This window comes from Actinacidiphila acididurans, assembly GCF_016918855.1.
Lineage (GTDB): Bacteria > Actinomycetota > Actinomycetes > Streptomycetales > Streptomycetaceae > Actinacidiphila > Actinacidiphila acididurans.
In genome coordinates, this window is the sequence record NZ_JADKYB010000004.1 from 57672 (window position 1) to 283588 (window position 225917).

Below are 225917 nucleotides of genomic sequence, written 5' to 3' on the forward strand. Positions count from 1 at the left end.
GTTCTCGATGGCGGTTCCGATTCCCGTCGTGGCCAGGACCCCGATGATCACCGCGATCACCACCGCGATGCCGAGGTACTCGAACGAGGTCTGGCCACGGTCGGCCGCCGTCCTGCGCTCGGCTTGCCTGCTCGCGCGGTCGCTGATCCAGACCGCCAAGCGGCTGTACCGCTCGACTACCCACCTGTTCATGATTGTTCGCCCCATCCTTTGTCACCTGGCTAGTGCGTGCGGCTGCCGTGAGTGGTGTGTCGGGAGTGTGGTCCACGGCGCACCGCCTCTCGCTGGTCGTGTCGTCGGGTCCGCAGCGGGTCGGATTGAATTGCAGGTGCAAATATGGTTGCGAATGCAAAGGTACACCCGAGGCCGGGGCATCCGCAGCCAGTTGAGCCGGTGCCGGTCGAACTCCCGCGCGACGGTGGCCGGTCGAACCGCCGTACGAGTGAGGGTCCGCTGACGCCAGCATGACGCCCGCCGGTGTCCGGCGGGAGAGAAATCGGGGTAATAACCGGAATCACCCCGTCACCCGTTGCCGAAGACATCGCCGAAGTGGATGCGCGAGCCGAGGATCGTGCCGGAGATCAGCAGGATCATCGTGGCCGGCACCAGCAGGACGGTGATCACACCGGTGGCGCGCGGGACCATGCGGGCCGCGCGGCGGCGGGCGTTCTGGGCCTCGGTACGGCGCATGTCGGTGGCGATCTGGAGCAGCGTACGGGCGATGGGGGTGCCGAGTTCCTCGCCCTGCTGGAGGGCGGTGACGAACTGGCCGACCTGTTCACTGCGGTTGCGCTTGCGGAGCTGGTCGAAGGCGTCGCGGCGGCTGACGCCGACGTCCATCTGGCGCAGGGCGACCCGGATCTCGTCCGACCAGGGGCCCTGGTAGACGGAGTTGACCCGCTCCAGGGCCTGGCGGAAGCCGAGGCCGGCGCTGACCACGACCGCGAGGACGTCCAGGAAGTCGGGCAGGGTGCGCTCGATGTCGTCGCGGCGGCGCCTGACGGCCATCCATATGCCCAGGTCCGCCCAGCCCCAGCCGAAGGCGATCACCAGCACCGCCAGCAGCCAGCTGCTCTTGGCGACCAGAACCACGCCGCCGATCAGGCCGAGGGCGCCGTAGACCGCGCGGCGGGCCGCGTACCGCTCGACCGTCAGGCCGTACGGGTGACCGGCGTTGTCGATCCTGGCCCGCATCCGGTTCACCCGGGCCGGGCCCATCATCCGCATCACCATGGGCGCGTAGCGGATGCCGATCCGGTCGATGGCGTTGCCGGTGCGGGTGGTGCGCGTGCGGCCCACCTCCAGGGCGAGCGCGAGGTCGTCGGGCAGCTTGACGTCGGCGCGCATCAGGCCGACCGCGTACACCACCCCGGCCACGCCCAGCGCCAGCACCAGCCCGAGCCCCAGTCCCACCAGGGTCATCGCACCCACCTCTCCGTACGTGTCCTGCGTCCGCGCCCGTTCATTGATCTCACGCGCCTCATACGTCGATCCGGGACATCCGGCGGATCAGCCAGAAGCCGAGCGCGTACAGGCCGAGCGCCACCAGTACGAGGATCCGGCCGATGTTCGAGCCGGTCAGGGCGCTCAGCGAGCCCGGCATGATCCGGTCCAGCAGCAGCAGCGAGCCGATGCCGATCACCGGGACGGCGTAGGCGGTCACGGTCACCTGGGACATCTGGGTTCGGACCTCGCGGCGGGTCTCCTTGCGCTCCTCCAGGGTGACGGTGAGGTTGCGCAGCGACTCCACCACCGAGCCGCCGGCCCGGCTGGAGAGGATGAGGGTGGAGACCAGCACGATCAGTTCGCGGCTGGGCAGGCGCTGCTGGAGTTCGGCGAGGGCGTCCTCCACCGAGGCGCCCAGCGCCATCGCGTCGGCGACCTGCCGCAACTCCTCGCCGGCCGGCCCCTCCAGTTCGTCGGCGGCCATCGACACCGCGGTGCGCAGCGCGAGGCCGGCCTGGGTGGCGTTGGCCAGCACCCGGGCGAGGTCGGGCAGTTGGGCGATGAAGCGCTCGGTGCGCACCCGGCGCCGCCACTCCAGGAAGGAGTAGCCGGCCCAGGCCGCCAGCAGCGCGGCGATCGGGCCGAAGAAGGGCGCGAAGATCAGCGCGGCCAGCAGCCAGGACACCGCGATCAGCCCGACCACGGCGGCGGTGAACTGGCCCGGCGTCAGGTCGGTGCCGGTGGCGGCCAGCCGGCCGGCGAGCCTGCGGCCCCAGGCATAGCGGCGAACGCGCCGGTCCAGGGCGGCGAAGGACTGCGGCCGGGGGACGGCCCCGCCCGATTCGGCGGCCAGCCGCTCGACCAGCGCGATCCGGTCGGCCCGCCCGCCGCGCCAGGCGGTCAGGCCCCACACACCGAGCACCAGAGCGAGGAAGGCCGCGCCCAGCACGATCAGCGGATACGGGCCGGAGGCGAAGGCCGCGGCCAGGGCGCCTCGAGAAGGACCGGGCCCGGGTGCCGCCGGGAGCGGCGCGGCCGTCGCACGGTCCGGCACTCCCGCGGGCAGGGGTACGGCGGCGCCCGGCACCAAGGCGACGTAGGACGCGCTCACTTCGCCTCCCGGCTGTCGAGGTCGAGTTCGGTGGCGCCGACACCGTACGCGGCCGGCACGTGCTCGCCAGCCAGGTAGAGCCGCTCGCCGATGGCGCGGGGCAGCGGCAGGTGCTCGTACCAGCCGCGCACGATGCGGTCCACGCCGAGCGGTTCGGCCCGGAAGCGGGTGGCGGTGGTGAGCAGGAAGACGTCCCGGCCGCGCGAGGAGAGGACGGCGATCTCGGAGATCCGCCGGGTGCCGTCGACGTGCCGCTGCAACTGGACCAGCACGTCCACCGCGGAGTTGATCTGGTCGCGCAGCGCCTCGAAGGGGATCTCGACCTCGCTCATCGAGGCGAGGGTCTGCAGTCGCAGCACCGCGTCCTCGGCGGAGTTGGCGTGCACGGTGGCCAGCGACCCGTCGTGGCCGGTGGACATGGCCTGGAGCATGTCCAGGGTCTCGCCGCCGCGGACCTCGCCGACGATGATGCGGTCCGGGCGCATGCGCAGCGAGTTGCGGACCAGGTCGCGGATGGTGATCCGGCCCTCGCCCTCGACGTTGGGCGGCCGGGACTCCAGGCGGATCACGTGCTCCTGCTGGAGCTGGAGTTCGGCGGCGTCCTCGACGGTGATGATCCGCTCGCCGTCCGGGATCAGCCCGGACAGGGCGTTGAGCAGCGTGGTCTTGCCCGAGCCGGTGCCACCGCTGACGATGATGTTGCACTTGGCGCGTACGAAGGAGGACAGCAGCAGGAGCATCTGCTCGTCCAGGGTGCCCAGGTCGATCAGTTCACGCAGGGTGTACGCGCGCGGGAAGCGGCGGATGGTCAGCGTCGGGCCGGTCAGCGACAGCGGCGGGATGATCACGTTGACGCGCTCGCCGGACGGCAGGCGGGCGTCGACCATCGGATTGGACTCGTCCACCCGGCGGTTGACGGTGGAGACGATGCGCTCGATGGTCTGGAGCAGCTGCTCGTCGGAGGAGAAGCGGGCCGGCACCTGCTCGACCCGGCCGCCGCGCTCGACGTAGATCCGGTCCGGGCCGTTGACCATGATCTCGGTGACGGTGGGGTCCTCCAGCAGCGGTTCCAGGATGCCCAGGCCCAGGGCCTCGTCCACCACGCGGCGGATCAGCGCGGCGCGCTCGGTGGTGGAGAGCACCGGGCCCTCGCGGCTGATGATGTGGCCCAGCACGCGTTCCAGCCGGACCCTGCGCTCGGCGGCGGCCAGCGCGGACATCTCGGCGAGGTCGATCTCCTGGAGCAGCTTGGCCCGGTAGACCGCCACCAGGTGGCCTTCCTGGCTCTGCGGGGCGGCCTCGTCCACGGTGAGGCGGGAGCGGAGACTCACGGGTTCGTGTCCTCCTTGGGCATGGTCGCCCGGCGGGTCACCGGGCCGAAGAGGTGCACCCCCGGGAGGACCGAGGGGATATGGACGGTGGCCGAGACGGTGACGCTGTTGTCCCCGCCGTCGCTCGGCGGGTCGATGGAGGTGTTGCCCTGCAGCCAGCCGCTCACCGCGTCCAGGCCCACCTGCTGCGGGTCCGGGTGCGGGGCGTGCGCGGCGGCGGTACGGGCGGCGGCGCGCGCCGCGACCCCGGCCTGCTCGCCGCAGTAGGCCACGATCCCGAGCTGGATGCCGGCCAGCGCGACCAGCAGCAGGATCGGCAGCATCCCCAGGAACTCCAGGGAGGCGGTGCCGCGGTCGCGGCGCCGCCCCGGCGTCCGGGTCCCGGTCCGCGTCCTCACGGCTTCGTCTCCTCGTCGACCGTGCCGGCGGTGCCGTGCACGGTGAGGGGGAAGTCGATCAGGCCGGGGAAGAGGACCGGGACCTTCAGGCCCACGGTGACCTTGACCTCGCCGTCGACGGGGCGGTCGACGCTGAAGTCCGGCATGTCCCAGGCCCCCGGTACGTCGCTGCGCGCCGCCGCCTGCGCCGCGCCCTCGCCCTGACTGACCGCCGCGGCCCGGGCCGCCTTGTCGGCCGCGTTCCCGGCCAGCGTCATGGTGTAGCCGGCCAGCACGGCCTGCCAGACCAGCACCAGCGTGGCCAGGATGATCGGCGTCATCCCCAGGGTCTCCAGGGTGACCTGGCCCCGGTCACCGCTCCGGTCGCCGGTCCGGTCGCTGCTCCGGTCCGCGCTCCGGTCGGCGCCGCGCCGCTGCCGCCGGCCGCGCGGGGCGGGCAGCGCGGCGCCGCTGATCAGGCCGAGTTCGCCGGCCAGCGACCAGATGCCGGTACGGACGGTGGAGCGCGCGTCGAGGTCCTGGAGCCGGCCGGCGTCGATGACCGGCTGGAGCTCGCGGAAGCCGGCCGGGATCACCGAGGTCGCGGTGCGGGCGCCGGTGATCCGCGCGATGAGGGAGGGCTGGATCTCGGTGCTCTTGGACCACCGGTTGACCACGGCCACGGTGTCCTGCGGCTTGCGGATCTGCAGCCGGTCCCACAGCCGGACCATCCGCTTGGCGGCCCGCACCGCGATCACGTCGGGGGTCGTCACCAGCACCGCGGTGTCCGCGGTCTCCACGGCGACCGCGTTCGCGCCGGTGATCTGGGTGCCGCAGTCGACGACCACGACCTCGTACCGCTGCCGCAGCGCGCCCAGCACCAGGCGGGCGGACCGGTCGGTGACGTCCTCGCCGCGCTCGCCGTCGGCCGGGGCGAGCAGCAGGGCCGGGCCGGACTCGTGCACGTACATCGCGTCGGCCAGCACCCGGCTCGACACGTCCGCGATGTCGGCCAGATCGGCCATCGAACGGCGGAACTGCACGTCCAGGTACGACGCCACGTCGCCGCCCTGCAGGTCCAGGTCGACCAGCGCCGTGGTCCGGCCCGCCGCGTGCGCGGCCAGCGCGAGCTGCACGGCCGTGACCGTGGTGCCCACCCCGCCCTTGGCCCCGGCCACCGCGATCAGCGTGCCACCGGCCACCGCGGGCAGCGCGGTCCGGCCCGGCGTCAAGTGCCGCCGCACGCCCAGCGCCCACGTGGCCGCGGCGTCCACCCGGGCGCCCAGATCGTCGTACGACAACGGGAGCGAGGCCACCCCGCGCGCGCCCGAGTTCATGGCGGCCGTCAGCATCGCCGGACTCGGGTCCGCCGTCAGCAGCACCACCCCGACCGACGGAAACCGCAGCGCCACGTCCCGGATCACGTCCAGCGCCGGCATCGGCCCGATCACATCGTGCACGATCAGCACTTCGGGCAGCTCGTCCAGCCCCGCCTCCCCCGCCCGCGCCAGCACCTCCAGCAACGCGGTCGAGTCCCCCACCGCCGGCGCCGGCTCCACCGACGGCAACTGCCCCAACAACCCGAGCAACGCCCGCGCGGCATCCGGATCCCCAGTCCCGGCCACAACCCGTACGACCATCAGCCCGCCTCCCTCGCCCCAGCCCCGTGCCGACCAACAGGCGCGACCAGCGAAAGCTGCCGCCCATCAAGGCGCCGGGGCCCCCAGGCCCCGCGTCCGACCGAGGCCCGGGCCCGCCAGGGCCCGGCCACCCCATGGGCTCGGGCCCGCCAGGGCCCGGCCCCAAAGGGGCGCGGGGAACTGCGCGACAAGCCACGACGCATCCGCACCCGGCCACGCACAGCAACCCCCCGAGCTGAACGCCGCAAGCCCAACCCGGCAGACCCCGCACCAATAAAGGAACCCGCACCTACCAGGGAACCCGCACCAAGTGCGGCCCTCACGACTTGTCCCCGGCCAACGTGTAACTCCGCGCCGAAGGCGGCACCGCATCATCCCCAGGCGCGACCAGCGCAAGCCTCACATGCCGAGCAAACGACTCCGCATAAGCAACCCTCTGCGCATCCTCCGCGCTGAGCGCAAAAGTAATGGGCACCCCCTGCGCGGAGACCCGCTGATTGTTGTCGGTCTGATCGAACGCCTTGATCTGCCCGACATCGATCACCTGCGCCCCGGCCACGATGATCCGCGACACATCCGGATCCGTATCCTTGCGCGGCTCAAAGGTCGCGAAAATGTTCACCCGCGACCCAGGCGTGATCTTCCCGGCCACGCCGGTCTCCGCGTCGATCATGATGGCCATCTCCATCTGACCGGGCTTGAGTTCGAGCTTGGGGGCGACCATGTCCGACTGGAGCAGCGACCCCTTCTTCAGCGGCACCGCGGCGATCTTCCCCTGGACCTGCCCGAGATCGCGTACCGCCGTGTCCGGCAGCCACTTCTTGGGGACGGATATCCGGTGCACGTCGGAGCTGTCGAGCGAGCTGTACGCGGGCACGTCCGCGGACAGTTCGTACGCCGTGACCTTCGGCCCCACCTGCGACCGCGCGTTGCTGACGACGGCGACCACCCCGACGAAGGCGGCCGCCGCGAACAGCACGGAGATCACCAGGAGGACGACACCACGGCGCTGACGTGAGTTCATGTGCGGTCGCACCTATCGCTTGTGGGGTTCGAGTTGGGGGCGGCGGGCGGGCTGCACCGCGCGCTCGGCGGGCGTGCCCGCGGCCCCGGCGGCGCCCTGACCAGAGGCCGGTGCGGCCCGGACGCCCAGCCGGGTCGCGCAGAACAGGCACTGGTCGCCGATGACTTCGAGCCCGCACCAGGTGCAGGTGTCGCGGCGTACCGAGGTGACGAGTTGGTAGAGCATGCCGATGTCGGCGATGTAGGCGGCGAACTCCACCAGCCGGGACGTGCCCCACCAGCGGGCGGAGTCGGGGGGCTGCGGTATTTCGCGCAGGTGGGTGGTGCGCCAGGCGGAGGCCAGCGGGCCGGTGATCCAGGCCGGGTCGAGGCCGTTGCCGGCCACGGCGAGCTGGGTCTGGTAGGCGGGGCCGGGCGGGACCTTGTCCGGGTCGGCCTGGCCGAGATACGGCTCGGGGTGCGCGAGGACCGCGAAGTGCCGTCCGGGCACGAGGGACTTGACGTGGGTGGCGACGCCGACCGGGACCCGGTCCAGCTTGGTGACCGAGCCGAGCAGCGCGCCGGCGTGCAGGTAGTAGGTGAGCAGGCGGGCGGCGCCGGCCAGCACGCCGGGGCCGAGGTCGGTGCCGGCGAGCTGGCGGACCTGCTCGGCGAGCAGCACCCGGGCCAGGGGCGGCAGCGTGACGGGCACGACGGCGATGCGGTCGGACTCCAGGGCCGAGCGCACGGTGTGCAGCCGGCGCCGGGCCGGGTCGGTGGGGTCGGCGGGGGCGAGCGCGACCAGGTGGCCGTACTGCTCCAGGGCCGCGGCGGTGCGCATGACGTGCTCTTCCAGCGGGAGGGCGAGGTCCTCCGCCGTGACCGTGACGACGCTCGGCATCAAGTACCTCCCCTGGTCCGCCGTTCGAGCCCGTGACACGTGTCCACCTGGCGATTCGTGCTCGTCAGCTTATCGATCCGTAGCGATGCGGGTGCGGAAAGTTGCGGATCGGGACATGTGAACAGCCGGTGTCCGGCAGAGGTCTTGACAACCCGATTGGTCTGGACCAACTTTCTCCCTTGCAGGCTGTGTTCATGTCAGGTGTTCAGTCGGGCCGGCGCCGCAGGCGCCCGGACCGCCACCCGCACTCCCACCACCCCCCAACTCCTTGCCCCCAGGAGGCAGTCGTGGAACGTGCCGAGCACGCGAATCACGCGAGCCCGCCGCAGTCGAGATCTCCCCGTCACCGGGCGACCGCGGTCCGCCGCGTGATCGCCGCGGCCAGCGCCACCGCCGTGATCGGCGCGGGCGCCGCGCTGGCCACCGTCGGCGCCGCCAGCGCCGCGACCACCAATCTGATCGCCAACCCCGGCTTCGAGAGCGGCCTTTCCAACTGGACCTGCACCAGCGGCAGCGGCGCCACGGTGAACAGCCCGGTGCACTCCGGCTCGTCCGCCCTCCGGGGCACCCCCACCAGCAGCGACAACGCCCAGTGCACCCAGACCGTCAGCGTGGTGCCCAACTCCCAGTACACGCTGAGCGCGTACGTGCAGGGCAGCTACGTCTACCTCGGCGCGACCGGCACCGGCGGCACCGACCCGTCCACCTGGACCCCGAACGCCGCCTCGTACAGCCAGCTCAGCACCAGCTTCACCACGGGCGCGAGCACCACGTCGGTGACGATCTACCTGCACGGCTGGTACGCGCAGCCGGCGTACTACGCGGACGACGTGGTGCTGTCCGGCCCCGGCGGCACCCAGACCACGCCGCCCACCACCCCGCCGACCACGCCCCCCACCACGCCGCCGACGACTCCCCCGACCACGCCGCCGCCCACCTCGCCGCCGCCGAACACCGGCCTGCCCAAGCACGTGGTCACCGGCTACTGGCAGGACTTCAACAACGGCGCGACCGTGCAGACCATCGCGCAGGTGCAGAACCAGTACGACATCATCGCCGTCGCCTTCGCGGACGCCACCACCACGCCCGGCGCGGTGTCCTTCACCCTGGACCCGTCGCTGAACTACAGCGTGGCGCAGTTCAAGGCGGACATCGCGGCCAAGCAGGCGGCCGGCAAGAAGGTGATCATCTCGGTCGGCGGGCAGAACGGCACGATCTCGGTGCGCGACTCCGCCTCGGCGACCAACTTCGCCAACAGCGTGTACTCCCTGATGCAGACGTACGGCTTCAACGGCGTCGACATCGACCTGGAGAACGGCATCGACACCACGTACATGCCGCAGGCGCTGCGGGCGCTGAGCGCCAAGGCCGGGTCCGGTCTGATCATCACCATGGCGCCGCAGACCATCGACATGCTCTCGGCGGGCAGTGACTACCTGGCCACCGCGCTGAAGATCAAGGACATCCTCACTGTCGTCAACACCCAGTACTACAACAGCGGTTCGATGAACGGCTGCGACGGCGGGGTCTACAGCCAGGGCTCGGTGGACTTCATCACCACGCTGGCCTGCACCGCGATCCAGGCCGGCCTGTCCCCGGCCCAGGTCGGCATCGGCACCCCGGCCTCGACCAGCGCGGCCGGGTCCGGCTACGTCTCGCCGACCGTGGTCAACAACGCCCTCGACTGCCTGGCCAACGGCACCAGCTGCGGCACCTTCCACCCGCCGGCCAAGTGGCCCACCATCCGCGGCGCGATGACCTGGTCCACCAACTGGGACGCGTCGGCGGGCAACACCTGGTCCAACGGTGTGGGGGCGCACGTCCACGCCATGCCGTAACGCCCCGCACCGCACGGCCCCGGCGGACTCAGCCGCAGACCGCCAGGGCGTCGATCTCCACCAGCAGCCCCTCCGGCAGGCCCACGTACACCGTGGTGCGGGCCGGAGGGGCCTGCCGCAGGTGGGCGAAGTGCTCGTTCCAGAGCTCGTTGAACTCCGGGAAGTGGCCGGTGTCGGTGAGGTAGACCCGCATCATCACCACGTCCTCCCAGGAGGCGCCGCCGGCGTGCAGGACGGAGGCGACGTTGGCCAGGGTCTGCGGGACCTGGTCACGCAGCGCCGGACCGGCCGGCGTGGGCGGCTTGCCCGGCTCCGCGGGCAGGAAGCCGACCTGGCCCGCGACCTGGAGGATGTTCCCCTTGCGCACCCCGTGCGAGAACTTCGCCGGCGGCACGGTGTGCGTCGGCGGGGTGATGCCGATCTTCGGCAGGTGGGGCAGTTGGCCGGGGTTGTGCTCGGGCAGCTCGCTCATGCGGGGGCGTCCTCGGTTCTCGGATGGGGTACGGGGTCGGTCGGGTGGTCCTCGGCGGCGCCGGTCCCGGGCGCGGTACGGGAAGCGGTCCCCGACACGGTGCCGGGAGCGGTCCCGGAAACGGCGCCCCGGTCGGTCCCGGGCGCGGTCTCCGGCCGGCGCGGCGCCGGGCCGGACAGCTCCCGGCTGATGGCCGCAGCGGTACGGACCACCAGCGGGCGCAGCCGCAGCAGGTCGTCGGCGCCCACCACGACGCTGGGCGCGGACACCGACATCGCGGCCCGGACCCGCCCGTCGGGGCCCCGCACCGGCGCGGCCACGCAGTTGATGGACTCCTCGTGGCCGCCCAGGTCGCTGGCCCAGCCCTGCTCGCGCACCCGGGCCAGTTCGGCGAGATAGGCGGCGGCGTCCGGGGTGGAACGGGCGGTGTAGCGCGGGTACTCCAGCGCCTCGGCGACCGCGCGCCGCTCCGGCTCGGGCAGGTCGGCCAGCAGCAGCTTGGCGACCGCCGCGACCGTAATGGCGACCGGGCGGCCGATGCGGGAGTACATCCGCACCGGGTAGCGGCTGTCCACCTTGTCGATGTAGACGACCTCGCCCTGTTCGTAGACGGCGAGGTGGACGGTGTGGCCGGTGCGTTCGCCGAGCGCGGCCAGGTGCGGGTGGGCGATGCCGCGCACGTCCAGGGTCTCCAGGGCCTGCTGGGCCAGCGCGAACAGGCCGGCCCCCAGCCGGTAGCGCTGGTCGTCCTGACGGTAGACCAGGCCGTGCTCGTGCAGGGTGCGCAGCAGCCGCAGCGCGGTGGACTTGTGCACGCCCAGCAGGCCGGCCACCCGGTCCAGGCCGGCCGGCTCCTCGGCGAGCAGCGGCAGGATGCTCAGCGCACGGTCCACGCTCTGGCTCATGCCCCGACCTCCTCCCGAGTCCACCCGGCGCTCAGCCGCAGTTTCCCCCACGCCGCGTCGTCGAGGGCGGCAAGCGCGTCGGCGTGTGCCCGACTCGGGGGTACGGCCAGGTCACCGGGCACGGTCAGGGCCGCGGCGGCCAGCAGGTGACCGTGCCGGAGCCGCAGCGCGAGCGGCAGCCCGCGCAGCGCCGCCGACAGGTAGCCGGCCGCGAAGGCGTCGCCGGCCCCGACGTGCGCGACCACCTCGACCGCGGGCGCCGGCACCGCCACCCGCTCCCCGCCGCCGAACACGGTGGCGCCCGCGGCACCCTGCTTGACCACCACCGCGGCCGGCTCGGGCAGCGCGGCCCGCACCGCGTCCGGCCCGGCCAGCCCCCACAGCGCCGCGGCCTCGTCCTCGCCGACGAACACCAGGTCGCAGCCGCGGGCCAGGCCGAGCAGCGCCTCCGGGTCCTGGCGCAGCGCCGGGCGGTGGTTGACGTCGAAGGACACCAGCGGGCGGCCGGCCTGCCGATCGGTCAGCCGGTGCAGCAGGGCCAGGCAGGTCGCCGACAGGGCGGAGGTGATGCCGGTGAGGTGCAGGATCCGCCCGGACCAGGCGTCGCGGCGCCGTACCAGGCCGGGCGCGAGCGCGGAGGCGGCCGAGCCCGCGCGGTAGTAGACGACCTCGGCGTGCCCGGGCCCGCCGGCCAGGGTGGTGGCGCGCTCGCCGGCCGTACGGAAGTACACCCCGGTGGGCCGGTGCGGGTCGCGCGGCACCGCCGAGACGTCCACCCCGCTGGCCGCGATCTCGGCGAGCAGATGGTCACCGAAGCCGTCGGCCCCGACCCGGCTGATCCAGCGCACCCGGTGCCCGGCCCGGGCCAGCGTGCAGGCCACGTTGGACTCCGCGCCCCCGATCCCCCGCCGGAACCCGCCCACCCCGGCCAGCGCGCCCGGCCGGTCCGGCACGAAGGCGATCATGGACTCGCCGAGGCAGACCACGTCGAAGGAGGGGGCGGGGACGGAGTCGGAATCCGGGGCCGCCTCCCAGCCACGCTCCGAAGCCGAGCCCGAAAACGGGTCTCCGGCCGAGCCCTGGGCAGGCTCGGCCGGCTCCGCTGCGTGCGGCGTTTCGGTCACGCGGGGACCTCCGGGTACGGCCGGCCGCCGTTGACCCGGCGACGCGGGGATGTTAGACAGCTCGGAGCGCCCTGCGCAACGATGGTTGCACAGGGCGCAACAGACCAGGTCGCAGCGGCAGTCCGGAGGAATCACGTGGCTGAGGGCACTACCGGGGTACGGGCGGACGAGGCGCTGGCTGCGCTGGGCCGGGAACGGATCGACCACCGTTTCAAGGCGGTGCCGCCGGACGCGGACGGCCTGACCGTCGCCGAACTCGCCGCCCAGCGCCGCAACCTGTTCGACGGCGGCTTCGCCACCCCGGTGCTGACGCTGTCCGAGGAGTCCCTGGAGCACAACCTGGCCCAGCTCCAGCGGTACACCGCCGAGCACGGCCTGGCCTTCGCTCCGCACGGCAAGACCTCGATGGCCCCGGAGCTGTTCGCCCGTCAGCTCGCCCGCGGCGCCTGGGGCATCACCGTGGCGGTGCCCGCGCAGGCCCGGGTGGCCCGCGCCTTCGGGGTGCCGCGGCTGTTCCTGGCCAACCAGCTGGTCGACGCCGCCGCCCTGCGCTGGGCCGGCGAACAGCTCGACGCCGACCCGGACTTCACGCTGATCTGCTACGCCGACTCCGAGCGCGGGGTGGAGCTGATGGACCGGGCGCTGCGCGCGGCCGGCACCCGGCGCCCGCTGGACGTGGTGGTCGAACTCGGCGCGGGCGAGGGCGCGCGCACCGGCGCCCGGACCGACGCGGAGTGCCTGCGGGTGGCGCGGGCGGTCGCCGCGGCCCCGGCGCTGCGGCTGGTCGGGGTCGCCGGCTACGAGGGCGAGGTGCCGGACGCCGACGCGGAACGGGTCCGGGCCTGGCTGCGCCGCCTGGTGGCACTCGCCGGGGAGCTGGACGCGGCCGGCCTCTTCGCCGACACCGCGGAGATCGTGGTCAGCGCCGGCGGCTCGGCCTGGTTCGACGCGGTGGCCGAGGTGTTCGCGGAAATCGGCGCGCTGTCCCGGCCGGTGCTCAAGCTGCTGCGCTCGGGCGCGTACGTCACCCACGACGACGACCACTACCGGCGGATCACCCCCTTCAACCGGGTCCCCGACGAGGGCGCGCTGGAACCGGCGTTCCGGCTGTGGACGCAAGTGCTCTCCCGGCCCGCGCCCGGGCAGGCGTTCCTGAACGCGGGCAAGCGCGACGCACCGTACGACCTGGGGCTGCCGGTGCCGCTCACCGTCCGCTCGGCCCGCGACGCGGGGCAGCGCCCGGCGCCCGAGGGGCTGACCGTGGTCAAGCTGTCCGACCAGCACGCCTGGCTGGAGGTGCCGCCCGGCGACCCGCTGGAGGTCGGCGACTGGGTGGCGCTCGGCCTGTCCCACCCGTGCACCACCTTCGACAAGTGGCAGCTCATCCCGCAGGTGACCGCGGACGGCACGGCGACGGCGTACATCCGTACGTTCTTCGGCTGACCCGGCCGGCGGGGCCGGGACGGGCGGTACGGCGGCGGGTACGGGTGAGCCCGTGAGACGGCATTGACGCCGAAGGGGGACAGCCGAGGGGAGACAAGCGTGGATCTGGTGGTGCGCGGCGCGCTCGTGGTGGACGGCACGGGCGGCACGCCCTACCGCGCCGACGTCGGCGTGCACGAGGGGCGGATCGCCGCGATCGGCGACGGGCCGATCGGCGACCGGCTGAGCGGGGGCCGGCTGAGCGGGGGCCGGCTGACGCTGGACGCGGACGGCCTCGCGCTCGCCCCCGGCTTCGTCGACATGCACGCGCACAGCGACCTGGCCCTGGTCACCGACCCCGAGCACACCGCCAAGGCCGCCCAGGGCGTGACCCTGGAGGTGCTGGGCCAGGACGGCCTGTCGTACGCGCCGGTGGACGACGACGTGCTCGGCCAGCTCCGGACCCAGATCGCCGGCTGGAACGGCGAGGGCGCCGACGCCGACTTCACCTGGCGCGGCGTCGGGGAGTACCTGGACCGCCTCGACCAGGGCGTCGCGGTCAACGCCGCCTACCTGGTGCCGCAGGGCACGGTCCGGGCCATGGCGGTGGGCTGGGCGGACCGGCCCGCGACCGGCGCCGAGCTGGCCCGGATGAAGGAACTGACCGCGCGGGGCCTGGCCGAGGGCGCCGTGGGCCTGTCCGCCGGGCTCACCTACACCCCCGGGATGTACGCGCCCGACGCCGAACTCGCCGAGCTGTGCCGGGTGGTGGCCGATTACGGCGGCTACTTCTGCCCGCACCACCGCTCGTACGGCGCCGGCGCGCTGGACGCCTACGCGCAGATGATCGCCCTCGCCGGGCAGGCCGGCTGCGCCCTGCACCTGGCGCACGCCACCATGAACTTCCCCGTCAACGCCGGGCGCGCGCCCGATCTGCTGGCCCTGCTGGACCGCGCGCTGGCGGCGGGCGCCGACATCACCCTCGACAGCTACCCCTACACCGCCGGCGCCACCACGCTGTCCGCGCTGCTGCCGAGCTGGGCGGCGGCCGGCGGCCCGCGGGCCACCCTGGAGCGGCTGCGGGACGACGCCACCGCCGAGGCGATCCGGCGCGCGATGGAGGAGGATGGCTCCGACGGCTGCCACGGGGTGCCCGTGGACTGGTCCACGATCGAGATCTCCGGGGTCGGCGACCCGGCGCTGGCCGCCTCCGTCGGCACCCGGCTCGACGCCTGGCCCACCGCCCGCCGCCTGCTGCTCGCCGACCGGCTGGCCACCGCGATCCTCCAGCACGTCGGCGACGAGACCAACGTCGTCACGGTGATGCGCCACCGCGCCCACACCGGCGGCTCCGACGGCATCCTGCACGGCGCGAAACCGCACCCGCGCGCCTTCGGCACCTTCCCCCAATACCTCGGCCACTACGTGCGCGAACTCGGCGTCCTCGGCCTCGCCGAATGCGTCGCCCACCTCACCGGCCGCCCCGCCGCCCGCCTCCGCCTGCCCGACCGCGGCCTGATCCGCGAGGGCCACCGCGCCGACCTGGTCCTCTTCGACCCGGCCACGGTCGCCGCCACCGCCACCTACGACCACCCGCGCGCCCTCCCCACTGGCATCCCGCACGTCCTGATCGACGGCCGCTTCGTGATCCGCGACGGCCGCCGCACGGATGTCCTGGCGGGGCGCTCGGTGCGGCGGACGCCGTACCGGGGGCGTTAGTGCTCTTCTCGGGGGGCGGCTTGTGGTGCGGCGGCGGCCGGGCGGGGTGTCTGCTGCGGTACGGCGGCCAGGGCGCGGGTGGCCAGGCCCGGCAGGGCGCGTACGTCGTTGGTGATCTCCGCGCCCAGCTCGGCGGCCCGGGCCTCGCGGCGGGGGGTGAGCCGGTGGGTGAAGAACACCACCGGGCCGGTCCAGGTGCCGCTGTCCCGCAGTTCCGTCACGAAGTCGAAGCCCCGGTCGGTACCGTCGCCAAGGTCGACGTCGCAGATCAGCAACGCCTGCCCGCTGCCCAGCCCCCTGACCGCCTCGGCCTCGGAAGTCGCCGGGTAGATCGTGTACAGCCGGGTCATCGCTCCGAACATCTCCGTGAGCGTGTTGCCGTCGGCGAGCGCGACCACCGGGGTCCGCACGACCGGATACGCCTGCTGCGGCACACCCCCCTGCGCTCCGTACACGCCACCCCCCTGCTGCGGAAAGCCGTAATCGGGCCCGGGGTCGTACCCGGCCGGCTCCGGATACCCGACCTGGACCGGGTACGGGCCCTGCCGGCTCGGCGGCTCCGGGTACCCGGGAAACGACGGCCCCGGGTACGGCGGATACGCGCTCCCCGGATCCGTCTGCCCCGGGACCGGGTCCCCGAGCGGTGGCGGAGAGGTGTCGACGCGGCCGGCCGCAGGCGTGGACGTCCCCTCGCGCAGCCGGCGCAGGACGTCCGGGGCGCCGGTGGCGGCGAGGAGTTCGTCCAGCAGGGAGGTGAAGGAGGGGTCGGCGACCAGCGCGGGGAAGTCGGTGGGGAGCTGCTGTTCGAGTTCGGCCAGGGTCTCCGTGGGGCGGTCGAAGGAGTCGTGCGGTGGCAGGCCCTGCCGGGTCAGGAAGGTCCGCACCTGTTCCTGGGCCGTCCGGTCCACCGGGCCCGCTCCGCCCGGCATGGCGCGCAGCACCGTACGCACCTGCCGGTAGTCGGTGAACTCGGCCACCACGTCCTGTCCGGCCGGCCCGGCCGGGGGCAGCGTCATCATCCGGTAGAAGCCGGGATACAGGTACTGGAGCAGCAGCGTGCGGATCACGGTCTCCGGGGCGACCTGGTCCCACAGCGGGGTGAGCAGCGCCTCCAGCAGGAAGAAGTTGATCAGGCGCTTGATACGGCGCGGGTTGCGGGCCGAGCGCTGGGCGACGAGGTCGGCCAGGTCGTGGTCGAAGAGGGCGGCGATGCCGGCGTCCTCGGCGCAGCGCAGCACATAGCCGCGGATGTCGGCGGGGCTGCCGACCGGCACCCGGTAGCTGGTCTGGAAGATCTTCTCCATGAAGGCGGCGCCGGCCGGGGACAGGTCGCGCAGCAGGCCGGCCGGGCCGATGGCGTTCTGGTCGGCGCCGACCACGAAGGCCAGGCCGGGCACGTCGAGGTAGACCTTGACCGCCTCGCAGACCGCGAGCACGGTCGCCTCGGTGCAGCGGTCCAGGTCGTCGATGAAGACGACCAGCATCCGGCCCGGCCGGTCCGGGCCGTCGCCGCCGGACCAGTCGGCGACGATCGTCCGCAGGGCCTCGCGCATGTGGTTGCGGGCCTGCGGGTCGGCGCTCATCGCCGTCCACAGCTCGTCGATCGTTCCCGACAGGCCCAGCGGCCGGCCGAGCAGCACGGTCAGCGCGCGCACCGCCCGTACCAGCGCCGGGTGTTCCGAGGCGCGGCGCACGGCCCGGCGCAGCACATTGCGGTCCATGCTGCCGAGCACCGACTTGATCAGGCCCTCCAGGGCGTCACCGCCGGTGGAGGTCCAGGCGTTGTACCAGACGGTGTGCACGGCCGGGGCGCCCGGACCGCCGGGGGCCCGCAGCTCGGCGTCGACCAGCCGCATCAGCGAGCTCTTGCCCATCCCCCACCCGGCGTCGATGGCCAGCGTGAAGGGGGTCGAGCGGTGCGAGCCGCGCAGCAGTGCCGCCAGCCGCACCGCGGCCCGCCGGGCGCCCAGCAGGTCGCCGTCCCGCGAGCCCAGCGGCTCGTCGTTGAGCAGCGCGTACGGCCCCACCGGGGTCAGCGCGGACAGCCCGGGGGCGCCCGGCGGGTACCCGGACGGCGCATACGGCAAGGGTTGCGGCTGGGGCTGCGGCTGGGCACGAGGTGGTACTGCCATGGGCCCAGTCTGGCAAGCGGCGCGCGGCCTCGTCCCTCGCGCGGTGAAATGTCCGCCGCCGTCCACGTGGTGAGAAACACCGCGCGATCCGTGGGACGGGACCGTAAGGTGACCGGCATGCAGGTGATCCAGTCAACGAAGCTCGCCAACGTCTGCTACGACATCCGCGGTCCGGTGCTCGAAGAGGCGATGCGGCTCCAGGCTGCCGGTCACCGCATCCTGGAGCTGAACACCGGCAACCCGGCCCCGTTCGGGTTCGAGTGCCCGCCGGAGATCCTGGAGGACATGCTCCGCTCGCTGGGCACCGCCCACGGGTACGTGAACTCCAAGGGCATCCTGCCGGCCCGGCGCGCGGTGATGCAGCACTACCAGACGCAGGGCATAGACCTGGACGTCGAGGACATCTACCTGGGCAACGGGGTGTCCGAGCTGATCCAGATGTCCATGCAGGCGCTGCTGGACGACGGCGACGAGGTGCTGGTGCCCGCGCCGGACTACCCGCTGTGGACGGCCTCGGTCTCGCTGGCCGGCGGCACCGCGGTGCACTACCGCTGCGACGAGGAGGCGGGCTGGTTCCCCGACCTCGCCGACATCGAGCGCAAGGTCACCGACCGCACCAAGGCGATCGTGCTGATCAACCCGAACAACCCGACGGGCGCGGTCTACGACGACGAGCTGCTGCGCGGCTTCGCCGAGATCGCCCGCCGGCACCGGCTGATCGTGTGCGCCGACGAGATCTACGACAAGATCCTCTACGACGACGCCACCCACACGCCCTTCGCCTCGCTGGCCCCCGACCTGCTCACCCTCACCTTCAACGGGCTGTCCAAGGCGTACCGGGTGGCCGGCTACCGCAGCGGCTGGCTCGCGGTCTGCGGCCCCAAGGCGCACGCCACCAGCTACATCGAGGGCCTCACCATCCTGGCGAACATGCGGCTGTGCGCGAACGTCCCGGCCCAGCACGCCATCGCCACCGCCCTCGGCGGCCGCCAGTCCATCAAGGACCTCATCCTCCCCGGCGGCCGTCTCACCGAGCAGCGCGACGCGGCGTACGAAGCGCTCACCTCGATCCCCGGGGTCACCTGCGTCAAGCCGCGCGGCGCCCTCTACGCCTTCCCGCGCCTCGACCCCAAGGTCCACAAGATCAAGGACGACCAGCAGATGGTCCTCGACCTCCTCCGGGCCGAGCGCATCCTCGTCGTCCAGGGCACCGGCTTCAACTGGCCCGACCCCGACCACTTCCGCATCGTCACCCTCCCCGCGAAGGACGACCTCACCGACGCGGTGACCCGTATAGGGGACTTCCTGGGGAGCTACAGCCAGCCGTAGAGGGTGCGTTGCCGGGGCGCCCCTGCCGGCGGGGCGCCCCTGACTCCTAGCCCAGCCGTTCGACCAGGGCGTGGTACTCGTCCCACAGCTCCTTGGGCGTGTGCTCGCCGAAGAGCTCGAGGTGCCCCGGAATGAGCGAAGCCTCCTCGCGCCAGACGTCCAGGTCGACCGTCAGGAGAAGCTTGAGCTGCTCCGGGGTGAGGCCGAGCCCGTCCGTGTCGAGGGCGCCGGGGGTGGGGAGGACGCCGATGGGGGTGGTGACCCCTTCGGCCTCGCCGTTGAGGCGTTCGACGATCCACTTGAGGACGCGGCTGTTCTCGCCGAAGCCGGGCCAGACGAAGCGGCCGGAGGCGTCCTTGCGGAACCAGTTGACGTAGAAGATGCGGGGCAGCTTCTCCGGGTCGGCGGACTCCCCGATCCGCAGCCAGTGCGCGAAGTAGTCGCCCATGTTGTAGCCGCAGAAGGGCAGCATGGCGAAGGGATCGCGGCGCAGCTCGCCAACCTTGCCCTCGGCGGCAGCCGTCTTCTCGCTGGCGACGTTCGCGCCGAGGAAGACGCCGTGCCGCCAGTCGAAGGACTCGGTGACCAGCGGGACCGCGGAGGCGCGGCGCCCGCCGAAGAGGATCGCGGAGATCGGGACGCCGCGCGGGTCCTCCCATTCGGGGGCGATGATGGGGCACTGCGCGGCGGGCACGGTGAAGCGGGCGTTGGGGTGCGCGGCCGGGGTGTCCGAGGCGGGCGTCCAGTCCTGGCCCTTCCAGTCGGTCAGGTGGGCCGGCGGTTCCTCGGTCATCCCCTCCCACCACACGTCGCCGTCGTCGGTGAGGGCGACGTTGGTGAAGATCGAGTTGGCGTACATCGTCTTCATGGCGTTGGCGTTGGTGTGCTCGCCGGTGCCGGGCGCCACGCCGAAGAAGCCGGCCTCGGGGTTGATCGCGTACAGCCGTCCGTCCGCGCCGAACCGCATCCAGGCGATGTCGTCCCCCACGGTCTCCACGGTCCAGCCGGAAATCGTCGGCTCCAGCATCGCCAGGTTGGTCTTGCCGCAGGCCGACGGGAAGGCGGCGGCGACGTAGCGGGGCTCGCCGTGCGGCGGGGTGAGCTTGAGGATCAGCATGTGCTCGGCCAGCCAGCCCTCGTCGCGGGCCATGACGGAGGCGATGCGCAGGGCGTAGCACTTCTTGCCGAGCAGCGCGTTGCCGCCGTAGCCGGAGCCGTACGACCAGATCTCGCGGGTCTCGGGGAAGTGCGAGATGTATTTGGTGGTGTTGCACGGCCAGGGCACGTCGGCCCGGCCCGGCGCGAGGGGGGCGCCCACGGAGTGGACGGCCCGGACGAAGTCGCCGTCCTCGCCGAGCTCCTCCAGCACGGCGCTGCCCATCCGGGTCATGGTCCGCATCGAGACCGCCACGTACGCGGAGTCGGTGATCTCCACGCCGAGGGCGGACAGCGGCGAGCCGAGCGGGCCCATGCTGAACGGGACCACGTACATGGTGCGGCCGCGCATCGAGCCCCGGAACAGGCCGTCGCGGCCGTCGGTGCCGGTGAAGATCTCCCGCATCCGCGCGGGTGCCATCCAGTGGTTGGTCGGGCCGGCGTCGGCCTCGCGCTCGGAGCAGATGAAGGTCCGGTCCTCCACGCGGGCCACGTCCGTGGGGTCGGAGGCGGCGTAGTACGAGTTGGGGCGAAGGGTCGGGTCGAGTTCGGTGAAGGTGCCCTTGGCGACGAGTTCACCGGCGAGGCGGTGGTACTCCTCCTCCGAGCCGGTGCACCACACGATCTCGTCGGGCTCGGTGAGTTCGGCGATCTCGCCGACCCAGCCGATCAGTTCCTGGTGGTTGGTGGGAGCCGTAAAGCTGCGCGCCACGATCGCTCCGTCCCGCCGGGCCCGCACAGCCCGGCGTCACAAGTCGAGGGTTGGGGCGCCCCATGGGGGCCGCGGCCCGGACGCGTTCATGGATCCGCTCATCCGGTGCCGACGGCACTCATCTGAGTCCTGAGTGCTTCATCTGAGTGTGGTCTCCCTCAAATGATTCTGTCCAGAGCACAGAGCGTGACCATCGCCACGCGAAAACCGCTTTCACTACGAAGAGGTAACCTACGGTTCCGTAGATAAGATTGGCCGCATGAGCGCTGTGGACGAAGCATCGGGGACGTCCCCCACGCCCGACCGGGTCGATCTCCCGGCGTTGGTGAAACCCAAGCTCAGGGGATGGCTGCACGCCGGGATGTTCCCGGCCGCACTCATCTCCGGGGTCGTGCTGACGGCTTGTGCCAACAGCGTTCGCGGCCGCATCGCGTGCGCCGTTTTCACGGTCACCGCATGCGCCCTGTTCGGGGTGAGCGCGCTGTACCACCGCGGGAACTGGGGGCCGCGGGTCTCAGGAATTTTGCGGCGCCTTGACCATGCGAACATCTTCCTGATCATCGCGGGCACCTACACGCCGCTCACCATCCTGCTGCTACCAGGGGCCACCTCGGAGCTGCTGCTGTGGCTGGTGTGGGCGGGCGCACTGGCCGGAATCGCCTTCCGCGTGTTCTGGGTGGGCGCCCCGCGCTGGCTCTACACCCCCTGCTACATCGCTCTCGGCTGGGTGGCGGTCTTCTTCCTCCCCGAGTTCCTGCATCGCGGCGGCGTCGCGGTGCTGGTCTGCGTCCTGGCCGGCGGCGTCCTGTACAGCCTGGGCGCGGCGATCTACGGCTTCAAGCGCCCGAACCCGTCCCCGCGCTGGTTCGGCTTCCACGAGGTGTTCCACTCGTTCACGCTGGCCGCCTTCATCGTGCACTACGTGGGGATCTCGATGGTGGCGTACACGCACGCGTGAGCCGACGGCGTACACGCACGCGTGAGCCGACGGCGTACACGCACGCGTGAGCCGACGGCGTACGCGGGCGCGTACGCCGTAGCCATCCGGTACGGCCCTGGTGCTCTACGTGCTACGCCCGGCGCGGGCCGGTCCAGGGGCCGGGCCGCAGCTGGGAGCGCAGGGTGCGGTTGTCCGAGGTGGGGGCGTCGCAGACGAACTGGCGGCAGACGTAGGCGACGGCCCGGCCGGCCCGGGTGGGACGGTCGGCCAGCAGCGGGAACTCGGTGGTGCCCTCCTCGCCGACCGCCACCACGGCGCCGGGCGCGGAGCTGAGCAGCGCGGTGCGGTGCAGTTCCGAGGTGAGCGGGTCGCCGGTCGAGCCGACGACCGCGACCTCGCGCGGCCCGTCGAGGGCGGCCTCGGCCACCGCCAGTCCCCAGCCGATGAAGCGGGGGGCGCGCGGGGCGAGTGCGCCCACCACGCCCAGCGCCCGCTCGGCGGCCTCGCGGTGCCGCTGGGAGCCGGTGTGCGCGGCGTAGGAGAGCAGGGCTCCGGCGGCCGCCGTCCAGCCGGACGGGGTGGCGTTGTCGGTGGGGTCCTGCGGGCGCCGGATCAGGCGTTCGCCGTCGTCCGGGGTGTCGTAGAGCGTGCCGTCCCGCCCGGTGAAATGGTCCAGCACCGTGTCGAGCAGCAGCCCGGCGAAGTCGAGCCAGACGCCTTCGCCGGTGACCGCGGCGAGCGCGAGGAAGCCCTCCGCGACGTCGCCGTAGTCCTCCAGGACGCCCGCGTGGCTGCCGGCGGTGCCGTCGCGGGAGGTGCGCAGCAGCCGGCCGCGCGGGTCCAGGTGCACCCGGATCAGCAGGTCGGCGGCGTCCACCGCGGCCTGCACCAGGTCGGGCCGGTCGAAATAGGCGCCGGTCTCGGCGAGGGCGGCGATGGCCAGGCCGTTCCAGGCGGCGACCACCTTGTCGTCGCGGCCGGGGCGGGGCCGGTCCGCGCGGGCGGCGAGCAGGCGCTCGCGGACCGAGGCGACCCGGTCGGCGTCGACCACGCCGGTGCCCTGCGGGAGCTGGAGCACGGAGGCGCCGGCCTCGAAGGTGCCCTCGTCGGTGACCCCGAACCAGGCGGCCGCGAGCCGTCCGTCGGCCTCGCCCAGCACCTCGGTGAGCTGCTGGGGCGTCCACACGTAGTACGCGCCCTCGGCGTGCCGGCCCGATCCGTCGTCGCTGTCGGCGTCCAGGGCCGAGGCGAACCCGCCCTCGTTGGTGGACAGTTCGCCGACCAGGAAGTCCGCGGTCTCCAGCGCGACCCGGCGGGCCAGGTCCGAGCCGGTGGCCCGCCACAGGTGCGCGTACACCCGGGTGAGCTGCGCGTTGTCGTAGAGCATCTTCTCGAAGTGCGGCACGGCCCAGGCGCGGTCCACGCTGTAGCGGGCGAAGCCGCCGGCGAGCTGGTCGTAGATGCCGCCGCGGGCCATCGCCTCGCAGGTGTCGCGGACCATCTGGAGGGCGCCCTCGGCGCCGGTGCGGGCGTGGTGGCGCAGCAGGAACTCCAGCACCATGGACGGCGGGAACTTGGGGTCGCCGCCGAAGCCGCCGTACCGGGAGTCGTACTCGCGGGTCAGCGCCAGCAGGGCGCCGGAGGTCTCGGCCGCGCCGGGCGCGACGGAGACGGCGTACGCGCCGGAGCGCGAGGCGAGCTCCCGGGTGATGCGGGCCGCCACGTCCGCGACCTTGTCGCGCTGGTCGGTCCAGGCGGCGGCCACGCCCTCCAGGACGTCGCGGAAGGCGGGCATGCCGCCGTGCGCGGTCGCCGGGAAGTACGTACCGAGGTAGAAGGGCGCACCGTCGGGCGTGAGGAACACGGTCATGGGCCAGCCGCCGCGGCCGGTGGCGGCCTGCACGGCCTCCATGTACACCGCGTCCACGTCGGGCCGCTCCTCGCGGTCGACCTTGATCGCCACGAAGTGCTCGTTGATGTACGCGGCCAGCGCCTCGTCCTCGAAGGACTCGTGCGCCATCACGTGACACCAGTGACAACTGCTGTATCCGACGCTGAGCAGCACCGGCGCTCCGCGCTTGCGCGCCTCGGCGAAAGCGTCCTCGCCCCACGGCCACCAGTCCACGGGATTGTCCGCGTGCTGGAGGAGGTACGGCGACTGGGAGCCGGCCAGTCGGTTCATGTCGTCATCCTCCCACGAATCACACCCGACCCGCACGAACCCCACGGGCCCGCCCGGGTGGCACGGCACGCCAGAAGAAGAGCCGCGTGACGGGAGGCGGCGGGGCGGGTACGGCTGCGGCCGGCGGGGCGGACAACCCTCGGGTGGGGCCGAAGGTCGAAGGAGCCAGTCCGGTACGGCCGGCGACCACGTCGGACCTGACGGCCGGGCCGCACATCCACCGCGGTCAGCCCCTCCGGCTGGATCCACGTCCACCGCTGAGACCACTGCGACCGCTGAGCGGTCCCGGCCTCGGTCCCGGCCGTGGCCCCGACCCCGGCACCCGCTCGCAGCCCGGTCCGTATACGACCCGTATCGCTGATCGGACGGCGCGCCCCGCATACCCCGCGGGGCGCGCCGTACTCGTCAACCGCCGTCTCGCACTGATCCATTGTCCCGTCAGGTTCACGCCACTAAGCTCTGCGCGTCCGCAACGGCTGTGCCTCGTATCCCCCCTCCAGCAAGGGGCGGACATCGCTTCTCCCCGGACGTTCTGACACGTTTTCAGGAGGACTGTCGATGGCACACACCGTCAGACGGTGGTTCATCGCGGGAGCGGGAACCCTCGCTCTCGCCGCGGCGGGCACGCTCGCCGCTCCCGGGCTCTCGGTCGCGGCCCCACAAGTACGGCCGACCGTCTCGGAGTACACCCAGGTCAGCACAAGCACGACGCCGCCGACGCAGGCCCAGTGCGCCTCGGCCGGGCGGCGCTGTTTCGCTCCGCAGGCGGTCCAGGCCGCGTACGACGTCGGCCCGCTGCACAGCGCGGGGCTCGACGGGCGCGGGCAGACGATCGCGATCGTCGACGCGTACGGCAGCGACACGATGGCCCACGACCTGCACGTCTTCGACCAGGCATTCGGCGTCGAGCCGATGTGCGGCGAGGAGGGCGTGACCTGCGCGCCGGGCATGCCGACGTTCAGCGAACTGCACCTGCAGGGCTCCCCCGCCACCAAGGCGCCGCCGTCCACCGGCAAGGGCACCGGGCAGGAGGACAAGGCCGCGTGGGCGCTCGAGGTCGCGCTCGACGTGGAGACCGCGCACGCGATGGCGCCCGGCGCGAACATCCTGCTGGTCGCCACCCCGACCGCCGAGACGCTCGGCGTGCAGGGCATACCGCAGATGATGGCCGCCGAGGACTACGTGGTGCAGCACCACCTGGCCACGGTGATCTCGCAGTCCTTCGCCTCCGCGGAGGACGCGTTCGGCAGCAGCCAGTCGCTGGAGAACCTGCGGTACGCCTTCAAGGACGCCGCCGCGAACGGCGTCACCGTGCTGGGCTCCTCCGGTGACGGCGGCACCGCCAACGGCGGCAAGACGCCGGTCGGCAAGGGCGGCAGCGCGTTCCCGTACCCGACCGTCGAATGGCCGGCGTCCGACCCGCTGGTGACCGGTGTCGGCGGTACGTACCTGTGCACCGACCCGACGGCGACCACCGCGCGGGTGACCGACAGCGTCTCGCAGCCGGCCACGTGCGCGAGCAACGCCGGCCAGGCGGAGGTCGGCTGGACCCTGTCCGGCGGCGGCTTCAGCCACATCTTCGGCAAGCCCGCCTACCAGAGCGGTGCGCTGCCGGCCGGGAGTACGGCCATCGGCGCCATGCGCGGCGTCCCCGACATCGGCCTGCAGGCCAGCTCCGCCACCGGCGCGCTGGTCTACCTCTCGCTCCCCCCGGACGGCCAGAGCGGCCTGATCTGCGGCAAGTCCCCGTGCAGCACCGGCTGGTACGACATCGGCGGCACGTCGCTGTCCTGCCCGCAGTGGGCCGGCCTGGTCGCGATCGCCGACCAGATCAACGGCGGCGGCCTGGGCCAGATCAACCCCGCCCTGTACAAGCTGGCCGCCGACCCGGCCGCCTACGCCGCGGACTTCAACGACGTGACGACCGGCAACAACACCGCCGACCCGTCGGTCCCCGGCTACCCCGCCACCCGCGGCTGGGACCCGGTCACCGGTCTCGGCACCCCCAACGCCGCCAAGCTCCTCCCCGCCCTCGTCTCGGCGGCCCACGCGAGCTGACCCGGCCGCATCCGCTGCAGAAACCCCTCCCCGCCCCTCCCGGCGGGGAGGGGTTTCGCGTGGTCGCGTGCTGCGGGAGGCGGTCAGCGGGTGTACTCCGCCAGTTCGCCGGCCAGGGTCTCCTCACCGATGAGTTCGAAATGGTCGAGCGGCGTCAACCGGACGGAAACACGCTCCTCGTCACCGTGCCGCCGTATTGCCGTGCGCATGGCCGGAAGGTGTTCTTCGTACGGCGCGGAAAGCACCAGCCGGACCTGGCCGGCGATCTCCGCGACATTGTGCAGGCGGGCACCGAACTGCTCGTATCCACTGGGTTCCCAGTAGCGGATCGTGTCCTGCGACAATTGGCGTACCTGTCCGAAATCCTTTGGTGCGACTTTGATCAGGTACTGGCACAGCGCGCGAAACCCGTTGCGGTCCGGTGCGAGATTGATCAGCTGTTTGAATGCCGGAACCGGATCTCCCGGGTCCGCTTCCGCGAAGAGCCGGGAGATCGTCATCGTCGACCGGTTCACGTTCGGGTCCAGCAGCACGGTCGCCCCCACCCGCGGCGGCCGGCCGCCGGGCCGGCGCCAGTGCTCCGCCAGCTGGAGCACAAGGTCGGCACCGAGCGAGAAACCCACTAAAACCACACTCTTGTCCGCATTGCGGCGACTGACGTGCTCGACGAAGTCGGCCACCATGGCGACGTGGTCGCCGAGCGGCACCGGCGCGGCCCCCGCCGCCGCCTCGGGTTCGTAGCCCCGCAGATTGACGGCAATGCTGTGGCTGCTGTGCCCGTTGAGATATCCCAGGTAGTCCGTGGCATCGAGACCCAGACCGTGGAAGAGGAACGTCAGCGTGGCGGAGTCGGCACGGCGTTCCAGATAGCTCAGCCCATCCGACTGCCGTCGATCGACGTGTTCGGCGAACAGGGCATACGGCATTGAGATCATCCCTCGGCAGGCGGGTGCGTCATGTGTCGGTGACTCTAATCCACTGCCCGCCTGGCATGTGCCCGAATCACACAGCCGTAGCAATCGGGAGCACTCGTCGCCGTCCTGGCGCACTGGACAGTGCTGCGAATCTTTGGCCTAATTGACAACAGTCATTCGACTCCAGATAGGCGATGGAAAAGCGCGAATTCCAGTCAAGATCCATGAATCCGGGTGGGGGAGCGTGCTTCTTGGACGGCGTCTTGGACGAGCCGGAGGCAAGGGATTTGATCATGTCGCGGGCGTTCTCGAGGGAGCGCGCGGGGCGAATAGGGGTGGAACTGGAATGGCTGGTGTACGCCGGCGCGGAAGCCGATTCCGCGCCGGCGGCGCCGGGGATCGGCACCGGCACACCCGACCGCACATCTGACACATCCGAACAGAAGCAGATCATCGTCGACCATCCTGCGGCGGTTCTTGATCGGGGGGATCAAGAAGACCGTCCGGTGCTGCCCGCCGGCGGCACGATCTCGCGAGAACCGGGCGGCCAACTGGAATTGAGCACTCTGCCGGCCGATTCCCTCGGCGCGTGCGCGCACAACGCGGCCGCGGACCTCGCGGCCCTGCGGGCCTGGGCCGGCCGACGCGGCCTGACCCTGCGCGGCCACGGCCTGGACGACCGCCCGCCCCGGCTGCGGGTGACCGACCCCCGCTACGTGGCCCTGGACCGCTACTACCGGAACATCGGCGCCGGCCCGGTCCTGCTGTGCAGCACGGCCTCGGTGCAGGTCAACGTGGACGCCGGGGACGGCAGCGCCGGCTGGCGCGGCCGGACCCGCCGCTGGGCGCTGGCGAACGGCCTCGGACCGGTGCTGACCGCGATGTTCGCCAATTCACCGGCGGTCCAGGACGGCGTCCCCGTCCGCTCGGCCCGCCAACTTCTGCGCCTGCGCACCGACCCCGCGCGCAGCGGTCCGTTGCCGCTCGCCGCCGAGCCGCGCGCGCTGTGGGCGGAGTACGCCCTGGCCACCCGGGTGGTGAGCGTACGGTCACCGGGCACCGGCACGTGGGACGCGCCCCCGCCGGGGCTGACCCTGCGCACCTGGCTGCGGGGGGCCGGGCCCCGTCCGGTCTACGCCGCCGACGTGTTCAACCACCTCAAGTCCCTGGTCGCTCCGGTGCGCGCCTGCGGGCACCTGGAGCTGCGCATGATCGACGCGCAGCCGGACGACGACTGGGTGGTGCCGCTGGCGGTGGTGGGCGCGCTGCTCGACGAGGAAGGGGCGTCCGAGGCGGCCTGGCGGCTGGTGACCGCCGTGCTGCCGCGCCCGGGCCGGGCCCTGTGGCTGCGGGCCGCCGCCGACGGCCTGTCCGACCCGGAACTCGCCGCGGCGGCACGCACGGTGATGGCAATCGCGACCGCGGGGCTGGCCCGGCTGGACGCGCCGCCATGGCTGCGGGACGCGGTCGCGGCATACGCCGACCACTACACCGCCCGCGGCCGCTCGCCCGCGGACACCCGCTCGGCCGGCTACGCCGTGCGCCCCGTGTCCCACGAAGAGGTGCACGGCGCCGTCGCCTGACCGGCGGTCGTCCGGCGTCCGCGGTCACGGACCGCGAGCGGCGCCGCACCACGCCGTGCCCGGGGCCCGCTGCCCCGGGCGCGGCCCGCGGGGTGCCGGGGGACGCCCGTCCCCTTCCTTGCGCTCACCCTTCACAGGCATTCGCAGAACAGAAAGGTCTCACCGCATGACCACCGATCACGCGGACTCCCTGCTGGAGACGCTGACCGACATGCAGAGGCACGAACAGGGCAACCACGGCTGGTCGGTGGTGCACGAGGCGCTGGCACTGCTGATGCGGTCCGGCGACCCGGCCCTGGACGCCCTGCTGGCCGCCGTGCGCGCGTCCCGCCCGGGGATCAGCGACTCGCACCTGATCACCTTGCTGGGCATAGCGCTGCGCGGCCTGGCCGACCGGGACCCGGAGGCGGCCGGCCTGTTCCGCCCCGAACCGGCCGCCGCCGGACGGGCCGCGGCCCTCGCCTCGATCCTCGGCCGGGACGGCGCGCAGATCGCGGCCGTCGTCACCGAGCACTCCAACTCCTTCACCGCGGCCCGGCGTTTCCTCGTCCCGCAGGTGCTGCTCGGCGCGTACGCGGCCCACCACGGCATCGCCGAGGTCCGGCTCGCCGACCTGGGGACGAGCATCGGGCTGCTGCCGCGGCAGCTGAACAACCGCGCGGTCTTCGAGCGCTTCGCCCCGGACCTGCGCTGGTCGCCCGAGGCCCCGCCGTACCGCCCGATCCCGCTGACCGCCCGCTACGGCGTCGACGCCCCGCCGCTGCCCGACCTGGACTGGGTGCGGCACTGCCACGGCCCCTCGGCGTACTACGGCGACCGCTTCTCCGAAGTGCTGTGGACCCTGGAGCAGACCACGCCCGACCCGCCCGGGCTGCGCCTGGAGGCACTGGACCTGCTCGACGCCGACGCACTCACCGGTTATCTGCGCGAGCGCCGGATCAACGTGGCGACCTGCAACTTCGTGCTCTACCAGTACGATCCGGCGACCCGGGAACGGATCGTGGCGGCCGTACTGCGCGGGCTCGCCGCACCCGGGCTGCTGCTGAGCATGGAACCGGGCCACGAACTGCGCCGCCAGGGCGCCCGCGTCACCGCGTACCTGGACGGCGACACCACGGGCCGGCCGGTCGCCGACGTCTCCGACGCCCACTGCATCGGCACGGTGACCCTGCTCCCGGCGTCCGCCGACCTGACGGGAGCCGTACGGAAACCGCGATGATCATCGATCCGTCCGAACCGGGCCGGTTCTCGGCCCTCCTCACCCGTTACCGCCCGGCCCTCGCGGCCGCCGGCGGTCTGGCGGGCCTGCTCATCGGCGTGTACAGCGACCAGGCCCGCAGCATGATCGGCTGGACCGGGTCCCATGTGCTGGCCGGCGGCACCCTGGTGGCCCTCGCGGCGGTGGCGGTCTTCTCGCTGGCGTGGTGGGCCCGCGGCCGCCTGGAGCGCAGCCGGGCCCGCGGCCGGGCGATCGTGGCCCGATCCTTCGACATCCACCCCGACGACTTCGACGACGACCTGCCCTCCGACCACGCCGTCATCGGCCGCGAACTGCGCTACCTGGAACGGCGTACGTCCTCCTCGCACCTCGTGGTGCTGTTGCACGGGCTCGGGCTGGACGCGAGCGACTTCCGGCCGTTCATGAACGCCGCCCCCCAGCACACCGTCGGGATCACCACCTTCGGCCACAACACCGCCGAGGCCACCGACGGCCGCTACCGGGCCATCGGCCTGGCCACCCACGCCGACCTGATCAGCGGGGCGATCAACAACCTGTCCCGCCAGTACCCGCACAAGAAGATCACCCTGGTCGGCTTCTCGGTCGGCGCCGACATGCTGTTCCGCCTCGCGGAGCTGTGGACGGACCACCCCGACCGCCGGCCGCCCATCAGCTCCGCGCTGCTGCTCGACCCCAACATCAACCACTCCACGATGATCATCACCGGCCGGATGGCCCGGCTGAACCCGGACGAGCCGCTGGCCGAACTCCTGCGCGTCGCCCACACGCCCAGCTCCCTGATCGAGTTCCAGAACATCTGCGAATACCTGCACAAGATCAGCGAGAAGGACCTCGACCAGATCCGGCGCTACGCCGCCGACCTGTGGGAGTACTGGGAGCCCGACGGGCGCTACGACCTGTTCGTGCGCCGGCTGGAACGGCTTCAGTCGGTGTGCCGCGGCGGCCTGCGGGTGCTGTTCTCCACGCACTTCGAGCACCACTTCAACGACGTCATGTCCCTGGCCCGGCAGCGCGGCCTGCGGCAGGTGTTCGACCTGCGCCGGGTGGACCACTTCGAGCTGCTCCGGGAGACCTTCCTCACGCACGAGGTCGACACGCTGCTGCGCCGGTGATCCGGGCCGTACGGGTCGGGCACGGTTCGGCCGCGGCTCAGGCAGGGGCGTCGGTCGGCAGGGTGAGGGTGAAGGTCGAGCCCTCGCCCGGGGTGCTGGTGGCGGTGATCGTGCCGCCGTGGGCCTCGGCGAGTTTGCGGGCGATGGGCAGGCCGAGGCCCGAGCCGCCGGTGCGGCGGGTGCGGGATTTGTCGGCGCGCCAGAAGCGGTCGAAGACCCGGGGGAGGTCGGACGGGGGGATGCCGGTGCCCGTGTCGGTGACGTCGACGGTGACGGTGTCCGGGGCGGGGGTGGTGGCGCGCAGGGTGACGGCGCCGCCCGGCGGGGTGTGGCGGACGGCGTTGGACACCAGGTTGCCGATGGCCTGGCGCAGCCGGACCGGGTCGGCGGTCAGCGGGAGGCGGTCGGGCACGGCGGTGTCCAGGGTGACCCCGGCGGCCTCCGCGGTGCCGCGATGGGCGGTCGCGACCTGGGCGATCAGCTCGGCCAGGTCCAGCGGCTCGGCGTGCAGGCGCAGTTCACCGGCGTCGGCCGCCGCCAGGTCCCGCAGGTCGTCGATCACGTGCTGGAGCAGCACCGCCTCGTCCAGCAAGGAGGCCAGCAGATCGCGGTCGGGGACCACCAGGCCGTCCTGCGCGGCCTCCAGCCAGCCGCGGATGTTGCTCAGCGGATTGCGCAGCTCGTGGGCGACGTCGCCGACCATCGCCTTGCGCAGCCCCTCGGACTGCGCGCGCCGCTCGGACATGGTGTTGAAGGCGGCGGCGACCCGGCCGATCTCGTCGTTCGCGGTGGCTTTGACGCGTACGGTCAGATCGCCGTCGGTCATCCGCCGGGCCGCGCCGGCCAGCGCGCGCAGCGGCCGTACGATCCGGGTCCCGGCCAGTGCGGTGACCGCGAGGGTGACCAGCAGGACCAGGCCGGTGACCTCGGCGACCCGGGTCCGGTTGGCCGGGGACAGGTCGAGGAAGGTGGCCGCGGGCTGCCGGGGACTGCTCACGAAGAGCAGGGCGGGCGGGGCCACGTAGGGCGCGAGCTGCCGGCGGCGGGCGGCGTCCACGCAGGAGGCGGCCGGCGCGTCGTCCGCGGCGCCACGCGAACCGGCCCGCGCCGCCGTCCGCGTCGGCATCGGCGTCCACGTGAAATCCAGCCCGACCTGGACCGGCGCGCCGCCCTCCCGGCGCAGGCACGCGTTCGCCAGAGTGTCGAGTCGGCGCAGGGCGCGGGTCTCGGTGGGGGTCGGCCGCGACAGGCTGCCGGTGTCGCAGTCGGTGGGCAGGTACAGGCCGGTCAGCGCGGTCTTCACGTACGGCCGTCCGCTCGGCCCGGTCAGTACCTGCGCGTCCAGGTGCAGCCGGTCGCGCAGGCAGGCGGCGGTGCGCAGGGCGGTCCCGCGCAGTGCGTCGCGTTCGGCCGCGGGCAGCCGGAACGGGCCGACCGCCCGCGCGTCGATGGTGCCGGCCCCGGCCGGGACCTGGGTGGCCGGGGGCGCCGCCGCCGGAATGGGTGCGGGCGCCGGGGTGGGCAGGCAGCGGGTGCCCTCCGGGCACGGCAGGGCGGACGGCAGATCGGTCGGCGCGGGGCCGCCCTGCCCTTGCGTCCGCGCGACCAGAGCGGTGTCCACCGCGAGCGGGTCCACGGTCGCGGACGCCTCGGCGGGCAGCGCGTCGGCGCCGGACCGTACGGAAGCGGGTACGGCCGCAGCCGCCTCCGACTCCCTCGCCGAGTCCAGCAGCGGCCGGCGGGCGGTGTCCGTGACGGTGATCCGCAGGCCGGTGTCCCGGGCCAGCTTCCGTACGGTCCCGGCCGCGCCCCGCCAGTCGTGGTGCGTGGCCGCCCAGCCGAGCAGCGCGTCGTACGCCCGCGCGTCGTCGGCGAGCGCCTGGCCCTGCTCCTGGCGGATGCCGACCGCCGTGATGTGCACGGTCAGCCACGCGGTCGCGGCGATCGACCCGGCCGACACGAGAGTGGCCAGCACCATCAGCTTGACCAGGAGGCTGCGCCGCAGCGGTACGTCACGCGCCATCGTGCCGGTCCCGATCCCGGGCGGGGCGGGGCGCTGGGGCCGGCGCGCGGTCCGGGGACGCCTCCAGCTTGTAGCCGACGCCGTAGACGGTCAGGAGGCGGGTCGGGCGGTCGGGGGCGGGTTCGATCTTGCGGCGCAGGTTCATCACGTGGACGTCGACCGTGCGGGAGGTGAACCAGCGATCGAAGCCGTGCAGGTGCTGGATGATCTGGGCCCGGGTGAAGACCCGGCCCGGCTCGGCGGCCAGCAGCGCGAGCAGGGCGAACTCGCCCGGCGTGCAGGAGATCGGGCGGCCGTCGGCGGTGACCTCGTGGCGTACCGGGTCGACGGTGAGCGCGCCGACGCGCAGTACGGGGTCGGCGGGCGCGGCCGCGTGGCCGGAGCGGCGCAGCAGCGTACGGACCCGGGCCATCAGCTCGCGGGGGCTGTACGGCTTGGTCATGTAGTCGTCGGCGCCCAGGTCGAGGCCGAGCAGCAGGTCGTCCTCGGTGGAGCGGGCGGTGAGCATCAGTACCGGCAGTTCGGCCAGGGCGGAGTCGGCGCGCAGCACCCGGCACACGTCCAGCCCGTCCATCCGGGGCATCATCACGTCGAGCACCATCAGGTCCGGCCGGTGGGCCCGGGCCTCCTCCAGCGCGGCCCGGCCGTCGTGCACGACCGCCACCCGGTGGCCCTCGTGCTCCAGGTAACGGCGTATCAGCTCGGCCTGCTTGGGATCGTCCTCGGCGACCACCACGTGTGCGCACATGGCGTCGAGTCTAGGAACGGGTTCGGCCCTCCGACCGGCCGGAATGCGCCCGCGGGCCGGGTACGACCGGAGGAGAACGGCTTCCTGACAATCTCCTGACATCCGCGCCCTAGCGTCCCCGGTCATGTCACCCCACTCCGCCCGGCGCGGCCCGCTCCTGCGCCGCACCCTCCTCCCGGCCGCCCCCGCGCTCCTGTGCCTGCTCGCCCTCACCGGCTGCGGGGGCGGCGGCACGGCGGCCCCAGGCGTCGCCTCGCTCCCCACCACGACCTCGGCGACCTCCGCCGCCCTCACCACCGATTCCGCGGGCACCCCCGCCGGCACCACCCCGGCCACCCCGCCCGCGGCCCCCACCGGCACCTCCGCCACCCGCCCCCAGGAACGCCTCGACGACACCCCCGCCGAACGCGAGGCGATGATCCACGCCTGGGACGAGTGCCTGGTCGCGCACGGCGCCCACTGGACCACCACCCGCCCCGGGGTGGCCGGCGCGCCCAAGACCGTGGCCGACCCCGTACCGAAAGAGGCGAGCGCGGCCTGCGAGGACAAGCTGCCGCAGGAGCCGCCGGAGCTGAACCCGGCGCTCAACCCGCACTACCGCGACGACACGCTCGCCGAGATCGACTGCCTGCGGTCGCACGGCGTCATGGTCCACCTCGTGCCGGACACGAGCGTGGACCCCGGCGGTCTCGGCTGGACCTACGACAGCGGCACGACCAAGGTCCCGGCGAACGAGGGCGAGATCGAGGACCAGTGCCAGCTGAAGGCCTTCGGCGGCGGGACGGGGAAGTAGCCCGTGCCCGCCAAATCCCGCCTCGCCGTCCTGGCCGCCCTGCTCCTGGTGGCCGGCGGCGCCACCACCGGCGTCGTCGCCCTGCGCGCCCACGCCCGCAAGTCCCCCGGCCCCCCGGTGAGCGCCGCCAAGGTCGCCACGGCCACTGTGACCAGGACCGATCTGTCCGACAGCCGGACCCTGCCGGGCGCCCTCGGCTACGGCCCGCAGACGCCGGTGACCGGCCGCGGCACCGGCGTGGTGACCGCGCTGGCGACGCCCGGCGCCACGGTGACCCGCGGCCACGCCCTCTACCGGGCCGACGACCAGCCGGTGGTCCTCTTCTACGGGGGCACCCCGCTGTTCCGCACCCTCAAGGCGGCGACCGGCAAGCAGCACCCGGAGCGGGGCCGCGACGTCACGGTCGTCGCGGACAACCTCCAGGCGCTCGGGTACGACATCGGCTACCGCCCGCCGGACACCGACGGGCTCGGCGCCACGTACACCCCGGCCCTTGCCGCGGCCGTCAAGCGCTGGCAGCGGCACATCGGCGCGGCCGCCACCGGGACGCTGGGCGTGGGGCAGACCGTGGTGCTGCCGGGGCCGGTCCGCGTCGGGCAGGTGCAGGCGCGGCTGGGCGATCCGGTGCAGGAGACGCTGATGTCGGTCACGGCGACCGGCCGTACGGTCACGGTGCCGGTGGAGGCCGGGGACGCGACCGGCATCGCGGCGGGCGCCGCGGTCACGATCACGCTGCCCGACGACCGTTCCGTAGCGGGCCGGGTGACGTCGGTGAGCAGTACGGTCCAGGCCGGCGGCACCGATCCCGGCTCCGGCCAGCAGGACCCCGCCTCCCCGCCCAGCATCGACGTCACGGTCGCGCCCGCACACCCCGAGGACGTGGCCGGGCTCGACGCGGCGCCGGTCACCGTACGGTTCACCACCACGACCAGGCACGGGGTGCTGGCCGTGCCGGTCACCGCGCTGGTGGCGCTCAAGGAGGGCGGGTACGCGCTCCAGCGCACCGACGGCACGCTGGTCGCGGTCACCACCGGGCTGTTCGCGGCCGGCCGGGTCGAGGTGAGCGGGCCGGGCGTCAGCGCGGGCCTGCGGGTGGAGACGGCGTCGTGACCGGCGCGGACGTGCTGCGCGTGCGTGCGGTCAGCAAGGTCTACCCGGGCGGGGTGACGGCCCTGGACCGGGTGTCGCTGACCATCGGGGCGGGCGAACTGCTGGCCGTGCTCGGCCCGTCGGGCTCGGGCAACCCCACGCAAGACTTGTGTCCTCAATTTTGCCAGACCGGTGGGTCACTCGGCTGAAGGTGGCGTTTGCGCAGGTCGGGAGGGGCGGAGCAGCAGTCCTAGACGTTCGCGTTGCTCAGGTGTGACCGGTGGCCACGTGTCGATCATGCGCCGGATCGCCTCATCAAGGGACTCGGTGTCGTTCTGCGGCTGCTGGTGGCTCTCAGTGGTCATCGGCAGCCCCCGCGGCATTGGGGCGGACGTCCGCAACGATCGTCTTGCCGGAGTCATCAGAGCAGCAGTGCACGTCGCTGCACAGGCATTCCACGATGGCCAATCCCCTGCCCCCCAGGGCGTCAGCAGAGGGGTCCACCGGATGCGGCAGATGCGCCGCATCGTCGTCGCTCACTTCTACATGAGCGCCCCCTCTGTCATCTGCGGCCACGGTAACGGTAACTGCCGCGGTATCCGCGTGAGTTATGGCGTTCGTGACCAGTTCACTGACGACGATTTCAGCCGCATCCCGCACTGCCGGCGGCAGGGCCCGAGTCAGTTCCCGTGCCTGCGGTACTGCGGCACGCGTGGCAGGATAGATAGCAGAGAAACTATCGGGCCGACTGAGCGGCAGGGGAAGCGCCGCTTCGGGCCGGATGATCGGTGGGGCTGTCATTTCTGTACTCCGTCCAGTCGTGAACTCCGTCCGTACTCACGACGCTAGGGCGGGCATTCCGCGGATTACACACCTCGTGACGCCCCGTGCGCACCCGCTTAGGTTACTTGCGCGTACGCTTACGCTTTTCACGCTGCGCATCGGTACGACCGCATAGCGCGCCTTGACATACGCCCCGAGAGCGCGCCTCATGGGCCCTAAGAGCACTGCACGCGCAGGGGGTGTCATGGACGCCTACAGAGTCACAGAGCCGCGGTCCGAGGCGGGCGCGAGACCCGCGGAGCTTCAAGAGTTCTGGGCCGACTATTCGCGCCAAGCGCTGTTTGCCGATCATCGATTTCCAGCGGGCACGATCGGGCAGCGTCGCGCAGCGCGTCAGGAATCGGGGCTCTACGCACTGCATACGTTCGTCTCACCGGTGGACCATCACGCGCGGCGTACGCCGCTGCACGTGCGGAGAGAGCCCGATGACGATTACCGTCTTCTCCTGCTGACCAGCGGACAGATTACTTTTCGGCAGGAGACATCCGAGGCTGTCACGCTCCCCGGGGTCGCGCGGTTCGCAACGGCGGGGCGCCCGCTGGAATTCTCAATGGAGAATGCGCAGGGGTTCATTCTGCGCGTGCCGTATGAAGCCGTGTCCGATCGGCTGGGCAAGCGGTGTCCTCTGGCCATTGAACTGGACGTGGAGCACGGTCTAGGCAGGCTCGTTATGGACATGCTAGGCAGTCTCTACCGTGAGCGGGACTACCTGACAGCCGACGAATTCAACGCTACGTGCGACCGGCTGACCGAGCTTTTCGCCATGATGGTTCTCAGCGACCATCGAACGGTCGAGGGCAACGTGAGCGAGATCAATTCCATGATCCGCCGGTACGTGCGGGAGCACTCGGGAGATCGGACGCTAAGCCTGTCGGGCATGGCACGCGCGCTTGGCTGGTCGCAGCGACAGCTACAGATAGCCATGTCGAGAGTGGACACTAGTTATCGGGAAGTCGTGCGCGAAGAACGACTAGAGGCGGCCCGCCGGCAACTGGCGGACCCAGCGTTGCAACAGCGGTCCGTAGAAGAAATTGCCCGCCGAGCGGGATACCCATCGGGTAACGCGCTCAGTATGGCGTTTCGGGGGCGGCACGGCGAGTCTCCGCGTGAGTACCGACAGCGGATGATTACTGCGCGGCAGCTTGGAATCTCCGTACCGCCCCCGGGATCACCTGATAGCGGCATTGCAGGCTAGGTGAGTCCTGCCAGTCCTATTCACCGGCCGGTCATCGCGGGATGTCTGCCCCGCTCGGGTACCGGTGTCTCAACGCCATGCGTTCACCCGCCTGCGAAGTTCGTTCTCCCTGCGCGGGTGGACTGTGCCTGTAGCTGTGTGCTCCGGGCCAGGGGCCGACGGGCCGCCTGCCGCACATCCGGCCGCACAGAGGGGCCGAGTCGGGCGCAATGACGTCTCAGTGGCAGGGTCTCTAGGGGCCGCTACGGGGCCGCCTGCGGGACGTGGGCATAACTACACGTCCGGGTGCGCCGAGGTGTCAAGAGGGGCCCAGGAAGGCTCGCCCATGGGTACCGGTGCGAGGTACTTCAACGGCCGTTCCGCTGCGGAGAGTTGAGGCAGCGCGAGGCACGGAAATTCGCCCGCCGCGCAGCACGGCGCCCCTGCTCGGTCGTGTGAGCAGGGGCGCCGTGGGGTGCTATGCGGCGTAGTCGAGTACGGCCCGTACTTCCGGGACGTCCCGGTACTCTTCCAGTCGGTCAAGCACTACCCGCACGCGTGCGGCGGTGCGCTCGCTTGCCACATCAGATGAGAGCGAAATGACGCGCTCTGCCGTTGCCGCGGATTCCTCTGGCTCGTTTGCGTCTGCCAGTGCTACCGCGAGCCAACTTAGATAAAGAGCCGTTTCCCGAACATGCGCAACTTCATAACGTGATAGCACCTCTCGAAGCTGGGGAACTGCGCGCAGTGGGCGGTGTAGTTCGGTGAATACCCGCGCCTCCATGACTTGCAGCTCTCCAGGATTCACCCAGTAGAGGTAATTGGGCGATGGCATTTGGTTGGCGTCGTCGGCCAACGCGTCGGAAGCCTGCCCCAAAGTACGGATGGCGTCCCGACTATCATTCGCTTTCGTCTGCGCCCAGGCGAGGCGATCCAGGGTCAACGCCTTAGCTTCGGCCGGGGCATCTCCGCTCACCGAATCCCACGCTGCGCGCGCCAATAATAGGCCATCAGTCACACGTCCTGTATTGCTGTACTGATAAGCCAAAGATCCCGCTAGGTTGGCCACTAGTGTCGCATCTTCCGCCTGCTTGGCGGCACTCATTCCTATGCGATAGATGCGGTCCGCCTCATCATGGCGTCCGGCATCGCTGGCGATCCATCCGCTAATCTGCGCCAACTCCCCGATCTGCACAAGCAAGGCGCGCCCCACGTCACCGGCGTAAGTAGACTCGCGGTAGAGCTTGATAGCAGAGCGTAAATCTCGCAACGCACGGCCGATCAGGTCCCCGCCTGCCACAACGTCATCAGCCAAGCGCAGCGAATGAACACGTGCGGCAAGATCCGCCACTTCGGTTGCGCCGATGCGGCGCCCTTGACGTACCTGTGACGGTTGTAGCGCATCGGTGTCCGACAAGAAATCAGCCAAAGTGACAGGCGCGGTGTCCTCTTTTTTGATCGTGGCCGCGATTTGCATTTCAGCCAAAGGCACTTCAAGAGCCGCAGCGATGAACGGAAGCCACTCGCGCGGAGTTCGCTTCCCCGCCTCCCAGCGGTAAAAGTCCTGCCGTGTCAGTGAGCCGCTGTCTACGCCTGCCGCAAGGCACGTCTTAGCCGCAAGGCTTGCTTGGCTCCATCCCTTCGCCACACGTAGGCGCTTGATCATCTGCCCAACCGTCTCTCCGCGCATGACATCAGTCTGGCCTACATCGGGCCTACAGGGGGGCCCGTACGCGAAGGACTGGCCTACATCGGGCCTACAGCGGGCCGCTTACTGCGCACCTTGCGCGGCGGCAGCGTTGTCCGAGACAGACGCCCTCTAGCGGACCGTGCGACCGGTCTGCGTAGGGCCAGGTCACAGCGCCGCGGGCAGCACAGACCCCCGCGACCGTGCGACCGGCCCGGGGGCATGGCCAACGCTGAATAGGAGCGCTGACGTGCTTCACACTATCGTCCGACTGATCCTCACAGTCGCGTTACGCCGCAGAGCCCGCACCGCCGGCAAGCATCGCGCCCGACGCGCGGAGCTGCCCGCCGCGGTGCACACCGCCCGCCCCGTACCTGCCGAGAGCGCGCCTGAGTACGAGGCGCCCAGTGCGGCGGCAGGGGGCGCACGGACCGAGGACACTCCCGCCCCCGGGACATGGCCGCCGCAACCGCAAGCGCAGGGAAGCTGGTTCCGTCCGGAGCAGTGGGAACGACCGTTCGTCCGTGCGGGCAACGAACCTGCATTCGTCCGACCGTACGTGCTGCAAGCCCTAGATAGGGACGACGCGCGGTGACCGCGCTGTTCAGCGAAGAGTGGCATCCCCGGGCCCGCCATTGGTGGCCGCATCGCCCAGAGAGCCCGGGTGAGGCGCGCACGGTACTCGCCTTTTATGCGCTCGTCTGGATGCTGCCGAACGAGGTGATTGACAGCGCGGAGCTTGTGCTCTCGGAGCTGATCACAAACGCTATACTGCACGCCGCGCCCCCGCCGGATACTCCGCGAGGGAAAATGCCGCTGATTGAGACCGTATTCGTGCCGTTCCCCGGTGGGGTGAGGATCGAAGTGCACGACGAGTCGGAGACGAAACCGGAAATCCGGGAAGCGTCCGACGAGAGGGAGTCTGGGCGCGGTTTGGCCCTGGTAGACGCCCTGACCGGTGGCCGGTGGGGTGTCTGCACTGGGCCCGACACCGGAAAAACCGTGTGGGCGGAATGCCGACAGGCAGTCTCGTGAATCCTTTGTGGGGGCGCGTCCAGCCGTACGCGGGGTCAAGGCTGCAAAAGACCTACGAGGAATGGGTGAGGCACGCCCGCAACTGCAACCAATGCCATAGGGCTGAGGAACTATGTGCCATAGGGAAACCCCTCTTGGCCGCTTACCGAAAAGCCCAGCGTACCGCATAGGCAGTACCCGACGGCTGCCATTCCGGGCGTGAGCGGGCACAGGGCAGCGAACCACCACCCGCACCATAGGCGCCCCCGCAGGCGTGAATGTGTCATCCGCCTGCGGGGGTCGGCCCTCTGTAGCTCATGGGAGAGCGCTGCATAACCGGATTCCGTGGGGGTTTTCCGGGCAGAGACTCCGGTTCGATTCCGGGCAGAGGGGCGGCGCACCATCCGGGGCGCTGAGAAAACCAACATAGGAGAGTGATGGGCATGAAGGCGTTCAAGCGCCTGTGGCTGCTGATGATCGACCCGAATTGCGGATGGTGCAACGGGACGGGCTACAAGACGGGCCCCGATGGCCAGTCGAAGCCGTGCATTCAGTGCAACCAGTAACAAGATATTCGGCCTGACCAACCGACACGGCTCGGGAATGGCGCCCCCGGAGGCTGCGAGGCTCCGGGGGCGCCTGCCTCACACTCCTCATCTGATGAATTCCCTTCCGTCGCTCAAACAGCAAAGAGCCCGCTCATGACCGAAACCCATGTCGTTCGTCGATTCGAGATTGCCTGTCCGCGCACCCCCCGTGCCGCTCACTTCGTCCGGGGCATGCTGACGGAATGGTTGACAATCTGGGATTTGCCAGACCTCGCAGACGACGCGGTACTTGTGGCTTCGGAGTTATTCAATAATGCTTTGCTTCACACTGAGGGCCCCATCCGCTTGCACGGTATCCGTCTTGACGGCGGCATGCGCATAGTGATGTATGACGAGTCTTTAGTAAAGCCAGTTCCGCGGGCGGCAGAGATGGACGATGAGTCGGGACGTGGGTTAGCTCTGGTACATGCCCTGACCGGCGGGAATTGGAGTTCCCACAACCGGAATGGCCGGGATAAAGGTGTGTGGGCCGACCTCTACAGAATGGACGCCAGGCGACGTAAGCACATGACGCGACGTACGCTAACGAACCGACTCAATCAGGAGCCGGGGGCAGTGACAGCCGCGCGTCTACGCGCAGGACTCACAAAAAGCGCGCTCGCTCAGCGGGTCGGAATTTCTGCTCAGCTCATGAGTGACATTGAATCGGGTTGGCGAAGCGCGACACCCGAAGTTCTCCCCAGGATCGCCGGAGTGCTGAACTGCCCCGTTACGGCTTTGGAGCGAAAGCTCACGTAGCCCCCGAAAAACTCCCGTGCCGATCCATCCCGGTCAAGATGCAACCGGCGCGGGAACGGCGCCCCCCGACAGGCGTTCCGGAACCCGCCTATCGGGGGGCGCTCTCGTCTCCACTCAAAGGAAGGCACCAGCGATGCGACTGAGCAAGGCTAAGCGCCCTCTCACGCCCGACGAGATCCGCGCGCGGAATATCGAGCGAATCCTGAATCCGCCTAAGCCGAGCATGTGGAATCGCTTCATGGGCGGGGTGGTGGACCCCATCGAAGAGTGGTGGTGCCGTCACGTGTGGCAGAGAGAGCTTTACCGGCACCTCGATGGCATGCGTCTGGTTGTGCGGGACTACTCGGAAGCGGTGCCGCCGCTCGGTCGCCTGCGGGCCGACATGTACCCGGAGAGGCCCGACGGGAGCGACTGACAACGCAGAAAAACGCCCCCGCAAGCCTCGCTGAGAGGCTGCGGGGGCGCGCAATGGGGTGATAGCTCAATCGGATGTGCCGTGACACGGCAGCCCTGTCCAAGTGCGGTCCGGCGGGTTGGACGCCATAGGATCGCGGCGGTACGTCCATGGCAGAGCGCCAGAATCCAGCGCGGTCACCGCCGCGCATGCTGGACGATGGGCACTGATCCGCGGTTCGAATCCCGGTCACCCCACGACATGCCCCAAGCGCCCCCGCAAGCCTCGCTGAGAGGCTGCGGGGGCGCTGTGCTGTCACGTGACGTTGGGCTGATCGGGGGTGCCGATGAACCGCACCGCGGCCCCGTAGGCGGCCCGCAGAGCGGCCCCACCGGCCGCTGCCAGGGCCGCGGTTGACCAGTCGGCCCCGGACGCTGCCAGAGCGCCCACGAAAGCGGCTCCGGCCGTTACGGCTGTCTGTTCGGCGAGTCTGACGAGATAGGCACGCATGGCGCACTCTCCTTGTTACTTCGTTGCCGGCGGGTATCCCGCCCACTGTTTGAGAGCGGCGCGCGTGCTGAAATTGCCGACGTCGCTGTCTGTGTTGTTGGCTGCCGAATACTGGTTGAACAGCCACGCGTGTTTGATGGCGGGGTGGCCGGCGGGGTGCGAGTAGTCCGCAATCCAGAGGCCGTCACCGCAAACGCTTGTACGGTCGTGGTTCAGCCAGTAATCCCGGTTGCAGTACAGGACTACGCGATGCTTTGGGGCGAGCCGCTTCACTTCTGCGAGGAATTCGTCCTTTTCGGCATTGCTGGGAAAGGTGCCGTCGGTGTTGGCTTCCCAGTCGCAGGCGAGGATTTCTCCCGGGCGCGCGCCTGCTTTGGCCACGAAATACGCCGCCTGAGCTTTGATGTTGCCGCGTACGAGGAAGTGATACATGCCGACCACGACCCCCGCATTGCGGGCCCGCTGCACCTGGGCGGGCATGTGCGGGTTGACGTAGTTCGTGCTCTGCGTTGCCTTGACAAAGACGAAATCCAGTCCGGTCAGGCTGTAGGTGGTGCTCTGGAATGACGAAACGTCCACTCCCTTAATCACGTGCTTACCTCAGTGCGGATATGACCGCGGTTGCGATGGATGCTGCGCTGAGAAGCGCACAGGTGGGCAGGGTGTACCGCCACCGTTCAAGGGTGGTGATCCGGTCCCCATGGGATTCGGTGCCGTGACTTTCCAGTCGCCGTATCCGCGTCTCGTGATCGGCCTGTTGCTGCAATGCCAGGTCGAGCTTTGTTTCTATGCGGATGAGGGTTTCGATGTCGGCCACGGTGACACCTCCGCCAGTAGTTGTGAGGCGCATACGGCCTAGCTGGAGATCCGCCAGAGACACATGGTTGTGGCAGAGGCGGCATTACTGGTGGCCAATGTCGAGCCGGAGTTCTGCCACGTGCCCAGTTCGACGTAGTCGCTGACAGCGAGTTGCACGAGCGTAAAGCACGTGACGGATGCGCTATTGGTCGATGTGGGCGCCGATTGCACGGTCGATCCCACGACAGCGGTCCCGTTCACGGAGATTTGCAGTGCGCGGGCGCCGTTCGCGTTGGTGACGTATCCAGTCGAGCCGTACACCGCGTACAGACCCGCTGTCTGGCAGACGTATCGGCTTGTGTTCGTGGTGGTGCTGTGCCCGCCATCGGAATCTACTATTTCGCTGTCTAGACCGAGCGGGGTGGACAAGGTCGAGCTGACGATAGATTGGGCTGTCGTCGTGTATGCCTTGAAGCGCACCGGGGCGAGCAGATAATTCGTAATGCTGCCCATGGTGTTGAACAGGGCGGAGGTGTTGAAGTTGCCCGGTACCTCTACAGGAACGTTGGGGATAGTGACCAACGGACTGCCCCCTAGTACGCGAACGCGCTCCCGTCGAATGTGCTCACAGAGTCATAGGCGGCAGCGTTCGTTACTCCCGCCGGCAAGGGTTCGCAGACGACGTCTCCGCCCGCATGTGCTTGTGTCGTGGGCGCGGTGAAAACGATATTTGCGGTTGCCCAGCCGGGGACGGAAAATCCCACGGTCTTGACTGTGACGGTTTCCTGAGTCGCGGTGCCCGGACCGAGGATCAGCGATAGCCCCGGGTATATCTGAGCGCTCAAGGGGTTGACGTTGTCTGTCGGTGCATTGATTGTCAGAGTAGTGATCCCAGCAAGAGGCGCCACATTCATTGTTGTGTGCCACGACGAGAAAACCGCGTATGGGGTGGTGTCGACTGGAGAGCACTGGAGTACGCACCATGCCTCGCCCCGGTCGTCAAAGTCCCACTGAATGCTTTCTATGAAAGCCTCAACGGTGATGACCGGAGCGCCGAACGGGCGCCGCTTAATTCGCACGCGCATACCCAGTTCTAGGCCGAGAGCGACCGGCCAGAGCGCGGGATACGCGGACGGGTGCAGCCGCAGTGTGGTGACGCGCGTAAGCGCGTTGCGGTAGCGGCTCACAAGGTGGTTCGCGGCATCCTGGCATTCGCCCGCGCTGGTCGCGTTGATATCCCGTGTGAAAGTACGAGCCCCGTAAGCGGCCACACTTGCCGCGTCTGTAGCGGCGAATGTCTGGCCGGTACCGGTCTGTGTGATGGTGGCCATGTTGGCAAGGTGCGTGCTGTCGAGATCCAGTGCGCATTCCTCGTACGGGTACTCTCCGGCCCCCTCCCCGAAAATGACTGCGGGAGTCGTCGCGTTGTACCGGGCGTCACGTCCCTTGAACGTCAGGGTTCCGTCCGCGGATACGAAATGCTCGCCGTTCTCCGTCGTGACGACGCTGGTAAGCGCGGTGAAAGCGTCCTGTCCGGTGATGTCAGTAGCGGGCCCCATTGACGTTGTCTGGCCGGTGGCGATGTTGGTTGCTCCCGTGTATCCGGCATATCGCAGGATGCGCCGGTAACGCGCCCCCGTGGATTCTCCGGAGCATGCGGAGCGCCATGCGGCATACAAGTTCGCGCAGTCGGTGGACGAGAGGAAGTCTGCGAGTTCGCCGACGTATGACAGGTCGCCGGAGAAAGCGAAAGAGGTTGCCGCGCCTAGGGTGCCGTCAACAAACGCGCCGATACTGTCCGAGACGATCCCGGTAGGTGAGTAGCCGGAGCCGGCGGGGGTAGACAGGTATCCGCCGTCGAGAGACAGGAAGAAATTCCCTGAGCTTCCGGCGCTGTAGCCGAACAGGGCAAGGTGCCAATTGCCATCCGTCACTGAAGCGGCGGACGTGAGCGTGAGACCGCCGGTGAAGAATCCCGACGTAAGCGCGTTCAGCTTCCCTGTGCTGTCGATATAGAGGCGGATGGTCCCGGATGGATTTTGCGCGTGATGGCTGTCCAGCGTGCACCACAGATCCGCCGCAGTAGTCGGGGGCGCAGCGCCGATATAGCGGAAGGCGATAAGACGGGTATAGGTCGAGTTCACCGGCCCGCGGATACCGGCAGCGTCGAGAGACAGGTAATCCGCGGGAGTGGCGGAGCCGGTACCGGGGGCCGATGATGCGAAGCGCGCGACCGTGCCCGATGCCCCCGTGTAAGTGCCGGCGGGGGTGGTCGCGGTGATGTCCGTCCCCAGCGTGACCGACCCTGCGCCGTACTTGCCCGCTCGGATGGGCACGGCCGGATAGGCACCGATCGTGTCCGTGACGGCCGCTGCCTCTGCGGGGTCGGCACAGGTGTAGAGGTACACGGGCCGATGGCTGCTGATCTCCGCTGTGAGCGGGTCCGCAAGCGTCACCTGTGAGAGCAGCGCGACCGCGTCCGTAGTGGTCGGCTGTACCTCGCCGTATCCCTCAGTCGTCCACACGCTTGGCCAGCGCTCCGTCAGACCAGCAATCAGCGGATACCAGGTACCCGGCATGGTCCAGGCGGACGGAGCTGCCGCACGCTCAACCTGCCACCCGTCCACCTGGGCGGCACAGGTGGCGCCCGCGCCCGCCACGAGCGAGACCCCTATATCCATGCCGTACGCAGTGGCGGGGGCGGTCGCGGTGACCGCGACCAGCGTCCAGGGCGCCGACGCTCCGCCCGTCAGAGTCGAGCTGGCCCCGGTCACTGTGGTGACCGGGGCAGCGCCCGGGGTCGGTCCTAGCCACCCGATCACCGCGGCCACGCTCAGCGAAGTGCCGGCGGTGACGTCCCGCACCCGGAGTTGCACGGCGTAGGTTGCGCCCGGGCGCACGGCTACCGCGGAGGTGTGGACGATGCGGGACCCCGCCGCGGTGCTCACCGGTACAGCAGCCTGTAGGACGTTGCTGCCCACCCATGCGGTACCCGAGGCAACGACCGTGGGCGCCGTGTCCGTGTCGGAGCCGACCACATCCGGACTCAGGACGGTACCGGCGGCAACCGTGTCTCCCCCGGACGCGAGAACCTGTGTGAGCAAATTGGGTGTCGGTGGCCACTGGGCCCGTTTCCGGAACGGCTGATACGGCGCTATGTGCCCGTACCAGGGCCCGGCCGTGTTGGTCGGGTCGAGGGCGCCGGTCGCGTTGTCCAGTGACGACGTGTATTCGCCTGCCTGGATCTGGTCGAGTTCGTATTGCCGTCCGCGGCGCGTGCTGGACTGGTGCAGCGGAGTGACCTGGACGTACCCGCCCGCCGGCACGCCGCCACCATTGGCGCCGTAGGCGGGCGCCCATGCGTCCTCAATGATCGGCCAATTGGGATTGATCACCGGTCGGCCCCCTCTGCCTCATCGGCTGTAGGCGGGCCAGGTGGCGGGGTTGCGTCCGCCGAACCGCAGCATCTCTTGTTGAACGACGTCCCGGAGATCCCGGTCAGTGCGCACGCTGCCGTGCACCTCTATGTGCACGTGGTGCACGACCGGTGCCCCCGCGCCCGCGCCTGCAAGGGATAGGCGCGGGGCGGCAGTTCCGGTCACCGCCTGGGCGAGACGCACGGATGCGCCCGCGGCCAGACTCCGGCCCGCATCGATGCCGTTCGCCAATCCCGAGGCAATCCATTGCCCGATTTCGTGGAACACCTGGGAAGGGGAATGGATGTGCAACGCGTCTTTGATGGCGGTCTGCATAGACTTGGCGATGCGGAGCATCATCTTTTTGATGTTGGATTCTTGAGATTCGAGCCCGCGGACGAGCCCCTGTGCGGATTTGATCCCAGCGCCGTACATGGCATCCGCGACCGTGCTACCGGTGGCGTTGGCGGACGAGAGCAGTTGCTTTTGCGAGGCGTTGAGTTGCTTGATCTGCGCGCGGGATGCGGTCGAGAGTGCCTGTGCGGTCTCTCCGCCCTGGTCAACTCCGGCGTCGGCAAGCTGCTGTATCAGGTCGGAGCGCAGACCCATTTTTCGTAGCCGTTGCAGGTTGGCTGCAAATTGGTCGTCGCTCTGCACCTGAGCGCGCATGTTGTTGACGACGTCCGCCGCGGACAGGGGCAATCCGTTGTCCCCTGCCTGTGTCACGAGCGAGACACCCTGCATGATGCCTTGAGCGACGTTGTTACGGGTGTCCGTCCATTCCTTTTGCAGACCGGCTAGGCGACTGTTTGCCGCTTTGAGGCGCGTTGCGATGGTGTCCCGTTGCTTTGCCAGTTGCTCAAGTTCGACACCATCGCGCCGCACCAGGGCTTGCAGTCCCCTTTGTTTCTTCGGGCCGAAAGCCTCATACAACAGTTCTGCCATGCGGCGCGCCGCGCTCGCCACCTTGGCCTGAGATCCGGTGAGCCCCTGTATGAATCCCTCTGCGACGAACACGCCGATTGCGTGGAACACCCGCGACGGAGACCCGATATCCAGGATTTTTGTGACACTGTGCACGGCCCCGTGCGCGACGTCGGACACGGCGCCTGTAACGGCGTGTCCCATGGATTTGATGCCGTTGATAAAGCCCCGGATCAGCTCTTTTCCCGCGTCGTACAGCAGGGTTCCGAATCCGGAAACGAGCTTGCCGAGAACCGACACCAGGTCAGTAATTGCCTGAGTGGCGAGTTTCTTGAGGTCTCCCCAGACCCGCGACCACCGCCCCGTGATGATGTCGAGTATCAGGCCGACGACATTTTCAATCATGTGCATGCCGTAGGTGATGACTCCGGAGATGACCGACCACGCGAGTTTGGTTGCGTCTCCGATGACCGCCCAGACAACGCGCCATGTGTCCATGAGCACGGACAGCCACGCGCGGATAGCGCGCCACGCGACTGATACGTAGGTCGTGATGAGCGTCCACACCGCGGCCCACACCTGGGCGAGTTCCTGTGAATGCGCGTGCCACCACTTGACCAACTCACCGACGCGCGCGCGTAGCCACACCAAGACATTGCGGTCGAACCATTTCACGAGTACCTGAACGGCCTTCGTGGCGTTGCTCCAAAGGACGTGCCAGAGAGCGAGCGCGGTCCGCCATGCGGAAGTGAAAAAATGCGCGAGACCGGGAATGTTGGCGCGTATCCATGCGGTTGTCTGTCGCCAGTGTGTGACCAGCAATGCCAGACCCGCGACCACGGCCATGATGCCGATGACTATCCAGGTGATGGGGTTCGCCAGTAGGGCTCCGGTGAACTCCACTGCGGCCACCGCTGCGGCCACCAGGCCGATGGCGAGGATTCCGCCCACGGCTCCGCCCAGAGCGATAGCCGCAGTGCGATTACGGGTCATCCATGCGACGCCCTGGGCGAAGATGCCCACAGCCTGTGTCGCGTACGGCAGAAGCACGGTACCTATCTCGATACCGACCGCCTGGAGGGAACCTTTTACCTCCGCCATCTTCTGATTAAAAGTGCCCTGGACGTCCGACCAGCCTTCGACTTCTTTCCCGCCCTGCCGAACGTGAGAGGTTATGGTGTCTACGTCCGCGGCGAAAGTCTTGGAGTGGGCGCCGGTCAACTCAAGGGCACCCATCATGGATTTGGTGCCGCCTACCATGGTGGCGAGCGCGCCGATGTAGGTTTTCTGCGATCCCGACAGCCCCGCAAGGGTCTTCTGATACTCGCTGGTGTGCTTGCTCGCCTTTTGCAGCGTCGATATCAAGACCGTGCCGGAAGGCCCCATTTTCTTCTCAATGGCGGTCGTCAGCATGTCAAAAGTGCTGGCGAGCCCGCGCTTTCCGAGGTTCAGCGCGACTTTGTTTGCGTCGAGCCCGAGCCCGCGCATGGTCTGTGCCGCTTTGGCGGTCGGGTTGGAAAGTTGTCCGATGGTCTGCCGCAGGTACGTTGCCGCCACATCGGCCGAGGTGCCCTGGGCTGTCATGGTGGCCATTGCCCCGAGCACTTCATAAAGTCCTACGTGCGCGGCGGATGCCACCGGGAGAATACTCGCCATGGAACCCGCCAGGGCTTCCATGTTGGTTTTGCCTGACGCCTCGGTGGCGACGAGCGCATTCATTACCGCGGTGACATCGCTTGCCTTGAGGTGATAGGCGTTGAGCGCGGTTGTTGCCGCGTCCGTAACGGTGGCGAGTTCAGCGTTACCGACTTTGGCGCCCTTGGCTGCGGTTTCCAGGACTTTAAGGGCGTCGGCCCCGTGATATCCGGCGCTCTCTGTCGTGTAGAGACCCGCGGTAAGTTGCTCGGTGGACTGGCCGACTTCCCCCGCCATTTGCAGAACACCGCGACTGACAGTCGCCATGTTCTTTGCGAGTTCACCGGCGCCGGTCCGTACCCGGACCATTTGCTGTTGGAAGTCCGCGGCCATGTGGACGGTTTTGGCAACGGCTACTCCGGCGGCAACGCCAATGCCCGCAAGCGCCGCTTTTGACACGGCGCCGAGGCGCGCCATATTGCCGCCGCCCTCACGCTCAACCGCAGCGAGTTCCGTCCGGACCCCGCGGGCGGTAGCGTGAAAACCGCTGGCACTGCCCAGGAATTCAATGAACACCGGAGGGAGAGACGACATGTCTCACCCCCGGTTGCGCGTTGAACGCTCCCATGCCGCATGCCACAGGGCAGGCATTTTTGGTTTGGCCCTTTCGACTCCCGGACGGAAGTAGGGCGCCGCCGCTTCCACTTTTTTCTTGTAGAGGTTCTGGGGTCCGCCCCTTCCGCCGGAGAAAACGACCCCGGAGAATCCCTCGCCCCCCTCCACCGGGCGGGGCTTTTTGCTTGGCCGGATGCTGCGTTGCAGCGCCCCGGAGAGCTTCCCGGGGCCGCCGGCACGGGGCCGGTGGTGGGGAGACATCGCAACTTTCACCAGGGGCCCCGTGCGGTCCGAGCGGCCCCGGTGATTCCAGCGGGGCCGCCCGCGCATCTGCCCTTTGATGCTGCTACGGGTAACTTGCTGGATTTTCTTGACACCTGCCGCGGTGCCGAGGTCAACGCTTTTTTGCATCCGGGCGAGATCCGCCGCAGCGCGCTGCGCCGTGACGCGTGCGCCGAAGAAGTCCGGGGGCATTACCGCCCCCTCTCCTGCGCGTCCCGCTGTGCACGCTGTACCGCGTCGTCAACGGCAATGAGCCAATCGAGCGCCACTGCGGATTCGTGGTCCAGCTCGCTCGGTCGGCAGTGCAGCATGGTGCACAGGCGCCACGTGCGGTATTCCTCCGCCGGCACCATGTCCGACGTGTATCCGGTGTGTCCCTCTAGCGCTCGTCTTAGGCGGTAGAGGGCCCGATAGGGGATTCAGGGTCCGGGGTAGGCTCGAAATCGGGCATGAGCTGTCGCATGAGGGGCGCGCATTCCTTGCGGAGCGCGTCAAGGTCATGCCCTGGGATGTCCTGGACTCCGTCCAGGGTCACCGGGTGCCCGTACGACCATCCGGCGACCAGCGCGACAATGAGCGAGTCATTCAGGTTTTCTAGCGTGTCGAATGCGGAGCCCATTCCGGCAGCGATCCGCATTTCTTCCTCATCCGTCAGGCTGTCCGTGCCGCCGGAGCGTTTCGCCTGTGTGATCGCTGCGGCGAAATCCGCATCCGCGACTAGCTGTGCCTGTAGCCGTTTGATCGGGCGGCGCTGCCGCTCGGTCACGTCTGCCACCGGGCGCAGGTCCGCCCATGCACCGGAGGGGAGATGAATCCGCTTCACTACACGTACACCCCCGACGCTACGGCGTTCTTGAGCGTGGCTTTGATGGGCCCGTATCCGGCCGAGGTGCCGACGTCGGTCGTGTTGGCGAGCGCCTTGAAGGTGACCGGCAGCTCTATGTAGTCCTTGCCGCGAGTGATGTCCGCCGCGGAATACGCCACCTTGGACATGTGCAACTTGAGTTCCACCGCGGCGGAGCCGGCGCCCTGCGAGAAGTCGAAATCGAGGGCCGGTTTGACGGTGGTCAGGTAGTTCGTCAACTGCGCGTCCGACTCCATGATCAATGTGAATTTGCCGTCCACACTGACTGGGCCCGACCACAGCGTCAACGGCGCCTGCGTTCCGTCCACCGTATTGATCACGGTCACAGTGCGCTTGATCGTGACTTCTCCGTCCATGACGAGAGTTGACGCCACTCCGCCGATTTGTACGGCGCCGATCCACGCCGCAAGCGGCGGAATTGCCGTCCAGGACGGGGGTGGGGCGGCAGCCGTAGCCGACCCCAGCGTTACGGCTTTCGCCGAGTACGTCAGGAGTCCATCGGCGCTGAATTTGAAGCCGAGTTCGGAGAGCTTCGCGCCCGGGTACTGCCGGTTTCCCGCGGAGTAGAAGTCGTTGATTGTGTAGCTGCTCGGCTGTCCGGTGCCCGAGTTAAGTACGGTCATGGCGTGCGAGTACGGGGCACTTGCGCCGGTAGTTGCTACCTCGCCCAGCACGCCCGCGAGGGCCCAGCCGATTGTGTCCGGGATTGCGTCTCCGTCCCAATCCAGCTCAGCCGAGATCGGCCCGGCTATCTCGTCATAGACGTCCGTCATGCTGCCGCGCATGCCCTTGTCTTCAAGCAGCGTGAGATTGTCTTTAGGGGTGACGCCGGTCACTGGAATGAAAGCCGTTGACGCCACCGGAGTACCGAAAGTGGCCTCTTTTGCGATGCCTAGATAGGAAAATGCGGATGCGGCAGGCATCGTCACACCTCCGGTGCCCCGCCGGGCGTTTCATCGGGCGCAGGGCCGGTTTCGGGTGCAGCCTCGGGAGTGGAGTCGGGAGCGGTGCCGGCGGGAATCCAGCGACCATCGTCGGGCGGTGCGTCTGCGAATTCAGCGACAGCACCGGGCACCGCGGATATCCCGAGTGAGGAGTAATATCGGGAGTCATCTCCCGCGTAGACGTACGAGGACACGGGAACCCCCGCGTGCGCTATATGCGCTGTAGGCACTCGATTTCGAGCGTGGCGGTAGCGTGCCGTCCTAGGTGCTCGTCGTCCCATTCGGCATCGGTGCTGTGTGTTGTGGGGCGGGCTGCAAGCACAGCGCCCCCTAGCGTGAGATCACTGCGGACCGCGGCCACGATTTGGTCAGTGAGATAGGCGGCCCTGATGTATGCGCCTTGTGCGTCGTCTCCGCCGCGGAATACATCAACGGTGATTTCTACGGTGTAGCGCTCTTGGAGGTATCCGGCGCCCCCGCTGCCGACGAACGAGGAAAACTCAAACGTGCGGATGACCTTGCCGACGCTGACAATGTCATCCGGCTGATTTGGGCCCGGTTGGTCGTAGCAGACCAGCAAACTTGAGCGCGGGGAATCAGGGTCGGGGGTCAACTGCGCCGACAGTTGCCCGAACAAGTAGGCACGGGCGGCAGGGGCCGATGATGCCGGAACGGTCATCACGCCACCCCCGGGGGCCGCCGCTCCGGCGCCCACAGTTCGAGCACGCGGGAAGGCAGGGCGAATCCGGTCGGTAGGGGAACGTCACCCGCGTCGTAACCGGCCCCGCCGAACCGCGGGCGCCCGCCTTGCTGCGAGAGCTGCCACAGGTGCCGGATCAGCTCCAGGGCGCCCAGGCGCACGGCGTAGCCGACCGCCCCGGAGCGCCCGGCCGTGTAGACGACACGAACGTTTTTGTTGCCGACCGGGAAACACACCGCATCGCCGACAGCCCTACGTGTGATCTGCCCCCGGTCGAGATCGACCGTGTACCCGTAGGCGTCCACCGATGCCCCGAGCGGCTGCTCAGTGAGCACCCATGCCGTAGCGGCTATGTACTCGGTCACGCCCTGGACGGAGGCAACCGGCTGCCAGTCCAGCGTCAGCGTAGGTGTGCCGCCGTTGTGCCACTCGGTGTGTTGCTCCGGCATGACCGGGCCGAGTACGTGTCTCGCCATGTCTCCGGCGGCAAGGATGAACCCGCGGAGTTCGTCGTCCTGCCGACCATCCGTGATGTTCAGATGCGCCCGCACAGACGCGAGATCCACGATCAATTCCGTGTCGGAGGGGCGCACCTGGACCTGATCGGCATCGGCCCATGACACACCGGGGGCGGTCGCGGTCCACCGGTACCGCCACACCCCCGCCACCGATACGGCCGGGATGATCGCCCGGTAGACCCCGCCTCCTGCCGCCACAACCGCGGGGGTGGTGACTGCCCCCGCGGGGTCAGTGACAGTCACCACCACCACGGCGGCAGGGTCGGTCACGGGGGCACCATCCGCGTCCGTGACCGTGGCGGACAGCGGGATGTCCTGCCCCACGACGTAGACCAGGGCCACGACGTCACCCCCGTCCGCTGCTGATCAGGTGTGCTCCGGGGGTGGGGGCGCTGCCGCGTGGCGGGGTGGTCGGCCCCCGCCGGCGGCAGCGTCCAGGGCCCGCGCCTGTTCCTGCGCATGGGCGAGGGAGCGCAGTAGGGCAGGCGCGGGCGGTTCCGTGCTCGCAGGGTCTTGGTCGAGGATGGAGCGCAGCGCGGACGCTGCCTCTGACAGCTCTCCGGCCCGTGCGTCTTCTCCCTCTGTGGCCAGCCGTGCGGACTCCGCCGCTAGCCGGTCGGCATCGGCCCCCAGCTCCGCGCGCACGCGCGCAACCTCCTCCCGGATCGAGTCCGCGGAAGAGGCGCGCGTGTGCCGGCGGGGGCCGCCGAGAGAGAGCGCGAGTTCGGCCCGTAGGCCGTGCAATTCTGCTATCCGATCATGCATGACGGACCCCCGATCAGAATCCGGTCGGAGCGATCAGACCAGTACCGGAAATCACGGAGATTGACTCCGGGCGCCGGTCCGCCATGAATGCGGCGTAATTCCAGACCTGCAAACGGACTTGCAGGGTGCCGGACAGGATTTCTTGGAGGACCCTGGTACGCATCGCACCTTCCCAAAGGAAAATGTCCGAGGTGCGTGCGACGATGATTCTTTCCTCATTCGTTCCGGCGCCCAAGTTCGCAGGAATGTTGCCGTCCGCCAAAATCGGCTGAGCACCGACGCGTCCCACCGGCCCCTCAACATCCCCCCCGGTCTGCAACGCAAGCGGGTTGAAGGGCGCGTTTGCCTCGGGGAGAATCAGCGGTCGATTCTGCGAGTCAAGCTGACTTGCAGCCCAGTACCACCGCGACGGAGTCATGAAAGTCGCGGTTGCCAACATCTTCCGGTTTTTTGCGACGAGTGAGAGCGCCTGCATGAGAGGCAGGTACAACTCAGGCAGCGTCGGAGTGGCATCCGTATACGTGACCGAGTTGATTCCCGACACATTCAGCATGCCTTTGAGCTGTCCCGCGCTGCCGGACCCGTTGATTGCCTGCGTATCGAGCCGCTGATTGTAGTCAGCGATAAGGTCGGCGAAAACCACCTCGTCAAATGCTACGGGGCTTTGGTCGAGAAGCTGCAAGGCGATGTCCTGCTGACCGGCGATGGTGCGCACCGGGGCCGACACGAACGTATCGGTCAAATCCTGTGAGGTCACCGCGCCCGCATCCGCGGTCTGCACTCCGGTCGCAGTGCCGGTGGCGACTTTCGGAATATTGACGCTATCCGTACCCGCGGGCAACGTCAGATTCCGTACGGAATTGGCGATGGTGCGCCCGAATCGGGGCAGGTCAATGTACTCGTCTACCAGCCACAGGGGCGGCACGAAATACCCGCCTTGCCCGTCGGTCCGGTTCGGATTGACGCGCTTTTCGAAAACGCTCCGCCTGTCGATTCCGCGCATTTCACGGTCTGCGCGCTGTGCACGTGCGCGCTCCCGCTTGACCATGTCCGCGTCTACCTCTGCGCGGTGTCGGGCCAGTCGGTCGCGGGCCGCTTCCACTCCTCCGTCTCCGTCACCCCTGTTGAGTTCGGAGCGAATGAGATCCAGAAAGTAGGAGTGCTTTTCGTCTCGCCGGTACGTGGTCGGCTCCGACTGCACTCCCTCTCCGGCACGCGGTAGTTCGTAGCGGCGGAAAGTCTCTGCCGCCTGCTCGTCCGCGCGTGCCTGCTCGTCCAGCTCGACCACGCGCGCGTCTACGGCGCGTATGTCTTTCTCGAATTCCTCGAAGCGAGACCGTTCGTCGTCGTTTAGGTCGCGTGCTTCTCGCGTCGGGGTTTCCAGAAGCGCGTCTAGACTGGCTTTCAGCTCCGCGCGCCGTTTCTGGAGAGCGACAATAAACGCTTTGGACATGTCTACCCCCCTCGGGGTGGTGGGAAAGTGGCGCGCGGACATCGCGCGGTAAACGGGCATGCCGACGAACCCCGGAGCCGTAAAGGGCCCGGGGTTACGGGTGAAGTCGGCTACAGGGCCAGAGCGCGGGCCCGATAGCGGTACAGATCCGCACTGGGCACCGCGGGTGCCGGCGGAGAGAGCGCAAAGCGGGCCGACAGCCGCTCATAAACCTCGCGCTGTTCGTCTTCCGGCAGCTCCGCTATGCGGGCGGACAGGTCGCGCGCGTTGAGCTGTGCGCCTGCCGTAGCCGGATTGGCGCCAAAATTGACAATCGAGACATCGCCTTGATGTATGTCAACTTCGATGATGTCGCGCTGGTCATAATCCGGCGACCACTGCTGACGGACGATCCAGAACCCGAAAGACATCTCATCGACGTCACCCCTGTCCATCGCACTCCGCAGCGCTTGTACGTGCGGACTGGCAGGGTCAAGGCGTGCGTCTACATAGAGCCCGCTATCGTCCTCTGCGAGTTGCATGGTGCCGCTTTTCGTACGTGCTAGCGTCAAGCCACTGTGATTGACGAGTAGGGGCACATCAGCGCCCGCGGCGAGGGTCTGCGCGAACGCGCCGCGCCGCACGATTTCCGTGTACGGGCCGAACGCGTCCGACATGGCATAGCCGGTCTCGGTCACGCACGCGTAGCCACAGAAATGCAGCGCATCGCCCCCGGTGCCGTCCGGCGCTGCTCGCAGCGTGACGTCACGGAAAGGCGTTTGCCGCCTCTGTATATCGGCCGGGCGGGCGGCCCGCGCCGACAGATCAAGGCTGCTCATCGGGTCCCCCTTCCGGTGTGCCGCCGGCACTCGGGTCCGCACCGGAGTGCGCGGAGTTGAGAGGCGCGTTGATGTCGTCTCCGCCCGGTATCGGGCGCAGGCGCTCTTTCGCTCTCGCTTCGTTTTGCGTGAGGATTCCGGCGGTACGGGCCTGGACGTATCCAGCCATGCGGCCCGCGGTGTCCGTGCGCTGGAGTTCCGTCGTGTCGATAAGCGCGGACTGGCCACGGGGAAGCATCCCGGTCCAAGCGTCCTGGAACATGGTCAGCCAATCCGCCATGGTGTAGGCGAGAAAGCCGATGCTCTGCTGTTCAATCCCGGTACCCCATGACGTCGTGCGGTCCACCTGGCCCAGCATGTGAGGGGGGATGCCGTACAGCATGGCCATTTCCAGATTTGCCGCAGCACGGGTGCCCAAAAATTGAGCGTCTTCCGGCGGGACCGTGATCTGTGTCCATTTCGCCCCGCCGCTCAAGATGCCCACGGCGTGAGCATTCTTGAGACCGGTGTGGCTCGCTTCCCATGCTTCTTTCATGCGTCGAGCTGCCGCACGGTCCAGATCGGCATCAGTCGTGATCACACCGGAGAGGTGAGCGCCCCCGCCGAAGAACTCGGCACCGAATTCCTGTGCGGCTAGTCCTAGGCCGATGGCTTGCCGGGCGTAGGCAATCGGGGACATGCCCACGACGTCACCAGGCATCGACATGCCGATGATGTGCACCATGTCCGCGGTGTCGATGGGCTGCCGGTTTACCTTATACGTGCGGCCCCCGCCATCATCGGTATCTACCTGGACGTGATCCGGGTGGCACACCATGAGACGAGTCGGGCGCATGAGGGAATCCCGCGCGGTGACCACCGCATAGCCGTTTCCGCGGAGCGCGCACGACACCGCGAGTTGTTTGATGCCGTCCCGGCGGGAAAGCCATCGGGCGGTAATCGCACCACCGAAAGGATCGACCACGATTGTGGGTTGCCGGTCAAGCGGAGTGAGGACCGAATCCCGTAGTTGCATCGCTTGCATCGGCAGCGTGGCAATCGTGTTGGCGATAATCCGAACTGAGGCATAGACCGCGATCAGTTTCATGGCGGCCTGATCGTTGACCGGCACTCCGGATGCTGTCAGGTGCGCCAATTGCCCATTGGTCGGAATGCTGGAGTCTCCGAACAGAGGGATAGCGCGGGACTCCTCCGCGGACTCTCGCCGTTTCCAGGGCAGCCGCATAGCGCCCCCTTACAGGTCGGCCCACGAGAAGAATTGCGGCTCCGCAGGCTCCGGCTCTGGTTCCGCCATGGCGCGTTCAAGGCCCATCACACTCGCCACAGCCAAGTCAATTTTCCGGGGCGAATGCCGTGCATCCTTGGCAATACGGGAACCGCGGTTGTCCACTTTGATCACGCAGTTCGCTATGTGGCGCGCTAGGCGCGGGTCGCCAGAGTGGGCGACCTGCCGATTCATGACCGCTTCGTAAAACCGCTGAGTCGCGGGCACCATCCGTTGCGGGCTCTGCGGAAACTCAACGATGGGCAAGCCATCATCTTCCAAAATCTGATAGCTACGCGCCCAGCGGAACGGGTCGCAGCAGATTTCCCGTACCTGCCAGCGTCGGCACGCTCGCCGAATCTCTTCCTCTACATCCAGGATCGGCACCGCCCAGTCATTCCCGCTACCGGTCGGGCGCTCCCATGAGGCAACGACGTCGATATACGGCAGCTCACCGCCCGCCGGCACCGTAACGGCAATGAGCGCCGTACTGTCGTTGTTGAACGAGCCATCAAAGGCTAGGACGACTTCCGTACCGTCCGGAATCGGCCCGCGGGGGTCCGCGCACGCTTCCCATGCGCCACCGGGCAGCCACGCTTGCGCGGTCGCCACCCATTGATTAAGGCGCTTCGTGCGGAATTCCGATTCGGGTGTGATCAGGACCGAGGCTTGGAAATCCTCCGCCCCGACGATGTCCCCGAATCCCGGATTTGCCTGCGCCCAGGTGGCGGGGTCCCGGTGGTTCGCGTCATCGGGGGCACCCCACCATGCAAGGAAAAAGGTGGGGTCGGCGATTTCGCCGGACACGACCTTGAGGCCGTACTGATACAGCGTGTAGCACAGGGAGTCTCCGCCTGTGCTGTCCGTCTTCACACCGGCAGTCGTGATACCGACCATCATCGGTTCAAGGCGCGACCCGGACGCGAGGCGCATCACGTCCCACAATTCGCGGGTCGGCTGTGCGTGCACCTCATCCGCAATCACGAGGTGCGGATTCAAACCCTCTTTTGTGTACGCCTCTGCGCTGAGACAGCGGTACACGCTGCCTGTCGCGGGCAGCTCGATAGCGTCACGGTAGACGCGCATCGCGCTGGATAGCTCCGGCTCAAGCTCAATCATCCGGCGCGCGACACCGAAAACGATCCGTGCTTGATCCTTGTCCGCAGCGATGCTGTATACCTCGCCGCCGCTCGGTCCGAAAGACAGGCCGTAAAGGCCGATGCCCGCACCTACCGCGCTTTTGCCGTTCTTACGGGGCGTTCCGATAAGCGCCGTGCGGTGCCGTAGGCGCCCATCGGGCCTGCGCGCCCAGAGCTGCCCGGCTAGCGTGCGCTGCCACGGGCGCAGGCGAATCCTGGTGCCCGCGGCCCCGCCGATGCTGTCTTTCGTGATGCGGCAAAATTGCTCGGTGAACTCGCAGAATTGCGGCCCATCGCCGCGGGCGATGTCCGCGGCCGGCACTGGAGTAAGCCAACGGGGGGCAGCCATAGCCACCCCCCGCACAGCCTATTTGTGCTCTGCCTGTCTCAGCGTTTCAAGGACCCGTGACCAGTCAAAGGGGGCCGTGGAATCCTCTAGAGCCACGGTCGCGTAAAAGGCAAGTCCCCGATGATGCAGCCATCGCCGCAGAGAGCGCCGGAACCGTGTCATGAGGTCTCTTTCCTCCGGCTCAGCATCTCTTCAAAGGCGCTCTTAGCCTTGACTTCCGCAAGCCCCATCCGGGCGCGGTCGGTAGGTGTCAGGCCCAGGGCGGCAAGGAGTTTCGCTATCTCGGTCTCGACAGTTGAGAGCATCCCAACCAAGGGATTGGGGTACGCGTAATTTTTCTCCGTATACAAAACCGGTTCCGAGTCGGCCAGTCGTCGGAGGAAGTCGTCCCGCCGGTCCGTCTTCTCTGCGAGCAAGAGCAGCGTTGGCATGTCCGTCTGCGCGAGCCACACCGCGCCGGACACAACGCGCTGCCAGATATCCCGCCCCGCCGGCCCCAGGTGCGCGGGCAGCTCCGCCCCGCCCAGCGGTGCCACCTCTACCACCCGGGTAGCGTCCGGCAACGCGCGCTGCCCCGGATTACCGAGGCGCCGCTTTCGCTCGGTCGGCACCGGCGGACGTCCAGCGACCATTGCCGACTCACCTCCTGAAATGTGCAGCGCGTGACGAATGCGCCCGGTCACCTAGCAGACTCCCAGGGCCGAAATTCCGCAGCGGTGTTCGGGGCCATGGGAGCCGGGTCCCGGAAGGTGTGCGCTACAAAGATTGCACTACCCCCCCATTTTTTCACGCAGCGTGACCAATTTCGGATCTCGTTACGCAATGCGATTATATTTGCGTGCATTACACATCCGGCACAGCACGGCCAAGTTTTCCGGCGTATCGGCTCCGCCTGCGCTTTTCGGCGTGATGTGGTCCGCGGTGAGATCCGCACTCCGGTGCGCGGGGACTCCGTATCCGGGGCACCAGTCGCCGTACACCTGCCTGTGCGCGCTCACCTTGGCCGCCGCGGTGACGCGGTAGCGGTATCCGTACCCCCGGTGTGTAGCCGATCCGCGGCGCTGCTCTATGCGCGCTTGGTGGACAGCGGCGCAGCGCTCGCAGCGTGAGGCGTGTGTGAGGCGCCCGCAGTCAAGGCAGGGGCGCCTAGGCATCGGCTGTCTGTGCCCAGTGCGGCGGCAGCTCAGCAACGGGTGCCGGCGGGGCCGCGTCGGTGGGGGCGGGCTCGGGGGTGCATGAGCATCCGGGCAAATCCGTGGGGTGGGGTGCTGTGCAGTCTGCGGCGTGCACCTGGGCGGCAGCGTCCAGGGTGATGGCGTGTTCTGCGCAGGCGTACACGGGCACGGTTGTCTCTGCCTCGGTCGGCAGGGGCCCGTAGTCCGGCGGTTGCTGCGGGTCGGCGAGTGCGGCGCGTTCGTTGCGCTGCGCTTGGACCAGGGCGACGTGGTCGCTCCGTTCGGTGGGAGTCGGGCGGCGAAACCACTGGACGAGTGCGGGTGCGCCGCACAGGGTGCATTCCGTCACGATTCCTCCGTATTTGCCTGAATGGCGGATGCCCTGTTCATAACGACAAGCTCACGAAATGGTCATCGATAGACCAAGAAGGTAATGGGGGGACCCAGTCCGCTTGCGTCGCCGCCCGGGTGGCGGTGCACACTCACCGCGGCGGTACCGCGGAGAGGACCACCATTTGAGTCACGACAAAAGAGAGCGCTATGCCCGACACTCAATTACGCCCGTTCTTTGAACTGCGCATCGGCGGACTGCACATCACTGCGGAGCGCTTTCCGGTGCGACTCGTCACCGCGATCATTACGGCTGCCGCTTCCGGCATCGGAACGTGGCTCGTCACGCTTCGCTAGCGTGCAGGCACGCAAAAGGGCTCTGGATCAGTGGGATTGATCCAGAGCCCTGGCCTGTGTGTTTCCGGGCATGCCGGAAGCGCCTTTATCTTCGGTCATCCGTACGCGGTTCGTCAACGGGTAACTTTGCGTTGGCCGGGGATACGAATGCGTGTTCGTGCGGGCGGAGGGGGCGGCAGGGGCGGACACGCGCCGCTCTGGGCGCATCCGAGGCTGCACAGGTGCACGTACCGGGGCAGCTCCGCCAGGTCCCACAGAGCCCCGTAGCGGCCCGCTCTGCCGTGTCTGGTCACGCGCCCCTCATGGGCCCACCGGTACAGCGTGGCTCGGGGGCGCCCGGTCCATGTCTCGGCAGCCTCGGTGTCCACCAGGCGCAGGCTCCGGTCTGTCACTCGGCACCCCCGATCAGGGCCGCGATGTCCTGCCACGCGTAGGCGGTGCCGCACGGCGAGGTGTCCGCGGTGCCGGTGCAAACCGCGCGTCCGTCTTCGACGCGGAGCCCGCCCCCGCAGTGTCCGCAGACGAATCCGCGGATGGTGCCGGCGGGCACGTCATAGCCGCATATCAGGCGCGCACGGCGGACGGCACTGGCCAGGTAGCGCCGGATTTCGTCTATCAGGTCGAGCGCAGCAAAGTTCCCGGGCAACGGCGGATCTACCACAGTTGCGGCGCGCCCGTCGCTGTCCGCCGACTGTAGCTGCGCTATCGCGTCTTCAAGCTGTGCGATCAGCGCGCGCTGCCGGACGGTTTTGACGCGCATCTCTGTTGTGGTCGGGCAGGCACACCGGCGCAGGCGCGTACTTTCGGCGAGACATGGCGCGGTGTGGGTTTTGATGGATAGGCGGTATTCGATCCGTTCGTCAAAGCCTGTGACGAGTGCTTCTGTCAGTGTGGTGATGCGTTCAAGGTCACGTGACATGGGTAGTGCTCTCCGGGCACTCATCATGGACAGCCCATAGGTAGGAACCGCATTCGATGCCCCAGAAAAGGTCATCGTTGCGGATGAATCCGCGGCACGTATCGCACCTGCGGACCCTAGAAAGGCGCGGGGTCGCAGTGCTCGCAGCTTTGCGGATTTGGCCCGTGCGGGGCTTTGAGGCAGAGGGGGCGCCCAGGTGCCCAGTAGCGCTCACACGGGCTGAGCGGGGGTCCGCGGTGACCGGCCGGAGCGGTCGCGTGCTCGTCCCGCATGGGTGGTCGCCAACGAGCTGCCCCGCGCCCAGGACGTCGCCGGGACGGAGCGGCCGGAGCGCCTGCGCGCGACCGGCCAGCATGCCGACGCGGTACACGGTCCGTCCGGCGACCAGGGCGGCCCGTACAGCGTCCAGGTCGAGCGGACCGGGGTCTACGGCCGTACTCACTCCCCCGACCAGACAGGCGAGCACACAGGCGCCACAGCGGAAGCATGCGGCCAGTACCGGCCGGGTGTCGATCATGTATCGGCTAGATATTTGATCTTCCTTTCTGTACCTGCCCGACGCCTGCCCGACCCGTGCTGTCCCGACCTGTCCCCACCCCTAAAGGGGTGGGGACAGGGGACAGGTCGGCCGGGGACAGGGGACAGTTTTGGGGACAGGTGCGGGGACAGGTCTGACCTGCGAAAACGGCAAACCTGTCCCCAAGTCGGGGACAGGTGCTTTTCGACCTGTCCCCAAGATCAGGGGACAGGTTTCGCTCACTGGACGTCGTCTGAGTCGTCACCCTGGGCGACATCGTCAAAGGACTCCGCCGCGGGACGCTCATCCGCCGGCACCGGGGCGTCACGCTTCTTCCGGTGAGCGATAGCGGACGCGAGCACCGCATTCCGGATGGTCACCTGACGGTGCGTGAGCCACATGCGCATACGGTCCCTGCCGAGATCGGTCGGAGCGCCAAGCCTGTCCAGTAGCGCTACCGCGTGAGACACGGCGGGGTCGAGTCCGGGCACAGCGAACGATGCGCCTTGCTCTGGCACCAGAACCACCGAGGTTTCCGGCTCACCTGTCCGCCGCGTCATCCCGTCGATTGCCACGACACGGGGCAGCAGTCGGATTTCCCGGCTGTCATCGTCATCCTTGGTCTTGTCGATGCGTACGGTGACGACACGATCGGCCCCCTTGCCTTCCGCTTTCATCAACAGTTCCGTTTGCACGGCACCGAGGATTGCGGAAGCGCCGCGCCCGTGCTCGCCCTGGTGCCCGGTGTGGTGGACAAGCGTGGCGCACGCGTCGCATCCTTTGGCGAGGCGTTCCACGCGCGCGAATATCGGCCCCATCCTTTCGTTACTCGATTCCTCTATGCCGACTGTCGCCCGTGCCTGCGTATCGAGAACGACCAGCACGGGGCGGATTCGGCGGCACGCCTCTTCAAGTACGAGCCATTCCGGCCCGGCAATCTGCACGGGGCGGGGCAGGAAATGTACGTCCGTCATCCGTCGGCCCCTGTGCTGTTCCCATGCGCGGACGCGCTTACGGATGCCCCCTGCGCCTTCCGCAACGAGGTAGAGAACGGGCCCGGGAAAGGTGGTGCGGTCTGCCCAGGGGATACCGGCCGCTACGCATCCGGCGATATCGAGCGCCGCAAAACTCTTCATGCTTCCTGGGCGCCCGTTGATTCTCGCTACGGTTTGTCGGTACAGAAGTCCGTCCACTACGGGTACGAGCGCGGGAATGCTGTCCAGGGTGTCACTCGTCAGCGTCTCGGATATGAGCGCGTCAGCGAGTTCTTCGATGCGCCCGCGCTGTTCTTCTTCCTCCAAGTCCGCGGCCCGCGCTTTGGCCCGGTTGTAGCTTGCTATCTCCCGTGCCTTTTCGAGTTCGGCAGATTCCCGGTTGCGCGCGTCGATCAGGGCGCGCGCGTTTGCGTCGTGGACGGGTGCGGGCAGTCGAGAGGACACCGCGGCGACGATGCCTTGCACATCTTCGGGGAGGGATTCGAGCGGGGCAGTCTCCGGATTGAGTAGCCAATAGAGTGCTAGGCGCGCGCTCACCTCCGGCGATTCCAACGTCACGTCACACCGCGCCTTACCCTGGTATCGTGCGTGTCATGGCACATGTGCATGATCTTGAGTACGTCAGTCAGGTAATTTTCACCGGCCCCAAAAGGCAACAGAGACCGAACGTTGTCGCCCGGAATGCCTGCTACGGGTGCGACACGCTTTGGTGTTTCACGTGTGGAACGGAAGTGCCGGATCATGAGTTCTGCCCTAAGTGCCCGGACGAGAAACCCGCCTAGATCATCGGTACGGACCTGATTTCAATACCCGTCCATGCCCAGCCGTGCAGGGGAACTTGCGCATAGAGCTTGTGGGTTTTCGTCCAGCGGAAGCGCGCCCCGCGGTAATCAGTGCCAATCATGTGCTCTAGGACGTGTTTCCGCGCTGCACGCTGGGACACGGCGACGCCTTGCACCATGCCGTTCTCGACAATCACGTATATGCCTCGGTAGCCGTACATTGCATTGCGTCTCCAGCGGGTCTCCGCACGCGTCTCCGGTACTGGTTTCGTGTCTGCGGGACGTCCCGCGCGGTGAGGTATCCGGCAGCCCAGAGCACGGACACGGCGTGCGGCTCCGTCCAGCACAGCAAGTCGTCACACAGGACCATCAGGGCCCGGCTGCACCCCCGGTACGGGATGCGCTGCACGGCGACCAGGGCGCGCATGGCCCGTAGGTGTCGTGCGGCAGCTCCGCGGCGCACCTGGGCGCCCCCGCTGCGGTCCGGCCGGATGGCGCCTCGCTTCAAGCCCTGGGCAACGGCGGCCCCGGTGGACGTCACGCCGTACTTGACCCGCACTTCGCCGAGACCGACGCGCACGGCGTTGACTTTCACCCAATGCCGTTCCGCGGTCTCCTCGGCTGTCAGCCCGTCCGCGGCAGCCTGTAGGTAGGAGAGTTGTTGCGGGGTCGGACGGTAGGACATGGGCTGCCCGCGGAGCGTGTACGCCTGTACGGTGCGCGCTCGCCTGCCCGCTCTCCCGCTGGGCCCACTGGCCCGGTGCGGCCCTGTCCATTCGAGCTGTAGCCACCAGGGCAGCGCCCGCCGGCGGGAACGTTCCTGGGCGCGCTCGGCAGTCGTACGGCGCTTCCTCGCCAGGGCGCAGGGGCGGCACTTGCGGCGCCATGCGCCGCGGTCCCGGTCGTACGTGAGGTACACGTTTCCCGGATCGTCCAGGCGGTGAAGCCCCTTGCCGCAGAGCGCTTGTGTCTGCCTAGGCATCGGCGGCCCCCTCCTCGGTCTCCTCGGGGGGCGGGTCGGTGGGCGCCGTGTAGCTGCCGACGCACAGAACGAGGGAATAGGCGGGTCCGGTACGGGTGTGGTGGGGAACGAGGTAGCCATCCGGAAAGAGGACGGCACCGCCACGTGCCCGCAGAACGGATTGGGCCCGCATCTCTACTTCGCGCTCGCAGTACCGGCAGTACCCCCACTGGGCGCCGGACAGGTCTCCGCGTACGCGGTGCAGGTTCACACCCATTCCGGCCACCCCCGAGGCACCTCGGGTACAGCCATCGGCCACCCCTGACCGATCCAGCCGGAGGGAATGCGGTCGCAGGTGAAGAGTCGGCTAGCTGTGTGCCGCCATGGGAGGTATCCGCGGCGGAGTCCGAGAAAGGGTGCAGCGAAGATTCCTTGCCGGCAATGGGCGCATCGGGACGTGGTCATGGGGCACGGTCCTTTGTTCTATCGATGCGCCCGCCTGGACAGCGGGGCACGGGCACACCGAGAATGACGCTGATCATGGGGTGCGGGAGTACACGGTCTCTGCGGACGCGTGCAATGTGCCGATCGTCTGTTCCGGCGACTTGTCCGCAGCGCGGGCAGTAGTAGCGCACGCGATCACTCCGGTTCGTCGGCCATGATTGCCGCGGACGGCAGGGGCACGGCCTGAAAGATGACGTCAAGGCGCGCAGCTACGGCACGGGAAAGGTCGAGTCGTAGCGAATCCTCTATGAGTGGTCGCGTTGCGGGATCGGCCCATGCGGTCTCCGATATGTACTGCCGCGCCGTGATGACTTCTCCCCCGAGGCGAGTTCGGGCGTGCACGACAATGACAGTGAGAGACATCAGCTTCCTTCCTGTTTCGGGCAGCAAAAACCCCCGCCGCTCAAGGTGAGCGACGGGGGTGGGTAAGCAGTCGGCTCTTAGCATTTAGATCTGCAATACTCTTCCCGCCTCGGAAACGAAGTTTTCGAAAGAATCAAGAAATGCATCTTTTGCGAGACGGTAAGCGCGCAGGTTGGAATCAGTGGCGGCGGACACGAAGCCGCTCGCCAGGGCCTCTAGTAAAGTGTAAATTCGGCTCTCAACGTCAGCGCCCTTTGCAGCCATCGATTCCGGCCCCAGCATCCGCACCCGAGCTAAAGCGTAATCCATTTCCAGAGAAGGAGTGCCCAACAACTCCATCCTTTGGTGTCCGTCGGGGGCGCCCCAGTTATCTTGCGCTTCTTCAATGGCAGCTTGAAAGGCATTCATGCTCACCACAAATTTCGCGTAAGCGTCTTGGCGCTGTTCAAGTAGCCAATGCCGTCTTTGGGCATCTTCTTGATCGCGCACGGTCCGTCGCCCAGCAGCGTACGCGATCACTCCTGCGATGATCGCTGCGATTCCGCCCGCTGCCGCAGCCCAGACGGTTGCCGCATTCTGACTCATGGCTAGGACCGGTCCCGATGGCGTCATGAGCAGACGCTAGCCCTTGCGCCCCTGTAGCCGGTAGGCGCTGCGAACTGTCGCCTCGCCTGCGGCGATCTTCCGCGCAACCCGTGTGCCGCGCCCGAGTCAAGCCTAGAGTTGTCCCATGGCTGGACACAGTGCACCGCCGCCACCGCCACCCGCGACCCCGCCGTTACCGCCGGGCAGTCCGCCTGCCCACCAACCGCCGCGCTGGGCATGGTGGGTTGGAAGCATCTTGATCCCGATTGCCGCGATCACCGTGCCGTTGGTGGTTCGCGCCAACCAGTCATCCGGGGGACACGGCTCAGCGCCCACCCTCGGAGCAACCTCCGCACCCACTCTCACCGCGACTTCCGCGCCAACCCAGACTAACGCTAGCCCTAGTCCGAGCACCACGACTAGCAGTGCAACTCCGCCTGCTGTGGCGAAGGTATATTTCGGGCCTGCGGAAGTGACTGCGGGCATGAATCAAGGTGCCCATTATGTTGACTTTGACTCAAATCCCCCGCTGGCGACGACGACTAATACCGGAGGCACGGATGTCGACTTCATAGACGCGGGCAGCGGATCGGAAGCTTGGAACAAAAATATCGCTCCCTTGTCTCCTTCGGGTCCTGACCCCAGTGAAAGTGAATGCGCTAACCAAGCAGCAAACGACAGCACATACTTCGCGACCTTAACGCGAGGCGCGCGCGTTTGTTTCGTAACCGATGAAGGGCGAACGGTCTATTTCCGGACCGTTGCTGCTCCTCCTGGGGGTGTCGGGTTTGTCAAACTCATGGTGACCGTTTGGAATGTCCCGAACTGAACCTGACAGGCGCTAGCCGTTCCGACCCTGTAGCCGATAGGCGCTGCGGATCGTGGCTCGTGCCTGCCGTTCCCCTCCGTCGCCCCGTACGGCCACGTAGGCAGCCGTGAGGGGCCCTAGCGCCTCGTCCAGGGCGATGCCGTCCCCGGCTGCCGCACGGGCCGCCCACAAGAGGACCTGATTCCTGTTGCCCGGCTGGGCGCTCTCGACTGCCCGCACCAGCCCGCCAAGGGCGCCACCGGCCCGCGGCTGCCGGAACGGCCCCTCCGCGGCAGGGTGGGACAGCCGGGGGCGCGGCCGGGCCCGCAGTAGCTCAACCAACCACCCCGGGGCGTCCCGTATCGGCAGCTCGCACTCGGCCACGTAGGCGCCCTTGTGCGTCACGCTGCCCGCGCCCAGCACGTACCCGCCCCATGTGCCGGCGGACCCGCGCACGTCCAGGAGACCGGGCACGGGACTGGCCTGTGTCGCCCCTACTCCGGTCGGCCACCGGTAGTAGTAGTGACACCCCAGGCTGCCAGTGCACACCCGATACGTGTCATGGCACTCCCGCCAGTCGCCGGACAGGGACTCACAGATGTGCCGGTAGACATCAGTCCCATCAACCAAAGACCCAAATCTGTCATGCAGTCCCGCGTACTCCGTCCCCGCCAACGCGTACTCCTGTTTTGGCATATCGCAATCCACAACGAGTAGTCCGCTCGGCTTACAAGCAATGCCGATGTTTGCATCAGGCCAGCGCGACCAATACTCAATGACTCTGTCCAGACTGTGAGTTGCAGCCTCGCCCCAGCGCAGGGTGAACGACTGCCCGGGAATCAGGGTGTGCGGAGTCTTGCCCAGGGGCTCAACGGGGAAGACTCGAAAGCCCCGCTGCACGGCCTGTACTGCGTACGCGATGAGGTTCACTGGTCGGCCCTCTCACGTCATGCACCACCCTGAGTCGCACGTGCCGTCCGCCTCATCAAAGAGGGGCAACAGGTCTACACCGTCCGGTATCGCCTCCCGCAAAGGCTTGCCGAAACGCGTCAAGTAGACATGGCTCTTACCCAGCATGTCGCGCCGCTCGTTCAGGATGTCCTCAAGCTGACACGACTTCTCGAACAACTCCGGTTCACTCCGCCGCTGATCGTGCCACGTTTCCGGCCGATGGAATGGGCAGAAGAAACATGCAGATTTCGGCGGAACGGGCAACCCCGCTTCACGAATGATCCGCATGCAATCGATCCGGCGCAGTCCCAGATCAAGCAAGGGGTAGACGATGCGTTCATGTGGTTCGCAGCGTCGTTTGTTGGCCCGGTGGATCTCGTCCACCGATATGCCTATGCCGATGGTCGCGGGGTTCTCCGCGTCAGCACCACGCCGTTTCAACTCGCGCCCGATCACTTCGATTTTGTATGTCGCAGTACATGAACGCGTGCCCGGGGCCCCGTTGCTCATGCGCACCGGGATTTTCAGGGACCGCGACCCTTCACGGGTAAGGTCCTCCCAGAGTGTTCGCACTTCACCGCTACGCTGCATGACGCGGTGCAATTCGACCAGTTCGATACCGTGCCGCTTCGCGTACGGCTTGGCGATGGTCTCGACGTACTCCAGCGTTTTCGGACTCTCGCTGTCATGCCCGACGTTGGAGAACAGAAACAGCCGGAAGTCAATCTTCCCTTGCGCCGCCAGTACGAGAAGTGCCGTTGACTGCACACCCCCGCCGAAACTGATAGCGCGAACGGGCGGCAGGTTCAGGCGCAGTTGTTCATGTTGCTTGGGAGTTGTCGGCATTGGGTGCCTCCCGGGTGTCCCGGACAGCACTAAGGGCCGCTCACCGGAGATGAGCGGCCCTTAGTGCGCTGGATTACTAGCCGGTTACCGCGTCACAGGCGGCATTGAATGCGGCCTGTGCGGCGCTCAGTTCTTCGCGCGCCTTGATCGTGGCTTCCTCGTGTCCATCCAGCCGTGAAAGCCTTTCGTTGTCCCGCTCGATTCGGGCGAGGATTTTCGCCCGCTCCGCGTCAACGTCCAGCGCGTCGAGGCGCGCGAGAGCATGACGCGCACGCTCGTACCGTGCGGCTGCCGCGGGCAGCGTGAGCGCCCTCCGGCCCCGCTTGCCAGAAGCGGACGCCTCGGATTCCTCGTCCGCCGGCACCGCTTCAACGGTCCCGTCCCATGCGGGGTCTTCCTCGTACGGCTCCGCGTATACCTCGGTTCCTTCGGTCATGCTGGTTTCCTCTTTCTGCGTTGTCGATTTGCGCCGTGTCGGCATGGGCACTCCGGTCGGTTCAGCGATAGGGGTTGTCCGGGAAGGTTGCTGCGATCAGCCGCATTTGGTCATCCGACATGCCGGCGGTAGGCACTCCTTTGCCTGCGAGCCACTGTGCGAGAGGGCTCGGGACGGCAGGCGCCGGAGCTGCCGGAGCGGGGGCCAGCGGTAGCACCGGGGCGACCGGCGGAGCGGACACCTGCGGCTGGGCAAAGGGCGCGGTGCGGGGGTGCGTCTGGACGTAGGCGGTTGCCAGAGCGGCATCCTGCGGGGTGAAGTCCGAGAGCACGTAAGCCCCGTCTTTCTGCCCCTGAGACGGGAGTTTGGACAGGCGCCCCAGGACCATTGCCCCGACTTGTTTTTTCAGTTGCGGCACAAGTCCCTTGCCGCCGATGCGGGCGCCGGAAAGGACCGTGGGCTGTCCAGTCTGCGGGTCGGGCAGATCCACAATCACAACGTCTGCCTCAACGACGTCTGACGTTTCCTGTGTTCCGTCCGGTCGTACGAATGTCTGCGGCGAGCAGGCGTCCGGGTAGACAAGGAAGAGTTTCCCGATCCACTCCGGGTGATCGCGCGGGGCGAATCGATCCGCTTTCCCCGGTTGGCTGAACTGCGGCGGTACGGGTGTAGTCATGCGCTCTCTTCCATGAGTTGTCGATAGGCCGTGAATGCCTGAAGGGAAACGACGGAATTCCCGATGCCGTGAAGGGCTCTGTTGCGTGGCACGACTCCGGTAGCCCATCCGGCCGGAAGTCCCATGAGCCATTCCGCAAAGGGTGCTGCCAGTCGTCTGCCGCCGCGCGGCCCTATCTCGGTGGGGGACGGCGCCGGCTGTTTGGTTATTTGCTCCCACCGGCGAATTGCGGGCAGATATTCACCCCACCATTCGGAAGGTGAGTGACGAGTGTCCGGAGGTTCATTCCGCCCATTCGCGTTCCCCCGGGGCCGCCTTTTCCGTCCTGTGCCGTCGGAGTCGGAAAAAGACAAAGGTTTGTGCGGGAGCAGGAATGAGGCTTCGTCGTCAAGGGTGGGACCGTGCCCCCCCCCCCCCCCCCCCGCTGATTTCCCGGTGCCGTACTTCCGTACGTCCGGGTGCTGGGGGGCGCCGTTTCTGCCCAGTTGCGCGGTCGGCGTTTTGAGCAATGGCAATTCCGAACCATCTATCCCGCCTATGCGGGGCGCCGATATCGGAAGCGCGTAGGCTCGTCCATTGCAGGTCGTACCCGTTCGCGGCCAAATCCGCGGCGACAATGTCGAGTCCCCGCGTCCTGATTGCTGCCACGTTTTCCAGGAATGCGATTTCGGGTCGTAGTATCCGAATGGCGTCGGCGACGCTTTTCCAGACTCCGGAGCGCTTTCCATTGATTCCCTCCCTCGTTCCCGCGCTGGAGATGTCCTGGCAGGGAAATCCGGCCGTGATGGTGGTGACTTCCGGGTGGTCCTCTGCAACGGCCTGCCAGTCTGCCCGCGTGATGTCCCCGAGATTCGGCACCCCGGGGAAGTGGGTTGCCATCACGGCCGAGGCGTGCGGGTCAATTTCCGCGTACAGCGCGAGGCGCTGACCCGTCAGACGCTCAACGGCCAAGTCAAGGGCGCCAATCCCCGAACAAAGACTCAGGATCAAGGCAACTCCCGCGTGACTGCGCCACACTTGGCGCAAGTCCACGCGGGAACGCTGCTATTGGCGTGCGTGGTGATGTCAGCCCAGACATGAAGAATGGGCGCTATCCGATGGATAAGCGCCCTGATTACAAGCGTTGGCCGCATGGTCAAGTCCTTCCGTTGCATCCCCTCTGGCCTGCGGTGTCTCCGGGCGCGAAGTAGGGGCAGTACCGGCAGTCATCCGCTATCGGGAAGGTGCGCGCTATCTCCAGCGCTGACCCCTCACGTGCCTTGCACTCCGCGGCTATCCGGTCAACGCGCGCGAGTGCGTCTATGGCCACGCTGGGGTCATAGGGCTCGGTCCATACGTACAGGTCGTCTAGCGTGGCGTTCTCCCGCGGCCAACCGACGATTGCCACGTGATCGACCTTTTCCCCGCGCAGGCGGGCCCCGTAGGCGTAGGTGTGCACCTGCACGCGATAGACCGGAGTCGGCCCCGCGGTGCGGAGCTTATCCAGCGACCATCGGCCCATGGCTTTGTGGTCCAGGACCATAAGGAGAGTCCGGTCAAGCAAGTCGCTTGTGCCCCGCGGTACATGCTCACTGGGGAAGGTGAGCGGAACTTCTACGGCGTACCGCCCCGTTCCCGCATTCGCCCATGTGAGCATTCGTGCCAATCCCTCATGCACGCAACTACCAACGTAGCTAGCCCAATTGTCACCCCCGGGATTGACGCATGGCACCCGCAGTAGGGACAGTGCCAAACGACGGTCACAAGGGGTTCCGATTTCGGACGGGCCGAGTGTCGTCTGAGTCTGCCTGTCCAGACGATTCGTGTACGCATAGAAAGTCTCTTTCAGCCGTGCCGCAATCTCCGCCCCCTGCCGTGTCATCGGCGCCGCATGGGCAAGTGCCCGCGGGGGCCGGTCCGGCTGGACGAACGGCGGGTCCGGCTGCCTCAACTGCTGTGGTGATGGATTCGGCGTACTGGTCGATTCCCGGGATGGGGTCCACTCTTCACCGCCCCCGCTGTTGCCGGCGGCCCCTGTGAGGCGCCCAGGTACGTATACGCCGCTCATGGCGCACTCGGTGCCGTCGCGGTTGTTGTGGTTGCGAAAGCGGTTCGTCAGAGTCGGCGCGACATCTTTTCCGCATACGGGGCACCGATATTTCTCACTGTCCATACAGGGCCGCCAATGCCTGAACTTCCTCCGTCATGTACCGGCGCTCACCCGCGGCTGTCTGGACGGGGGTGAGCACTCCGCGGAGTTCCCATCGGCGCACGCGACCAGGGCGGACACCGAAGTACGCGGCCACCTGTTCGCGCGTCATCAGGTCGGGAGGTTCAACCGGCCGCACTCTGCGGATCACCCTGCGGCGCTTCACCGCTCACCCCAGGTGGCTATGTGCCGCCGCATGATCCAAAGAGCCTGCGGGCCCGTGATAGCTACCGGCCCCATGCGGTAGCGGCCCAGGTGTCCGCTGTCCGCGTACCAACGCCACTCCGCTGGGGACGTGTGCCCGGCGCGCTTGTGACAGAGCAGGGGCAGCGCGCGCGGGCTCCGCCGGTCGCGCGTCTCTATGAGCTGCCGCCACCAGTCGGCCCACTGTGCTGTCTGCATGTGGGGCGCGGGCCGCTGTCGGCAGTGCGAGCAGTAGGGGGCGCCCCCGACGTCCTTTACGGAGATAATCACGGGCGGCCGGGCCGTCGGCACGGGTTCGACGTCCCCGGAGTCGAGAGCGCCCGTCAAGGCGTTCCGGCGCGCGTCGCCGAATCCCGCACCTGCCAGCCACCGGACAACGGCTGTCTCTGCCGCGGTACCGCGCTTCTTGTTCCTGTTGCTCAACGACACCACTCTTTCGGGTCGTGGTGCCGCGTGGCCCTGCCGTGGGCGCAGGCGGCACCGAGGTAGGGTTCTGGGAGTCCGGTCCTGCCTTGCGGCGCACAGCGTCCAGGAACCGGGCGCATAGCGGCCCCCTGTCATGCGGACCGGGGGGCGGCACTTCGGACGGGTGCTTGCGCATGCGGCGCCCGGACACGACGAGACCCCCGCCTCTTGCACAGGCGGGGGTCTCGTTCGTTATGCGGAGTCTCGGCTCAGTTCGACGTCATCTCGGTCAAACCTTGTCCACCGATCGCCGTCCCACGTGTTCCACACGATCGTGATGACCGTACGGGTTTGCAGGTCCACGCACAGCACGAGTCGCGGTGTGTGGAGTAGGTGTCTACCCGGATACTTCCTCGCGGGTATCGGCCGTGTCGGATGCTCAAGCGCCTCGCGCAACTCTTCCGCGTCCAGCGCCATTTCCACGGCCCGTGTGAGCGCGTGATGTGTGAACGTCCAGCCGCTTATGCCTACGTCGTGCACTGCTACCCCTTTCGGGGCAGCAGCCCCTACCTAGGCGTAATGATGATGGTGGACAGGTCTAGTTCCTCCGGCTCCGGCACGTAATTCTTAGGGCGGGGGCCCCGCTTCCGCGGCGGAGCCTGCATGAGTTCCACCCGCAGGAGGGTGCGGAGGATTTCACGCTTACGCCCCAGGCTCATGCCCTGCCAGAGTCCGGCCGCATTCTGATAGTTGAGAGCGAACGGAGCTAGCGGCGATTCGCTGACCGCGGCAGAGAGTTCATTCGCTATCTCGTTCAAGCGCTTGTTGATCAGAGCCGTCCCAGCCTCAAGCTGGGCCATGTCTATATTTTTGTCGGGATCGACGTAAGCCAGCGTCAGTTCATTCTTCTTCTGCCGCAGCGTTGCCGCCTCATCTCGCAGCGCTTCAACGTCTACGCTGGGAGACGTAATAATCAGGTCTACAATGTCCGGCCGCGACAGGCGTTCGACCGCTACGCGCTCAATGTAGAGATCCAATTGCGGTGCAGGCTGCCGACCGCGATTGCACGTATTGCAGAGGTAGAGGGGCGTTCCGCTGGGGGACTTGAGGCGCTGCCTCATTGTTCCTCCCCCGCACTGCCCACACTCGAATATCAGGCTGCCCAACCACTTGGTTACGTTGCCCGTGGTTGTCTTCCGCCCAGGGGTCGAAAAAAGCGTAATGAGCGCCTGACGTTCTTCTTCTGTGATGATGCCCGGGAAGGCGTGCCACTTCACGATTTCGCCGCGGTACTCGGCATGCCCGGCCACGCGGGGACTCGTCAGGATGCCCCTGATAGTGACAGCACCCCACTTTGACGTTTCCGCGTACTTACCTGTCCGCTTCCTCTCGCCTGACTCCGTGACCGTTCTGACTTTCCGCTTCGCAAGGTCGCGGAGTAGCTGATTCATCGGCACGCCCGACAGCAGTTCTTCTTTCCACTTCCGGATTTCCTTCGCCTCATCCGGTCGGTACTTCGTCATGTCGAGGACCGGCACGTCTTCATATATCCGGTCGGCAACGTCAGCTTTCGGATTGATGCACTTGGAGCGGACGCGGCCGGTGTCCACCCCCCATCCGTACGGGCGAACGCCTCCGCCCCATTCGCCATTACGCGCGCGCCGCTTGTGTGACAGGGCAACGCGTTCGCCTTTGTGTCCGGATTCCTCTTCCGCCGCAACAATGTCCCGTTGGAAGTCGCCTCGCCCTGCGGAGCGTTCGAAGTTGTACTCTCCGCCCCGCTGGTGGGAGAACAATCGGACTCCGTGAGTACGGCACAGCCGGATGAATTCCCGAGCCTCGCCGACATCCCGAGTCAGGCGGTCCGCGTGCCAGACAATGACGATGCGAATCAGTCCGGCCGCGATGTCACGCAACAGTGACTCGTATCCGGGGCGTTCCTTTCCGGAGTACGCCGAAATACCGATGTCCTCGTAGCGGACCTGAACGGGTTCCCCGATACCCTCTCCGAATTCCTCGTTTTCGAGGTGCTGGGAGTTGACGCCATGGCCTAGTTTTTGCTCGTCAAGGCTCACGCGCCCGTAGCTCACGCAGAGTGCAACCAGCACTACAGAATGAGGTATATTGCGGGATTGGGTGACTTGCTGAGGCATGTGTCCGGTTTACCCTCGGTTTGGCACCCCGTCTAGGGGTGAGTGATTGGGGACACAAGCCCTGAGTGGGGAAGTCCACCCTCCTGCACCTCATGGGGACCCTCGACCTGCCGAGCGAGGGCACCGTGGAGGTGGCCGGGCAGGACGTGGCGGCCCTGTCCGACCGGCGGCTGTCGGCGCTGCGGGGGCGCTGGCTGGGCTTCGTGTTCCAGCAGTTCCACCTCACCGACGGGCTCAGCGCGACCGAGAACGTGGCCAGCGGTCTGCTCTACGCCGGGGTGCCGCGCCGCCGGCGCCGCCCGCTCGCCGAGGAGGCGCTGGCCCGGGTCGGTATGGCGCACCGCCTCGGCCACCTGCCGCACCAGCTCTCCGGCGGCGAACGGCAGCGCGTGGCGATCGCCCGCGCACTGGTGAACTCCCCCGCCCTGGTGCTGGCCGACGAGCCCACCGGCGCCCTGGACACCGCCAACGGCCGGGCCGTCCTCGACCTGCTCACCCGGCTCAACACGGAGGGCACCACCATCGCCGTCATCACCCACGACCGGGAGATCGCCGCCCGCCTGCCGCGCCGTATCGAACTGCGGGACGGCCGGATCGTGGCCGACACCGGTCCCGGCGGCCGGCCGCTCGTGGACGGCCCGACCGAGGAGGCCGCCGTATGAGCCGTACGATCCGAAACCGACGTCACGCTGTCGGACGCGGGAGACGCGGGAGCGACGTGGACGGTACGGACGCGCGTACGCCCTTCGCCGCCGGCCCGCGGTCGGTGCGGCTGTCCCCCGGTGACGTGCTGCGGCTCGGGCTGGTGGGGCTGCGGGTGCGCAAGCTGCGGGCGGCGCTGTCGGCGCTGGGGATCTCGATCGGGATCGCCACGATGATCGTGGTGACCGGGATCCCGGCGTCCAGCCAGAAGGGGCTGCTGGAGCAGTTGACGGCGCTGGGCACCAACATGCTCCAGGCCCAGCCGCAGCCGAACCAGACGCCGCCGGTGCTGCTGCCGCCCGCCGCGGACGCGATGGCACGGCGGATCGGGCCGGTCACGCGGGCGAGCGCGGTCGCGAACACGCACCGCGGCGTGCAGCGCACCGACCGGTCGGACCCGAGCGACAGCGTCGGCATCAGCGTGCTGGCCGCCCGGGACGACCTGCTGGCGGCGGTGGGCGGCCGGGTGCACACGGGCACCTTCCTGACGCCGGCCACCGACCGCTTCCCGACCGTGGTGCTCGGCTACCAGGCCGCCTCCTGGCTGGGCTTCCGGCAGCTCCCGGCGGGCGGGCCGCTGCCCCAGGTCCTCATCGACCGGCGGCTGTTCACCGTGACCGGCATCCTCGACCCGATGCCGCTCACCCCCGAACTGGAGCAGTCGGTACTGGTCGGCTGGCCGGCCGCGACCCTCTACCTGGGGTTCGACGGGCACCCCACAGTGGTCTACGTCAAGGCCCGCGAGGACGCGCTGGAGGACGTACGGGCGGTGCTGCCGGCCACCCTCTACCCGCAGCTCCCCGGCCTGATCGAGGTCAGCCGGCCCTCGGACGCGCTGGCCGCCAAACGCGCCACCGAGCACACCTTCTCCTCCCTCTTCCTGGGCCTGGCCGGAGTCGCCCTGCTGGTCGGCGGCATCGGAGTGGCCAACACCATGATCATCTCCGTGCTCGAACGCCGCCGCGAGATCGGCCTGCGCCGCGCCCTGGGCGCCGGCCGTGGCCAGATCCGGGGCCAGTTCCTCACCGAGGCCGTCGTCCTCTCCGCCGCCGGCGGCATATCCGGCGCCCTCGCCGGCGCCCTCGCCGTCCTCGGCTACGCCACGGCCCAGGGCTGGCCCCCCGTCGTCCCCCTCTCCTCCCTCGCCGAAGGCCTCGCCGCCGCCCTCCTCATCGGCATGACCGCCGGCGTCTACCCCTCCCTCCGCGCCGCCCGCCTCCCCCCGACGGAGGCCCTGTCGGCGACGTGACGACGAAGGCGGTGCGTCGAAGGTTCAGCCGCGCCGGTTTACGAGCAGCACGGCGAATGGAAGGCACTATGGTGAGGGCAGGTCGAGAGGAGGGAGTGCCAAATGAGTGCGGCGTACGACTACGGCGAGTTGCACGAGCTGATCGACCACCTTGAGCCCGAGCAGGCCGAAGAGGTGCGGCAGTACGCACTGCGCCTGGTGCATTCCGTTCCATCGCGCTTTCGTGTGCTGCGCAGCTTCGACGGACCGGCCACGAATCTAGGGGCTCGTGCCAAGGACATCGTTCGTGAGGAGTTCGGTCAGAGCGATGCTGATCGTTGACACCGGTCCGCTGGTTGCCCTCCTGAACCGTAAGGACTCCGACCACGAGCGGTGCTCAGCACTGCTGGAGAGTCACAACGGCGAACTGCTCATCACGCCTTACGTCCTGACCGAGACCTGCTATCTCGTTCAGAAGCGCCTGGGGGGAGCAGTAGAGACCAACCTCGTGGAAGCCGTCGCCGCCGGAGAATTCACGCTGGTCCCCGCCGAGGGCCGTGACCTCGCCCGGATCGGGCAGCTCATGCGTCGCTACCAGGGCTTTCCCCTTGGCATTACTGACGCCTCCGTCATCGCCCTGGCCGAGCGGCTGAAGCTGACGGAGGTCGCAACGCTTGATCACCGGCACTTCCGGGCGGTCGTACCCGAGCACGTACCCGCGCTCACCCTCCTGCCCTGACCCCCACCCCGCCCTCCGAAAAAAATCTCCGCCACCCTGTCGATTTCCGGCGCCCCCGTTCGACGCGTGAGTGAGCGGCGGGAAGAGAGCGCCGCGGACCGAAGAAGAACGGCAAGGCAGGAAGAGGCGAGCGGAATGCGCTACATGATGCTGCTGCGGCTGGACCAGGACCAGGCGGGGAAGCAGCCGAGCGATGAGCTGATGGCCGAGATGGGGAAGCTGCTGGAGGACATGACCCGGCAGGGGGTGCTGCTGGACACCGCGGGGCTGGCACCAGTGGCGGAGGCGACGTCGCTGCGGCTGTCCGCGGGGAAGACCACCGTGGTGGACGGGCCGTTCACCGAGGCCAAGGAGTTCATCGGGGGCTACTGCCTGGTGCAGGCGAAGGACCAGGACGAGGCCGTGCAGTGGGCCCGGCGGTTCCTCGCGATCCACGGCGACCAGTGGGACCTGACCGCGGAGGTGCGGCAGGTGATGGAGCCCTGAGCGAGGGCGGCAACGGGGGAGCCGCCGCGGGCCCGCTTTGCGCGGGTCCGCCGCGGCTGCTGTGATGGGTGACCGTGACGGCAGGAAGCGGACCGGAACGGCGGGCGGTGGACCGTACCGTCGACGCGGTGTGGCGGATCGAGTCGCCGCGGCTGATCGCCGGCCTGACCCGGATGACGCACGACCTCGCAGTGGCCGAGGAGCTCGCGCAGGACGCGCTGGTGGCCGCGCTGGAGCAGTGGCCGCGGGAAGGCGTGCCGCGCAATCCGGGCGCGTGGCTGATGACGACGGCCAAGCGGCGCGCGGTCGACCAGATCCGCCGGGACCGCACCTTCGCCCGCAAGCTGGAGCTGCTCGGGCACGAGCTGGAGATCGCGCAGGGCGCGGACGAGGGCCCGGCGGACCCCGAGGAGATCCAGGACGACCTGCTGCGGCTGGTGTTCGTCGCCTGCCACCCGGTGCTGGCCCGCGAGGCCCGGGTCGCGCTGACCCTGCGGCTGCTCGGCGGCCTGACCACCGACGAGATCGCCCGCGCCTTCCTGACCGGCGAGGCCACCGTCGCCCAGCGCATCGTCCGCGCCAAGCGCACCCTGGCCCGCGAGCAGGTGCCCTTCGAGGTGCCGTCCGGCCCCGCGCTCGGCGAACGCCTCGCCTCCGTGCTGGAGGTGGTCTATCTGATCTTCAACGAGGGGTACGCGGCCACCGCCGGCGACGACTGGATGCGGCCGGCGCTGTGCGAGGACGCGCTACGGCTGGCCCGGGTGCTGTCCGGGCTGCTGCCGCGCGAGCCCGAGGTGCACGGCCTGACCGCGCTGCTGGAACTCCAGTCCTCGCGCGCCGCCGCCCGCTCCGGCCCCGACCCCGTGCTGCTGGCCGACCAGGACCGGGCCCGCTGGGACCGGCTGCTGATCCGCCGCGGGTTCGCCGCGCTCGCCCGGGCCGACGCCGCCGCTGCCGCCCGCGGCACCCCGCCCGGCCCGTACGCCCTCCAGGCCGCGATCGCCGCCTGCCACGCCCGCGCGGCCACCCCCGGCGAGACCGACTGGGCCACCGTCGCCCGGCTGTACGAGGCCCTGTCGCTGCGCGCCCCCTCGCCCGTGGTGGAACTCAACCGCGCGGTCGCGGTCGGCATGGCCGACGGCCCGGCCGCCGGGCTGGCCCTCGCCGACGCCCTGGCCGCGGCCGGCTGCCTGGCCGGCTACCACCTGCTGCCCGCCGTCCGCGGCGACCTGCTGGCCCGCCTGGACCGCCGCGCCGAGGCCCGCGCGGCCTTCACCGAGGCGGCGGACCTGACCCGTAACAACGCCGAACGCACCCTGCTGCTGCGCCGGGCCGCGGAGAGCGCCTAGCCGGCGGGCGCGACCGGACAGCCGCACGGCCACGGCAGGCGGACCACCGTACGGTCGGGCGGCCGTACGGTCACAACGGGGCGGGGCGCGCTCAGGACTTGGGGTCGGCCGCCTTCGCCGCCGGGCTCGGGCGGCGCTCCTCGGCGGCTTTCGCCGCCGGCGGCCGGCTCTTGTCGGCGGGCTTCTCCTCGAAGTCGATCTTCTTCATCTGCTTGCCCATGTTCTTCATCAGCGCCCACAGGGCGACGGCGATGACGGCGAAGATCACGAACCCGAGGAGGCCGGGCGTGACCTTGTCCTGGTTGAGGTCCTGGGCGAGCGGGACCAGTGCGGGGTGGGCCAGCAAGGGGGCGGCGTCAGCAGTCACGCCGACCATTGTCGCTCAGGCGCCGCGGACGCCCGCGAAGAGGTCGTCCTCGGGCATCGAGACGTCCACCCGGGACCGGGCCAGCTCGTAGTCCTCGGTCGGCCAGACCTCGCGCTGAATGTCCAGCGGCACCCGGAACCACGGCCCGTCCGGGTCGATCTGGGTGGCGTGGGCGATCAGCGCCTTGTCCCTGATCTCGAAGAAGTCCCCGCACGGCACGTGCGTGGTCAGCGACCGCTCCGGCCGGTCGGACTTCTCCCACATCTTGAGCCACTCCTCGTACGGCGACTCCAGGCCGCGGGCGAGCAGCGTCTCGTGCAGGGCCAGCGTGCGCTGCCGGTTGAAGCCCTGGTTGTAGTAGAGCTTCAGCGGGGTCCACGGCTCGCCCGCCTCCGGGTAGCGGTCCGGGTCGCCGGCCGCCTCGTACGCCACCACCGAGATCTTGTGGGTCATGATGTGGTCGGGGTGCGGGTAGCCGCCGTTCTCGTCGTACGTGGTGATCACGTGCGGTCGGAACTCGCGGATCAGCTTGACCAGCACACCGGCCGCCTCGTCCACGTCCTGGAGCCCGAAGCAGCCCTCGGGCAGCGGCGGCAGCGGGTCGCCCTCGGGCAGGCCCGAGTCGACGAAACCGAGCCAGGCCTGCTTCACACCGAGGATCTGCCGCGCCTCCTCCATCTCCTTGGCGCGCACCTCGTGGATGTGCTCCTCGATGTAGGGGTCGCCCTGGAGCTTGGGGTTCAGCACCGAGCCGCGCTCACCGCCGGTGCAGGTGGCCACCAGGACGTCCACCCCCTCGGAGACGTACTTGGCCATGGTGGCCGCGCCTTTGCTGGACTCGTCGTCGGGGTGGGCGTGCACGGCCATCAGTCGCAGTTGCTCGGTCAAGGCGGGTCCCTCGGTCCTCGGTGTCGGCGGGGTCTGGGCGTCGGCGTCGGGTCGTCTGCGAGGGTGCTCCTCGGGCCCGCCCGCGTCACCCCCGGCCCCCTCCGTCGGCCGGGAGGGCACCTCCTATAGTGACCGAGGGCGGCGGGGAAAAATTCCGCGGCCCGGGCAGGAGGGACGATCATGACGGCTGTCGGGCCCGCGGACCGCTACGGGCGGAACGCCGACGCGGACGCGCGCGCCAACCGCCAGCTCAGGATCGCCGCGATCCTGCTGGGCGCGCTGGCTGTCATCGGCATCGGCTGGTACGGCTGGCATTCGGTCGTCGACAGCAAGGTCAGCGCCCAGGTGGTGGCCTTCAAGGCGGTCTCCGACCAGGCGGTCGAGATCCACCTCGAGGTGCACAAGAGCAGCGGCACGGTCGCGGTGTGCACCCTGCGCTCGGAGGACAAGGACCACAACGAGGTCGGCCGCAAGGACGTCACCCTGGCCGAGCACGCCAAGCAGGTCGACACCATCGTGACGGTACGCACCACCGCGCGCGGCGAGACCGGTGAGCTCGTGCACTGCGGTACCGCGCCGAAGAACTGACCTTCCGACGAGCCGACCGCAGGGCCCGCCGTACGCGCAGCGCGGCGCCGCCGTCACCCGGAGGGTTAATACTCCCGTCCACCGCCGGTAATTGTTAGGCTCGTGGTTTCGTCCCGGCGAGCGATGGCAATGCACTTGTTCATCGGGTGGGGGTACCTCGGCGACAGCGGAGGAAGCCCGTACGTCTCGCAGGAACGACCGCCGGCCGCGCACGTGGCCGGCGGCACGGCACACGGCACCACATGTACCGACGAGGAGCACCTGTGACCCAGACCAGCGACAACGTCACCTGGCTCACCCAGGCGGCGTACGACCAGCTCAAGGCCGAGCTGGAGCATCTGTCTGGTCCGGCGCGCGCCGAGATCGTCGCCAAGATCGAGGAAGCCCGCCAGGAAGGCGATCTCAAGGAGAACGCCGGCTACCACGCGGCGCGCGAGGACCAGGGCAAGCTCGAACTGCGGATCCGCCAGCTGAACCAGATCCTGGAGAACGCCAAGGTCGGCGAGGCCCCCGCGGACGACGGCGTCGTGGCGCCGGGCATGGTGGTCACGATCGCGTTCGACGGCGACCCGGACGACACGGTCACCTTCCTGCTGGGTTCCCGCGAGGGAGTGGCCGGCGACCTCGAGACGTACTCCCCGCAGTCGCCGCTGGGCCGGGGCGTCACCGGCAAGCGAACCGGTGAGGACGCGACGTACGAACTGCCCAACGGCAAGCCGGCCACGGTGCGCATCCTCGAGGTCAAGCCCTACCGGGGCTGATCGACCCCGTACGCGACGGAGCCCCGGCCGCCAGGTGCGGCCGGGGCTCCGTGCGTCCGCTGCTACGCGGTCGCCGAGCGGTACTTGCGGACCGCCAGCGTGCGGAAGGCCAGGATGATCAGCACGGACCACACGAGCGAGGCCCACACCGGGTGCTCCATCGGCCACGCGTTGGAGTGCACCACGCCCGGGTTGCCGAACAGTGTCCGGCAGGCCTGGACGGTGGCGCTGAACGGGTTCCACTCGGCCACGTGCCGCAGCCAGGGCGTCATCTTGTCCGGGGACACGAAGGCGTTGGACACGAAGGTCACCGGGAACAGCCAGATCAGGCCGCCGGAGGTGGCCGCCTCCGGGGTGCGCACGGTCAGGCCGATCAGCGCGCCGATCCAGGAGAAGGCGTAACCCAGCAGGAGCAGCAGCGCGAAGGCGGCGAACATCTTCGGCACGCCGTGGTGGATGCGCCAGCCGACCAGCACGCCGACTATCGCGAGCACCACCACGGTCAGCGCGGTCTGCACCAGGTCGGCCAGGGTGCGGCCGGTGAGCACCGCGCCGCGCGACATCGGCAGCGACCGGAACCGGTCCACCAGGCCCTTGTGCATGTCGTCGGCGATGCCGGCGCCCGCGCCCGCGGTGGCGAAGGTGACGGTCTGCGCGAAGATCCCGGCCATCAGGAACTCGCGGTAGGCGGTCGCCGAGAAGGTGCCGCCGACGTTCACCGAACCGCCGAAGACGTAACTGAACAGCACCACGAACATGATCGGCTGCACCAGGCCGAAGATCACGACCTCGGGGATGCGCATCATGCGCAGCAGATTGCGCCGGGCGATCACCAGGGAGTCGTGCATCGACTGCAGCACTCCCCCGGCGGCGGTGGGCGCGAGAGTGCGCGTGTTCGGGTCGGTCACGACGGTCATTTCACCGCCTCCTGTGCGAGCGACGGCTCGGTGCCGTCCCCGGCGCCCCCGTTGCCCGCGGCTTCCTGCTCGGCCCGGTGGCCGGTGAGCGAGATGAACACGTCGTCGAGGGTCGGGCGGCGCAGCCCGATGTCGTCGATCTCGATGCCCTCGGCGTCCAGGTCCCGGATGATCTCGGCGAGCAGCTTGGCGCCGCCGGTGACCGGGACGGTGATCTTGCGGGTGTGCTGCTCGATCCCGGCCTCGCTCTTGCCGCGGGCGGACAGGATGCGGGCCGCGGCCTCGATGCGGCCGCGCTCGTGCACCACCACCTCCACCCGCTCCCCGCCGGTGCGGGCCTTGAGCTCGTCGGAGGTGCCGCGCGCGATGACCAGGCCGTGGTCGACCACGGCGATGTCGTGCGCCAGGTGGTCGGCCTCCTCCAGGTACTGAGTGGTGAGCAGCAACGTGGTGCCGCCCGCGACCAGTTCCTGGATGACCTCCCACAGCTGCTGCCGGTTGCGCGGGTCGAGCCCGGTGGTGGGCTCGTCCATGAACATCACCGGCGGGCTGACCACCAGCGCGGCGGCCAGGTCGAGCCGGCGGCGCATGCCGCCGGAGTACGTCTTGGACGGCCGGGTCGCGGCGTCGGCCAGGTTGAACCGCTCCAGCAGCTCGTCCGCGCGGGCCCGGGCGGCCTTGGCGGAGAGCTGGTAGAGCTGGCCCACCATCTGCAGGTTCTCCCGGCCGGTCAGGTACTCGTCGACCGCCGCGAACTGCCCGGACAGGCCGATGTGCCTGCGGACCTCGTTGGGATTCTTCAGGACGTCGATGCCCGCGACCACGGCCTTGCCGCTGTCGGGACGGAGCAGGGTGGTCAGGACCCGTACGGCGGTGGTCTTCCCCGCGCCGTTGGGACCGAGCAGGCCGAGTACGGTCCCCTCCGGTACGTCGAGATCCACTCCCCCCAGCGCTCTGACGTCGCCGAAGGTCTTGACCAGACCTTCGGCGTAGATCGCGCCCGGCATGTTGTTCGCTCCCGTCGGTTGCTCGATTGTCGCTGTGCCCGAGCCGCGCACGGCGGCTCCTCCCCGGTAGACCGGCACCGCGGCCGTAACTCATCGCGTACCTGTACACGTACACGCACGCGGGCATGCGCGCACGGCGGACGCCCGGGTGACAGGGCGCGATAATGCCAGACGCGATATATCGCGTCAACGGGATTTACGGGGGCGCCCGGGCGGGGTCAGCGGGTGCGGCGGGTCCGGCGGTTCCGTCGGGGTCGGCAGGTCGTCCGGCCGGCTCAGTCGATCACCGGGTACCCGGCGTCCTCCAGCGCCGCGCCGAGGGCCGCGCAGTGCTCGTGGCCCTTGGTCTCCAGGTGCACCTCGACCTCGGCCTCGGTCAGGCCGAGCCGGGGGTCGGTCCGGACGTGGCTCACGTCGAGGACGTTGGCGTCCGCCGCCGAGAACACCCCCAGCAGCGTGGCCAGCGCGCCGGGGCGGTCGTGCAGGCGGACCCGCAGCGACAGGTAGCGGCCGGCCGCGGACATGCCGTGCCGCAGGGTGCGCTGCATCAGCAGTGGGTCCACGTTGCCGCCGGACAGCACCGCCACCACCGGCCCGGCGAACGACTCCGGTGCGGCCAGCAGCGCCGCCACCGGGCTCGCCCCGGCCGGCTCGACCACCATCTTGGCCCGTTCCAGGCACAGCAGCAGCGCCGAGGACAACTGGTCCTCGGTCACCGTGACCACCTCGTCCACCAGCTCGCGGATGATCGCGAACGGCAGGTCGCCGGGCCGGCCGACCATGATCCCGTCCGCCATGGTGGCCACCGATTCCAGCGTCACCGGACGCCCGGCGGCCAGCGAGGGCGGGTACGCCGCCGCGCCCGCGGCCTGCACCCCCACGATCCGCACCTGCGGCCGCAGCGCCTTGACCGCCAGCGCCACCCCCGCGGCCAGCCCGCCGCCGCCCACGCCCACCACGATCGTGCCGACCTCCGGGCACTGCTCCATGATCTCCAGGCCCAGCGTGCCCTGGCCGGCGATGACGTCCTGGTGGTCGAAGGGGTGGATGAAGACCGCGCCGGTCGACTCCGCGTACTCCTTGGCCGCCAGCAGCGACTCGTCGACCACCGCGCCGTGCAGCCGCACCTCGGCGCCGTACTCCCGGGTCGCGGCGACCTTCGGCAGCGGGGCGCCGACCGGCATGAACACCGTCGAGCGCACCCCGAGCAGCGAGGCCGCCAGCGCCACGCCCTGCGCGTGGTTGCCGGCGCTGGCCGCGACCACCCCGGCCGCGCGCTGCTCCGGGGTGAGCCCGGCGATGCGCACGTACGCGCCGCGGATCTTGAACGACCCGGTCCGCTGCAGGTTCTCGCACTTCAGGTGCACTGGTGCCCCGACCAGCGACGACAGGTGACGCGAGCCCTCCATGGGGGTGACCCGGGCTACGCCGGCGAGCATTTTGTGCGCACCGCGCACGTCGTCGAGAGTGATCGCTGCGGGCCGGCTTGCGTCCATGGCCCCAGTGTCGCAGCTCTGCCTTCCCCGCACCCCCAGCGCCCTCACCTGGGCCTTCGCACCGCCCCCGGGGCGTGGGCGCGCCCGGACGGCGCATCCGCCGGTGGTACGGACCCGCGCCGACCCGCCGGGACCGGGCGTACGGCTGCTTTCGGGCGCATTGCGGTTTGGGCGGGAACGGCCCCTGGGCCACTCGCTCCGCGTACTCTTCTCCCAACTTCAGGCCCAACTTCAGGCCCCGTCCCCCTCATTGCAGGACCGAGAGAACGCGAGCTTTCAGGTCATGTCCAACCCCACGGAGACCTCGACCGAACTCCTTGAGCGGCTCCAGCACCAGGTCGCCCTCTTCGCCCGCCGCGCCGAACAGACGCGGCTCGGCGGCGTCGGCAAGGCCCGCAACTCCATGGACCGCGCCGCCTATCTGCTGCTCAACCGGCTGGACCGGGAGGGCCCGATGGGCGTCAAGGCGCTCGCCGAAGCCATGGGCATCGACTCCTCGACAGTGACCCGGCAGGTCGCGCCGCTGGTCGACACCGGCCTGGTCAAACGCACCTCGCACCCCGAGGACGGCCGCGCCGTCGTCCTCGCCCTCTCCCCACGCGGCCGCGGCCGGCTCAACGAGGTCCGCGACTCCCGGCGCAGGCTGATGGCCCAGGTCACCGACGCCTGGACCACCCAGGAACGGGAGATCTTCACCGAGCTGCTGATCCGCTTCAACACCGGCCTCGCCGAGTGGCACGCGGGACTGCGCGAGGAGACCGAGGAGCAGGCGGCGCGCGGGACGCAGGGGGGCACATCGGGGGCGCGAACGGAGCCGCAGGGGGCTTGACCCGCGGCGCCGGGTTGCCGTCCCATGGCCGCGTGGGCAAGCGCCGGGCGGCAGCGGAACTGCGACGGGACGCCGAGTTCGCGGCGTTCACCGCGGGAGCGGCCGGGCGCCTGCTGCACTCCGCCCTGCTCCTCACCGGCGACCGAGCCGACGCCGAACGGCTCCTGGTCGCCACCTTGGCCAGGACCTACGCCGACTGGTTCCGGATGCGCGCGGAGGACCCCTACGAGCAGGCCCGCAGCGAACTCGTCCGCCGCTACGCCGGCCGCCCCCGCTGGCGCCGCCCGCACGGCGGCACCCTGGACCGCCTCTCCGCGCAGGAACGGCTGGTCGTGACCCTGAGGCTGTTCGAGGGCGTCGCCGAGGAACAGGCGGCGGCGCAGCTCGGACTGCCGGCCGAACGGGTCCGCGCGATCTGCGGGCGTGCCACGGCGACCCTGCGGTCCAGGCCAGGGCCCTCGCGGGGCCCGTCGAGGGGGTCCGGGCGCGGCCCGGAGCCGGCCGGTTACCGGCTCGGCGGGACGTCGACATGAGCACCCTGCCCAACCGGCGCGACGACGAGGTTCGGCGGCAGCTGGACACCCCGCACCCGATGGTGCCGCCGGACCTCGCCTCCCGCGCCGCGGCCCGCGGCCGGCTGATCGTCCGGCGGCGCCGGATCACGCACGCGGTGCTGTGGACGCTTGTGGTGGCCGCGGTGATCGCCGGGATCGTGCTGGCGGTGCTGCTGTGGCCGGACAACGGCTCGTCGCAGGTGCCGGACGCGCCGGGCGGCGGGGCGTGGTGGCCGGTGGGTGGGTAGCCGCGCAGGTACGTAGATACGTAGGCGCGTAGGTACGTCGGCGCGTAGTGCGTCGGGCGAGGTACGTACGGGTGGTCGACGCGCGGTCGTACCGCTGGCGTACGCCAGGGCGTAGGTGGCGGCGCGGATCCGCAGGACGGACGCGGCACCCGGAGGAGACGGACCCGACACCCTACGGCGTACGGCTCACCGGCCGGCCGTTCGCTGTTCGCACCGGCCGGTGAACCGCAGGGGTCTCAGCCCAGGGCCTGCTGGAGGTCGGCGAGAAGGTCGGAGACGGCCTCGATGCCGACGGACAGGCGGACGAGGTCGGCGGGGACCTCGAGGGCGGAGCCGGCGACCGAGGCGTGGGTCATCCGGCCGGGGTGCTCGATCAGGGACTCGACGCCGCCCAGGGACTCGCCGAGGGTGAAGAGTTCGGCGCGGTTGCAGACCTCGACGGCCGCGGTCTCGCCGCCCTCGACGCGGAAGGAGATCATGCCGCCGAAGGTCCGCATCTGCGCGGCGGCCACCTTGTGCCCGGGGTGCTCGGGCAGGCCCGGGTAGTAGACCTGGGTGACGCGCGGGTGGGTGGCCAGCATCTCGGCGATGCGCTCGGCGTTCTCGCTGTGCCGGTCCATCCGTACCGACAGCGTCTTGATGCCGCGCATCACCAGCCAGGCGTCGAAGGGCCCGGCGACCGCACCCATGGCGTTCTGGTGGTAGGCGATCTCGTCGCCGAGGCCGGCGTCGGCGGTGATCAGCGCGCCGCCGACCACGTCGGAGTGCCCGCCCATGTACTTGGTGGTGGAGTGCACGACCACGTCCGCGCCGAGCGCGAGCGGCTGCTGGAGGTAGGGGCTGGCGAAGGTGTTGTCGACGACCAGCTTCGCCCCGGCGCCGCGGGCGACCTCGGCGAGCGCGGCGATGTCGCTGATGCCGAGCAGCGGGTTGGAGGGGGTCTCCACCCAGATCACCTTGGTGCGCGGCTGGAGGGCCTGGCGTACCGCCGCGGGGTCGGAGGTGTCGGCGACGGTCCACTGCACGCCCCAGCGCTCGACGACCTTGGCGAACAGGCGGAAGGTGCCGCCGTAGGCGTCGTTCGGGATCACCACGTGGTCGCCGGGGACCAGCAGGGTGCGCAGCAGACAGTCCTCGGCGGCCAGGCCCGAGGCGAAGGCGAGGCCGCGGCTGCCGCCCTCCAGGGCGGCGAGGTTCTGCTCCAGGGCGGTACGGGTGGGGTTGGCCGAGCGGCTGTACTCGTAGCCGCCGCGGAGCCCGCCGACGCCGTCCTGTTTGTACGTCGACACCTGGTAGATCGGGGTGACCACCGCCCCGGTCGCCGCGTCGGCCGGCTGGCCGGCGTGGATGGCGAGCGTTTCGAAGTGGTGGGGTGGTGCGGCGGAGTGCTGATCGCTCATGGGCTCGAGCGTAGTGGGCGCGGGGCGGCGGTACGGGCAGGTTCGGGCGGAATCAGGGGAGGCCGGATTGCGTTGTAGCGTCTGGTCGACCGGTGGTGCGGCGCGAGGTGACCCCTGGCGCAGGGCGCCACCGGACGGACCAGGGCCAGATCACGCACCCGCGTCGGAGGAGTACCGCTGATGCTGTTCAACCGCTACAAGTCGCACCTTCCCACGGCGGAGGAGGCGCTGCCGGGTCGCGCGCAGCCGGAGTTCCCCGTGCCGGCCCGCCACACCGTCCTGGGCAACCCGCTGACCGGCCCGTACCCGGAGGGGCTGGAGATCGCGGACTTCGGGCTGGGCTGCTTCTGGGGCGCCGAGCGGGTCTTCTGGCAGATCCCGGGCGTGTGGACCACGCTGGTCGGCTACCAGGGCGGCCACACCCCGAACCCCTCGTACGAGGAGGTGTGCACCGGGATGACCGGCCACACCGAAGCGGTGCGCGTCGTCTACGACCCCGCCCTCGTCTCGTACGAGCAGCTGCTGAAGGCCTTCTGGGAGGGCCACGACCCCACGCAGGGCTTCCGTCAGGGCAACGACGTGGGCACCCAGTACCGCTCCGCGGTCTACACCCACTCCCCGTCCCAGGCCGCCACCGCCGAAACCTCCCGCGCCGCCTTCCAGTCCGTCCTCACGGCGGCCGGCCACCCCACGATCACCACCGAAATCCTCCCCGCCGGCCCCTTCTACCCGGCCGAGCCCTACCACCAGCAGTACCTGGACAAAAACCCCAACGGCTACTGCGGCCTCGGCGGGACCGGGCTCTCCTGCCCGGTGGGCATCGCGAAGGCGTAACCCTTCCCCGCCCGGTCTGCCGGGCGGGCCCGCTGTCATTGACGCGGCCGTTCCCGTACGGGCGGGGGCGGCCGCGCCGTTTGTTGTGACGTGTCCACCACCCCTGCGCTGATCACACGATCAGGTGATCATGGTCCAAGCCGGCCAGCAGGGTCCCGTCGCGAGCGGCGCTTCTGTCTCGGCTCGGACTTCGTGCCGCACGCCGCCTGAGGGGTTCAGCTGGGGCTGCAGGGCCCGTCGATGAGGGCGAGGTGGGCCGCGGCGGAGCGGGAGAGGCTGGCCAGGAGGGCTTCGCCTTTGGCCGCGGTGGCCAGGGAGGGGCGGCCGATGACGCCGGTGGTGGTGTAGCCGGCCATGCCGAGGGTGAGCAGGTGGGGGCGATCGACGGCTACGTGGTCGGTGGTCTCGATGCCGTCGCGTACGAGGTGCGGGGCGCCGTGGAGGAGGAGGGAGACCTCGAACTCCCCGCCGTGCATGTCCTCGCCTGGGCCGCTCTCTGTCGCCGCGTCGCGGCGGGCCCGGGCGCGGTCCTCGGAGCCGGGGAAGAGGGCGAGGCGGGGGCCGTTGACGTTGAGTTCCTGGACGACGTTGGACAGGACGTAGTTGCCGCCGTGGCCGCTGACAATGAGCAGTCCGGGGGTGCCGGCCGCTTCGAGGGACCGCCAGATGTCGTTGACCATCGCGTAGAGCGTGGCGGCGCTGATGCTTACGGTGCCGGGCATGTGGGCGTGCTCGTGGGAGCAGGAGATGGTGACCGGCGGCAGCAGGAACAGGCCGTGGTCGTCGGCGATGCGGCGGGCGATGAGACACGCGATCGCCGTGTCGGTGATCAACGGCAGGTGCTCGCCGTGCTGTTCGAAGCTGCCCACGGGCAGGACGGCGACGGCTTTGCCCCTGCGGCGCTCGTCACTGGAGGTGGCCTGTGTGATCAGTTCGTCCATGATCCTCAGCATCTCCCTTGCGTGCCGGGGGCGTTGAATCCGTCAGCCACCCGCTTGATGACGCCGCTGTCCCAGATCGCCCGGTGGCCCGCGATCACTTCGGGAAGGCATCGGGAAGGCATCTGAGCGCGAGGTCGCAGCGGCGGGCGATCAGGGGGTAGACCCCAGCGCGCACTTTGACGAGCCTGAAGACCTGCGAGAAGTCGCGTTGGCAGCGGGCCTCGATCATCTCGTGGTCGCTCAGCAGGCGAGCCGGGAGGTCGTGTGGCGGTTCGTATCTGGGCATGAGCCGTGCTCCGTTTCCCACTGGCCTGCCGTAGTCGACCTGTCGGCGATGTTACCCACGATGGGTAATCACGCAGGACTGTTTGCGTGACCTACCACCCTAAAGCCTGATGCACACATGCAGTTGCGACAGGTGAGAGCGGCAGGCCAGGCGGTGATCCGGCGGTGGAGCCGCGACCCCCGCAACGTGGCTGCGTCGTGCGGTGAGTTGCTGAACGCCTTGACCCAGTGGGGGCGCAACCTCGGACCTCGCCCTTCCGAGGTCCACGACGGCGACGGCCCTGGCCCGTGCCTCGGCTTGCCGACGCGCTGAACGGCCGCGCCAGCACGGAGATGAGCGGGCCGGCCAACGAACAGATCCGGTCCCGCCTGCGCTTCGCACACTGAACCTTAACCACGAACACCGACGCAGGATCCCTGACGCACAAGGAGCAACGCACGATGTGCGACGAGTTGTCCGGCGCTGGCGGGTGACTGGGATGCCCCGCAGGTGCGGCGCCTGCGCCGACCGGCCATACCACCTTCCACGTCATGGTCATGGGGTTGTCCCAAGTGTGATGCCCTGCCCCCGCCGGCCAACCACCACGACAAACCCACACCACGAGGGAGGTTGCTGCACTTCGGTGCTATACAGCACGATGTCCACAAAGGGACCCCGATGAACCGTGATGCTCTTGGTCGGCTTCTCACCGCACCAACGTCTACCCCTGTACAAGTCGGCGTTGCCCTTGGGGCTGGGGTGGCCTAATTCGCATGGGGAAGGGCGGTCTCGGCTGACTCGCTCCTGATTTTCCCCTTAACAATACGACAACCTTGAGGAATAATGGATCTCGCGCGCATTTTTATGGCATCACTGGCTTCCTTAAGCTTGCCGGCCGGATTCTCTTGGTATAAGAAGCATCCGATAATCGCCGTAACTTCCACTCTGCTTTATTCGGCCGTGGCGATACTTCCCGCCCGACACGACCACGTCACATACTCTGTCATTGCTTACACTGTGATTTTTGCCGGATGTCTAGCAATTCTCAACAGACCGTGGCCAGCCGGTCCGCGCTTATTAAGCCACATCAGCTGGCGCCATCTTGCGCCAAGCCAGTACGTAGCCCTTGCGGTCTCCGGCTTGACGCTGGCACCTCTCACATATGAGGGAAGGAATTCGCTGGTCGATCACGTACGCAAAACACTGATAGCGAATGATCGACCAACCATCACCGCATCGGGAGCCCTGATTGCAATCCTTGGAAGTCAATATATAATTGGTCGCATCCTGCGGCCTCAAATTAAAGAAATAAACGAGAAGATCAGCAGAGGAGAGATCGACAGAAAGGTGGGTGACTTTGTCAGAGTCGGCTCGCATGTAGGCTGGATCGAGAGGTCTCTACTTTTCGCCTTTTTGGTCTCTGGAAATCCCGATGCCGCCGCCCTCGTCGTGGCGGCCAAGTCACTGGCTCGCTTGCCCGGGGTCAGCGATGGGGGCAAGCTGGTAGGCGATTACTACCTGATTGGAACGCTGACCAGCGTTGTTGCAACTCTGCTGGTTGCCGCCACGACGAGGCTAGCTCTAGGGTTGTCGCCTCTTTAGGAGCAATCGTGGAATCAATTCGTGAGCACCACCTGTTTCGGCTGCTTTTTTCCCTCGAACTCCCCACTAATGACTATGTAATCGCAGGTAGCGCGCCCATGCTGGCACATGGCCTGCCCCGTGAAATCAGTGACCTGGATGTCGTTGCCCGACTTGAGGCGTGGACCATTGCCCTGCGTTTTGGCGACCCCACTGACGCACCTCTCGGCTACGCGAAACACATAATACTTTATGGCGATTCTCTTGAAATTCTCAACGGCTGGTTCGACTACGACATCAATTCACTGATTGCTGAATCAGAGGTGATCGATGGGGTAAATTTCACACCCCTTGTGCGAGTATTGGAGTGGAAATCCTGGCTCGTAGAAAATGACCTAGACAGAGACAAAGACAAGCAGGACATTTCATTGATCAGGGACTACCTTGAGTGACGGGTAGCGGTATCGGTGCACGGAAGGAGGCAGTAACGCCCACGGCCAGGAAGGCTCGAGACATGCCTCGGTCTGGGAGACGGTCTGGGTTTGGTAGTGGTGGGCGGCCGTGCCGTCGCGGTATTCCAGTTGGTACGTGTTGTTGTCGCGCAACCGCACCTGGATGTACCAGTTGCCCTCCAGGTCCTCGTCGTCGCGTTCGAGGATCAGGAAGGAGTTGCCGCGGCCGAGGCCGGCGACCAGGGTGCTCACGGCTGTCGGGCCGGGGCGGCGTACCGACCAGCCTCGCTCGTTTCTGGCTGTCACCATGGCGGGATCATCGCTTGGGGGTACGACAACGCGCTCGGCTCAGATGTGCCACGTGTACTCAATGGGCCTGCCCGCCTGCCCCGTAGCAGGTTCGGAGAGGGTCAGCGTCAGGCGTTCGTCCTCAGCCATCGCGTGGACAACGATCGTGCCGTCGTCCTCGAAGCGCAGGGTGAAGACGGGATCGAGGGCCATCAGGAAGTCGAAGGCTTCCACGGCAACAGCGGACAAAGGCTCAGCGGGGAAAGCGGAGCAGCGCCAGTCCGCACCCGTCACGCGGACCTCGACGCGCACGGCCAGGTCGAAGAGGCACGTCGATCCGTTGGCCCACCATTCGAGCGTGGCCAGGCCCTGGTAGCTGTCCATGGCAGGAGTATGCGGCGCCGGGCCCCGCCGTTGTGGACGGGGCCCGGGTCGGGCCGCACGCAAGCCGGGGGGTTACCCCTTGCGCAGGGTGACAGCCACCGTCTGGGTCGTGGTGAGGATCTCACCGTAGAGAGGGTCGGAGGCGGTCGCCTTCAGGACGGCCTCGACGTCGCCGCGCTGGAAGGGAGTTGTGCCGGTCGGGACGGCCGTGACGGTCCAGGGGGCCGGGGTGCCCGGGGTGCAGGCGACGGTGGCGACGGGGGCCGCGCCGCGGATGATGGTGCGGTGGGCGACCTGGGTGACCGAGGGGGTCAGCGTCACGTTGACGGGCAGGGTGCAGGTGACCGTGCCGTGGATGGTGGCGTTGCCGTCCAGGGTGCTGAAGGTGCCGTCCGCGGCGACGTCCGCGGTCAGGGCGAGCGGATCCGGCTTGCTGATCCGGATGTGGCCGTACGAGGCCGCCGCCGCGCCGTTGCAGTGCTGCTCGACTACAAGCACCGGCCTTTTCGCCAACTCCCGGTGTTTGAGGTCGAGTTGATGTCGGCCGCGGCGCGGTCCGGCGACACTCGGTACCGGGCGGTACGACTCGGGATCGCGCCGGTGCGGCAGCCGCCGTACGGCATTGTGCGTAGCCCGGGTCGTACGGACGACGGGCCACCGGGGCAGCACATTCCGTACGGGTACGGCGCTTTCCGTACGGTCACATCGCGCGCGCCGGCGCTCTGACGAACACCCCGGCCGCGCCGGACGGACTCACCGCGCGGCGGCGTGATCCGGCGTGGCGGGGGTCGCGGGGGCGGTACAGGGCGCCAGGGAGGCGCTGAGGGTCTCGGCAAGGGGGACGGTGGGGTCGTCGTCCTCGGCGTCGGGAGCGGGCGGGCTCTCGGAGGTGTGGGGGGCGACGGCCACGTCGACCAGCAGGGTGTCGGAATCGTCGAGGCGCAGGGTGAAGACGGGTTCGAGGGCCATCAGGACCTCGAGGGGCGCGCAGTCGACGGCCGGCAGCGGCGTGGTCGGGACCAGTTCGAAGCGCCGGTCATCGCCGGCGACGTGCACGGTGACCCGCATCGCCACACCGTCGAGGGGCGTGGGCGGGTTGGCCCACCGTTCGAGCCGTGTGGTGCTCTCGTAGGTGTCCACAGAGCCCAGTATCCCCGGCCGCGGCTCGTGTGCCGATCGACTTCGGATACGAGCCCACGCGCGGGTGAGGTTTGCCTGCGCCCAGGAGTGCCCATGGGCGCCGGAGGACCCGCCGGGCCGGACCGCGAAAGACATCCGTGGACGGCCGTCATATCCGTACAAAACGGGCGTACGCTGGGCGGACCGCGAGTTTCACCGGCTTCCCGTTCTCCCGATTCTCCCGAAACCCGAAAGCACCGACGTCGCACCGACGTCATGGCGGCGGGAGCGGAGGACGGGAGCGTGAGGAGCCGGCGGGCTCGGGGAGAAGCGGGGGGACCACGGGAGGAGATGAGGGAAGCAAGGAAGGAGAGGGGGCGCGGAATGAACGATCCGCAGGGCTTCCTGAAGCGCGGACGGCAGGCCGTGAACGGGCGGCCGGTGCGCGAGCGGGTCGGGGACTGGGGCGAGGTGTACGCGGGGCAGGCGCTGCTGCCGGTGGTCACCGAGCAGGCGGGGCGCTGCATGGACTGCGGGATACCGTTCTGCCACAGCGGGTGCCCGCTGGGGAACCTGATCCCTGAGTGGAACGTGTACGCCGCGAACGGCAGCTGGGAATCGGCCGCGGACCGGCTGCACGCGACGAACAACTTCCCCGAGTTCACCGGGCGGCTGTGCCCGGCACCCTGCGAGGACGCGTGCGTCCTGGCGATCAACGACGATCCCGTGACGATCAAGAACGTCGAGCAGGCGATCGCCGACCAGGCGTGGGAGCGCGGCTACGCGGCGCCGCAGCCGCCGGAGCGGCTGAGCGGGAAGACGGTCGCCGTGATCGGCTCGGGACCGGCCGGGCTGGCCGCCGCGCAGCAGCTCACCCGGGGTGGGCACACGGTCGCGGTGTACGAGCGGTCCGACCGGCTCGGCGGGCTGCTGCGGTACGGGATACCGGAGTTCAAGCTGGAAAAGAGCCAGGTCGAGCGCCGGATCGCGCAGATGCGGGCGGAGGGCACGGTGTTCCGTCCCGGGGTCGACGTCGGCGGCGACCTGGACGCCGGGGAGCTGCAGCGGCGGCACGACGCGGTGGTCGTGGCGGTCGGCGTGGGGCAGCGGCGCGAGCTGCCGGTGCCCGGGCGGGAGCTGGCCGGCATCCACCAGGCGATGGACTACCTCACGCTGGCCAACCGCGAGCGCGAGGGCGATTTCCCGCACTCCCCCGTTTCCGCGGCGGGCCGGCACGTGGTGATCATCGGCGGCGGCGACACCGCCTCGGACTGCCTGGGTACGGTGCTGCGGCAGGGCGCGGCCTCGGTCGTCCAGCTCGACATCCGGCCGGAACCCACCGCTGCGCGCGCGCCGGGCGAGCCGTGGCCGACGTACCCCGCGGTCTACCGGATCTCGCACGCGCACGAGGAGGCCCGCGGCCGGGCCGGCCACGACCCACGGCTGTTCTCCGCGGCGACCCTGGCCTTCGCCGGCGACCCGGACGGCCGGGTACGGGCCCTGCGCCTGGCCGAGGCGGCACCCCACGACCGCAGCCCGCGCGCCGGCACGGAACGCGAGCTGCCCGCCGAGCTCGTCCTGCTCGCCCTCGGCTTCTCCGGCCCCGAACACGGCGAACACGGCTCCGGCCTGGCCGAACAGCTCGGCCTCGAACTGGACGCGCGCGGCAATTTCGCCCGGGGCCCGGATTTCGCGGCGGTGCCCGCGGGGGCGGGTGATTCCGTAGAGGGGGGCGTACGGGACGGCGTACGCGAACCCGCGCGCGGAGGTCCTGAGCGGGAGGACAGGGACCCGGGCGGAGGCGACGGCGTACGGAGCGACGTACCGGACGGCGTACGCGAACCCGCACGCGGAGGTCCTGAGCAGGAGGACGGGGCCACGGGTGCTCCCGACGGCGTCTTCGTCGCGGGCGACGCCGGGCGCGGGCAGTCCCTGATCGTGTGGGCCATCGCGGAGGGGCGGGCCGCGGCGGCGGCCGTGGACCGTTACCTGACCGGCAGCACCGAGCTGCCCTCCCCCATCGCGCCGACCGACCGGCCGCTGCGGGTGTGAGGGGGGCTACGGCCACTGGCCGGGACGAGGCCGCGCGATCCGGGATCGCCCCGACCGGCCGGCCGCTCGCGGGTGTGAGGCGAGGAATTCAGTGGCTGGGATGGGGCCGCGCCTGCTGCGGATGGCGGCGGGTCCGGGAGGCGCGCTCGGCGACGCACTCCTCCCAGGTCCGGGACAGCGCCCACCGACCGGCCGCTGCGAGTGCGCGACGAGGCTCCGGTCAGTGGCTGGGATGGGGCGCGCCTGCTGCGGATGGCGGCGGGTACGCGCGGCACGCTCGGCCACGTACTCCCCCCAGGTCCGGGACAGCGCCCATCGACCGGCCGCTGCGAGTGCGCGACGAGGCTCCGCTCAGTGGCTGGTACGGGGCCGCGCCTGCTGCGGATGACGGCGGGCCCGGGAGGCGCGCTCGGCGACGTACTCCTCCCAGGTCCGGTGGCCGACCGCGTGGTCCGGGGCGAGGTTCGCGCCCTCGCGGACGGCGCGGGCGGCGCGGCCCGGCAGGTAGACCGGGATCATGGCCGGGCGGCGGCGGCCGGTCGCCTCCAGGTAGGAACGCAGCAGGTCGGCGGTGCGCCAGACGCGGGGGCCGGCCAAGTCGTCGACGAGGCCGGCCGGCTCGGCGAGGGCGAGTTCGGTCAGCCGAGCGGCGACCTCGTCGACGTCGACCGGCTGGAAGCCGGTGCCGCCCGGGTACAGGACGAGCGGCGGCCGGGTCATCACGCCCGCGACCGACCAGACCAGGTCGTAGAACTGGGTGGCGCGCAGCGTCGTCCAGGGCAGCCCGGAGCCGGCGACGACGCGTTCGGCGGCCCGTTTGTAGCCGAAGTACCCGAACATCGCCCGGTCCACGCCGCCGCTCACGGGAATCCGGTCGGCGCCGACCACGGAGATGTAGACCAGGTGGGGGCGGGCGGGGCCCCGGGCGTTCACCGCGCGGACCAGGTTGCGGGTCAGCTCGTCGTCACCCCGGCCGGTGCCCGCGCAGTGCACGATCGTGCCGACGCCGTCCACCGCGGGGCCGATGCCCGTCCCCGTGCTCAGGTCCCCCCGCACGTGGCGAACGCCTTCCCGGTCCTTCAGGTCCGCCAGCGCGCCGCGGGTGAGCACCCGCACCTCGCGGCCGGCCGCCCGCAGCCGCGGGACCAGCCTGCTGCCGAGCGTGCCGGTGCCGCCGGTGACCAGGACGAGCTGTTCCGGGGCCGGGACCGGTTCCGAGGCTGCCATGGCGTCGCTCCCTGGGGCGATGGTCGAATGCGCGTAATTGACGCGCTACGCCCGGGTACGGGCGGGCTCCCGTCCCATCGTGGCCGCGGCGGGTCCGGGCCGCCCGCCGGGCGCGGCCAACGGGGCACGCCGAGGGGGACGGCGGCGACGGCTCGTGCCGGACCGGGCTTGGAGGGATCATGGGGGGTGTCCGTCGCGGCGGGCCGGCGGGGGGCCGTCCCCGGTCCGGACCGCCGAAGAGCTTGTCGTGGAGTCGGTCATGACCACAGCGCGGGATCTGATGATCACGGCCCTGGAGCCGTACGGGGGGCCGGTGGAGCGCGGCGATCTGTCGCTGGCGCTGGCCGGGGCGGAAACGATCGACCTGCTGGGCGCGGGGGTGATCGAGCTGGACGGGCAGCGGATCGTGCCGCTTGCCGTGGGACCGGCCGGCGACCGGCTGCTCACCGAGGCGGCCGGCCAGGTGCGGCGCGGCCGGCCCTACGAGAACGTCACCGACTGGCTGTGGCGCCGCGGCCGCGGCCTCGCCGACGTCTACCTCGCCGACCTCGAGACGGAAGGGCAGGTCGTCCGCGAGGAACGCCGCCGCTGGGTGCTTTTCCGCAGCTCCGAGCCCGTGCTGGCCGACTCCTCCGACCGGCGCCGCGCCGCCAGCCGCTGGGAGGCCGACGAACCCGTCCTCGCCGCGCTGGGCTCCGCCCTTGGCGCCACCGGCGTGGAGGACGCCCCCGACGTCACCGACCCCCCGTCCAACGCCGTCCTCGACGCCCTTACGGAGGCGCTGGGTGAGCTTGCGGAAGAACGCAAGCGCCGGGCGCGCAAATTGGAGGACGCCACCATCGACAACTACCGGCGAGGGTACTGAGGGGGTCGGGGGTTCGCCGGGAAAACCCAGGGGCGCAACCCGATTCCGGGCCGCGGGTCGTCACCGCCCCGAAGGGGCAGTTGCTGTCGTCTCCGGACCACCGGCATGAGTGCGGTTGCTGGCGCAGTTCCCCGCGCCCCTTTGGGGCGCCCTCCGGGCAAGCGACGGCTCGAGGATGCGCCACGCCAGAAGCAAGGCCAAGCCAGAAAGCATCAGCGCGTCCTTGTAGGCGCGCCGCTGCGCCGACGCGAGGTACGGCCACCCGACCGCGGCATTCTGCGGCAGAAGGACGATCCAGAACCAGGGCGAATGTCCGAGCGAGCCCCGCAAGGGCAGCGTGGCGAGCAGCAGGGGCAGGACGACGAGAACGTAGTGGAGGAAGGCCGGCCGGGCCACGACAAAAGTGGCAAGCATGAGCATGGTGGCCGTCTCGACGAGGCGGAGCCGTTCGTCCCCGCCGGGACGGCGCCAGCGGGTGCGGGCCGCCCACAGGCCCGCGGCGGCGAGGAAGCCGGCGAGAAGGGCGGAAGCGGGCTGGGCGAGGCCGAGGCGGCCGAGGATCGCGGTGAGGGAGGCGTCGTAGGGGCGGGCGAAGGAGTCCTGGCCGTGCAGCAGGAAGGGGAAGGTCCTGGTGAAGAGCAGGACGGGGTGGGTCATGGCGAGCCCGGCGAGCCCGGAGGCGCCCAGCGGGATGGCGGCCAGCACGGCGAGCGGCCGCCACTGGCGGGCCAGGACGAACAGCAGGGCGATCGGCACCAGCATCGGCTTGACGGCGACGGCGGCGCCGATCACGGCCGCGGCGGCGGTCCAGCGGCCGCGGGCGGCGTACAGGAGCGACACCGGGAGGGCGGCGGCCGAGACCGCTGTCCAGTTGCCGAGGTAGAGCTCGCTGCGGAAAGGCGCGAAGTAGGCCAGGCCGCCGGCCACGCCCACGGCCAGCCGACTGCGGGCGGAGACGCCGAAGATCCGCAGGGCGGCCCACCAGCCGAGCAGGACGAGCGCGGCGACGAGGATCGGGGCGAGGACCCGTACCGCCGCGGGGCCCAGTTCCGCCTCGGGGACGGCGAGCAGCACGCTGCTGGGCAGGTACAGGAACCGCTTGTCGGCGTAGGGGGAGCCACCGTCCAGGAAGATCCGGGCGGCCCGGGCCACCACCTGGTTGTCCATGCCGCCGTCGGCCTGGCAGACGGCGCCCTGCACGGACACCGCGATCACGACCAGGGCCGCGACCAGCGCCGGACGGGAGGCGCGGCCGCGGAGCCAGGAAGTCAGCGCGTCGCCGCTGTCACTCCTCATATGCGAGCAAGCTAATCCGTATACGGGCGTTTTCCCGGCGGAAGCCGCGATCGGCCGGTGCAGGGCCCCGATTGCCACTCCTGCGGGGGTACGTATCCGCGGTGGATGGACGCCAGGGGTTGACGACGGCAGGGCTGCCGGGACGGTCGGCGTGGTCCGGGCGGCCCGGCGCGGCGGTGGCGGGGCCGGGCGGAGTGGGCCAGGGTGAAGAGGGAGCGGGAGCCGCGGACGGCGGACCGGACGTACGGGCAAGGGGATGTACGGAATGGCGCGGACATGGCTGATCACGGGGGCGTCGCGGGGCCTCGGGCGGGCGCTGGCCCGGGCGGCGCTGGAGCACGGTGACCGTGTGCTGGCCACCGCGCGGCGGCCGGAAAGCGTGGACGACCTGGCGGCGGAGTACGGCGACCGGGTACGCCCCTTCGGGCTGGACGTCACGGACCCGGCAGCGGCGGTGGCGGCGGTGAAGACGGCGACCGTGGTGTTCGGCGGGCTCGATGTGGTGGTCAACAACGCCGGGTACGCGAACAGCGGGCCGATCGAGGAGGTGTCCGACGCGGACTTCCGGGCACAGTTCGAGGCGAACTTCTTCGGCACAGTGCACGTGACCCGGGCCGCGCTCCCGGTGCTGCGCGAGCAGGGGTCGGGCACCTTCGTGCAGATCTCGTCGATCGGCGGCCGGGTCGGCGGCAGCCCGGGCATGGGCGCGTACCAGAGCGCGAAGCACGCGGTCGAGGGCTTCTCCGAGGTGCTGGCCAACGAGGTGCGGCCCTTCGGAGTGCGGGTGATGATCGTCGAGCCGGGCGCCTTCCGCACCGACTGGCAGGGCTCGTCGATGACGATTCATCCCGTCGGCCCGGCCTACGCGGCGACGGTCGGGGCCATGAACGAGCGCCGCCGTGAGGCCGACGGTGCTCAGCCCGGCGACCCGGCCCGCGCCGCCGAGGTGATCGTCCGCGTCGCCACCTCCGACGACCCGCCCCGCCGCCTCCTCCTGGGCTCCGACGCGGTCGCCATCGCCCTGTCCTCCGCCGAGGACCGCACCGCCGAGGCCCGCGCGTGGTCGGCCGTCAGCGCCGAGGCCGACTTCCCGCCGCAGCAACCGGCCTGACGGACCATGACGTGCCCTGACGGCGCCTGACCTGGGCCGATGGCCCGCCGAGGGGGCATTGTCAGTGGCGTGTGTCACAGTGTCGGCAGTGGGGAGGAACCGGAAGAACCGGGCCGAACGGATAGGGGACGGGCGATGGGTGACGGGGTGCGGGAGCCGCGGCTGACGTTCACGGGGACGGTGCTGGACGCCCCGGACGTGGGGGTGCTGGCCGGGTTCTACCGGCGGCTGCTGGGGTGGGAGGTGACGACGGAAGAGCCGGACTGGGTCAAGCTGAGTCCGCCGGGCGGCGGGCCGGGGCTGGCCTTCCAGTACGAGCCGGCGTACGTGCCTCCGGCCTGGCCGGCGGCACCCGGGGCGCAGCAGATGATGGCCCACCTGGACATCGAGACCACCGACCTGGCCGCGGCGGAGCGGGCGGCCGTGGCACTCGGGGCCACTCCGGCGGGGTATCAGCCCGATCCGGACAACCGGGTGTTGCTCGATCCGGCCGGGCATCCCTTCTGCCTGTGGATACGTACCTGACGAGCCGCGGCGGCCCGGAGGCTCAGGCCCGGAAGGGCCGGGGCCACTGGACGGGCGGGGGCTGGGGGGCGTCCGCGTCGGGGGCGGGGATGATCGCCAGGGCCACGCCGAGGAGGGCGGAGCCGGCCAGGCCGTCCAGCCAGTAGTGGTTGGCGGTGGAGACGACGATCAGCAGCGTGAGCAGGGGGTGCAGCAGCCAGAGGTAGCGCCGGCGGGAGCGGGTGGCCGCGATGAGGCCGACCGCGATGGCCAGCGCCCAGCCGACGTGGAGGGAGGGCATCGCGGCGAACTGGTTGGACATCGAGCCGGTGTCGGGCTTGGAGCCGTAGACCGAGGGGCCGTAGACCTGCGCGGTGTCGACCATGCCGGCGCCGGGCAAGAGGCGGGGCGGGGCCAGTGGGAAGAAGACGTGGCCGAGCAGGGCCAGCATGGTCTGGATGACCACGGCCCGGCGGATCCACAGGTAGTGCGCGCGATGACGGAGGAACATGTAGCCGAGAAAGAGCACCATCGCCGGGAAGTGCACCGTGGCGTAGAGGTAGTTGGCGATGTGCACGAGGGTGTGGCTGTGCAGCAGCAGGTCCTGCACGGACCGTTCGCTGGGCAGGTGGAGGGTGCGTTCCAGCGACCAGACGTGGTCGGCGTGGTGGGTGGCCTCCAGCGGGTGGTGGTTGGCGAGCTTGCGGCCGTACTTGTAGACGGCGTTCACCGAGACCAGGAGCAGCAGTTCGGGCAGCAGCCGGGGCAGCCGGTCCGGGAGCGGCAGCCGCGGGGTGGGCCATCGGTCGGGCAGCAGCGCTGTTGACGTCGTCCCGTGGATCATGTGCCGTGCCCCTCCCCCGGCCCTCCGCGCACACGCGGCTGCGGCCCTCTGCCCGTCCCGTCGCCCTGTGGCACCGGTGGTCCCGTCACCGCCGGCCGGGCGGCGCACACCGGGCGGTTGGGCCCCGGCGGTCGGGCCGGCGCCGCGCCACGTCCGGTGAGTGTCCGGCAGCTCCAGGGCGTCCTTGGAGTAAACACCGGGTGCACGGCGAGCACGACGGCGCCCCGCCCGCGCGCCGCGTTCGTCACACAATCACCATGAGATCCGCGTGAGGGATCACGTACGGAAGGTGTCTGAACGAGTGCCGGGGGAAGACCGCCTGACAGCCGCTCGGCACGACCCCCGGACGGCAAGGACAGCCGGCCCCGGGACGGCAGTCCGAACAGAACGGCAGCAGGACAGCACGAACCGGCACGTACGTACGAGGCGAAGCAGGGAGATCCGATGACGACGAACACGACGGCCACGGCCGGCACCCCGGCCCGCGTGGGCACCACGGTGGACCCGGTCCCGCAGACCGAGGTCGGCCGCACGGAGAAGGGCAGCTTCCGGGTGCCCGCCGAGCGCGGCCGCACCTCGATAGCCAACTCGGTGGTCGAGAAGATCGCCGGCATGGCCGCCCGCGAGGTGATCGGCGTGCACGACTTCGGCGGCAGCCTGGCCCGCAGCCTGGGCGCGGTCCGCGACCGGGTGCCCGGCGGCCGGCCCAGCGTCACCCGGGGCGTCAAGGTCGAGGTGGGCGAGCGACAGACCGCCGTGGACCTGGAGTTGGTGGTCGAATACGGTGTGGCGATCACCGATGTGGCCGCGGACGTACGGGAGAACGTGATCGCCGCTGTGGAACGGATGACCGGCCTGGAGGTCGTCGAGGTCAACGTGTCGGTCGTCGACGTGCACCTGCCGTACGACGACGAGCCGCAGGAGACCCGCGTCCAGTGACCCAGGCCCCACCCGCCGGAACACGGCACGACGAGCGGCGCGGGCCGGCCCGGCGGTACGGGAAGCCGTACGGGCCCTCGCGCGGAGAGGCGACCGCGGACACACCGTGAGCGAAGCCGTGGTCTTTTCCGGAGCCGATGGCGGGGCCTCGCCCGTGGCCGGAACACCGGCCGCCGCCGTCGGCTCCGGTGCGGGTGCCGGTGCGGGTGCGGGTGCGGGTGCGGGTACGGGTGCCGGCGCGGGTACGGGTGCCGGGGCGGGTACGGGTGCCGGGGCGGGTACGGGTGCCGGTGCCGGTGCCGGTGCGGGTACGGGTGCCGGGGCGGGTACGGGTGCCGGTGCCGGTGCCGGTGCGGGTACGGGTGCCGATGCGGGTACGGGTGCCGGTGCGGCGCCCGCCGGGTCCGCGGACACCGCCGCCGTCCCCGGGCCCGCGCCGGCGGCCGACCAGGCCGGCGCCCCCGCGACCGCGGCGGCCATCGGCATCCCCGGCACCCTCGCCGCCCTGGGGGACGACCTGCTGGCCGTGCGGGCCGGGGAGGGGGACGAGGAGGCGTTCGAGGTTCTGGTGCGGCGGCACGGTCCGGAGCTTCTCCGGCTCGCGCGGCGGCTGCTGGGCGGGGACGGGGACGCGGAGGACGCCGTGCAGGAGGCGTTCGTGAGCGCCTGGCGGCGACTGCCCGAGTTCCGGCGGGATGCCGCGTTCCGTACCTGGATGTACCGTATCGTCACCAACCGCTGCCTGAACGTGCTGCGCGCCCGCCGGCCCGTCCAGCCGCTGGAGGCCGCGCCGGAACCGGAGGCACCCGAGCACACCGCCTCCCCCGAGCGGGCCGCGGAATCCGCCGCCGCGGTCGCGGCGCTGGGCCGCGCGCTGGCCGGCCTGACGCCCGAACAGCGCGCCTGCTGGGTGCTGCGCGAGCTGCACGGCCTGTCGTACGACGAGATCGCCGCGGCGGTCGGCATCGGCGAACCGGCCGTACGGGGAAGGATCTTCCGGGCCCGCAAGCACTTGACGGAGGTGATGACCCCATGGCGCTGACCGGCCCCGTCCCGGACCCCGCTGACGCGCGAACGGGCCGGCCCACCGACCCCGCCGACCTCACCGCCCGGCCCGTCGATCCTGCCGCCGACGACGAGACGCTGCCCTGCGGTGCCTCGCTCGCGCTGCTGTGGGAGGAGGGCCCGGCGCCGGACCACGCGTCGTGCCCGCACTGCGCGGCCGCGCGGGCGGACCTGGCGGCGCTGGACCGTACGGTACGGGCGGCGGTCACGGCGCACGGCGACGTACCGGACGTGGCGGCGCGGGTGATGGACCTGGTGCGCACCGAACTGCGGCCCGGGCCACTGGTGCCGCTGGAGGAGCCGGACGGCTGGATCACGGAGACGGCCGCGGCCCGGCTGTTCCGGCAGGCGGCGGAGTCGCTGCCCGGGGTGGCGGCGGGCAGTTGCCGGGTGGCCGCGGTCTCCGGACGGACGGCGGCACGCGGCCGGCTCCCCCGCGAGCCCCTGCGGGTCCGGCTGGAGATCGCCGTCGACCTGTCCCGTACGGTGCCCGACGCGGTCGCGGCCGTCCGCGAGCGCATCCTCGGCGCCGCGGCCCAGCACATCGGGCTGGAGCTGACGGCGGTGGACGTGGCCGTGGTGGACCTGCTGGAACCTTCCGCCGTCCCCGACCGGAGGCTCGCGTGAACCGTGCTCCCGATCTTCGGCTGATCGCCGAGACCGCGGCCCGCGCCGCCGCCGGCGTCCCCGGCGTGGCCTACTTCAGCCCGCGCCTGACCGACCGTCTGCGCCCCGCCCGCCCCTCCGCCGGCCGCACCCCCGGGGTCCGCGTCGTCCCCCGCGACACCCCGCACCGCACGGACATCGAGATCTCCCTCGCCGTTCGCGGCGGCCACCAGGCCACTGCCGTGGCGCGCGATGTCCGCCTCGCCGTCTTCGAGGCCCTCCACGCGGAGTACCCGCGGGTGTGGGCCACGGAGGTGACCGTCTCCATTACGGTGACTGCGATTGTCTGAGGGTGCCTGTACGGAGTACGGCACCTCAAAGGGGCGCGGGGCTGTAGTTGATATGCGGCTGGCGCCGCGTGGGCGCGCTCAGCCCACTACCGGGCTGCACGTCGCCACCGTCCGAAAGGGGCAGTTGCTGCCGTCTCCGGACCACCGGCCTGTGGCTGGGGGTACCCCCAGGCGAAGCTCTGGGGGAGCGCGCGCAGTTCCCCGCGCCCCTGGGTAATCCCGGCGAACCCTCGCGTCAAAGAGCGAAGGTTCGCCGGGGTCGAGCTCAGCGAGCGCGCAGGAGGTGGTCCATCGCGAGCTGGTCGAGGCGCTCGAAGGCCATGCCACGCGCGGCCTGCGCGTCAGCGTCAAAGTCCTCGTAGGCCGAGCGGTCGGCGAGAAGCTGGGCGATGGTCTCGCCTTCGCCCAGGGTGGGCTGCACGAGTTCGTCGAGCCGGGAGGCACGCAGCGCCTCCTGGACCTCCGGGTCGGCCCGGAACGCCGCGGCCCGCTCCTTCAGGAGGAGATAGTTCCGCATGCAGCCGGCGGCGGAGGCCCAGACGCCGTCGTAGTCCTCGGTCCGCGGCGGCTTGAAGTCGAAGTGCCGCGGGCCCTCGTAGCCGGCCGTCTCGAGGAGGTCGACCAGCCAGAAGGCGGCGCGCAGGTCACCGGCGCCGAAGCGCAGGTCCTGGTCGTACTTGATGCCGCTCTGGCCGTTCAGGTCGATGTGGAAGAGCTTGCCGTGCCACAGCGCCTGGGCGATGCCGTGCGGGAAGTTCAGGCCGGCCATCTGCTCGTGGCCCACCTCGGGGTTGACGCCGACCAGCTCGGGCCGCTCCAGGGAGTTGATGAAGGCGAGCGCGTGGCCGACGGTCGGCAGCAGGATGTCGCCGCGCGGCTCGTTCGGCTTGGGCTCGACGGCGAACCGCAGGTCGTAGCCCTGCTCGGTGACGTACTGGCCGAGCAGGTCGAACGCCTCCTTCATCCGGTCCAGCGCGGCCCGCACGTCCTTGGCGGCACCGGACTCGGCACCCTCGCGCCCGCCCCAGGCCACGTAGACCTTGGCGCCGAGCTCGGCGGCCAGGTCGATGTTGCGGATGGTCTTGCGCAGGGCGAACCGCCGCACCGCGCGGTCGTTGGCGGTGAACGCGCCATCCTTGAAGACCGGGTGGGTGAAGAGGTTGGTGGTGGCCATCGGGACCTTCATGCCGGTGGCGTCCAGGGCCGCCCGGAACCGCTTGATGTGGGCGTCGCGGTCGGCGTCGGAGGACCCGAAGGGAATCAGGTCGTCGTCGTGGAAGGTCACGCCGTGGGCGCCGAGCTCGGAGAGCCGGTTGACGGACTCCACCGGGTCCAGGGGCGCGCGGGTGGCGTCGCCGAACGGGTCGCGGCCCTGCCAGCCCACGGTCCACAGGCCGAAGGTGAACTTGTCGGAGGGGGTGGGTACGGGGCCCGTGGCGGGCGTGGCGGACGTCATGGTGGTCGGCTCCTATTCGTCAGACTGTTGAACAAATTAGTATGCGGGACCGATGATGGGAAGTCCGGGAGCCCATCGCGCACGAGCCGTACACGCGCCGCAGCAGGTCGAGCACACACCGGGCACATTCGTACGTCGGGCACGTCGGGCACGTCAGGCACGTCGGGCACGTCGGGCACGGCGAGCAGGTCGTGCGCGTCGAGCAGTCACAGCAGGTCGAGTCAGGGAGTGAGCGGGATGGGGTCGCAAGGGCCGGTCGTACTGGGCGTGGACAGTTCCACGCAGTCCACGAAGGTGCTGGCGGTCGACGCCGGCACCGGCGCCGTCCTCGCCAAGGGGCAGGCGCCGCACACGGTGAGCACCGGCGCGGGCCGGGAGACCGACCCCGAGGTGTGGTGGGGCGCGCTGCAGGACGCGCTCGGGCAGCTCGGGGAGTATGCCGAGCGGGCCGAGGCGATCTCGGTCGGCGGCCAGCAGCACGGCCTGGTGGTGCTGGACGAGCACGGCGCCCCGCTGCGCCCGGCCCTGCTGTGGAACGACGTGCGGTCCGCGCCGCAGGCCGAGGCGCTGGTCGAACGGTACGGGGCGCAGTGGTGGGCGGAGCGCTTCGGGTCGGTGCCCGGCGCGAGCTTCACCGCCGCCAAGTGGGCGTGGCTGGCCGAGCACGAGCCGGAGGCGGCGCGGGCGGCCCACGCGGTGCGGCTGCCGCACGACTTCCTGACCGAACGGCTGACCGGGGTGGCCGTCACCGACCGCGGGGACGCCTCCGGCACCGGCTGGTGGGCGTCGAGCACCGAGGCGTACGACGAGGAGCTGCTCGCCGCGGTCGGCCTCGACCCGGCGAAGCTGCCCGCGGTGCTGGGCGCCGGGGAGAAGGCGGGCGCGGTCCGCGACGGTCTGGCGGTCCGGGCCGGGGCCCTGGTCGGCGCCGGCACCGGGGACAACGCGGCCGCCGCGCTCGGCCTCGGGCTGGCCCCCGGCCAGGCCGCGATGAGCCTGGGCACCTCCGGCACCGTCTACGCGGTCTCGCGGCAGCGGCCCACCGACGCCACCGGGATCGTGGCCGGCTTCGCCTCCGCCGACGGCCAGTGGCTGCCGCTGGCCTGCACCCTGAACTGCACGCTCGCGGTGGACAAGGTGGCCGCCCTGCTCGGCCGGGACCGGGAGCAGGTGGAGCCGGGCGGCTCGGTGGCCTTCCTGCCCTTCCTGGACGGCGAACGCACGCCGAACCTGCCGTACGCCTCCGGGCTGCTCACCGGCCTGCGGCACGAGACCACCGGCGGCCAGGTGCTCCAGGCCGCGTACGACGGCGCGGTGTACGCGCTGCTGGCCGCCCTGGACCAGGTGCTGGCCGTGGACGGCCCGGCGGCCGGCGGGGGCGAGCCGCTGCTGCTGATCGGCGGCGGCGCCCGCGGCACGGCCTGGCGCGAGACGGTACGGCGGCTGTACGGCCGGGCGGTGCGCATCCCGCGGGCCGACGAGCTGGTCGCTCTGGGCGCCGCGGTGCAGGCCGCCGCGCTGCTGTCCGGCGACGCCCCGGCGGACATCGCGCGCGGCTGGAACACCACCGACGGCCCGACCTACGACGCGCTGCCGCGCGACGAGGAGACGCTGGCCCGCATCGGCGCCGCGATGCCGCTGGTGTCGGCCTGAACCGGGCACCCGCCCCGCCCCCGCGGACGCGTCGTTCGGGCGCGAAGCCGTACGAGAACGGTCCGGGCGGCCCGGTCCGGTCACCGCTCGCCCGGACCGGGAGCCGGACACGGGAGGCGGCCGGGGCGGGGCGGGTGCGAAGGTACGAGGTCACGGTCCGGGAGCCGGACGGCGGCAGGCGATCGAAGGGAGCGACCGGTGGCCAAGGGGACGGGCGCACAGGCGGGGCTGCGGCGCCGCAACCTGGGGCTGGTGATGAGCGCCCTGGCGACCGGCGACGGGGTGACCCGGGCGAGCGTGGCCGCCGAGGTGGGACTGACCCGCGCCACCGTGTCGACGCTGGTGGACGAGCTGCTGGCGGCGGGGCTGGTGGAGGAGCGGGGCGCCCGGCGGCCCGGCACCGTGGGCCGGCCCGGCACCGCGCTGGCGCTCGCCGACACCGGCCCGGCGGGCGTGGGCGCCGAGATCGGGGTGGACCACCTGGCGGCCTGCGTGGTGGACCTGACCGGCGCCGTGCGCTGCCGGGTGGAGGCCCGCGCGGCCAACCGCGGGCGGGACGCCGCCGATGTGCTGGCGGAGCTGGCCGGGCTGACCGCCGAGGCCGGCCGGCTCGCCGAGGCGGAGAACCTGCGGCCGGTCGGCACCACCGTGGCCGTCCCCGGCCTGGTCGGCCACGACCGCGGCACCGTGCTGCGCGCCCCCAATCTGCGCTGGGAGGACGTCCCGGTGGCCGCCGCGCTGGGCCGGGACACCGTGGTGGAGAACGAGGCGAACCTCGGCGCGCTGGCCGAGCTGTGGCTCGGCGGCCACCCGGGCCTGCGGGACTTCGTGCACGTCTCGGCCGAGATCGGCATCGGCGCCGCGGTCGTGGTCGAGGGCCGGCTCTTCCGCGGCGCCCGCGGCTTCGCGGGCGAGCTCGGCCATGTGCCGGTCCGCCCCGACGGCCCCCTGTGCTCGTGCGGCGCGACCGGCTGCCTGGAGACGTACGCCGGCGAGGAGGCACTGCTGCGCGCCGCCGGGATCGGTACCGGCGACGGCCCTGGCGCCCTGCACGCCGCCGCGGCGGCCGGCGACCCGGCGGCCCTGGCGGCCCTGGAGGAGGCCGGCGCGGCGCTCGGCATCGCGCTGAGCGGCGCGGTGAACCTGCTGGACCCGCAGGCCGTGGTGGTCGGCGGGCCGCTGGCCGATCTCGCGCCCTGGCTGCTGCCGGGCGTGCGGCGGGAGCTGGCCGAACGGGTCACCGACCGGCAGTGGCGTCCGCAGGACGTGGTCACCTCCGCGCTCGGCCCGGACGGGGTGCTGCGCGGCGCCGCCTACAGCGCGGTGCGCGCGGTGCTGGACGACCCGGCGTCGTGGATAGCGTCGTGGACAGCGAAGACCGACGCCTGAACCCGGTGCGGGTTCAGGCGTCGGTAGCGCAATGCGGCGGCAGGGTCAGAGCGCGGAGCCGGCCAGCCACTGGGACCAGGACAGGTTCCAGCCGTTGAGGCCGTTGTCCGCGGGCACGGTCGGGGACGGGGAGCCCGTGACCGTGACCACGTCGCCGATCAGCGAGTTGTTGTAGAACCAGGAGGCCGGGGTGTTCGGGTCGTTGCCGCCCTTGGCGTCCTGCATGCCGATGCAGCCGTGGCTGGTGTTGGCGGTGCCGAAGGCCGAGGGCGCGGCCCAGTAGTTGCCGTGGATGAAGGTGCCGGACGTGGTCAGCCGCATGGCGTGCGGCACGTCCGGGATGTCGTACTCGCTCTTGCCGGTGGTCTTGTCGATCAGGCCGACCGTGGCGCCGTTCATCCGCGTGGTCTGGTCCTTCTCGGAGATGACCATCTGGCCGTTGTACGTCTCGTGGCCGGGGCCGCCCGAGGAGACCGGGATCGTACGGATCACCTTGCCGTCGCGGACCACCGTCATCATGTGGGTGACGGTGTCGACGGTGGAGACCTGGGAGCGGCCGACGGTGAAGTTCACCGTCTTGTTCTGCACGCCGTAGATGCCGGCGCCGCCCTTGACGCCGCCCAGGTTGAGCTTCATCGTCACGTGGGAACCGGCCTTCCAGTACGCCTGCGGGCGCAGGTCCAGCCGGGTGGAGCTGAACCAGTGGCCGACGACCTGCTGGCCGCTGCTGGAGGTCACGGAGATGTGGCTCTGCACCGCGACCTTGTCGGTGATCGGCTTGTCGAAGTTGATCGACACCGGCATGCCGACACCGACCGTGGAGCCGTCCTCCGGGGTGAAGGTGCCGACGAAGCTCTTGGCGACGCCCTGGGCCGGCGCGGCGGCCTGCTTCGCGGCCAAGGGGACGCCGGTGGCGACCGGGGAGGCGCTGCCGGCCTTGGCCGCTGCGGGCTTGGCGCTCGGGGTGGCCGCGTTCGCCTGGGTGCCCAGGGCGGTCAGGGCCGCCGTCGCGACCGTCAGCGCCGCAATGGCCGTGAAGGTGCGGCGGCGGGTGAAAGGAGACCGGCGGCGCGTCGCCGCGGGCTGCTGCTCGGGTGAATTACCGGCGTCGTGCGGCGTCGTCACGCATTACTCCAATGGCTGCTTGTCGATGCGCGCTCGTGACTCCTCGTCGCGGGTTCGGGCACCGTTGCCCACCGGTCGCGCGGGGTTCGCTCTGGGCGATTGACGAGCTTCGTCCTTATGCATGAAAACAGGCAGAACGGGGTTTGCGTTCCGATCAAGGATGAATTGTGGGCTTTGCCACGCGGTGGGGCCCGCGGTGGGGCCCGCGGTGGGGCCCGCGGTGGGGCCCGCGGTGGGGCCCGCGGTGGACCCGCGGTGGGGCCCGCGGTGGACCCGCGGCGGGGGACCTGCGGCAGGGGCGGCCCCGGTCAGCCAGGGAAGCGGTAGCCGGGGTCGTACTCGGTGTGGGCGCAGGACCAGGACGCCTGGACGAGCTCGACGCCGGGGACGGCGGTGACCAGCTGGGCCGGGTCGACCAGGTAGGCCAGCGCCTCGGACTCGTCCTGGCCGGCCGCGGTCTCGGCGTGGATCCGCTCCTCCTGGGGCATGTAGGCGTCCTGGGCGATCCGGGTCAGCGCGGCGGCCCGCAGCCCGGCGCTGTCGGTGACTTCCAGCACGAGTTCGGCCTGGAACCGTACGTAACGGGGGCCGCTGTCCCCGCGGGGCATTTCGGTGGCGTCAGTAGCGCTCATGCCACGGAGGGTAAGCGGAGGGTGGTCGGCTTCACACATGCCACACCAAGTCACTAACATCGCCCACACGGTCACGCCGCCGCACCCTCCCCCCAGGGCGGTCATCCCTGGGAGGCGTCCCCAGGGAGATCCGTTGGCCTCGCCCCGTCCTTATGTCGCAGCTGCCGCAGCATCCGTGCTGGCCGCGCTCTACTTCGTGCCCTCCGCCCAGGCGAGCCCGAACGAACCCGCGCAGCAGCAGTCCGCGTCCGTGTCCACCTCGGCGTCCACGTCGTCGTCCTCGTCGTCCTCCGGGCACGGCGGGCTGGCGGACACCGGCGCCATCAACACCAAGCCATACCTCGTGGGCGGCGCCGCCTTCCTGCTGGCCGGCGCCGGCCTGGTGGTGGACGCCGGCCGCCGGGCCCGCCGCCTCGCATGACGAAGCCCGGCCGCACGCCGGCCGGGCCCTCGTGGGCGGGCGTGTTCTCGTACGAGGACACGCCCGCGTACGGCTACACGTACGGCGGTACGTCCTGCGCGCCTGCGGTCAGGCCAGCGGGCCGGTGACCGACTCGGCCGCGTGGGCCAGCCGGCCGGACCGGACGAACGCGTAGGCCGCCTCCAGGTCCGGGGACAGGAACCGGTCCGGGCCGGGGCCGAGGATGCCCGCCTCGCGGACCGCGGCGAGCACGGCGGCCGACGCCGGGGCCGGGCGCAGTTCGCCGGAGGCGGCCCGGATCTGCAGCGCGCGGGTGGCCGCGAACATCTCGACCGCGAGCACCCGGGCCAGGCCGTCCACCGCGGTACGCAGCTTGCGCGCGGCCGACCAGCCCATGGACACGTGGTCCTCCTGCATGGCCGAGGACGGGATGGAGTCGACCGAGGCCGGCACCGCCAGTCGCTTCAGGTCGCTGACCAGGGCCGCCTGGGTGTACTGGGCGATCATCAGGCCGGAGTCCAGGCCCGGGTCGTCGGCGAGGAAGGGCGGCAGGCCGTGCGAACGGTTCTTGTCCAGCAGCCGGTCGGTGCGGCGCTCGGCGATCGAGGCGAGGTCGGCGGCGGCGATGGCGAGGAAGTCCAGGACGTAGCCGACGGGGGCACCGTGGAAGTTCCCGTTGGACTCCACCCTGCCTCCCCCAGAGCCTTCGGCCTGGGAGGTGCCCCCAACCAGGACCACCGGGTTGTCGACGGCGGCGGCCAGTTCACGGTCGGCGACCAGGCGGGCGTGGGTGAGGGTGTCGCGGCCGGCGCCGGCCACCTGGGGGGCGCAGCGGATCGAGTACGCGTCCTGCACGCGCGGGGCGTCGTCCTGATGGTGACCCGTCAGGCCGGAGTCCTGGAGCACGCGGCGCATGTTCTCGGCGCTGGCCGCCTGGCCGGGGTGCGGGCGGATCGCGTGCAGTTCGGGGGCGAGCACCCGGTCGGTGCCGAGCAGGGCCTCCAGGGTGAGCGCGGCGGTGATGTCGGCGGCGGTGAACAGGCGGGCGAGGTCGGCGCAGGCCATGACCAGCATGCCGAGCATGCCGTCGGTGCCGTTGATGAGGGCCAGGCCCTCCTTCTCGCGCAGCTCGACCGGTTCGATGCCGTGGTCGGCGAGCAGGTCGGCGGCCGGGTGGACGACGCCGTCCGGGCCCTCGGCCTCGCCCTCGCCCATCAGCACCTGGGCGCAGTGCGCCAGCGGGGCGAGGTCGCCGGAGCAGCCGAGCGAGCCGTATTCGTGGACGACCGGGGTGATGCCGGCGTTGAGCAGCGCGGCCATGGTCCGCGCGACCACCGGGCGCACCCCCGTCCGCCCCGACGCCAGCGTCTTCAGCCGCAGGAACATCAGCGCGCGGACCACTTCGCGCTCCACCCGCGGCCCCATCCCGGCGGCATGCGAGCGCACCAGGCTCCGCTGCAGCTGCGCCCGCAGCTCGGGGCTGATGTGCCGCACCGCGAGAGCGCCGAACCCGGTCGACACCCCGTACACCGGCTCCGGCTTCGCCGCCAACGCGTCCACCACCGCCCGCGACCGCTCCATCTCCGCGATCGCCTCCGGCGCCAGCTCGACCGGGGCGCCGCCCCGGGCCACCGCGACCACATCCTCCGCCGACGCGCCGCGGCTTCCCACCACCACGTTCTGCATATCCATATTCACGCACCCTAAGCACTGAATCCCCCTCTGTCACCTGCCCCTCCCCCGGGGCCTGGGCACCCCCGGGCCCCCGGGAAGGGGGGCGAGCCGGAAGTGGCGCAGCCGGGGGAAGGGTTCGGGGCGAGCGGGCCCTCGGGGACCGGTACTCCCGGCGGAAGGCATGCGAGGCCTCCGCACGGCAGGGCTGCGCCTTGGACCGCGGCAAGCAAGCGGCGGCCCAGGGCAGCAGGACCGGCAACCGCAATTGACGCGGCCCACACCGGCAGCAGGCACCGACAGCCACACCAAGCGGAAGCACTCGCACCCTCTGGCAGCCCAAGCCGCGGCAACCCCGCGGCGGCGGGGACAGGCGGGACGGCCGGTGGTTGGGTGCGGCGTCAGGGACGGCGGAAGGTGCGGCGTTCGGTGGGGGGTGGGGTGGGCGGGGATTCGGTGAGGCGGACGACGGGGTCGTCAGGGCCTTCGCGGCCGGCGACGACGGGGTGGTCCGCGCGGAGCGCCTTCGCTCGGTAGGAGGCGGCGTCGGCGAGGCGGAAGAGGCGGCGGGCGGAGCGGACGGGGCCGATGGGGTCGCCGGTGGAGGCGACACCGCAGGCCACGCCTTCGCCGATGTCGAGTTCGGCGGCGCGCACGCAGAGTTCGTCGGCGGCGGCGACCACGTCGTCGGCGCCCTGGCCCACGGCCACGATGCAGAATTCGTCGCCGCCGAGGCGGGCGGCCAGGCTGCCGGGCAGGCGTGCCCCGGAGAGGGACAGGAGGGAGCCGAACCGCTCCAGCAGCCGGTCGCCGACGGCGTGGCCGAGGAGGTCGTTGACCCGCTTCAGCCCGTTGATGTCGCAGACCACGAGGCTGACCACGGTGCCGTCGGCCCGGTGCCGTTCGAGCGCCTCGTCGAGCCGCACGTCCACCGCCCGCCGGTTGCCCAGACCGGTGAGCGGGTCGGTGAAGGCCAGCCGGCGGACCTCCGCGAGCCGTTCGGTCTGGGCGATCCCGGCGGCGACCAGTGCGGCCAGCACCGTGGCGAAGTCGGCGTCGGCCCGCCCGAAGGCCGGCTGCCGCGGGTCACGGGCGACGTACAGCTCACCCCATGCCTTCCCGTGCAGCACCAGGGGCGCGACCACGCAACTGCCGCGCCCGCGCCGGCGCAGCGCCGTGGCCCGTCCCCAGCTCGGCCCGCCCGGGGAGGAGCCGGCAGCGTCCGCGCTCTCCACCCAGGCGTACGGCTCGCCGCCGCGCGCCCAGGTGCCGTGCAGGAACTCCGCGATCTCCGGGAAGTCGTGCACCGAATACGACTCGTCGGCCGGCTCGGCCTCCTCGCCGGGGGCGAGTTCGCCGTCGTTGACCAGCACCCGCAGCCGCCCGGTCTCCCGCTCCCACTGGGAGATCGCCGCGAAGGAACCGTCCATCGCCAGCCGCGCCCGGCGCGCACCGGCCCTGACCGCGGCGTGCGGGCTCGGCGAGGTGGCGAGCGCCTGGGCGAGAGCGACCACGGCCCGCAGCCGCTGATCGGCGCTCCCTTCGTCAACCATCCCTCCAGGCTAGGGATGTTTGCCCCGGTATGGCGCCCCGGCCCCGCCTCTGCTGCGCCGAACGGCCCTGGACCGCCCCTCCCCTTCCGCAATCGGCCCATCCGTCCGATCCCGCCTTCGGCCCAAGGGCCGCCCAGTCCTCACCCCTTCGCAAACGGCCCGCCCGCACGCCCCGGCCCTCGGCGAGCGGCCCGCCCGCACTCCCGCCCTTGCCCGAACCGCCCCCTTACAGCCCCGGCCAGCGCGGCGCGCGCTTCTCGTTGAAGGCCGCCACCCCTTCCGCGCGGTCGGCGGAGAAGGCGATCGTGCGCCAGGCGGAGTCCTCGACCTCGAGGCCGGTGCGCAGGTCGAGTCCGTGGCCCAGGCGCAGGGCACGCTTGGCGGCGCGCAGGCCGACCGGGGAGTTGGCGGCTATGCGGTCGGCGAGGGCGAGGGCGGCTTCGCGGTCGCCGCCGGCCGGGGCCAGGTGATCGATCAGGCCGAGCGGCAGCGCCTCTGTGGCGGTGAGGCGGCGGGCGGTGAAGATGAGTTCGGCGGCGCGGGCCGCACCCACCCGGCGGGGCAGCAACTGGGTGCCGCCGCCGCCCGGGATCACGCCCACCGAGACCTCCGGCAGCCCGACCACCGCGGTCTCGTCCGCGACGATCAGGTCGCAGGCGAGCGCGATCTCGAAGCCGCCGCCCAGCGCGAAGCCGTGCACGGAGGCGATCGTCGGCATCGGCAGTTCCAGCACACCGGTGTACGCGGCCCGGGCGCGCGGCCGGTGGTCCATCATCTCCGCGTCGGTGAGCCGGTTGCGCTCCTTGAGGTCGGCGCCCGCGCAGAACGCCCGCTCATGGGTGGAGGTCACCACGGTGACGCTCACCGACCGGTCCGCGCTCAGCGCCGCGCAGGCCGCCGCGATCTCGTCGGCCATCTTGCTGGACACCGCGTTCATCGCCTCCGGCCGGTCCAGCACGAGTTCGGCCACCCGCTCGGCGTGCGACCGCACCACGACCCAGTCCCCGTACCGCTGCTCCGTGACCATCGGACCCTCCCGTGTTAACGCCCGTGAACCTGCTGAGGGCCTCATCCTGCCACGGTCGCGCCACCGTCCGTCGGCGGCCCGAGCCCGCCCTGTGGACAACTCCCGCACCCATCCCTGGCAGGTCCGCGCTCAGGTCCGCACCAGGTCCGGACGCGGGTACGCACGCGGGTACGCAACCGATACGCACACGGCTACACGTACCCGTGAGCCGATCGCCCACGACCGGGCTACGGACGCCCCGTCCGCCGGGTGAGCAGCCACGGCTCGACCACGCCCAGCCCGCGGACCGGCCGGCGCCACATCGGCTGGAGCGCGAACCGGTACTTCTCCGACTCGGCGGAGTCCGCGTCCACGTCGGCCTCGGAGACCGGCGCGTCACCGGCCTCGCCGAGCGCTTCGGCGAAGTCGCCGTCGACCAGCACCGCGTCCCTCGGCGCTATCGAGGTGAGCCGGGAGGCGAGGTTGACGGTGGTGCCGAACACATCGCCCATCCGGGTGGTGACCGTGCCGAACGCCATCCCGACCCGCAGCGCCGGCATGGTCTCGTCGCCGGTCATGGTCTCGATCAGCCGCATGCCGATCTCGGCGGCGGTGCCCGGGTCGTCGGCGACGAACAGCACCTCGTCGCCGAGGGTCTTGATCAGCCGGCCGCCGTACGCGGCGACCTGGTCGGCCGCGGTGGTCTCGAACGCCTCGACCAGCTCGCCGAGCTCCTCCTCCTCAAGGCGCCGGGTGAGCCGGGTGAAGCCCACCAGGTCGGCGAAGCCCACGGCGAGCCGGCGGTCCACGGCCTCCTCGTCGTCGGACTGGACCACCCGGCTGGTCGCGGCGGCCACCTGGCGGCGCCACACGTAGACCAGGAACTCCTCCAGCTCGGGCAGCAGCAGTTCGACCAGCGGGTATGCGACCTCGGCCCGGGTCATGCCGGGCTCGGGCGGCTCGGTGAGCCCTTCGAGGAAGGAGTCGGTCTGCCAGTCCGCCAGCCGGGCGGTGGTCTGGCCGGTGGATCGCGCCACCTGGATCGCCATCGACTCGCTGAGCAGGCCCGCCTCGACGAGGCCGGCCAGCCGGCGCAGTGCCAGCACGTCCGCCTCGGTCAGCGCCCGCGCCTGCCCGATGTCCGCGAAGCCCATGGCCCGCCAGAACCGGGACGCCAGGTCCATCGACACCCCGGCGGTCCGGGCGGCCTGGAACGGCGTGTACTGGCGGGGCGCGCCCAGGATGAGCTGCTCCAGGCGCAGGGCGAGCGGGTGCTCCCCGTCGTCCCCCGCTTCCTCGTCCCCGAAGTCGCCGGGATCGCCGGGGTCGCCAGGCCCTCCGAGGTCGCCAGGGCCCCCGGAGCCGCCGGGTTCTCCCGGGCCCGCGGAGTCGCCGTCGTCGTCGCTACGGGAATCCGCAGCGCCGAAACCCGACGCCCCGGCACCAGAAGCCCCGGAATCCGCGCCACCCGCGTCCTGTGCGCCGGATTCCCGCTCCCCCGCGGCCTCGGCGTCGCCGTCACCGCCGGGTCGTCCGGCGGGCCCGGTCGACGACGCGGCCGGTACGGGCGGGGGCGACGCACCGGGAGAGCCTGCCGGGCTGTCGGGGGCCGTGGCGCCGGGTCGCCCCGGCTCCGGGTCGGCACCCGGAGCCGGACGGAACGGCTCGTCCGGCGGGGGGTTCTCGTCGCTCACGGTCACCGCCCGGCCCCAGAAGAATCCCTGCGCACAGCCCTTCCGATCATCGAGACGACGCAGCCCCTCAAAGATACGGCAGGTGTGCCCTAGCTCACTCTCACCGGGCTTCCGCTACGGGCGACGGCACCGAGGCTTTACTCTCTGCCCGGCCACAACGGGACGCCCCGCCCCGCCGGCCCCGTACGCGCCTTCCGTACGGTCGCGGTCCGTGCCCATGGCGCGCGAGGTCGTACGGCCGCACCGCCGGATTCCGTACGCCGTCCCGTCACGCCGGCGTACGCCGGTCCCCGCTCGCCACCCTCCGTACGCGCCGACTCACCCGGCCGCTCACCCGTCCACTCCCCCACCCGCTCAGGCGCCCGCCCACCCCTCCGCCGGCCGCAGGTGCACCACGTCGCCCGCCGCGACCGCCCGCTCGCCGGACGGGCCGGCGATCACCAGCCGGCCGTCGCCGTCCACGGCGACCGCGGTGCCGGCCAACTGCTCGCCGCCGGGCAGCTCGGCGCGGACCTGGCGGCCGAGGGTGGCGCAGCCGGCCGCGTACGTCTGCTGGAGGAGGGACTTCGCGGGGTCGCCGCCGGCCGCGCGCCAGGTGGCGTACCACTGGTCCAGGGAGCGCAGGACGGCCCGCAGCAGCGGGTCGCGGTCGGTGCCGAGGGCGCCGGCCAGGGCGAGCGAGGCGGCGGTGGGCACGGGCAGTTCCTCGGCCTTGAGGGAGACGTTGAGCCCGATGCCGACCACCACCGCGGTACCGACGGCCCGCTCGGCGAGGATGCCGCCGGCCTTGCGTTCCTCGCCGTCGACCGGGACCAGCAGGTCGTTGGGCCACTTGAGGGAGGTGTCCACGCCGGCCGCGCGGGACAGCGCGGTGGCGGTGGCGACCCCGGCGAGCAGCGGCAGCCAGCCCCAGTGGTGCGCGGGCACCGGCTGCGCACCCGCGGCGGAGCCGGATTCCACCCGCTCGCCCGGCCGGAGCAGTATGGAGAAGAACAACCCGGAACGCGCGGGCGCGGTCCAGCGGCGGTCGAGCCGGCCCCGGCCGGCGGTCTGCTCCTCCGCCACCAGGACCGTGCCCTCGGGCGCCCCCTGGGCGGCGCGGGTGACGAGGTCGCTGTTGGTGGAGCCGGTGGACTCCACCACGTCGAGCGAGGTCCACAACGCCTCGGGGGTGACCACCGCCCTGCGCAGCGCTGCGGCGTTGAGCGGCGGTCGGTCCAGATCGGACCAGCGGCTGGGCGTCATGCCACCACCCTACGAGGGCGGCGCGGCGGTGTGGCGAACGCCGCAGTGCCCGTACCCGAGAGTCGCCACTACGCTACGGAACTGCGTTACCCGCCGGTCACAATGCCGGTCGCAAAGCCGGCCGCAGTCCCGGTCCCACCGTCCCGTCGAGAGCAGGAGAGCCGCCTCCATGGCCGAGCCGGAGTACGACATCCACACGACCGCGGGCAAGCTCGCCGATCTGCGGCACCGCATCGACGAGGCCAAGCACGCGGGCTCGCTGCGGGCGGTGGAGAAGCAGCACGCCAAGGGCAAGCTGACCGCGCGTGAGCGGATCGAACTGCTGCTGGACGACGGCTCGTTCACCGAGCTCGACGAACTGGCCCGGCACCGGTCCACCAACTTCGGGCTGGAAACCAACCGCCCCTACGGCGACGGGGTGGTGACCGGCTACGGCACCGTCGACGGCCGCCCGGTGGCCGTCTTCTCGCAGGACTTCACGGTCTTCGGCGGCGCGCTCGGCGAGGTGTTCGGCGAGAAGATCGTCAAGGTGATGGACTTCGCGCTGAAGACCGGCTGCCCGGTCATCGGCATCAACGACTCCGGCGGCGCCCGTATCCAGGAGGGCGTCACGTCGTTGGGCATGTACGGCGAGATCTTCCGCCGCAACACGCACGCCTCCGGGGTGATCCCGCAGATCAGCCTGATCACGGGCCCGTGCGCGGGCGGCGCGGTCTACTCCCCGGCGATCACCGACTTCGTGGTGATGGTGGACCAGACCTCGCACATGTTCATCACCGGCCCCGACGTGATCAAAACCGTCACCGGCGAGGAGGTCGGGATGGAGGAGCTGGGCGGCGCCCGCACCCACAACACCACCTCGGGCAACGCGCACCACCTGGCCGGCGACGAGAAGGACGCGTTCGAGTACGTCAAGGCGCTGCTGTCGTACCTGCCGAGCAACAACCTCCAGGAGCCGCCGTCCTTCCCGGCGGAGGCGGAACTGACCGTCACGGCCGAGGACCTGGAGCTGGACACGGTCATCCCGGACTCGGCGAACCAGCCGTACGACATGCACAAGGTCATCGAGTACGTGCTGGACGACGGGGAGTTCCTGGAGACGCAGTCGCTGTTCGCGCCGAACATCCTCACCGGCTTCGGGCGGATCGAGGGCCGGCCGGTGGGCATCGTGGCCAACCAGCCGCTCCAGTTCGCCGGCACCCTCGACATCGACGCCTCGGAGAAGGCGGCCCGCTTCGTACGGACCTGCGACAGCTTCAACGTGCCGGTGATCACCTTCGTGGACGTGCCCGGCTTCCTGCCCGGCACCAGCCAGGAGTGGGACGGCATCATCCGCCGCGGCGCCAAGCTGATCTACGCCTACGCCGAGGCCACCGTCCCGCTGATCACGATCATCACCCGGAAGGCGTACGGCGGCGCGTACGACGTCATGGGTTCCAAGCACCTGGGCGCCGACCTCAACCTGGCCTGGCCCACCGCGCAGATCGCCGTCATGGGCGCGCAGGGCGCCGTCAACATCCTGCACCGCCGCACCCTGGCGGAGGCGGCCACCCCGGAGGAGGCCGAGGCGCTGCGGGCGCAGCTGATCCAGGAGTACGAGGACACGCTGCTCAACCCGTACGTGGCGGCCGAGCGCGGCTACGTCGACGCGGTGATCGCGCCCTCGCAGACCCGGGCCCAACTGGTGAAGGCGCTGCGGACGCTGCGCAACAAGCGCGAGTCGCTTCCGCCGAAGAAGCACGGGAACATTCCGCTGTAGGAGATGTCCGCGGGAGCAGTCCGAAGCAGTCGTACGGCACACCATCGGGTACGGGAGCGGCACTGTGGTGATCAAGGTGGAGCGGGGGCGGCCGACCCCCGAGGAACTGGCGGCGGTCGTCGCCCTGGTCCAGGCGCGGGCCGCGGCGGCGGAGTCCGACGCCGACGGCCCGCACACGCTGGACGGCTGGGCCGACCCGGCCCGTACGGTGCCGCGCGGCTTCCCGCGGCCGGGACCGGGCGCCTGGCGGATGTCGGTGTGGCCCGCATAGATCCGGCTCGGGTCCGGCCCTGGTCGGCCTCTCGCAGGTCCCGGGTGGATCCGCCCCGGCTCGTGCGGCGGCCGGCGTTCCGGTTCTGAGTACCCGTACTCAGGCGGCGCCCGGCCGTTGCGACGACCCTTGGGGGATGCTGTGGTCGGACGACGAGCCGGACACGCCCTCCCCCGAGGCGCGTCGCGCCCAGGCGATGCTGCGCCGGGCCATGCTCGTCCTCGCCCTGGCGGCAGGGGTGGCCATGGTGATCGCCGCCTGGCACGCATAAGGGGCGCCAAGGGCGCGTAGGGGGGCGCCTAGGATGTGCGCGTGACGCCGACCCGCACCCTTGTGCTCGCTTCCGCTTCGCCGGCCCGGCTGGGACTGCTCAAACAGGCGGGCCTTGACCCGCTGGTGGTGGTGAGCGGGGTGGACGAGGAGGCGATCAGCGCGCCCACCCCCGGGGAGCTGGCGCGGGTGCTGGCCGAGGCGAAGGCCGCGGCGGTCGCCGGAGGCGGCGCGCTGGCCGGCGGCGAGCTGGTGGTCGGCTGCGACTCGGTGCTGGAGCTGGACGGGCAGGCACTGGGCAAGCCCAAGGACGCCGCCGAGGCGGTACGCCGCTGGGAGGAGATGCGCGGCCGGACCGGCGTGCTGCAAACCGGGCACTGCGTGATCGACACCCGGACCGGCCGGAGCGTGTCGGAGACCGCCTCGACCACCGTACGGTTCGGCACGCCCGACGACGACGAGATCGCCGCCTATGTGGCCAGCGGCGAACCGCTGCACGTGGCGGGCGCGTTCACCCTGGACGGCCGCTCGGCGCCGTTCGTTTCCGGCATCGACGGCGACGCGGGCAATGTGATCGGCCTGTCGCTGCCGCTGCTGCGCCGCCTGCTGGGCGAACTGGGGATACGCATCACCGACCTGTGGGCGTGACCTGACCCCGGTCCCTTCCGGCGGCCGGTACGAGCCGGTACTCGCGCCCCGGGCGCCGCCCCTGTCTCCTGATGCGGCTGCCTGATCCGGCGTCAGGCGGTGGCCGGCGGGGCCTCGCCGGCCGGGCCGGTCTGCTCGGCGGCCGCGGGCCGGGGCGTGGCCCGGTCCTCCGGCGCGTACATCAGCAGGGTGCCGACCAGCAGCGCGAGGATCACCATCATCAGCGCGAACGCGTACCAGCCGATCAGGCCGACGACGAGCGCGCCGACCAGGCCGTGCATGACCGCGCACACGATGAGGGCGATCCGGCCCACCGGGCCGGCCATCCGCTCGTGCACCGCGATGCGGAGCACCAGCACGGCGCAGTAGACGAGGAAAAGGGCGAACACCCCGCCCAGCACCCAGGATCCGGTCGCCATCGCCCCGCTGCCCAGGCCGCCCATGGACATCTGCTGATGGCGCGCCAGCAGCCCGAGTATCCAGTTGACGAAGGCTATGACGAGGGCTTCGAGGACCAGGACCACCGCCGTGCCGACGGCCGTCGCCCGGCGCAATGTGTCCGCTTTCGGCATGCTGTCCCCCTTCGGCGCAATGCCCCGGGCGTGTTCCGGTGCGTTACCGCAGGTACCCTGCGCTGCGCAGGCTACTCATGGGTAGAGCGACCGGCAAGGGGTCGCGCACGCCACTCGCCGCGCACAGGAGATCGCAAATTTTCACCGCTCTATTCGTAGGGTTTCCACAATTAACGTCAGCTCCTGGCATGGAGTTCAGTGGAGTTTCGCTCCACACGGAAGAGTGCGGGACAGGGGCCGGATCTGCGCCGTACCGTGGATTGAGCAGGCGTTCAGGGGTTATCGCAACCCATGGATCACCCTCCGTGTGGGCAAGCTCACGTGCAGGGGTGCCTCGGCATCAAGTGTGGCCAGTACCTAAACTCGGCTTGTTTCTAGGAGGGAGCGATCGTGCGCAAGGTGCTCATCGCCAATCGCGGTGAAATCGCGGTCCGTGTTGCCCGCGCCTGCCGGGATGCCGGGATCGCCAGTGTGGCGGTGTACGCCGATCCGGACCGGGACGCGGTTCATGTCCGGGTCGCGGACGAGGCGTACGCGCTGGGCGGGGACACCCCCGCGACCAGTTACCTGGACATCGCCAAAGTCTTGAAGGCCGCCGCCGAATCGGGTGCGGACGCCGTCCATCCCGGTTACGGGTTCTTGTCGGAGAACGCGGAGTTCGCCCAGGCGGTCCTGGACGCGGGCCTGGTGTGGATCGGGCCCCCGCCGCAGGCGATCCGGGACCTGGGTGACAAGGTGGCGGCCCGTCACATCGCCCAGCGCGCCGGCGCCCCTCTGGTGGCCGGCACCCCGGACCCCGTCTCCGGCGCCGAGGAGGTCGTCGCCTTCGCACGCGAGCACGGGCTGCCGATCGCGATCAAGGCGGCCTTCGGCGGCGGCGGGCGGGGCCTTAAGGTCGCCCGCACCCTGGAGGAGGTCCCCGAACTGTACGACTCCGCGGTGCGTGAGGCGGTGGCGGCGTTCGGGCGCGGGGAGTGCTTCGTGGAGCGCTACCTGGACCGCCCCCGGCACGTGGAGACCCAGTGCCTGGCCGACACCCACGGCAACGTCGTGGTCGTCTCCACCCGGGACTGCTCCCTGCAGCGCCGTCACCAGAAGCTGGTGGAGGAGGCCCCCGCGCCGTACCTGACCCCGGAGCAGACCCGCAGCCTGTACTCGGCGTCGAAGGCCATCTTGAAGGAGGCCGGGTACGTGGGCGCGGGTACGTGCGAGTTCCTGGTGGGGCAGGACGGCACGGTCTCCTTCCTGGAGGTCAACACGCGTCTGCAGGTGGAGCACCCGGTCACCGAGGAGGTGTCGGGGATCGACCTGGTGCGGGAGATGTTCCGGATCGCCGACGGCGAGGAACTCGGCTACGACGACCCGCCGCTGCGGGGGCACTCCTTCGAGTTCCGGATCAACGGTGAGGACCCGGGGCGCAACTTCCTGCCCGCGCCGGGCACGGTGACCCGGTTCGTGCCGCCCAGTGGTCCGGGGGTGCGGCTGGACGCGGGGGTGGAGTCCGGGTCGGTGATCGGCCCGGCGTGGGACTCGCTGCTGGCCAAGCTGATCGTCACCGGCGCCACCCGGCAGCAGGCCCTGCAGCGCGCCTCGCGGGCGCTGGGGGAGTTCGAGATCGAGGGCATGGCCACCGCCCTGCCCTTCCACCGCGCCGTTGTGGTGGATCCCGCGTTCGCCCCCGAGCAGGGCCCGTTCAGCGTCCACACCCGGTGGATCGAGACCGAGTTCGTCAACACCATTCCGCCGTTCACCGGTGGTGCGGTCAGTGACGAGGACGAGGCGCAGGGCCGGGAGACCGTGGTGGTCGAGGTCGGCGGCAAACGCCTGGAAGTGTCCCTGCCCGCCTCCCTGGGCATGACCCTCGCCCGCACCGCAGCCGCCGGCGGGGCCAAGCCCAAGCGCCGGGCCACCACCCGGGCCAGCACGGCGGTCTCCGGTGACGCGCTCTCCTCGCCCATGCAGGGCACCATCGTCAAGGTGGCCGTCGAGGAGAACCAGCAGGTCCAGGAGGGCGACCTGATCGTCGTCCTGGAGGCGATGAAGATGGAGCAGCCGCTGAACGCGCACCGCTCCGGCACCGTCATCGGGCTCAAGGCCGAGGTCGGCACCTCGGTCTCGTCGGGCGCGGTGATCTGCGAGATCAAGGACTAGCAAGCAGGACGCCGGACCGGGCGCCGACGGACGGTCCGGAAAGGCGACGGAAAGACGACGCAATAGCGGCGGAAAACGACGACGCCGGTCGGGCTGGTGGGACTGCCAGCCGGCCGGCGTTCGTACGTTCCCGGGACGTTCCCGGCACTAGGTCAGCGCACGGCCGGCGCCTTGGGCTGCTTGAGCAGGAGCACCAGCAGCACCGACAGGCCGGAGAAAATCGCGCCCATGGTGAAGCCCGCGGTGGCGCCGTGGATGAACGGCTGGCTGTGGGCGTGCCGGGAGACCGTGCCGAAGACCGTCACCAGGATGGACAGGCCCAGGCTGCCGCCGATCTGCTGCATCGTCTGGAGCAGCCCGGAGGCCGAACCCGCGTCCTTGGGCTCGACGCCGGACAGGATGAAGGTGTTCAGCGGCATCACCGTCAGGCCCAGGCCCACGCCCATCAGGATCAGCGCCCCCAGGATGCCGTTGGCGTACCCGTCGCCGGCGCTGAGCTGGGTGATCCAGATCATGCCGCCCAGGTTGAGCGTGGAGCCCACCGTGGCGGTGCGCTTGGCGCCGAACCGGGCCAGGGCGCGCGGCGCGATCCGGGCGGACAGGAACAGCGGGCCGGCCAGCGGCAGGAAGGCGAAGCCGGTCTTGAGCGGGCTGTAGCCCAGGTACGTCTGGAGGTACTGGGTGGTGAAGTAGAAGACACCGAACATGGCCGCGGGGAACAGCAGCATGAAGCCGTAGCACAGGGCGCGGTTGCGGTCGCTGAACAGCCGCAGCACGACCAGCGGGCGCTCCACCCGCGTCTCGTTGATGAGGAAGGCGGCGAGCAGCAGGGCCGCGGCGACGAAGGTGCCGATGGCGCGCGGGTCGCTCCAGCGGCTCTCGGCGACGCGGATGAACGCGTACACCAGGCTGGCCATGCCGAGGGTGCCGGTCAGGGCGCCGGCGATGTCGAACCGGCCGCCGCGGTGGCGTTCGGTCTCGCGGATGAAGCGCGGGGCGAACAGCACGATGGCGATGCCGACCGGGATGTTGACGAAGAACACCCAGCGCCAGGAGCCCCAGTCGGTGAGCATGCCGCCGACGGTGAGGCCGATCGCGGAGCCGGCGCCGGAGATCGCGGAGAAGACACTGAGCGCGCGGTTGCGCTCGGCGCCCTCGGAGAAGGTGGTGGCGATCAGGGCGAGCGTGCTGGGCGCGGCGAGCGCGGCGGCGGCACCCTGCAGTCCGCGGGCGATCAGCAGGACCGCCGCGTCGTTGGCCAGGCCGCCGGCGATCGAGGCGAGGGTGAAGGCCGAGACGCCCCAGATGAGGGCGGTGCGACGGCCTATCAGGTCGCCTATTCGGCTGCCGAGCAGCAGCAGGCCGCCGAAGGCCAGCGTGTAGACGTTCAGCACCCACGACATGTTGGTGGGCGAGAAACCGAGGTGGCGGCCGATGCCGGGCAGCGCCACGTTCACCACGGTGGCGTCGAGCAGCAGCATGAGCTGGGTGCCGACGATCGCCGCGAGGGCGAGGAACGGGTGCTTTCTGGTGGGTGACGGGCGAACGGCGCCGGCCGTCTCCCGAACGGTGGGGGTGGACATGGGTGAGTGGCCTCCAGCGGAGAGACAACGGAGGGCGGCAAACGGAGGTAGCCTCCGAAAACTATACGGAGACACCCTCCGGATCTACAATCGCTTTCGGTGGCGGATCCCGGGTCGGTCACATCCGAGTCGGTCACACGCGGGCCGCGTACGGATCGGGTACGGGTCGGATCCCGGTCGGACCACGGTCGCGTCCGAGCCGCGTACCGTGAGGACAGGACGTGCGGACAGGAGCGGCGGCGCCGGACGGGAGCGGCCCCGCAGCGGAGGGCACCCCGGGAGGGACGAGGGCACATGCGGGCAGACGCGCAGCGCAATTACGACCGGCTGGTGGAAGAAGCACAGCAGGCCTTCATCGTGCACGGGACGAGCGCCGCCCTGGAGGACATCGCCCGGCACGCGGGCGTCGGCATCGGCACGCTCTACCGCCACTTCCCCGACCGCTACAGCCTGCTGAACGCGGTCTTCGAGCGCGAACTCGACGACCTGGTGCAGCGCTCGGTGGAACTCCTGGCCGCCGGGACCGACCCGGCCACGGCCGTCATCGACTGGCTGCGCATGGTGGCCGTGCACTCCACCTCGTACCGGGGCCTGGCCGCGGCCATCATGGAGGGCGACGGCTATCAGCGCATGCAGTCCTGCAAGTCCAAGCTCCGCTCGGCCGGCGGCACCCTGCTGTGGCGCGCCCAGGAGGCCGGCGCGATCCGCTCCGACGTGCAGATCGGCGATCTGCTCAAGCTGACCTACGCGCTGGTGCTGGCCGCCGAGAAGAACCCGGAGGAGCCGGGCCTGTTCGACCGCCTGATGTCCCTCGCGGTGGACGGGATGCGGCCGCGGGCCGCGGCGACGGCGGGCGTGTCGGCGGGGCGTACGGCGGCGGACTGAGCGCGCTCGGAGGATCGCGGGAGCGCGTGATCGTACCGGCGGATGGTCGGACGGACGGGTCGTCGTACGGACCGGACGTTCGTACGGACCGGTCGTCGTACGGGCGGATGGTCGTACGTGTGCCTGTCGGCCGGGGTCAGCGGCGGCGGACGTCGGCGAGGCGGGGGGCGGCCGGGTCGGCGCCGGTGACGGACGGGGGCTGGGACGGGGGCTGCGGGCGCTCGGCGCGCAGCGGCGGCTGGTGCCGCCGGGGCCCGGGCACGGGGTGCTGTTCGCGCGGGCGCCCGGCGGCGACGGCGTCCGCGCCCGCGAGCCGGGCCACGTTGATCTGGACCCCGCGGTCGGCGAGTGCCTGGAGTTCGGCGGCCGCCCGCTCGCCGTCGGCCGGCGGCTCGTCGGTCACCAGATGGGTGATCAGGTCGGTGGGCACGGTCTGGAACATGGTGTCGGTGCCGAGCTTGGTGTGGTCGGCCAGCACCACCACCTCGGCCGCGGCCTGCACCAGCGCGCGGTCGACGCTGGCGCACAGCATGTTGGACGTGGACAGGCCCCGCTCGGCGGTCAGCCCGGCGCCGGACAGGAACGCCCGGCCGACCCGCAGCCCTTGCAGGGACTGCTCGGCGCCGCTGCCCACCAGCCCGTAGTCGGAGCCGCGCAGGGTGCCGCCGGTCATCACCACCTCGACCCGGTTGGCGTGCGCCAGGGCCTGGGCGACCAGCAGGGAGTTGGTCACCACGGTCAGGCCCGGCACCCGGGCCAGCCGCCGGGCGAACTCCTGAGTGGTGGTGCCCGCGCCGACGACGATCGCCTCGCCCTCGTCGACCAGGGCGGCCGCCACGTCGGCGATGGCGGTCTTCTCGGCCGTCGCGAGGTGGGACTTCTGCGGGAAACCCGACTCCCTGGTGAATCCGCCCGGTAGCACGGCTCCACCGTGCCGGCGGTCCAGCAGTCCTTCGGCCTCCAGGGCGCGTACGTCGCGGCGCACGGTCACTTCGGAGGTCTGGACGACCCGGGCGAGCTCACGGAGCGACACGGCCCCGTTGGCCCGCACCATTTCGAGGATCAATTGGCGACGTTCTGCAGCGAACACGAAACCGACAGTAACGCCGCCGACCGTGAACTTTCAGCGTTATGCACCAGATGACGGAAGACCTGCGCAAAACAGACCGTCACGTGCTATGAGGCGACCATGCGTTCGCCTCGCCGGCGGGGCTCCGCCCGGGAGCGTGCACCCGCTTGACGCCGGGCCCTCGGCCTTCCGCCCTCAGCGCTCAGCCGCCGCCGTCGCCGCTCTTGCGGGCGTGCAGCTGCCGCGCCACCTCCGCGACCGAGCCGGACAGCGACGGGTAGACGGTGAAGGCGTTGGCGATCTGCTCGACGGTGAGGCTGTTGTCGACCGCGATCGCGATGGGGTGGATCAGCTCGCTCGCCTTGGGGGCGACCACCACGCCGCCGACCACGATGCCGGTGCCGGGGCGGCAGAAGATCTTCACGAAGCCGTCCCGGATGCCCTGCATCTTCGCCCGCGGATTGCGCAGCAGCGGCAGCTTCACCGAGTCGGCCACGATCCGCCCGGCGTCGACGTCGGCCTGGGAGTAGCCGACGGTGGCGATCTCCGGGTCGGTGAAGACGTTCGCCGAGACCGTCTTGAGGTTCAGCGGGCCCACTGTGTCGCCGAGGAAGTGGTACATAGCGATCCGGCCCTGCATGGCCGCGACCGACGCGAGCGCGAGGACCCCGGTGACGTCGCCGGCCGCGTACACGCCCGGCGCACTCGTCCGGGAGACCCGGTCGGTCTTGATGTGGCCGGACTCGGTCACCTTGACCCCGGCCTCCTCCAGGCCCATCCCGGCGGTGTTGGGGATCGCGCCGACCGCCATCAGGCAGTGCGAGCCGGTGATCACCCGGCCGTCGGCGAGCGTGACCTCGACCCGGTCGCCCACCCTCTTGGCGGAGGCCGCCCGGGAGCGGGCCATCACGTTCATGCCGCGGCGCCGGAAGACGTCCTCCAGCACGGCCGCCGCGTCCGGGTCCTCGCCGGGCAGCACCCGGTCCCGGGAGGAGACCAGGGTGACGTGCGAGCCGAGCGCCTGGTACGCGCCCGCGAACTCGGCGCCGGTGACGCCCGAGCCCACCACGATCAGTTCCTCGGGCAGCTCGTCGAGGTCGTAGACCTGGGTCCAGTTCAGGATGCGCTCGCCGTCCGGGCGGGCGTCCTCCAGTTCGCGCGGGCGGCCGCCGGTGGCGATGAGCACCGCGTCGGCGGTCAGCCGCTCCTGGGTGCCGTCGTGGTGGTCGACCACCACGCAGCGGGTGCCCTCGGCGGTCTGGCAGCCCTCCAGCCGGCCGCGGCCGCGCACCACCCGCGCGCCGGCCCGGGTGACCGAGGCGGTGATGTCGTGCGACTGGGCCAGCGCGAGCCGCTTGACCCGGCGGTTGACCTTGCCCAGGTCCACGCCGACCACCCGGGAGGGGCCGCCCAGCGGGGTACGGGGCTCCGCGCCGGCGCCGGGCGCGGCGGGCGGGTCGGCCACGATGACGCCGAGCTCCTCGTACGACGAATCGAAGGTCGTCATCACCTCGGCGGTGGCGATGAGCGTCTTGGACGGTACGCAGTCGGTCAGGACGGACGCGCCGCCGAGGCCGTCGCGGTCCACCACGGTCACGTCCGCGCCGAGCTGTGCGGCGACGAGGGCGGCTTCGTAGCCGCCGGGGCCGCCGCCGATGATCACGATCCTGGTCACACCCCCATTGTCCCGCACGCGCCAAGGTGGGCGTGCGCGGGTCCGGCCGGGATTGGTCGTACTCTCATGGCATGTCGCTCTACGCCGCCTATGCGAGCAACCTGGACGCACGGCTGATGACGCGCAGGGCCCCGCACTCACCGCTGCGCGGCATCGGGTGGCTGGACGGCTGGCGGCTGACCTTCGGCGGCGAGCAAATGGGCTGGGAAGGCGCGCTCGCCACGGTCGTGGAGGCGCTCGGCGAGCAGGTCTTCGTCGGGTTGTACGACATCGCGCCGGTGGACGAGGAATCCCTCGACCGCTGGGAGGGCGTCCCGATGGGGATCTACCGGCGGACCACGGTGCGGGTGCACACGCTGGAGGGCGATCAGCCGGCGTGGCTCTACGTCCTCAACGACTACGAGGGCGGGCTGCCCTCGGCCCGCTACCTCGGGGAGATCGCCGACGCGGCGGAGTCGGCGGGGGCGCCGCACGACTATGTGATGGAGCTGCGGAAACGGCCCTGCTGAGGGTTCGGCTTTCCGGCGTGGGCCGAGCGGGCGACGGGGTCACCCGGAAGGACGGGGCCGGGCGGGTGAGGTGACCGTGCCGGGTGGGACAGGTGGCCGTACGGAAAATGGGATGGTGCGACGTTTCACCGGCTCGTCGTCTACGCGCGTAGGGTCTTACCCGTTACCCTCATGCGCGTGAACGCTTCCGTGAACCCCGATCCCTACGCCGCGGCCGACGCCGCCGCCGCCCGCCTGCGCGAGCTGACCGGCGTCGACACCCACGACGTGGCCCTGGTCATGGGGTCGGGCTGGGTCCCCGCCGCCGACGCGCTCGGCGCCCCCGACCACGATCTTCCGATCACCGATCTGCCCGGTTTTCCCGCGCCCGCCGTGCCCGGTCACGCGGGCCGGCTGCGGTCGGTACGGACCGGCGGGGTGCGCGCCCTGGTGTACCTCGGGCGTACCCACCTCTACGAGGGCAGAGGCGTGGGCAGCGTCGTCCACGGAGTGCGTACGGCCGTTGCGGCCGGGTGCAAGACGGTGGTCCTGACCAACGGGTGCGGGGGCCTGCGGCCCGGCTTCCGGCCGGGGCAGCCGGTGCTCATCAGCGACCACATCAACCTGACCGCGACCTCGCCCATAGTCGGCGCCAACTTCGTCGACCTCACCGACCTCTACTCGCCGCGACTGCGGGCCCTGTGCCGCGAGGTGGACCCCTCCCTCGAAGAGGGCGTCTACGTCCAATTGCCCGGCCCGCACTACGAGACTCCCGCGGAGATCGGCATGGTCCGTGCGATCGGGGGCCACCTGGTCGGAATGTCCACCGCTCTCGAGGCGATCGCTGCCCGCGAGGCCGGCGCCGAAGTCCTCGGCATTTCCCTTGTCACGAATCTCGCGGCCGGCATGACCGGGGAGCCGCTCAACCACGAGGAAGTCCTCGAGGCCGGGCGGGTATCGGCGACGCGGATGGGGTCGTTGCTGGGGCGCGTGCTCAGTCGGCTCTGACCGGGCCGGGTGCGGGCTTTTTCGTAGGGGGTCGGGACCTCCGGGACGGGGATCCGAAATCGTATATGCACGAGCCTGGCGGCTCACAAATATACGGCAGCATTTCGGACCCCCATCCCTGCGGCCCCTCCCGCCGAGGTGCGTGCGGGCCTGATCGGCGTCTGTGGGTTTCCACGGCGGGAGTGCTCGGGGCAGGGGCGCTCAATGGCTCTGCTTTCGACGCCGAAGCGGGAATGGACCGCGCCAACGGTAAAGGGGTCGGCGCAAAAGGGCCCACCCCCAGAAGGCCGGGGCCCGGAAAGGGCAGACACTTATCATGATCCGTCACCCTGTTTTCGGCAGGGCCGCCGAGGAGGAGGAGCGCGGGATGGATGGGGACGCGGAGCCGGTGGGTCTGGTGGAGCGGGTGCGGCGGTGGATCGGGGAGGATCCGGACGAGGGGACCCGGGGGGAGTTGGAGGGGCTGCTCGCGGCGGCCGAGCGGGGGGACGAAGGGGCCCTGGGGGAGTTGGGGGAGCGGTTCGCGGGGACGCTGGAGTTCGGGACGGCGGGGCTGCGGGGGGCGCTCGGCGGGGGGCCGGCGCGGATGAACCGGGTGGTGGTGATCCGGGCGGCCGCGGGGCTGGCCGCGTACGTGCGCAGGCACGGGGGTGGGCTGGTGGTCGTGGGGTACGACGCACGGCACAAGTCGGAGGAGTTCGCGCGGGACACGGCCGCGGTGATGGTCGGGGCCGGGCTGCGGGCGGCGCTGCTGCCGGGGCCGCTGCCGACGCCGGTGCTGGCGTACGCGATACGGCACACCGGTGCGGCGGCCGGGGTGATGGTGACGGCGAGCCACAATCCGCCGCAGGACAACGGCTACAAGGTGTATCTGGGGGACGGTTCGCAGATCGTGCCGCCGGCGGACGCGGAGATCGCCGGCGAGATCGCGGCCGTCGGCCCGCTGGCCGGGGTGCCGCGGCCGACGGAGGGCTGGGAGGTGCTGGGTGAGGAGATCGTCGAGGCGTATCTGGACCGGGCCGCCGGGGTGGTGGCGGCGGGTGGACCGCGCGCGGTGGACGTGGTGTACACGCCGCTGCACGGGGTGGGCAGGGGCACGCTGACCGCGGCATTCGCCAAGGCCGGGTTCCCCGCGCCGGTGACCGTGGCCGAACAGGCCGAGCCCGACCCGGACTTTCCCACCGTCGCCTTCCCGAACCCGGAGGAGCCCGGCGCGATGGACCTGGCGGTCAAGGCCGCGCAGGCGGCCCGGCCCGACGTGGTGATCGCCAACGACCCCGACGCGGACCGGTGCGCGGTGGCCGTACCCGACCGGGACGCGCCCGGCGGCTGGCGGATGCTGCGCGGCGACGAACTCGGGGCGCTGCTGGCCGTGCACCTGGTACGGCGCGGGGCGGTCGAACCGGGGCAGGACGTGTTCGCGGCGAGCATCGTGTCCTCGTCGCTGCTGTCCAGGATCGCGGCGCACGCGGGCCTCGGATACGAGGACACCCTCACCGGCTTCAAGTGGATCTCCCGGGTGCCCGGCCTGCGCTACGGGTACGAGGAGGCGCTCGGCTACTGCGTCGACCCGGCGGGGGTGCGCGACAAGGACGGCATCACCGCGGCCCTGCTGGTCGCCGAACTCGCCGCGGAACTCAAGGCGGCGGGCGCCACCCTGGCCGGCCTTCTGGACGAACTCGCGCTCACCCACGGGCTGCACGCCACCGACCAGTTGTCCGTACGGGTCGCCGATCTGTCGCTGATCGGCGCGGCCATGAAGCGGCTGCGCGAACAGCCCCCGGCGGCCCTGGCCGGCCTCGCGGTCACCGCCGCCGACGACCTCGCGGCCGGCGCGGGCGGGCTGCCACCGACCGACGGCCTGCGCTACCACCTGTCCGGCGACCCGAAGCGCGGCATCGCCGCCGCCCGCGTCGTCGTCCGCCCCAGCGGCACCGAGCCCAAGCTCAAGTGCTACCTGGAGGTCGTCGTCCCGGTGCCCGACCCCGCCGGCCTCCCCGCGGCCCGCGACACGGCGGCCCGCACCCTGACCGCACTGAAGGACGACTTCGCGACGGCCGCGGGGATCTGAGCCGCGTCGCGGCCTGGGCGTGGGCGGGCGAGGGCGCCGGTCGCGCCTGCCGGGGGCGGCTCGCGGTCGGCTCTCGGCACGACCCGCCGTGTCGGGCACCCGGGCCGCCGCCCGCCCGCCCCGGCGTGCGAGCCCCCGCCCCTCCCCCGCGCGGCGGCCGTCGCGCGGGGGTCAGCCGCGGTCGCGGGTGAGGTAGCTGAACGCCGTGTCCTGGCCGACGCAGGTCTGGAGGGTCAGGTCGCCCCAGTAGAGGCCGTTGTCGGGGCCGCCCTGGCCGGGGCCGATGTAGGAGGCGTAGACGTGGTAGCTGTACGTCAGTCCGGCCGCCTCCAGGGTGACGTGGGTGCCGGGCGGGAGGGGGGCCAGTTCGGCGAAGCCGCAGAAGTCGTGGCCGACGATGACGGAGGTCTGCATCTTGTAGCCGTCGGCCTGGCGGGGGTCGGGGCCGGTGAACAGGACGGCGGCGGCGCAGCGGTCGATGGCGTCCTGCCCGCCGCGTACCACCGGCCGTGACCAGTCGCCTATGCGCAGCGTCATGCCGCCGGGGGAGTCCGGGACGGCGCCGGTACGGGCCAGCGGGCGCGGCGCGGCGGGAGGGGTCGCGGACGGGGTGACGGGCGCGATGGTGCGCGGCGCGGGGGCGCGTACCGGGCGGGCGGCGGTGGGCCGGGGTGGCGCCGGGGGCGCCTGGGTCCGGGCCGCGGCAAGGGTGTGCGCCGTGCGGGCGGGAGCGGCGGGAGCCTTGCCGGCGCGCGCGGGTGACAACGGTGCCGGGGCCGGTAGGGGCCGGGTCGTCGAAGAGGTCGCCGAAGGGGACGCCGAAGGGGACGAGGCGGTGGGTCGGGGCGCCGCGGCGGACTCGGTACGGGTGGGCGCGGGGTGCGCGCACGCGGTCAGCGCCGCCGCGGCGGCCAGGAGTACGGGCACGGCGGCCCGTACCCGTGCGGCACGGCGGCGGCGCTTCGCGGCGGTGGACGGCGTACGGCCCGGACCGCTCGCGGCGGGCTCGGCGGCGGGCTCGGGGAACGACATCGCGGCCGGCCCGGTCAGCCGAAGCGGCCGTTGACGTAGTCGGAGGTCCGCGGGTCCTGGGGGCTGGTGAACATCGCGTCGGTGTCGCCGTGTTCGACGATGACGCCGGGCGTGCCCTGCTCGGCGAGGAAGAAGGCGCACTGGTGCGAGACGCGGGCGGCCTGCTGCATGTTGTGCGTGACGATGACGATGGTGACCTCGTCGGACAGCTCGCCGATGGTCTGCTCGATGCGCCGGGTGGAGGTCGGGTCCAGGGCCGAGCAGGGCTCGTCCATCAGCAGCACGCGGGGGCGTACGGCCAGCGAGCGGGCGATGCACAGGCGCTGCTGCTGGCCGCCGGACAGGGCGCCGCCGGGCTGCCGCAGCCGGTCCCGGACCTCCTTCCACAGGCCGGCCTTGACCAGGCACTCCTCCACCAGGTCGTCGCGTTCGCCGCGGCCGGCCTTGATGCCGTTCATCTTCAGTCCGGCGAGCACGTTGTCGTAAATGGACATCGCCGGGAAGGGGTTGGGCTTCTGGAACACCATGCCGATCTCGCGGCGGGCGTGGGTGATGCGGCGGCCGCGGTCGTAGATGTCGGAGCCGTCGAGCAGCACCTGGCCGGCCAGCGAGGCGGTCGGCACCAGTTCGTGCATCCGGTTGAGGATGCGCAGGAAGGTGGACTTGCCGCAGCCGGACGGGCCGATGAGCGCGGTCACGCGCTGGGCGGGCATGTTCAGCGAGACCCGGTCCAGGACCTTGTGGTCGCCGAACCAGGCGGACACCTCGTGGGCGTCCAGCGTGGCCGAGCGCGACGCGGCGGGGTCGCCGGCGGGCACGGGCGGCAGTACGACGGTCTCGTCGGTTGCTGACATCGGGTTCCCTCGGGTAGTTCGGGCGGTGCGGTGGCGTGTTGACGGTGGGGGGCCGAGTCGGTCGGCCCGTCACAAAGGGTCAGGGCAGGTCGGATCGGGTCAGAGCAGGTTGGGCAGCAGGCGGGTGGCCTCGCCGGACAGGGCGATGACGATCGCCGCCAGCACCGGCAGCCCGCAGATCCAGGTCTGCCAGCGGCCCCAGCGGCGGAAGGCCCAGGTGATGAGGACGACGGCGAGCAGCAGGCCCTGGAGCCAGAGCAGGATCGGCAGCCAGGCGGCCTGGTCGCCGTTCAGCGGCTGCTCCGCGCTGGTGAGGCCGCCGCCGGCCACCGGCCCGGGCTGGACCTGGCTGACGAGTTCGGCGTCCACCCGCAGCACGCCGTGCGGGGTGTAGAGGCCGCCGGTGGCGGTCATCAGGATGAGCCGGCCCTGGCCGGTGCCGGGCAGTGCGGGCGCCGGGTCGCCGGCGCGGCGTACTCCGGTCACCTTGTACTGCTGCTGGCCCTGGCCGGTGGTGACGGTGATGTTGTCGCCGGTCTTCAGCTCGTCGATGTGGTTGAAGGGGCTGCCGTACCCCCACTGGCGGCCCATGATGATGCTGGTGCCGGGCTGGCCGGGCATCGGGGTGTCCCGGCGGTGGCCCGGGCCCGACATGAGCACGCCGGACGTGGTGCCCTGGAAGACCACCTCGCGCAGCCCGATGGTCTTGATGTGCAGCACCGCCACCGGGTCGCCGGCCGGCACCTGCTTGCCCTGGTCGTCGAAGCGGCCGATCGGGGCGACGCCCTGCGCCAGTTCGGAACGCAGCTTGGCGTAACCGGTCTGCTGGGCGCGGGCGTGCTCGATGTGGCCGAGCACGGTCAGGTTGATCACGAAGCCGAGCATCAGCGCGGCCAGCACGGTCAGCGCCGCGCCCGGCGCGACGAACCGCCAGTCGGCGGGCCGCCGTCCGCCCTCCGGCTCCTTCGCCGGCTCCCCCGGCTCCGGCGGTGGCCCCGCGGCCTCGCGGGACGGTGACAGTACGGCCACGGGTGGGCTCCTTCGCTGCGGTGTGGTGCGGGTTCCGGGCTGCGGTGTGCTTCACCGGTACGGGCGCGGGGCCGGTACGCGGTCGGTTCGCCTGCGGGGTGGTGCGTGGCGATACGGGGGTGGTGCGGTCGGCCGCCGTGCGGCGGGCGGACCCGTACGGGCGGCCCGTCCGCCGCGCGGCGGTTGGCCCCGTGCAGGGGCCGGTGCGGGATCAGTCGCGCGGGCCGGGCCCGAAGGTGAGCAGCTTGCCGTCCCTGCGCACCCGGTAGACGGCGTAGCCGCCGCCGGTGAGGAGCAGGAGGGCGAGCGCGCTCATCCCGAAGATGCCGCCGGCACCGGTCGCGGCCAGGGGGCCGCTGCCGCCGCCGGAGGACCCACCGGTGGACCCGCCGGTCGACGAGGAGCCGCCGCTCAGGTCCCCGCTGGTGCCGCCGCTGACTCCACCAGTGCTGCCGTCCGACCCGCCGGAGACGGTCCCGGCGGTGGCGCCGGAGGTGTCACCGGAGGTGGTGCCGGACGTGTCGCCCGCGGTGGAGCCGGAGGTGTCACCGGCCGTCGAGCCGGACGTGTCACCGGACGTGTCGCCAGCGGTCGAGCCGGAGGTGTCGCCCGCGGTGGAACCGGAGGTGTCACCCGCCGTGGTACCCGAGGTCGTCCCGGCCGTGGTGCCCGAGTCGGCGCCGGACTTGAAGGCGAACGTCTGCTGGATTCCGCTGGTGGCGCCCTTCAGCACGAGGGAGTGGTCGCCGTCGGCCAGGTCGGACGGCAGCGTCACCGCGTAGTTGCTGACCTTGCCGGTGGCGTCGGCGGTCACGCCCGGAATGGCCGACGAGCCGTCGTCCAGCGTGAAGGAGACGTCCTCGCCGTTGGAGGCGCTGTTGGGCCCCGGCAGGAAGCCCTCCGCAGTGACCTTCAGCTTCTGGCCCTTGGTGAGGGTCGGGGTGTCCTGAACGACGTTCCCGGAATCGTCGAGCACGGTGAGAAGGGGCTCGGCGACGAAGGGGTACGACAGTCCGCCCTGGCTCGGGCCGAACTTCAGCGGGTCGGTCGGCGTGAACACCGCCGTGAGCGGATACGTGCCGGCCGTGCTGATCCCGGGAAGTGTTACCGTCGCCACGCCGTTGGAGAGCTGAAGGTTGCTCCCGCTGGGCACCGGCGCGCCGTTGACCGTGAAGTCCACGGTGCCCTCCGCGGTGGCCGGAGTGACCGTGGCGGTGAGCGTGACGTCGTGGCTCACGACCGAGTGGCCCGCGGGGTTCGCGGTCAGGTCGAGCGTGGTCGACGTCGGCGGGGTGACCACCTTCGCCGCCCAGTTGCTGCCCGTGATGTCGATGGCCGTGGTGAACGTCGGCGTGTCGCTGTTCGCGGGGTCGCTGGACTTGCAGACGACGTGCACCGGGTACGTGCCGTCGGCGAGGTCCACGCTCGCCACGTCGAAAGCGGTGCTGATCGACCGCAGGATGGTGCCGTTGCCCCCCGTGGCCGGCAGGGTCGCGGTGATCGGGGAGGTACCGAACGGAGCGCCGTTGGTCAGGTGGGACGCCAGGAGCGACTCGTCACCACTCGGCATGACCAGGTACACGTTCAGCGCGTCCTGGTAGCCCGTGGGGCAGGCCTGGTCGACCGACACGCTCGTGAATGCCGGAAGGTCGTCCACGGTGCCGCTGCTGGGCGACAGCGTCACCGTCCCGGTGAGATCGGCGTTCGCGGTCCCCGCGGTGGTGAGGACCAGGGCACCGGTGCCCAGGATCAGTGCCAGCACGCTCAGCAGCGCGGCGTGCATTCTTCGTGTCATTTCTCCTCGTCCCCTCGGGGATACGGTCGGTGGTGCGGCTGGTGCGTGGTACGCATGCGGCCCTGCCACCTGGCTCGGTGGCAGGGCACTGGTCATCCGTGCAGGTCAGCGGGGTTTCCGCGCAACCTGTACGGCTGCGGCCGTTACTTCGTGGTGAACGCGAAGGTGATCGTCACCAGGGTGTTCTCGCCGATGAGGACGATCTTGTGGTCACCGGCGGAGATGTGGCTCGGGACGGTGAGCGTGTAGCCGGTCACCGAACCGGTGGCGTCGGAGGTCGTCGACGGGAACACCGCGGGGAGAACGCCGAAGTAGACGTTGGTGGCCGCCACGTCGACCGTCTCGCCGTCCGCGGGCCGGAAGCCCGTGGCGGAGACGGTGATCTGCTGTCCGGGGGCCAACTGCGGGGTGGCCCCCAGCACCGTGCCGTTCGCGTCGGTCACCGTGATCGACGGCGCCTTGACGAACGCGTAGCTCAGCACGGTGTAGTCCTGGGCGTAGGCGAGCTGGTCGGTCGGGGTGAAGACCGCGATGTAGCTGCGCACTTGCGGCACGGTGTTGGCCGGCGGCTGGATGGTGGCGACGCCGTTCACGACCGGCACCGGGTCACCGATGACGGTGACGCCGTTGTCCGCCTCGAACTGCACGGCTCCGGGCACGCCGCCGGAGACCTTCGCGGTGAGCGTGAAGGGCTGGCCGACCTGGACGTGGTTCGCCGGGCTGGCGCTGAGCTTGACGTTGGTCGCGATCGGCGCGGCGTGGCCGGAGACCTGCCAGGTGTCGCCGGTCACGTCGATGAAGCCGGTGAACGTCGGGTGCTCGGGGAACGCCACCCGGTCGGTGTTCGCGCAGGTCACATGAATCGGGTAGGTGCCGTCCGCGACCGGGACGCTTGCGAGGTCGAAGGCGGTGGCGATCGACCGGACGATGGTGCCGTTGCCGGAGGCGGCCGGCACCTGCGCCGTGGCCGGGGCGGTGGCGTACGGAGCGCCGCTGGTCAGGTGGGACGCCAGGAGGGTCTCCCGGCCGTCCGGCACGACCAGGGACACGTACAGGGCGTCCTGGTAGTCGGCGGGGCAGGCCTTGTTGACCGACACCTGGGTGAACGGCGAGGTGTCGTCCAGGCTGTTGCTACGGGCGGTCAGGGTGACCGTGCCCGAGGTCGCCGTGGAGTCGTGGTGGGTGCGCGAGTGGGCGCTGGCGCTCCCCGCGCCGGCGAGCAGGACTCCCGCGCCCATGGCCAGTCCCAGCGCGCCGACCAGCACGCCGCGCATTCTTCGTCTCGTCATGTGAAGCTCCCTGTGGAGTGGAGTGTGTGCTTGGTGGTGCTGAGTGCGGCCGGGCACCCGCGAGGGGTGCCCGGCCCGGCGGACCGGGGTCCGCCGTGGTGGTGCGCGGTGACGGGCCGCAACGCACGGGAACCGTCACCGGTCCTGGGGTCGGCTCAGACGAGGTCGCGGCTGGAAAGCGCGATGGAGCCGCAGTTGGTGTCGGTGCCGAAGCCGTACAGGTTGATCACCGAGGTCGCCTTGCAGATCTTGGAGGTGCTGGTCTCGAAGGTGTTCTTGATGAGGGTCTCGTTGATCCGGCTGTCCGGGATCACGTTGTAGACCTCACGCGTGATCGGGAACGAGGTGTTCAGCTTCCCGCTCGTGGTGGGCGCGACGCTGTTGACGTTCTCCAGGACCGCACCGTTGCGACGGTCGGTCACACCAGTCGTGGCGTGGTTGGACTGCGCGATCCACTGCGCGATCGAGAACGGCATGATGTCCTCGGCGTGGTCCACCGCGACGGTGCGCTGCAGCGCGTTGCCGTTGTGCTCCTGCACCGCGGCACCGTTCTTGGCAACGTCACTCACACAGGACGGCAGGGTGGTGGCGTTGAAGCCCAGCGTCGACGCCCAGAACTTCCGGGTGCCGGAGCCGGCCTGCGGCACCAGCGGGTGCACGGTGATGCCGTTGATGGTCGGGAAGGTGCCGGCCGGCAGCGGGTTGCCGGCCGTGTCCAGGCAGTTGTAGACCCGGTTCAGGTCGGAGGCGGCCTTGGCGGCGTTCGTGGTGGCCCCGGCCGTGTAGGTGACGTTGGCGGGCAGCGTGCTGCCCGTGCCGACCGCCAGCGTCACGCCGTCCAGGGCGAACGGGATGAAGGTCAGCGAACCCGTCGCGTTGGGGGCGGAGGAGGAGCGAGCGAAGTCGATGCAGTGGGTACCGGCCGCGATGTCGGCCTTCAGCGCGTTGACACCGGCGCCCGAACCGTCGGGACGGGCGATCGAGCAGCCGCTGTCGCGGGTCTGGATCGGAGTGGTGCCGGTCGCGTCGTAGGACGCGATCAGGTTCCCGTCCGAGGTACCGGTGGGGTTCGGATCGGCAATCGTGTTGCCCAGGCCGTTCAGCACGTCCTGGGTGGTGTCGGAGCCGACGGCAACGAGCGTGCGGTGCACGCCGGCCGGCGGGTCGGCCTGGGCCGCGCCGGCCACCATGGCCACGCTGAGGGACGCGGTACCGACGATGATCGCCGCCCGCTTGGCGAATTTCACGTTCACTGTATTTCCTCCGAAGTCTTACGGATGGAATTTCCAGGTGTTACGCGTCAAAAGCTTCCGGAATTCTCCCCGGAATGGACCGGTCCGCCGACCGGGCCATGAACATCCTGGCGATGCCCGCAAGAAGTGGCAACCAAATTAACCGCCCCGGGAAAGTGAACAACTGGCATTGTGAAATCACTTTTATTTTCCTTCCAAGGGGCGCCTAGGTCTCCCTTCGGCGCCACCTCGGCAAGGAATTCCGGGGCCAGCGGTCAGGTCGCCCTCCGTCCGCCGAAGGGAATCAGTGCGCGCCCGGTGCCGCGGATTGTGCCCGCGCGCATCAGCAGCGGTCCGGCCAGCGAGCCGGCGATGCCCGCGATGAGGACGATCAGCAGCACCCAGCGGACGGCGCCGAGCACTGCGCCGGGTGTCCTGCCGCCGGTCTGCGCGACATTGCTGACAGGAGGTGAGGCACTGGGGCCACCCGTGCTGCCCTTGGTCGCGCCCGCGGCTGCCGCGGCCGAGGACGACGGCGACGCGGACGGCGAGCCGCCCGTAGTGGTTCCCCCGCCCGTCGTCCCGGTGCCGCCGCCGGGAGCCGTACCTCCGCCGCTTGTGCTCGTCCCGCCCACGGCGAGACCGCCCGTGCCCGTACCGCCGCCGCCGGACGTGCCGGCGGTGCCCGATGTGCCCCCGGTGCCGCTGCCGCCGGACGACGTACCACCGGTCGTGGTGGGCGGCGGGACCCGGCCTTCCTCAAGAGCGGCGGCCGAGGCCAGCGCCTGGTCGCGCAACGCCGGGGTCAACGGGGCATACCCGGGCGGCAGCAGGCCGTAACCGATGCCGGTCTGCTGGCCGGCACCGGCGGCGTAACGGATCAGCGTGGCGTACGTCTTGCGCTGCGTGGGGTCCAGCGAGGTGGAGGCCGCGGCATAGGTGACGGTCGTGAGCGGATACGCGCCCGGCGTCTTCCGGCTGGGGTCCGCGTTCACGACGCCCGGCACCTGGCCGGCCTTCATCCCGTCCACCGCCTTGGTCAGCGCGTCGACCGTAGGTGCGACGAACTGGCCGTCGGCGTTGAGGAGTTCGGCGGTGCCGAGCCGATAGCGGGCGGCGCTGGCCGCGTCCGTGAGACCCAGGTTGAAGTACTGGCCGGGAATCTGGGTGTCGGCCTTGGTCGGCGACGGCGGGATACTGCCGACCGCAAAGCCCGCCACACCGCCGTTGTTCGCCTTGCGCAGGGTCCGGGCCTCGTCGCTGAAGCTCGCGGCGTACGGATTCAGACCGATGGCAGTGATCTGGACGTTGGGGTATTCGCTGTTGGGTACCCAGGCCGTCGGATCAGGCTTCTGGAAATCCGAGAGCGGGGTGTGGGCAGGGTCGAGTCTGAGGAAGCTGGGGTTGATCGTCATGCCCCAGGGATCCGCTTTCCCGGCGAGAAAGTTCTCCGCGTCGGGGTCGGAGCGCAGCCACTTCCACAATTGTTCTGCCGAATCGCTCCCGCTCTGCGGAACGCCGAAACCGAAACCACAGGATGCGCTCCGGGTGAATCCGGCGCCCTCATTGAGCTTGAGGAATTCCGGGTCGTTCCAGACGCTGTCCGGGTTCTTCGCAGGAAGTGCGCCGCGGGGCAGTGTGTTGCCGGGCAGGTCGCACTGGTAGGACTGGGTGAGCATTTTCGCCACCAGGCGTGCGTTCAGCCGTATCCGCGGCACCTGTCTCGACGTACCGTTGACCTGGATGTTGTAACCGATCACGAGCCCGGAGACGGCCACCGGCGCGTGGACCACCGCCGCCGTGTCCGGCGGCGGCACCACGGGGTTCTCCACGAAAGCGAGCCCGGCGAGGCCCGAGGACCCGCTGAGGACCTGCGTGCGGGAGAAGTCCTCGAGCTGCGGGACGTAACTGAAGGTGGTCTTGTCGGCGGTGCACAGCGTGGGCTGCCACTGGCTCATCGCCTCGCCGACCATCTCCGACCCGATGGTCGGCTGTTCCGCTTGGCCGATGGGGCAGGGCGAATCGGTCGGCTGGAAGTCCAGCCGGAACACCATGCGCTGGGCCCAGTTGCCCGCGGACAGCGCGGAAGTGAGCAACCCGAGGCTGGTCGTGGAGCCGTCGGGCTCGCGGGTGCCGCGCGGTACGACGACGAGCCAGCACGGCGCGGGTGCCTGACCGGTGTGGGCCACCGCGCCACAGCCCAGGATCGGCGACTGGGTGGCGTCCTCCACCTGGAAGATCGTCTCACCGGTACCGTCGGCACCGGTCGTGGTGGCGACCTGCTCGTTGGTCGCGTACTGGGTGAAGAACTGATTGACGTCCGTCGAGGTCTGCCCCTTCACCGTGGTGAAGGGGACGGTGCGAGCCGTCGGCTCCTGGGGGTCGTGGCTGCCCACCTCCCGGGTTCCGTTCAGCACACCCGACTTCGGCGGCGGGTTCCCGAACTCGCACTGCTGCGGGGTCGGGCCCGTCGACGCGTCGCCCCAGCACTGCATGATCTGCAGGTAGTTGGTGCCGAACGGACTCTGTGAGCTCGGCTGGGTCGGCGCCCCGCCGGTCCAGGACACCTTCAGGCCCTGGGTGCGCAGGTCCTTGGTCTGCTCGACGGTCACCTTCAGCTTGGAGAAGTCGTCGTAGGCACCCTTGGTGCCGGACTTGGTGACGGCCGAGCCGTTGCCGGTGTCCGCGTGGGCCTGGGCACCGCCCGCCGCGGGCGGCAGGAGGACCAGGCCGACCGCGGCGAGCACCGAGGTGAGCAGGCCGCCGAAGCGGACCAGCAGCACACGGCCCTCGGTGCGTGGGACCGGCCGCTGGAGGTCATGCGCGGACATCAGCGCCTCCCGCCCCTGTTGAGCCGCCGGGCGATGGTGGGCGGGGCGAGGACGACGGCCAGCAGGACCAGGGCCGACAGCCCCATCAGCCAGGTGCGCATGCCCCAGAAGGAGTCGTTGCCGACGGCGACGCTGGAGGCGGCGATGTCCTGGGCACCTCCGGTGCTGCCGCCCGCGTCACCGGCGGGCAGGCCGGTGTCCGGGTCGACCTTGCCGCCGGTGGTACCGCCGGCGGTCGTAGTGGTGCCGCCCGCGGTGGTGCCACCCGCGGTCGTACCTCCGGACGCGGTGCCGCCGGAGGCGCTGCCGCCTGCCGAGCCGCCGGTGCTGCCGCCCGAACCGCCCGTGTTACCGCCGGAGGTGGCGCCCGTGGTCCCCCCGGAAGCCGTACCGCCGGACGACGAACCGCCGGAGGAGGAGCCGCCCGAGGTGGACGCGGCGGGCTTGACCGGGGTCGTCACGTTCCTGGCGCCGGCGGTGCCGGTGGCGCACTGCAGCGGGCCCTGCTTGTCACAGGCCGGTGGGAAAGGCGCGTTCTTCGCCAGGGTGTTGGTGCCGTCCGTGGAGAAGGTGGGGTTGTGGCAGCCCTGGATGTTGATCGACTGGGTCTGCACCCCGGGGATCCGTTTGATCTGGTCGAAGCCGGCCTGGACGAGGTTGATCGGCAACGGTGAGAAGCCCAGTGGCTGGGCCTGGCGTTGCCCCTCGCACAGGAAGTAGTAGGAGAAGGCGCCCAGGGTTCTGCCCTTGTCCGCGGTGAGCGGCGACTCCAGCCTGGTCGGGATGATCATGTAGCTGTAGCTGGAGAGCGGGTAGGTGCGCTTGTCCGTGTTCGTGTAGACGTTGTCCAGGATCTGGGTGAGGTACTGCGAGGAGTTCTTGTCCTGGTTGATCTGCGCCTGGAGCAGGGCGACCGCGACATTGGCGGCGGTCGGCTCGGTGTAGTAGCCCGCCGAGTTGAGGATCTTCGCGACCGGGAAGCCGGTGGTCACCGCGTAGGAGTACTCGACGTAGGTGATGGCGCCCTCGGCGTAGCCCTGCCGGGTGTAGCCGGAGACACCGAGCGAGCCGGACTGGGCGATGAAGCCGGAGCCGGGGATCACCGGGTAGTACGAGGTCAGGCCGCACGGGGTGGGCTTGCCCAGGCGCTGGCAGTAGTCGTTCCACAGCGCGCCCTGCTGCTTGGACATCCACAGGGTGAACTGGGCGGTGGTGCCGGAGCCGTCGGACCGCACCACCGGGATGATCTTCCGGTTGGGCAGTGTGAGGCCGGGGTTGTCGGCCCGCAGCTGCGGGTCGCTCCAGTTGGTGATCTTTCCGGTGAAGATCTTGGCCAGGCTGTTGCCGCTCAGCCGCAGGTTGGTGACCTGGTGGCCGCCGATCTTCAGGTTGTACATGAAGGAGGTGCCGCCGGCCACGATCGGCATGTAGGCGTAGCCGCGCCGCGGCGGAGGTTCGCGCACGCCGAACTCGGTCATGCCGTACGGGATTTCCGAGACGGCGAAGTCGACCGTGCCGTTGGCGAACTGCTGCCGGCCGTCGGACGAACCGGTGCCCGCGTAGTCGACGGTCATGCCGTACTGGGTGACCTCACGGCGCCATTGGTCGATGGCGTTCTGGCTCCAGGTCGAGCCGGCGCCGCTGATCCTGGCGTACGAGTCCGCCCGCGCGGGCGCCTGTCCGAGGATCAGCAGCGAGCACAGCAGCATGGCGAAGGCTGCCGCCGCCGCCCGTATCCTTCTCACGATCCGTCAACTCCCTGTGCGGGCTGGGCTGTTGTCGTACGAAGAGCGGCAGGCGCCGCGGAGTGGCCACGACGGGCGGCGTCGCGTTCGGTGAACCTGCGCATGTCGCGGCGCGACGCGAGCACCCTGCGGTGGGTGCCGCGCTTGGTCAGCTCGCCCGGGCCGCGGCCGCCGATCAGGCGGGCGATCACGAAGAGCACCAGCACCAGCATCAGCAGCACGGCGGCCGCGCCGAAGCCGCGGGAGATCATGGCGGGCTGGGGGGACTTCACCAGTTCGAAGGTGGCCAGCGGCAGGGACACCATCGGGTTGTGGGTGGGGCTGTAGTTGGTGACGGCGGCGTAGCCCGCGGTCAGCAGCACCGGCGAGGTCTCGCCCACGCCGCGGGCGGTGCCGAGGATGACCGCGGTGGTCAGGCCGGACCGGGCGGTCGGCAGCACCACGTGCCACACGGTGCGCCAGCGCGGCGACCCCAGGGCGTACGACGCCTCGCGCAGCGTGCCGGGCACCAGCCGGATCACCACGTCCGAGGCGCGGATGATGATCGGCAGCATCATCACCGAGATGGCCAGCGACGCGGCGAAGCCGGACTTCTGCAGGCCGAGCGCCAGGATGGCGGTGGCGTAGATGAACAGACCGGCCACGATGGACGGCAGCGCGGTCATCGCCTCGACGACCGTACGCACGAAACGCGCGTAGCGTCCGGGCACTTCGTTGAGGAACACCGCGCACAGCAGGCCGGCCGGGACGGTCAGCACCAGGGCGATGGCGATCTCGATGAGCGTGCCGATCATGGCGTGCCGGATGCCGCCGACGCTCAGCGGGTCCAGCGGGCCGGCCTCTTTCATGTCCTGGGTGAAGAAGTTGGTGTGCCCGAGGGCTTTTCGGCCGGACCACAGGGTGTAGACGACGACGAAGGTCAGCGCCACCAGCAGGAGCAGCGCCAGTGTGTGCACCGCCACCGCGGCGATGCGGTCCCGCACCACCGGGCCGTCCTCGTCGAAGGAGACCAGCAGCGCGTACAGCCCGAGGAAGAGGAAGTACGCGAACACCACGAAGCCCAGGCCCCCGGTGAAGGGCGCGATCCGGGCGAAGAACAGCCAGGTCAGGGCGAGTGACGCGGCCGCCGCGCCGAAAAGGGCGAAAGCGTCGGTCGAGCGCACCGTGCTGGTGCTCCGCCGCCGCTCGGCGCCCGCGGTCGCGGAGGCGGGTGCGGTCGCGCCGGCCGCGCCTCCGGTACGGGCGGGCAGCACGGTACGCGGCCGGGCGTCCGCGGGCGGCGCGGTGGCTACGGTTCCGGGCCCGGGTTCTACGGGTCCGGGTCCGGGTCCGGGTCCGGTGGGTGCGGTCGGGGGCGCCGGGGTGGTGGCCGCGGACAACGCGGCGACGACCGAGGTACCGGCGGCCGGCTCTGCGGCGGCCGGCGACACGGCGGCCCCGGGCGCCGGGTGGTCGGGGCCGGCGGGCGCGCCGAGGGCGTCCGCATCGGCTTTCTCCGTGGTCATGCGGGCGGGGTCTCCTTGGGTCACCGGGGTTTCCGGGCGGATCTCCGGGGGCGGGTCACCGGGGTGGGGTCACCGGGTCGGACGGTTCTGGGCGGGTGGTCCCGGCGGACAGTTCCGGGCGGGTGGTCCCGGCGGACGGTTGCGGCAGGCGGTTCCTTGCCGGACAAGGCCGGCGCACCGCGCCGGGCCGGGAGCGACGTCATGCCGTCATGGGCGCTCACTCGGCCGTGGCGCCGGAGCGGCTGCGCGCGGCGATCGAGGACGCGGCGAAGTTGACCACCAGGGTCATCACGAAGAGCGCGAGCCCGGCCGCCATCAGCGCGGACATGCCGAACTTGCTGGCTTCCCCGTACCGCAGCGCGATCAGCGAGGACACCGAGCTGGTGCCGCTCTGGAAGACATGCCACTGCACCTTGAAGACCGGGGAGATGACCATGTAGACGCCGATGGTCTCGCCCAGCGCCCGGCCGAGCCCCAGCATGGTGCCGCCGATCATGCCGCCCTTGGCGAACGGCAGCACCACCGAGCGGATCACCCCCCAGCGGGTGGCGCCGAGCGCGTACGCGCCCTCGCGTTCGCCGACCGGGGTCTGCGAGAAGACCTCGCGGACGACCGAGCAGATGATCGGGGCGACCATCATCGCGACCACCAGTCCGGCGATGAAGGTGGAGGCGGTGTAGACGGTCGGGGTGGCCAGCGGGTCGTGCGGGTCGGCGCCGTCGACCTTGAACGGCGGGATCCACCCGAAGTTCGTGGAGATCCACCGGGCCAGGCCGATCACCTTGCCCTGGAGGAAGAACAGGCCCCACAGGCCGTAGACCACCGAGGGCACCGCGGCCATCAGGTCCACGATGCTGACCAGCGTGCGGCGCAGCCGCGGGGGTGCGTACTCGGTGATGTAGAGCGCGGTGCCGATCGCCAGCGGGACGGCGACGATCACCGCGACCAGGGCGATCAGGCAGGTGCCGACCATCACGGCCGCGATGCCGAAGTGATGGGCGTCCGGCTCCCACGCCGACGTGGTGAGGAACTTCCACTTGGCGACGGACAGCGCCTGCCAGGCCCGGTACAGCAGGAATCCGCCGACCAGCAGCATCACGGCGAGCACCAGCCCGCCGCCGCCGCTCGCCACCACTCGGAACACCCGGTCGGGCAGTCCGGAGTCGGCGTGCAGGCGGCGCGGCTGGTCAGGCCCGTTGTCGGCCCCGGACGGGCCCGCCGGTCCGGCCGGCCGGGCCCACCGGGGTGCCCGGGTTGACCGGCCGATGGCCTTGCCCGGTTCGGCCCCTCGTGCCCCTGTTCGCATCGTCACGGCAGGAACGCTCACGGGGTGCGATGGCCGCGCTCGCACGGTCGTGTGAACGACAGCACCCGTAGGGGCAACTTCCGTTCACCTACCGGCACGTACAGTCATGATCCCGTGAGGAATTCGTGGCCGAAGGGCGCGCAGCGGGACGCGGGTAGACCCGGCCCGCCGGCGCGGCCGGTCAGTTCGCGTCGTCCCACGGGATCGCTTCAGCCACGGCAAGGCCCTGCAATAACAGCCGGAACCGGTCGTAAGCGGCCTGACACGTCGAGTGTCTTTCGTACGCCCGGGCGGACTCGGCCTGCACTCGCCCGTCGGCGTCGCGTAACCGCCATATCCAGCCATTCGACTCGGCTGCGTGCTGCACTCCCCCGACCAGACCTTCGGAGGACTCGCACAAATCCTGGAACGCCGCCCGGCACAGCGCGTCGTCCGGATACGCCACCGCGCCCAGCGCGATCACCCGTCCGTTGTTCGCCGTCAATCGCCATGAGTACCACCCGTTCTCGTCGATGCCGACCTGGCATCGAATCCCGACCGCACTGACCCCGCCGCCCATTGCCCCGGCCATGACCGCCCCCTGTCGACCTGCTTGGTATCCCGTCAAGCAAGGCTGCACGCGGCGCCACGGCGTGTGGCGCGACGAGGCGCGTGTGATGCGTGGCGTGCGTGCAGCACGGGCAATGTATGTGGAGTTCCGACAGTCCCGGCGGGCTCACAGGTTGCTGAAGGCATCCTTCACCGCGATGTTGCCCCTCGTTCACCGCTGGCGACTCTCCGTGAGGGGAACGCTCCCATTTAAGGGGTGCAGCCTTGCCGCGCTCCGTACATCGGCCGGGCCGGCCGGCCCGGATCAGCCGCCGATGGCGAGCAGGATGATCAGTACGACGGCGCCGGCCGCGGCGGGACCCATGACCTCCCACGCCCAGCGGACCGTGGCCTCCGGTCGCTCGGCGGGGTCCTCCGGGGCGGGGTTGCGCTCGGCCAGCTCGCGCAGTTCGAGCACGGCCTGGTCGGAGAACGCCCGGATGGTGTCGTCGGCGCCGGGCGTCGGCGGGCGGCGCCGGGCCGCCGGGCCGGGGATGCCGAACGGGCCGGTCCGCTCCTCGCCGGCCGCCTTGGCCCGGGCGTCCTGGCGGGCGGCGCGCTTGCGGGCCCGCAGCGAGACCGGGATCGCCCACAGCTGGTACTTCTTGTCGCCCGCGAACAATTCCGTCGAGTACGACGCGCGCACCGCGTCCACGGCCACCCACGGCAGCGTGATCGTCCGCAGCGGGTTCCGGATCCGCACCCGCTCGGCCCCCGCATAAACGGCCGGCCGCACGGTGAACGCCACGATCAGCGGCACCGCGAGCAGCAGCGCGGCCAGCGCGAGCCACGGCGTGTGCCCGCTCCCCCGCGCCACCGCGTCGCCCCCGATCCACCCGGCCAGCGCGAGCATCGCGATTCCGCCCACCACCCCACCGGTCGAGCGGTACACCCGGTCGGCATACTGCTGCGTGTTCTGGTGGTCGGTGCGGGGGTTCGTCATAAGCCCCGATTGTGCCTGATCGTTTGCACTGGGCTGCCCCCGGACGTGGTTGCGGCTGTGCATCACCTCGCCTTTTCCGAGCCTGGGCTCGACCGGGTGGGCCTTCGCACTCCGTGCGGGGGTTCGCCGGGGACAGGTAGGGGCGCGGGGAACTGCGCGAGCAACCGCTGACGGCCGGTGGTCCGGAGACGGCAGCAACTGCCCCTTCGGGCCGGTGGCGACCCGCGCCACGGTGGTCGGTTGCTCGCGCAGTTCCCCGCGCCCCTGGGTACTCCGGTGGCACCGCAGCGCGCATGATCCCGCGCCCCTGACGGGGCGCTTCCGGCGAACCGCCCGCCGCCAGGCGGGCCCACGGGGTATTCCCGGGCGGAGCCCGAAGCACCCGCAGGGGTGGAAGATGGTTACGCGCGTAGATATGGTGAGCTGGTGAGCATGGACACAGAGGTGAGCGCAAGGGCGGCCGGGCCCCGGGCCGGGGGTGGGGCGACGGGGTGGGAAGGGGTGACCGGCTCCGTCACCGGTTCGGATGCGGCCCTGAAAAGATTCCTGCACGGCCTGCCCGGAGTGGACGCCGTGGGGCTGGAGGAGCGCGCCGCGGTGCTGGGCACGCGGTCGATCAAGACGAGCGCGAAGGCGTACGCGATCGACCTGGCGATCTCGATGATCGACCTGACGACGCTGGAGGGCGCGGACACCCCGGGCAAGGTGCGCACGCTGTGCGCGAAGGGGATGCGGCCCGACCCGGGTGACCGGGCGGTCCCGCAGGTCGCGGCAATATGCGTCTACCCGGACATGGTGGCCGTGGCGAAGGACGCCCTGAAGGGCTCGGGGGTCCAGGTCGCGTCGGTGGCCACCGCCTTCCCGTCGGGCCGGGCGGCGCTCGAGGTCAAGCTCGCCGACACCCGGGCGGCGGTCGCCGCGGGCGCCGACGAGATCGACATGGTGATCGACCGCGGCGCGTTCCTGGCCGGCCGCTACCTCGAGGTCTTCGAGCAGATCCAGGCGGTCGGGGAGGCGTGCGTACGCCCGGACAGCAGCCGCGCCCACCTCAAGGTGATCTTCGAGAACGGCGAGCTGGCCACGTACGACAACATCCGCCGCTGCTCGTGGCTGGCGATGCTGGCCGGCGCGGACTTCATCAAGACCTCCACCGGCAAGGTCGCGGTCAACGCGACCCCGGCGGGCACCCTGCTGATGCTGGAGGCGGTGCGCGACTTCCGCCGGATGACCGGCGTGCAGGTCGGAGTCAAGCCGGCCGGCGGCATCCGTACCGCGAAGGACGCCGTGAAGTACCTGGTGCTGGTCAACGAGACGGCCGGCGAGGACTGGCTGTCCCCGCAGTGGTTCCGCTTCGGCGCCTCCAGCCTGCTCAACGACCTGCTGATGCAGCGGCAGAAGCTCGCCACCGGCCGCTACTCCGGCCCCGACTACGTCACGGTGGACTGATCATGGCATTCGCCTACGCACCCGCGCCCGAGTCCCGCGCGATCGTCGACATCGCCCCTTCCTACGGTCTGTTCATCGACGGCGAGTTCACCGAGTCCGCCGACGGCCGGGTCTTCAAGTCGGTCTCCCCCTCCTCGGAGGAGGTGCTGGCCGAGGTCGCCCGGGCCGGCGAGCGGGACGTGGACCGCGCGGTCAAGGCCGCCCGCCGCGCGTTCGCCACCTGGTCCGCGCTGCCCGGCGCCGAACGCGGGAAGTACCTGTTCCGGATCGCCCGCATCCTCCAGGAGCGGTCCCGCGAGCTGGCCGTCCTGGAATCGCTGGACAACGGCAAGCCGATCCGCGAGACCCGCGACTTCGACCTGCCGACGGTCGCCGCGCACTTCTTCTACTACGCCGGCTGGGCGGACAAGCTGAAGTACGCGGTCACCGGGCGGAGCCCGATGTCAGGCACGAGCGGGCCCGACCCGAAGCCGCTGGGCGTGGCCGGCCAGGTCATCCCGTGGAACTTCCCGCTGCTGATGCTGGCCTGGAAGGTCGCCCCGGCGCTGGCCACCGGCAACACGGTGGTGCTCAAGCCCGCCGAGACCACCCCGCTGTCCGCGCTGTTCTTCGCGGACGTGTGCCGCCAGGCCGGCCTGCCCCGCGGCGTGGTCAACATCCTGCCCGGCTACGGCGACGCGGGCGCGGCGCTGGTGGCGCACGAGGACGTGGACAAGGTCGCGTTCACCGGCTCCACCGAGGTCGGCCGGTCCATCGCCCGCGCGGTGGCCGGCACCCGCAAGAAGGTCACCCTCGAACTCGGCGGCAAGGCGGCGAACATCGTCTTCGACGACGCCCCGATCGACCAGGCCGTCGAGGGCGTCGTCAAGGGCATCTTCTTCAACCAGGGCCACGTGTGCTCCGCCGGCTCCCGCCTGCTGGTCCAGGAGTCGATCCAGGACGAGCTGCTGGACGCGCTCAAGCGCCGGATGAGCACGCTGCGGGTCGGCGACCCGCTGGACAAGAACACCGACATCGGCGCGATCAACTCCCCCGAGCAGCTCGCGAGGATCACCGAGCTGGCGGCGGCGGGCGAGGCCGAGGGCGCCGAACGCTGGGCGCCGGCCTGCGAACTGCCCTCGTCCGGCTACTGGTTCGCGCCCACCCTGTTCACCGGGGTCAGCCAGGCGCACAGGATCGCCCGCGAGGAGATCTTCGGCCCGGTGCTGTCCGTACTGACCTTCCGCACCCCCGCGGAGGCGGTGGAGAAGGCGAACAACACCCCGTACGGGCTGTCGGCCGGCATCTGGACGGAGAAGGGTTCGCGGATCCTGTCCGTGGCGAACAAGCTGCGGGCCGGGGTGGTGTGGGCCAACACGTTCAACCAGTTCGACCCGACCTCGCCGTTCGGCGGCTACAAGGAGTCCGGTTACGGCCGGGAGGGCGGCCGGCACGGCCTGGAGGCGTACCTCGATGTCTGATAAGTCCAGCAAGCAGGAGAAGCGGGGCGGGAAGGCCGCCCGGGCCGAGGACGCGGAGCAGGCCGACGCGGTCGTGGAGACACCCGTCGCCGCGGCGCCGACGCGGCTGAGCGTGTTCAAGACCTACAAGCTGTACGTCGGGGGGAAGTTCCCCCGCTCCGAGAGCGGCCGGGTGTACGAGGTGACCGACTCCACGGACAAGTGGCTGGCCAACGCGCCGCAGGCCTCCCGCAAGGACGCCCGGGACGCGGTGGTCGCCGCGCGCAAGGCCGTGCCCGGCTGGTCGGGCGCGACCGCGTACAACCGCGGTCAGGTGCTGTACCGCGTCGCGGAGATGCTGGAGGGGCGGCGCGAGCAGTTCGCCCGCGAGGTCGCCGACGCGGAGGGGCTGACGCCGGACGAGGCGGCGGCCGTGGTGGACGCGGCCGTCGACCGCTGGGTCTGGTACGCGGGCTGGACGGACAAGATCGCCCAGGTGGTGGGCGGTGCGAATCCCGTGGCCGGACCCTTCTTCAACCTGTCCACGCCCGAGCCGACCGGCGTGGTCGCCGTCCTCGCCCCCCAGGAGTCCTCGCTGCTCGGCCTGGTCTCCGTCGTGGCCCCGGTGATCGCCACCGGCAACACGGCTGTCGTCGTCGCCTCGCAGCGGGCGCCGCTTCCCGCTCTTTCCCTGAGCGAGGTCCTGGCCACCTCCGACGTGCCCGCAGGCGTCGTCAACGTGCTTTCCGGGTTCACCGCGGAATTGGGTGCGCCTCTTGCCGCTCACCTCGACGTCAACGGGCTCGACCTGACCGGCGCGGACGCCGAGCTGGCGCGCGAGCTGGAGATCTCCGCGGCCGAGAACCTGAAGCGCGTGCGCAGGCCCTCGGCGGCCGGCCCGGAGGACTGGCAGGCGGATCCCGGGGTGGAGCGGTTGACGGCGTGGCTCGAGACGAAGACGGTCTGGCACCCGATCGGCGTGTAGCTCGGCTTCTTCTTCGTACGGCTCCCTTGTGCGGTGGGTTCGCACGGGGGAGCCGTTGCCGTGGGGAGGGGTGGTTGCGGTGGTCGCCGGATCCTCCGGCGGTGGCCGGTTGCTCGCGCCCACGCGGCGCCAGCCGCACATCAGACACAGCCCCGCGCCCCTGGGTACTCCGGGGCGCGCCCCGCTCCAGGGCTCGGGTCAGCCCGGCAGGAGCGCGGTCAGCGGCCCCGCCACGGGCAAGGTGGAGAGGGAACCGCCCCCCGTCAGGGGGGCCGTAACGCCCGCCGTGGAGACCGGCCGGAAATCGGCGACCTGCGTGCCCACCGCGTTGTCGAGGGGATCGGTGCCGGTGCCGGAGAGCGGATCGAGGGTGAGGTGCTTGACGGGCCCGACACCGCCGGCCGTGGCGGAGCCGAGGGCCCCGAGGACGTACTGGGTGGGGAGGGCGTCGGCGACGGAGTCGGCGGGGAGCGCGTCGGCGAGGGGGACGGGGGTGGCCGCCGCGGCGACGGCCGCGGGGGCGACGACGGACGCGGCGGCGGTCAGGGTCAGGGCGAGCGCGGTACGGAGCGAAGGCATGGGCACGGTCCCGGTCGGAGGCTTACGGGCGCCGGACAGGGGCCGGCTGCCGCGGACTTACCCGCCGCAGCGTACCGCAGTGTGACCAGACGGACGCATTCCGTAGTTCCCGCACTCCGGCGGGATCGCCCGGGCGGGGTTGCGGGAGAATGGTTGTCCGTGAGTTCACCCTCTCTCAACGCAGCGCACGGGGAGTCCCACCCGGACGCCTGTACGGCGCCGTACGCCCGCGTGATCCTGCTGTCCGGTCCGTCCGGTTCCGGCAAGTCCTCGCTCGCCGCCCGGACCGGGCTGCCCGTCCTGGTGCTGGACGACTTCTACAAGGACGGCGACGACCCGGAGCTGCCGCGGCTGCCGGGCGGGGCCGTGGACTGGGACGCGCCGGGGTCGTGGAACGCGAGCGCCGCGGTGGCGGCCGTCGCCGAACTGTGCGCGCGGGGGACGACGCGGACGCCCGTGTACGACCTCGCCGCCAGCGCGGCCACCGACACGGCCCGGCTGGACCTGGGCGGCGCGCGGCTGTTCGTGGCGGAGGGCATCTTCGCCGCGGAGATCACCGAACGGTGCCGGGAGCTGGGGCTGCTGGCGGACGCGCTGTGCCTGCGCGGGCGGCCGTCGACCACGGCCCGCCGCCGTTTCCTGCGCGACCTGCGCGAGGGCCGCAAGTCGCCGGCCTTCCTGGTCCGCCGCGGCTGGCACCTGATGCGGGCCGAGCGCTCCATCGTGGCCCGGCAGGTGGCGCTGGGCTGCCACCCCTGCGACCGGCCGGAGGCGGAGCGCCGTATCGCCGCCGCAGGCGTCCGGGTTCCGGTCCAGGCGTGACCGTACGCCGGAGCCGTACGAGATCCCGAACGAGACCTCGTACGAGAATGCCGGCGCAGAACGGATACGGGCCGGACGGCGTCCCCCAACGCCGTCCGGCCCCGTTTTCCCCCGTGGGGTCCCCCGTGGTCCCCGTTCCCCGTTGTTTCCCCCGTTCCTCCCCGGCAGGCGGCCGGGAGGGCGTCTTGACGGGCCGGTTCAGGCGACGAGTTCGCCGAACGCGTCCTCCTGGTCGCGGCCGAAGCTCAGGGCCTGGTCGTCGCGCAGGCGGCGCAGCGAACGCCAGATGCTGCTCTTGACGGTGCCGACGCTGATGCCCAGGATCTCGGCGATCTCCGGGTCGGTGCGGCCCTCGTAGTAGCGCAGCACGAGCATGGTGCGCTGCTGTTCGGGCAGCCGGGCCAGCGCCTGCCAGAGCACGGCGCGCAGCTCGGTGCCGCCCATCTCGTCGGTGTCGCCGACCGTCTCGGGCAGCTCCTCGGTCGGGTACTCGCTGAGCTTGCGCCGGCGCCAGGCGCTGATGTGCAGATTGGTCATGGTGCGCCGCAGGTAGCCGCCGACGGCGGCCTTGTCGCTGATCCGGTCCCACGCGCGGTAGGTCGAGAACAGGGCGCTCTGCAGCAGGTCCTCGGCGGCGAACCGGTCGCCGGTGAGGTGGTAGGCGGTGGCGTAGAGGGAGGCGCGGCGCTCCTGCACGTAGGCGGTGAAGGCGGCCTCCGCCTCCGCGGCCTGCGCGGCGGTGCGCTGCGCGGGCACCCGCTCGCTCGCGGCGCCTTCCGGCGCGGTGACGCCGTCCGCGCCGTCCGCGACCGGTGCTATGTGGGCCGGCCACTGGCGGGCGGCGGCACCCTGGTGCGTGGTCGGGTGCGTGGTCGGGTGGGTCCGGCCGGTGCCGCGGACGTACCCCCGTCCGTTCGCGGCACCGGACGTCTCGGAGGTCCTGGTGACGGTCCGCGTGCGCGGCTGGTGAGCGGCGCCGGCGCGTGCGGGCGTGACTGCGGCGGTGGTGGTGCTGTGCAGTGCGTTCATCTCGCGCCCCCGTCGGTGGAACCGCGGCGAGATCCCCGGCGTCGCAGTGTCCGTGCGACCTCGCCCTGACGTTCTGTCCTTGTTTCTTTCGATGGCCATAAGACTGCCGGACCAGTTTCATGACGCTGTCCGCCGAATGTCACAGGCCCGTCACAGCGCATGGGCCGGGGGACCGCTGGTACGGCGTCGGTACGCGGGGGGGCTCGCGGCGCCGGAGGCGGTACGCCGTCCCGTACCCTCCCCGTGCTTCTTTCGGCCACCCGGGGTAGGTCACAATGTCCGGCGTGCCTTTCCTGTTGCTTATCGAGGACGACGACGCGATCCGTACCGGGCTCGAACTCGGCCTGTCCCGCCAGGGTCACCGTGTGGTGTCCGCGGCGACGGGCGAGGAGGGCCTGCGGCTGCTGAAGGAGCAGCGGCCGGATCTGATCGTGCTGGACGTCATGCTGCCGGGCATCGACGGCTTCGAGGTGTGCCGGCGCATCCGGCGTACCGACCAGCTCCCGATCATCCTGCTCACCGCGCGCAGCGACGACATCGACGTGGTGGTGGGCCTGGAGTCGGGCGCCGACGACTACGTGATCAAGCCGGTGCAGCCGCGGGTGCTGGACGCGCGGATCCGCGCGGTGCTGCGGCGTGGCGAGCGGGACTCGACCGACTCGGCGGCGTTCGGCTCGATCGTCATCGACCGCAGCGCCATGACCGTGACCAAGGACGGGCAGGACCTCCAGCTCACCCCGACCGAGCTGCGGCTGCTGCTGGAGCTGAGCCGGCGGCCGGGCCAGGCGCTGTCCCGGCAGCAGTTGCTGCGGCTGGTGTGGGAGCACGACTACCTCGGTGACTCCCGGCTGGTGGACGCGTGTGTGCAGCGGCTGCGGGCGAAGATCGAGGACGTGCCCTCGTCGCCGACCCTGATCCGTACCGTGCGCGGCGTCGGGTACCGCCTGGACACGCCGCAGTGAACCGTGCCGGCCGGCTGGCGGGGCTGCTGCGCTGGACCTCGCTCCGCCTGCGGCTGGTCGCGGTGTTCGCGGCGGTGGCCCTGACCGCCGCGGTGTCGGTGTCGGGGATCGCGTACTGGCTCAATCGCGACGCGGTGCTGACCCGGGCGCAGAACAGCGCGCTGAACGACTTCCGCGACTCCTTGCAGCGCAATGCCGCGTCGCTGCCGGTCAACCCGACGTGCCAGTCGCTGGGGGACGCGGCGCGGCAGATCGGCGGCCCGGGCACGTACCAGGTGGTGCTGCTGGCCACCGCGCCGGACGGTTCGCCCTGCGCGGAGGTGTCGGACCAGGACGTGTTCACGATGAGCGACGTGCCCGCGTCGCTGCAGAAAGTGGTCAACATCGTGCACAAGGAGGACCACGCCTATCACCTGCACTGGGAGCGGATATCCCTGCAGGGGCACCCGTACCTGGTGGCCGGGGCGCGGATCAACGGGGACGGGCCGACCGGGTACATGCTCAAGTCGCTGGACGCCGAGCGGAAGGATCTCAATTCGCTGGCCTGGTCCCTGGGCATCGCCACACTGCTGGCGCTGATCGGGGCGGCGCTGCTGGCGCAGGCGGCCGGCTCGGCGGTGCTGCGGCCGGTGCGGCGGCTCGGCGAGGCCGCGCAGCGGCTGGGCGAGGGGCACCTGGACACCCGGCTGAAGGTGACGGGCACGGACGAGCTGGCGGAGATGTCGCGGACGTTCAACAACGCGGCAGAGGCGCTGGAGAACCGGGTCGCGGAGCTGAGTGCCCGGGAGGCGGCCAGCCGCCGGTTCGTCGCGGACATGTCCCACGAGTTGCGCACGCCGCTGACCGCGATCACCGCGGTGACCGACGTACTGGAGGACGAGGCCGAGGCGCTCGACCCGATGATCGCGCCCGCGGTGCGGCTGGTGGTCAGCGAGACCCGGCGGCTGAACGAACTGGTGGAGACGCTGATGGAGGTCACCCGGTTCGACGCGGGTACCGCGAAGCTGCGGGTGGACGAGGTGGACGTCGCCGACATGCTGATCGCCTGCATGGACGCGCGGGCCTGGCTGGACTCGGTGGAGCTGGACGCGCCGCGCGGGGTGCTGGCCACTCTCGACCCGCGCAGGCTGGACGTGATCATGGCGAACCTGATCGGCAACGCGCTCAAGCACGGCGGCTCGCCGGTCGAGGTCACGCTGCGCGCGGAGGGCGGGGACGACGGCGAGGCGGAGGGCGGGGACGACGGCGAGATCGTGATCGCGGTCACCGACCACGGGCCGGGCATCCCCGAGGACGTCCTGCCGCACGTCTTCGACCGCTTCTACAAGGCCGACGCCTCCCGGGCCCGCTCCGAGGGCAGCGGCCTGGGCCTGTCCATCGCCCTGGAGAACGCCCACATCCACGGCGGCGGCATCACCGCGGGCAACGCCCCGCACGGCGGCGCGGTCTTCACGCTGCGCCTGCCCCGCCGCCCCCGCACCACCGCCCCGGAGGACCCGCAGTGAGGACGTCGCGCGTGTTCGGGGGTACGGCAGCGCGTACGGCGGCGGTGCTCGCCGTGGCCGGGGGCCTGCTGACCGGCTGCGGCATCAGGTCCACCTCGGTGCCGGTCGACGCCGGTCCGGCGCCTTCCCGCGAGGCGTGCGCGGTGCCGCGGACGAACCCGACGCCCGGCCCGGACACGGTGCTGCGGCAGGTCTACCTGGTGTGCGGGATGCAGATCGCGCCCGTACGGCGGCTGGTCCCGGCCGACGCGAGCGCGCGCTCGCTGCTGGCCCAGCTCCAGCGCAGCCTGCTCCCCGAGGAGACGACCGCCGGCTTCGTCAGCGCGGTGCCCGGCACCCTCGAATTCGTCCCCGCCTGGAAGGGCGACCCGCCCGGCACCCTGCGCCTCAACCAGGACCTGGACGAGCTCCCCTCCTTCGCCCTGGCCCAGATCGTCTGCACCCTCACCGACCCGCCCTCCCCGGCCACCACCCCCGCCCCCACCCTCACCCTCGGCGGCGCCACCCCCGGCTCCAAGCCCCGCACCTACTCCTGCACGTCCGACCTGCGCACCCGCCCGGAGGCCGCGGACTCGGCGGGCACGCCGGCCAAGTGAGGGTGAGGGGGGTGAGGGGGGTTCGCCCCCCTCACCCCGCCGCGACGGCGGGAAGCGGGACGGCGCGGGCCGGCGGTGCCGAACAACCGAACGCCCGAAAGCGGAACCGGAGGGCGGACCGCCTCGTCCTCAAGGGTGTGCGGCCAGGAGCATCGTTGGCGAAGGTGCGCGCGGTAGGGGTGCTGCTCACCGCGGCGTACCTGGCGTTCGTAGCGTGGCTGATGCTCCGCCCGCATTACGTCCCATGGGTGCCGGCGCCGAATCTGAGCCCGCTGAGCACGATCAGGGCCGACCTGCGGATGGGCCCGCTGGAGGCGAGCCGGCGGATCACCGAGGGCCTGGCCCTGCTCGCACCGCTGGGCGTGCTGCTCCCGCTGGCCGGCGGCCGGGTCCGTACGTCCGCGGTCGCCTCGTTCGTACGGACCGTCTTCGCGGCCCTGATGATCTCGCTGTCCGTGGAGTTCGCCCAGACCCTGGTGCCGGGCCAGCTCTTCGACGTGGACGCGCTGCTGCTCAACACGGTGGGCGTCGCTCTGGCCCACCTCCTGATCGTCCCCGCCGCCCGCCGCCGCCTCCGGCGGCGCGAAACCGCGCCCCCCGCCGCTGTACCGCACGGGCAGGAGAACGCGGCTCCGCTCACCGACCCGGCCAGCCCCGCCCGGGTGGGCTAGGGGCTCGACGGGCACAGCGAGGTGTCAGCCCAGGACGCCCGTGCCGGCGGGGAGGCCGCCGAGGAGGCCGGTGACCGGGGCGACCTGGGTGCCGGTGAGGTGGTTGCCGGAGGGGAGCAGGCCGTTGGTGGGGAGGGCGGAGGTGCTGTTGGCCAGGGCGGTCTGGGCGCCGGCGGCGGTGGGGGCCGCGCCCGGCACGAGGTTGGCGGCGGAGCCGACCGGCAGCGAGCCGAGCAGGCCGGCCTGCGCCGGGGTGGCGGCCGAGGCGGAACCGGCCGCGGCGGCGACGGCGGCGAGCCCGAGAGCGGTGGTGGTCAGGGTCTTCTTGGTTCGCGTTCGCATGGTGTCGGAACGTAGTCATGCAGTCACGCAACGTGCAAGCGGCGTGGCGTCCCGCGCGTGCGCCCCCTTCCGCCCGGGCGCCGCCCGCCGCGCCCCCGGCTCAGCCGCCCTGCCGGACGGAATCGCTGGCCACCGGGGGTGCGGCCGACTCGGCCCGGAACAGCCACTCCGCCTTCAGTTCGGCGTACCCCGGCTTGATCACCTCATTGATCATCGCCAGACGTTCGTCAAATGGGATGAAGGCCGACTTCATGGCATTGACGGTGAACCACTGCATGTCGTCGAGCGTGTAGCCGAACGCCGTCACCAGGTGCTCGAACTCCCGGCTCATCCCGGTGCCGGACATCAGACGGTTGTCGGTGTTCACCGTGACCCTGAAGTGGAGCCGGCGCAGCAGCCCGATCGGGTGCTCCCGGTAGGACGTCGCGGCACCGGTCTGCAGGTTGGACGTCGGGCACATCTCCAGCGGCACCCGCTTGTCCCGTACGTACGCCGCCAGCCGGCCCAGCCGTACCGAACCGTCCTCCCCGGTGTGGATGTCGTCGATGATCCGCACCCCGTGGCCGAGCCGGTCCGCGCCGCACCACTGGAGCGCCTGCCAGATCGACGGCAGCCCGAACGCCTCGCCGGCGTGAATGGTGAAGTGGTTGTTCTCGCGCTTGAGATATTCGAAGGCGTCCAGGTGCCGGGTGGGCGGATAACCCGCCTCCGCGCCCGCGATGTCGAAGCCGACCACGCCCAGGTCCCGGTAGCGGTTGGCGAGTTCGGCGATCTCCAGCGAGCGGGCCGCGTGCCGCATCGCGGTCAGCAGCGCCCCCACCCGGATCCGGTTCCCGTCCTCCTTGGCCCGCCGTTCGCCCAGCCGGAAGCCCTCGTTGACCGCCTCGACCACCTGTTCCAGGGTCAGCCCGCCCTCCAGGTGCTGCTCCGGCGCGTAACGGACCTCGGCGTAGACCACCCCGTCGGCCGCCAGGTCCTCGGCGCACTCCGCGGCCACCCGCACCAGCGCCTCGCGGGTCTGCATCACCGCGCAGGTGTGCGCGAACGTCTCCAGATACCGCTCCAGCGAACCGGAGTCGGCCGCCTCCCGGAACCAGGCGCCCAGCTTGTCCGGATCGGTTTCCGGCAAGGCGGTGTAGCCACCGGCGCGCGCGAGGTCGACAATGGTGCCCGGGCGCAGCCCGCCGTCCAGGTGGTCGTGCAGCAGCACCTTGGGAGCCCGCCGGATCTGCTCGGACGTGGGAAGAGGCGGCAGGGGCGGGAGCGGCGGATGGGACGGATTCGGGGTGTTCATACCGCCCACCGTAGCGCCTACGCGCGTAGATATCGCAGAAGACCCAACAATTTTCCGCACGGCCATACAGAGCACACCCCGTCTTCTGCCATGGTTGCGCCATGGCATCGCAGGCTTTACCGGCGCGCGGCGCTCGGCTGGGGCGCGCCGTCGCGCCCGGGCTCATGTCGGCGACTCTGCACACCTCCCGGCAGCGCGAGCACGACGCTCGCGCGACCGTACGCGCCGTCGTGCTCGCGCTGCCGGGCGGCGACGCGCTCAGCACCCGCCGCCGCTCCCCCATGGCCGCGGCCGTGATGTGGCCGCTGGCCCGGCACCTGGTGCGTGAGGGGCTGGCCGACGGGGTGGCCGCGCACGTCGTCCACTACCGCTTCCGCGGCTGGAACGGCGGGCACGCGCACCCCGCCGAGGACGCCGACTGGGCGGTGAGCGAGGCGGTACGCCGCTACGGTGACGTGCCGGTGTGCCTGGTCGGCATGGACATGGGCGCGCGGGCCGCACTGCACGCGGCCGGGCATCCCGCGGTCAACTCCGTTGTGGCACTCGCCCCGTGGCTGCCCGGCGGGCCCGAGCCCGAGCCGGTACGGCAACTGGCCGGCCGCCGCGTGCTGCTGGTGCACGGCACCGACGACGACAGCACCGACCCCGACCTGTCCTACCGGCTGGCCGAACGCGCCAAGAAGGCCAACCGCGACGTGTGCCGCTTCGAGGTCCACTCCGACGGGCACGGGCTGCACCAGCACCGCGCGGAAGTCTTCGCCCTCACCGCGGACTTCGTCCTCGGCTCCCTCCTGGACCGCCCCTTCGCCCGCCCCGTCGCCGACGCCCTGGCGGCGCCCCCGCCGCTGGGCCTGAAAATGCCGCTGGCCGCCGGGTTCGGGCGCTCGCTGCGGCACTGATTCTTCTGGGGGCCGCGTCATTGAGTGCGGCCCTTTCCCTACGGCTTTCCGTACGGCCTGGGCACGGCGTGCTGGCGGCCGCCCGGCGGAGCTGGCAGGGTGAGCGACGGAGGTGCCCGTGGCGAAGAACCCGCGCCGGGCGGCCGGGATCGCCCGCCGGGGCCTGACCGCGCTGCTGGCCTGGTGCCTGATCGGGATACGGGCCGCCGCGGGGGCGCTGGTGAGCGGAATCCCGTCCGGCGTACGGCTGCGCCTGATCGCCCGTTCCCGCCGGACCCGCCGACTGCGCCAGGCGGCGGAGGCCGACTTCCGGGCCCGCCTCGCTCAAGCCGTCGCCCCGATCCCGGGCGCCCGGATCGCCCTCACGGTCGTCGAGGACCTGGCGGTGCGCCCGCGCCGCTTCGAGCCACGGATCTTCCCGTACGGCGCGCCGGAGCACGAACCGTACGCCCTGCGCGCCACCTTGTACGTATCCGTGTACGCCGTCACCGACGCAGCCCCCGACGAGGTCCTGGCCGCCCTACGGAACGCGGGCGACGTCCGCCCGAACCGCCCGTCCGCGGCGTACGGCAACGGCTGGATCCTCGACTGCGACCGCCCCGACCAGCCCCTCCCCGACCACCACCCGCACTCCGCCGCCGACCCCCTCCGCCCGGTCCACCACACCCTCGTCCAGGACCCACCGGCCACCTCCGTGACCGCCCTCCGCCGGGCCACCGGTACGATCCTGCGCGCCCGCGCCCAGGTCACCTACCTGACCCTCCCCCGCTGGCCCCTCCTCTCCCGCCTCACCCCCGCGGGCCGCCGCGCCCGCCACGTGAGCATCGACGTGGCACAGGCGGGCCGGGAGGAGTGAGCCGCGGGCCGGCCGTGCTTCTGTGGCAGCGGCTCGCGGGTATCGGCGGCCGGACCTGCGGCTCGGCACGGTAACCCGTTCACGCGCCGTCGATACCGTCGAGCTACGCCCGGGCCTGCCGCTCGCGCCGTCGTAAGAACGACGCCCAGGGCCGTGCCCGGCTCAACACGGTGAATCCGATCACGCGCCGTCGACGCGGGCCGGCAACTCCCGGGCCTCGACCGTACGGCGGTGGTCAGGGCCGAAGGTGGCCACGCAGGCGTCGTGGGCGGTCGTGGCCCGGGCGCGGGCCTCGGTGGTGCGGCCCAGGCCCAGCAGAGCCGTGGCCAGGGCCAGTTCGACCGCGCCGGTCTGCAGGCGGCGGTCGGCCTCGGGCAGGCTGTGCCACAGGGTGTCGGCCCGTTCCGCCTCGGCGAGCGCCTCTTCGTGGCGGCCCTGCCCGCTGAGGCTGCGGGCCAGGTTGACCCGCAGGACCAGGCTGAACTGGTCGTCTTCGCGATAGGCCGCCAGGGATTCGCCGGCGAGCGCCTCCGCCTCCGAGTACCGGCCCTGGCCGTTGAGAGCGAAGACCAGTCCGTTGCGGGCCGCTGCCACCAGGCGCGCGGTCCGCGGCCCTGTGCCGCGGCTTGCGGCCCGGGCGACGGCCGCGAACTCCGCCTCGCCTTCGGCATGCCGGCCGAGCCCGGCCAGTGTCTGCGCACGGTTCGAGCGCAGTTCCAGCGTCCGCAGGTGTTCGGCGCCGAAGGCCCGGCCGAAGACCGGCAATAGCGCGTCGTACTCGGCGGCAGCCTCGGTATGGCGGCCCTGGGCCTCGACGGCCATAGCGGCCAGCTCCAGCGCCACTGGCGCGTATGCGTCGTTGTGCACCCAGTGGCGGGACGCCGCCACAGCGCGCGCCTCCGCCTCCGCCTCGGCGAAGCGCCCGGCGCGAAGCAGGTTCAGTGGCGTGTCCAGGGGCGAATTCGCCGTCTGCCCGGCCCTGTTGGTGGCGCGAGGCCGGAAGAGCTTCATGGCCGAAGCATACGGACGAGGCTTCCGGTGTGATGCGGGCCGAGCTCGCCTCGGGGTCAGCGCTGGAGGAGGCGGTCCTTGCGGGTGAGGAGGAAGTCGCGGAAGGCGGTGACCGGTGGGGTGGTGGAGGGGGTGTCGAGCCAGGCGAGGCCGATGTGGCGGACGGCGCGGGGGGCGATGACGTCGAGTTCGGTGACGCCGGGGCGGGGGACGGCGGGTGGGGGCAGGAGGGCGACGCCGAGGCCGGCGGCGACCAGGCCGCGCAGGGTCTCGGCCTCCTCGCCCTCGAAGGCGATACGCGGGGTGAAGCCGGCCTCGGCGCACAGGTCGTCGGTGATGCGGCGCAGCCCGTAGCCGGGTTCGAGGGTGACGAAGAGGTCGGCGGCGGCTTCGGCGAGGCGGACGCGTTTGCGGTGGGCGAGGGGGTGGCCGGCCGGGACCACCAGCCGCAGCCGCTGCTCGTCCAGCTTGCGCACCGCCACCCCGGGCTGCTGCGGCAGGGGCGAGGTCAGGCACAGGTCCAGCTCGCCGGCCCGCAACTGTTCGAGCATGGCCTCGCCGTAGGTCTGCACGAGCTGAAAGCGGACCCGGGGGTGGGCGGCCCGGAAGGCCCGCAGCAGGGCGGGTACGGTCTCGGCGCCGAGCGTGTGCAGGAAGCCGAACGCGACCCGGCCGCTCTCCGGATCGGCGTCCTCCCGTACGGCCTCGGCGGCCCGTTCCACCTCGGCCAGTGCCCGTTCGGCCGCCCGGCGGAAGGTCAGCCCGGCCGGAGTCAGCCGCACCGCCCGCCCGTGCCGGGCGAACAGCGCGACCCCGAGGTCTGCCTCCAGCCGCGCCATCGCCCGGCTGAGCGTGGGCTGCGGCATCCCCAATTCCTGAGCGGCCCGCGTCACATGCTCGTGCCGGGCCACGGCGGCGAACTGCGCGAGGCGCGGCGCGAGTACGGCGCCCCACCCGGCTCCCGCGCCCACCCCGAGCCCGGCGACCGCGCCCGGGTCGGGGAAGGTGTCCGGGCCGTCCCCCGGGCCGGGGGCGGGGGCTGCGCCGGCACCGCCCGCGCCCCTGCGCGTGTCCGAGCCCGCTTCCGGGCCCACGTCCGACGGCAAGCCCGGGCCGATGTCCGGCCCCCCACTCGCACCCACGCCCGCGCCCTCACGCCCGCCCGTACCCCTGCTCTCCCGCAATTCTTCGTGCCGCTCGTCCATCGAGAAGGGCCTCCTTCACCAGCATTCATGCGCTCACGTATCAATCCTCCCTCTTCCGCGCATTGGACGCATGAAAGCCGCGCGGCCTAGCGTCGTGGCATGACATCGGTCCGTCGCGGGCCGGCCGCCGGGCCGGCCCAGGAAGCCGCAGGCTCGCCCGCAGCCCCCGAGGCATTCCCCGAAGCGCCCCCCGCAGGCGACCTGCTGCGGGCCGGCACGCGGGAGTACCGGCGGGCGAATCTCGCGCTGTTCGCCGCGGGGCTGGCCACCTTCGCGCTGTTGTACTCGACGCAGGCGCTGCTGCCCGCGCTCTCGGCGGACCTGCGGCTGTCGCCGGCCCAGGCGAGCCTCACCGTGTCCGCGACGACAGCGGCGCTGGCCGTCGCGCTGCTGCCGGCGAGCGCGCTGAGCGAGAAGTACGGGCGGACGGCGGTGATGACGGTGTCCGTGTTCGCCGCTTCGCTGCTGGCGCTGGCCGTGCCCTTCGCGCCGGACCTGACCTCGCTGGTCGTGCTGAGGGCCGTTCAGGGGGTGGCGCTGGCGGGGCTGCCCGCGACCGCCATGGCGTACCTCTCGGAGGAGTTGCACCCCTCGGCGATCCCGTCGGCGGTGGGGCTGTACGTGGCCGGCAATTCGATCGGCGGCATGAGTTCGCGGGTCGCGGGCGGGGTGCTGGCCCAGGCGTACGGCTGGCGGGTCGCGGTGGGGGTGGTCGGCCTGTCGGCGCTGGCCTGCGCGGTCACCTTCCGCGCCCTGGTGCCGAGGGCACGCGCCTTCACGCCCGGCCCGGTGCATCCGGCGGCGCTGTGGCGTACGGCCACCGGTCACGTCCGGGACGTGCGGTTGCGCCGGCTGTACGTGGTGGGGCTGCTGTTCATGTCCGTCTTCGGCGCGGTCTACACGGTGCTGGGCTACCGGCTCACGGCGGCGCCGTACCACCTGTCGCAGACCGCGGTGGGCGCGATCTTCCTGGTCTACCTGGTGGGGACGGCCACCTCGGCGTCCTCGGGCGCGCTGCTGGCCCGGGCCGGGCGGCGCGGCGCCTTCGCGGTGGCCCTGCTGCTGTGCGCGGCCGGGCTCCTGCTGACCCTCGCGGCGCCCCTCCCCCTGATCCTGCTCGGCCTGGTCCTGGTCACCGCGGGCTTCTTCACCGGGCACTCGATCGCCTCCGGCGCGGTCGGCCGCACCGCCACCACCGGCCGCGCCCAGGCCTCCGCCCTCTACCTGACCGCCTATTACGTCGGCAACAGCCTCGGCGGCACCATCGGCGCCGCCGGCTACCACGCCCACGGCTGGACCCTGACCGCAGTCCTCTCCCTCGCGGCCCTGGCCCTGGCCGCCTGGCCCGCACTGCGCCGGGCCGGCGGTTCCCGGCCCGGCGCAACGCGTTCCTGACCGGCTATGACGCCGGCGGGATGCTCTGCTCGTACTGGAAGACGTTGTAGGGGTCGTACTTCGCCTTGACCTGGCGCAGCCGGTCGACGTTGCGTCCCCAGTACGCGGTTTCCCACTCCTGCATCCCGATGTTCGGCACGTTGACGTAGGCGCCGTTCACGTACGGCCGCAGGGCCTGGCTGAATTCGGCGATCCAGGCCTGGGCGATCGGGGTGATCGCGTCGCCGCTGCCCGGAACTCCGCGCGTTCCCCAGCCGGCGCCGGGCTCGGAGTAGAAGAGAGCGTCGCGGTGCGGGAACGCCGTGCCGCCACGGGGTGCGCTGTTTCGGACCGCCCCGCCGAATGCCTGGGTGAAGAAGTTGCTGTCCGTCGTGGGAGCGTCCTGCATGAACGAGGAGACGATGCCGATCGCTTTCCGCGGGAAGGGTTTTTTGGTGAACTGCGAGAAGAATTTCCAGTTCGCGGGGTCCGCGGCGGTGGGGATCTGGAATCCCGTGTAAATGTCGCCCCAGTTGCCTTCCTGCACGGTGACATCGGGCGTGTCGATGGACAGGAGCGGGGCCAGCAGCCGCTGCGCCTCTCCTTGCGTCCCTTCGGCGAGCACCGCGAACAGGAAGATCTTGTCGGGGTGGATCTCGAGCTGGGTGCCGAGGCGGTTGTCGGTGTTCGGGGCCGTGCGCTGCCATGTGTCGAAGATCTGGGTCAGGTCGCTCAGGCCGTCCCAGGTCGCCGTGACGTAGACGACGCTCTTCAGCGGGGACACCTTGTAGGTGAGCGAGGTGACGATCCCGAAGTTGCCGTTCCCCGCCCCGCGCAGTGCCCAGAGCAGGTCCCCGTGGTTGCGGGCGTCCACATGGAGCACGGAGGCGCAGTCGGCGCCCGACGTGACGACGATCTCGGCCCCGATCAGGCTGTCGCAGGCCATGCCGAGGTAGCGGGTGAGGAAGCCGAAACCGCCGCCCAGCGTCGCACCGGACAGGCCCACGGTGCCCTCCGTGCCGGTGGTCACGGCGACGTCCTGCTTCGCGAGCGTGGTCACCGCCTCCAGTTGGTTGAGCCCGGCGCCGACCGTCGCGGTGAGGGAGGCGGTGTCGATCCGGGCCGACTTCAGCTCGCTGATGTCGATCACGAGGCCGTTGTCCACGTTCGACCAGCCCTCGAGACTGTGCCCGCCGCTCCGCACCCGCAGCGCCACGTCGTTCTGCCGCGCCCAGGTGAGGGCGTTCACCACGTCCTGGGTGTCCTGGACATAAACGATGACCAGCGGATAGTGGACGAAGAGTTCGTCCCAGCCGAGGCTCGAACTCGCGTAATTCGGATCCTGGGGGCGGACGATACGGCCGGTCAACTGCGCGGGCGGGCATTTCGCACCGCCCTTGCCTCTGCTCGCGGCATTCGCGACCGGCGCGCCCGCGGCCGCAGCGCCCGGGACGACGACCGCGCCCGCACCGGCGGCCGCCGTTGCCCTGAGCACACCACGACGAGAAAGGTCCTGCATGGTCCGTGTCCTCTCGACCGGATCACGCCGGTATTCGGCCAGGGAAATTCCTGCCCGCCACCTGGCGCGTTCAATTCCTTCTGGACGATTCCTGGGACACGCAAAGTAACAGCGGGACCACCACCGGCTTGCCCGACGCGCTGAGCCGCCACGCCGACGGCATTCCGCAGGCGGGCGCGCGAGTAGGTACGAAAAGGGGGCGCGTTTCTCACCTGACGGGTAAGAAACGCGCCCCCCATATGTGGGGCCGGCCGGGACAGCGCCCTTATGCGATCCGGTCCAGCAGCAGCGGGCCCGGGGTGAAGGAGGTGCCGGCCGGGGAGACGGTGAAGGCGTCGGTGAGGGCTTCTTCCGCGGAGGCGAACTTCTCCGGGGTGTCCGTGTGGAGGGTGAGGAGGGGGGTGCCCGCCTGGACGGGGTCGCCGGGCTTGGCGTGCAGGACGACGCCGGCGCCGGGCTGGACGCTGTCCTCCTTGCGGGCGCGGCCGGCGCCCAGGCGCCAGGCGGCGACTCCTACGGCGTAGGCGTCGAGGCGGGTGAGGGTGCCGGAGGCGGGGGCGAGGACGGTGTGGGTCTCGCGGGCGACCGGCAGCGGGGCGTCGGGGTCGCCGCCCTGGGCGCGGATCATGCGGCGCCAGACGTCCATCGCGGAGCCGTCGGCGAGGGCCTTGGCCGGGTCGGCGTCGGGCAGTCCGGCGGCGGCGAGCATCTCCCGGGCCAGCGCCAAGGTCAGCTCCACCACGTCCGCCGGGCCGCCGCCGGCCAGGACCTCGACCGACTCCCGCACTTCGAGGGCGTTGCCCGCGGTCAGGCCGAGCGGGACGGACATGTCGGTGAGCAGCGCCACCGTCCGCACCCCGTGGTCGGTGCCCAGGCCCACCATGGTGGCGGCCAGTTCCCGGGCGTCGTCGAGCGACTTCATGAAGGCGCCCGAGCCCACCTTGACGTCCAGCACGAGCGACCCCGTGCCCTCGGCGATCTTCTTGGACATGATCGAGGACGCGATCAGCGGGATGGACTCGACCGTGCCGGTGACGTCCCGCAGGGCGTAGAGCTTCTTGTCGGCCGGCGCCAGCCCGTCGCCCGCGGCGCACACCACCGCGCCGACCTCGCCGAGCACGGCCATCATCTCGGCGCCCGACAGCGACGCCCGCCAGCCGGGAATCGCCTCCAGCTTGTCCAGCGTCCCCCCGGTGTGACCGAGACCGCGCCCGGACAGCTGCGGCACCGCGGCGCCGCAGGCCGCCACCAGCGGGGCCAGCGGCAGCGTGATCTTGTCGCCGACGCCGCCCGTGGAGTGCTTGTCGGCGGTCGGACGGGACAGCGCGGAGAAGTCCATCCGCTCCCCCGAGGCGATCATCGCCGCGGTCCACCGGGCGATCTCGGCCCGGTCCATGCCGTTGAGCAGGATGGCCATGGCCAGCGCGGACATCTGCTCGTCCGCGACCGCCCCGCGCGTGTACGCGTCGATCACCCAGTCGATCTGCTCGTCGCTGAGCCGGCCCCGGTCCCGCTTGGTCCGGATGACGGAAATGGCGTCCACGAATCGTCCCTTGTCGTTCGGTCGTGCCTGTCGGGCCCGTTCAACCCGGCGGGCCTGTCGGACCTGCTGAGCCCGTCGGGCCCGTTGTCGCTGCCGTGTCCGCTGTCGTCGCTGTCGGTGCCGCCGGTCCCCGCGACGGCGGTACGCACGCGCCCGCGCCTGTACCGCCGCAAAGCCGTAGCCGTAGCCGTAGCCGTAGAAGACACCGCCGACCCGCCTACCGCCCCAGGTCCTCCGGCCCGAACGCGTCCGGCAGCACCTCCCGCATCGCCCGCACCCCCCGCACGGTGTCCACCAGCAGCTCGGGCCCGCCGTTCTCCCACAGGAGCTGGCGGCAACGACCGCACGGCATCAGCACCTCGCCGCGCAGGTCCACGCAGGTGAAGGCGACCAGGCGGCCGCCGCCGGAGGCGTGCAGCGCCGAGACCAGGCCGCACTCGGCGCACAGCCCGACCCCGTAGGCGGCGTTCTCCACGTTGCAGCCGACGACGAGGCGGCCGTCGTCGACCAGGGCCGCGGCGCCGACCGGGAAGTGCGAGTACGGCACGTAGGCGCGCTCGCGGATCGTGCGGGCGGCGTCCCGCAGGCCTTCCCAGTCCACCGCGGTGGTCGTCATGAGCCCTGCCCCTTCCGGTACGGCAACCCGTCGGCCTTGGGCATCCGCAGCCGCTGCGCGGACAGGCCCATCACCAGCAGTGTCGCGACGTACGGGGTGGCCTGCACGACCTCGTCGGCGACCGTGTCGGTGGTGACGTACCAGACGATCAGCAGCACGGCGAAGGCGAGCGAGATCACGGCGGGCAGGCGCGCGCCGCGGTAGAAGCGCCAGGCGGCCATGGCGACCAGCAGCACCGCCAGCAGGAGCAGCAGGGCGTGCACCGAGGGGCCGCCGTTGCGCAGCTGAAGGCTGTCGGCGTAACCGAACAGGCCCGCGCCCATGGCGAGGCCGCCCGGCCGCCAGTTGCCGAAGATCATGGCGGCCAGGCCGATGTAGCCGCGGCCGCCGGTCTGTCCGGCCAGGTAGAAGTGGGTGCCGATGGCCAGGAAGACGCCGCCGAGACCGGCCAGCCCGCCGGAGATGATCACCGCGACGTACTTGTACGTGTACACGTTCACGCCCAGCGACTCGGCCGCGGCGGGGTTCTCGCCGCAGGAGCGCAGCCGCAGGCCGAAGGAGGTGCGCCACAGCACGAAGAACGTGACGGCGAACAGCACGACGGCCAGCAGGGTGAGCGCCGAGATGTTGGTGACCACGCCGCCGACGATGCCGGCCAGGTCGGAGACCAGGAACCAGTGGTGCTTCTCGATCGTGTTCAGCCAGTGCGACAGGCCCGGGACGGTGAACTTCTTGATGTCGCTCATCGGCGGGGACTGCTTGGGGGTGCCGCCCTTGGCGGCGGCCGCGGCGCCGGTGAACAGCTTCTTGGCCAGGTACGCGGTCACGCCGGTGGCCAGGATGTTCATGGCGACACCGGCGATGATCTGGTCCACCCCGAAGGTGACGGTGACGATCGCGTGGACCAGGCCGCCGAGCGCGCCGCCGATGACGCCGGCCAGCACGCCGAGCCAGGGGTTGGTCTGCCAGCCGGCCCAGGCACCGAAGAAGGTGCCGAGGATCATCATGCCTTCGAGACCGATGTTGACCACGCCGGCCCGCTCCGACCACAGGCCGGCCAGGCCCGCCAGGCCGATCGGCACCGCGCTGGACAGGGCGCCGGCGATCTGGCCGGAGGAGGTGACGTCGTTGGCGCCGGCGATGGCGCGGACCGCGGCGACCGCGATGATGGCGGCGGCCACGATCAGCAGGATCACCGGCGTGCTCAGTTTGCCCCGGCCGCGGCGGGGCCCGGCGGCGGGCGGCGCGGCCGGCGGCGGGGTCTGGGTAGCGGTGGCAGTCACGCCGTCACCTCCTGCTTGTGGGCGGCGGCCGCCGCGAGTTCCGCGCCGACCTGGCGCTGCTGGCGGGTCAGGCCGTACCGGCGCACGAGTTCGTACGCTATGACGACCGCGAGCACGATGACGCCCTGGATGACGCCGACGAGTTCCTGGTCGTAGCCCTCGAACTCCAGGCCGTTGGCGGCCCGGTCGAGGAACGCCCACAGCACCGCGCCGACCGCGATGCCGACCGGGTTGTTGCGGCCGAGCAGGGCGACCGCGATGCCGGTGAAGCCGATGCCGACCGGGAAGTCGGTGCCGTAGTCGTAGGACTCGTTGAGCAGGGTGGGCATGCCGACCAGGCCGGCCAGGGCGCCGGAGATCAGCATGCTGGTGATCACCATGCGCTTGACGCTGACGCCGCTGGCCTCGGCGGCGGACTGGGAACGGCCGACCGCGCGCAGGTCGAAGCCGAAGCGGGTGCGGTTCAGGCCGAACCAGTAGAGCACCCCGGCCACCACGGCGAGCACGATGAAGCCGTCGACCGCGCCGCCACCGGTGGAGAAGTTGAACAGGTGGCTGCCGGACGGGATGGGCTTGGTGGAGACCATGTTGGCGTTCTTGTCCAGCACGCCGAGCCGGCCGTCCTGGAGGAAGTAGCCGATGACGATGCCCGCGATCGAGTTGAGCATGATCGTGGAGATCACCTCGCTGACCCCGCGGGTGACCTTCAGCACGCCGGCGATCGCCGCCCACACCGCGCCGACCACCATGGCGGTCAGGATGATCAGCGGGACCTGGATGATGCCGGGGATCGACATGGCCCCGCCGACCGCGGCGGCGAAGAACGCCGCCAGCCGGTACTGGCCGTCCACGCCGATGTTGAACAGGTTCATCCGGAAGCCCACCGCGACCGCGAGGCCGGCCAGGTAGTAGGTGGTGGCCTTGTTGAGGATGTAGACCTGGCTGTCGGTCTTGTCGCCGTAGTTGATCATCACGTGGAACGCGGTGAACGGTTCCTTGCCGGTGGCCAGCAGCACCAGCGCGGTGACGATCAGCGCGCCGATCACCGCCAGCACCGGGGCGGCGATGGCGAGCAGCGCCCGCTCCTTGTCGAACTTCTTCATCGGTCCTCGATACCGTCGTGTTCCAGGTGGCCGCTGGCCGCGCCGGTCATGGCCGAGCCCAGCTCCTCCGGGGTGATGGTGGCGGGGTCGGCGTCGGCGACCAGCCGGCCGCGGTACATCACCCGCAGGGTGTCGGACAGGCCGATCAACTCGTCCAGGTCCGCGGAGATCAGCAGTACGGCCAGGCCCTCGCGGCGGGCCTCGCGGATCTGGTCCCAGATCTGGGCCTGGGCACCCACGTCCACGCCGCGGGTGGGGTGGGCGGCGATCAGGAGCTTGGGCAGGTGGCTCATCTCCCGGCCGACGATGAGCTTTTGCTGGTTGCCGCCGGACAGCGAGGCCGCGGTGACCTCGATGCCGGGGGTGCGTACGTCGTACTCCTGGACGATCCGCTCGGTGTCGCGGCGGGCGGCGCCGGGATCGATCAGGAAGCCCTTGCTGTTGGGGCGTTCGGTGACGTGGCCGAGGATCCGGTTCTCCCACAGCGGGGCCTCCAGCAGCAGGCCGTGCCGGTGGCGGTCCTCGGGGATGTAGCCGATGCCGTCCTCGCGGCGCTGCCGGGTGGGGGCGCGGGAGATGTCCCGGCCGTCGAGGACGACGGTGCCGGCGTCCGGCCGGCGCATGCCCATGATGGCCTCGACCAGTTCGGCCTGGCCGTTGCCCTCGACGCCGGCGATGCCCAGCACTTCGCCCTTGTGGATGGTGAAGCCGACCTCGTCCAGCACGATGCGCTCGATGCCGTCGGCGTCGGTGCCGGCCAGCCGCAGCCCCTGCACGGTGAGCAGGGGCTCGGTGGTGACGGTGGACTCGCGGGTCTCCGGGGAGGGCAGTTCGCTGCCGACCATCAGCTCGGCGAGCTGCTTGGTGGTGGTGCCGCGCGGGTCGGCGCTGCCGACCGTGGTACCGCGGCGTATGACGGTGATCTCGTCGGCGACCGACAGGACTTCGCCGAGTTTGTGCGAGATGAAGATGACGGTCAGGCCCTCGGACTTCAGCCCCCGCAGGTTGTCGAAGAGGGCGTCCACCTCCTGCGGCACCAGGACCGCGGTGGGCTCGTCGAGGATGAGGATGCGGGCGCCGCGGTAGAGGACCTTGAGGATCTCCACTCGCTGCCGGTCGGCGACGCCGAGGTCCTCCACCAGCGCGTCGGGCCGTACCCCCAGTCCGTACGCGTCGGATATCTCGCGGATGGCGGCCCGCGCCCGGCCGCCGATGCCGTGCAGCTTCTCGCTGCCCAGCACCACGTTCTCCAGCACGGTCAGGTTGTCGGCGAGCATGAAGTGCTGGTGCACCATGCCGATGCCGCGGGCTATGGCGTCGCCCGGGTCGTGGAAGTCGACCTGTTCCCCGTTGATCGCGATGGTGCCCTCGTCCGGCTTCTGCATGCCGTAGAGGATCTTCATCAGGGTGGACTTGCCGGCGCCGTTCTCGCCCACGAGGGCGTGCACGGTGCCGCTGCGCACGGTGATGTCGATGTCGTGGTTGGCGACGACACCGGGGAACCGCTTGGTGATGCCGCGCAGTTCGACGGCGGGCGCGCCGGAGGGCGCCGGCGCCGGGGGACTCGTGGACGCGTTGATGGCGCACTCTCCTCGTCGATGATCCATCGGTGACCGGACGGTCCTGGTCGGACGGTCGGTGACCGGACAGTCGTCGAGGCCCGGCCGGGGGTGGAGCTGCGACCCCCGGCGGGCCTCCCTGTCATGGCGTCTGTCGCACCGCTCACGCGGCCCGGATCACGGCGCGGACTTCACCGTGATCTGGCCGGAGACGATCTTCTGCTTGGCCGCGTCGATCTGCGACTGGACGTCGCCGAGGAAGCCGCCCGTGGTGGACAGCGACACACCGCCGTTGGCCAGGGTGTAGTTGTTGGTGCCGGTCTTGGCCGTGCCGTCGTGCACCGACTTGATGAGGTCGTACGAGGCCACGTCCACGTTCTTGATCGCGGACGTGAGGATGTGGTCCTTGTACTTGGCCAGCGCCGGGTCCTGGTACTGGTCGGAGTCGACGCCGATCGCCCAGGCGCCGGACTTGCCGGCCACCGCCTGGATGGAGCCGTCGCCGGACAGGCCCGCCGCGGAGTAGATCACGTCGATGCCCTGGTCGAGCATGCCCTGCGCCTTGCCCTGGGCGGTCGTCGGGTCGTTGAAGCCCTTGGTGTCCGTCTCGTACAGGTACTGGTCGGTGACCTGGACCGACGGCTTGGTGTCCTTCACGCCCTGGTCGAAGCCGGCCTGGAAGGTGCCGATCAGCGGGTTGTGCACACCGCCGATGAAGCCGACCTTGCCGCTCTTGGTCTTCAGGGCGGCGGCGACACCGGCGAGGTAGGAGCTCTGCTCGGTGGCGAAGGTCATCGAGTCCACGTTGCTGCCCTGGACCACGGAGTCGACGATGCCGAAGGTGGTCTTGGGGTACTTCTTGGCGATCTTGGTCACCGCGTCGCCGTAGGTGAAGCCGACGGCTATGACGGGGTTGTAGCCCGCCCCGGCCAGCGAGTCCAGGCGCTGCTCGCGGTCGGACTCGGTCTCACCGTTGCTGGCGGTGAGCTCCTTCGACTTGAGGTTGAACTCCTTGTCGGCCTTGTCCAGGCCGCGGGCCGCGGAGTCGTTGAAGGAGTGGTCGCCACGGCCGCCGACGTCGTACGCCATGCCGACACCCTTGTTGCCACCGCTGCTCGACGTGGAGCTGCTGCCGCACGCGGTCGCGGTCAGCGCGAGGGCCGCGGAAACCACACCCGCGGCAGCGATCTTGGATACCCGGCGCAAGAGGGTTCCCCTTCAGTCGAAGCGCCCCGTCCGGCGCTGGCTGAGACGGGAGCTTAACGCGCGTAGATGTCAGGTAAAGACCGAATGAAGACCCGTTATCGGATCGACGCATTTCGGCCAGGTGAAGCGCGCGTCACCGGGGTTTCACGCTGCGTGGGGCATGCCTGGACGAACGTACCCGGAAGCCCTTCCGACGCGTCCGCCGGAAGAACTACCGGGGAGTACGTTACGACAACAGGGCCGCGGTGGTGAACAGTTCCACACCGACCGCGAGGGCGCCCTCGTCCAGGTCGAAGTCACCCTGATGCAGATCCCTCTTCGTCGTGTCACCCACCGAGCGCACCCCGAGGCGGGCCAGTGCGCCCGGGACACGTTCCAGATACCACGAGAAGTCCTCGCCGCCCAGACTCTGTTCGGTGTCCTCCACGGCATGCGCACCGAATCGGGACGTCATCGCGTCGCGCAGCAGCTCCACCGAGGTCGCCTCGTTGACCACCGGCGGCACTCCGCGCTGGTACGTGATCTCGCACTTGGCCCGGTAGATGGCGGCGACCTGGTCGATCACCTCGTGCACCAGGTCGGGGGCGTCGTGCCAGGCGGACAGCTCCAGGCAGCGCACCGTGCCCTCCAGCTCGGCGTGCTGCGGGATGACGTTCGCCGCGTGCCCGGCCTGGATGCGGCCCCACACGATGCTCAGGCCCGAGCGCGGGTCCACCCGGCGGGACAGCGCGGCCGGCAGCTCGGTGGCGAGCTTGGCGGTGGCCATCACCAGGTCGGTGGTCAGGTGCGGGCGGGCGCTGTGGCCGCCGGGGCCGTCCAGCACCAGCTTCAGCTTGTCCGCGGCCGAGGTGATCGGCCCCTGCCGCAGCCCGATCCGGCCGACCTCGACCTTGGGGTCGCAGTGCACGGCGAGGATCCGCTCGACGCCCTCCAGCACGCCGGCCTTGACCGCGTCCAGCGCGCCGCCGGGCATGATCTCCTCGGCGGCCTGGAACACCAGCCGCACCGGGCGGGTCAGCCGGCCCTCGGCGGCGAGCCGGGCCAGCATCAGGCCGGCGCCCAGCACGATCGTGGTGTGCGCGTCGTGGCCGCAGGCGTGGGCGCGGCCCTCGACGGTGGATCGGTAGTCGACCTGCTTGGTGTCCGGCACCGGCAGGGCGTCCAGGTCGGCGCGCAGCGCGAGGCGGCCGCGGTGGGGGTCGTCGGGGCCGATGTCGCAGATCAGGCCGGTGCCGGCGGGCAGCACCCGGGGGCTCAGCCCCGCGGCCTCGAGCCGCTCCTTGACCTTGGCGGTGGTACGGAACTCCTGGCGACCGAGTTCGGGGTGCCGGTGGATGTCACGGCGGAAGGCGATCAGCTCGGCGTACAGCTCGTCGGGGACCGTGATCCGGTCGACCTGCGGCACCGGGGGCGGGACCGGGACCTGGTCCGCCGCGGGGGCGGCGGCCCCGGACGTCTCGGACGGCGCATCGGGTGAGTCGTTCACCTCAGTCAGGGTATGCCCCACGGCCGGCTCCTCTTCCATGATCTTCCCTTTGTCGGTCAATACCTGTGGTGCTGCGGGAGGAGAAGAAGTCGCCCGATCGGCGCATACCGGATCATCCCCGGGGTCGTGCCCACCCTTGTGAGGTTCCAGACACCCATCGTCGCTCAGCAAGCGTCCCGCCGCATGACGACGTCGCGCCCCCGGCGGTGTCCCCCGGCCACGGGCGGCTGCGGCTTCCCCAGTCTACGTGCGCAGTGTTACGGCACGATGTGCATGGCGTGATATGGCTCACGGGGGTGACGGTGGGTAGCACTCCGTATCGATTCGTGCGCCCCCTGTGCATCCGCACGCCCCCTACGGGTGGGTTGGCACGCCGGTTTTGCCACGAAAGGGTGAGGGACGCGCCGATTGGCGACCGTTCGCCGTGGCCCGGGCAGGGGAGAGCCCGGCGCCGGCAGAGGCGGGCGGATTTCCGTGAGGGGGTACCCGTCCATGCCCTGGGACGCACTCAAGCAGGCACTCACCGTACAGAAAACCGTGTACACGCCCACCGATCCGCTGTGGAAGGTGACCGGCCCGAACAAGGCGTCCTTCCACGCGCACCCGGCGTTCCTGGACTCGGTCCGGCTCGCCGGCGGGCTGCCCGATCTGCTGACCGCGACCGACCGGGACCTCGGCACCGCGCTAGGGAAGTGGCGGGTGACCCTGGACGGCCATCTGGCGGAGGTCCCGGGCGTCCGGGCCACGCTGGGGCTGGCCGACCACCGCTTCACCGAGCTGGACGACGAGATCGGGCTGCTGCGGTACGCCGACGGTGTCCGGCAGCTGCCGGGCGGCAACAATCCCGAGGTCGTCAAGGCGGCGACGGCTTTCGCCGAAGCGAAGCAGCCGGCGACCGTGCACGATTTCATGCAGGTGCACAGCTTCTTCCTGTCGGCCGTGAACAGCTTCGGCGGCGCCTACGACAAGGCCACGTATCCGGGCCGGGCCGAGACCATGTACGCCCTCGCGGTCGGCTCACCGGCGGCCGCCGGGGCGGGCCCCATCCGGCTGGGCGGCGCCGACGACTGGCAGACCCACCAGCCTGGCTTCGCCCTGGCGATCCACGCCGAGTCGCCCCGGCTGAACTTCGCCACGCGCAACGCCCTGGCAGCGCATGCCCTCAAGCACGTGCTGCGCGGCACCGCACAGATCCCGGGCACCCCCGACGGCATCAACGCCCTCGTCGCCACCTACCTCCAAGAGGCCCGCGACAAGATCACCACCACCCCCACCGCCTCCGCCACCAGCGCCCTCGCCCAGACCGGCGCCACCCGCACCTACTACTTCGGCACCCTCACCCACCACATGACCATGATCGCCGTCACCCCCTCCGGCAACGCCTGGATCAGCACCTACTACGCCCCGACCCGCACGTAACCGTCCCACCGACCCGCACCTGACCGTCCCGCCCCCGCCCGGGCCGCACCGCGTCCACCCTGCGGTGCGGCCCGGACCGCTGCCGTCAGTCGTCGGCGAAGAGGTCTTCGGCCTTCTCCACGGTGATCGCGCGAACGAACCAGCGCTTGAGGGTGTCCAGGTCGGTGCAGCTCTCGACACGCTGGCGCACCTCTTCCGGCACTTCGACTCCGCGTACCGCGAGGGCGTCCAGCAGTGCTTCCGCACGGTCCTCCGCACGGAGACGCTGGGCGGTGGTGGACTTGAACAGAGAGGTGTCCATGGCCACAAGTTTCTCCCAAATGTCGCCGGCCTGGGTGCCGACCAGACCGGTGCTTACGAATTCGGTGAAGGTGTCGACGTTTTCCTCGGTGCCCTTGACGGCCGTGTAGAAAGCCTTGAGCATGCGGCCCGCGTCGCCGTGTTTGTGGTGAGCGATCGCCGAGAGCGCGGCCAGGGGGATGTCCTTGGCGGCCTCGACGGGGTCGGTGATGGTGGGCAGGTTGTGCGGGCCGAGGACGAGCGGGCGGACGGTGAGGGTGCGCCAGCCGGGCGGGCCGAGGTCGACCGGTTCCTCGGCCCAACGGGCGGTCGCCTCGTCGTGGCAGACGACCAGGAGGAGGGACGGCATCTTGAACGTCTGCTGGAGGTACGAGGCGTAGTACGCCCAGGTCGCGTGTTTACTCGGGTCCTTCTTGCTCTGCGCCTCGACCGCGAGCAGGTACTCCGTGCCGTCCGCCAGGTCGAGATGGACGAGCGTGTCGATCCGGCGTTCCAAGGGCTTGACCTCGGAGACGTCATTCGGGAAGGGCTGACCGGCGACCGGCTCCTCGAAGGGAAGGCCGATCCGCGTGAAGGCCCGGGCGAAGAGTCCGGTGTCCTCCTGGAAGAACCGGTGCATCACCTCGTGCAATGAACTGACCATGCGGTGAACGTATGTGGCCATACATGAGCAGAAACGATATTGCTTCCCGATTTTCACCCGTTCGTGAAGAACGATGCAGGTTTAAACAACGGAATTTCGAACTCCGCATCCCCACCGCGGGGCCGGCGCACTGCCCTTCCACCTCGTCATCGCAGGGGGGAGGTGTGGTCGCAGACCTCGGAGAAGTTGTGGCCGCCGACGGTCCAGGGCGAGACCACGATGCACGGCACGCGGAAGCCGGCGCCGACCGGGAGGCCGCCGCCGGGGGTGCCCTTGGGCGAGGGGGGGCCGACGTACTCCTCGGGGAAGCGGGCCGGGTCCGGGACCGGCGGCGGGACGTGGTCGAAGAAGCCGTCATTCTCGTCGTACTCGTGGCGTACGGGCTGTGAGCTGCGCCGGTCGGCGTCCTGGGAAATGGTGTAGCGGGCATCGAAGTTGACGCCTTCGAGCACGCCGACTCAGGGACGCGGCCCCAGCAAGCGGGCATAAAGGTCGATCAAGGGCGCCGATTCCGTCTGCCAGGACCACTGGCGCAGGACGTCGACCCGGTCGTACGCCTTGCGGTAGCGCTTGGGGTTGGTGAGGACCGCGCCGACCGCGCGGACGAAGTCGGCGGTGTCGCGGGCCCGGAAGACCTCGCCGTTGCCGAGTTCCAGGGTGGCGTTGGCCATCGCGCGCACGTCGCTGACCACGACCGGGAGGCGGGCATGGGCGAACTCGTAGTAGCGGGTGGCCAGGACGGACTGGTGGTGCGCGACCTTGTGGACGGGCAGCACGCCGATGTCCGCGGAGGACAGGAAGGCGGGGATGTCCGGGACGGGGACGTACGGCAGGACGTGCAGGCGGGCGTGGACGCCGAGTTGTTCGGCGCGTTCGCGCAGCGCGGCGACGTCCGGGTGGGCCGGGTCGGGGACCACGAAGGCGGCGTGCAGGTCGTAGAGCTTGGGAAGCGCGTCGATGACGGTGTCGGCGCCGCGGTCGGGGTTGAGCGGGCCGGTGTGGACCAGCAGCGGTACGTCCCCGGCGAGATGGCAGCGGCGGCGGACGCCGTCGGGGTGCTCGCCGACCTCGATCAGCGGCGGGGCGTTGCGGACCACGGTGGGCGTGGCGGCGAGCTGGTGGCGGGCGCGCAGCTCGCGGGCGAGACGGTCCCCGACGGTGACCACGCCGTCGGCCTCTTTGGCGAAGGACCGCTCGTGGGCGTCACCGGCGACGGTCGCCCGGCGCGTGGCCGCGGGGATTCGGGGCGGGGCGTCCCACACCACCTCGATCCGGTGGCCGGAGCCCTCGGAGCGCAGGGCGGCCCGGATGGCCAGGCCCAGGGCGCGGTGGCCGATGGCGTGGATCAGGTGCGGGCGCACGTCGTCCAGCACCGGGCCGTACGCGACTTCCTCGTCCAGCAGGCCGGGGTCCAGGCGGCGCCAGGCCCGCCGGCCGAGCAGCAGCCGGGCGGCTTCGGCGGCCAAGTCGTCCAACCGGGAGGCGGGGTGGCCCCGGTGGCGCACGGCCGTGCGGTACTGGGCGGCCCGCACCCCCGTCCAGGCCGACCGCAGTCCGTACCGCAGCCACGCGATGCCGTAGCCCAGCCGGGCCAGTGCGAGCAGCGGCAACGCGCGGTGCACCAGTACGAGTTCGGCGCCGCGGGTGCGCAGCAGGGAGCGGCGCGCCGCGATGAGCGTCGTACGGTGCTCGTAGGACTCCGTGCTGCGGTAGGCCAGTGGCCAGCGCAAAGCCGGGTGCGGGCGGCGCACCCGGTGCGTGCCCAGGATGTGCCGTACGGTCACCGGACGCACCTCGACGTCCGGCACGGCAAGGGTGGCGGGGGGCCGTCCGATCACGGTCACCTCGTAGCCGGCCGCCCGTGCGGCGGTGGCCACGCGGAGCGCGCGCGAATCGCCGTCCAAGCCGCCGCAGGTGAGGATCGCGACGCGGGCCGGTCCGCGTAAGCTCGCTGCCATTCCCGTACCTAAGCGGATCGACATGATCATCAGGTTACGCTGGGCTTGAGGGTGGGCGAACGCCTTGTCCGGGCTTGGGCTCGGGATCCTCACGGTTCGCCCGTTTCGGGGGCCCGTTTTTGGGGTGCGGTTGGTTTTGCGGCAGCTGTGGGTGGGCTGCGCTGCGCGCTGCCGGGTGCCTGTTGTGTGGTTTTTACGGCAACCGGGGTGCTGCGTCCGTGCGCTGCCGACTGTCGGTGCTTCGTGGCTTGTCGCGCAGTTCCCCGCGCCCCTTTGGGGCGCCCTCGCGGAGGGCGCGCACCTTCAGGGGCGCGGGCGGCGACAAGCCCGAGCCGGGGCCGCGTCCAGGTACGGGAAAACGGCGCCCTAAACCGGTGAAGGATCGTCCGCGTCGTTCAGGTTGTGCAGCGAACGCGCAGACGTCGTGATGTCGGTGAGGAAGGTGTGCGCCCGGGGGGAGGCGGCAGCCGTCAGCCACTCCTGGTCGATATCGCAGACCGCGATGTCGACGCCCGTGCCGGCGAGGGCGAGGGGGAGGGTGTGGACGACGGTGGAGGGGAAGGACAGGACGGTGCGGCCGATGGGGCCGCGGCGGGCGACGAGTTCGAGGGGGAGGTCGGGGCGGACGATCTCCAGGCCGGTCTCGGTGGCGAGGCGGTGGAGTTTGTCGGCGGCCTCGCGGCGGTGGGCGAAGTAGCGCTTGGCGCCGTGGCGGGTGGCCAGGGAGGCCACCACGGCGAAGTAGCGCTCGGGGTCGACCACGCCGGTCTCGACCAGGGAGGTACCGATCAGGTCGGTGCCGTCGAGGACGTGCGGCGGGCCGAAGCGGCTGCGGGTCCAGGCGAAGCGGTTGGTGCGCAGGGCCATGCCGGGCGGCGGGGTGGCGGGCATGGCACTGAAGAGTTCGACGCGGCCGCGCTTGCGGGGGGTGAGGCGGCGGCGGGCGGCGGAGGCGAAGAGGCCGAAGGCGGCGTCCACCGGGGACCGGCGCCGGCCGCTGCGGTGCCAGCGCACCAGGCGGCCGCCCTTGGTGAGGATCTCGGTGAACTCCATCGTGGCCGTGCCGTCGTCGACGACGGTCAGCTCCTTGGCCCGGCACAGGGGCAGCATCACCTGCACCAGACGGGAGAAGGGGTCACCGATGACGAGGTGCCGCACCCGCAGCAGGAGGGGGGCCAGCGACAGCGCCGTACGCAGCAGGCCGCCGCGCTCGCCGCGTGAGTCGTACCAGCGGACCACCGCGCCCTCGTCGCGGGCGAGTTCGGCCATCCGGCGCAGTTGGCCGCGGCTGGTGGGGTCGGACGGGGAGAGCACCACCACGGTGAGCGGGGTGGCCGGGCCGGTCTGTCCCGGTGCCGGGGACACCGGCGCGGCGCCGTCGCGCGCGGCGGGTATGGCGGGCGGATGGACGTGCGCCCATTCCAGCACGTTCAGCAGCTGGACGGGGGATTCCACCAGCGCGACGGCCCCGGTGCGGGGGGTCGGCGTGGGCAGGCCGGCCGGCGCCGCGGGCGTGGGCACGTCGGCGGGCTCGGGAGCCGGCACGGGCCGCGGCACGGTCGCCCCGGGCGCGGTCGCCTGCGCGGGTACGGTCGCGCCGGTCGGATGCCCGGGCACAGCAGCCTGCGCGGGTACGGTCGCGCCGGTCGGATGCCCGGGCACAGCAGCCTGCGCGGGGCCGGTCACGGCCGCGGGCGCGGAAGCCTGCGCCGGTACGGTCGCGCCCGTCACGTCCCCGGGTGCGGGGACCCGCGCAGGGGCCGGCACGGTCGCCCCGGCCGGTCCGGACACCGTGCCCGGCGCGGAGTCGCCGGTGACGGTCTGGTCCTGGTCCACGTGCACGTCCTTGTCGTCCACAGTTGTCCGAGTTCGCAGCGAGCTCGCAATGACATTGCCGAGGGCGGTACGGGAAAAGCCACGAGCCGCGCGCGGGCCGGCCCTCCTCGGCCCGCGTGCGGTCGGTGCTCCCGGATCCCGTCACCCCCGGCCGGGGTCGGCCCGGACCGGCGGCACACGGGCCGACCGGGGTCCGAAGCCGACCCGCACCGGATCGGGCCGGCTCAGACCGAGGCGGTCGGCGCCTCGGCGGCGGCCTTCGCGGCGGCCTCCTGCTCGGCGACGACGCCGGCCACGCGGCGCAGCTTCGTCATCGGGCCGATCTCGCCCTCGTAGACGCGCTTGACGCCGTCACCGAGAGAGGTCTCGATGATGCGTATGTCGCGCACGAGGCGCTCCAGGCCCTGCGACTCGACCGAGGCGGCCTGGTCCGAGCCCCACATGGCGCGGTCGAGGGTGATGTGACGCTCGACGAAGACCGCGCCGAGCGCGACCGCGGCGAGGGTGGTCTGCAGGCCGACCTCGTGGCCGGAGTAGCCGACCGGCACGTTCGGGTACTCGGACTGCAGCGTGTTGATCATCCGCAGGTTGAGCTCCTCGTGCTTCGCCGGGTACGTCGAGGTGGCGTGGCACAGCACGATGTTCTCGCTGCCCAGCACCTCCACCGCGTGCCGGATCTGCTTCGGGGTGGACATACCGGTGGAGAGGATCACCGTGCGGCCGGTGGCGCGCATGGCGCGCAGCAGGTCGTCGTCGGTCAGGCAGGCCGAGGCGACCTTGTGGGCCGGCACGTCGAACTGCTCCAGGAACTCCACCGACGGAACGTCCCACGGGGAGGCGAACCAGTCGATGCCCCGCTTGCGGCAGTACTCGTCGATGGCCCGGTAGCCCTCTTCGTCGAACTCGACGCGGTGGCGGTACTCGATGTACGTCATCCGGCCCCAGGGGGTGTCGCGCTCGATCTCCCACTGGTCGCGCGGGGTGGCGATCTCCGGGGTGCGCTTCTGGAACTTGACGGCGTCGCAGCCCGCGGCGACGGCCGCGTCGATCAGGGCGAACGCGTTCTCCAGGTCGCCGTTGTGGTTGATGCCGATCTCGCCGGTGACGTACACGGGCTGCCCGTTGCCGATGTGGCGGGAGCCGACGGCACGCAGGTTCGGGGGGAGGGTTGTGGTCACGGGTGTTCCTCTGTTCGGGGACTCTTCGGGACTGATTGGGTGAGCTGCAAAGGGTCAGCGGGCCAGGGTGGGCCCGAGCAGCCAGCCGGCGATCTCGCGGATCGCGCCGTGACCGCCTTCTGCCGTGGTGACGGCGCGGGCGGCGGCACGTACCACGTCGTGGGCGCCCGCGACGGCGACCGGCCAGCCGACCAGGGCGAAGCAGCCGAGGTCGTTGACGTCGTTGCCGGCGTAGAGCACCCGCTCCGGAGCGATGCCGTTCTCCTCGCACCACTGTTTGAGGGCGAGGTCCTTGCGGTCGATGCCGTGCAGCACCGGCACCTGCAGCTTGCGGGCGCGGGCGGCGACGACCGGGTTGGTTTCGGTGGACAGGATGAGGACGGGGAGTCCCGCGCGGCGCAGTGCCGCGATCCCGAGCCCGTCACCGCGGTGCACGGTGACGGCCTCATGTCCATCGGAATCGACGAGCACCCGGTCATCGGTCTGGGTGCCGTCGAAATCGAGTACGACCGCGTCGACGTCGTCGCGGGTCGGCGTGGCGGCCATCGGGTCGAGCAACGGGGCCAGTGCGCGGGCCCGTTCGAGATCGGCGGGCTCGTCGATCTCCAGGACCCGGGCGGGGTCGGTGCGCACCAGGGCGGTACGGCCGAAGAAGCGGTGGTTCGCGGTGCGGAAGCCGGCCGCGCGCATGGCGTATGCGGCGCCGGTCTCCAGCAGGTCCTGCGGGCGGTCCTGGCGGCGCGGGCGGGTGGACTTGTCGTGGTTGACGCCGAAGCCGCCGGAGGCGGTGCCCGCCGTGTCCCCGGTGTCCGTGTCGCTCGCCGTGCCGGCCGGCTCGGCGGAGTCGCGCCAGATGAAGCCGTGGAAGGGGGCCACGGTGTGGGCGGTGTCGGCGCCGTCCTCGGTGACCGCGGCGACCACGCCGTCGATCTCCTCGCTGGTGATGAACGGGCTGGTGCACTGCACCAGCACCACCACGCCGGCGGTCCAGCCGCTCATCGCCTCGTACGCGTCCATGGCGTGGATGACGGCGGCCTCGCTGGTGGCGGTGTCACCGGCTATCGCGGCCGGGCGCAGCACCACTTCGGCGCCGGCGGAGCGGGCGACCTCGGCGATCGAGGGGTCGTCGGTGGAGACCACGACGGCGTCCACGCGGCGGGCCCCCACGCAGGCCCGTACCGCACGCGCCACCAGCGGCACCCCGCCGACGGCGGCCAGGTTCTTGCCGGGTACGCCCTTCGAGCCGCCGCGCGCGGGAATCACGGCGAGGGTTCTGGGACTCGCCGCTTCTGCGGAGGGGGCGTTCATGGCGTGGCTCCTGTCCATTCAATGTGCGGGTTCGAAATGCCGTGCTGGTGGGGGGTGGTGGGCCCGGTCACAGCTGGCCCCAGCGGCGGATGACGGGCGCGACGCGCTGGACGCCCTGCCGGTACGCGGTGCGGGCGGAGTTGCGGACCAGGTCGCGGACCGCCTTGCCGACCGGTCCGGGCTCGCGCGCGGTGAAGCCCGCGATCGGTTCGCCCTTGGGGTTCAGGCCGTGGCGGGCGAGCACGCCGGGCAGGTAGCCCGGGGCGGTGCGCAGCGTGTAATAGGGGGACAGCCGCGGCAGTTCGGGCTCGGCCAGCAGGTGGAGGACCCGGGAGCGCAGCGCGGCGTAGGGCTCGGCGCTCGCCACGCCGTGCGCGGCGGTCCACAGCGGGTCGGCCAGCGGCAGGTGGCCGTCGTCGATCTCGTCCCAGGAGGCGAAGCAGCCCGAGCCGAGGAAGTGGTGGTTGCCCAGCGCCTCACGGATGCCGAGGTCGGTGAGGATCGCGGTGGGTATCCCGCGGTGCAGCGACTCCAGGGCGGCGGTGGAGCTGACCGTCACCAGCAGGTCGGTGCGGTCCAGGACCTCGGCCATGTTGCCGTACACGAGCTTGACGTTGTCCGGCGGCTCGAGGGAGGAGACCAGCTTCTGGTACGGGTTCTCCTCGATGTGGGTGGTGTGCTCACCCGGCTTGCTGCGCAGCTTGACCAGGACCTCGCGCTCCGGGTGCCGCCGGGCATGGTCCACGGTGCGGCGCAGCAGATGTATACGATCGGTGCGGTTCTCCGGCACCGAGGGCTGCACGGCGAAGGTCACGGTGAACGGCCGGGCGGGGTCCGGGACGTAGCGGGCGCCGCCGAGGAAGGGCAGCGCGGTCTCGGCGATGCTGCCGGTCGGGTAGCCCACCCCGTCGTAGACGTCACGGAAACGGCGCGCGTCGTCGGCGGAGTTGGCCAGCACGACGTCCGCGCCGGCCCGCAACAGCAGCCCGTCGGCGAGCTTTTCGTATACGACCCCGACGTAGCCGGTCACGACGACCGGGCGGGCGGGGCGTCCTTCCCACGCCCGCGAGAGGCCGTGCAGCAGTGCCTGGACGGTGCCGCCCACGCAGGAGATGACCACCACGTCGGCCGACTCGTCGTTGGTCGCGGCCAGGATCTCGGCCATGGTCTGCTCGACCATGGAGTCCGCGGGGATGCCGAGTTCCGCCAGTTGACGAGGGGTGGGCGTGGCCCGGCCGCGCAGCAGGCGAGCGTCGAGGCGGGCGTCGGGGTCGATACGACGCGCGGTGAGCGCGCCCCATTTCCACCGGGTGTCCGAATCGGCGATCACGGTGACCCGCAAGGGGCCGGGCTTACGTTTTGGCACACGCCGACCATAGGAAGCCGATGCGCTCTGCGTGCTAACTTCCGGCCAACTGGAGGTAAACAAACTGCCGCGAGTTGGCCGCCGAGGACGTTTGCCGGGCAACTGCCGGACGTGGTCCCGATCACATTCCGGTGAACCCGGCGCGGCGGGCACGTGCCGTCCACATGCCGTTCAAAGGTACGTTGTTGGCACCCGGACGGGTGACCGACCCGTGCGCCACCATCCCGTCATCCGTCGTTAACCCAAATGTAAACTGGCCGCATAGTCAAAGGCCGAACGGCCGCATAATGTACGGCGGGTGGTCAAGCTCTCCGTTGTCGTGCCCTTTTTCAATGTGCAGCAATACGCTCCAGACACGCTGCGCAGCCTGCGGGCGAACACTCGCTCGGATTTCGAATTCGTGCTGGTGGACGACTGCTCCACCGATCAGACGCCCAGACTGCTGGAGGAGGGCCTGAAGGACCTGCCCGGCGCGCGCCTGGTGCGGCACGAGCGCAACGGCGGTCTGGCCACCGCCCGCAACACCGGGATAGACGCGGCCCGCGGCGAGTATCTCACCTTCCTCGACGGCGACGACTGGTACGGCCCCGGCTACCTGCCCCAACTCCTGAAGTCCATCGAGGACCTGGACACGGACTTCGTGCGGGTGGACCACGTGCAGTGCACCGGCCGGGCCCGCAACATCATCCGGGTGCCGCACGGCAGACGCGGCGTCGCACTGAAGACCCGCGACGCGATCCTGCCCGCCGACCGGTCCACCTCGGTCGACTACCCCTACGCCTGGGCCGGCATCTACCACCGGCGGCTGGTCGACGCGGGACTGCTGCACTTCCCCGACGGGCTGCGCACCGCCGAGGACCGGCCGTGGATCTGGCGGCTGCACCGCGAGGCGTCCACCTTCGCGGTGGCGAGCGGCCTGATGGGCATCTTCTACCGGCGCGGCGTGGCCACCTCGCTCACCCAGATCGGCGACGTGCGGCAGCTCGACTTCATCCGCAGCTTCGACCAGGTGATAGCCGAGGTCGCCAAGGACCCGGAGGCCGACCGCTTCATGCCGAAGGCGGTCCGCACCTACTGCGCGATCATCGCCCACCACCTCAGCAACATCGAGCGGTTCGAGCCGCAGGTGGCCCGCAGGCTGAAGTCGATGAGCGCCGCCGCGCTGCGCGCCCTGCCGCAGGACGTGCTCAACGACGCGCTGGACGCCATGGACATCGAGCGCAGCTCCAAGATCCGCCGGCTGCGCTGGCGCATCCCGGCCCGCGGCGACGACGACACACCGGTGGCACCGCCGCCGCCCCGCCCCGGCTCGGCCCGCGCGGTCGCCGAGGCCGGCACCGGTGACGATCTCGAAGCCAGTGACAACGACGGTTCGGCGGTCGCGTGATGGCCCGTACTCAGCTCTTCCTCGCCTCCACGCTCTACGGCGCGGCCACGCTCGCCGCCGCCCTGGACGCCGGCTGCTTCGAGGCCGCCGACCGCCGCATCCTGGTGGTCAGCAACAACGCGGCCGTCCCCGAGATCACGCCGCCCCTCGACGAGGGCCCCGGCTTCGCGGCGCTGCGCACCCGCTTCGACGACATGGTGTCGTGGAACGAGGCGATCCACCCGCTGCACCCGGGCGGCTGGTCGCCGCGCGCGGACGACGTGCCCATCTGGGAGCGCTACATCCGCAGCCTGTGGGGCCTGGCGGACGACTCGATCGAGCTGATCGTGGAGTCCATCCAGGTCGAGCCGGCGCTCGCGGTGGCCGCGGTCTTCCAGGGCGCGCCGATCACCGTCTACGCGGACGGCCTGATGTCCTACGGTCCGACCCGCAACAAGCTGGGCGCGCTGGTGGACACCCGCATCGACCGGCTGCTCCACCTGGACCTGGTGCCCGGCCTGGTGCCGCTGCTGCTCAGCGAGCACGGCGTGGGCGCCGAGGTGGTGCCGACCGAGGACTTCACCAAGGTGCTCGCCGAGGTCGCCGAGGCCTCCGCGGACGCCGGCGGCGACAGCCTGGCCGACGTCCCGCAGGGCGCGGCGCTGCTGCTGGGCCAGTACCTGTCGGCGCTGGGGCTGCTGACCGCCGCCGAGGAGGAGGAGCTGCACCTGGAGATGGTGCGCGGCGCCGCCGCCCTCGGCCACAAGGAGATCGTCTTCAAGCCGCACCCGACCGCGCCGGTGCACTGGACCGAGCCGATCCGGGCCGAGGCCGCCCGCCTGGGCTGCCGGCTGACCGTGCTCAACACCCCGGTGCTCGCCGAGGTCGTGTACGTCAAGTCCCGCCCCGCGCTGGTCGTCGGCTGCTTCTCCACCGCGCTGCTGACCGCCTCCGCGCTGTACGGCATCCCGGTCGCCCGTACCGGCACCAAGCTGCTGCTGGAGCGCCTGACGCCGTACCAGAACAGCAACCGCGTCCCGGTCACCATCGTGCACGCGCTGCTGCCGGACGTGACCGACGCCGCCGCCGTACGCGCCTGGCGGTCGCCGACGCCGCAGGCCGTGGCCGCCGACCTGACCCCGCTGGTACGGACCGTGGGCTACTGCATGCAGGCCCAGGCGTACCCGCACCTGCGCGACGAGGCCGCGGCCTGGCTGTCGACGAACCTGACCGCGGACACCTGGCCGTACTTCAAGCGGCGGCGGCTGACCTCGCTCGCCATGCCGGGCGCGATCCCCTCCAAGCTGGCGTTCGTGCCCCGCAACCGAACCGTCCGCCGCGTGGCCCGCCGCGCCCGCGCCTTCAAGAAAGCCGCACTGGGATGAGCCTGCACATGCCCGCGCCCGCCGGTAGTTCGCCCGGCTCCGACCGCAGCGGCGGCGCGGGCCCGCTGCCGGAGGCCGCGGTGCCGGCGCCCACTCCCCCGGCCGGCGGCCGCGCCCGGGGACGGCTGCGCGCGCTGGACGGACTGCGCCTGGTCGCCGCCCTGATGGTGTGCTTCTACCACTACGCGGGCCGCTCCGGCGACATCGCCCACTCCTGGGGCAAGTCGCCCCGGGAGATCTTCCCGCACCTGGCCGGCCCCTTCTCCTACGGGCCGCTGGGCGTGCAGATCTTCTTCATCATCAGCGGCTTCGTGATCTGCATGAGCGGCTGGGGCCGCTCCATCAAGGACTTCGCGATCTCCCGGGTGACCCGCCTGTACCCCGCGTACTGGGCGGCGCTGATCATCATCACGGTCGTCTTCACGTGGGCGAACTACAAGCACGTCAGCAAGACCGACCTGCTGACCAACTTCACCATGCTCCAGATGCCGGCCGGCGCGCAGCGCGTGCTCGGCGTGGACTGGACGCTGTGGGCCGAGATGCGCTTCTACCTGCTGTTCGCGGTATGCGTGCTGTGGCGCGGCGCCACCCGCGAGCGGGTGCTGATGTTCTGCGCGCTGTGGACGGCCGCCGCGCTGTACGCCGGCTCGTCGAAGCAGCAGTTCCTGGAGCTGGCGCTGATGCCCAACTACGCGCCCTTCTTCGTCGGCGGCATCGGCCTGTACCTGATCTACCGGTTCGGCCACGACGCCATCTCCTGGGGCGTGGTCGCCATCGGCTTCCTGCTCGGCCAGCGCTACGCCGTGCAGGACCTGGTGGCCCCGGCCCACTCGCACGTCTTCTACCACCGCACGCAGTTCGGCGTCATCGCGGTGGTCACGTTCGGCTTCATCGCGGTGGCCGTGGTCACCCTGGTGCCGGCCGTCGCCAACGTCAACTGGCGCTGGCTGACCACCGCGGGCGCCCTGACGTACCCCTTCTACCTGGTGCACGAGCACCTGGGCTGGGTCGCCATCGACAAGCTGCACCACAAGACCAGCCTGTCGGCCCCGGTGATCCTGTTCGGGACCGCGCTGTCGATGCTGGTGCTGGCCTACCTGCTGAACAAGTTCGTGGAGAAGCCGCTGGCGCCACGGCTCAAGAAGCTGCTCCAGGCCCGGCCACGGCCCGCCGGAGCGCACTGACCCGGCCGCCGACACGGCTGGTGTACGTACGAGGCCCGCGCCGGTCGGCGCGGGCCTCGGTCGTTACCGGCAGTCGTGGCCTGCTGTCGTCACCGGCGGCGGGCGTACCCCAGGACGGTGTCGCTGAGCACGGACTCGACGGCGTCCAGCAGGGCCAGCGCGGAGGCCGCGATCTCCTCGGGGGGATCGCCGGCCCGGGACCGGGCGGCCAGGTGACGGAAGAGCTGGTCCTGCGCCCAGCCGAGCTGCGCGGCGACCAGGTGCGGGAGCGGGTCGCCCGTCCGGGCACCGGTCTCGGCGGCCAGATTGGCGGCGAGGGCGTCCACCATGTCGCGGCCGACCCCGGCCAGCCGCATGGCCAGCACCGGTTCGGCCCGGACCATGGCCACGAAACGGCCGAACCCCTCGGTCAGGCCGACCATCCGGTCGTCCTCGCGGCGCAGTTCGGCCCGCAGCGCGGCCAGCACGGCGACCGCCGCGGACTGACCGCGCGCCCGGTCCCGGACCATCTGCACCATCCGCTCGGCGGACGCCTCCTCCGGGTAGAGGACCAGGTCCTCCTTGGAGGGGAAGTACGTGTAGACGGTGTTGACGGCGACCTCCGCGTTACGGGCCACCTCGGCGATGGTCACCTTGGCGAAGCCGTGCCGCAGGAAAAGCCGGGTGGCGACCTCGGCGATGTGCCGCCGGGTCTGCCGACGCTTCTCGTCGCGCAGGCCGAGGGCAAGGATCTCCTCGGCGCGCGTGGGCTCGCGCAGGCCTCCGCGGGTGGTGTCGCTCACGCGTCCATCGTAGGGCCTGACCGCTTTCCGTCCCGGGCGTTGGTCGTCACGTGGTGAATAGTCCTACTTCATGTAGAAGTTCACGGCGCGACCGGCACCCGGGACCGCGCACGCGTCCTCGGTCCCGGGAAACCGCAGGTCAGAAGGCGTCGGCGGGCACGTAGGTGCCCCACACCTCGCGCAGTGCGTTGCAGACCTCCCCGACCGTCGCCCGCAACCGCAGCGCCTCCTTCATCGGATAGAGGACGTTGTCGGTGCCCTGCGCGGCCTTCTGGAGCGTGGCGAGCGCGGCGTCGACGGCCTGCTGGTCGCGGTCGGCGCGCAGGGCCGCGAGGCGTTGGGCCTGCTGTGCCTCGATGGCCGGGTCCACCCGCAGCGGCTCGTACGGCTCCTCCTCGTCCAGCTTGAACCGGTTCACGCCCACCACCACCCGCTCCCCCGCGTCGGTCTCCAGAGCGATGCGATACGCGTTGCGCTCGATCTCCTGCTTCTGGAACCCCTTCTCAATCGCCGCCACCGCACCACCCAACTCCTCCACCCGCGCCATCAGATCCACGGTGGCCTTCTCCACGTCATCGGTGAGCTTCTCCACCACATACGACCCCGCGAACGGATCCACCGTCGCCGTCACATCCGTCTCGTACGCCAGCACCTGCTGCGTACGCAACGCCAGACGCGCCGACTTGTCCGTCGGCAGGGCGATGGCCTCGTCGAAGGAATTGGTGTGCAACGACTGCGTACCGCCCATGACGGCTGCCAGGCCCTGCACCGCCACCCGCACCAGGTTGACCTCCGGCTGCTGCGCGGTCAACTGCACCCCCGCCGTCTGGGTATGGAACCGCAGCATCCACGACTTGGGATTCTTCGCCCCGAACTCCTCCCGCATCACCCGCGCCCAGATCCGCCGCGCCGCCCGGAACTTCGCCACCTCCTCCAAAAACGTCGTCCGCGCCACAAAGAAGAACGACAACCGCGGCGCGAAATCGTCCACATCCATCCCCGCCGCAATCGCCGTGCGCACGTACTCGATCCCGTCCGCCAACGTGAACGCGATCTCCTGCGCCGGCGACGCACCCGCCTCCGCCATGTGATACCCCGAGATCGAGATCGTGTTCCACTTCGGGATCTCCGCCCGGCAGTACGCGAAAATGTCCGCGATCAACCGCAGCGACGGTTTGGGCGGAAAAATGTACGTCCCCCGCGCGATGTACTCCTTCAGCACATCGTTCTGGATCGTCCCCGTCAACGCCCCCGCCGGGATCCCCTGCTCCTCCGCCACCAGCTGATACAGCAGCAGCAGTATCGCCGCCGGGGCGTTGATCGTCATCGAGGTGGACACCTGGTCCAGCGGGATCCCGCCGAACAGCACCCGCATGTCCTCCACCGAATCCACGGCCACCCCCACCTTGCCCACCTCACCATGAGCCAGCGGCGCATCGGAGTCATGACCCATCTGCGTGGGCAGATCGAACGCCACCGACAACCCCATCGTGCCGTTCGCGATCAACTGCCGATACCGCGCATTGGACTCAGCAGCCGTACCGAACCCCGCATACTGCCGCATCGTCCACGGCCGCCCCGTATACATACTCCGGTACACACCCCGGGTGAACGGATACCCACCCGGCTCACCCAACGCCACCACCGGATCCCACCCGGCCAGCACCTCAGGACCATAGACCGGCTCGATCGGCAGACCGGATTCCGAATCACGCGTCATAGGTCACGCCTCCCTGGACTGAGTGCAATGGCACGGTTACTACCGACGGGTTCAGCCACGGACTGTAGTGGGCGGCATGCGCCCGGTGGAGGGGGCGCGGCTGGGACCTTGCTCACAGTGTGAACGATCATTTCGGGGCTGTGCCGGGTCGCGGGGCCGGTGCCGGCGGCCGGGCGGCCCTCGGCCGGTGGCCGGCGGTCGTGACCGAGCGTACGCATGCCCGGGTGCCGGACGTACGTACGCCTGTCCCGTCCGTACGTACGTCCGGCACCCGTATCCGGCCGCTTGCCCGTCGGCGGGGCAGCGCAACCACCGCCGGCCGTGGGACTGTCTACGAAGTGACGAAGTCGACATACGACGACTTACCACACGGAGGGGGAAGGTGATTGCCGTGCGCAGGAGTTCACCGGCCGCGGTGGCGGCCGGCGTCGTGACGGCGGCGCTGGCCGCGACCGTGCTCACCGGGTGCGGGCCACTGGCCACCGGGGCCGCGCCCAAGGATTCGGGCGGCCCGCCGACCACCGCTGTCACCAACGCGCGGGTCACGCCGGCGCCCGCCGCCACCCGGGCCCCGAGCACACCGGCCACCACCGCGCCGACCACCACGGCCCCGGCCGTGACCGCCGCCCCCACCACGCCACCGCCCACCGCCGTCGCCCCGGCGACCGCGGCGGCCACCACCAGGCCGCCGGTCGTTCCGGCCGCCTTCCTCGCGGCGGGCGACAGCGGCACCCGAGTGCGGGAACTCCAGGCGCGGCTGGGCCAGCTCGGCCTGTTCAGCCGCCATCCGACCGGCTACTACGGCACGGTCACCGAGCACTCGGTCAGCGACTTCCAGGAACGGCACGGCCTGGCGCGGACCGGGAGCGTCAGCAAGACCCTGTGGAACCGGCTGACCGCGGTGACCCGCACGCCCACGCACCAGGAGCTGTACCCGGCGGTGGCGGCCGAGCCGGCCGGCCGGCTCGACCCGCGCTGCCTGACCGGGCGCGCGATGTGCGTGAGCAAGACCACCCGGACCCTGTCCTGGGTGGTGAACGGCAAGGTGCTGGCCACGATGGACGTGCGGTTCGGATCGCAGTACACCCCGACCCGCGAGGGCCTGTTCCACGTGACGTTCAAGAGCCGTCACCACGTCTCGACGATCTATCACACGGCCATGCCGTACGCGATGTTCTTCAGCGGCGGCCAAGCGGTGCACTACTCGGCCGACTTCGCCGCCCGCGGCTACGCCGGGGCCTCGCACGGCAGCGTGAACGTCCGGGACAAGGCGGCCATCGCCAAGCTCTTCGACGAGGTGAAGGTCGGCGACAAGGTCGTCGTCTACTGGTGACGGACCGAACGGACCGGAGCAGCCGGAGCGAATAAGAGCGAATAAAGGAGCGCGGCCGGGCAGGGGGAATGAGCCCGGCCGCGCTCTGCGGGCGGACCCCGATACGGGGAGAACCGGGGTCCGCGGGACCGGTGACCAGCCGATCCACTACCTACAGCGGATGCCTGCTCAAAAGTGTCACGTCACTGCCCGCCGTGCCTTCTCCCGCCGTGCCGCCCGCGCCCGGACCCGGCCTGTTTTCCCTGCTCGGCGCCGTTCCGCGAGCCGCCGGTCCGGGCCGCCTTCCCGGCCTTGGCACTCTGCCCGCCCTGGCCGCCGCCCTGGTTGCCCTGGCCGCCCTGACCGTTCTTCCCGCCCTGGCCGTCACCCTGGTTGCCGGAGTCGCCCGGCGTCATGGCCGTGTGCGTGACGCCCTGGCCGGTGTTGTCGCCGCCCTGGCCGCTGGAGTCGCCCTGACCGCTGCCGGAGTCCTTGTTGCCCGACTTGCCAGGCTTGTCGGTCTTATTCGAATTACCGGGATCGTCGGCCTTGTTGCTCTTCTGGTGGTCCGATCCGCCGTCCTGGCCACCATCCTGGCCGCCGCCCTGGTTGTCGCCCTGGTTGTCGCCCTGGTTGTCGCCGCCCTGACCGTTCCGGTCCTGACCGCCCTGGCCCGGCTCGCCGTTCGAACTGCCGTCCTGCCCGCCCTGGCCGCCGTTCTGCCCGTTCGTGCCCGGCTTCACCAGCCGCAGGCAGTACGCGGTCGTGGCCGCCGAAGGAGCCGTCACGTGCCGCTGGACGTCCAGCAGGTAGCCGCGGCACCAGGCGGCCGTGTGCGGCGGTTCCGCGGCGCCGGGCGCGCTGCCGGCGGACGGGCCCACCGGGGGCCGCGGTGTGGCGGAGGGGAGCTGCGAGGGGCCCGCGGTGCTGCCGTCCGGCGAGACCGCGGCGGGCGGCCGGCTGCTGACCGGTCCCGTACCCGAGCCGCCGCCGGGCACCGGCAGCCGGCCGGTGCCGGCCAGCGCCACCGCGGCGCCGCCCAGGGCCACCACCGACGCGAGCGCGGTCATGGCGACCTGACGGACCCGCACCCGGGGCCCGGTCCGCCGGCCCGCGACGGGCTGCCCGCCGGCCCGGCGCAGCAGCACCCGCGGCTCGTCGGGGCGGATCGCCGGGACCGCGGCCGGGGCATCGCGTGCGGCCCGGAACGCGGCGAGCGCCGCCTCCTCCCGCATCGGGTCGAGCACGTCCGGCCCGCGGCGCGCGGCGGCCAGTACCCCGGCCAGCCGCAGGGCGGCGCGACCGGCGGTGCCGTCGGGGTCGTCGGGCAGGTCCCCGGCGGTCCGCTCCGGCCCCGGCTGCCCGCTGCCCGGGAGCACCGGAGTGCCGTTCAGCAGCGCCTCGGCAAGATATTCGGTGAGCCAGGTCTCCCGACCGCCGTGCGAGCCGACCGGACCGGCCGGGCCGCGGCGCGCCGGATCACGGTTGGACGCACCCGGAGCGGCGCCGCGCGGCAGGCCGCGGGCGGCACCGGATTCGCCGCGCTGAGGCGGCCGTCGCGGGTCGGGAGCGGGGGCGCCGTCCCGGCGCTGTGGGTTGCTCATGTCACTTCCTCACAGCGCCTTGGAGACCGAAAACGTCACATCGGGATGGCGGCCGTCCAGGTGGCCCTCCTGTTCCAGCAGTTCGGCCAGCCGGCGCAGGCCCCGGTGGGTGGCCATGCGGACCGATCCTGCCCGTTTGCCGAGGACGCGGGCGGCGCTGGTGGAGTCCAGGCCCATCACCACCCGCAGCAGCACCGCCTCGGCCTGTTCGCGGGGCAGCGCGGCGATCGCGGCCAGCGCCCGGTCGGTGGCGACCGCGTCCAGCGCCTCGCCCGCGGTGTCCGCGCGGTCGGGAAGCTGGAGGAGTTCGTCGACGCCCGCCCCCCATGCCGGGCGGCGGGCCCGCGCCCTGATGTGGTCCAGGGCCCGGTTGCGGGCGATCCGGGCCGCCCAGCCGCGTACGGAGGCGCCGTCGCCGCGGAAGCCCGGGAGGTCACGGGCGATCTGCAGCCAGGTCTCGGAGGCCACGTCCTCGGCGTCGGCGGGCCCGACCAGGCTGCGTACGTACTGCAGCAGTTGTGGTTGCACGGCTCGGTAGACGACGCGGAACGCGGCCTCGTCGCCGTCCCGTGCCGCGCCCACCGCGGTGTCCAGATCCACGTCCGGCCCCACCCCCTCGAACACTGGAACCATCCTGCCTCATCATCGGCCAGTGACACTTTTGGACCCCGATACGCCCTACTTCTTGGCGGCCGGGGACGCTCCTGTGGGGGGAGGCGGCCCCCGGCCGTCGTCTTGTCCGTTCTCCTCGCCGGCCCGCCCGATGACAAGCCGCTGTCGTGCCCGATGTGCCCGGCGGCCCGCCCGGTGACGGATCCGGTGGCGGGCCTGGTGACGGACCCGGCGGCCCGCGGGACCGAGCGTCAACACGTGGCCGTGGATTGTGCCGGAACGTGTGACACGCGGGCGCTCGCACCGGTACCGCGCGCCGTAGGCCCGTAGAGTAAAGGCCAGTCGATCCGGCCGCCCGGTGACCGCCGCCCGGTGCTCGCAGTGCCGTCCCGTACCCCGCACCGTCCCGTGCGGCCAGCCGCCTTCGTCCCACCAGGAGCCCGCCGCTGTCCAGCGACCTCATGCCCGATGGCCTGCGCCTGCTCAACCAGGCGCCGTCCGTGGCCGCCGAACTGGCCCTGCGCGACTGCTGCGGCAGTCACCGCTGGGCCCGGCGGGTGGCCGCGCACCGGCCCTACCCGACCCTCACGGTGCTGCTCGCCGCGGCCGACGAGGCGGCGTACGACCTGGCCCCCGGCGACCTCGCCGAGGCCCTGGCCGCCGAGACCGCCGAGCCGCTGCCCGCCGCGGCCTTCGGCGGCCCCAGCGTGCACACCGCGCTGCGCGCCGCCCACGCACACTACGAAGCGAAGTTCGGGCACGCGTTCCTGCTCGCCCTGGACGTGACCGACCCGGCCGAAGTGCTCGACCAGACCATGGCGGCGCTGCGCGAGCGGCTCGGCCACGACGCCGACGAGGAGGCCGTGGTCACCGCCGACCACCTGCGCCGCCTGTGCCGCGCCCGGCTGACCGCGCTGGCCACCGACCCCCGGGCGGTACCGGCCGCGTGACCCGGAAGCCCTGGTTCACCCGACCGTGCGGGATCGATCACACCTGACCGACCCCGCGATACGCGCCACAGGGGGCGTCGCTACCATGGCCGGGGCCGGTGGACCGTACCCGGCCGGGCGTGACCGACACCAACAAGCCGGCACCCCTCGTCCCGCTCCCGGAGGGTTTTTTCCGTGCCGGCTGGAACGCTGTACCGCGGCCGGGAAGGCATGTGGTCCTGGGTGGCTCACCGAGTCACCGGTGTCCTCATCTTCTTCTTCCTGTTCGTGCACGTCCTCGACACCGCTTTGGTGCGCGTCTCGCCCGAGGACTACGACAAGGTCGTCTCTACTTACAAGACCCCCGTTGTCAGCCTGCTGGAATACGGCCTGGTGGCCGCGATCCTGTTCCACGCGCTGAACGGTCTGCGGATCATCGCGGTGGACTACTGGACCCAGGGCCCGCGCTACCAGAAGCAGATGTTCTGGTCGGTCATGGTGCTGTGGGTGATCCTGATGGCCGGGGCGGTCTACCCGGTCCTCGGCCACGCCGCACGAGTGCTGTTCGGGAGCTGAGCGAGCCATGGCCACTGAAGTCTCCACCGAGGACGCTGTCGAGCTGACCGGCTCCAGCTCCGCCTACGGCCCGGACAACCCGGCCCCGGTCATCGAGCCGCCCCGGGCCCGCACCCAGCGCTCCCCGCGCGCGACGCGCACCAACTTCGAGCTGTACGGCTGGCTGTTCATGCGGCTGTCCGGCGTCGTGCTGGTGGTCCTGGTCATCGGCCACCTGCTGATCCAGCTCGTGCTGGACGGCGGGGTCACCAAGGTCGGCTTCGCGTTCGTCGCGGGCCGCTGGGCCTCCCCGTTCTGGCAGGGCTGGGACCTGGTCATGCTGTGGCTGGCGATGCTGCACGGCGGCAACGGCCTGCGGACGGTCATCAATGACTACGCCGAGCAGCCGAACACCCGCTTCTGGCTCAAGACGCTGCTGTTCACAGCGGTGGCCTTCACCATCGTGCTCGGCTCGCTGGTGATCTTCACCTTCGACCCGAACATCCGCTAATAGCCGCCACAGCCGCGTGAGCCTCGCGCCGCGCCAGGGCTGGACAGGGAAGCGACCCCCATGCAGATCCACAAGTACGACACCGTCATCGTCGGCGCGGGCGGGGCGGGCATGCGCGCGGCCATCGAGGCCACCAAGCGCAGCCGCACCGCCGTGCTGACCAAGCTGTACCCCACCCGCTCCCACACCGGCGCCGCCCAGGGCGGCATGGCGGCGGCCCTCGCCAACGTCGAGGAGGACAACTGGGAGTGGCACACCTTCGACACGATCAAGGGCGGTGACTACCTGGTCGACCAGGACGCCGCCGAGATCCTGGCGAAGGAGGCCATCGACGCGGTCCTGGACCTGGAGAAGATGGGCCTGCCGTTCAACCGGACGCCCGAGGGCCGGATCGACCAGCGGCGCTTCGGCGGCCACACCCGCAACCACGGCGAGGCCGCGGTCCGCCGGGCCTGCTACGCCGCCGACCGCACCGGCCACATGATCCTCCAGACGCTGTACCAGAACTGCGTCAAGGAGGGCGTGGAGTTCTTCAACGAGTTCTACGTCCTGGACCAGCTCCTCGTCGAGGTCGACGGCGTCAAGCGGTCCGCGGGCGTGGTGGCGTACGAACTGGCCACCGGCGAGCTGCACGTCTTCCAGGCCAAGGCGGTCATCTACGCCTCCGGCGGCACCGGCAAGTTCTTCAAGGTGACCTCCAACGCGCACACCCTGACCGGCGACGGCCAGGCCGCGGTCTACCGGCGCGGGCTGCCGCTGGAGGACATGGAGTTCTTCCAGTTCCACCCGACGGGCATCTGGCGGATGGGCATCCTGCTCACCGAGGGCGCCCGCGGTGAGGGCGGCATCCTGCGCAACAAGGACGGCGAGCGCTTCATGGAGAAGTACGCGCCCGTCATGAAGGACCTGGCCTCCCGCGACGTGGTCTCCCGCGCGATCTACACCGAGATCCGCGAGGGCCGCGGCTGCGGCCCGGACGGCGACCACGTCTACCTGGACCTGACCCACCTGCCGCCGGAGCAGCTCGACGCGAAGCTGCCGGACATCACCGAGTTCGCCCGCACGTACCTGGGCATCGAGCCGTACACCGACCCGATCCCGATCCAGCCCACCGCGCACTACGCCATGGGCGGCATCCCCACCAACGTGCAGGGCGAGGTGCTGTCCGACAACATCACGGTCGTGCCGGGCCTGTACGCGGCCGGCGAGGTGGCCTGCGTGTCCGTGCACGGCGCCAACCGGCTGGGCACGAACTCGCTGCTGGACATCAACGTCTTCGGCCGCCGGGCCGGCATCGCCGCCGCCGAGTACGCGCACTCGCACGACTTCGTGGAGCTGCCGGAGGACCCGGCCGCCCTCGTCACCGATCTGGTGGCACGGCTGCGGGAGTCCGACGGCACCGAGCGGGTCGCCGACATCCGCAGCGAGCTGCAGGAGACGATGGACGCCAACGTGATGGTGTTCCGTACCGAGCAGACCATCAAGACCGCGGTGGAGAAGATCGGCGAACTGCGCGAGCGCTACCGCAACGTCGCGATCCAGGACAAGGGCAAGCGGTTCAACACCGACCTGCTCGAGGCCGTCGAGCTGGGCAACCTGCTCGACCTGGCCGAGGTCATGGCGGTCTCCGCACTGGCCCGCAAGGAGTCCCGCGGCGGCCACTACCGCGAGGACTACCCGAACCGCGACGACGTGAACTTCATGCGGCACACGATGGCCTACCGCGAGACCGACTCGACGGGTGTGGAGTCGATCCGCCTGGACTACAAGCCGGTCGTGCAGACCCGCTACCAGCCGATGGAGCGTAAGTACTGATGAGCACCCAGACGCTCGACAACCACTCCGCCGCGCTGGACGCGGCCGAGAGCGCCGCCTCCCACCTGATCACGATCGTGCTGCGGGTCCGCCGGTTCAACCCGGAGGTCGCGGCCGAGGCGCAGTGGGTGGACTACCAGATCCCGATCGACCCCAAGGAGCGGGTGCTCGACGCCCTCCACAAGGTCAAGTGGGAGATCGACGGTTCGCTGACCTTCCGCCGCTCGTGCGCGCACGGCGTGTGCGGGTCGGACGCGATGCGGATCAACGGGCGCAACCGGCTGGCCTGCAAGACGCTGATCAAGGACATCAACCCGGAGAAGCCGATCACGATCGAGCCCATCAAGGGCCTGACCGTGCTGAAGGACCTCGTGGTCGACATGGACCCGTTCTTCCAGGCCTACCGCGACGTGATGCCCTTCCTGATCACCAAGGGCAACGAGCCCACCCGGGAGCGGCTGCAGTCCGCCGCCGACCGGGAGCGCTTCGACGACACCACCAAGTGCATCCTGTGCGCGGCCTGCACCTCCTCCTGCCCGGTGTTCTGGAACGACGGCCAGTACTTCGGCCCGGCCGCGATCGTCAACGCGCACCGCTTCATCTTCGACTCGCGCGACGAGGGCGGTGAGCAGCGCCTGGAGATCCTGAACGACAAGGACGGCGTCTGGCGCTGCCGCACCACCTTCAACTGCACGGACGCGTGCCCGCGCGGCATCGAGGTCACCAAGGCGATCCAGGAAGTGAAGCGCGCGCTGATCACCCGCCGTATTTGATCCTGTCCGCCTCTTTTCGCGGCCCTCGCACCGCTCGGCCCTGGCGGGCCTCCCGGGCTTCGGACCGCTGCGCCGGACTCCGTCCGGCGGAGAGGGTTGCGCAAGGCCGCAGTCCTCTCCCCGTGGGTCCCGTTCCGCTGTCACGGCGGACGGGACCCGCGGCGTTTTCCCGGGCGTCGGAGTCGTACCTTGAGGTCCGGACACTCATCCAAGAAGAGGCTCAACGGGTGACCCCACCGCCGCCAGCGGCAGCCGAACCGTCACCGTAAGCCCCTCCCCCGGCGCCGTGTCCAGGCTCACCGTCCCCCGGTGGGCCTGGACGAGCGCCTGGACGATGGACATACCCAGGCCCGCCCCTCCCGTGTCGTGGGCGCGTTGCGGGTCGGCCCGGAAGAAGCGGTCGAAGACGCGCGCCGCGTCGTGGGGGTGAAGCCCGGGGCCCGAGTCCGCGATGCGCAGGAGCATGTGGTCGGGCCCGGCGGTGACGGAGACGGTGAGGGGGGATGCCTCGGGCGTGTGGACGCGGACGTTGCCGAGGAGGTTGCCCACGACTTGGCGCAGGCCGGCCTCGTCGCCGAGGACGCAGGGGGGCGTGGATCCGTCGGGCGCAGGAATCAGCAAAGTCATGGGGCGTTCCGGCTGCTGCGCGGCGAGATCCTGCGCGGCCTCGCGGACCAGGCAGCACAGGTCGACCGGCTGGAAGCCGAGCGCCGGGCGGTCCTCGAGGCGGGCGAGGGCGAGGAGTTCGTCGACGAGGCGGCTCATCCGCAGGGCCTCGGCGGAGACGCGGCCGAGGGCCCGTTCCTTCTCGTCGCGGTCGAGCATGCCCTTCTCGTAGAGCTGGAGGTAGCCGCGGACGGAGGCGAGCGGGGTGCGCAGTTCGTGGGAGGCGTCGGCGAGGAACTGCCGCAGTTGGGTGGTGGCGCGTTCGCTCTCGGTGAGGGCGGTCTCGATCTGCTGGAGCATCGCGTTGAGCGCCTCGCTGAGCTGGGCGACCTCCAGGGATCCGTCGCGGGTGGTGCGGATGCGGCGGGACAGGTCGCCCTGGGAGATCGCGGAGGCCGTCTCCACCATGTCCTCCAGCGGGCTCAGCCGGCGGCGGGCGGCGGTCAGCGATCCGGCGGCCAGCAGGGCGAGCAGCACCACGCCCGTGGCGCTCTCCCAGATCAGCAGCTTGCCGATGGCGTGCTTGACGCCGCTGAGCCGGATGCCCTTGACCAGGATCGTGCCGTCCGAGAGGCGGACCGCGGCCACCCGGTACTCCCGCGAGCCGCTGCTGACCGTGGCCGCCTTTCCGCTGCGGGCGAGGCCCGCCGGGTCCGGGAGGGCGGCGGCCACCCGCCGCTGCTCGGCGCTGACCTGCCGCGTACCGGCGACTGCCGGTGCCGAGCCGCTGCCCGGGCCGGCGGCCGTGCTCGTACCGCCGTGCGCCCCGGCTGACCGCGCGGCCGGGCCCGAGCCGATCGAGCCGCCCGGACCGACCGGCCCGTTCTGGCAGAAGGCCGCAGGTTTGCCCTCCTTGTCCAGGACGATGAACAGGTCCTGCTGGAAGGCCTCGGAGATCGCCGAGCTGCCGTGCCCGGATTCCAGCAGGTCGGCGAGCGTGCACAGCTGCCGCATGCTGCTGGTGGCGAGGGTGATCTGCCGCAGCGAGTCCTGGGAGCCCTTGAGCGAGTCGTCGATCTGGCCGATGAGCACCATGTACGTGGCCCAGATGCTCGCGGCGGCGGCCAGCAGCAGGCCGACGGCGAGGAAGGTCACGTTGGCGATGGTGAACCGGCCGCGCAGCGACTTCGGCTTGGGCCACCACCCGCACTTGTCGGTCCCGGGCGGGCTCGGCCGACCGTCACGGGAACGGATCGGCGGACGACTCGGGCTCAGGAGATATCTCACGTGACGGCTCCGGGCCCGGGGTCCAGCGCGCGCAGGCCGTAGCCGACGCCGCGCCGGGTCTCTATGAGCGGCGGCCCGAGCCGGTCCAGCTTGCGCCGCAGGTAGGAGATGTACGTCTCGACGACCGTGGAGGACACCGCCGTGTCGTACCGCCACACGTGCTGGAGCAGCTGCTCCTTGGTGAGGATCCGCCCGGCGTGCCGCAGCAGGTGCCGGAGCAGGTTGTACTCGGTGGGGGTCAGCTCGACCGGCTGGCCGGCCCGGCGCACGCTGTACGTGGCCTCGTCCATCTCCAGGTCGCCGTGGCGCAGCACTCGTTCGCGGGGGCGGGCGCGGCGGCGGGTGCGGCGCAGCACCGCGTGCACCCGGGCCACCACCTCGTCCACGCCGAACGGCTTGGTGATGTAGTCGTCGCCGCCGAGCGCGAGGCCGGCCACCACGTCGCGGGGCGCGTCGCGCGCTGTGACGAAGATGACCGCCAGGTCGTCCTCCTCCTCGGCGTCGCCCCCGCCCTCCGCGGCGCGCTCCTCGCGCAGGGCACGGCACACCTCCCAGCCGGTGCCGTCGGGCAGCATCACGTCGAGCAGCACGAGGTCGGGCCGGTGCTCGCGGGCGGCGGCCAGGGCCTCCCGTGCCGTCGAGGCGCTGTGCACGGTGAAGCCGTTGTATTTCAGGGTGATCCGCAGGATGTCGGCGATCCCGGGTTCGTCCTCGACGATGAGCACGGTCGCGTCCATGCCCCCCAGTATCGGGGTCCGGCCAGTGTCCGGGTTCGGCCGGGCATCCGGGTCCGGCCGGGGTCCGGCGGGGGACCGGATCCCGGAGCGGCCCCGGGGCGGAACTTTGGAGTTCCTTGAGAGATGCCGGATCCGTTTGGAGAGCGGTGCGGCGGCCACCGAGGCTGAAGGAGGAATCAGGTCGGGCGGCTTCGCGCGGACGCGAGCGACGAACAGACGATGGGGGATGTGATCGTGGCCTCACTGGCACGATGGTCTTTCCGGCACAAATGGCTGGTGATCCTGGTATGGGTAGCGGTGCTCGTGGGCGTCGGCGGCGCGGGCAACCAGATCGGTGACGCGTACTCCAACGCGTTCTCGCTGAAGGGCACCGAGTCGACCACGGTGCTCAACCTGATGGACAAGGCGATACCCGCCCGGTCCGGCGAGGCGGACACCGTGGTGTGGCACGTGGACTCCGGTTCCGTGCGGGACGCCTCGGTCCAGCAGCACATCACCCCGATGCTGGCGAAGATCGCGAAGCAGACCGACGTGGGCACGGTCGTCAGCCCGTACGACCCGGCGGGTGCCGCGCAGGTCAGCAAGGACGGGCGCACCGCCTACGCGACCGTGACGTACACCAAGCTCGGCAACGACCTGTCCAACAACCAGGCGCAGTTGCTGATCGACACCGCGCACAGCGCGCGGGCGCCCGGGCTGAAGGTGGAGGTCGGCGGCAACAAGCCGGCGCAGGCCGAGCAGCCGCTGCCGGCCGTGGCCGAGGTCGTGGGCATCGCCGCCGCGGGCGTGGTGCTGTTCCTGGCGCTGGGGTCGCTGTTCGGCATGCTGCTGCCGATCCTGACCGCGCTGTTCGGCGTGGGCATCGGCTCGTCCGCGATCATCCTGCTCAGCCACGGGATGAATGTGGCGGACTTCTCACCGCAACTCGCCAGCCTGGTCGGTATCGGTGTCGGTATCGACTACGCGCTGTTCATCGTGACCCGGCACCGCAAGGGCATCCTGGCCGGGCGCAGTCCGGAGGATGCGGCGGTGGCCGCGCTCAACACCTCCGGGCGGGCGGTGCTGTTCGCCGGTGGCACGGTGTGCATCGCGCTGCTGGGCATGTTCACGCTGCGGCTGACCTTCCTCAACGGTGTCGCGGTGGCCGCGGCGCTCACCGTGATCGTCACGGTCGCCTCGGCCGTCACGCTGCTGCCGGCCATGCTGGGCGTGCTCGGGATGCGGGTGCTCAGCCGCCGCCAGCGCCGCAAGCTCGCCGCCGCGGGTGGGGCGCAGGAGACGAGCGGGAGCGGCCCCGCGGCCCGCTGGTCGTCCTTCGTGCAGCGGCACCCGCGCCCGCTGGCGGCGGTCGCGGTGGTGGTCATGGCGACGCTGGCCATTCCGGCGCTCTCGCTGCGGCTCGGTTCGTCCGACCAGGGCAACAACCCCACGACAACGACCACGCGCAAGGCGTACGACATGCTCGCCGACGGCTTCGGCCCCGGCTTCAACGGCCCGCTGACCATCCTGGCGCAGGCGCCGACCGCCGCCGACAAGGCGGCCGTGACCCGGCTGGTCGGCACGCTGCGGACCACGCCCGGGATCGCGTTCGCGGCGCAGGTGCCGCTGAAGGACGCGGGCGACATCGCGTTCGTCAACGCGGTGCCGACCACCTCGCCGCAGGACAAGGCGACGTCGGACCTGATCGACCACCTGCGCCACGACGTGGTGCCGGCGGCCGAGAAGGGCACCACCATGCGGGCCTACGTCGGCGGCCAGACCGCGATCTTCAAGGACTTCGCCTCGGTGCTGTTCGGCAAACTGCCGCTGTTCATCGGGGTGATCATCGCGCTGGGCTTCGTGCTGCTGCTCTTCGCCTTCCGCAGCCTGGTGGTGCCCCTGACGGCGGCGGTGATGAACCTGGTGGCCGCGGCGGCCTCGTTCGGCGTGCTGGTCGCGGTCTTCCAGTGGGGCTGGGGCGGTTCGCTGGCCGGGCGGGCCGGGCCGATCGACGCCTTCCTGCCGGTGATCATGCTGTCGCTGCTGTTCGGCCTGTCCATGGACTACCAGGTCTTCCTGGTCAGCCGGATGCACGAGGAGTGGGTGCACAGCAAGGACAACGCGCGGGCGGTACGGGTCGGCCTGGCCGAGACCAGCCGGGTGATCAACTCGGCGGCGGTCATCATGATCTGCGTGTTCTTCGCCTTCGTGCTCAGCGGGGAGCGGGTGCTGGCGATGTTCGGCATCGGCCTGGCGGGCGCGGTGGCGCTGGACGCCTTCATCCTGCGCACGGTGCTGGTGCCCTCGCTCATGCACCTGTTCGGCCCGGCCAACTGGTGGCTGCCGTCCTGGCTGGACAAGCGGCTGCCGCACCTGGCGGTCGAGCCGGCCGAGGAGGCGCTGCCCGCCGCCGCGGGTGCCAAGGGCACGGACGGCGACGGGGTGGGCCGCGAGCCCGCCTACACGCGGGACTGACGCTTCGTCGGTCCCACCGAGACCGGGCCCGGTTCCGACCCCCGCGGAACCGGGCCCTCCGCTGTTCTGGGGCGCACAGGAAAGCCCTAGGGTCGTGTCTGACAAATAGCGCCGTCCGCCCGCCAGGGCGGGGCCCGCGGCGTCCGGTGCTCCCCCAGGCTTCGCCCGGGGGTGCCCCCAGATCGCAAGGCGGAGGGTGGGGGCACCGCCCGGGCCGCCAGGCCCAGGGGGAGAGAGCGCAGCGGGCTGCGCCGACGACCGACAACGCAGCGAGCGTGCGTGCGGGGCGTCGCGGGATGGGGGCACCCCCAGCGGTAGCTGGGGGAGGGATTTGTCAGACACGGCCCTAGGCTCGGCGCGTGGGGGATGTGACGGAGGAGAGGGGCACGGCGTGGCCGTACCGGAGCCGGAGCAGACCGGGCCGCAGGGCGACGGCGTACGGGAGGCCGTACCGGAGCCCGGGAGCCGGTCCGAGGACGGCGCCGGGGCCGGTGAGCTGCCCGGGGGGCGGGCGCGGCCCAAGACCGGCAAGAGCGAGCAGACGCGGGCGCTGATCCTGGACACGGCGATGCGGCTGTTCCAGGAGCGCGGGTACGACCGGACGACCATGCGGGCCATCGCGCAGGAGGCCGGGGTCTCGGTCGGGATCGCCTACTACTACTTCGAGTCCAAGGACGTGCTGATCCAGGGCTTCTACGACCGGATCACCCGGGAGCACGCCCGGGACGCGGCCGAACGGATGGAGGGGGTACGGGACTTCGCCGCCCGGCTGGAGATCGCGCTGGCCTCGTGGCTGGACTGCGCCGGCCGGTACCACGCCTTCGGCACGCAGTTCTTCCGTACGGCGGCCGACCCGGACAGCCCGGTCAGCCCGTTCTCCGAGCAGTCCCGGCCGGCCCGGGCCACCGCGGTCGCCCTGTTCGCGGACGTCCTCGCCGGATCGGACCTGGCCCGCAAGCTCGACCCCGAACTGGCCGCCCAGCTCCCCGAACTCCTGTGGCTCCTCCTGATGGCGGTCGTCCTCCACTGGGTCCTCGACCGCACCCCGGACACCACCCGCACCCGCGAACTGGTCCGCCGCTCCACCCCATTGGCCGCCCGCCTGATCTCCATGTCCCGCTACCGCCTCCTGCGCCCCCTGGTCCACGACGTGACCACCCTGTGCCGCGATTTCCTCCTCCCAGCCGCCGCCACCCGCACAGCCACTCGGGGGGCCTGAGCGGTACGCGCCCCTGGCGCCGAACCGGGCGGCGTACGGGGGTCGGCCACGGATCCGCCGGCGGTGCGCCGGGGGTATGGGAGGGGCGTGCGGGGGGCGGGTGGGCGTCTCGGGTGGCGCATTAATGCATGGGCGCGCCGGGCAACGTGCACCCATTGCTGCCAACGTTCACCCAAATGCCGCGTCGCGGGGAATATGGGGTGTCGTTGGAGAGGGTGTGACCAATGGTGAACGCCGCACTCCTCGCTCCGGCCCCGCGGACGCCCGGCCGCGGCAGGTGAGGTGGTCGCGGCATGTATGAACGCGACGAACCGCACGGGCCGCCCACCGTGCAGTTTTCGGGGATCAGGGCGGAGGACGTACCGCTCGTCGGCGCGCCGCCGGACCCGCTGCACGCGACGACGCAACTCGTCGGCGGGCAGTGGGACATCGACGCCGAGTTCGCGCAGCTCTTCCGGCAGCCGGACCCGCTGGACCTCCCGGGGGCCGGGCCGCTGCCCGGACCGCTGGCCGGCCTGATGACCGGGCCCCCGGGCGGGCCGTCACCGGGTCCGGCGCCGGGGGCTGCGGCCGATTACCTGGCAGCGGATCCCATGACCGGGGCGATGGCCGCCCCGGTGCCCGACGCGCTGGCGGACGCGCTGGCCGATCACTTGATGGCGGGGCACGCGGCGCCGCGGCCGGGTCCGGTACGGCCCGCGGTGCACCACCGCAAACGGCGGCCCCGGCGGCTGCGCAAGCTGATCCGCGCCCTGCGGCTGCTGCGCATGCCGTGGAAGTCGCTGGTGAGCTTCCTCTTCGCGTCCGCCACCGCGGCCATCGCCTGTGTGGTGAGCCTGCTGGGCGCGATGGTCTCCTACGACCCGCTGCGGCTGCTCGCGTACCCGACCGCGCACAACCTGGCGTCCTCCTGGCCGATGCTGGTCTACGGGCCCTGGCTCGCCGGCTGTCTCTCGGTCCTGCGCGCGGCGGCCCACCAGCGCCACGTACGGACCGCCTGGGCCGTGGTGACCGCCTTCTCGGCCGTCGCGGTCCTGCTGTGCGTGGCCCAGGCCCCGCACACCCCCACCGCGATGGCCACCGCCGGCCTCCCCCCGGTCGCCGCCCTCGCCTGCTTCCACCTCCTCTACCGCCAGATCACCCTCGTCCACCCCCGCCACGCCAAACTCCCCCGCCAACGCAAACACTGACCCCGCCGCGGGCTGAGGTCGTCGGGACAGCCCCGGCCCGGGCGCCGGGGCCGCACCGTACTCAGCGCCGCAGGGCCGCGGGCGACTCGGGTTCGGCGGCGCCGGCCGCACCGCTGCTCTGCGCGGCCTCGGCGCCGGCGGCGGTACCGGCGGCGGCTTCCCGGCGAAGGGCAAGCAGGCCGCGAATGCCCAGGGCACCGATCACCGTGCCCAGGAGGAAGGAGACGATCGCCAGGGTCAGGTGGATCCAGAAGTAGGCAGTCGGGTGGGAGTGGGAGTGGTGGTGGAAGGCGAGCCCGCTGGTGTCCTTCCAGAGGTTCTTGACGAAAGTGGTCCAGACCATCCAGGACCAGACGCCGAAGGCGAGGAGGAACCAGGAGACACGGCGGCTGAGCTTCATGTGCCCCAGTATGTGCCGGGTACCGAAGCGACCGGCACGCGGGTGGGCCGGAGCGGGGGCGGCGTACGGGCCGTGACCGGCGGGGCGGGAGGGGAAACGGGTGTGCCGATGGTCACCCGTTCGGGAAGAGCCCCGGGTGACCGGATTCATGGGTTCCCCCGATAGGTTCTGCGGGTGCCCACGACTGACCCGACGACCGAGCCCACGCCCGCGCCCATGGCAGCCATGACGCCGGCGACGCCCGCGACGCCCAGGACCGGGCGCAGATTCACGCGGACGGCACGTACCGCGCGCACCGCACGTACCGCTTTGGCCGCCGCCATGGGCGCCGCACTCCTCGGCGGCACCGTGTGCGCCGGGACCGCCTCGGCGGCGCCCGGGCTGGGCGCGGGCCCCAAGACGCCCGTGCCGCCCGCGCAGATGTCGACGGTGGGCGGGGACCGGCTCGGCGCGCCGGGCACCCAGGTGGACTCCGCGCCGGGCGTGCCGCCGCTGCCGCCCAAGCTCACCGCGCGCTCCTGGATCGTGGCCGACGCCGAGACCGGGGCGATCCTGGCCGCGCACAACGCGCACTGGCAGCTCGCCCCGGCCAGCACCCTGAAGATGCTGTTCGCCGACACCGTGCTGCCGAAGTTCCCCAGGACCGAGGTGCACAAGGTCGCCCCCACCGACCTGCAGGGCATGGGCGCGGGCAGCAGCCTGGTCGGCATAAAGGAGAACCTCAGCTACACCGTGCACGACCTGTGGCTGGGCGTGTTCCTGCGGTCGGGCAACGACGCGGTGCACGTGCTGTCCGCCATGAACGGCGGCGTCCCCGCGACGGTCACCGACATGAACGCCGAGGCCCACGAGCTCCAGGCCGACGACACCCACGTGGTCACCCCGGACGGCTACGACGAGCCCGGCCAGGTCAGCAGCGCCTACGACCTGACCCTCTTCGCCCGCGAGGGCCTGCAGAACGCGGACTTCCGGGAGTACTGCTCCACGGCGAGCGCCCAGTTCCCCGGCGACTACAAGAAGGACAAGTCCGGCAAGACCACCAAGGCGCGGGGCTCCTTCGCGATCCAGAACACCAACCGGCTGCTCAGCGGGGACTACGACCTGTCCCGTTACCCCGGCATAGCCGGGGTCAAGAACGGCAACACCACCAACGCCGGCGCCACCTTCACCGGCGTCGCCCAGCGCGGCGGCCGCACCCTGCTGGTGACCGTGATGAACCCCAAGCCGGAGCACGACCTGGTCTACCGCGAGGCCGCCTCGCTGCTGGACTGGGGCTTCAAGGCGGCCCCGACCACCCAGTCGGTGGGCACCCTGGTGCCGCCGCTGAGCAAGCTGCCCAAGGCCACCCCCGCCCCGAGCGCGGGCACCTCGAGCGGCGCCAAGGGCCAGGGCGCGCAGGCCCCGGCCGCGGCCGCCAGCCCCGCCTCCCGGCGGCACGGCATGTGGATCGCGGTGGCCATCTCCGCCGTGACGGCGCTGCTGCTGGGCGCGGTGGTCATGATCGTACGGCGCCGCCGTCCGCTCCCGGGGGCCGTGCCGTCCGGGGGCGGTGCCAGCGGTGGGAGCCGCCGGCGTGGCGGGTCGGGCGGGCGCCGCCGGAAGCTGCCGCGGGTGTAGCGCCGGTCTTCTTCCCGCGACCCGCGCCGGCCCCGGCCCGGTCGCCGCCGGGCTTCTTCCCGTCGCCGGACTTCCGGTCCTCGTCGTCGTCCCCGCCGAACGGCAGATCCGGGCCCTTGCCGCCCACGACGGGCAGGTCGGGCACGGTCAGCGGGCCCTCCTCGGTGCCCTCCGGGGGCGCATGCCGGGGCGTGGCCGTCCAGGCGGCGCAGTACAGCAGCAGTTTGGCCATGAAGTTGAACCACAGCAGCAGTGCGACGGGGGTGCCGAAGGCCCCGTACATGCTCTTGCCGGCCACCTGCTGGAGGTAGCTGCTCATGAGGATCTTCAGCGCCTCGAAGCCGACCGCGCCGATGAGCGAGGCGAGCACCACCGAGTGCCGCGGCGGGTCCACGCCGGGCAGCAGGGTGAGCAGGTAGGTCAGGATCAGGAAGTCGGCGAGGACGGCGAGCAGGAAGCCGACCAGGGTGAGCAGCGCGCGGCCGGGACCGGCGTTGCTGATGCCGGCCTTGTCGGCGGTCCAGTTCACCGCCGCGGTCGCGAAGCCGGAGGCGCCCAGCGAGATCAGGACGGCCGCGCCGAGGCCCAGCAGGATGCCGCCGTCCACGAGCTTGCCGACCACCGGGTTGCGCTCCTGGTCGTCCTTGTGCCACACCGCGCGCAGGCAGTCGCGCACCGAGCCCACCCAGCCGATGCCGGTGAACACCAGCAGCAGACCGGCGACCAGCCCGACCGTGCCGGCGTTGGAGACCAGCCCCTGGATGTCGATCCGGCCGGAGATGCCCGGGATCTGCTCGCTGATCTTGTTCTCGAGCGTGTTGAGCTGGTGCGGTGAGAGCAGCGCCGCGCCGACCGCCGCGGACAGCGCCAGCAGCGGGAAGAGCGCCAGGAAGCTCGTGAACGTCATCGCGGCGGCCAGCCGCGTCCAGTGCACCGTCTGGAGGTGGGCGAAGGCCCGCCAGGCGTGCGTACGCATCAGCCGCGCGATCAGCGGCCCGATCACCGGCAGCCCCGTCAACCAGTCCATGTCGCTCGGTTACCCCCTCCGGGCCCGGACACGCCCGGACCCGGCCGCGTCGCCGCCGGTCGCGGCGCGGAAGACCAGGGTCCGGGTGCCCCAGAACCGCAGCAGCGTGGCCAGCGCCATGCCCACCACGGCGCCGGAGACCACGTCGGCGCGGGCGGAGGCGTATCCGAGGACGTAGTGCGAAAAGCCCAGGCAGAGGAGCTGGACGAGGGCGCCGGCGATGTTCACGGCGAAGAAGACGCCGTACTCGCGGGCGCGGCCGACCGCGGGGGTACGGCCACGGTAGGTGCCCAGGGCGTTGCCGGCGTAGGCGACCGTGCAGCCGGCCAGGAAGGACAGCGCCTTCGCGGTGAGCGGGCCGAGGCCGCCCGGGCCCCGCAGCCAGATGAACAGGCCCAGGTCGGCGGCGTAGGCGGCGGTTCCGGCGAGGGCGAAGCCGAGCACTTCGGAGGCGAGCGGGCGGGCGGGGGCCGGGCGGGGTTTCCGGGTACGGGCAGGGCGGAGGGCGGGGCGCTGCCTCGTCGGCCGGACAGAGCCGGCAGGGCTGACCGGGCGGGGCTTCCCCCGGGCGCGGGCGGGGCGCACGGCCGGCTCAGGTGTCGGCCACGGCGAGGACGTACAGCGCGCCCCACACCAGGCCGATCGCCACCAGCGCACTGTCGCGCAGCACCAGGTCCTCGGGCTCGCCCGCGGAGCCGGAGTCGGCGAAGACCGCGTACCGCAGCACCGCGAGGGTGAACGGCACCATCGACAGTTGCCGCCAGGGCAGCCAGCCGTGCGGCTCGGCGCCGGTCTCCATCGCCCACAGGCAGTACGCCAGGACCGCGACGCCGGCCGCGAGCTGCCAGACGAACCGCAGGTAGCCGGGGGTGTAGCTGCCCAGCAGCGCGCGGGAGGCGCCCAGCGGCGCGCCCGGACCGCGCGGGCGCCGGGTCATCAGCACCAGCTCGCTGTAGCGCTTGGCGGCCACCATGAACAGCGCGCCGAAGCCCGCGGTGACCAGGAACCAGCGGGAGACCGCGATGCCCAGGGCGATCCCGCCGGCCATCGACCGCAGCAGGAACCCGGCGGTCACGATCACCAGGTCGATCACCAGCAGGTGCTTGAGCCACACGCAGTAGGCGAGCTGCATCAGCACGTATCCGGCCAGCAGTACGGCGGTGTCCGGGGTGCAGGTGACGGCGGCGGCCGCCGGGGCGAGCACGGCCAGCACCGCGCCCGCCGCGTACGCCGCCGCGACCGGTACGTGGCCCGCGGCCACCGGACGGTTGCGCTTGACCGGGTGGGCGCGGTCGGCCTCCGCGTCGCGGGCGTCGTTGATCAGGTACACCGCCGCCGAGCAGGCCGTGAAGAGGACGAAGACCACGCCGAGGCGAATCGTTTCTGCGGCGGTCAACAGCTTGGCGGCGGCGAAGGGCGCGGCGAGCACCAGGCCGTTCTTGATCCACTGCCGGGGGCGGGCGGTACGCAGCAGCCCGGCGGCCAGGCTCGCGGCCGGCGCCGCGGGCTCCTCGATGACGACAGTGCTCTGCTCAGCCATGGCCGCCACCTCCCCGGACACGGGTGCCGCCGGCCGGCGCTCCGGGCCCGCGGCCCAGCGCCCAGCCGCGGCCGAGCCGGGCCGCGCCCGCCCCGAGCAGGGCGCCCGCGGCCACGTCCGAGGGGTAGTGGACGCCCGCCACCAGCCGTGACAGGCACACCGCGGCGGCCAGCGGCGCCACCGGGACGCGGGGCGCGAGGGCGCCGAACGCCACGGCGGCGGCAGCGGAGGAGGCGGCGTGCGAGCTGGGGAAGCCGTGCCGGCCGGCGGTCCGGGCCCGCCCGCCGCTGTCGTCGTCGGCGCGGCCGTCGTCGAGTTCCGGGCGCGGGCGTCTGACGATACGTTTCAGCACCATGCTCGCGGCGTGCGCGCCGGCCACCAGCGCGGTCGACCGCAGCCACGCCGTACGCCGCTCCCCCTCCGCCAGGCCGGCCCCCGCCAGCCCCGCGGCCAGCCACATCGCGGCGTGCTCGCCGCCGAGCGACAGCCCGCGGGCGGCCCCCCGGACGTACGGCCGGGCGGCGCCCCAGCGGTGGACCGCGGCCACCATCCGGTGGTCGGGACGCGCCGCAGTGCCCGCGCCGGAGGGCCGGCGGGAATCCCTGGACAGCAGGGGCAGGGCCGGGACGGCGGAGGCGGGCGACGCGGCCGGACCGACGGCGAGCGGCACGGCGTACCGGGGCACGTCGTACTCTCCGTACGCGGCGGATCCGTACTGCTCGCCGTGGTCGGCGTCTGCGTACGGCTCGGCGTCACCGTCGTCCCGTGGCCCGTCCTGCCCCGGCGGCGCGGTGGCCGCGGAGCCGGAGCGGCGGGTGGGCAGGGTCCCCTCGGACATGTCGTACCGCCTCTTTCCGGACGGGCGTAGGGGCTACGGTCTGCGGGGCGTCCCACAGCCGCGGTCGCGCGGGCCGGGGCCGTGAGCGCTGGAGCTGTGAGCGTCGGGGCCGTGGGCGTCGGGGTCCGGCGAACGGGTGTCTCCGGGCCCGCGATCTCCACGAATCGGTGTTTTCCGGACGCGAAGTGCTTACCGTGCGCCCATGGTCATCACGCCCCCGGTGCGCCGTTCCGGTGAGAAAACCCGCATAAACCGCGATGCGTGACTCTTCGGGCGCTACGGTCACGGGTATGTCCGCACCCGCCGCCACGGCCACGTATCTGACCGGCTGGGGCCGCACCGCCCCGACCGCCGCCCGGCTGCTGCGCCCCGGCTCGTACGAGCAGGCGGTCGAGGCCGTGCGGGCGGCGGGTGCCGACAGGGCGCGGGGCGGGCGCGGGGTGATCGCCCGGGGCCTGGGGCGGGCGTACGGCGACGCGGCGCAGAACGCGGGCGGCGCCGTGCTGGACATGACCGGCCTGGACCGCGTCCACGAGATCGACGCGGTGAACGGCGTGGTCACCTGCGACGCGGGCGTGTCGCTGCACCGGCTGATGGAGGTGCTGCTGCCGCTCGGCTGGTTCGTGCCGGTGACCCCCGGCACCCGGTACGTGACGGTCGGCGGCGCCATCGGCGCGGACATCCACGGCAAGAACCACCACGTCGCCGGGTCCTTCGCCCGCCACGTACGGGCGCTCGAACTGCTGACCGGCGACGGCGAGACCCGGCTGGTGACCCCCGAGGCCGAGCCCGAACTGTTCCGGGCGACGGCCGGCGGCATGGGCCTGACCGGGGTGATCCTGGCCGCCACCGTGCAACTCCTGCCGGTGGAGACCTCGTTGATGAGCGTGGACACCGAGCGCGCGACCGACCTGGACGACCTGATGGCCCGGCTGTCTGCGACCGACCACCGCTACCGCTACTCGGTGGCCTGGATCGACCTGCTGGCACGCGGCGCGGCGACCGGCCGCGCGGTGCTCACCCGCGGCGACCACGCGCCCCTGGACGCCCTGCCCGCCCGGGCCCGCGCCACCCCGCTGACCTTCCGCCCGGCCCGGCTGCCGGCCGCCCCCCGCTTCCTGCCCGACGGGCTGCTGACCCCCACGACCGTCGGCCTGTTCAACGAGCTGTGGTACCGCAAGGCGCCCCGCGAGCAGCGCGGCCGGCTGCAGAAGCTGTCCGCCTTCTTCCACCCGCTGGACGCGGTCCCGGACTGGAACCGGATCTACGGGCGCGGCGGCTTCGTCCAGTACCAGTTCGTGGTCGGCCACGGGCAGGAGGAGACGCTGCGCGGGATCGTGACGACGCTGAGCCGGCGCGGCTGCCCGTCCTTCCTGGCGGTGCTCAAACAATTCGGCGAGGGCGACCCCGGCTGGCTGTCCTTCCCCCGGCCCGGCTGGACGCTCGCCCTCGACATCCCCGCCTCGATGCCGGGCCTGGGCCCGCTGCTGGACGAGCTGGACGAACGGGTCGCCGCGGCCGGCGGCCGGATCTACCTGGCCAAGGACGCGCGGCTGCGGCCCGAGACGCTGGCACCGATGTACCCGCGGCTGCCCGACTTCCGGGCACTGCGCGAGCGGTACGACCCCGGCGGCGTGATCGCCTCCGACCTGGCCCGCCGGCTCGGCCTCCAGCGCTGAGGCCTGTCACTGTCCCCGGCTCTGCGCCGCGTGCGGCGAACCGGACGTGAAGGCCCGAAAGGCATGGACGAGAAGACCCGGAAGATCCGTATGAGAAGCCCCGGAAGCCCCGGATGAGGAGACCCGGATGAAGGACGCCTTCGGAGCGCCGCAGTCGCTGCTGATCCTCGGCGGCGGCTCGGAGATCGCGCTGGCCACCGCCCGGCGGCTGGTCGCCCGCCGCACCCGTACCGTCGTGCTGGCCGGCCGGCCCTCCCCCGGCCTGGACGCCGCCGCCGAGCAGTTGCGCGGGCTGGGCGCGGCCGTCACGACGATCGGCTTCGACGCGCTGGACCCCGCCTCCCACGAGGACGTGCTCGGCAAGGTCTTCGCCGAGGGCGACATCGACACGGTGCTGCTCGCCTTCGGCGTCCTCGGCGACCAGGCGCGCGACGAGCGGGAGCCGGGTGCGGCCGTCACCGTGGCCGCCACCAACTACACCGGAGCCGTGTCCGCGGCCCTGGTCTGCGGGGCCGCGCTGCGCCGCCAGGGCCACGGCTCGCTGGTCGTGCTGTCCTCGGTCGCGGGCGAACGGGCCCGGCGCTCCAACTTCGTCTACGGCAGCAGCAAGGCGGGCCTGGACGCCTTCGCCCTCGGCCTCGGCGACGCCCTGCGCCCCGACGGGGTCCACGTCCTGGTCGTCCGCCCCGGCTTCGTCCGTACCCGCATGACCGCCGGCCTGGCCGAACCGCCCTTCACCACCACCCCCGACGCCGTCGCCCGCGCCATCGAGACCGGCCTGCGCCGCCGCGCCCGCCTGCTCTGGGTCCCCGCCCCCCTCCGCTACGTCATGTCCGCCCTCCGCCACCTCCCGCATCCCCTTTTCCGCCGCCTGCCCGTCTGACGCCCTGTCCGCCTGACCGGGGGTCAGTGGTCAGAGGCGGGAGGCCGCGCGCAGGGACTGCTGGTGGGGGAGGGTGGGGGCGGCCGGGGGTTCGTCGTCGAAGAAGTAGTCGCGGGTGCGGCGCCAGACGCCGTCGGGGCCCTGTTCGTAGAGGGCGAAGCCGTGGGCGGTCCAGTCGGCGGCGAAGGCGGCCAGTTCGCGCTGGGCGTGGTCCATGGCGGCCTCGGGGATGCCGTGGGCGACGGTGACATGGGGGTGGTACGGGAACTGGAGCTCGCGGGCGACCGGGCCGGAGCGGACGCGTTCCTGGAGCTGGAAGCAGGCCGGGCCGCCCTCGGTCACCCGGACGTAGACCACCGGGGTGAGCGGGCGAAAGGTGTCGGTGCCGTGCAGCCGCATCGGGAAGGACCGGCCGGCCGCGGCGACCCGGGCCAAGTGGCGGCGGAAGTCCGGGAGTTCGTCGCGGGCCACCTCGGTGGGCGGCAGCAGCGTGACGTGGGTGGGGATGGCGTACGCGGCGGGATCACCGAAGGACGCGCGGGCCTCCTGGAGGAGCCGGCCGTACGGCTCCGGGACCGCGAGGGACACGCCGATCGTCGTGACCTCCACCGCGTACACCCCTTTCCCCGGTCGCGAATGCGGCCCCGCGAGCGGGGCCCCTGTCAGTGTCGCGCGTAACGGGGCGTACCGGACAGCGGCGTCCGTCACAGTGGACGTGCCCCTCGATCCTCTCCCCCGTTCGCCCGCGTGGAGCCGCAGTGCTCGGTGCTGCTCAGTACTGCATGGTGCCGCCCAGTACTGCTCAGTGCTGTTTCGGTATTGCCCAGTGCGTGATCGCTCAGTGTGTGATTGCCCAGTGCTTGATCGCTCAGTGCTTGGCCGCCAGGAAGCCGATCCGTTCGTACGCGGCGGCCAGCGTCTCCGCGGCGACCGTCCGCGCCTTCTCGGCACCCTTGGCCAGAACGGAATCCAGTGTCTCCGGGTCCCCCAGGTACTCCTGCGTGCGCTCGCGGAACGGGGTCACCCATGCCACGAAGATCTCGGCGAGGTCGGTCTTCAGCGCACCGTAGCCCTTGCCGGCGTAATGGTCCTCGAGTTCCGGCACAGTGGTGCCGGTGAGGGCGGAGTGGATCGTCAGCAGGTTGCTGACGCCCGGCTTCTCCGCCTCGTCGAACCGGATCACCGTGTCCGTGTCGGTGACCGCGCTCCTGAACTTCTTCGCCGACACCGACGGCTCGTCCAGCAGGTTGACCAGGCCCTTGGGTGAGGGCGCGGACTTGCTCATCTTGGCGGTCGGATCCTGGAGGTCGTAGATCTTGGCGACCTCGCGGACGATGTGCGGCGCGGGGACGGTGAAGGTCTCGCCGAACCGCTGGTTGAAACGCTCGGCCAGGTCCCGGGTGAGCTCGATGTGCTGCCGCTGGTCCTCGCCGACCGGCACCGCGTCCGCCTGGTAGAGCAGGATGTCCGCGACCTGGAGGATCGGGTACGTGAACAGGCCGACGGTGGCCCGGTCCGCGCCCTGCTTCGCCGACTTGTCCTTGAACTGCGTCATCCGGGACGCCTCGCCGAAGCCGGTCAGGCAGTTCATCACCCAGCCGAGCTGCGCGTGCTCGGGCACGTGGCTCTGGATGAACAGGGTGCACCGGTCCGGGTCGAGCCCGGCCGCCAGGAGCTGGGCGGCGGCCAGCCGGGTGTTCGCGCGCAACTCCGCCGGATCCTGCGGCACGGTGATCGCGTGCAGGTCCACGACCATGTAGAAGGCGTCGTGGGTCTCCTGCAGCGCCACGTACTGCCGGATCGCGCCGAGGTAGTTGCCCAGGTGGAAGGAGCCGGCGGTGGGCTGGATGCCGGACAGTGCGCGGGGACGTGGGAGGGCCATGACCCCATTCTCTCAGGTCGCCGCTCTCCGCCCACACCCCTGTCCACAGGCTGTGGGTACACGGTTGCGCGCTCTACGGGACCCTCCGGCGTCCCTCCGCGTCCCTCCCTGTCCCTCCCAGTCCCTCCCCGCTCCCCGGCCGGGCTTCTGGCCGCGGCGGCGTACTCCGGACGGGTTCCGCTCCGCTGCGGTGGGGTGTCGGGCCGCGGCGGCCGCGCGACGATGGAAGAGGGCGCCACCGTGCCCCGGGCCCGGCCTCCCGACGCACGACGAACGGAGTATGCACGTGACGACGATTCCCGGCTCCGCCCCCCAGCCCGCCCCCTCGGTCGGCGCCCCGACCGCCGGCCTCGCCCCCGGCGACCGCACCGCCACCGACCGCGAGATCGCCCGCGCCGAGGCGCACAGCGCGCACAACTACCACCCGCTGCCGGTGGTGATCTCCTCCGCGGAGGGCGCGTGGGTGACCGACGTCGAGGGCCGCCGTTACCTCGACATGCTCGCCGGCTACTCGGCGCTCAACTTCGGCCACGCCAACCCGCGCCTGATCGCCGCCGCGAAGGCCCAGCTCGACCGGGTCACGCTCACCTCCCGCGCCTTCCACCACGACAAGTTCGCCGCCTTCTGCGCCGAGCTGGCCGAGCTGTGCGGGATGGAGATGGTGCTGCCCATGAACACCGGGGCGGAGGCGGTGGAGACCGCCGTCAAGACCGCCCGCAAGTGGGGCTACCGCGTCAAGGGCGTGCCCGACGGCAAGGCGAACATCGTGGTGGCGGCCGACAACTTCCACGGGCGGACCACCACCATTGTGTCGTTCTCCACCGACCCGGAGGCGCGCGCGGACTTCGGCCCGTACACGCCCGGCTTCACCGTGGTGCCCTACGGCGACCTGGCCGCCCTGGAAGCGGCGGTGGACGACGACACCGTGGCCGTACTGATCGAGCCGATCCAGGGCGAGGCGGGCGTACTCGTGCCGCCGCCCGGCTACCTGTCCGGCGTCCGCGCGCTCACCACCGCCCGCAATGTGCTGTTCATCGCCGACGAGATCCAGTCCGGCCTCGGCCGCACCGGCCGCACCTTCGCCTGCGACCACGAAGCAGTGGTGCCGGACATGTACGTGCTCGGCAAGGCGCTCGGCGGCGGCGTGGTGCCGGTCTCGGCGGTGGTCTCCTCCCGGGAGGTGCTCGGCGTCTTCCGGCCCGGCGAGCACGGCTCCACCTTCGGCGGCAACCCGCTGGCCTGCGCGGTCGGCCTGGAGGTGCTGGCGATGCTGCGGACCGGCGAGTACCAGCGGCGGGCGGCCGAACTCGGCGAGCACCTGCACCGCGAGCTCAATCTGCTGACCGCCACCGGCACGGTCACCGCGGTCCGCGGCCGCGGCCTGTGGGCCGGCGTGGACATCGCCCCGGGCCTTGGCACCGGCCGCGCGGTCTCCGAGCGCCTGATGACCCAAGGCGTCCTGGTCAAGGACACCCACGGCGCCACCATCCGCCTCGCCCCGCCCCTGGTGATCTCGCAGGAGGACCTGGACTGGGCCCTCGACCGCCTCCGCGAGGTGCTGGGAGCGGCGGCCTGACGGCGGACCTCGTCCGCACCGTCCGTACGCCTCGTCCGTCCCCGGCGCCAACGCCGAGGCAGACGGCCTAGAGTCGGGATCGTGCTCACAGGAATGCTCGCCGCGCTCGGCGCGGCCGTCTGTTTCGGCGTGGCCTCGGTGCTCCAGGCCATGGCCGCGCGGGCGGCCGTGCCCGGCAGCGGCTCCGGCGTCGACACCCGGCTACTGCTGCGCGCGGTACGCCAGTGGCGGTACGTGGTCGGGCTCGCGCTGGACGGCGCCGGCTTCGTGCTGGAACTGATCGCCCTGCGCTCGCTGCCGATCTACGCGGTGGGCGCCGCCCTGGCCGCGAGCCTGGCGGTGACGGCGGTGACGGCAAGCCGCCTGCTGGGCGCCCGGCTGTCCGGGCGGGAGTGGGCCGCGGTCGGCACGGTGTGCGGCGGCCTCGCCCTGCTGGGCCTGGCCTCGGGCAGCGAGGGCTCCGGCCACGGCGGTACGGCCCTGCGCTGGGGGTCGCTGGCCGCCGCGGCGGCGGTGTTCGCGGTGGGCGCGGCGGCCGGCCGGCTGCCGGAACGCGCCCGGGCGGCGGCCCTCGGCCTCGGCGCGGGCTTCGGCTTCGGCGTCGTCGAGGTCGCGGTCCGCCTGATCGACGGCCTGACCCCGTCCGTCCTGCTCACCAACCCCGCCCTCTACGCTCTGCTGCTCGGCGGCGGCGCGGCCTTCCTGCTGCTCACCTCCGCGCTCCAGCGCGGCTCGGTGACCGTCGCAACCGCCGGCATGGTCCTCGGCGAAACCGTCGGCCCGGCCCTGGTCGGCCTGCTCGCCCTTCACGACCGCACCCGCTCCGGCTGGGCCCCGGCCGCCGTCCTCGGCTTCCTCCTCGCCCTCGCCGGCGCCCTCGTCCTCGCCCGCTTCGGCGAACCCGAGGCCCCGGAGGAACCGGGGCCGCCGGCGGAGGCCACCCGGGAGGCGGAGCTACCCCTGCGCCGCCACTGACCGCTCTGTACGCGGCCCCGCCGCCGGGTGTCGGACCCAGGCACTCCGCCGAAGCCGAGCGCACCCGGCCCGCCTCCGAACCGCCGCCCGTCGCGTGGACCGCCCCCACCGCCCGATGTCGGACCCACGTGATCCACTGAAGCCATGCACACCCGCGCCACCACCGAACCGCCGCCGGCCGCCGGCGCGGGCGACCGCGACCTGTTGCTGGACCTGGCCAGGGAACGCACCCGGGCCGGGCTGGAGCGGGCGCTGCGGGAGGCGGTGCGCGGCGGACGGCTCGCGCCCGGGATCCGGCTGCCGTCGAGCCGCGTGCTGGCCCGGGATCTCGGGCTGGCCCGCAACACGGTCGCCGATGCCTACGCCCAGCTCGTCGCCGAGGGCTGGCTGACCGCCCGCCAGGGTTCGGGCACCCGCGTCGCCCCGCTCCCGGCGGACCGGCCCGCGACACGTTCGTACACCCCCACCCCGGCACCGGAACCGGAACCGACACCGACACCGACACCGACGGAGCCTCGGGAAGCCCTGGACCTGGCGGACCTCCCCCTGGGCCCGGCGGGCGCGCTGCCGTACCACCTGTCCCCCGGCTCGCCGGACGTGTCGGCCTTTCCCCGGACCGCCTGGGCGGCGGCCGCGCGCCGGGCGATCACCGCGGCGCCGAGCAGCGCCTTCGGGTACGGGGACCCGCGGGGGCGGCCGGAGCTGCGGGGGGCGCTGGCCGGCTATCTGGGGCGGGTGCGCGGGGTGCTGGCCGACCCCGAGACGTTGGTGATCTGCACCGGCTATGTGCAGGCGGTGGGGCTGCTGGCGCGGGCGCTGCACGAGCGCGGTGGGCGGCGGGTCGCGCTGGAGGCGCTGGGTTTTCCCACCACCCGGGGTGTTCTGAGCGCCGCCGGCCTGGACCCGGTCGACCTGCCGGTGGACGGCGCCGGGGCGGACGTGACCGCGCTGGACGACCGTACGGCGGCGGTCGTGCTCACCCCGGCGCACCAGTTCCCCCTGGGCGTACCCCTGTCGCCCGAGCGGCGCACCTGGGTCACCGCGTGGGCGCGCAAGCACGACGCGGTAGTGGTCGAGGACGACTACGACGGCGAATTCCGCTACGACCGCCAGCCGGTGGGCGCGTTGCAGGGGCTCGCCCCCGACCACGTGGTGTACGCGGGCACGGCGAGCAAGAGCCTGGCCCCGGGCCTGCGGCTGGCCTGGCTCGCGGTCCCGCCGCACCTGCTGGACGACGTGCTGCGGCAAAAACGCCTGGCCGACCACCTCTCACCGGTGCTGGACCAGCTGACGCTCGCGGACTTCATCGCCTCTGGCGCGTACGACCGCCACGTCCGCCGCATGCGGCTGCGCTACCGGGCCCGCCGGGACCACCTGGTGGCCGCCCTCGCCCGCCACGCCCCCGGCGTCCGGGTCTCCGGCATCGCGGCCGGCCTCCACGCCGTCCTCGAACTCCCCCCGACCGCCGCCCCCTTGCCGGACCTCGTGACCCGCGCCCGGCGCAAGGGCCTCGCCCTCAGCGCCCTCCCCCTCTTCGGCGCCCCGCCCACCACCCCACCGGCCCTGGTCGTCGGCTACGGCTCCCCGCCCGACCACGCCTTCCCCACGGCGGTGCGCCTCCTGTGCGAGGTCCTGAATCAGCCCTGAGGCACCCGGTCCGCGTAGACGCCGTGGAGCATGCCGGTGGCCTGGCCGATTTCGATGAGGTAGCCGTCGGGGTCGCGGATGTAGCAGCGGATTTCGGCCTTGCGGTCGATCGGGTCGGTGACGAAGTGGGCGCCCGCGGCGACGGCGGTGCGGTGGAAGGCGGCGATGTCGGCGACGCGGACGTTGAGGAAGGCGGACACCGGGTCGCCGGGCTCGGGCGCGGTGAGGGTGATGCCGGGCTTGTCGGGGGTCGGGCCGCCGCCGGGGTTCATGATGATCCAGCTGTTGGCGATCTGGACGATGGCCGGGTTCTCGGCGAGGACCACGGTGCCGCCGAAGACATCGGCGTAGAAGGTGCGGGAGACCGCCACGTCGCGCACGGTCAGGAACATGGTCAGGACCAGCCCCTCGGCCGGGGCCGGCAGGTCCTTGCGGTCGTCCATGGCGGGCTCTCCTGCGGTCGTTGCGGTCGAGGGGGGCTTACGGGCGGGCGTGCTGCCGGGTGGGCAGCTCCAGGGACGCGCGGTCCCATTGGCCGTGCTCGGCGGCGGCTTCGTAGGTGGTCCGGAGGAAGTCCATGAGGGTGCGGTCGGGGTCGGCGGCGGTGCGCACGGCCTCGTACGGCAGGAGGAACTGCCCGTGCTCCTTGCTGTAGAAGGCGTCGGCCGGGGCGACCCGGTGGCCGGCGAAGCCCTGGGGCTCGGGATAGGCGTAGGCGTAGAAGGCGCCCTCCTCGCCGCCGCCCGGCCAGAACCCGCAGCTCGACAGCTCCCGGGAGTACGCCTCGACCATCACCCAGTCCCCGCAGTGCGGCGCGCCGCCGGGGTGCTCCGGCGCGTGGCGGCCGGAGAAGCGGGTGCAGGCCAGGTCCATCGCGCCCCAGAAGAAGTGGACCGGGCTGACCTTGCCGGCGAAGCGCGAGCGGAATTCCTGCATGACGCGGTTGGCCTGGAGGAGCTGGCGCCAGAACAGGTGCGCGGCATCGGCGTCGTAGGAGGCGTGCTCGTAGTCCTCGGCGAAGGGGATCGCCGGCTCCACCTCGTTGGGGCCGGGCGAGATCGGCGCCTCGATCCCCAGCTCGGCCAGTGCCGCCGTCGTACGGCCGTGGAACTCGGCCACCGGCATCGGCCGCAGCTCGACGCTTCTGGTGCCGCCGGAGCTGTTGCGGATCCGCAGCCGGTGGTCGATGAAGTCGAACTCCGCGTCGAAGGCACCCGAGCCGTACGGCACCGCGGACGTGGTCAGCCCCCTCGGCGTGACGTACAGCGTCACCTGCCACCAGTGGTTGACCATCGGCGCGTGTGCAAGGCGGACCTTGCCCACGATCTGCGTCCACATGTGCAGGGTGTCCCGGGTCTCGCCCCAGTCCGCCACCCGCAGCGCCGGCCAGGCCGTCGTCGTCATCTCCTGCGGCGCCATCGGTCTCCCTTCCGCTCACCGCGCCGGGCCCATCCGTCCGTAGTCTCCCGGCCGGACCGCCCCATGAGCCGCCGACAGCACAGCGGCGCCCCCGAGCGTCATCCCGACGGCGTAGGCGGGCCGTTTCCCGGCGCAATGGTTCTCGGCGCAATGGTTCCCGGCGCAATGGTTCTCGGGGGGCATGCGTAAGGGGCCCCACCTATTGGGTGGAGCCCCTTACAGGCGCTGTATGTCGCGGCCTTCGAAACCGCCGGACGGAGTCCGGCGCGGCCCCTCGACGCCCGTGAGGCCCGCCAGGGCCGAGCGGTGCGAGAGGGGTCTTCGGAAAGATCAGATCAGGTCGAGGGAGCGGACCGCCTCGCGCTCCTCCTCGAGCTCCTTAACGGACGCGTCGATGCGGGCGCGGGAGAAGTCGTTGATGTCCAGGCCCTGGACGATCTCGTACGCGCCGTCCTTGGTGGTGACCGGGAAGGAGGAGATCAGGCCCTCGGGGACGCCGTAGGAGCCGTCGGAGACGACCGCCATGGAGGTCCAGTCGCCGTCCGCGGTGCCGTTGACCCAGGTGTGGACGTGGTCCAGGGCCGCGGAGGCGGCGGAGGCGGCCGAGGAGGCGCCGCGGGCCTCGATGATGGCCGCGCCGCGCTTGGCGACGGTCGGGATGAAGGTCTCGGCCAGCCACGCCTCGTCGTTGACGACCTCGGCGGCTTTCTTGCCGGCGATCTCGGCGTGGAAGACGTCCGGGTACTGGGTGGCGGAGTGGTTGCCCCAGATGGTCATCCGCTTGATGTCGGCAACCTGGACGCCCGTCTTCTTGGCGAGCTGCGCGATCGCCCGGTTGTGGTCCAGGCGGGTCATCGCGGTGAAGCGCTCGGCCGGCACGTCCGGGGCGGCGGCGCGGGCGATCAGCGCGTTGGTGTTGGCCGGGTTGCCCACCACCAGCACCTTGATGTCGTCGGCCGCGTGGTCGTTGATCGCCTTGCCCTGCGGCTTGAAGATGCCGCCGTTGGCGGAGAGCAGGTCGCCGCGCTCCATGCCCGCGGTGCGCGGCCGGGCGCCGACCAGCAGCGCGACGTTGGCGCCGTCGAACGCAACGTTCGCGTCGTCGGAGATCTCGATGCCCCGCAGCAGCGGGAAGGCCGCGTCGTCCAGCTCCATCGCGGTGCCCTCGGCGGCCTTGAGCGCCGGGGTGATCTCCAGCAGCCGGAGGTTCACCGGGACATCCGCGCCGAGCAGGTGGCCCGCGGCGATGCGGAAGAGGAGGGCGTAGCCGATCTGGCCGGCCGCTCCGGTGACGGTGACGTTGACGGGGGTGCGAGTCATTGCCTTCTCCTGGCCTTTTCCTGCGGGTGGCTGGGCGCCCCGGCAGTGGCCCGAGCGGCCCTTCAGGTGGATCTCTCGGCGTCAAGAAACCCACCCGCCAGGC

General features: G+C 71.1%; 203 protein-coding genes, 1 tRNA gene and 2 pseudogenes (1 of these 206 only partly in view). 83 read left to right on the forward strand and 123 right to left on the reverse strand.

Annotated features, from left to right (window positions below):
• The 8 genes from ITX44_RS08015 to ITX44_RS08050 form a co-directional block, all read right to left on the reverse strand.
• Positions 1-192 carry the 5' portion of a hypothetical protein gene (locus ITX44_RS08015; protein WP_236060263.1) on the reverse strand. Its footprint begins 57 nt before the window's first position, so only the first 192 of its 249 coding nucleotides appear in the window; the start codon lies at positions 190-192; the stop codon falls past the left edge of the window.
• Between the two features lie 330 nt (positions 193-522).
• Complete coding sequence (locus tag ITX44_RS08020) at positions 523-1413, reverse strand: DUF5936 domain-containing protein (RefSeq protein ID WP_443609205.1); 891 nt, start codon at positions 1411-1413, stop codon at positions 523-525.
• 67 nt (positions 1414-1480) lie between these two features.
• Complete coding sequence (locus ITX44_RS08025; protein WP_205356757.1) at positions 1481-2434, reverse strand: type II secretion system F family protein; 954 nt, start codon at positions 2432-2434, stop codon at positions 1481-1483.
• Positions 2435-2553: 119 nt separating this feature from the next.
• Entirely contained in the window at positions 2554-3888 is a 1335-nt protein-coding gene (locus ITX44_RS08030; protein WP_205356373.1) for a TadA family conjugal transfer-associated ATPase, read from the reverse strand.
• Entirely contained in the window at positions 3885-4286 is a 402-nt protein-coding gene (locus tag ITX44_RS08035; protein ID WP_307795161.1) for a TadE/TadG family type IV pilus assembly protein, read from the reverse strand. The genes ITX44_RS08030 and ITX44_RS08035 overlap by 4 nt, the downstream gene beginning before the upstream one ends.
• The gene (locus ITX44_RS08040) at positions 4283-5905 is read right to left on the reverse strand and encodes a CpaE/TadZ family protein (protein ID WP_205356374.1); all 1623 of its coding nucleotides are present in this window, start codon (positions 5903-5905) and stop codon (positions 4283-4285) included. Before ITX44_RS08040 ends, ITX44_RS08035 begins: the two co-directional genes overlap by 4 nt.
• A 319-nt stretch (positions 5906-6224) precedes the next feature.
• Positions 6225-6929: a Flp pilus assembly protein CpaB gene (cpaB, locus tag ITX44_RS08045; RefSeq protein WP_205356375.1), complete on the reverse strand. Its 705-nt coding sequence runs from the start codon at positions 6927-6929 to the stop codon at positions 6225-6227.
• Positions 6930-6941: 12 nt separating this feature from the next.
• Positions 6942-7808 (reverse strand): hypothetical protein, encoded by an 867-nt coding sequence (locus ITX44_RS08050; protein ID WP_205356376.1) that lies wholly within the window; start codon positions 7806-7808, stop codon positions 6942-6944.
• A gap of 287 nt (positions 7809-8095) precedes the next feature.
• On the opposite strand from ITX44_RS08050, the gene ITX44_RS08055 reads away from it, so the two are divergent.
• Positions 8096-9646, forward strand: a complete 1551-nt coding sequence (locus ITX44_RS08055; protein WP_372440857.1) for a chitinase — start codon at positions 8096-8098, stop codon at positions 9644-9646.
• Between the two features lie 28 nt (positions 9647-9674).
• Here ITX44_RS08055 and ITX44_RS08060 read toward each other — a convergent pair whose 3' ends face one another.
• The 3 genes from ITX44_RS08060 to ITX44_RS08070 are packed head-to-tail and all read right to left on the reverse strand — an operon-like array spanning position 9675 to position 12009.
• Positions 9675-10118, reverse strand: coding sequence for a RidA family protein (locus ITX44_RS08060; RefSeq protein WP_205356378.1), 444 nt, complete (start codon positions 10116-10118; stop codon positions 9675-9677).
• Complete coding sequence (locus ITX44_RS08065; RefSeq protein ID WP_205356379.1) at positions 10115-11023, reverse strand: IclR family transcriptional regulator; 909 nt, start codon at positions 11021-11023, stop codon at positions 10115-10117. Before ITX44_RS08065 ends, ITX44_RS08060 begins: the two co-directional genes overlap by 4 nt.
• Positions 11020-12009 (reverse strand): sugar kinase, encoded by a 990-nt coding sequence (locus ITX44_RS08070; protein WP_307795191.1) that lies wholly within the window; start codon positions 12007-12009, stop codon positions 11020-11022. The genes ITX44_RS08065 and ITX44_RS08070 overlap by 4 nt, the downstream gene beginning before the upstream one ends.
• A 219-nt stretch (positions 12010-12228) precedes the next feature.
• Here ITX44_RS08070 and ITX44_RS08075 point away from each other — a divergent pair, with 219 nt between their 5' ends.
• The gene (locus ITX44_RS08075) at positions 12229-13590 is read left to right on the forward strand and encodes an alanine racemase (protein ID WP_205356380.1); all 1362 of its coding nucleotides are present in this window, start codon (positions 12229-12231) and stop codon (positions 13588-13590) included.
• A 99-nt stretch (positions 13591-13689) separates the two neighbouring features.
• Positions 13690-15288 (forward strand): N-acyl-D-amino-acid deacylase family protein, encoded by a 1599-nt coding sequence (locus ITX44_RS08080; protein WP_205356381.1) that lies wholly within the window; start codon positions 13690-13692, stop codon positions 15286-15288.
• Here the strand turns inward: ITX44_RS08080 and ITX44_RS08085 are convergent.
• Positions 15285-17420: a P-loop NTPase fold protein gene (locus ITX44_RS08085; protein ID WP_236060264.1), complete on the reverse strand. Its 2136-nt coding sequence runs from the start codon at positions 17418-17420 to the stop codon at positions 15285-15287. The two genes, ITX44_RS08080 and ITX44_RS08085, sit on opposite strands and share 4 nt — an antisense overlap.
• A 117-nt stretch (positions 17421-17537) precedes the next feature.
• Here ITX44_RS08085 and ITX44_RS08090 point away from each other — a divergent pair, with 117 nt between their 5' ends.
• A complete protein-coding gene (locus ITX44_RS08090; RefSeq protein ID WP_205356382.1) occupies positions 17538-18749 on the forward strand; it encodes a pyridoxal phosphate-dependent aminotransferase in 1212 nt (403 codons plus the stop codon).
• Between the two features lie 46 nt (positions 18750-18795).
• Here ITX44_RS08090 and ITX44_RS08095 read toward each other — a convergent pair whose 3' ends face one another.
• Positions 18796-20616 (reverse strand): phosphoenolpyruvate carboxykinase (GTP), encoded by a 1821-nt coding sequence (locus ITX44_RS08095; RefSeq protein ID WP_205356383.1) that lies wholly within the window; start codon positions 20614-20616, stop codon positions 18796-18798.
• A 259-nt stretch (positions 20617-20875) separates the two neighbouring features.
• On the opposite strand from ITX44_RS08095, the gene trhA reads away from it, so the two are divergent.
• Positions 20876-21574, forward strand: coding sequence for a PAQR family membrane homeostasis protein TrhA (gene trhA / locus ITX44_RS08100; RefSeq protein ID WP_205356384.1), 699 nt, complete (start codon positions 20876-20878; stop codon positions 21572-21574).
• Positions 21575-21686: 112 nt separating this feature from the next.
• Here trhA and ITX44_RS08105 read toward each other — a convergent pair whose 3' ends face one another.
• Positions 21687-23738: a thioredoxin domain-containing protein gene (locus ITX44_RS08105; RefSeq protein WP_205356385.1), complete on the reverse strand. Its 2052-nt coding sequence runs from the start codon at positions 23736-23738 to the stop codon at positions 21687-21689.
• 558 nt (positions 23739-24296) lie between these two features.
• On the opposite strand from ITX44_RS08105, the gene ITX44_RS08110 reads away from it, so the two are divergent.
• Positions 24297-25796 carry a S53 family peptidase gene (locus tag ITX44_RS08110; RefSeq protein WP_205356386.1) on the forward strand — a complete coding sequence of 500 codons (1500 nt, stop codon included), beginning with the start codon at positions 24297-24299 and terminating at the stop codon, positions 25794-25796.
• A gap of 83 nt (positions 25797-25879) precedes the next feature.
• On the opposite strand, the gene ITX44_RS08115 is transcribed toward ITX44_RS08110, so the two are convergent.
• A complete protein-coding gene (locus tag ITX44_RS08115; protein WP_205356387.1) occupies positions 25880-26722 on the reverse strand; it encodes an alpha/beta fold hydrolase in 843 nt (280 codons plus the stop codon).
• A gap of 281 nt (positions 26723-27003) precedes the next feature.
• Between ITX44_RS08115 and ITX44_RS08120 the strand changes: the two genes are divergently transcribed.
• The 3 genes from ITX44_RS08120 (at position 27004) to ITX44_RS08130 (ending at position 30645) form a co-directional block, all read left to right on the forward strand.
• Positions 27004-28293: a glutamate-cysteine ligase family protein gene (locus ITX44_RS08120; RefSeq protein WP_205356388.1), complete on the forward strand. Its 1290-nt coding sequence runs from the start codon at positions 27004-27006 to the stop codon at positions 28291-28293.
• A gap of 166 nt (positions 28294-28459) precedes the next feature.
• Positions 28460-29512, forward strand: coding sequence for a hypothetical protein (locus tag ITX44_RS08125; protein ID WP_205356389.1), 1053 nt, complete (start codon positions 28460-28462; stop codon positions 29510-29512).
• Positions 29509-30645, forward strand: coding sequence for a hypothetical protein (locus ITX44_RS08130; protein WP_205356390.1), 1137 nt, complete (start codon positions 29509-29511; stop codon positions 30643-30645). The genes ITX44_RS08125 and ITX44_RS08130 overlap by 4 nt, the downstream gene beginning before the upstream one ends.
• A gap of 37 nt (positions 30646-30682) precedes the next feature.
• Here ITX44_RS08130 and ITX44_RS08135 read toward each other — a convergent pair whose 3' ends face one another.
• A complete protein-coding gene (locus ITX44_RS08135) occupies positions 30683-32668 on the reverse strand; it encodes a sensor histidine kinase (protein WP_205356391.1) in 1986 nt (661 codons plus the stop codon).
• On the reverse strand, positions 32658-33416 hold the full coding sequence (locus ITX44_RS08140; RefSeq protein ID WP_205356392.1) for a response regulator transcription factor: 759 nt from the start codon (positions 33414-33416) through the stop codon (positions 32658-32660). Before ITX44_RS08140 ends, ITX44_RS08135 begins: the two co-directional genes overlap by 11 nt.
• Before the next feature lie 124 nt (positions 33417-33540).
• Between ITX44_RS08140 and ITX44_RS08145 the strand changes: the two genes are divergently transcribed.
• From ITX44_RS08145 to ITX44_RS08155, 3 genes are read left to right on the forward strand one after another with little or no spacing between them, the layout of a single operon-like run.
• Positions 33541-34209 carry a hypothetical protein gene (locus ITX44_RS08145; protein WP_205356393.1) on the forward strand — a complete coding sequence of 223 codons (669 nt, stop codon included), beginning with the start codon at positions 33541-33543 and terminating at the stop codon, positions 34207-34209.
• Between the two features lie 3 nt (positions 34210-34212).
• Entirely contained in the window at positions 34213-35319 is a 1107-nt protein-coding gene (locus ITX44_RS08150) for a peptidoglycan-binding protein (RefSeq protein WP_205356394.1), read from the forward strand.
• A complete protein-coding gene (locus ITX44_RS08155) occupies positions 35316-35507 on the forward strand; it encodes a hypothetical protein (protein WP_205356395.1) in 192 nt (63 codons plus the stop codon). Before ITX44_RS08150 ends, ITX44_RS08155 begins: the two co-directional genes overlap by 4 nt.
• Before the next feature lie 145 nt (positions 35508-35652).
• Here the strand turns inward: ITX44_RS08155 and ITX44_RS08160 are convergent, their stop codons facing one another.
• On the reverse strand, positions 35653-36099 hold the full coding sequence (locus tag ITX44_RS08160; protein WP_205356396.1) for an ATP-binding protein: 447 nt from the start codon (positions 36097-36099) through the stop codon (positions 35653-35655).
• A gap of 226 nt (positions 36100-36325) precedes the next feature.
• Between ITX44_RS08160 and ITX44_RS08165 the strand changes: the two genes are divergently transcribed.
• Positions 36326-37336 (forward strand): AraC family transcriptional regulator, encoded by a 1011-nt coding sequence (locus tag ITX44_RS08165; RefSeq protein ID WP_205356397.1) that lies wholly within the window; start codon positions 36326-36328, stop codon positions 37334-37336.
• Between the two features lie 457 nt (positions 37337-37793).
• Here ITX44_RS08165 and ITX44_RS08170 read toward each other — a convergent pair whose 3' ends face one another.
• A complete protein-coding gene (locus tag ITX44_RS08170; RefSeq protein WP_205356398.1) occupies positions 37794-39005 on the reverse strand; it encodes a helix-turn-helix transcriptional regulator in 1212 nt (403 codons plus the stop codon).
• Between the two features lie 588 nt (positions 39006-39593).
• Here ITX44_RS08170 and ITX44_RS08175 point away from each other — a divergent pair.
• From ITX44_RS08175 to ITX44_RS08190, 4 genes are all read left to right on the forward strand, one after another.
• Positions 39594-40037 carry an ATP-binding protein gene (locus ITX44_RS08175; protein ID WP_205356399.1) on the forward strand — a complete coding sequence of 148 codons (444 nt, stop codon included), beginning with the start codon at positions 39594-39596 and terminating at the stop codon, positions 40035-40037.
• A gap of 283 nt (positions 40038-40320) precedes the next feature.
• Positions 40321-40409 (forward strand) — tRNA-OTHER (locus ITX44_RS08180).
• 308 nt (positions 40410-40717) lie between these two features.
• On the forward strand, positions 40718-41362 hold the full coding sequence (locus ITX44_RS42975; RefSeq protein WP_372440858.1) for a helix-turn-helix domain-containing protein: 645 nt from the start codon (positions 40718-40720) through the stop codon (positions 41360-41362).
• Between the two features lie 133 nt (positions 41363-41495).
• Entirely contained in the window at positions 41496-41777 is a 282-nt protein-coding gene (locus ITX44_RS08190) for a hypothetical protein (protein WP_205356400.1), read from the forward strand.
• Between the two features lie 294 nt (positions 41778-42071).
• On the opposite strand, the gene ITX44_RS08195 is transcribed toward ITX44_RS08190, so the two are convergent.
• From ITX44_RS08195 to ITX44_RS08275, 17 genes are all read right to left on the reverse strand, one after another.
• On the reverse strand, positions 42072-42266 hold the full coding sequence (locus ITX44_RS08195) for a hypothetical protein (RefSeq protein ID WP_205356401.1): 195 nt from the start codon (positions 42264-42266) through the stop codon (positions 42072-42074).
• 15 nt (positions 42267-42281) lie between these two features.
• On the reverse strand, positions 42282-42857 hold the full coding sequence (locus ITX44_RS08200; protein ID WP_205356402.1) for a glycoside hydrolase family 25 protein: 576 nt from the start codon (positions 42855-42857) through the stop codon (positions 42282-42284).
• Positions 42858-42861: 4 nt separating this feature from the next.
• Entirely contained in the window at positions 42862-43083 is a 222-nt protein-coding gene (locus ITX44_RS08205; RefSeq protein WP_205356403.1) for a hypothetical protein, read from the reverse strand.
• Positions 43084-43121: 38 nt separating this feature from the next.
• On the reverse strand, positions 43122-43646 hold the full coding sequence (locus tag ITX44_RS08210) for a hypothetical protein (RefSeq protein WP_205356404.1): 525 nt from the start codon (positions 43644-43646) through the stop codon (positions 43122-43124).
• An 11-nt stretch (positions 43647-43657) separates the two neighbouring features.
• Positions 43658-46459 carry a hypothetical protein gene (locus ITX44_RS08215; protein WP_205356405.1) on the reverse strand — a complete coding sequence of 934 codons (2802 nt, stop codon included), beginning with the start codon at positions 46457-46459 and terminating at the stop codon, positions 43658-43660.
• Positions 46460-46477: 18 nt separating this feature from the next.
• Entirely contained in the window at positions 46478-49615 is a 3138-nt protein-coding gene (locus ITX44_RS08220; protein ID WP_307795162.1) for a phage tail tape measure protein, read from the reverse strand.
• 712 nt (positions 49616-50327) lie between these two features.
• On the reverse strand, positions 50328-50702 hold the full coding sequence (locus tag ITX44_RS08225; RefSeq protein ID WP_205356407.1) for a hypothetical protein: 375 nt from the start codon (positions 50700-50702) through the stop codon (positions 50328-50330).
• 56 nt (positions 50703-50758) lie between these two features.
• A complete protein-coding gene (locus ITX44_RS08230) occupies positions 50759-51724 on the reverse strand; it encodes a phage tail tube protein (protein ID WP_205356408.1) in 966 nt (321 codons plus the stop codon).
• 232 nt (positions 51725-51956) lie between these two features.
• Positions 51957-52424: a hypothetical protein gene (locus ITX44_RS08235; protein ID WP_205356409.1), complete on the reverse strand. Its 468-nt coding sequence runs from the start codon at positions 52422-52424 to the stop codon at positions 51957-51959.
• Positions 52424-53305, reverse strand: a complete 882-nt coding sequence (locus tag ITX44_RS08240) for a hypothetical protein (RefSeq protein ID WP_205356410.1) — start codon at positions 53303-53305, stop codon at positions 52424-52426. Before ITX44_RS08240 ends, ITX44_RS08235 begins: the two co-directional genes overlap by 1 nt.
• 436 nt (positions 53306-53741) lie before the next feature.
• Positions 53742-55181 (reverse strand): phage major capsid protein, encoded by a 1440-nt coding sequence (locus ITX44_RS08245; RefSeq protein WP_205356411.1) that lies wholly within the window; start codon positions 55179-55181, stop codon positions 53742-53744.
• 110 nt (positions 55182-55291) lie between these two features.
• On the reverse strand, positions 55292-55999 hold the full coding sequence (locus ITX44_RS08250) for an HK97 family phage prohead protease (protein WP_205356412.1): 708 nt from the start codon (positions 55997-55999) through the stop codon (positions 55292-55294).
• A complete protein-coding gene (locus tag ITX44_RS08255) occupies positions 55986-57110 on the reverse strand; it encodes a phage portal protein (RefSeq protein WP_307795163.1) in 1125 nt (374 codons plus the stop codon). Before ITX44_RS08255 ends, ITX44_RS08250 begins: the two co-directional genes overlap by 14 nt.
• Before the next feature lie 123 nt (positions 57111-57233).
• Complete coding sequence (locus tag ITX44_RS08260) at positions 57234-58724, reverse strand: terminase large subunit domain-containing protein (protein WP_307795164.1); 1491 nt, start codon at positions 58722-58724, stop codon at positions 57234-57236.
• 185 nt (positions 58725-58909) lie between these two features.
• Positions 58910-59434: a P27 family phage terminase small subunit gene (locus ITX44_RS42120; protein WP_205356415.1), complete on the reverse strand. Its 525-nt coding sequence runs from the start codon at positions 59432-59434 to the stop codon at positions 58910-58912.
• A gap of 132 nt (positions 59435-59566) precedes the next feature.
• On the reverse strand, positions 59567-59905 hold the full coding sequence (locus ITX44_RS08270; protein WP_205356416.1) for an HNH endonuclease: 339 nt from the start codon (positions 59903-59905) through the stop codon (positions 59567-59569).
• Entirely contained in the window at positions 59898-60275 is a 378-nt protein-coding gene (locus ITX44_RS08275) for a hypothetical protein (protein WP_205356417.1), read from the reverse strand. Before ITX44_RS08275 ends, ITX44_RS08270 begins: the two co-directional genes overlap by 8 nt.
• 191 nt (positions 60276-60466) lie before the next feature.
• Here ITX44_RS08275 and ITX44_RS08280 point away from each other — a divergent pair, with 191 nt between their 5' ends.
• A complete protein-coding gene (locus tag ITX44_RS08280) occupies positions 60467-60613 on the forward strand; it encodes a hypothetical protein (RefSeq protein WP_205356418.1) in 147 nt (48 codons plus the stop codon).
• A 388-nt stretch (positions 60614-61001) separates the two neighbouring features.
• Here ITX44_RS08280 and ITX44_RS08285 read toward each other — a convergent pair whose 3' ends face one another.
• The 11 genes from ITX44_RS08285 to ITX44_RS08335 all read right to left on the reverse strand — a co-directional run bounded on the left by ITX44_RS08285 (position 61002) and on the right by ITX44_RS08335 (position 74906).
• Positions 61002-61532, reverse strand: coding sequence for a hypothetical protein (locus ITX44_RS08285; protein WP_205356419.1), 531 nt, complete (start codon positions 61530-61532; stop codon positions 61002-61004).
• A gap of 756 nt (positions 61533-62288) precedes the next feature.
• Positions 62289-63602, reverse strand: a complete 1314-nt coding sequence (locus ITX44_RS08290) for an AAA family ATPase (RefSeq protein ID WP_205356420.1) — start codon at positions 63600-63602, stop codon at positions 62289-62291.
• 1198 nt (positions 63603-64800) lie between these two features.
• Positions 64801-65064: a hypothetical protein gene (locus ITX44_RS08295; protein ID WP_205356421.1), complete on the reverse strand. Its 264-nt coding sequence runs from the start codon at positions 65062-65064 to the stop codon at positions 64801-64803.
• A 674-nt stretch (positions 65065-65738) separates the two neighbouring features.
• Complete coding sequence (locus ITX44_RS08300; protein WP_205356422.1) at positions 65739-66266, reverse strand: hypothetical protein; 528 nt, start codon at positions 66264-66266, stop codon at positions 65739-65741.
• 814 nt (positions 66267-67080) lie between these two features.
• Positions 67081-67977 (reverse strand): bifunctional DNA primase/polymerase, encoded by an 897-nt coding sequence (locus ITX44_RS08305; RefSeq protein ID WP_205356423.1) that lies wholly within the window; start codon positions 67975-67977, stop codon positions 67081-67083.
• A 12-nt stretch (positions 67978-67989) separates the two neighbouring features.
• Positions 67990-68844 carry a phosphoadenosine phosphosulfate reductase gene (locus ITX44_RS08310; RefSeq protein ID WP_205356424.1) on the reverse strand — a complete coding sequence of 285 codons (855 nt, stop codon included), beginning with the start codon at positions 68842-68844 and terminating at the stop codon, positions 67990-67992.
• Positions 68845-68920: 76 nt separating this feature from the next.
• A complete protein-coding gene (locus ITX44_RS08315; protein ID WP_205356425.1) occupies positions 68921-69280 on the reverse strand; it encodes a hypothetical protein in 360 nt (119 codons plus the stop codon).
• 61 nt (positions 69281-69341) lie between these two features.
• The gene (locus tag ITX44_RS08320; RefSeq protein ID WP_205356426.1) at positions 69342-69956 is read right to left on the reverse strand and encodes a hypothetical protein; all 615 of its coding nucleotides are present in this window, start codon (positions 69954-69956) and stop codon (positions 69342-69344) included.
• 387 nt (positions 69957-70343) lie between these two features.
• Positions 70344-70988 (reverse strand): DNA cytosine methyltransferase, encoded by a 645-nt coding sequence (locus ITX44_RS08325; RefSeq protein ID WP_307795165.1) that lies wholly within the window; start codon positions 70986-70988, stop codon positions 70344-70346.
• 1109 nt (positions 70989-72097) lie between these two features.
• Positions 72098-72256 (reverse strand): MerR family transcriptional regulator, encoded by a 159-nt coding sequence (locus ITX44_RS42980; RefSeq protein WP_372440868.1) that lies wholly within the window; start codon positions 72254-72256, stop codon positions 72098-72100.
• A 1063-nt stretch (positions 72257-73319) separates the two neighbouring features.
• A complete protein-coding gene (locus ITX44_RS08335; RefSeq protein ID WP_236060265.1) occupies positions 73320-74906 on the reverse strand; it encodes a recombinase family protein in 1587 nt (528 codons plus the stop codon).
• A 65-nt stretch (positions 74907-74971) separates the two neighbouring features.
• On the opposite strand from ITX44_RS08335, the gene ITX44_RS08340 reads away from it, so the two are divergent.
• The 6 genes from ITX44_RS08340 (at position 74972) to ITX44_RS08365 (ending at position 79410) form a co-directional block, all read left to right on the forward strand.
• The gene (locus tag ITX44_RS08340; protein WP_307795166.1) at positions 74972-75568 is read left to right on the forward strand and encodes an ABC transporter ATP-binding protein; all 597 of its coding nucleotides are present in this window, start codon (positions 74972-74974) and stop codon (positions 75566-75568) included.
• Between the two features lie 56 nt (positions 75569-75624).
• Positions 75625-76857 (forward strand): ABC transporter permease, encoded by a 1233-nt coding sequence (locus ITX44_RS08345; protein WP_307795167.1) that lies wholly within the window; start codon positions 75625-75627, stop codon positions 76855-76857.
• Positions 76858-76959: 102 nt separating this feature from the next.
• Positions 76960-77178, forward strand: coding sequence for a hypothetical protein (locus ITX44_RS08350; RefSeq protein WP_205356431.1), 219 nt, complete (start codon positions 76960-76962; stop codon positions 77176-77178).
• Entirely contained in the window at positions 77165-77575 is a 411-nt protein-coding gene (locus ITX44_RS08355; protein WP_205356432.1) for a type II toxin-antitoxin system VapC family toxin, read from the forward strand. The genes ITX44_RS08350 and ITX44_RS08355 overlap by 14 nt, the downstream gene beginning before the upstream one ends.
• A 135-nt stretch (positions 77576-77710) precedes the next feature.
• Positions 77711-78061, forward strand: a complete 351-nt coding sequence (locus ITX44_RS08360) for a YciI family protein (RefSeq protein ID WP_205356433.1) — start codon at positions 77711-77713, stop codon at positions 78059-78061.
• Between the two features lie 68 nt (positions 78062-78129).
• Complete coding sequence (locus ITX44_RS08365) at positions 78130-79410, forward strand: RNA polymerase sigma factor (protein ID WP_307795168.1); 1281 nt, start codon at positions 78130-78132, stop codon at positions 79408-79410.
• Positions 79411-79501: 91 nt separating this feature from the next.
• Here ITX44_RS08365 and ITX44_RS08370 read toward each other — a convergent pair whose 3' ends face one another.
• Both ITX44_RS08370 and mca read right to left on the reverse strand, forming a co-directional pair.
• On the reverse strand, positions 79502-79777 hold the full coding sequence (locus ITX44_RS08370; RefSeq protein WP_307795169.1) for a hypothetical protein: 276 nt from the start codon (positions 79775-79777) through the stop codon (positions 79502-79504).
• Positions 79778-79792: 15 nt separating this feature from the next.
• Positions 79793-80665 carry a mycothiol conjugate amidase Mca gene (mca, locus tag ITX44_RS08375; protein ID WP_205356435.1) on the reverse strand — a complete coding sequence of 291 codons (873 nt, stop codon included), beginning with the start codon at positions 80663-80665 and terminating at the stop codon, positions 79793-79795.
• A gap of 180 nt (positions 80666-80845) precedes the next feature.
• Between mca and ITX44_RS08380 the strand changes: the two genes are divergently transcribed.
• From ITX44_RS08380 to greA, 3 genes are all read left to right on the forward strand, one after another.
• A complete protein-coding gene (locus tag ITX44_RS08380; protein ID WP_205356436.1) occupies positions 80846-81253 on the forward strand; it encodes a DUF4307 domain-containing protein in 408 nt (135 codons plus the stop codon).
• A gap of 123 nt (positions 81254-81376) precedes the next feature.
• Positions 81377-81520: a hypothetical protein gene (locus tag ITX44_RS08385; protein ID WP_205356437.1), complete on the forward strand. Its 144-nt coding sequence runs from the start codon at positions 81377-81379 to the stop codon at positions 81518-81520.
• Entirely contained in the window at positions 81517-82014 is a 498-nt protein-coding gene (gene greA / locus ITX44_RS08390) for a transcription elongation factor GreA (protein WP_205356438.1), read from the forward strand. Before ITX44_RS08385 ends, greA begins: the two co-directional genes overlap by 4 nt.
• Before the next feature lie 62 nt (positions 82015-82076).
• Here greA and ITX44_RS08395 read toward each other — a convergent pair whose 3' ends face one another.
• From ITX44_RS08395 to ilvA, 3 genes are all read right to left on the reverse strand, one after another.
• A complete protein-coding gene (locus ITX44_RS08395; RefSeq protein ID WP_205356439.1) occupies positions 82077-82931 on the reverse strand; it encodes an ABC transporter permease in 855 nt (284 codons plus the stop codon).
• On the reverse strand, positions 82928-83938 hold the full coding sequence (locus tag ITX44_RS08400) for an ATP-binding cassette domain-containing protein (RefSeq protein WP_205356440.1): 1011 nt from the start codon (positions 83936-83938) through the stop codon (positions 82928-82930). Before ITX44_RS08400 ends, ITX44_RS08395 begins: the two co-directional genes overlap by 4 nt.
• Positions 83939-84213: 275 nt before the next feature.
• Positions 84214-85434, reverse strand: a complete 1221-nt coding sequence (gene ilvA, locus ITX44_RS08405) for a threonine ammonia-lyase (RefSeq protein ID WP_205356441.1) — start codon at positions 85432-85434, stop codon at positions 84214-84216.
• A gap of 283 nt (positions 85435-85717) precedes the next feature.
• Here ilvA and ITX44_RS08410 point away from each other — a divergent pair, with 283 nt between their 5' ends.
• From ITX44_RS08410 to ITX44_RS08420, 3 genes are read left to right on the forward strand one after another with little or no spacing between them, the layout of a single operon-like run.
• Positions 85718-86263: a MarR family winged helix-turn-helix transcriptional regulator gene (locus tag ITX44_RS08410; protein WP_205356442.1), complete on the forward strand. Its 546-nt coding sequence runs from the start codon at positions 85718-85720 to the stop codon at positions 86261-86263.
• A 32-nt stretch (positions 86264-86295) separates the two neighbouring features.
• A complete protein-coding gene (locus ITX44_RS08415) occupies positions 86296-86796 on the forward strand; it encodes a sigma factor-like helix-turn-helix DNA-binding protein (RefSeq protein ID WP_205356443.1) in 501 nt (166 codons plus the stop codon).
• Positions 86793-87065 carry a hypothetical protein gene (locus tag ITX44_RS08420; protein WP_205356444.1) on the forward strand — a complete coding sequence of 91 codons (273 nt, stop codon included), beginning with the start codon at positions 86793-86795 and terminating at the stop codon, positions 87063-87065. Before ITX44_RS08415 ends, ITX44_RS08420 begins: the two co-directional genes overlap by 4 nt.
• Before the next feature lie 236 nt (positions 87066-87301).
• Here the strand turns inward: ITX44_RS08420 and ITX44_RS08425 are convergent, their stop codons facing one another.
• The gene (locus tag ITX44_RS08425; RefSeq protein WP_205356445.1) at positions 87302-88465 is read right to left on the reverse strand and encodes a cystathionine gamma-synthase; all 1164 of its coding nucleotides are present in this window, start codon (positions 88463-88465) and stop codon (positions 87302-87304) included.
• A gap of 180 nt (positions 88466-88645) precedes the next feature.
• Here ITX44_RS08425 and msrA point away from each other — a divergent pair, with 180 nt between their 5' ends.
• Entirely contained in the window at positions 88646-89299 is a 654-nt protein-coding gene (msrA, locus tag ITX44_RS08430) for a peptide-methionine (S)-S-oxide reductase MsrA (RefSeq protein ID WP_205356446.1), read from the forward strand.
• A 215-nt stretch (positions 89300-89514) separates the two neighbouring features.
• Here the strand turns inward: msrA and ITX44_RS08435 are convergent, their stop codons facing one another.
• Positions 89515-90240 (reverse strand): creatininase family protein, encoded by a 726-nt coding sequence (locus ITX44_RS08435; RefSeq protein ID WP_205356447.1) that lies wholly within the window; start codon positions 90238-90240, stop codon positions 89515-89517.
• A 94-nt stretch (positions 90241-90334) separates the two neighbouring features.
• Positions 90335-90526 (reverse strand): hypothetical protein, encoded by a 192-nt coding sequence (locus ITX44_RS08440; protein ID WP_205356448.1) that lies wholly within the window; start codon positions 90524-90526, stop codon positions 90335-90337.
• Between the two features lie 822 nt (positions 90527-91348).
• On the opposite strand from ITX44_RS08440, the gene ITX44_RS08445 reads away from it, so the two are divergent.
• Together ITX44_RS08445 and ITX44_RS08450 are read left to right on the forward strand one after the other, a co-directional pair.
• Positions 91349-92107, forward strand: a complete 759-nt coding sequence (locus tag ITX44_RS08445) for a hypothetical protein (protein WP_205356449.1) — start codon at positions 91349-91351, stop codon at positions 92105-92107.
• An 8-nt stretch (positions 92108-92115) separates the two neighbouring features.
• The gene (locus ITX44_RS08450; protein WP_205356450.1) at positions 92116-92538 is read left to right on the forward strand and encodes a hypothetical protein; all 423 of its coding nucleotides are present in this window, start codon (positions 92116-92118) and stop codon (positions 92536-92538) included.
• On the opposite strand, the gene ITX44_RS08455 is transcribed toward ITX44_RS08450, so the two are convergent.
• The 4 genes from ITX44_RS08455 to ITX44_RS08470 form a co-directional block, all read right to left on the reverse strand.
• Positions 92512-92847: a hypothetical protein gene (locus ITX44_RS08455; RefSeq protein ID WP_205356451.1), complete on the reverse strand. Its 336-nt coding sequence runs from the start codon at positions 92845-92847 to the stop codon at positions 92512-92514. The genes ITX44_RS08450 and ITX44_RS08455 overlap by 27 nt on opposite strands.
• A 39-nt stretch (positions 92848-92886) precedes the next feature.
• On the reverse strand, positions 92887-93210 hold the full coding sequence (locus ITX44_RS08460; protein WP_205356452.1) for a hypothetical protein: 324 nt from the start codon (positions 93208-93210) through the stop codon (positions 92887-92889).
• Positions 93211-93282: 72 nt separating this feature from the next.
• Entirely contained in the window at positions 93283-93708 is a 426-nt protein-coding gene (locus tag ITX44_RS08465; protein ID WP_205356453.1) for a hypothetical protein, read from the reverse strand.
• Positions 93709-93963: 255 nt separating this feature from the next.
• Complete coding sequence (locus ITX44_RS08470; protein WP_205356454.1) at positions 93964-94350, reverse strand: hypothetical protein; 387 nt, start codon at positions 94348-94350, stop codon at positions 93964-93966.
• A gap of 363 nt (positions 94351-94713) precedes the next feature.
• Here ITX44_RS08470 and ITX44_RS08475 point away from each other — a divergent pair, with 363 nt between their 5' ends.
• Complete coding sequence (locus ITX44_RS08475; protein WP_205356455.1) at positions 94714-96381, forward strand: glutamate synthase subunit beta; 1668 nt, start codon at positions 94714-94716, stop codon at positions 96379-96381.
• A 351-nt stretch (positions 96382-96732) separates the two neighbouring features.
• On the opposite strand, the gene ITX44_RS08480 is transcribed toward ITX44_RS08475, so the two are convergent.
• Entirely contained in the window at positions 96733-97608 is an 876-nt protein-coding gene (locus tag ITX44_RS08480; protein WP_205356456.1) for an SDR family oxidoreductase, read from the reverse strand.
• A 259-nt stretch (positions 97609-97867) separates the two neighbouring features.
• Between ITX44_RS08480 and ITX44_RS08485 the strand changes: the two genes are divergently transcribed.
• A complete protein-coding gene (locus tag ITX44_RS08485; RefSeq protein ID WP_205356457.1) occupies positions 97868-98473 on the forward strand; it encodes a GOLPH3/VPS74 family protein in 606 nt (201 codons plus the stop codon).
• 60 nt (positions 98474-98533) lie between these two features.
• On the opposite strand, the gene ITX44_RS08490 is transcribed toward ITX44_RS08485, so the two are convergent.
• Positions 98534-99769, reverse strand: a complete 1236-nt coding sequence (locus tag ITX44_RS08490) for a glycosyltransferase family 87 protein (RefSeq protein WP_205356458.1) — start codon at positions 99767-99769, stop codon at positions 98534-98536.
• A gap of 265 nt (positions 99770-100034) precedes the next feature.
• Here ITX44_RS08490 and ITX44_RS08495 point away from each other — a divergent pair, with 265 nt between their 5' ends.
• Entirely contained in the window at positions 100035-100880 is an 846-nt protein-coding gene (locus ITX44_RS08495; RefSeq protein WP_205356459.1) for an oxidoreductase, read from the forward strand.
• A gap of 135 nt (positions 100881-101015) precedes the next feature.
• Positions 101016-101405, forward strand: a complete 390-nt coding sequence (locus tag ITX44_RS08500) for a VOC family protein (RefSeq protein ID WP_205356460.1) — start codon at positions 101016-101018, stop codon at positions 101403-101405.
• 22 nt (positions 101406-101427) lie between these two features.
• Here the strand turns inward: ITX44_RS08500 and ITX44_RS08505 are convergent, their stop codons facing one another.
• Complete coding sequence (locus ITX44_RS08505) at positions 101428-102228, reverse strand: phosphatase PAP2 family protein (RefSeq protein ID WP_205356461.1); 801 nt, start codon at positions 102226-102228, stop codon at positions 101428-101430.
• Between the two features lie 444 nt (positions 102229-102672).
• On the opposite strand from ITX44_RS08505, the gene ITX44_RS08510 reads away from it, so the two are divergent.
• The 4 genes from ITX44_RS08510 (at position 102673) to ITX44_RS08525 (ending at position 105188) form a co-directional block, all read left to right on the forward strand.
• A complete protein-coding gene (locus ITX44_RS08510) occupies positions 102673-103167 on the forward strand; it encodes an Asp23/Gls24 family envelope stress response protein (protein WP_205356462.1) in 495 nt (164 codons plus the stop codon).
• A gap of 478 nt (positions 103168-103645) precedes the next feature.
• On the forward strand, positions 103646-104209 hold the full coding sequence (locus tag ITX44_RS08515) for an RNA polymerase sigma factor (RefSeq protein WP_307795192.1): 564 nt from the start codon (positions 103646-103648) through the stop codon (positions 104207-104209).
• Entirely contained in the window at positions 104200-104859 is a 660-nt protein-coding gene (locus ITX44_RS08520) for an Asp23/Gls24 family envelope stress response protein (RefSeq protein WP_205356463.1), read from the forward strand. Before ITX44_RS08515 ends, ITX44_RS08520 begins: the two co-directional genes overlap by 10 nt.
• Positions 104856-105188 carry an Asp23/Gls24 family envelope stress response protein gene (locus ITX44_RS08525; RefSeq protein ID WP_205356464.1) on the forward strand — a complete coding sequence of 111 codons (333 nt, stop codon included), beginning with the start codon at positions 104856-104858 and terminating at the stop codon, positions 105186-105188. The genes ITX44_RS08520 and ITX44_RS08525 overlap by 4 nt, the downstream gene beginning before the upstream one ends.
• Positions 105189-105453: 265 nt before the next feature.
• On the opposite strand, the gene xylA is transcribed toward ITX44_RS08525, so the two are convergent.
• A complete protein-coding gene (gene xylA, locus ITX44_RS08530) occupies positions 105454-106644 on the reverse strand; it encodes a xylose isomerase (protein WP_205356465.1) in 1191 nt (396 codons plus the stop codon).
• A 237-nt stretch (positions 106645-106881) separates the two neighbouring features.
• On the opposite strand from xylA, the gene xylB reads away from it, so the two are divergent.
• Both xylB and ITX44_RS08540 read left to right on the forward strand, forming a co-directional pair.
• Positions 106882-108297: a xylulokinase gene (gene xylB / locus ITX44_RS08535; protein WP_205356466.1), complete on the forward strand. Its 1416-nt coding sequence runs from the start codon at positions 106882-106884 to the stop codon at positions 108295-108297.
• Between the two features lie 255 nt (positions 108298-108552).
• Positions 108553-109686, forward strand: coding sequence for an ROK family transcriptional regulator (locus ITX44_RS08540; RefSeq protein WP_205356764.1), 1134 nt, complete (start codon positions 108553-108555; stop codon positions 109684-109686).
• Positions 109687-109731: 45 nt separating this feature from the next.
• On the opposite strand, the gene ITX44_RS08545 is transcribed toward ITX44_RS08540, so the two are convergent.
• Both ITX44_RS08545 and ITX44_RS08550 read right to left on the reverse strand, forming a co-directional pair.
• Positions 109732-110811: a L,D-transpeptidase gene (locus ITX44_RS08545; RefSeq protein ID WP_205356467.1), complete on the reverse strand. Its 1080-nt coding sequence runs from the start codon at positions 110809-110811 to the stop codon at positions 109732-109734.
• Between the two features lie 308 nt (positions 110812-111119).
• A complete protein-coding gene (locus ITX44_RS08550) occupies positions 111120-111443 on the reverse strand; it encodes a hypothetical protein (protein WP_205356468.1) in 324 nt (107 codons plus the stop codon).
• 133 nt (positions 111444-111576) lie between these two features.
• Here ITX44_RS08550 and ITX44_RS08555 point away from each other — a divergent pair, with 133 nt between their 5' ends.
• Positions 111577-111864, forward strand: a complete 288-nt coding sequence (locus tag ITX44_RS08555; RefSeq protein WP_205356469.1) for a hypothetical protein — start codon at positions 111577-111579, stop codon at positions 111862-111864.
• Between the two features lie 108 nt (positions 111865-111972).
• On the opposite strand, the gene hutH is transcribed toward ITX44_RS08555, so the two are convergent.
• The 5 genes from hutH to ITX44_RS08580 form a co-directional block, all read right to left on the reverse strand.
• Positions 111973-113556, reverse strand: coding sequence for a histidine ammonia-lyase (gene hutH, locus ITX44_RS08560; protein ID WP_205356470.1), 1584 nt, complete (start codon positions 113554-113556; stop codon positions 111973-111975).
• Positions 113557-113936: 380 nt separating this feature from the next.
• Entirely contained in the window at positions 113937-115088 is a 1152-nt protein-coding gene (locus ITX44_RS08565; protein WP_205356471.1) for a GGDEF domain-containing protein, read from the reverse strand.
• A 226-nt stretch (positions 115089-115314) separates the two neighbouring features.
• A complete protein-coding gene (locus ITX44_RS08570) occupies positions 115315-116115 on the reverse strand; it encodes an enoyl-CoA hydratase-related protein (RefSeq protein WP_205356472.1) in 801 nt (266 codons plus the stop codon).
• 227 nt (positions 116116-116342) lie between these two features.
• A complete protein-coding gene (locus tag ITX44_RS08575; protein ID WP_307795170.1) occupies positions 116343-117788 on the reverse strand; it encodes an adenylate/guanylate cyclase domain-containing protein in 1446 nt (481 codons plus the stop codon).
• Positions 117789-118142: 354 nt separating this feature from the next.
• Positions 118143-119033 (reverse strand): biotin--[acetyl-CoA-carboxylase] ligase, encoded by an 891-nt coding sequence (locus ITX44_RS08580; protein ID WP_205356473.1) that lies wholly within the window; start codon positions 119031-119033, stop codon positions 118143-118145.
• Between the two features lie 169 nt (positions 119034-119202).
• Here ITX44_RS08580 and ITX44_RS08585 point away from each other — a divergent pair, with 169 nt between their 5' ends.
• The 4 genes from ITX44_RS08585 (at position 119203) to ITX44_RS08595 (ending at position 121981) form a co-directional block, all read left to right on the forward strand.
• Positions 119203-120792 carry an acyl-CoA carboxylase subunit beta gene (locus ITX44_RS08585; protein WP_205356474.1) on the forward strand — a complete coding sequence of 530 codons (1590 nt, stop codon included), beginning with the start codon at positions 119203-119205 and terminating at the stop codon, positions 120790-120792.
• A 64-nt stretch (positions 120793-120856) separates the two neighbouring features.
• Positions 120857-121063, forward strand: a complete 207-nt coding sequence (locus ITX44_RS08590; protein ID WP_372440860.1) for an acyl-CoA carboxylase subunit epsilon — start codon at positions 120857-120859, stop codon at positions 121061-121063.
• 136 nt (positions 121064-121199) lie between these two features.
• Entirely contained in the window at positions 121200-121334 is a 135-nt protein-coding gene (mmpB, locus tag ITX44_RS42125; RefSeq protein ID WP_265934195.1) for a morphogenic membrane protein MmpB, read from the forward strand.
• A 41-nt stretch (positions 121335-121375) separates the two neighbouring features.
• Positions 121376-121981, forward strand: coding sequence for a nucleoside triphosphate pyrophosphatase (locus ITX44_RS08595; RefSeq protein ID WP_205356475.1), 606 nt, complete (start codon positions 121376-121378; stop codon positions 121979-121981).
• A gap of 92 nt (positions 121982-122073) precedes the next feature.
• Here ITX44_RS08595 and ITX44_RS08600 read toward each other — a convergent pair whose 3' ends face one another.
• Entirely contained in the window at positions 122074-122553 is a 480-nt protein-coding gene (locus ITX44_RS08600) for a hypothetical protein (RefSeq protein WP_205356476.1), read from the reverse strand.
• Positions 122554-122943: 390 nt separating this feature from the next.
• Here ITX44_RS08600 and ITX44_RS08605 point away from each other — a divergent pair, with 390 nt between their 5' ends.
• Complete coding sequence (locus ITX44_RS08605; RefSeq protein WP_205356477.1) at positions 122944-124704, forward strand: acetyl/propionyl/methylcrotonyl-CoA carboxylase subunit alpha; 1761 nt, start codon at positions 122944-122946, stop codon at positions 124702-124704.
• Between the two features lie 152 nt (positions 124705-124856).
• Here ITX44_RS08605 and ITX44_RS08610 read toward each other — a convergent pair whose 3' ends face one another.
• Entirely contained in the window at positions 124857-126287 is a 1431-nt protein-coding gene (locus ITX44_RS08610) for an MFS transporter (RefSeq protein ID WP_205356478.1), read from the reverse strand.
• A gap of 294 nt (positions 126288-126581) precedes the next feature.
• On the opposite strand from ITX44_RS08610, the gene ITX44_RS08615 reads away from it, so the two are divergent.
• Complete coding sequence (locus ITX44_RS08615; RefSeq protein ID WP_205356479.1) at positions 126582-127172, forward strand: TetR/AcrR family transcriptional regulator; 591 nt, start codon at positions 126582-126584, stop codon at positions 127170-127172.
• 136 nt (positions 127173-127308) lie between these two features.
• On the opposite strand, the gene ITX44_RS08620 is transcribed toward ITX44_RS08615, so the two are convergent.
• Both ITX44_RS08620 and ITX44_RS08625 read right to left on the reverse strand, forming a co-directional pair.
• A complete protein-coding gene (locus ITX44_RS08620; protein WP_205356767.1) occupies positions 127309-128226 on the reverse strand; it encodes a DeoR/GlpR family DNA-binding transcription regulator in 918 nt (305 codons plus the stop codon).
• Positions 128227-128443: 217 nt separating this feature from the next.
• Positions 128444-129916, reverse strand: coding sequence for an NAD(P)H-quinone dehydrogenase (locus tag ITX44_RS08625; RefSeq protein WP_205356480.1), 1473 nt, complete (start codon positions 129914-129916; stop codon positions 128444-128446).
• Positions 129917-129987: 71 nt separating this feature from the next.
• Here ITX44_RS08625 and ITX44_RS08630 point away from each other — a divergent pair, with 71 nt between their 5' ends.
• The 3 genes from ITX44_RS08630 (at position 129988) to ITX44_RS08640 (ending at position 133483) form a co-directional block, all read left to right on the forward strand.
• The gene (locus ITX44_RS08630; RefSeq protein WP_205356481.1) at positions 129988-130425 is read left to right on the forward strand and encodes a gamma-glutamylcyclotransferase family protein; all 438 of its coding nucleotides are present in this window, start codon (positions 129988-129990) and stop codon (positions 130423-130425) included.
• Between the two features lie 177 nt (positions 130426-130602).
• Positions 130603-131412: a purine-nucleoside phosphorylase gene (locus ITX44_RS08635; protein ID WP_205356482.1), complete on the forward strand. Its 810-nt coding sequence runs from the start codon at positions 130603-130605 to the stop codon at positions 131410-131412.
• Positions 131413-131779: 367 nt separating this feature from the next.
• Entirely contained in the window at positions 131780-133483 is a 1704-nt protein-coding gene (locus tag ITX44_RS08640) for a phospho-sugar mutase (RefSeq protein ID WP_205356483.1), read from the forward strand.
• A gap of 171 nt (positions 133484-133654) precedes the next feature.
• On the opposite strand, the gene ITX44_RS08645 is transcribed toward ITX44_RS08640, so the two are convergent.
• From ITX44_RS08645 to ITX44_RS08700, 12 genes are all read right to left on the reverse strand, one after another.
• Positions 133655-134515 carry a hypothetical protein gene (locus ITX44_RS08645; RefSeq protein WP_205356484.1) on the reverse strand — a complete coding sequence of 287 codons (861 nt, stop codon included), beginning with the start codon at positions 134513-134515 and terminating at the stop codon, positions 133655-133657.
• Positions 134516-134529: 14 nt separating this feature from the next.
• Entirely contained in the window at positions 134530-135369 is an 840-nt protein-coding gene (locus tag ITX44_RS08650; RefSeq protein ID WP_205356485.1) for a phosphate ABC transporter ATP-binding protein, read from the reverse strand.
• A 99-nt stretch (positions 135370-135468) separates the two neighbouring features.
• Complete coding sequence (locus ITX44_RS08655; RefSeq protein WP_205356486.1) at positions 135469-136398, reverse strand: sortase; 930 nt, start codon at positions 136396-136398, stop codon at positions 135469-135471.
• Between the two features lie 211 nt (positions 136399-136609).
• On the reverse strand, positions 136610-138193 hold the full coding sequence (locus tag ITX44_RS08660) for an Ig-like domain repeat protein (RefSeq protein WP_205356487.1): 1584 nt from the start codon (positions 138191-138193) through the stop codon (positions 136610-136612).
• Positions 138194-138336: 143 nt separating this feature from the next.
• Positions 138337-139482: a hypothetical protein gene (locus ITX44_RS08665; protein ID WP_205356488.1), complete on the reverse strand. Its 1146-nt coding sequence runs from the start codon at positions 139480-139482 to the stop codon at positions 138337-138339.
• Between the two features lie 155 nt (positions 139483-139637).
• The gene (locus ITX44_RS08670) at positions 139638-140735 is read right to left on the reverse strand and encodes a hypothetical protein (RefSeq protein WP_205356489.1); all 1098 of its coding nucleotides are present in this window, start codon (positions 140733-140735) and stop codon (positions 139638-139640) included.
• 254 nt (positions 140736-140989) lie between these two features.
• Positions 140990-143545 (reverse strand): hypothetical protein, encoded by a 2556-nt coding sequence (locus ITX44_RS08675; protein ID WP_205356490.1) that lies wholly within the window; start codon positions 143543-143545, stop codon positions 140990-140992.
• Positions 143545-145290, reverse strand: coding sequence for a phosphate ABC transporter substrate-binding protein PstS (locus ITX44_RS08680; protein ID WP_307795172.1), 1746 nt, complete (start codon positions 145288-145290; stop codon positions 143545-143547). The genes ITX44_RS08675 and ITX44_RS08680 overlap by 1 nt, the downstream gene beginning before the upstream one ends.
• Positions 145287-146795 carry a phosphate ABC transporter permease PstA gene (pstA, locus tag ITX44_RS08685; protein ID WP_205356491.1) on the reverse strand — a complete coding sequence of 503 codons (1509 nt, stop codon included), beginning with the start codon at positions 146793-146795 and terminating at the stop codon, positions 145287-145289. The genes ITX44_RS08680 and pstA overlap by 4 nt, the downstream gene beginning before the upstream one ends.
• Before the next feature lie 217 nt (positions 146796-147012).
• A complete protein-coding gene (gene pstC / locus ITX44_RS08690) occupies positions 147013-148101 on the reverse strand; it encodes a phosphate ABC transporter permease subunit PstC (protein ID WP_205356769.1) in 1089 nt (362 codons plus the stop codon).
• A 181-nt stretch (positions 148102-148282) separates the two neighbouring features.
• Positions 148283-148672, reverse strand: a complete 390-nt coding sequence (locus ITX44_RS08695) for a hypothetical protein (protein WP_205356492.1) — start codon at positions 148670-148672, stop codon at positions 148283-148285.
• Between the two features lie 282 nt (positions 148673-148954).
• The gene (locus ITX44_RS08700) at positions 148955-149632 is read right to left on the reverse strand and encodes a PH domain-containing protein (RefSeq protein WP_205356493.1); all 678 of its coding nucleotides are present in this window, start codon (positions 149630-149632) and stop codon (positions 148955-148957) included.
• A 432-nt stretch (positions 149633-150064) separates the two neighbouring features.
• Here ITX44_RS08700 and deoC point away from each other — a divergent pair, with 432 nt between their 5' ends.
• The 3 genes from deoC to ITX44_RS08715 are packed head-to-tail and all read left to right on the forward strand — an operon-like array spanning position 150065 to position 153502.
• A complete protein-coding gene (deoC, locus tag ITX44_RS08705) occupies positions 150065-151078 on the forward strand; it encodes a deoxyribose-phosphate aldolase (protein ID WP_205356770.1) in 1014 nt (337 codons plus the stop codon).
• On the forward strand, positions 151075-152538 hold the full coding sequence (locus ITX44_RS08710; RefSeq protein WP_205356771.1) for an aldehyde dehydrogenase family protein: 1464 nt from the start codon (positions 151075-151077) through the stop codon (positions 152536-152538). Before deoC ends, ITX44_RS08710 begins: the two co-directional genes overlap by 4 nt.
• A complete protein-coding gene (locus tag ITX44_RS08715) occupies positions 152531-153502 on the forward strand; it encodes an aldehyde dehydrogenase family protein (protein ID WP_205356494.1) in 972 nt (323 codons plus the stop codon). Before ITX44_RS08710 ends, ITX44_RS08715 begins: the two co-directional genes overlap by 8 nt.
• A 198-nt stretch (positions 153503-153700) precedes the next feature.
• Here ITX44_RS08715 and ITX44_RS08720 read toward each other — a convergent pair whose 3' ends face one another.
• Entirely contained in the window at positions 153701-154081 is a 381-nt protein-coding gene (locus tag ITX44_RS08720) for a hypothetical protein (protein ID WP_205356495.1), read from the reverse strand.
• 153 nt (positions 154082-154234) lie between these two features.
• Between ITX44_RS08720 and ITX44_RS08725 the strand changes: the two genes are divergently transcribed.
• Positions 154235-154903: a nucleoside/nucleotide kinase family protein gene (locus ITX44_RS08725; protein WP_372440861.1), complete on the forward strand. Its 669-nt coding sequence runs from the start codon at positions 154235-154237 to the stop codon at positions 154901-154903.
• Positions 154904-155101: 198 nt separating this feature from the next.
• On the opposite strand, the gene ITX44_RS08730 is transcribed toward ITX44_RS08725, so the two are convergent.
• Complete coding sequence (locus ITX44_RS08730; protein WP_205356496.1) at positions 155102-155932, reverse strand: SigE family RNA polymerase sigma factor; 831 nt, start codon at positions 155930-155932, stop codon at positions 155102-155104.
• A 284-nt stretch (positions 155933-156216) separates the two neighbouring features.
• On the opposite strand from ITX44_RS08730, the gene ITX44_RS08735 reads away from it, so the two are divergent.
• The 4 genes from ITX44_RS08735 (at position 156217) to ITX44_RS08750 (ending at position 159666) form a co-directional block, all read left to right on the forward strand.
• Entirely contained in the window at positions 156217-156894 is a 678-nt protein-coding gene (locus ITX44_RS08735) for a response regulator (protein ID WP_205356497.1), read from the forward strand.
• Positions 156891-158399, forward strand: a complete 1509-nt coding sequence (locus tag ITX44_RS08740) for an ATP-binding protein (RefSeq protein WP_307795173.1) — start codon at positions 156891-156893, stop codon at positions 158397-158399. The genes ITX44_RS08735 and ITX44_RS08740 overlap by 4 nt, the downstream gene beginning before the upstream one ends.
• Positions 158396-158995, forward strand: a complete 600-nt coding sequence (locus tag ITX44_RS08745) for a hypothetical protein (protein ID WP_205356499.1) — start codon at positions 158396-158398, stop codon at positions 158993-158995. The genes ITX44_RS08740 and ITX44_RS08745 overlap by 4 nt, the downstream gene beginning before the upstream one ends.
• Before the next feature lie 164 nt (positions 158996-159159).
• Entirely contained in the window at positions 159160-159666 is a 507-nt protein-coding gene (locus ITX44_RS08750; RefSeq protein WP_307795193.1) for a VanZ family protein, read from the forward strand.
• Between the two features lie 24 nt (positions 159667-159690).
• Here the strand turns inward: ITX44_RS08750 and ITX44_RS08755 are convergent, their stop codons facing one another.
• Positions 159691-160008: an ATP-binding protein gene (locus ITX44_RS08755; protein ID WP_205356500.1), complete on the reverse strand. Its 318-nt coding sequence runs from the start codon at positions 160006-160008 to the stop codon at positions 159691-159693.
• Positions 160009-160108: 100 nt separating this feature from the next.
• Positions 160109-161302: an adenosine deaminase gene (locus ITX44_RS08760; RefSeq protein ID WP_205356501.1), complete on the reverse strand. Its 1194-nt coding sequence runs from the start codon at positions 161300-161302 to the stop codon at positions 160109-160111.
• Positions 161303-161403: 101 nt separating this feature from the next.
• Here ITX44_RS08760 and ITX44_RS08765 point away from each other — a divergent pair, with 101 nt between their 5' ends.
• Positions 161404-162201: a dienelactone hydrolase family protein gene (locus ITX44_RS08765; RefSeq protein ID WP_205356502.1), complete on the forward strand. Its 798-nt coding sequence runs from the start codon at positions 161404-161406 to the stop codon at positions 162199-162201.
• A gap of 118 nt (positions 162202-162319) precedes the next feature.
• Positions 162320-163057 (forward strand): hypothetical protein, encoded by a 738-nt coding sequence (locus tag ITX44_RS08770; protein ID WP_205356503.1) that lies wholly within the window; start codon positions 162320-162322, stop codon positions 163055-163057.
• 180 nt (positions 163058-163237) lie between these two features.
• Here the strand turns inward: ITX44_RS08770 and ITX44_RS08775 are convergent, their stop codons facing one another.
• Both ITX44_RS08775 and ITX44_RS08780 read right to left on the reverse strand, forming a co-directional pair.
• Positions 163238-164068, reverse strand: a complete 831-nt coding sequence (locus tag ITX44_RS08775; RefSeq protein ID WP_205356504.1) for a tetratricopeptide repeat protein — start codon at positions 164066-164068, stop codon at positions 163238-163240.
• A gap of 56 nt (positions 164069-164124) precedes the next feature.
• The gene (locus tag ITX44_RS08780; RefSeq protein ID WP_205356505.1) at positions 164125-165273 is read right to left on the reverse strand and encodes a LysR family transcriptional regulator; all 1149 of its coding nucleotides are present in this window, start codon (positions 165271-165273) and stop codon (positions 164125-164127) included.
• Positions 165274-165372: 99 nt separating this feature from the next.
• Between ITX44_RS08780 and ITX44_RS08785 the strand changes: the two genes are divergently transcribed.
• Positions 165373-166668 carry an MFS transporter gene (locus tag ITX44_RS08785; protein ID WP_205356506.1) on the forward strand — a complete coding sequence of 432 codons (1296 nt, stop codon included), beginning with the start codon at positions 165373-165375 and terminating at the stop codon, positions 166666-166668.
• A gap of 4 nt (positions 166669-166672) precedes the next feature.
• On the opposite strand, the gene ITX44_RS08790 is transcribed toward ITX44_RS08785, so the two are convergent.
• The 8 genes from ITX44_RS08790 to ITX44_RS08825 form a co-directional block, all read right to left on the reverse strand.
• Complete coding sequence (locus ITX44_RS08790; RefSeq protein ID WP_205356507.1) at positions 166673-168166, reverse strand: FAD-binding oxidoreductase; 1494 nt, start codon at positions 168164-168166, stop codon at positions 166673-166675.
• A 265-nt stretch (positions 168167-168431) separates the two neighbouring features.
• Positions 168432-169709 carry a thymidine phosphorylase gene (locus ITX44_RS08795; protein ID WP_205356508.1) on the reverse strand — a complete coding sequence of 426 codons (1278 nt, stop codon included), beginning with the start codon at positions 169707-169709 and terminating at the stop codon, positions 168432-168434.
• Between the two features lie 217 nt (positions 169710-169926).
• On the reverse strand, positions 169927-170325 hold the full coding sequence (locus tag ITX44_RS08800) for a cytidine deaminase (protein WP_205356509.1): 399 nt from the start codon (positions 170323-170325) through the stop codon (positions 169927-169929).
• Complete coding sequence (locus tag ITX44_RS08805; RefSeq protein ID WP_205356510.1) at positions 170322-171608, reverse strand: ABC transporter permease; 1287 nt, start codon at positions 171606-171608, stop codon at positions 170322-170324. Before ITX44_RS08805 ends, ITX44_RS08800 begins: the two co-directional genes overlap by 4 nt.
• Positions 171605-172711, reverse strand: a complete 1107-nt coding sequence (locus ITX44_RS08810; protein ID WP_205356511.1) for an ABC transporter permease — start codon at positions 172709-172711, stop codon at positions 171605-171607. The genes ITX44_RS08805 and ITX44_RS08810 overlap by 4 nt, the downstream gene beginning before the upstream one ends.
• Positions 172708-174318, reverse strand: a complete 1611-nt coding sequence (locus ITX44_RS08815; protein WP_205356512.1) for an ABC transporter ATP-binding protein — start codon at positions 174316-174318, stop codon at positions 172708-172710. The genes ITX44_RS08810 and ITX44_RS08815 overlap by 4 nt, the downstream gene beginning before the upstream one ends.
• A gap of 129 nt (positions 174319-174447) precedes the next feature.
• Positions 174448-175476: a BMP family lipoprotein gene (locus ITX44_RS08820; RefSeq protein ID WP_205356513.1), complete on the reverse strand. Its 1029-nt coding sequence runs from the start codon at positions 175474-175476 to the stop codon at positions 174448-174450.
• Between the two features lie 226 nt (positions 175477-175702).
• Entirely contained in the window at positions 175703-176881 is a 1179-nt protein-coding gene (locus tag ITX44_RS08825) for a M20 family metallopeptidase (RefSeq protein WP_372440869.1), read from the reverse strand.
• A 573-nt stretch (positions 176882-177454) separates the two neighbouring features.
• On the opposite strand from ITX44_RS08825, the gene ITX44_RS08830 reads away from it, so the two are divergent.
• Positions 177455-178381 (forward strand): hypothetical protein, encoded by a 927-nt coding sequence (locus tag ITX44_RS08830; RefSeq protein ID WP_205356515.1) that lies wholly within the window; start codon positions 177455-177457, stop codon positions 178379-178381.
• 85 nt (positions 178382-178466) lie between these two features.
• Here the strand turns inward: ITX44_RS08830 and ITX44_RS08835 are convergent, their stop codons facing one another.
• From ITX44_RS08835 to ITX44_RS08865, 7 genes and pseudogenes are all read right to left on the reverse strand, one after another.
• Positions 178467-179324: a hypothetical protein gene (locus ITX44_RS08835; RefSeq protein WP_205356516.1), complete on the reverse strand. Its 858-nt coding sequence runs from the start codon at positions 179322-179324 to the stop codon at positions 178467-178469.
• 149 nt (positions 179325-179473) lie between these two features.
• Positions 179474-179692 (reverse strand): annotated as a pseudogene (locus ITX44_RS08840) (alkaline phosphatase family protein); the annotation flags it as partial.
• A 90-nt stretch (positions 179693-179782) separates the two neighbouring features.
• The gene (locus ITX44_RS08845; protein ID WP_236060270.1) at positions 179783-181306 is read right to left on the reverse strand and encodes a glycosyltransferase family 4 protein; all 1524 of its coding nucleotides are present in this window, start codon (positions 181304-181306) and stop codon (positions 179783-179785) included.
• Between the two features lie 342 nt (positions 181307-181648).
• The gene (locus ITX44_RS08850; RefSeq protein ID WP_307795195.1) at positions 181649-182803 is read right to left on the reverse strand and encodes a hypothetical protein; all 1155 of its coding nucleotides are present in this window, start codon (positions 182801-182803) and stop codon (positions 181649-181651) included.
• 539 nt (positions 182804-183342) lie between these two features.
• Entirely contained in the window at positions 183343-184296 is a 954-nt protein-coding gene (locus ITX44_RS08855; RefSeq protein ID WP_205356517.1) for an N-acetylneuraminate synthase family protein, read from the reverse strand.
• Positions 184297-184350: 54 nt separating this feature from the next.
• Positions 184351-185604: an acylneuraminate cytidylyltransferase gene (locus ITX44_RS08860; RefSeq protein WP_205356518.1), complete on the reverse strand. Its 1254-nt coding sequence runs from the start codon at positions 185602-185604 to the stop codon at positions 184351-184353.
• Positions 185605-185671: 67 nt separating this feature from the next.
• The gene (locus ITX44_RS08865; protein ID WP_205356519.1) at positions 185672-186970 is read right to left on the reverse strand and encodes a DUF6716 putative glycosyltransferase; all 1299 of its coding nucleotides are present in this window, start codon (positions 186968-186970) and stop codon (positions 185672-185674) included.
• A gap of 298 nt (positions 186971-187268) precedes the next feature.
• Between ITX44_RS08865 and ITX44_RS08870 the strand changes: the two genes are divergently transcribed.
• Genes ITX44_RS08870 through ITX44_RS08880 form a run of 3 tightly spaced genes read left to right on the forward strand, consistent with a single transcriptional unit; the run spans position 187269 to position 190905 of the window.
• Positions 187269-188357 carry a glycosyltransferase family 2 protein gene (locus tag ITX44_RS08870; protein ID WP_205356520.1) on the forward strand — a complete coding sequence of 363 codons (1089 nt, stop codon included), beginning with the start codon at positions 187269-187271 and terminating at the stop codon, positions 188355-188357.
• The gene (locus tag ITX44_RS08875; RefSeq protein WP_205356521.1) at positions 188357-189721 is read left to right on the forward strand and encodes a polysialyltransferase family glycosyltransferase; all 1365 of its coding nucleotides are present in this window, start codon (positions 188357-188359) and stop codon (positions 189719-189721) included. The genes ITX44_RS08870 and ITX44_RS08875 overlap by 1 nt, the downstream gene beginning before the upstream one ends.
• Positions 189718-190905: an acyltransferase family protein gene (locus tag ITX44_RS08880; protein WP_236060271.1), complete on the forward strand. Its 1188-nt coding sequence runs from the start codon at positions 189718-189720 to the stop codon at positions 190903-190905. The genes ITX44_RS08875 and ITX44_RS08880 overlap by 4 nt, the downstream gene beginning before the upstream one ends.
• Positions 190906-190994: 89 nt before the next feature.
• On the opposite strand, the gene ITX44_RS08885 is transcribed toward ITX44_RS08880, so the two are convergent.
• Positions 190995-191687, reverse strand: coding sequence for a TetR/AcrR family transcriptional regulator (locus ITX44_RS08885; RefSeq protein ID WP_307795174.1), 693 nt, complete (start codon positions 191685-191687; stop codon positions 190995-190997).
• Between the two features lie 139 nt (positions 191688-191826).
• Positions 191827-193407 carry an acyl-CoA mutase large subunit family protein gene (locus ITX44_RS08890; RefSeq protein ID WP_205356522.1) on the reverse strand — a complete coding sequence of 527 codons (1581 nt, stop codon included), beginning with the start codon at positions 193405-193407 and terminating at the stop codon, positions 191827-191829.
• Between the two features lie 391 nt (positions 193408-193798).
• Between ITX44_RS08890 and ITX44_RS08895 the strand changes: the two genes are divergently transcribed.
• The gene (locus ITX44_RS08895) at positions 193799-194740 is read left to right on the forward strand and encodes a L,D-transpeptidase family protein (RefSeq protein WP_307795175.1); all 942 of its coding nucleotides are present in this window, start codon (positions 193799-193801) and stop codon (positions 194738-194740) included.
• A gap of 182 nt (positions 194741-194922) precedes the next feature.
• Here ITX44_RS08895 and ITX44_RS08900 read toward each other — a convergent pair whose 3' ends face one another.
• Together ITX44_RS08900 and ITX44_RS08905 are read right to left on the reverse strand one after the other, a co-directional pair.
• Positions 194923-196323 carry a hypothetical protein gene (locus ITX44_RS08900; protein WP_205356524.1) on the reverse strand — a complete coding sequence of 467 codons (1401 nt, stop codon included), beginning with the start codon at positions 196321-196323 and terminating at the stop codon, positions 194923-194925.
• 9 nt (positions 196324-196332) lie between these two features.
• Complete coding sequence (locus ITX44_RS08905; protein WP_205356525.1) at positions 196333-196956, reverse strand: RNA polymerase sigma factor; 624 nt, start codon at positions 196954-196956, stop codon at positions 196333-196335.
• A 440-nt stretch (positions 196957-197396) separates the two neighbouring features.
• Here ITX44_RS08905 and ITX44_RS08910 point away from each other — a divergent pair, with 440 nt between their 5' ends.
• The 5 genes from ITX44_RS08910 to ITX44_RS08930 all read left to right on the forward strand — a co-directional run bounded on the left by ITX44_RS08910 (position 197397) and on the right by ITX44_RS08930 (position 201518).
• On the forward strand, positions 197397-197885 hold the full coding sequence (locus ITX44_RS08910) for a 2-oxo-4-hydroxy-4-carboxy-5-ureidoimidazoline decarboxylase (RefSeq protein ID WP_205356526.1): 489 nt from the start codon (positions 197397-197399) through the stop codon (positions 197883-197885).
• A 174-nt stretch (positions 197886-198059) separates the two neighbouring features.
• Positions 198060-198440 carry a succinate dehydrogenase, cytochrome b556 subunit gene (sdhC, locus tag ITX44_RS08915; protein ID WP_205356527.1) on the forward strand — a complete coding sequence of 127 codons (381 nt, stop codon included), beginning with the start codon at positions 198060-198062 and terminating at the stop codon, positions 198438-198440.
• Positions 198441-198447: 7 nt separating this feature from the next.
• Positions 198448-198930, forward strand: a complete 483-nt coding sequence (locus ITX44_RS08920) for a succinate dehydrogenase hydrophobic membrane anchor subunit (RefSeq protein WP_205356528.1) — start codon at positions 198448-198450, stop codon at positions 198928-198930.
• A gap of 60 nt (positions 198931-198990) precedes the next feature.
• A complete protein-coding gene (sdhA, locus tag ITX44_RS08925; protein WP_205356529.1) occupies positions 198991-200745 on the forward strand; it encodes a succinate dehydrogenase flavoprotein subunit in 1755 nt (584 codons plus the stop codon).
• The gene (locus tag ITX44_RS08930; RefSeq protein WP_205356530.1) at positions 200745-201518 is read left to right on the forward strand and encodes a succinate dehydrogenase iron-sulfur subunit; all 774 of its coding nucleotides are present in this window, start codon (positions 200745-200747) and stop codon (positions 201516-201518) included. The genes sdhA and ITX44_RS08930 overlap by 1 nt, the downstream gene beginning before the upstream one ends.
• A 204-nt stretch (positions 201519-201722) precedes the next feature.
• On the opposite strand, the gene ITX44_RS08935 is transcribed toward ITX44_RS08930, so the two are convergent.
• Both ITX44_RS08935 and ITX44_RS08940 read right to left on the reverse strand, forming a co-directional pair.
• On the reverse strand, positions 201723-203411 hold the full coding sequence (locus tag ITX44_RS08935) for a sensor histidine kinase (RefSeq protein ID WP_307795176.1): 1689 nt from the start codon (positions 203409-203411) through the stop codon (positions 201723-201725).
• The gene (locus ITX44_RS08940) at positions 203408-204148 is read right to left on the reverse strand and encodes a response regulator transcription factor (RefSeq protein ID WP_205356531.1); all 741 of its coding nucleotides are present in this window, start codon (positions 204146-204148) and stop codon (positions 203408-203410) included. The genes ITX44_RS08935 and ITX44_RS08940 overlap by 4 nt, the downstream gene beginning before the upstream one ends.
• Positions 204149-204367: 219 nt before the next feature.
• On the opposite strand from ITX44_RS08940, the gene ITX44_RS08945 reads away from it, so the two are divergent.
• From ITX44_RS08945 to ITX44_RS08955, 3 genes are all read left to right on the forward strand, one after another.
• Positions 204368-206602 carry an MMPL family transporter gene (locus tag ITX44_RS08945; protein WP_236060272.1) on the forward strand — a complete coding sequence of 745 codons (2235 nt, stop codon included), beginning with the start codon at positions 204368-204370 and terminating at the stop codon, positions 206600-206602.
• Between the two features lie 391 nt (positions 206603-206993).
• A complete protein-coding gene (locus tag ITX44_RS08950; RefSeq protein ID WP_307795177.1) occupies positions 206994-207821 on the forward strand; it encodes a TetR/AcrR family transcriptional regulator in 828 nt (275 codons plus the stop codon).
• Positions 207822-208114: 293 nt separating this feature from the next.
• On the forward strand, positions 208115-209011 hold the full coding sequence (locus tag ITX44_RS08955; protein WP_205356532.1) for a hypothetical protein: 897 nt from the start codon (positions 208115-208117) through the stop codon (positions 209009-209011).
• A 61-nt stretch (positions 209012-209072) separates the two neighbouring features.
• Here ITX44_RS08955 and ITX44_RS08960 read toward each other — a convergent pair whose 3' ends face one another.
• A complete protein-coding gene (locus tag ITX44_RS08960) occupies positions 209073-209411 on the reverse strand; it encodes an SCO4848 family membrane protein (protein ID WP_205356533.1) in 339 nt (112 codons plus the stop codon).
• Between the two features lie 321 nt (positions 209412-209732).
• Between ITX44_RS08960 and ITX44_RS08965 the strand changes: the two genes are divergently transcribed.
• Positions 209733-211028 (forward strand): D-alanyl-D-alanine carboxypeptidase family protein, encoded by a 1296-nt coding sequence (locus ITX44_RS08965; protein WP_236060325.1) that lies wholly within the window; start codon positions 209733-209735, stop codon positions 211026-211028.
• A 241-nt stretch (positions 211029-211269) separates the two neighbouring features.
• Here ITX44_RS08965 and ITX44_RS08970 read toward each other — a convergent pair.
• The 4 genes and pseudogenes from ITX44_RS08970 to ITX44_RS08985 form a co-directional block, all read right to left on the reverse strand.
• A pseudogene (locus ITX44_RS08970) lies at positions 211270-212055 on the reverse strand (YihY/virulence factor BrkB family protein); the annotation flags it as partial.
• 9 nt (positions 212056-212064) lie between these two features.
• Positions 212065-212499, reverse strand: coding sequence for a GtrA family protein (locus ITX44_RS08975; RefSeq protein WP_307795178.1), 435 nt, complete (start codon positions 212497-212499; stop codon positions 212065-212067).
• Between the two features lie 148 nt (positions 212500-212647).
• Positions 212648-213595, reverse strand: coding sequence for a decaprenyl-phosphate phosphoribosyltransferase (locus ITX44_RS08980; RefSeq protein ID WP_205356535.1), 948 nt, complete (start codon positions 213593-213595; stop codon positions 212648-212650).
• On the reverse strand, positions 213588-214433 hold the full coding sequence (locus ITX44_RS08985) for a phosphatase PAP2 family protein (RefSeq protein ID WP_307795179.1): 846 nt from the start codon (positions 214431-214433) through the stop codon (positions 213588-213590). The genes ITX44_RS08980 and ITX44_RS08985 overlap by 8 nt, the downstream gene beginning before the upstream one ends.
• Before the next feature lie 290 nt (positions 214434-214723).
• On the opposite strand from ITX44_RS08985, the gene dprE1 reads away from it, so the two are divergent.
• Together dprE1 and dprE2 are read left to right on the forward strand one after the other, a co-directional pair.
• Complete coding sequence (gene dprE1, locus ITX44_RS08990) at positions 214724-216112, forward strand: decaprenylphosphoryl-beta-D-ribose oxidase (RefSeq protein ID WP_205356536.1); 1389 nt, start codon at positions 214724-214726, stop codon at positions 216110-216112.
• A gap of 127 nt (positions 216113-216239) precedes the next feature.
• Complete coding sequence (dprE2, locus tag ITX44_RS08995; RefSeq protein ID WP_205356537.1) at positions 216240-216995, forward strand: decaprenylphospho-beta-D-erythro-pentofuranosid-2-ulose 2-reductase; 756 nt, start codon at positions 216240-216242, stop codon at positions 216993-216995.
• A 30-nt stretch (positions 216996-217025) separates the two neighbouring features.
• On the opposite strand, the gene ITX44_RS09000 is transcribed toward dprE2, so the two are convergent.
• Both ITX44_RS09000 and trpS read right to left on the reverse strand, forming a co-directional pair.
• A complete protein-coding gene (locus ITX44_RS09000; RefSeq protein WP_205356538.1) occupies positions 217026-217604 on the reverse strand; it encodes a 2'-5' RNA ligase family protein in 579 nt (192 codons plus the stop codon).
• A gap of 259 nt (positions 217605-217863) precedes the next feature.
• A complete protein-coding gene (gene trpS, locus ITX44_RS09005; RefSeq protein ID WP_205356539.1) occupies positions 217864-218877 on the reverse strand; it encodes a tryptophan--tRNA ligase in 1014 nt (337 codons plus the stop codon).
• A gap of 385 nt (positions 218878-219262) precedes the next feature.
• On the opposite strand from trpS, the gene rocD reads away from it, so the two are divergent.
• From rocD to pdxR, 3 genes are all read left to right on the forward strand, one after another.
• Complete coding sequence (rocD, locus tag ITX44_RS09010; protein ID WP_307795196.1) at positions 219263-220453, forward strand: ornithine--oxo-acid transaminase; 1191 nt, start codon at positions 219263-219265, stop codon at positions 220451-220453.
• Between the two features lie 93 nt (positions 220454-220546).
• A complete protein-coding gene (locus tag ITX44_RS09015) occupies positions 220547-221428 on the forward strand; it encodes a hypothetical protein (protein WP_205356783.1) in 882 nt (293 codons plus the stop codon).
• Between the two features lie 144 nt (positions 221429-221572).
• On the forward strand, positions 221573-223075 hold the full coding sequence (pdxR, locus tag ITX44_RS09020; protein ID WP_205356541.1) for a MocR-like pyridoxine biosynthesis transcription factor PdxR: 1503 nt from the start codon (positions 221573-221575) through the stop codon (positions 223073-223075).
• Here pdxR and ITX44_RS09025 read toward each other — a convergent pair.
• From ITX44_RS09025 to ITX44_RS09035, 3 genes are all read right to left on the reverse strand, one after another.
• Positions 223066-223518, reverse strand: coding sequence for a VOC family protein (locus ITX44_RS09025; protein WP_205356542.1), 453 nt, complete (start codon positions 223516-223518; stop codon positions 223066-223068). The genes pdxR and ITX44_RS09025 overlap by 10 nt on opposite strands.
• A 37-nt stretch (positions 223519-223555) precedes the next feature.
• Positions 223556-224494, reverse strand: a complete 939-nt coding sequence (locus tag ITX44_RS09030; protein WP_205356543.1) for a DUF5996 family protein — start codon at positions 224492-224494, stop codon at positions 223556-223558.
• A 330-nt stretch (positions 224495-224824) separates the two neighbouring features.
• Positions 224825-225814 carry a malate dehydrogenase gene (locus ITX44_RS09035; RefSeq protein ID WP_205356544.1) on the reverse strand — a complete coding sequence of 330 codons (990 nt, stop codon included), beginning with the start codon at positions 225812-225814 and terminating at the stop codon, positions 224825-224827.
• Positions 225815-225917 lie beyond the last annotated feature (103 nt).

What these genes read in the sequence shown, in the direction of transcription:
- ITX44_RS08040 (WP_205356374.1), bottom strand. Translation starts at nt 5,905, where the DNA reads ATGGTCGTACGGGTTGTGGCCGGGACTGGGGATCCGGATGCCGCGCGG.
- cpaB (WP_205356375.1), bottom strand. Translation starts at nt 6,929, where the DNA reads ATGAACTCACGTCAGCGCCGTGGTGTCGTCCTCCTGGTGATCTCCGTG.
- ITX44_RS08050 (WP_205356376.1), bottom strand. Translation starts at nt 7,808, where the DNA reads ATGCCGAGCGTCGTCACGGTCACGGCGGAGGACCTCGCCCTCCCGCTG.
- ITX44_RS08060 (WP_205356378.1), bottom strand. Translation starts at nt 10,118, where the DNA reads ATGAGCGAGCTGCCCGAGCACAACCCCGGCCAACTGCCCCACCTGCCG.
- ITX44_RS08065 (WP_205356379.1), bottom strand. Translation starts at nt 11,023, where the DNA reads ATGAGCCAGAGCGTGGACCGTGCGCTGAGCATCCTGCCGCTGCTCGCC.
- ITX44_RS08075 (WP_205356380.1), top strand. Translation starts at nt 12,229, where the DNA reads ATGGTTGCACAGGGCGCAACAGACCAGGTCGCAGCGGCAGTCCGGAGG.
- ITX44_RS08085 (WP_236060264.1), bottom strand. Translation starts at nt 17,420, where the DNA reads ATGGCAGTACCACCTCGTGCCCAGCCGCAGCCCCAGCCGCAACCCTTG.
- ITX44_RS08090 (WP_205356382.1), top strand. Translation starts at nt 17,538, where the DNA reads ATGCAGGTGATCCAGTCAACGAAGCTCGCCAACGTCTGCTACGACATC.
- trhA (WP_205356384.1), top strand. Translation starts at nt 20,876, where the DNA reads ATGAGCGCTGTGGACGAAGCATCGGGGACGTCCCCCACGCCCGACCGG.
- ITX44_RS08105 (WP_205356385.1), bottom strand. Translation starts at nt 23,738, where the DNA reads ATGAACCGACTGGCCGGCTCCCAGTCGCCGTACCTCCTCCAGCACGCG.
- ITX44_RS08110 (WP_205356386.1), top strand. Translation starts at nt 24,297, where the DNA reads ATGGCACACACCGTCAGACGGTGGTTCATCGCGGGAGCGGGAACCCTC.
- ITX44_RS08115 (WP_205356387.1), bottom strand. Translation starts at nt 26,722, where the DNA reads ATGCCGTATGCCCTGTTCGCCGAACACGTCGATCGACGGCAGTCGGAT.
- ITX44_RS08120 (WP_205356388.1), top strand. Translation starts at nt 27,004, where the DNA reads ATGTCGCGGGCGTTCTCGAGGGAGCGCGCGGGGCGAATAGGGGTGGAA.
- ITX44_RS08125 (WP_205356389.1), top strand. Translation starts at nt 28,460, where the DNA reads ATGACCACCGATCACGCGGACTCCCTGCTGGAGACGCTGACCGACATG.
- ITX44_RS08130 (WP_205356390.1), top strand. Translation starts at nt 29,509, where the DNA reads ATGATCATCGATCCGTCCGAACCGGGCCGGTTCTCGGCCCTCCTCACC.
- ITX44_RS08135 (WP_205356391.1), bottom strand. Translation starts at nt 32,668, where the DNA reads ATGGCGCGTGACGTACCGCTGCGGCGCAGCCTCCTGGTCAAGCTGATG.
- ITX44_RS08140 (WP_205356392.1), bottom strand. Translation starts at nt 33,416, where the DNA reads ATGTGCGCACACGTGGTGGTCGCCGAGGACGATCCCAAGCAGGCCGAG.
- ITX44_RS08145 (WP_205356393.1), top strand. Translation starts at nt 33,541, where the DNA reads ATGTCACCCCACTCCGCCCGGCGCGGCCCGCTCCTGCGCCGCACCCTC.
- ITX44_RS08160 (WP_205356396.1), bottom strand. Translation starts at nt 36,099, where the DNA reads ATGACAGCCCCACCGATCATCCGGCCCGAAGCGGCGCTTCCCCTGCCG.
- ITX44_RS08165 (WP_205356397.1), top strand. Translation starts at nt 36,326, where the DNA reads ATGGACGCCTACAGAGTCACAGAGCCGCGGTCCGAGGCGGGCGCGAGA.
- ITX44_RS08170 (WP_205356398.1), bottom strand. Translation starts at nt 39,005, where the DNA reads ATGCGCGGAGAGACGGTTGGGCAGATGATCAAGCGCCTACGTGTGGCG.
- ITX44_RS42975 (WP_372440858.1), top strand. Translation starts at nt 40,718, where the DNA reads ATGACCGAAACCCATGTCGTTCGTCGATTCGAGATTGCCTGTCCGCGC.
- ITX44_RS08190 (WP_205356400.1), top strand. Translation starts at nt 41,496, where the DNA reads ATGCGACTGAGCAAGGCTAAGCGCCCTCTCACGCCCGACGAGATCCGC.
- ITX44_RS08195 (WP_205356401.1), bottom strand. Translation starts at nt 42,266, where the DNA reads ATGCGTGCCTATCTCGTCAGACTCGCCGAACAGACAGCCGTAACGGCC.
- ITX44_RS08230 (WP_205356408.1), bottom strand. Translation starts at nt 51,724, where the DNA reads ATGCCTGCCGCATCCGCATTTTCCTATCTAGGCATCGCAAAAGAGGCC.
- ITX44_RS08235 (WP_205356409.1), bottom strand. Translation starts at nt 52,424, where the DNA reads ATGACCGTTCCGGCATCATCGGCCCCTGCCGCCCGTGCCTACTTGTTC.
- ITX44_RS08245 (WP_205356411.1), bottom strand. Translation starts at nt 55,181, where the DNA reads ATGTCCAAAGCGTTTATTGTCGCTCTCCAGAAACGGCGCGCGGAGCTG.
- ITX44_RS08250 (WP_205356412.1), bottom strand. Translation starts at nt 55,999, where the DNA reads ATGAGCAGCCTTGATCTGTCGGCGCGGGCCGCCCGCCCGGCCGATATA.
- ITX44_RS08270 (WP_205356416.1), bottom strand. Translation starts at nt 59,905, where the DNA reads ATGCCTAGGCGCCCCTGCCTTGACTGCGGGCGCCTCACACACGCCTCA.
- ITX44_RS08280 (WP_205356418.1), top strand. Translation starts at nt 60,467, where the DNA reads ATGCCCGACACTCAATTACGCCCGTTCTTTGAACTGCGCATCGGCGGA.
- ITX44_RS08285 (WP_205356419.1), bottom strand. Translation starts at nt 61,532, where the DNA reads ATGTCACGTGACCTTGAACGCATCACCACACTGACAGAAGCACTCGTC.
- ITX44_RS08295 (WP_205356421.1), bottom strand. Translation starts at nt 65,064, where the DNA reads ATGGGTGTGAACCTGCACCGCGTACGCGGAGACCTGTCCGGCGCCCAG.
- ITX44_RS08300 (WP_205356422.1), bottom strand. Translation starts at nt 66,266, where the DNA reads ATGACGCCATCGGGACCGGTCCTAGCCATGAGTCAGAATGCGGCAACC.
- ITX44_RS08310 (WP_205356424.1), bottom strand. Translation starts at nt 68,844, where the DNA reads ATGCCGACAACTCCCAAGCAACATGAACAACTGCGCCTGAACCTGCCG.
- ITX44_RS08315 (WP_205356425.1), bottom strand. Translation starts at nt 69,280, where the DNA reads ATGACCGAAGGAACCGAGGTATACGCGGAGCCGTACGAGGAAGACCCC.
- ITX44_RS08320 (WP_205356426.1), bottom strand. Translation starts at nt 69,956, where the DNA reads ATGACTACACCCGTACCGCCGCAGTTCAGCCAACCGGGGAAAGCGGAT.
- ITX44_RS42980 (WP_372440868.1), bottom strand. Translation starts at nt 72,256, where the DNA reads ATGACGCGCGAACAGGTGGCCGCGTACTTCGGTGTCCGCCCTGGTCGC.
- ITX44_RS08335 (WP_236060265.1), bottom strand. Translation starts at nt 74,906, where the DNA reads ATGCCTCAGCAAGTCACCCAATCCCGCAATATACCTCATTCTGTAGTG.
- ITX44_RS08350 (WP_205356431.1), top strand. Translation starts at nt 76,960, where the DNA reads ATGAGTGCGGCGTACGACTACGGCGAGTTGCACGAGCTGATCGACCAC.
- ITX44_RS08355 (WP_205356432.1), top strand. Translation starts at nt 77,165, where the DNA reads ATGCTGATCGTTGACACCGGTCCGCTGGTTGCCCTCCTGAACCGTAAG.
- ITX44_RS08360 (WP_205356433.1), top strand. Translation starts at nt 77,711, where the DNA reads ATGCGCTACATGATGCTGCTGCGGCTGGACCAGGACCAGGCGGGGAAG.
- ITX44_RS08380 (WP_205356436.1), top strand. Translation starts at nt 80,846, where the DNA reads ATGACGGCTGTCGGGCCCGCGGACCGCTACGGGCGGAACGCCGACGCG.
- ITX44_RS08385 (WP_205356437.1), top strand. Translation starts at nt 81,377, where the DNA reads ATGGCAATGCACTTGTTCATCGGGTGGGGGTACCTCGGCGACAGCGGA.
- ITX44_RS08395 (WP_205356439.1), bottom strand. Translation starts at nt 82,931, where the DNA reads ATGACCGTCGTGACCGACCCGAACACGCGCACTCTCGCGCCCACCGCC.
- ITX44_RS08400 (WP_205356440.1), bottom strand. Translation starts at nt 83,938, where the DNA reads ATGCCGGGCGCGATCTACGCCGAAGGTCTGGTCAAGACCTTCGGCGAC.
- ilvA (WP_205356441.1), bottom strand. Translation starts at nt 85,434, where the DNA reads ATGGACGCAAGCCGGCCCGCAGCGATCACTCTCGACGACGTGCGCGGT.
- ITX44_RS08410 (WP_205356442.1), top strand. Translation starts at nt 85,718, where the DNA reads ATGTCCAACCCCACGGAGACCTCGACCGAACTCCTTGAGCGGCTCCAG.
- ITX44_RS08420 (WP_205356444.1), top strand. Translation starts at nt 86,793, where the DNA reads ATGAGCACCCTGCCCAACCGGCGCGACGACGAGGTTCGGCGGCAGCTG.
- ITX44_RS08425 (WP_205356445.1), bottom strand. Translation starts at nt 88,465, where the DNA reads ATGAGCGATCAGCACTCCGCCGCACCACCCCACCACTTCGAAACGCTC.
- msrA (WP_205356446.1), top strand. Translation starts at nt 88,646, where the DNA reads ATGCTGTTCAACCGCTACAAGTCGCACCTTCCCACGGCGGAGGAGGCG.
- ITX44_RS08435 (WP_205356447.1), bottom strand. Translation starts at nt 90,240, where the DNA reads ATGGACGAACTGATCACACAGGCCACCTCCAGTGACGAGCGCCGCAGG.
- ITX44_RS08440 (WP_205356448.1), bottom strand. Translation starts at nt 90,526, where the DNA reads ATGCCCAGATACGAACCGCCACACGACCTCCCGGCTCGCCTGCTGAGC.
- ITX44_RS08445 (WP_205356449.1), top strand. Translation starts at nt 91,349, where the DNA reads ATGGATCTCGCGCGCATTTTTATGGCATCACTGGCTTCCTTAAGCTTG.
- ITX44_RS08455 (WP_205356451.1), bottom strand. Translation starts at nt 92,847, where the DNA reads ATGGTGACAGCCAGAAACGAGCGAGGCTGGTCGGTACGCCGCCCCGGC.
- ITX44_RS08460 (WP_205356452.1), bottom strand. Translation starts at nt 93,210, where the DNA reads ATGGACAGCTACCAGGGCCTGGCCACGCTCGAATGGTGGGCCAACGGA.
- ITX44_RS08475 (WP_205356455.1), top strand. Translation starts at nt 94,714, where the DNA reads ATGAACGATCCGCAGGGCTTCCTGAAGCGCGGACGGCAGGCCGTGAAC.
- ITX44_RS08480 (WP_205356456.1), bottom strand. Translation starts at nt 97,608, where the DNA reads ATGGCAGCCTCGGAACCGGTCCCGGCCCCGGAACAGCTCGTCCTGGTC.
- ITX44_RS08485 (WP_205356457.1), top strand. Translation starts at nt 97,868, where the DNA reads ATGACCACAGCGCGGGATCTGATGATCACGGCCCTGGAGCCGTACGGG.
- ITX44_RS08490 (WP_205356458.1), bottom strand. Translation starts at nt 99,769, where the DNA reads ATGAGGAGTGACAGCGGCGACGCGCTGACTTCCTGGCTCCGCGGCCGC.
- ITX44_RS08495 (WP_205356459.1), top strand. Translation starts at nt 100,035, where the DNA reads ATGGCGCGGACATGGCTGATCACGGGGGCGTCGCGGGGCCTCGGGCGG.
- ITX44_RS08500 (WP_205356460.1), top strand. Translation starts at nt 101,016, where the DNA reads ATGGGTGACGGGGTGCGGGAGCCGCGGCTGACGTTCACGGGGACGGTG.
- ITX44_RS08505 (WP_205356461.1), bottom strand. Translation starts at nt 102,228, where the DNA reads ATGATCCACGGGACGACGTCAACAGCGCTGCTGCCCGACCGATGGCCC.
- ITX44_RS08510 (WP_205356462.1), top strand. Translation starts at nt 102,673, where the DNA reads ATGACGACGAACACGACGGCCACGGCCGGCACCCCGGCCCGCGTGGGC.
- ITX44_RS08520 (WP_205356463.1), top strand. Translation starts at nt 104,200, where the DNA reads ATGGCGCTGACCGGCCCCGTCCCGGACCCCGCTGACGCGCGAACGGGC.
- xylA (WP_205356465.1), bottom strand. Translation starts at nt 106,644, where the DNA reads ATGACGTCCGCCACGCCCGCCACGGGCCCCGTACCCACCCCCTCCGAC.
- xylB (WP_205356466.1), top strand. Translation starts at nt 106,882, where the DNA reads ATGGGGTCGCAAGGGCCGGTCGTACTGGGCGTGGACAGTTCCACGCAG.
- ITX44_RS08540 (WP_205356764.1), top strand. Translation starts at nt 108,553, where the DNA reads ATGAGCGCCCTGGCGACCGGCGACGGGGTGACCCGGGCGAGCGTGGCC.
- ITX44_RS08550 (WP_205356468.1), bottom strand. Translation starts at nt 111,443, where the DNA reads ATGAGCGCTACTGACGCCACCGAAATGCCCCGCGGGGACAGCGGCCCC.
- hutH (WP_205356470.1), bottom strand. Translation starts at nt 113,556, where the DNA reads ATGGATATGCAGAACGTGGTGGTGGGAAGCCGCGGCGCGTCGGCGGAG.
- ITX44_RS08565 (WP_205356471.1), bottom strand. Translation starts at nt 115,088, where the DNA reads ATGGTTGACGAAGGGAGCGCCGATCAGCGGCTGCGGGCCGTGGTCGCT.
- ITX44_RS08570 (WP_205356472.1), bottom strand. Translation starts at nt 116,115, where the DNA reads ATGGTCACGGAGCAGCGGTACGGGGACTGGGTCGTGGTGCGGTCGCAC.
- ITX44_RS08580 (WP_205356473.1), bottom strand. Translation starts at nt 119,033, where the DNA reads ATGACGCCCAGCCGCTGGTCCGATCTGGACCGACCGCCGCTCAACGCC.
- ITX44_RS08585 (WP_205356474.1), top strand. Translation starts at nt 119,203, where the DNA reads ATGGCCGAGCCGGAGTACGACATCCACACGACCGCGGGCAAGCTCGCC.
- mmpB (WP_265934195.1), top strand. Translation starts at nt 121,200, where the DNA reads ATGCTGTGGTCGGACGACGAGCCGGACACGCCCTCCCCCGAGGCGCGT.
- ITX44_RS08600 (WP_205356476.1), bottom strand. Translation starts at nt 122,553, where the DNA reads ATGCCGAAAGCGGACACATTGCGCCGGGCGACGGCCGTCGGCACGGCG.
- ITX44_RS08610 (WP_205356478.1), bottom strand. Translation starts at nt 126,287, where the DNA reads ATGTCCACCCCCACCGTTCGGGAGACGGCCGGCGCCGTTCGCCCGTCA.
- ITX44_RS08615 (WP_205356479.1), top strand. Translation starts at nt 126,582, where the DNA reads ATGCGGGCAGACGCGCAGCGCAATTACGACCGGCTGGTGGAAGAAGCA.
- ITX44_RS08620 (WP_205356767.1), bottom strand. Translation starts at nt 128,226, where the DNA reads ATGGTGCGGGCCAACGGGGCCGTGTCGCTCCGTGAGCTCGCCCGGGTC.
- ITX44_RS08630 (WP_205356481.1), top strand. Translation starts at nt 129,988, where the DNA reads ATGTCGCTCTACGCCGCCTATGCGAGCAACCTGGACGCACGGCTGATG.
- ITX44_RS08640 (WP_205356483.1), top strand. Translation starts at nt 131,780, where the DNA reads ATGGATGGGGACGCGGAGCCGGTGGGTCTGGTGGAGCGGGTGCGGCGG.
- ITX44_RS08645 (WP_205356484.1), bottom strand. Translation starts at nt 134,515, where the DNA reads ATGTCGTTCCCCGAGCCCGCCGCCGAGCCCGCCGCGAGCGGTCCGGGC.
- ITX44_RS08650 (WP_205356485.1), bottom strand. Translation starts at nt 135,369, where the DNA reads ATGTCAGCAACCGACGAGACCGTCGTACTGCCGCCCGTGCCCGCCGGC.
- ITX44_RS08660 (WP_205356487.1), bottom strand. Translation starts at nt 138,193, where the DNA reads ATGACACGAAGAATGCACGCCGCGCTGCTGAGCGTGCTGGCACTGATC.
- ITX44_RS08665 (WP_205356488.1), bottom strand. Translation starts at nt 139,482, where the DNA reads ATGACGAGACGAAGAATGCGCGGCGTGCTGGTCGGCGCGCTGGGACTG.
- ITX44_RS08675 (WP_205356490.1), bottom strand. Translation starts at nt 143,545, where the DNA reads ATGTCCGCGCATGACCTCCAGCGGCCGGTCCCACGCACCGAGGGCCGT.
- pstA (WP_205356491.1), bottom strand. Translation starts at nt 146,795, where the DNA reads ATGACCACGGAGAAAGCCGATGCGGACGCCCTCGGCGCGCCCGCCGGC.
- pstC (WP_205356769.1), bottom strand. Translation starts at nt 148,101, where the DNA reads ATGCGAACAGGGGCACGAGGGGCCGAACCGGGCAAGGCCATCGGCCGG.
- ITX44_RS08695 (WP_205356492.1), bottom strand. Translation starts at nt 148,672, where the DNA reads ATGGCCGGGGCAATGGGCGGCGGGGTCAGTGCGGTCGGGATTCGATGC.
- ITX44_RS08700 (WP_205356493.1), bottom strand. Translation starts at nt 149,632, where the DNA reads ATGACGAACCCCCGCACCGACCACCAGAACACGCAGCAGTATGCCGAC.
- deoC (WP_205356770.1), top strand. Translation starts at nt 150,065, where the DNA reads ATGGACACAGAGGTGAGCGCAAGGGCGGCCGGGCCCCGGGCCGGGGGT.
- ITX44_RS08715 (WP_205356494.1), top strand. Translation starts at nt 152,531, where the DNA reads ATGTCTGATAAGTCCAGCAAGCAGGAGAAGCGGGGCGGGAAGGCCGCC.
- ITX44_RS08720 (WP_205356495.1), bottom strand. Translation starts at nt 154,081, where the DNA reads ATGCCTTCGCTCCGTACCGCGCTCGCCCTGACCCTGACCGCCGCCGCG.
- ITX44_RS08730 (WP_205356496.1), bottom strand. Translation starts at nt 155,932, where the DNA reads ATGAACGCACTGCACAGCACCACCACCGCCGCAGTCACGCCCGCACGC.
- ITX44_RS08755 (WP_205356500.1), bottom strand. Translation starts at nt 160,008, where the DNA reads ATGCGAACGCGAACCAAGAAGACCCTGACCACCACCGCTCTCGGGCTC.
- ITX44_RS08760 (WP_205356501.1), bottom strand. Translation starts at nt 161,302, where the DNA reads ATGAACACCCCGAATCCGTCCCATCCGCCGCTCCCGCCCCTGCCGCCT.
- ITX44_RS08765 (WP_205356502.1), top strand. Translation starts at nt 161,404, where the DNA reads ATGGCATCGCAGGCTTTACCGGCGCGCGGCGCTCGGCTGGGGCGCGCC.
- ITX44_RS08775 (WP_205356504.1), bottom strand. Translation starts at nt 164,068, where the DNA reads ATGAAGCTCTTCCGGCCTCGCGCCACCAACAGGGCCGGGCAGACGGCG.
- ITX44_RS08780 (WP_205356505.1), bottom strand. Translation starts at nt 165,273, where the DNA reads ATGGACGAGCGGCACGAAGAATTGCGGGAGAGCAGGGGTACGGGCGGG.
- ITX44_RS08785 (WP_205356506.1), top strand. Translation starts at nt 165,373, where the DNA reads ATGACATCGGTCCGTCGCGGGCCGGCCGCCGGGCCGGCCCAGGAAGCC.
- ITX44_RS08790 (WP_205356507.1), bottom strand. Translation starts at nt 168,166, where the DNA reads ATGCAGGACCTTTCTCGTCGTGGTGTGCTCAGGGCAACGGCGGCCGCC.
- ITX44_RS08800 (WP_205356509.1), bottom strand. Translation starts at nt 170,325, where the DNA reads ATGACGACCACCGCGGTGGACTGGGAAGGCCTGCGGGACGCCGCCCGC.
- ITX44_RS08810 (WP_205356511.1), bottom strand. Translation starts at nt 172,711, where the DNA reads ATGAAGAAGTTCGACAAGGAGCGGGCGCTGCTCGCCATCGCCGCCCCG.
- ITX44_RS08815 (WP_205356512.1), bottom strand. Translation starts at nt 174,318, where the DNA reads ATGGATCATCGACGAGGAGAGTGCGCCATCAACGCGTCCACGAGTCCC.
- ITX44_RS08830 (WP_205356515.1), top strand. Translation starts at nt 177,455, where the DNA reads ATGCCCTGGGACGCACTCAAGCAGGCACTCACCGTACAGAAAACCGTG.
- ITX44_RS08835 (WP_205356516.1), bottom strand. Translation starts at nt 179,324, where the DNA reads ATGGTCAGTTCATTGCACGAGGTGATGCACCGGTTCTTCCAGGAGGAC.
- ITX44_RS08845 (WP_236060270.1), bottom strand. Translation starts at nt 181,306, where the DNA reads ATGTCGATCCGCTTAGGTACGGGAATGGCAGCGAGCTTACGCGGACCG.
- ITX44_RS08860 (WP_205356518.1), bottom strand. Translation starts at nt 185,604, where the DNA reads ATGAACGCCCCCTCCGCAGAAGCGGCGAGTCCCAGAACCCTCGCCGTG.
- ITX44_RS08875 (WP_205356521.1), top strand. Translation starts at nt 188,357, where the DNA reads ATGGCCCGTACTCAGCTCTTCCTCGCCTCCACGCTCTACGGCGCGGCC.
- ITX44_RS08880 (WP_236060271.1), top strand. Translation starts at nt 189,718, where the DNA reads ATGAGCCTGCACATGCCCGCGCCCGCCGGTAGTTCGCCCGGCTCCGAC.
- ITX44_RS08890 (WP_205356522.1), bottom strand. Translation starts at nt 193,407, where the DNA reads ATGACGCGTGATTCGGAATCCGGTCTGCCGATCGAGCCGGTCTATGGT.
- ITX44_RS08900 (WP_205356524.1), bottom strand. Translation starts at nt 196,323, where the DNA reads ATGAGCAACCCACAGCGCCGGGACGGCGCCCCCGCTCCCGACCCGCGA.
- ITX44_RS08905 (WP_205356525.1), bottom strand. Translation starts at nt 196,956, where the DNA reads ATGGTTCCAGTGTTCGAGGGGGTGGGGCCGGACGTGGATCTGGACACC.
- ITX44_RS08910 (WP_205356526.1), top strand. Translation starts at nt 197,397, where the DNA reads ATGCCCGATGGCCTGCGCCTGCTCAACCAGGCGCCGTCCGTGGCCGCC.
- ITX44_RS08920 (WP_205356528.1), top strand. Translation starts at nt 198,448, where the DNA reads ATGGCCACTGAAGTCTCCACCGAGGACGCTGTCGAGCTGACCGGCTCC.
- sdhA (WP_205356529.1), top strand. Translation starts at nt 198,991, where the DNA reads ATGCAGATCCACAAGTACGACACCGTCATCGTCGGCGCGGGCGGGGCG.
- ITX44_RS08930 (WP_205356530.1), top strand. Translation starts at nt 200,745, where the DNA reads ATGAGCACCCAGACGCTCGACAACCACTCCGCCGCGCTGGACGCGGCC.
- ITX44_RS08940 (WP_205356531.1), bottom strand. Translation starts at nt 204,148, where the DNA reads ATGGACGCGACCGTGCTCATCGTCGAGGACGAACCCGGGATCGCCGAC.
- ITX44_RS08945 (WP_236060272.1), top strand. Translation starts at nt 204,368, where the DNA reads ATGGGGGATGTGATCGTGGCCTCACTGGCACGATGGTCTTTCCGGCAC.
- ITX44_RS08955 (WP_205356532.1), top strand. Translation starts at nt 208,115, where the DNA reads ATGTATGAACGCGACGAACCGCACGGGCCGCCCACCGTGCAGTTTTCG.
- ITX44_RS08960 (WP_205356533.1), bottom strand. Translation starts at nt 209,411, where the DNA reads ATGAAGCTCAGCCGCCGTGTCTCCTGGTTCCTCCTCGCCTTCGGCGTC.
- ITX44_RS08965 (WP_236060325.1), top strand. Translation starts at nt 209,733, where the DNA reads ATGGGCGCCGCACTCCTCGGCGGCACCGTGTGCGCCGGGACCGCCTCG.
- ITX44_RS08980 (WP_205356535.1), bottom strand. Translation starts at nt 213,595, where the DNA reads ATGGCTGAGCAGAGCACTGTCGTCATCGAGGAGCCCGCGGCGCCGGCC.
- ITX44_RS08985 (WP_307795179.1), bottom strand. Translation starts at nt 214,433, where the DNA reads ATGTCCGAGGGGACCCTGCCCACCCGCCGCTCCGGCTCCGCGGCCACC.
- dprE1 (WP_205356536.1), top strand. Translation starts at nt 214,724, where the DNA reads ATGTCCGCACCCGCCGCCACGGCCACGTATCTGACCGGCTGGGGCCGC.
- dprE2 (WP_205356537.1), top strand. Translation starts at nt 216,240, where the DNA reads ATGAAGGACGCCTTCGGAGCGCCGCAGTCGCTGCTGATCCTCGGCGGC.
- trpS (WP_205356539.1), bottom strand. Translation starts at nt 218,877, where the DNA reads ATGGCCCTCCCACGTCCCCGCGCACTGTCCGGCATCCAGCCCACCGCC.
- ITX44_RS09015 (WP_205356783.1), top strand. Translation starts at nt 220,547, where the DNA reads ATGCTCGCCGCGCTCGGCGCGGCCGTCTGTTTCGGCGTGGCCTCGGTG.
- pdxR (WP_205356541.1), top strand. Translation starts at nt 221,573, where the DNA reads ATGCACACCCGCGCCACCACCGAACCGCCGCCGGCCGCCGGCGCGGGC.
- ITX44_RS09025 (WP_205356542.1), bottom strand. Translation starts at nt 223,518, where the DNA reads ATGGACGACCGCAAGGACCTGCCGGCCCCGGCCGAGGGGCTGGTCCTG.
- ITX44_RS09030 (WP_205356543.1), bottom strand. Translation starts at nt 224,494, where the DNA reads ATGGCGCCGCAGGAGATGACGACGACGGCCTGGCCGGCGCTGCGGGTG.
- ITX44_RS09035 (WP_205356544.1), bottom strand. Translation starts at nt 225,814, where the DNA reads ATGACTCGCACCCCCGTCAACGTCACCGTCACCGGAGCGGCCGGCCAG.